Here is a 230,686-nt window from a genome sequence, read left to right on the forward strand (position 1 = left end):
AATGGTGCCCGGCTAGGATCTACTCCATTATTCTTTAACTGTTCGATCATTTCAGCTGGGGATAAAGGTTTAAAAGAAATCGTCTGGCAGCGGGATAGAATAGTAGGAAGCATTTGCTGGGACTGTTCAGTAATTAAAATGGCAGTCGTTTGCGCATGAGGTTCCTCCAGAAATTTCAGCAGACTATTGGCAGCATTTACAGTCATCCTGTCTGCATGTACAATCACATAAAGTTTTCTTTTTGATTCTACACCTGTTTTTGAAAACTCTTCCTGAAGGCTCTGAATCTGATTCTTTTTAATAGAAAGTCCGTCCGGCTCTACAATATGAACATCGGGGTGATTACCGCTATTAATCCTTTTACAGTTTGAACATGTTTCACATGGAACATACCCTTCAACGGGAGCCTTGCAGAATTGGCTTTTTGCCAAAAGTGTGCTCGCTTCCCGCTTCCCTGTCCCTTTCATTCCCTCAAACAAGTAGGCGTGGGCCAGCCGATCCTTCACTATGCTATTTTTAAACATTTTCAATACTACTGGCTGTATGGCCTCCAGCTGTTCCCACGTTTTTCCCACAACAATCACTCACTTACGTATATAAATTTATTAAAAGACCTTTAATTTCTCCGACTTTTCCAAGTATATCAATCGAAGATTCTTCCTTTTTCATTAGTTCATCTGTCAGCTCAGAAAGCTTTTCATCAACGGTTTCGACAACCTTTAGCGACCTGCCTTGTCCAAATTGATTCCAGCTATGTGATTGCTTTAGCTCCATGCCAAAGTCAACGGCTTCCTTCACAAACTTTTTAACCAATGTTTTAAACTTGGCCAAGTCCTTAAAAGTCCGGGACCGAGCAAGGCGTTCACCGGCGGCATCAATCTCTTTTAATAATCCCTGGAGCTGTGAAGCCTGCATCTTCTGGTCCTGCTTCTGAACCAGTTCATAAAACTTGGTGCCATTCCCCGCTGCCTGCTTTTGGTCCTGGCGGATATTTTCCATTTTGAGCCGAAGATCCTGGTTGATTTTCATACATTAATCCTCCGAAAAAGGTAGCATTGGACCCTGTAAAAACAATAATGGTTTATTAAAAGTGGTGGAATTGCTCAACTGGCAATACAAAAACTGTTGCACCGCCCACTTCTACCTCTACTGGATAGGGCACATAGGAATCAGCGTTTCCGCCCATTGGTGAAACAGGTGCAACAAGCTGGTCTCTTGCCCGGCAGTTTTCTTTAATAATCTGCAGAGCCCGTTCTACCCGAATATCCTCTGTGCCGATCATGAAAGTTGTATTTCCGGATTTCAAAAACCCGCCTGTACTGGCCAATTTTGTTGCTCGAAAATTATTATCCACCAAGGCATTCATAAGTTTATTGCTGTCCTGATCCTGTATTACTGCCAGGATTAATTTCATAGACCCATCCCCTTTACAGTTTTTTATCCGTTGTTTCTTACCTTTATTATATCAATTATTTTATGCTCAAGCAGAAATTAAGGGAAGACTGTGGAATTTATTTTTTTAAAAATTGCCTGCTATTTATTTCTGCCTGAAGCTGCTGCATTGCATATAGCAGATAGCCACAAGCTCCTGCACTTCCTTCTTTTACAAAAAAACCTTAAAGATTTAAAATCTTTAAGGCCCTTCTTATATTTTCCCTTCTAGCACTTCTTTTAGCTTTTCATCTGCCTGCTTATATACATCCTCCACCGGCCTGGAAGCATTAATCTTATAAATTCTGTCAGGATAAAGGTCCATTAATTTGAGATATCCCTCGCGTACTTTATGGTGAAAATCTAATTTTTCCAGGTCAAGACGATTTACTTCCCTCCCCTTATGCTGGTTGATTCTCTCCAACCCTGCCTCTGGTTCAATATCAAAGTACAATGTTAGCTTAGGCATCATTCCCTCAATTGCAAAGCTATTAATGGAGAAAACCTCCTCTATGCCTAATCCCCTTGCATACCCTTGATAAGCAAGTGAGCTGTCAATAAACCTGTCACATAATATTACATATCCTTTTTCTAATGCGGGCTTTACCTTTTCAATCAGGTGCTGCCTTCTAGCCGCTGCATATAAAAGAGCTTCGGTTCTCGGGTCCATCTTTGTATTATTTTTATCCAGGATTACACCTCTGATTTGTTCAGCAATTTCAATTCCGCCTGGCTCCCTCGTTTGAAGGACTTTATAGCCTTCCGCTCCAAGCCTCTTTGCCAGTAAACTAATGATGGTTGTTTTTCCGGCACCTTCAGGACCTTCAACGGTAATAAACATTCCCTTATTCATATTACTTCCTCCACCTGTTCAATAGTCATTCATATATTTTAATGGTGCCTTGTTGAATATTTTCCTCATTTTGAAAGCGCGCACCGGCTTCCTTAAGAATTCTTATATTTTGGATATCTTCCTTGTGTATTGGTTCTCCCGGAAATAAAAGTGGAATGCCGGGCGGATAAGGGGTCACCTGCTGTGCGCATATCCTGCTGACAGAGTCCTCAAGCAGAACTGTTTTTATGGCATAGCCTTCTCGTTTCTTTTGATTGAAAGCAAGCTCTGAAACAGGCTCTTTTGAAAATATCATTTTCTTTTTTTGATCTTCTGTGTTTATATAAGTTTTTAACTCTTTCTCTAAACAATTGATAACCCTTTCAACCGAGTAGTCCATGTTTGATTTTAGCAGCGGAAAAACGAGCAGGACGTTATATGGATCAGCCATTTCCGCATAGATACCATGCTGCTCCAGAATCTGCTGAAGTTCATATCCGCTTAGAGAAGTAGTGGATTGAATTGTAACTTTTAAAGGGTCACCGATATTATTTTTATAAGGGAGGACTTTAATTCCCTTTATTTTGCTTAGTGCATTCCTGAAGTTTTCAATCTTTTCGTAAAGGTTATCTGCATCTTTATCTGAAAAAGAAGCTAAGTATGCCCTGGCCATATCAAGCGAGGCCATAATTGGATATGACGGGCTGCTTGATTGGAGTAACCCCAGATAGCTGCTTAATTTTTCTTCATTTATAAGTTTGCTATTAAAATGCAGGTAGGCCCCCATCGTCATAGCAGGCAGTGTCTTATGGGCTGATTGTATAACAATATCCGCTTTGAGTTGGACAGCAGAAGCCGGGAAACACTTTGCTCCAATAAAATGCGCCCCATGCGCCTCATCCACCAGAACTGGTATCCCATAGTGATGAGCATGAGTAATAATCTGCTCCAAGTCGGAAACCATTCCATAATAATTAGGGTACGTTAAAATCAGCGCTTTGGCATGCGGGTATCGTCCGATTGCTTCTTTTACCGTCTCGAACGGCACACCTCCAGCCACGCCCCAATCCTGGTTGTATTCAGGCGCTAAAAAAACCGGATCTGCCTTAACCAAAGAGATGCCGTTAAGGATCGACTTATGGCAATTTCGCTGTACTAATACGGTATCATTCTCTTCAGCCGCCGCCATAATCATAGCGAGGTTCCCTGCAGTTGACCCATTTACCAAGAAATAACTTGTGGAGACACCGTACAAATTTGCAAGCAGCCTATGGGCCTCCAATATCACTCCCTCGGGAGAATGCAAATCATCCAGGCCACTGAGTTCCGTGGCATCCAGCTTTAAAATATCTTTAAAAAATTCTGATTCTCCATAGCTTAAAAGTTCTCCATACTTATGTCCCGGGACATGAAAAGATATAGGGTGCTGTGAGGAATGCTTTTTCAACTGATCATATAATGGAGTCCGTTCCTGATTCATTTCATCACCAAATTATTGCACTTTCCTTAGATTCTTATCCTATTTTAACAAATAGGGTATGTCCTATAAAGAGCCACACTTGCAATATAGCCAGTCCCCTCATTAAATAAGCAATTTTATAAAGAAATCCATGATAGACATACACCCAAATGGGATTTCCATCATACAATATTAATCAAGTAACCTCAAAAAACTCGCCAATGAATATTCGAAAAATTGTATACAATAAATATTACTGGGCAGAATAAGTGTATGGAGGTGGAGTGATTGGGTTCGCTATTAGCAAAAAAACATGCAGGAGAAGAATGTGTCATTTGCGAGCAGGCTAAAACTAGGGGAATACATCTATACACTTCTTTTATCTGCACAGATTGTGAAAAAGATTTAATAACTACAGATACAAGCAATCCAAAATATAATTATTACTTAAAGAAACTAAAAAAAATAACAATGCCAGAAATATTTTCTTAAAAGGGAGCTCCTCGGGACAGGGGCTTTTTATTTTTGCTGAGCTTATGCTGCCAGTCGATGCAAGAAGGAATAATTACCTTGAATGAGACCAATTAACTGTGATACTTCAATCAACATTTAGTAATATTCGGTATTTAATAAAACAAAGATGAGTGGCCAAAAAAATGTCTCCTTCAGAGAAATAAGCGATATTTATAAGCTGAAAATAAATAAAAACACAAAAAGAGCACGCATCAGGTGCTCTTTCATTTGCCCGGCAGCGTCCTACTCTCACAGGGGGACAGCCCCCAACTACCATCGGCGCTGAGAAGCTTAACTTCCGTGTTCGGTATGGGAACGGGTGTGACCTTCTCGCTATCGCCACCAGACTATTTGGTTTGAAGAAAGTTCATTCCTTCAAAACTAGATAATGCATGAAGAAGTGTTGCCGAGTATCACCAATAACTTGGTTAAGTCCTCGATCGATTAGTATCAGTCAGCTCCACATGTCGCCACGCTTCCACCTCTGACCTATCAACCTGATCATCTTTCAGGGATCTTACTAGCTTGACGCTATGGGAAATCTCATCTCGAGGGGGGCTTCATGCTTAGATGCTTTCAGCACTTATCCCTTCCGCACATAGCTACCCAGCGATGCCTTTGGCAAGACAACTGGTACACCAGCGGTGCGTCCATCCCGGTCCTCTCGTACTAAGGACAGCTCCTCTCAAATTTCCTGCGCCCACGACGGATAGGGACCGAACTGTCTCACGACGTTCTGAACCCAGCTCGCGTACCGCTTTAATGGGCGAACAGCCCAACCCTTGGGACCGACTACAGCCCCAGGATGCGATGAGCCGACATCGAGGTGCCAAACCTCCCCGTCGATGTGGACTCTTGGGGGAGATAAGCCTGTTATCCCCGGGGTAGCTTTTATCCGTTGAGCGATGGCCCTTCCATGCGGAACCACCGGATCACTAAGCCCGACTTTCGTCCCTGCTCGACTTGTAGGTCTCGCAGTCAAGCTCCCTTGTGCCTTTACACTCTGCGAATGATTTCCAACCATTCTGAGGGAACCTTTGGGCGCCTCCGTTACTTTTTAGGAGGCGACCGCCCCAGTCAAACTGCCCACCTGACACTGTCTCCCGCCCCGATAAGGGGCGCGGGTTAGAATTTCAATACAGCCAGGGTAGTATCCCACCGACGCCTCCACCGAAGCTGGCGCTCCGGTTTCTACGGCTCCTACCTATCCTGTACAAGCTGTACCAAAATTCAATATCAGGCTACAGTAAAGCTCCACGGGGTCTTTCCGTCCTGTCGCGGGTAACCTGCATCTTCACAGGTACTATAATTTCACCGAGTCTCTCGTTGAGACAGTGCCCAGATCGTTACGCCTTTCGTGCGGGTCGGAACTTACCCGACAAGGAATTTCGCTACCTTAGGACCGTTATAGTTACGGCCGCCGTTTACTGGGGCTTCGATTCAAAGCTTCGCTTGCGCTAACCTCTCCTCTTAACCTTCCAGCACCGGGCAGGCGTCAGCCCCTATACTTCGCCTTGCGGCTTCGCAGAGACCTGTGTTTTTGCTAAACAGTCGCCTGGGCCTATTCACTGCGGCTCATCAGGGCTATTCACCCTAATGAGCACCCCTTCTCCCGAAGTTACGGGGTCATTTTGCCGAGTTCCTTAACGAGAGTTCTCTCGCTCACCTTAGGATTCTCTCCTCGCCTACCTGTGTCGGTTTGCGGTACGGGCACCTTTTCCCTCGCTAGAGGCTTTTCTTGGCAGTGTGGAATCAGGAACTTCGGTACTAAATTTCCCTCGCCGTCACAGCTCAGCCTGTATGGTAACGGGATTTGCCTCGTTACCGGCCTAACTGCTTGGACGCGCATATCCAACAGCGCGCTTACCCTATCCTCCTGCGTCCCCCCATTGCTCAAACGGTAAAGAGGTGGTACAGGAATATCAACCTGTTGTCCATCGCCTACGCTTTTCAGCCTCGGCTTAGGTCCCGACTAACCCTGAGCGGACGAGCCTTCCTCAGGAAACCTTAGGCATTCGGTGGATGGGATTCTCACCCATCTTTCGCTACTCATACCGGCATTCTCACTTCTAAGCGCTCCACCAGTCCTTGCGGTCTAGCTTCAACGCCCTTAGAACGCTCTCCTACCACGGACACCTAATGGTGTCCATCCACAGCTTCGGTGATACGTTTAGCCCCGGTACATTTTCGGCGCGGAGTCACTCGACCAGTGAGCTATTACGCACTCTTTAAATGGTGGCTGCTTCTAAGCCAACATCCTGGTTGTCTAAGCAACTCCACATCCTTTTCCACTTAACGTATACTTTGGGACCTTAGCTGGTGGTCTGGGCTGTTTCCCTCTTGACTACGGATCTATCACTCGCAGTCTGACTCCCATGGATAAGTCTTTGGCATTCGGAGTTTGTCTGAATTCGGTAACCCGATGAGGGCCCCTAGTCCAAACAGTGCTCTACCTCCAAGACTCTTACTACATGAGGCTAGCCCTAAAGCTATTTCGGAGAGAACCAGCTATCTCCAAGTTCGATTGGAATTTCTCCGCTACCCACACCTCATCCCCGCACTTTTCAACGTGCGTGGGTTCGGGCCTCCATCCAGTGTTACCTGGACTTCACCCTGGACATGGGTAGATCACCTGGTTTCGGGTCTACGACCACATACTCATTCGCCCTATTCAGACTCGCTTTCGCTGCGGCTCCGTCTTATCAACTTAACCTCGCATGTAATCGTAACTCGCCGGTTCATTCTACAAAAGGCACGCTATCACCCATTAACGGGCTCTAACTACTTGTAGGCACACGGTTTCAGGTTCTCTTTCACTCCCCTTCCGGGGTGCTTTTCACCTTTCCCTCACGGTACTGGTTCACTATCGGTCACTAGGGAGTATTTAGCCTTGGGAGATGGTCCTCCCTGCTTCCGACGGGATTTCTCGTGTCCCGCCGTACTCAGGATCCACTCTGGAGGGAACGAAGTTTCAACTACAGGGCTTTTACCTTCTCTGGCCGGCCTTTCCAGACCTGTTCATTTACCTCGTTCCTTTGTAACTCCGTGTAGAGTGTCCTACAACCCCAAGAGGCAAGCCTCTTGGTTTGGGCTAATCCCGTTTCGCTCGCCGCTACTCAGGGAATCGCGTTTGCTTTCTCTTCCTCCGGGTACTTAGATGTTTCAGTTCCCCGGGTCTGCCTTCCATACCCTATGTATTCAGGTAAAGATCCTATCCCATTACGGATAGGGGGTTTCCCCATTCGGAAATCTCCGGATCAAAGCTTACTTACAGCTCCCCGAAGCATATCGGAGTTAGTCCCGTCCTTCATCGGCTCCTAGTGCCAAGGCATTCACCGTGCGCCCTTTCTAACTTAACCTACTTCGGCCGCTGATCGACTGCGAATCTCTGCGTCAGCTCCGTCACTGTGCTCCTCACGTACTCTCGTACGCTCCGGTGCTCGTTCGGTCGCTTCCTTGATCTTCTTGCCGCTCATCGTCTTCATGGTTTGTGCTCTTACTTGGTTTTAAAAAACTTACATAAGAGAAAAAAACTAAGATGGCGATTACTCGGTTATTGCTTCTTCATTAACATTATCTAGTTTTCAAGGAACAAGGCTGCTACTTGAACAGCTTCATTGCTGCCTTGCGACAAGCTGAGGGATTACTTCCTCGAGCTACTGCGGCGCAGGAGCAAAAAAAATAATAACGAACGGATTCGTTATAGTTGGTGGAGCCTAGCGGGATCGAACCGCTGACCTCCTGCGTGCAAAGCAGGCGCTCTCCCAGCTGAGCTAAGGCCCCATTATGAGATGGTGGGCCTAAATGGACTCGAACCATCGACCTCACGCTTATCAGGCGTGCGCTCTAACCAGCTGAGCTATAGGCCCACATAATAGGTAAAAGTATTTAACTGTTGAGAGATTGGTCTCTCAAAACTAAACGAACAAAACACGTCACGTCTCAAGTAAATATCCTTAGAAAGGAGGTGATCCAGCCGCACCTTCCGATACGGCTACCTTGTTACGACTTCACCCCAATCATCTGTCCCACCTTAGGCGGCTGGCTCCAAAAGGTTACCCCACCGACTTCGGGTGTTACAAACTCTCGTGGTGTGACGGGCGGTGTGTACAAGGCCCGGGAACGTATTCACCGCGGCATGCTGATCCGCGATTACTAGCGATTCCGGCTTCATGCAGGCGAGTTGCAGCCTGCAATCCGAACTGAGAATGGTTTTATGGGATTCGCTTAACCTCGCGGTCTCGCAGCCCTTTGTACCATCCATTGTAGCACGTGTGTAGCCCAGGTCATAAGGGGCATGATGATTTGACGTCATCCCCACCTTCCTCCGGTTTGTCACCGGCAGTCACCTTAGAGTGCCCAACTGAATGCTGGCAACTAAGATCAAGGGTTGCGCTCGTTGCGGGACTTAACCCAACATCTCACGACACGAGCTGACGACAACCATGCACCACCTGTCATCCTGTCCCCCGAAGGGGAACGCCCTATCTCTAGGGTTGTCAGGAGATGTCAAGACCTGGTAAGGTTCTTCGCGTTGCTTCGAATTAAACCACATGCTCCACCGCTTGTGCGGGCCCCCGTCAATTCCTTTGAGTTTCAGCCTTGCGGCCGTACTCCCCAGGCGGAGTGCTTAATGCGTTTGCTGCAGCACTAAAGGGCGGAAACCCTCTAACACTTAGCACTCATCGTTTACGGCGTGGACTACCAGGGTATCTAATCCTGTTTGCTCCCCACGCTTTCGCGCCTCAGCGTCAGTTACAGACCAAAGAGTCGCCTTCGCCACTGGTGTTCCTCCACATCTCTACGCATTTCACCGCTACACGTGGAATTCCACTCTTCTCTTCTGCACTCAAGTTCCCCAGTTTCCAATGACCCTCCCCGGTTGAGCCGGGGGCTTTCACATCAGACTTAAGGAACCGCCTGCGCGCGCTTTACGCCCAATAATTCCGGACAACGCTTGCCACCTACGTATTACCGCGGCTGCTGGCACGTAGTTAGCCGTGGCTTTCTGGTTAGGTACCGTCAAGGTACCGGCAGTTACTCCGGTACTTGTTCTTCCCTAACAACAGAGTTTTACGATCCGAAAACCTTCATCACTCACGCGGCGTTGCTCCGTCAGACTTTCGTCCATTGCGGAAGATTCCCTACTGCTGCCTCCCGTAGGAGTCTGGGCCGTGTCTCAGTCCCAGTGTGGCCGATCACCCTCTCAGGTCGGCTACGCATCGTTGCCTTGGTGAGCCGTTACCTCACCAACTAGCTAATGCGTCGCGGGCCCATCTGTAAGTGATAGCCGAAACCATCTTTCAGCTTTCCCTCATGTGAGGGAAAGAGTTATCCGGTATTAGCTCCGGTTTCCCGAAGTTATCCCAGTCTTACAGGCAGGTTGCCCACGTGTTACTCACCCGTCCGCCGCTGACTTCAGGGAGCAAGCTCCCATCCGTCCGCTCGACTTGCATGTATTAGGCACGCCGCCAGCGTTCGTCCTGAGCCAGGATCAAACTCTCCATATAAGAGTTGATTAAGCTCATAAGTTGTCTTTTTAAAAAAGACTAAAGAATTAACGTTGACGTTTTTGTTCGTTCAGTTTTCAAAGATCAATCCACCGCTCAGAAGCGACTTTATTAATATATCATTCTCACAACCAGATGTCAACAACTTTTTAAAAGATGTTTTTCATCACTTCATTGTGACGACCTTTAATATAATATCACCACATTAAACAGCTGTCAACGACTCCACCAAAAAAATATCAAAAATAAAAACAGCCGCTTTTATTACGGCTGTCATCCTTAAATTACCCACGTTTGAATGGCTACAAGAGCAAACAATCCCGGTATTCCTAAGAAACCGGATATGGCTGAGGTGGCAAGGTTTATGGGTACATGTATGCCGAACTGGTTGCCAAACGCATTTAAGAAAAATAGAAAGAGTGCTCCTATTATCAGCTTAATGGCTCCCTGCCCGATTAATCTTACCGGTTTTACAGGCGCTCCAATAAATAGAAGCAATAATATTAATCCTCCCAATATGGAGATCACAACAATAGGATCCAAAAGAAAAATCCTCCTCTCAGAAAACTTGTACTATTAATTTATGAATAACATGTACAAAAAAGACCTTGAGAGAAGGACAAGTGTATTGATTTTATTTATATTTTTAAATCCTTTGGTATTTGAAGCTCTAAAAACTTAAATACGGACCTTTACATTCCTCTTTTTTGCTTCTTTAAATAGAAAGAAATATTTCGCTTCAGCCAATTTTGCCTGGGTGATTGCTTCAGGGGATGGATCAAAGCTTTTTTCTACCAATGACTTCTGATTGTTCCATTCTGTTTTTAACCCGTTCAGCTGATGTAATAGCTTCTCGTCGAATTCTTTGCGAAGCCATCCTTTTTTTCGAAAAAACATGGATCCCGCCTCCGTGTTAAACTTCTCGTCGTCCTTCTAACGCTTTCGATAATGTTACTTCGTCAGCATACTCCAGATCTCCCCCTACCGGAAGGCCATGGGCGATGCGTGTAGCCTTTATGCCAGACGGCTTAATCAAACGGGAAATATACATGGCGGTAGCTTCCCCTTCAATATTCGGATTGGTGGCGAGAATAATTTCTTGTACCGTTTCATCCTGGAGCCGCTTTAATAAGTCAGGGATATTGATATCCTCAGGCCCAATCCCATCCATTGGAGAAATCGCACCATGGAGGACATGATACAAGCCGTTATATTCTTTCATCTTTTCCATTGCAATAACATCTTTAGGATCCTGCACAACACAGATTACCGTTCTGTCTCGCCTTTGGTCCTCGCATATATAACATGGATCCTGATCAGTAATATGGCCGCAGACAGAGCAGTAAGTTAAGTTTCTTTTAGCATTTACAAGTGCCTTTGCAAAATCGAGTACGGTATCTTCTTTCATACTCAAAACAAAAAACGCCAGACGTGCAGCCGTTTTCGGGCCGATTCCGGGCAATTTCATGAAGCTGTCTATCAGCTTTGATATTGGTTCAGGATAATGCATGTCTTTTTCCTCCTATAAGAAAAGGAAAAGCGCCGCGAGCATGACAGTCTGCTGATTAAAATTCATCAGACTCTGTTCGCTGGCGCCTGGCCTGTCTCTTCCCTGAGTTCTGCTTTTTGCCAGTGCAGCACGCAAGAAAGATTTTTCAGGAACTTTTCTTAAAACATTCCTGGCAGGTTCATTCCTTTTGTAAATTGGCCCATTGTATCGTTTGTTAAGTCTTCTGCTTTTTTCAATGCATCGTTAGTAGCAGCAAGCACTAAGTCCTGAAGCATTTCAATATCTTCTGGATCTACTACCTCTTCTTTAATATTCACTTCTAAAACTTGTTTGTGGCCCGACACAATTACTGTAACCATTCCGCCGCCAGCTGTTCCTTCAATTCTCTTTTCGCCTAGCTCTTCCTGTGCTTGAGCCATCTTTTTTTGCATTTTTTGCATTTGTTTCATCATATTTTGCATATTTCCCATTCCACCGCGCATTTGTACATACCTCCAAATATTTTTATTCTTTAATCTCAATCAACTCAGGACCGAAAAGCTTTACTGCTTCAGATACATGAGGCTCTTCCTCACTTTTGCTGAAACCTTCATCTGCATTGTCACCGTCACGCTGGTTGCGCACGAATTCCTCCCTGACCTGCTGCCATTGGTCATCAGGTATGCCTACCAGCTGAACTCTTTTTCCTAAAAGTTCAAATAACACGTTAGCCAATGTTTCTAAAAATCTGCTATTATCCATTGCCATTTGGCAGTGAATTTCATACTTAAATTTGACAATAAGGGCTGTTTCCGATGCTGCAACCGGCTCAGCCTCATTTAAAAGGGCAGCCTGAGAACGCATCTGATTATGGACAAGTCTATCCAGCATTTCTCCCCAGCGGCTTTTTATAGCAATCAAATCATTTTTTGTGGCTTGTTTAAGAACCTCATTTACTTTGCCAACAGGTGCCTGAAATCCTTTGCGGGAGCTCCTTTGGGGCTTTTTCTGCACAGCCGCCGATGCAGCACCATCTTCTTTTGCCATAATGCCGTTTTTCTTTAATTCTGTCAGTTCATGTTCCAGCCGTTCTATTTTTTGCATTAGTGGCTTGATGTCTGCAGATTCCCCAGACTTCTCTGTTTTTTCAAGCTGGCAGAGCTTCACAATAGCTACCTCAAGAAAAATTCTTGGGTGATTTGTCCACCGCATTTCCTGCTGTGCTTTATTTAAAACCCCAATCAGCTCGTAGAGTTCTTCTGGTTCCATTTCTTGTGAAAGCTGCTGGAAATCATCATCAAGCATGACTCTCTCTAAAGATTCTTCGAGCCTTGGAGCGGCTTTGTATAAGAGCATATCCCGGTAATAGAGGATAAAGTCTTCAATAAAACGGGACGAATTTTCCCCTGGAAAAGAAGTTCTTCAAGAAACTCAAGACCTGACGCCGCATCCCTTTCCCTTACAGCTCTTGCAAGTTTATTTAAAAACCCCTGTGATACAGCACCTGTTACAGATAAAGCATCATCTACAGTCACTTTTTCCTGGCTGAAGGAAATCGCCTGGTCAAGCAAGCTCAAGGCATCACGCATTCCGCCTTCTGCCGCTCTGGCAATGATCTGCAAAGCCTGTTCCTCACAGGCTGCACCTGTTTCATCCACAATCAGCTTCATTCTCCCTACGATTGCCTGTGCAGTGATTCTTTTAAAATCAAAACGCTGGCACCGGGAAATGATGGTAAGGGGAATCTTGTGAGGCTCAGTAGTCGCCAGTATAAAAATAACATGCTTAGGCGGCTCTTCAAGAGTTTTTAGAAGGGCATTAAAAGCTCCAATGGAAAGCATATGCACTTCATCCACAATGTAAACCTTAAACTTTACAGCATTGGGTGCATATTTAACTTTATCCCTTATGTCCCTGATTTCTTCTACACCATTATTGGACGCAGCATCAATTTCAATGACATCAGGTATGGAACCATCAGTAATTCCTCTGCAGGCTGCACATTCATTACATGGTTCGGTTACCGGTGCCTTCTCACAGTTAACGGCTTTAGCCAGAATTTTAGCTGCACTCGTTTTACCGGTTCCTCGAGGACCTGAAAACAAATAGGCATGTGATATCTTCTGCTGAAGCAGGGCGTTTTGCAAAGTCTTTGTCACATGTTCCTGCCCAACAACATCTATAAACTGCTGTGGACGCCAAACACGATATAAAGCTTGATAACTCATTGATACGCCCCCTTCCTATGTATAGTCCTTCATCTATTATAACGTATCTAAATTCCTTTTTACAAAAGGTAGAGCAAATAAAATTTACTAATCTTTAAAGCACTTTTGCACACACAAAAAACTCACCCTTTGCAGGATGAGTTTAATATACAATATAAACTGCCGTGCACCTTCCGTCGACTGACGCCCATAGGCGTTACTTAAGCAGTTAGCTCGGCCCAGGCAACCCTGCGGCACATGGGAGCGTCCACTTAATGCTGCTTCCTTCCGGACCTGACATGGTTCATGGATTCCCATTGCGCAGGACCCAGGCGTCAACACCACTTACTTAAGGCAGGCCCTACAGGACATCAGCCTCGGGAAGGGATTCAGCCTCGCTAGAGCGGATTGCGAGTACAGGGCACCGCTACCTCCCCGCCTAGCACGGCAAAGTTGATACCATATTTAGTTGCGTCTTATCCGACGCATTTATAAGTATACTAAGATTCAGCTGAAAAAGCAATGCTTATCCATTGTCAATTCCTGTATCAAGTTCCAGCTCCCGCAATTGCCTTTTCTTTTTCTCTTCCTTTTTCCGCTTTCTCAGTTCCCTGAAAAAGTTTGAGAGCAGTTCACCACATTCTTCCTCAAGCACACCGGCCACTACCTCGCTCTGGTGATTGAAACGTTCGTCCTGCAACAGATTCATAAGAGTGCCGGCACATCCGCCCTTAGGATCCTTCGCACCATAAACAACCCTTTTAATGCGTGATAAAATGATAGACCCTGAACACATGGGGCATGGCTCCAGTGTCACATAAAGGACTGCATCCTCAAGTCTCCAAGTCCCCAGCTTTTTGCAAGCTTGATCAATAGCGAGCAATTCAGCATGGGCAATGGCGTTTTGGTTGGACTCCCTTAAATTATGGGCACGTGCAATAATTTCACCATCCAAAACAATTACAGCACCGATTGGAACTTCTTCCAGCCCTTCAGCAATTTTTGCTTCCATAATTGCTTCACGCATATACAATTCTTCTGCAGTGCTAGCTGCTTGCTTCAAATGACTTCATTCCTTCTTTCTTTTATATGTATCTAAATCCCTGTGTAAAAGCTGAAATTTAACCAAAAATAACAGGGAAGGAGCGATTATATGAGAAAATCACAGCAGATCTCGCCTGCATTAATTATTATAGACATGATTAATGACTTTAATTTTAACCATGGAAGGATACTTGCTAAAAAAGCATTGGAGATATCAGGGCCAATTATAAAATTAAGATCGGCATTCCATGAACAAAATCTGCCGGTCATTTATGTAAATGATCATTATAACCTGTGGCAGGCTGATCTGCACACGATTATAAACTATTGTAAAAATCCGCTAAGCGAAGCTGTCCTTCGCCAGGTTCATCCAGCGCAGCATGATTATTTTTTAATAAAGCCAAAGCATTCTGCTTTCTATGGAACTGCGTTAAATACGCTGCTCCATCAGCTGGGAGTTAACACACTTGTCATGACCGGAATTGCCGGCAATATTTGTGTCCTCTTCTCGGCAAATGATGCCTATATGAGAGAATATCATTTACATATTCCACATGATTGCACCGCTTCTAATGATGACCATGATAATGAGAATGCCTTAAAGATGATGGAAAAGGTATTAAAAGCCAATATATCTTCCTTCACTGAGAATAATTATAACATTTCTTCTATGTTTCCTTCATAAAATGGTAGCAGTGTTCTCATCTATAATAAATGATATCTGCCAAAATCGCTTTTAAGGGTGTTTTTTCAGGGAGGGATATAGGAGGCCGCTCCTTATTTGACGTATCTGACACCATTCAGTTTCCAGGCCCTTCGCGATGGTTCTCTGAAGGAGCCGCTTCTGAATAATTTCCCTGCCATTGCCAGAGCCAATAATAATGTCCTCATGATGGTCATCACCAATCAGGAAAACGATCAGTTCAGTGATGAACTCGGCAGAATACTGTTAAATGAAATGGCTATTCAGAATAGATTCCTTGATAACATTACAGCTACGGCAAAAAAATATGGTTTTAGGGATATTCATTTTGATTTTGAGTTTCTGCGCCCAGCGGACCGGGAAGCCTATAACAACTTCCTCCGTAAAGCGAAGGCTAGATTCAGGCAGGAAGGCTGGCTGATTTCTACTGCATTGGCTCCGAAAACCAGTGCCGGGCAAGAAGGACTCTGGTATGAAGCTCATGACTATAAGGCCCATGGAGAAATTGTTGATTTTGTAGTCATCATGACCTATGAATGGGGCTACAGTGGAGGCCCGGCAATGGCTGTTTCCCCTATCGGTCCAGTGCGACAGGTTTTGGAATACGCGATAAGCGAGATGCCTTCGTCTAAAATTATGATGGGCCAGAACCTATATGGCTATGATTGGACACTTCCTTTTGTACAGGGTACAACTGCAAAAGCCGTCAGTCCGCAGCAGGCCATACAAATAGCAGCGGAAAACAATGTGGCCATTCAATATGATTACAAAGCACAGGCGCCTTTTTTCAACTACACAGCACCTGATGGCAAAAGACACGAGGTCTGGTTTGAGGACGCCCGCTCCATCCAGGCAAAATTCGATTTAATCAAAGAACTAAAGCTTCGGGGAATGAGCTACTGGAAACTTGGCCTGTCTTTCCCGCAAAATTGGCTTCTAATTACGGAAAACTTCGATGTTACAAAAAGGGCATGATTGACAACAGCTGCCGCGTCCGGCAGCTGTTTTTTTATTATTCAGATTTTATAACTTATTTTCTTTTTTCCAGCTTAAATTCCATATCCCTTCCACTCCATAGTGTGTTAAAATAAGCTTTGTGTCATTTTTGAACGTAATTATTACAGAATGGTTTCCATAGAGAAAAAAGCAAAGCAGGAGGACGATCCATATGGGGGGAATACCTTTTATTACTGTAGAGGGGCCGATTGGCGTTGGGAAAACATCTCTCGCTAAAGCGATTTCTGAAAAATTTCAGTATGCACTTTTAAAAGAAATTGTTGATGAAAATCCTTTTTTGGGTAAATTTTATGAAAACATTGAAGAATGGAGCTTCCAGACTGAAATGTTTTTCCTCTGCAACCGCTACAAACAGCTGGTTGATATCAATAATCACTACTTAACTCAAAATAAGCCTGTTGTGGCTGATTATCATATTTTTAAGAATCTGATCTTTGCCCAGCGTACATTGAATCAGAATGAATATCAGAAGTATTTGAAGATTTATGACATTCTGACGGGTGATATGCCAAAGCCAAATGTCATTATCTATCTCAATGCCAGCCTTGAAACACTGCTCGACCGAATTGAGCTGAGAGGCCGTGAAATTGAAAAAAATATCAGCCCTTTATATCTGGAGCAATTATCCCTTGATTATGAAACGGCTATGAATGAGTTCGAAAGGCAGCACCCTGATATTCCGGTTATCCGTTTTAATGGAGATCAACTGGATTTTGTTAAAAACGAAGAAGACTTAATGCATATATTCGATACATTGTCCACATCATTAAAAAAGAGGAGCATACAATTATGAATCTAAGGCAAAAATACGAGATTCCTTCGAACTCCGTGATCACGATTGCCGGAACAGTCGGAGTCGGAAAATCAACGATGACCAATGCACTTGCGAACGCACTAGGGTTCCGAACCTCTTTCGAAAAAGTAGATACGAACCCTTACCTGGATAAATTCTATGCAGATTTCAACCGCTGGAGCTTTCACTTGCAGGTTTACTTCCTGGCTGAACGGTTCAAGGACCAGAAGCGCATCTTCGAATATGGTGGCGGCTTCGTTCAAGATCGCTCCATTTATGAAGACACAGGGATTTTTGCGAAAATGCATTTCGAAAAAGGCACTATGTCCAAGGTAGATTACGAAACCTACACCAGCTTATTTGATGCAATGGTGATGACACCTTACTTCCCGCATCCTGATTTGCTTATTTACCTGGAAGGATCAATTGACGACATTCTTTCCCGCATTCAGGAGCGCGGCCGTCCGATGGAACAGCAGACTCCGATTTCTTACTGGGAAGAAATGCACCAGCGTTATGAAGATTGGATCAACAACTTTAATGCATGCCCTGTCCTTCGTCTGAATATCAATGATTATGATATTATTCAAAACGAGCAATCCATTGAGCCAATTGTTGAACGCATTTCCTACTTTTTAAGACAAACTCAATTATTGAAAAAATAACCGCCATTTCGGCGGTTTTTTGTTACGCTTTTGATTAATGGCTCAAGAAACTCAGCTGAAAGTGGTTGATCGCAGGATATCCGACGGACACGTTTCTACCGAAGTGCCTCCAAAATATTTTAACGGTCACTTTCACACGCATAGCATATTTATCGGTTGCTTGCAGTATGATATCGGCCGAAACATCATTTTATCGGTTACTTTTTCAAACTATAGGTCACTCCTCGGGGGATTAACTTGACACTACCCACATACTGAAAAGTAAAATAACATCGATCTGGGAGCCTTTAAAAAATATAACAAAAAAACCGCTGTGTTTATCAGCGGTTTTATGTATCTCCAATATTTATGCGCGTGTTAGATGTCAATTAAAATGGAGGAGGAAAGGGGATTCGAACCCCTGCGCGGTTTGACCCGCCTGTCGGTTTTCAAGACCGATCCCTTCAGCCAGACTTGGGTATTCCTCCGCATCGACAAGAAATAATATACCACCTCTAAAAAAAGATGTCAACATATTTTATAAAAAAACCGAGCGGGTTTTCAGGCCCGCCCAAAAATGAAGAGATTATGGCTTAATGACTTCACGGTTGCCCATGTAAGGACGCAATACTTCCGGAATAATGACACTTCCGTCTGCCTGCTGGTAGTTTTCCAAAATGGCTGCCACCGTGCGGCCGATCGCAAGGCCAGAACCATTTAAGGTATGAACATGTTCCGGTTTGCCTTTAGCCTCGCGGCGGAAACGGATATTTGCACGTCTTGCCTGGAATCCTTCAAAATTACTGCAAGAAGAGATCTCCCTGTATGTGTTATAGCTTGGAATCCAAACTTCTAAATCATACTTTTTCGCAGCCGTGAATCCGAGGTCGCCAGTACACATGCTCATGACTCTGTATGGAAGCCCCAGCATCTGAAGTACCTTTTCTGCATGGCCTGTCAGCTTCTCCAGTTCATCATAAGACTCTTCCGGCTTCACAAACTTTACAAGTTCCACCTTGTTAAATTGATGCTGCCTGATTAATCCGCGTGTATCGCGTCCTGCAGATCCAGCCTCAGAACGGAAGCATGCACTGAATGCCGCATAATTAACCGGAAGCTCCTCGCCAGTCAGAATCTCTTCCCTATGCATATTTGTGACAGGTACTTCCGCCGTAGGAATTAAGAAATAATCTTCGCTTTCAATCAAGAATGCATCTTCTTCGAACTTCGGAAGCTGTCCCGTTCCTGTCATGCTTGCGCGGTTAACCATGTATGGAGGAAGCACCTCTTTATAGCCGTGCTCTTCCGTATGCAAATCAAGCATGAAATTGAATAAGGCACGTTCCAGGCGAGCGCCCAGACCTTTATAAAATACAAAGCGGCTGCCTGTTACTTTGCTTGCACGTTCAAAATCAAGCAGATCCAAATCTGTTGCAACATCCCAATGCGCTTTAGGTTCAAAATCAAATTCACGGACTTTTCCCCACTTGCGGATTTCCACATTGTCATCCTCTGTTTCGCCAACAGGCACGCTCTCATGTGGAATGTTCGGGATGCTTAGCAGCAATTGGTCCAATTCTTCCTCAACCGTTCGGAGCTCCTCATCCAGTGCTTTGATTTTATCGCCAACTTCCCTCATTTCAGCGATTAAGTGGTCTGCATCCTGCTTTTCGCGCTTTAATGCAGCTACCTGCTGGGATACTTCATTTCTTTTGCTCTTCAGCTGTTCAGCCTCAACGATTAACTCACGTCTTTTTACATCGGAATCTTCAAACTTTCCGAGGTCTGTTAAATCTTCTCCCCGGTGCTGAAGCTTGTTTTTCACTTCTTCGAAATTGGCTCTTAAATACTTAATGTCCAGCATTCTTTAAAACCTCCTAGTATAAAAAATGATTAAAACACAAAAAACTCCCGTCCCCAAAAAGGGACGAGAGTTACCCGCGTTGCCACCCTAGTTGAAAGCATAAGCTTTCCACCTTAAATTCATAACGGTTTTAACCGAAAGCATTTACTAATCTTAGCGGTAAAACTACTGCCAAGTGTTCCATGCCTTGCTCGAGGATGGATTCGCAGGGTTTATTCACCAGTTCTCACCAGCCACCGGCTCTCTTCAGAACAAATTCCTGTTACTAGTTCCTCTCATTGCTTTAGCTATAAGAATTTTTGTAATTCATAATGTACTACAATTATGTTCCTTTTGCAACCAAAATATTCAAAATTAAGATTGCTTATATTCTTTGATCATCTCAATGAAATATGCTGTAAGGCGGTGATCGTCTGTAAGCTCTGGATGGAATGAGCATCCAAGGAATCGGCCTTCACGGGCAGCCACAATGCGGTCATTATGTTTAGCGAGGATTTCTACATTTCCCCCTGCTTCAACAATATGCGGAGCACGAATAAAGACTGCTGCAAAATCCTCGGCTACTCCAGCGATATCAAGATCCGCTTCAAAGCTTTCTCTTTGGCGCCCAAAAGAATTTCTCTCAACCTGAACATCCATTACACCAATATGCGGTTCTTCATAACCAATTACGTTACTTGATAGAAGGATCAAGCCTGCACAGGTTCCGAACATCGGCTTGCCTGAACGTGCAAATTCCTTAAGACTATCCATAAAATCATATTTATCAATCAGGCGGCGCATTGTTGTACTTTCACCGCCAGGCAATATAAGCCCGTCCACCTCTTCAAGCTGCTCTTTGCGCTTAATGACTACGGCTTCTGCACCGCATTCCTCGATAGAGCGCACATGCTCTCTTACAGCACCCTGCAGCCCTAAAACTCCAACCTTTATCATACCTATTCTCCTTACCAGCCGCGCTCCTGCATACGAGCCTCAGGAGCCAATGAAGCAATTTCGATTCCCTTCATTGGTGTGCCAAGCTCTTTTGAAAGTTCAGCAATTAATTTATAGTCTTGATAATGTGTTGTTGCTTCCACAATAGCACGTGCAAACTTAGCCGGGTTCTCTGACTTGAAGATACCAGATCCGACAAATACACCGTCAGCTCCAAGTTCCATCATCAAAGCCGCATCTGCAGGTGTTGCCACACCGCCTGCTGCAAAGTTTACCACTGGAAGGCGTCCAAGGCTTCTGATTTCCAAAAGAAGCTCATATGGCGCTCCTAGAAGCTTAGCTTCAGTCATAAGTTCATCTTCATTCATGCCAACAACCTTGCGCACCTGTGCATTCACCTTGCGGATATGGCGAACAGCTTCGACAATATTTCCAGTTCCAGGTTCACCCTTTGTGCGAAGCATGGATGCACCTTCGCCAATACGGCGGGCAGCTTCGCCTAAATCACGGCAGCCGCAAACGAAAGGAACTGTATAATCTCTTTTGTTAAGATGGTATTCTTCATCAGCAGGAGTTAAAACTTCACTCTCATCTATGTAATCTACACCCATCGCTTCGAGCAAACGAGCTTCAACAATATGTCCGATACGTGCTTTAGCCATTACCGGGATTGAAACTGCGCCCATTACTTCTTCAACAATACGCGGGTCTGCCATGCGCGCCACGCCGCCTGCCGCACGGATATCAGAAGGAACACGTTCTAGTGCCATTACCGCTACTGCACCAGCTTCTTCTGCAATTTTTGCCTGCTCCGCGTTAACAACGTCCATAATGACGCCGCCCTTTTGCATTTCTGCCATTCCACGTTTAACTCGATCTGTACCTGTCTTCATGTTTATCCCCCTTCATAAATACCATCTGCTATTGATGGGTTAAATATTAAGATAAAAGTAATTTTTCAAAAAAAGGAAAATACATTCTTTTACTCGGAATTTTCCCTATTGAAAATATGCAATGAAAAAGGGCTCCTGTCAAGACAGGAAAGCCCTTTTCTTAAAACCAACCTTTTACAGTTGAGGAAACACTGCCCCAAACATCTCCAAAGAAACCGCCGATGCTCCGCATCGTAAGGACAAACCAGTTTGCTTTTTCAACATTTTCAGCAGCTACCACATCTACTTGAATATTGCCTTTTCCTTTATCAGACAAGAATTCCAGTTTTCCATCCTTGGCAGACTCAAGAGTTAAATAGCCAATTTTTTCTCCTTTTTTAATAGGAGCCGTTAATTCTCCATCTTCGTTCAATTTCTTTTTATCAAGGACAAGGACTGGTTTATAATTTTCTTTTTCACCATTTTTTACAACCATTTCAATCGGATCCTTGGATACGATCTTTACCTTATCTTCTTTTCCTTTTACTACAGGAACAGTTTTCTGTCCTTTTACCTGGTAGTTCTCAGGCACAATTTCTTGCTTCGCAAAGTTGCTGAATCCATAATCAAACATTTTCTTTGTTTCATCAAATCTTGATTTATATGTTGCCTGTCCATTCTCACCTTTGGCATTCATAACGACACTTATAAAACGGCTGCCATCTCTTAAAGCAGTACCAGTAAAGCAGTATCCGGCAAAATCAGTTGTACCCGTTTTAAGGCCATCTACGCCTTCATAGCCGAATACAAGCTCTGGTAGCATCCAATTCCAGTTGTCCATCTTAATTTCATCATCAGTACCCTCTCTGAACTTCTTTGTAGGCGTACTGGCTGTTTCCAATACTTCAGGGAATCTGTTAATTAATTCTTTAGCCAGCATAGCTGTAGCTCTTGCTGACATCACATTTTCTTCTTCAGGTCCGCCTGCAGGAGGAGTTCCTTTTAAATCACGGTTATTCAAACCTGTTGAGTTTACAAATTTATAATCTTTTAACCCAAGTTCTTCAGCTTTTTCATTCATCATTTTGACGAAATTTGTTTCTGAACCTGCAATCGTTTCTGCAATAGCTATCGTAGCGCCATTAGCAGAGTAGATTGTCATTGCTTCATATAACTCTCGGATATTGTATTTCCCGTCCCTGCGTAAAGGCACATTGGATAGTGCTCGATCTTGAGAAACCTTCCATACATATTCACTAACGGAATATTCCTGTTCCCATTTCACGCGGCCTTCTTCAACAGCCTCAAGGAGCAAGTATTCTGTCATGATCTTTGTCATACTGGCAATACCCAGTACTTTATCTGCATTTTTTTGATATAAAATCTTTCCGGTCTCTGCATCTACTAAAATAGCAGCATCAGCATTAATATTTAAAATATCTTCTGCATTCGCTTTATTTATACCAGGCAAAAGACTTAATAACATGACCAAGGCAAGGAATCCCGCAACAGACTTACGATAAAATGTTTTTTTCAATTTACTGCCCTCCAACGTTTTAATACACTTTTGTTATTTTATCATAACTCTTATTTAAAAAATAGATAGAGTAATTACCTATTCCTGCCTTATGGAAATGGCATGTTAGACCCACATTCTTTTATTAATATTTTCCTAGTTCCTTACCCCTAACCTTTCATCAAAAAAAAAACAGAAAAGGTTTCCCTTCTCTGCTTTCATACAGATTATAATGAGTAATTTGGCGCTTCCTTTGTAATCTGCACATCATGAGGATGGCTTTCCCTTAAGCCTGCACCTGTCATTTTAATAAATTGTGCATTTTCACGGAGATCCTTCAAATCCTTTGTCCCGCAATAGCCCATACCTGAACGAATTCCTCCGATAAGCTGGTAAATCGTCTCAGCAAGAGGCCCCTTATAAGCAATGCGTCCTTCAATTCCTTCTGGCACAAACTTTTTATTGTCTTCCTGGAAGTAACGGTCTTTTGAACCTTTTTCCATAGCTGCGACAGAGCCCATGCCTCTATATACCTTGAAGCGTCGCCCTTGGAATATTTCTGTTTCACCAGGGCTTTCAGATACTCCGGCAAGCAAGCTTCCGAGCATCACCGCATGGCCGCCTGCTGCCAAGGCCTTCACGATATCTCCTGAGTATTTAATGCCTCCATCAGCAATGATTGCTTTGCCATGCTTGCGCGCCTCAGTTGCACAGTCATAAACAGCTGTAATCTGTGGAACACCTACACCTGCAACAACACGTGTTGTACAAATAGAACCTGGTCCAATTCCTACCTTCACAATATCTGCACCTGCTTCAATCAAATCCCTTGTAGCTTCAGCGGTTGCAACATTTCCTGCAATGATGGCCAAATCAGGATATGTATTGCGAATTTCACGTACAGTATCCAGGACACCTTTTGAATGGCCGTGGGCTGTATCCACCACTATGACATCCACATGGGACTTAACAAGCATTTCAACCCGCTTCATTGTGTCGCCAGTAACTCCAACTGCTGCACCTGCCAGCAGGCGTCCGCGTTCATCCTTTGCAGAATGCGGGAACTCAATAACTTTTTCAATATCCTTAATTGTAATTAATCCTTTAAGAACTCCATCATTATCGACAAGCGGCAATTTTTCAATTTTATGCTTTTGAAGTATTTTTTCTGCTTCGTCTAATGTTGTTCCAACAGAAGCAGTCACAAGGTTTTCTTTCGTCATCACATCTGAAATTTTAATCGAATAGTCCTGAATAAAGCGGAGGTCACGATTTGTCAAAATGCCAACAAGTTTTTGTTCCTCAGTGTTGTTTACAATTGGAACACCGGAAATCCGGTATTTCCCCATCAAATGCTCTGCGTCAAATACTTGTTGTTCTGGAGTGAGGAAAAATGGGTCTGTAATAACGCCGCTTTCGGATCGCTTTACTTTATCTACTTGATCCGCCTGCTGTTCAATGGACATATTCTTATGGATAATTCCCAGGCCGCCCTGGCGTGCCATTGAAATGGCCATTTCTGCTTCTGTAACAGTATCCATCCCGGCACTGATTATCGGGATATTGAGTGAAATCTTTTCAGTCAAGTTCACCTTCAGGCTAACATCGCGCGGCAATACCTCTGATTTCGATGGAACAAGCAATACATCATCAAAAGTTAAACCTTCTTTTACAAACTTAGTTTCCCACATCTTTTTTGACCTCCTGGACTCAAAAATATTATTAGTAGGTTATCAATTGGACAAAATACTGTCAAGAACAGATTAATATGTTGGATTTTTCTAAAGATTCGGAGGTTTTACTATGATACATCCTTATGACCATAAAAACTCCTTTTTATATTTTTTTTCAGCCAGCACTTCACAGGAATTTTTAAAAAACTGTTATCAAAAGCTTAACCTGGAACAGGCTGAACAGAAAAGTTACGAAAACAGCTATCCTTTTATATACTACCTTGAACATGGACAAGTATACTATGAGCAGGCAGAGAAGGCACCTTTAATCATCAAGCCGATTCTCTTTTTTTATGGCCTTGTCCATTTGGTAAAGGCCTGCATTTTGACGGTCGATCCTAATTACCCTGAAACAACTTCTGTTCTGGCTCATGGTGTTTCAACACGAAAAAGAAAAAAGCAGCAATATAACTTTTTTCAGGATGAAGTGAAATTTCAAAAAAGCGGACTCTTTCCGTATATGGGAGAAAAAATGTTTCACATGAAACATTTGGAAGGCGAAAAAGCAACGATGGGGGAACTATTCAGCCAAATACCCGAACTAAATTATTTATACAGCCAGACTGAAGGAAGAAATACTTTTCTTGAAGTGGAGCAGATGAAGGATTTATTTAGAATGCCCAAAAAGATTTTGGATTGTTTCCATATGACCGAATCCCGATTTGTAGAATACCTGCAATCAAAATCGGACTCTAAAATTGGCTTACAGGAATCTGAGGATTCAGCATTGAACTTTTTTATGAAAGATATTAATACATATAATTATACGCCATTAAGATATAGCCCAGAGAATAATAAGTTCTACTTCCCCCTGACCAAGGAAGGACTTATTGATTATCCAGAACTGCTGATCCATTACTTACTGCTTTACAACTTAAGCATGATCGCCCGCTATGAGACTGAATGGTGGAGCGAGCTAATTAAAATGATGCCAAATAAAGACTACCCATTTATCCAATCTTTTCTTCAAATTACAGCTAAAAAGGGACCGTTTTTGATTTATCAGTATTTGGTTGGAAAAAAATAAGAAGGAATTATATATTTTTTATTATTTCCAAATAACTAAATACCTCTTTTATTTGGCTTTGTAAAAGTGCCTGTTGATTTTCGCTACAGGAGCAGCGAACCGCTGGCGTACCGACACTCCTCAAGCATTAAGCCTGAGGGAGGGGGCTTCCTTTGACTAGCTGCTCCCGCCAGACGTTGCATCTGCATTCTCGAATGAATACCACACGAAGAATTGCTAATGCATTTGGGAGGATTTCGCTCCTTCCACTCCAATCAACAGGGTGCAAATATCAATAATGAGCTTAAACAGAGCCTTTTATTTAAGGTGCCATCATTTTGAGGGATCTGTTTGGTCTGGAATAATTGATAAAAAAAAGTTATTCATTGTATAGATAATTCAAACAGACTATAACATTATACATTTTTAATTGATAGGGTTGGATGCAGCCTCAAAAGGCGCCATAGAGCCAACTGGCCGATATATTAAAAAAGTGACCGATAAAAATGAAATCTGACCGATATATCAGAAAAGTGACTGATAAAATATGACTCTGACCGAAAAAACTAAGAAAGTGACCGCTATTTGCTATAAAACAAAGATGAGTGGCCAAAAAAATGTCTCCTTCAGAGAAATAACCGATATTTATAAGCTGAAAATAAATAAAAACACAAAAAAGAGCACCCATCAGGTGCTCTTTCATTTGCCCGGCAGCGTCCTACTCTCACAGGGGGACAGCCCCCAACTACCATCGGCGCTGAGAAGCTTAACTTCCGTGTTCGGTATGGGAACGGGTGTGACCTTCTCGCTATCGCCACCAGACTATTTGGTTTGAAGAAAGTTCATTCCTTCAAAACTAGATAATGCATGAAGAAGTGTTGCCGAGTATCACCAATAACTTGGTTAAGTCCTCGATCGATTAGTATCAGTCAGCTCCACATGTCGCCACGCTTCCACCTCTGACCTATCAACCTGATCATCTTTCAGGGATCTTACTAGCTTGACGCTATGGGAAATCTCATCTCGAGGGGGGCTTCATGCTTAGATGCTTTCAGCACTTATCCCTTCCGCACATAGCTACCCAGCGATGCCTTTGGCAAGACAACTGGTACACCAGCGGTGCGTCCATCCCGGTCCTCTCGTACTAAGGACAGCTCCTCTCAAATTTCCTGCGCCCACGACGGATAGGGACCGAACTGTCTCACGACGTTCTGAACCCAGCTCGCGTACCGCTTTAATGGGCGAACAGCCCAACCCTTGGGACCGACTACAGCCCCAGGATGCGATGAGCCGACATCGAGGTGCCAAACCTCCCCGTCGATGTGGACTCTTGGGGGAGATAAGCCTGTTATCCCCGGGGTAGCTTTTATCCGTTGAGCGATGGCCCTTCCATGCGGAACCACCGGATCACTAAGCCCGACTTTCGTCCCTGCTCGACTTGTAGGTCTCGCAGTCAAGCTCCCTTGTGCCTTTACACTCTGCGAATGATTTCCAACCATTCTGAGGGAACCTTTGGGCGCCTCCGTTACTTTTTAGGAGGCGACCGCCCCAGTCAAACTGCCCACCTGACACTGTCTCCCGCCCCGATAAGGGGCGCGGGTTAGAATTTCAATACAGCCAGGGTAGTATCCCACCGACGCCTCCACCGAAGCTGGCGCTCCGGTTTCTACGGCTCCTACCTATCCTGTACAAGCTGTACCAAAATTCAATATCAGGCTACAGTAAAGCTCCACGGGGTCTTTCCGTCCTGTCGCGGGTAACCTGCATCTTCACAGGTACTATAATTTCACCGAGTCTCTCGTTGAGACAGTGCCCAGATCGTTACGCCTTTCGTGCGGGTCGGAACTTACCCGACAAGGAATTTCGCTACCTTAGGACCGTTATAGTTACGGCCGCCGTTTACTGGGGCTTCGATTCAAAGCTTCGCTTGCGCTAACCTCTCCTCTTAACCTTCCAGCACCGGGCAGGCGTCAGCCCCTATACTTCGCCTTGCGGCTTCGCAGAGACCTGTGTTTTTGCTAAACAGTCGCCTGGGCCTATTCACTGCGGCTCATCAGGGCTATTCACCCTAATGAGCACCCCTTCTCCCGAAGTTACGGGGTCATTTTGCCGAGTTCCTTAACGAGAGTTCTCTCGCTCACCTTAGGATTCTCTCCTCGCCTACCTGTGTCGGTTTGCGGTACGGGCACCTTTTCCCTCGCTAGAGGCTTTTCTTGGCAGTGTGGAATCAGGAACTTCGGTACTAAATTTCCCTCGCCGTCACAGCTCAGCCTGTATGGTAACGGGATTTGCCTCGTTACCGGCCTAACTGCTTGGACGCGCATATCCAACAGCGCGCTTACCCTATCCTCCTGCGTCCCCCCATTGCTCAAACGGTAAAGAGGTGGTACAGGAATATCAACCTGTTGTCCATCGCCTACGCTTTTCAGCCTCGGCTTAGGTCCCGACTAACCCTGAGCGGACGAGCCTTCCTCAGGAAACCTTAGGCATTCGGTGGATGGGATTCTCACCCATCTTTCGCTACTCATACCGGCATTCTCACTTCTAAGCGCTCCACCAGTCCTTGCGGTCTAGCTTCAACGCCCTTAGAACGCTCTCCTACCACGGACACCTAATGGTGTCCATCCACAGCTTCGGTGATACGTTTAGCCCCGGTACATTTTCGGCGCGGAGTCACTCGACCAGTGAGCTATTACGCACTCTTTAAATGGTGGCTGCTTCTAAGCCAACATCCTGGTTGTCTAAGCAACTCCACATCCTTTTCCACTTAACGTATACTTTGGGACCTTAGCTGGTGGTCTGGGCTGTTTCCCTCTTGACTACGGATCTATCACTCGCAGTCTGACTCCCATGGATAAGTCTTTGGCATTCGGAGTTTGTCTGAATTCGGTAACCCGATGAGGGCCCCTAGTCCAAACAGTGCTCTACCTCCAAGACTCTTACTACATGAGGCTAGCCCTAAAGCTATTTCGGAGAGAACCAGCTATCTCCAAGTTCGATTGGAATTTCTCCGCTACCCACACCTCATCCCCGCACTTTTCAACGTGCGTGGGTTCGGGCCTCCATCCAGTGTTACCTGGACTTCACCCTGGACATGGGTACATCACCTGGTTTCGGGTCTACGACCACATACTCATTCGCCCTATTCAGACTCGCTTTCGCTGCGGCTCCGTCTTATCAACTTAACCTCGCATGTAATCGTAACTCGCCGGTTCATTCTACAAAAGGCACGCTATCACCCATTAACGGGCTCTAACTACTTGTAGGCACACGGTTTCAGGTTCTCTTTCACTCCCCTTCCGGGGTGCTTTTCACCTTTCCCTCACGGTACTGGTTCACTATCGGTCACTAGGGAGTATTTAGCCTTGGGAGATGGTCCTCCCTGCTTCCGACGGGATTTCTCGTGTCCCGCCGTACTCAGGATCCACTCTGGAGGGAACGAAGTTTCAACTACAGGGCTTTTACCTTCTCTGGCCGGCCTTTCCAGACCTGTTCATTTACCTCGTTCCTTTGTAACTCCGTGTAGAGTGTCCTACAACCCCAAGAGGCAAGCCTCTTGGTTTGGGCTAATCCCGTTTCGCTCGCCGCTACTCAGGGAATCGCGTTTGCTTTCTCTTCCTCCGGGTACTTAGATGTTTCAGTTCCCCGGGTCTGCCTTCCATACCCTATGTATTCAGGTAAAGATCCTATCCCATTACGGATAGGGGGTTTCCCCATTCGGAAATCTCCGGATCAAAGCTTACTTACAGCTCCCCGAAGCATATCGGAGTTAGTCCCGTCCTTCATCGGCTCCTAGTGCCAAGGCATTCACCGTGCGCCCTTTCTAACTTAACCTACTTCGGCCGCTGATCGACTGCGAATCTCTGCGTCAGCTCCGTCACTGTGCTCCTCACGTACTCTCGTACGCTCCGGTGCTCGTTCGGTCGCTTCCTTGATCTTCTTGCCGCTCATCGTCTTCATGGTTTGTGCTCTTACTTGGTTTTAAAAAACTTACATAAGAGAAAAAAACTAAGATGGCGATTACTCGGTTATTGCTTCTTCATTAACATTATCTAGTTTTCAAGGAACAAGGCTGCTACTTGAACAGCTTCATTGCTGCCTTGCGACAAGCTGAGGGATTACTTCCTCGAGCTACTGCGGCGCAGGAGCAAAAAAAATAATAACGAACGGATTCGTTATAGTTGGTGGAGCCTAGCGGGATCGAACCGCTGACCTCCTGCGTGCAAAGCAGGCGCTCTCCCAGCTGAGCTAAGGCCCCATTATGAGATGGTGGGCCTAAATGGACTCGAACCATCGACCTCACGCTTATCAGGCGTGCGCTCTAACCAGCTGAGCTATAGGCCCACATAATAGGTAAAAGTATTTAACTGTTGAGAGATTGGTCTCTCAAAACTAAACGAACAAAACACGTCACGTCTCAAGTAAATATCCTTAGAAAGGAGGTGATCCAGCCGCACCTTCCGATACGGCTACCTTGTTACGACTTCACCCCAATCATCTGTCCCACCTTAGGCGGCTGGCTCCAAAAGGTTACCCCACCGACTTCGGGTGTTACAAACTCTCGTGGTGTGACGGGCGGTGTGTACAAGGCCCGGGAACGTATTCACCGCGGCATGCTGATCCGCGATTACTAGCGATTCCGGCTTCATGCAGGCGAGTTGCAGCCTGCAATCCGAACTGAGAATGGTTTTATGGGATTCGCTTAACCTCGCGGTCTCGCAGCCCTTTGTACCATCCATTGTAGCACGTGTGTAGCCCAGGTCATAAGGGGCATGATGATTTGACGTCATCCCCACCTTCCTCCGGTTTGTCACCGGCAGTCACCTTAGAGTGCCCAACTGAATGCTGGCAACTAAGATCAAGGGTTGCGCTCGTTGCGGGACTTAACCCAACATCTCACGACACGAGCTGACGACAACCATGCACCACCTGTCATCCTGTCCCCCGAAGGGGAACGCCCTATCTCTAGGGTTGTCAGGAGATGTCAAGACCTGGTAAGGTTCTTCGCGTTGCTTCGAATTAAACCACATGCTCCACCGCTTGTGCGGGCCCCCGTCAATTCCTTTGAGTTTCAGCCTTGCGGCCGTACTCCCCAGGCGGAGTGCTTAATGCGTTTGCTGCAGCACTAAAGGGCGGAAACCCTCTAACACTTAGCACTCATCGTTTACGGCGTGGACTACCAGGGTATCTAATCCTGTTTGCTCCCCACGCTTTCGCGCCTCAGCGTCAGTTACAGACCAAAGAGTCGCCTTCGCCACTGGTGTTCCTCCACATCTCTACGCATTTCACCGCTACACGTGGAATTCCACTCTTCTCTTCTGCACTCAAGTTCCCCAGTTTCCAATGACCCTCCCCGGTTGAGCCGGGGGCTTTCACATCAGACTTAAGGAACCGCCTGCGCGCGCTTTACGCCCAATAATTCCGGACAACGCTTGCCACCTACGTATTACCGCGGCTGCTGGCACGTAGTTAGCCGTGGCTTTCTGGTTAGGTACCGTCAAGGTACCGGCAGTTACTCCGGTACTTGTTCTTCCCTAACAACAGAGTTTTACGATCCGAAAACCTTCATCACTCACGCGGCGTTGCTCCGTCAGACTTTCGTCCATTGCGGAAGATTCCCTACTGCTGCCTCCCGTAGGAGTCTGGGCCGTGTCTCAGTCCCAGTGTGGCCGATCACCCTCTCAGGTCGGCTACGCATCGTTGCCTTGGTGAGCCGTTACCTCACCAACTAGCTAATGCGCCGCGGGCCCATCTGTAAGTGATAGCCGAAACCATCTTTCAGCTTTCCCTCATGTGAGGGAAAGAGTTATCCGGTATTAGCTCCGGTTTCCCGAAGTTATCCCAGTCTTACAGGCAGGTTGCCCACGTGTTACTCACCCGTCCGCCGCTGACTTCAGGGAGCAAGCTCCCATCCGTCCGCTCGACTTGCATGTATTAGGCACGCCGCCAGCGTTCGTCCTGAGCCAGGATCAAACTCTCCATATAAGAGTTGATTAAGCTCATAAGTTGTCTTTTTAAAAAAGACTAAAGAATTAACGTTGACGTTTTTGTTCGTTCAGTTTTCAAAGATCAATCCGCCGCTCAGAAGCGACTTTATTAATATATCATTTCTGATATTCAATGTCAACAAGTTTTTATAAAAAGCTTATTGATGAAGTTGTTCATCTCTTGCTGACTTGAATTAGTATATCAGTCAGACATTCTATTTGCAAGTGTTTTTTAAAAGAAAGTTATTTAATCAGTAACCAATGATGAAATAAGTTCTTAATAAATAGGCTCTGTTAAAGCTTATTGTTGTTTTTAAGCACCCTGTTGAAATTTAACAGAGCCAATAAAAAAGATCTAATAAAAAATAGACCGCAAATAAACAGTCTATTTCAATACTTCGTCTATAAATAGCTGGCGGTTTTTTTCTAAATGAATAATCTCCCCAGTATCTTCTATTTTAACTAAAGGCCTTGTCGGTGATTTTTCTTCTATAAAGAGGATTTCAGCATTCTGTCCATCTGAAAGCTTAACCCGGCTGCCAATAGAAAATGTCATTATTCCGGATCCCAAGGCCTGAATGGATTGGATATCATATTTTCCAAAGCTATCCTGAAGAAGCATCTCAAGCACTTTGAAAGGGGATTGCTTTCGCCGGTAGAGCCTCTGAGAGGTCATAGCATGGAAGGCATCTGCTACGGCAATTATCTTTCCAGTTTGATTGATTTTACTGCCTTCTTCACCAAAAGGATAACCGCTGCCATCTAGCCGTTCATGATGCTGAAAAATGCCAATCTTCGTACTCTCCCTTAAGAGAGAAATATTTTGGACCATTTTAAAACTATGGGTGGAATGCCTTTTTATATCCTCAAATTCTTCAGAGCTTAACGAAGTATTCTTTTGCAGGATAACAGGATTTATTTTTGCCATGCCTGCATCAGCAAGACAGCCCCCAAGAGCCAATTGCAAAACTTCCCCTTTGTTAAAATTTAATTTCTTTCCTATAAATGCACTTATGATTCCAACTGCCACTGAATGCTGATACAAATAGCCTTCATTAGTGGATAAATGATGCAGGGAGAAAATTCCGGAAGGGTTCCTCTCCATTTTGTCAATGAGGGGGATCATTATATTTCTAATTTTTGCGATATCGATTGGCAATCCTGACTGCCAGGCGAGAAATTCCTTTTTATAATTTTGAACTCCTATTAAAAAAGTATCTAAAAAGTTTGAGTCATTTCCTTTTGTTTCCTGGGTACTCTGGACATCTTCAATTACTTCAGCAGGAATGAAAGGCATCCCATTCACTAATGTTTTTTCCACTACAGCCTCTCCAATTAAAAATATCTTCAAAATTTGAAGCAATTCTTTTGTAAGGACGGTCTTTTGGCTAATGATCGGACGATTGGTCATGCTAAAAACATCTTCTGATAAGATACAGCCCTCTTGCAATTCCTGAATATACACACGCACCGTTTCCACACTCCAAATATAATGAGTCTTTTATACTATTTTACAATATCTGGACAAAAAAAGGAACACAAATAATGTGTTCCTAAAAAAATTACTCCTCGTCATCCCCATTAACTTCTTCCTCTGAAAGGGTCTCAGCATTTTCAAGAGGCTTTGTTAGTTCTTCGTCATCTTTTTCTTCCTCTTTTTCAACCTTTGCTACCGTTGATACTGCTTCACCAGCGTCTTCATTTATGCGAATTAATCTTACACCTTGCGTGTTTCTGCCCATTGTTGAAATATCGCTGACAGCCATACGGATTAATACGCCGCCTGTTGTGATAAGCATAACGTCTTCTTCCCCTGTAACAGCTTTCATGGAAACAAGGCTTCCGTTCTTATCGGTAATATTGCAAGTTTTGATGCCTTTACCGCCTCTTCCCTGGACGCGGTATTCCTCAGCAGGAGTACGTTTTCCGTATCCATTTTTCGTTACAATCAGGATTTGAGTGTCGTCTTCAAGCACTTCCATGCCAACTACTTCGTCATCCCTGCTTAAGCTAATTCCTTTTACCCCGGTAGCTGTTCTGCCCATAGAACGGACATCATCTTCAGGGAATCGGATCAGCATACCATGGCTTGTGCCAATAATGATTTCCTTGCTGCCATCAGTTAAACGAACTGATATCAGTTCATCATCTTCACGCAGATTCAAGGCAATTAAGCCGTTGTTTCGTATATTCGCAAAGGATGATAACGGTGAACGCTTGGATATTCCTTTTTTTGTCGTAAAGAATAGGAACCAATCATCGGCAAATTCTTCCACCGGAATGATGGCATTTACCCATTCGTCCTTATCAACACCAAGAAGGTTAATGATCGGAATCCCTTTAGCCGTACGGCTAAATTCAGGGATTTCATATCCTTTAGCGCGATACACCTTTCCTTTATTCGTAAAGAAAAGAATTGTATCATGCGTAGAAGTCGTAATGAGATGCTCAACGAAGTCATCCTCATTCGTACCCATTCCCTGTATTCCCCGGCCGCCTCGTTTTTGTGCACGGTAGGTGGATACAGGGAGACGCTTGATATAACCTTTGTGAGTTAAAGTAAGAACAATATTTTCACGCGGAATTAAATCTTCGTCTTCGATTTGCTCGATGCCGCCAGCCACGATTTCAGTACGGCGTTTATCGTTAAAGCGCTCTTTGATTTCATTTAGTTCTTCACGGATAATTTCCAGTACTTTTTCTTCATCAGCCAAAATAGCCTTTAATTCGGAAATAAGCGTTACAAGGGCTGAATATTCGTCTTCAATCTTTTCGCGCTCTAAACCTGTCAGACGCTGTAAGCGCATATCAAGAATAGCCTGAGCCTGTTTCTCAGAAAGATTGAATTTTGTCATTAAGCCTTCACGTGCAATATCAGTGGTCTGGGAACTGCGGATTAGACTAATAACCTCATCAAGATGGTCGAGCGCAATCCTCAATCCTTCCAAAATATGTGCACGGGCTTCAGCCTTTTTAAGTTCAAATTCAGTTCTGCGGCGAATAACTACCTTTTGGTGATCCAGATAATATTGAAGGCACTGTTTTAAATTAAGTACCTTAGGCTGGCCATCTACAAGAGCAAGCAAGTTAATTCCAAAACTAGTCTGGAGGGCTGTTTGCTTATAAAGGTTGTTCAGCAAAACATTGGCATTTGCATCTTTACGGACTTCCATGACAATGCGCATTCCGTTTCGATCAGATTCATCACGCAAATCAGTAATGCCGTCAATACGCTTATCACGCACAAGTTCTGCTATTTTTTCAATCAGTTTAGCCTTATTCACCTGGTAAGGAAGTTCATTAACAATAATAACTTCTTTCCCATTTGACTTTTCCTCAATTTCGACCTTAGCTCTTAATGTAATAGAGCCACGTCCGGTTTCGTAAGCTTTGCGGATTCCGCTCCGTCCTAAAATTAATCCCGCAGTTGGAAAATCAGGGCCTGGAATAATTTCCATTAGCTCTTGAACACTTAGATCGGGCTCCTGGCTTATTGCCAGAACCCCCTCAATCACTTCACCAAGCTGGTGTGGAGGAATATTGGTAGCCATGCCTACGGCAATCCCGGATGTTCCGTTTACAAGCAAATTAGGGAAGCGTGAAGGAAGTACGACAGGTTCTCTTTCGGCACCGTCGTAGTTATCCTGATAATCGATCGTGTCTTTATTGATATCACGCAAAAGCTCCATCGAGATCTTGGACATTCGTGCCTCTGTGTAACGCATGGCAGCTGCCGCATCTCCATCAACAGAACCAAAGTTTCCGTGACCATCAACAAGCATATAGCGATAGTTGAAATCCTGAGCCATACGCACCATTGTGTCATAAACAGCAGAGTCACCATGTGGATGGTACTTACCGATAACTTCCCCAACGATACGGGCGGATTTTTTAAATGGTTTATCGGAATGCATTCCTAAGTCATGCATAGCATACAGTATTCTTCGGTGTACCGGCTTTAAGCCATCTCTTACATCTGGAAGGGCACGGGAGACAATTACGCTCATGGCATAATCCAGGAAAGATGAACGCATTTCCTGGCTAATATTAATTTCTTTTACTTGAGAATTAGGTGTATCGGCCATCTAAAGGAACCTCCTTTAAAGAAACTAGGGATGATCTGCACATCCACTTGTTACTTATCATTTAGGTGTAGCTGAATTTACTCTGCAGAAGCAAACGATGGCTGCAGCTCCTGCACTTCTTGCTTTATTTTAAATAAATCGGAAGGGATATAAACTTAAAAACAACCAGAATAAACCTACTATGTAAAAGCAGGATAGAGAAACCCTATCCTGAAAGAAAGCGGAGGCATCACATATGGCACCCCAACTATGAAATTCCCTGGTGCAGAAAGTTCCCTTTTACAATTTGACTGTGTTAAATTGGCCTGTTGATTCCCGCTCAAGAAACTCGCTTTCCGCGGGCGGTCCTACCATCCTCTACGCATTCGCGCCTGTGGGGTTTCCCGCTGACACGCTTCGCCCGCAGGACATTGAATAAGCTTCCACGAATAAAATGCGTTAGCATTTTCGATGATCTCGTGCCTTCCGCTCCAATCAACATTGAGCGTTAACACAGCCTACAATTTAAATATCCAAATTCTTTACATATACCGCATTTTCTTCAATGAAATTACGGCGCGGTTCTACTTTATCGCCCATTAGTATTTCAAACGTTTCGTCTGCTTCAATGGCATCTTCAAGGTTTACCTGGAGAAGCGTTCTCGTTTCCGGATTCATTGTCGTTTCCCACAGCTGACCAGGATTCATTTCTCCGAGACCCTTATAGCGCTGAATTCCAGGCTTTGGCTGGCTTGGAAGTTCGCCAAGGATTCTTTCCAGTTCACGCTCATTATAAGCATACTCAATGCGTTTGCCCTGCTGTATCTTGTAAAGCGGAGGCTGGGCAATGTAAATGTAGCCCGCTTCAATAATTTGTCTCATATATCGGTAAAAGAATGTTAATAATAATGTGCGGATATGTGCTCCATCAACATCCGCATCAGTCATGATTACAATCTTATGATAACGGGCTTTAGAGATATCAAAATCTTCGCCAATGCTGGTTCCAATTGCAGTAATTATGGCACGGACTTCATTATTGGATAGTATTCTATCCAAACGAGCCTTTTCTACGTTCAGAATTTTACCTCTTAGAGGAAGGATCGCCTGGAAATGGCGGTCACGCCCTTGCTTGGCAGAACCTCCTGCAGAGTCACCCTCAACCACATAGATTTCGCTGATAGATGGATCCTTAGAGGAACAGTCTGCAAGTTTACCCGGAAGGCTTGAAACTTCAAGGGCACTCTTTCTTCTCGTAAGCTCTCTCGCTTTTTTGGCAGCCAGCCTTGCTCTCGCAGCCATTAGGCCCTTTTCTACAATCCTTCTTGCTACCGTTGGGTTTTCCAACATGAATTTTTCAAGAGCTTCTGAGAAAATAGTGTCCGTTGCAGCACGTACTTCAGAGTTCCCAAGCTTGGTTTTTGTCTGACCTTCGAACTGGGGATCCGGATGTTTAATTGATACGATTGCCGTTAATCCTTCTCGGACGTCTTCGCCCGAAAGGTTCGCATCGCTTTCTTTAAAGACACCGTTTTTTCTGGCGTAATCATTAATGACTCTTGTTAATGCCGTTTTAAAGCCTGATTCATGTGTACCGCCTTCATACGTATGAATATTATTGGCAAAAGAGTAAATATTGCTTGTGAAGCCATCGTTATACTGAATAGATACTTCAACCGTAATGCCTTCACGTTCTCCCTCAATGTAGATAGGCTCATCATGGAGAACTTCTTTCGTTCTATTCAAGTGTTCAACGTACGATTTAATCCCGCCCTCGTACATATATTCATTTTTCTTATTTTCCTGACGCTTATCTTCAATCGTGATCGTTAATCCTCTATTTAAGAAAGCTAATTCACGAATACGGTTTGCCAGAGTTTCATAATCATATTCAAGTGTTTCAGTGAAAATTTCACTGTCAGGCTTAAAGTGAATGGTTGTTCCAGTATGGTCTGCTTCTCCAATTACTTCAAGATCAGCACTTGGAACTCCCCGCTCAAATTTTTGATAATATTTTTTTCCATCACGATGGACAAACACTTCCAATTCAGTTGAGAGAGCATTTACAACAGAAGCACCAACACCATGCAAACCTCCGGAAACCTTATATCCTCCGCCGCCAAATTTCCCACCGGCATGAAGAACTGTCATAATAACCTCAACTGCCGGGCGCCCCATTTTTTCATGGATTCCAACCGGTATACCACGGCCATTATCGACTACAGTAATACTATTATCCTTTTCAATGATTACATTGATCTCTGAACAATATCCGGCCAGCGCTTCATCAATACTATTATCGACTATTTCCCAAACGAGATGGTGAAGGCCTTTGGCACTTGTTGAACCGATATACATTCCCGGACGCTTTCGAACTGCTTCCAGACCCTCCAGAACCTGTATCTGATTCTCATCATAGGATTGTTCCTGTACTGCCTTTTGCTCCATTGCCACATCGGTCACCTACACTTTCCATTTGCATTCCAAATTCGCTAATCTATAAAAAAGCTTGGCTGTACTTAGAGATGCACCAAACTATAATTTTTTTAAAATTCATGAACACTTAATTTATGCGATCTTTTTTTCAACGTACCTGAAGCCAGCGGGGAGAAATAGATTTTTCCTGTCGTTACCACAACAGATTTGTAAGAACCTTTTGCGAGGTTAATAACTGAATCATCCTGGCGTTCTAAACACTCTTCAGCATATTTGGAAGATATGGCGCTTTCTTTATCAATTATGGCCACAATATCTCTTGCTCGGACTAACACATCTTCACCTACATGGATGTACATGCGATCACCTCACTGAATCTTATTGATTCTTCCTGCTTCAACACTGAAGGCTGCTGCCTCTTTCAGTGTCTGGTGGTCTATTCCATCAACGCTTGTCGTTGTGACAAAGGTTTGTACCTTCCCTTGAATGGTATTCAATAAGTGGGATTGACGGTAATCATCCAGTTCTGAGAGGACATCATCAAGCAGGAGAATGGGATACTCTCCTATTTCAGAATGGATCAGTTCAATTTCAGCGAGCTTAACGGATAGAGCTGTCGTCCTTTGCTGGCCCTGGGAACCGAATGTTTGCACATCGCGCCCATTCACATGAAAAATAAGGTCATCCCGGTGCGGACCAAACATGGTGACACCCCGCTCGATTTCCCTGCTTTTCACTTTTGAAAATTTTTCTTCGTATACTTTAACCATTTTCGACAAATCCTGTTCTTCTGATACCTCTGCAGAGGGCTTGTACTGAATTTTCAAGGTCTCCAGCCCTCTTGAAATGCCTTCATGGATTGGTTTTGCCCAATTTTCAAGCAATCTAAGAAATTCAAACCGCTTGGAAACAATCTTGGCAGCCATTTCTATAAATTGTTCTGTCAAAATTTCAAGCATGGTATGGTCAGTCTGCTTTTTTATCTGAAGCATCTTTAAATAATGATTTCGCTGCTGGAGGATTTTTTGATATTGGCTAATATCATGCAAATAGACAGGTGAAACCTGCCCAATCTCCATATCAATAAAACGACGCCTTACTTGAGGGCTCCCTTTTACAAGATGGAGGTCTTCAGGCGCGAACATAACAACATTCATATTGCCGACATACTGGCTTAATTTCTGCTGCTCTATATGATTGCATTTGGCTTTTTTGCCTTTTTTGCTTATCACTAATTGCATCGGCAGGGACCCATGGCTTCTTTGGACCCTTCCTTCTATTTTAGCATAATCTTGATCCCAGCGAATAAGATCTTTGTCATTTGATGTCCTATGGGACTTTGCCATCGCAAGTACATAGATAGATTCCATGACATTAGTCTTCCCCTGGGCATTTTCTCCCAAAATAACGTTCACTTTATTCTCAAAATTGACTTCCAGATCTTCGTAATTCCGGTAGTTTTTTAAAAGCAATTGCTCTATATACATAGACGCTACATCCTTTTAGGGTATGGAGCTTAAAAACAGCCAGTTAAACGATAGTAAATTCACCAACAGTGGGAATTTCCACTTTATCTCCTGTTCTTAGCTTTCTTCCCCGTCTTTGATCCTGTTCTCCATTTACAAAAACTTCGTACTCACTTAAAAACCATTTAGCCATTCCGCCAGTTTGAATCACATCGGCAGCTTTCAGGAATTGGCCCAATGTAATATATTCCGTATCGATTTGTACTTCCGTCATATTATTCACTCTTTCCCATTGTCAGACTTTATGTGCTATGCGGAGAAATCCTGTTTTATCATGCACCAAGCACAACAATTTCTAGAATGTTATCTAATATTCTATTTTACTAAATAAATCTCAGATACACAAAGAAAACCCGCTATAGCCTTTAATATTTATTATTCCCCTGCAGTTTGCCGATATTCGGACTCCTTTGGCCATCGTTTTGCTTATCCGACCATACAGTTCATGGCGCTTAATCCGTCCAATTACAGGCAGATGCTTTCTTGCATAAAAAAAGTAAGCCGCCGGCAACGGCCGGCAGCTCCATTATTAGTCTTAATATGTTCTAACTGGAAGAATCAATTGCAGGATTGAGTCGTCATTTAACGGTTTTATAATAAATGGCCGCATAGCGCCAGTAAAGCTTACAGTAATTTCTGAGCCTTCAAGGGCTTTTAGGGCATCCATCATGAATTTCGCACTAAAGGAGATCTTTAATTCTTCTCCTTCAACAGATTGGCTTTGGACCTCTTCGACAACCTTTCCGATTTCCGGCGTATTGGATGAAATTTCAATTACTCCGCCTTCAATGGTGGAAAGCTTGACCACATTATTTCGTCCTTCTTTTGCCAATAATGAGGCACGGTCAATTGCCTGAAGGAATTCCTTCGTGTTAACAACTACATCTGTCTTGCTGTCTGTTGGAATTAACCTGGAAGTATCCGGATAATTTCCTTCAAGCAGCCTTGAGAAGAACAGCAAATGTTCGGCTTTAAACAATACCTGGTTTTCGGTAATGACAATATCAATCAGATCATTATTGTCATCAAGGATCTTGCTCAATTCACTTAAGCTTTTGCCTGGAATGACAACATTGTAATTTTCGTTGGCATTTGTTTCGACTTGGGCTTTCCTTAATGCTAGCCTGTGGCTATCTGTTGCAATACAGGTTAAAGTGCCGTTTTCCACCTTCCAGTTTACACCTGTCAAGATAGGGCGTGTTTCTGAGGTGGACACTGCAAAAACAGTCTGGCGGACCATCGCCTTTAATAGGTCCGTCGGGATTTTAAAAACATTCTCTTCCTCAATTTGAGGTAAGTGAGGATACTCCTCTGCATCCAATCCATTTAAGTTAAACTCGGACTTACCTGAACGGATAACAGTCTGAAGGTGGTTTTCGACATGGATTTCAACACTGTCAGTAGGAAGTTTTTTAACAATCTCACTAAAGAATCTTGCCTGCAGCACGATTGCACCAGGCTGTTTGATTTCAACAATTTCATCTCCGTCTTCCTCTTTTGGAATAAAAGATTCGATTGAAATATCGGAATCACTTCCTGTTAATGTGACTCCTTCTTCTGAAGCAACGATTTTAATACCTGTTAAGATAGGAATGGTTGTTCTGCTAGTTACAGCTTTCATTACATCCTGGACGCTCTGAACCAAACGATCCCGCTGGATTATAAATCTCATTTTTTTAATCCTCCAAGCATATTTTAATGGCCTAATGAATATATATATATTTTATAAAAAAATAATAGAAGTACTAGTAGGGCCTGTTAACATGTGGATAACTGCGTTTTTCGAAAGGAAACACAGCCTATCCACATGTGGACAGACTGTGTGTAAGTTAGGTCAAGTTATGCACAGTTATACCTTGAGCAATTCATTTATTTCTTTGATCTGTTTCTCGAATTGAGAATCTGACTGAAGCATTTTTGAAATTTTTTCATGGGCGTGAATGACAGTTGTGTGGTCCCTTCCGCCAAATTCTTCCCCAATTTTAGGAAGAGAAAAATCTGTTAATTCCCTGGATAAATACATGGCAATTTGCCGCGGAAATGCAACTGATTTCGTTCTTTTCTTCGCTTTAAAGTCCTCAAGCTTCACATTAAAATGTTCACCCACTACCCTTTGAATTTCATGGATTGTGATAACCTTTGGCTTGGAGCTTGGAATGATATCCTTTAATGCTTCTGCTGCAAGATCAGCATTTATATCTTTATTTATTAAAGAGGAATAGGCAACTACACGAATAAGCGCACCCTCTAGTTCACGTATGTTTGAATCAATTTGATTGGCAATATACAGCATGACTTCGTTTGGTATGTCGAGTCCCTCTGCTTTTGCTTTTTTTCGTAAGATCGCAATACGCGTTTCCAGATCAGGCGGAGTTATATCGGTAATAAGCCCCCATTCGAATCTGGAGCGAAGACGATCTTCAAGTGTCGGAATTTCTTTTGGCGGCCGGTCACTTGAGATAATGATTTGCTTACTTTCTTCATGCAATGTATTAAATGTATGGAAAAATTCCTCTTGGGTTTGTTCTTTTCCAGCTAAAAACTGAATATCATCGATAAGAAGAACATCCACGTTTCGATATTTATTGCGGAAATCTCCCGCTTTGTTGTCTCTGATTGAGTTAATGAATTCGTTCGTAAACTTCTCGGAAGATAAGTAAACTACTTTAGCAGATGGATTATGATCTAATACATAATGGCCGATTGCATGCATGAGATGGGTTTTACCCAGCCCAACTCCCCCATAAATAAATAGTGGATTATACGCCTTTGCGGGTGCTTCGGCAACTGCAAGTGAAGCTGCATGTGCGAAGCGGTTACCCGATCCAATAACAAAAGTATCAAATGTATACTTAGGATTAAGCATGGTTAATGGCAATTCAGGCAGATCTTCCTCTGTTTTTTTCTTTTTTGGCGGAACCGGTAGATCCACCTCTTCTTCACTCTGATTTTGCGGAATGATAAATTTTACCCCTAACTCTTCACCAGTAATGTCATAAAGAATTCCGGAGATCAGTTGGGAATAGCGCTCTTCCAGCCAATCACGGGCAAACTCATTCGGGGCCTTGACCACTAAAGTATCGCCTTGAAGTGAATGAGCTTTTGTCGATTTTAACCATGTATCAAAGCTTGGTTTGCTGATTTTCTTTTCGATATTGGCAAGAGCGTTATTCCAAAGATCCGCAATGTTTTCCAATAGATATCCCTCCTTTGCCGTTAGTTTCGTGCAACAAAAACTATAGGTTATACAAGCTGTACAACCCTTTATTTTATAAATATACGAAACTGTTTATGTGGAAAATTATATAATAAGGAAGTAAAGTGGAATTTCGACAGTATCCACTGTCTGTGGACAAACTTTTACAAACCCCTTGGATAACCTGTCCACATGTTATCCACAATCTGTGGATAATGAAGATATGCGCTATGATTTATTAAGTGTGAAAACACAATAATGATAACAGATAATCCTAATGGTTGCAATGCTTTTTAAACCTTTATCCACAAGTCCTCTATCGTGTGCATAAAAATTGTCCACAGCCCCTGTTTGTGTGAAAAACTTGTCGATATGTGATGTGGATAATGAAAGTTCTGTCGAAAAATTATCCACAGAGGGGTTTTGAATAAAATTCAAAGCAAAGTGTTGACTTTAGCACTTGTTAATTGAAACGGATGGCAAAAGGACTCCAGCGGAAGTGAATAAAAAGAGGATCCCACAGACGCATTGCATTTGAGAGCGGCGGAATGCCTGCGAAAAGCGAGTGCGTGGAGAGCCCATTAACAGACAAATTTAGCAGAGCTAAAGAGAAAAACGTGGAAAAAACGAATTTTAGGATGACATTCGTGCGAAAAGAAGGTAAACTTTCTGAGTGGGTTCATTCAGATCTGCTAAAAGAGAAAAAGTGCAGGGAGAATGTAAGCCTGGCTTAGAAAAGATTTTTTTGCCAATGAAGGCAGAGAGCTTAACGATGAATAGTTGACAATTTTCAAGTTTCATCTATATAATTAGAAAGACTGTCTTTAACAGCAATTCCTCAGGGAGGTGTCATATAATGAAAAGAACTTATCAACCAAACAAGCGTAAGAGAAGCAAAGTTCACGGTTTCCGCAGCCGCATGAGCACTCCGAACGGACGTAACGTCCTTGCTCGCCGCCGCCGCAAAGGAAGAAAAGTATTATCTGCTTAGGCCACTGAAACGTCAGTGGTCTTTTTTTCCATGTATAGATTAATGTTATAATGGCTGCCGGGGCAAAAGAGGAAATTTCCTGCTGAAGCCCCAAGTCGCCATACGCTTTTCTAAGTAGGTGATGACGTTGAAAAAAGAATTTCGGGTAAAAAAGAATAAAGAATTTCAAGAGGCCTTTAAAAAGGGAAAGTCATTCGCCAATCGTCAATTTGTTGTTTATATTTTGAAAAAAGAGGAACAGGGCCATTTCCGTATAGGTCTGTCTGTTAGCAAGAAAATCGGCAATGCTGTTATGAGGAATCAGATTAAAAGATATATTCGCCAGTCTTTTTTAGAGCTGGAGGAAGAAATAAAGCCACAGTTTGATCTGATCATCATCGCCAGGAAGCCTGTTGCGGATATGGATTTCCATGAGGTGAAAAAAAGCCTTACCCATGTTTTAAAGATTTCACGGGTTTTGAATAAACCTAGACTTGGAAATACTAAAAATCAATAGTCTTTATCTATCTTTATTATGAAGCACTTCATTATAAAAGATGATAAAATGAGATACATATGAGCAAGTCCCGCTCTAGGGGGACAAGCAAATACAATATATTTAATTATCAGGAGCAATAAGGAGGAAAAAACGGTTGAAGAAACGAATATTCCTATTAATCGGTTTGGCTTTTGTTATGGCGCTTTTGTCAGGCTGTACTGAAATCAATCAGCCGATTACGTCTGAAAGCGAAGGCTTTTGGAATGAGTATATTGTCTACCCGCTTTCGCTGTTTATCATTAAAGTAGCAGAAATTGCAGGCGGCAGCTACGGACTATCGATTATCATTGTTACGATCATTATTCGCCTGGTTATCCTGCCATTAATGATCAAGCAAACGAAAAGTTCGAAGGCGATGCAGGCGATTCAGCCAGAAATGCAGAAGCTGCGTGAAAAATACAGTTCAAAAGACCAGAAAACCCAGCAGAAGCTGCAGCAGGAAACGATGGCTCTATTTCAAAAGCACGGGGTTAACCCTCTTGCAGGCTGTTTCCCATTAGTCGTTCAAATGCCGATTCTAATTGGTTTCTATCATGCTATTACACGTACTCGTGAAATCGCAAACCATAATTTCCTATGGTTTGATCTTGGTTCTCCGGATCCAATTTATTTATTGCCGCTAATTGCAGGTGTTACAACATTCATTCAGCAAAAAATGATGATGGCCGGCACTGAGCATACAGGGCAAATGGCAGCACAGATGAAGATGATGCTTTATCTTATGCCGATCATGATTGTTATTTTTGCTATTAATTTCCCAGCTGCTCTCTCACTTTACTGGGTAGTGGGTAATATCTTTATGATCATACAAACTTATTTTATTAAAGGTCCGGACCTGAAAGCTGCGGCGGCCGGAAATGCAGGAGGAGCCAAAAAGTGAAACAAGTAACTGCTACAGGACAGACCGTCAAGGAAGCAGTAGAGTCAGCTTTAGCTCAATTAAATACAACTGAAGACCGCGCAGAGATAACAATAGTTGATGAAGGTAAAAAAGGCGTTTTCGGGATTTTCGGTTCCCGTCCGGCAGTCGTAAAGGCTGTTAGGAAGCTCGATCCGATTGAAGAAGCTGAGAAGTTCCTCAAGGAAGTCAGTGAGAAAATGGGAGTGTCCATTGAAATTGAAACATTAAAGGACGGAAAAAATGTTCAATTTATCCTTTCCGGTGAAAAAATTGCTCTTTTAATCGGTAAAAGAGGACAAACACTCAATTCACTGCAGTATTTGACACAGCTTGTCATAAATCGTTTTTCTGACCAGTTCTTGAATGTGGTTGTGGATGCGGAAGATTACCGGAAGAGACGCCAGGATACACTGATTCAATTAGCTGAAAGGCTTGCTCAAAAAGCTCTGAAGACGGGAAAGGAAATTGCGTTGGAACCTATGCCTTCCTATGAAAGGAAAGTTATCCATACCGCTCTCGTTCATAATAAGAGAATAAAAACGTATTCTGACGGCAATGATCCACATCGCCATATTGTCATAGCCCCGGCAAGAACAAGATAGCCGGAAGAACGATTTAAAAACCCAATCCACTCACGGATTGGGTTTTTTTATGTCTGGATTTAGTTCCAAGGGTTTTTTTATAAGGCTCTTTTCGTATAGAGTGTTGTTCTTTTTGCTTACAAACGTTTTAATTACTGAGTTGATTGGAGTGGAAGGTACTTGATCCTCGAAAATGCATTCGCATTTTCTTCGTGCGGTGCTTATTCGAGGAAGCTTATTCAATGTCCTGCGGGAAGAGAGGGAGCGGGAGACCCCGCAGGCGTGAAACGCCGAGGAGGCTCCCGTTCCTCCCCGCGGGTTCGCTGCGTGACTGGAGCGGAAATCAACGGGCAAGCTTTATAGTCCAAACTTTGCGAAAACAGCCTTTTATAAATAATCAATTCCTCCGTAAAATATTAATTCTCCATTGGTTTTATTGTTATTCACATGTGGATAAGTTAAAATAGAGCATATTAAATATAGGTCGTGTGGATAATTGTTTTTTTCTCAAAAAGAAATTGTCTGTGGACAAGCATAAAATGAACGGTTTGAGATGCTTTTCTAACAAATTGGCATGTGATATTCTATTAATTTGGGAATCGATATAATAATCATTTTTATATAGATCGATGAAAGCTAAAGAAAAGAGAGGTGAAGAGAGTGGAATTTGATACAATAGCGGCCATTTCTACGCCGATGGGTGAGGGTGCCATAGCCATTGTCCGGCTCAGCGGCGACCAGGCCTTTGAAATTGCGGATCGTTTATTCAGAGGGGTAGGAGGCAAACGTCTGAAGGATGTAGCCTCCCATACCATTCATTACGGCCATATCATTGATCCGAAAACAGGTGAGGTAGCAGAAGAAGTAATGGTATCAGCAATGAAAGGCCCGAAAACATTTACGAAAGAAGATGTTATAGAAATAAATTGCCATGGCGGTCTGGTTTCGGTCAATCGTGTATTGCAGCTATTATTAAATAATGGAGCACGGCTGGCAGAGCCTGGTGAATTTACAAAGCGAGCGTTTTTGAACGGCCGAATTGATTTGTCGCAGGCGGAAGCTGTAATGGATTTAATCCGGGCTAAAACGGACAGGGCCATGAATATGGCGCTCGGGCAGATGGAAGGACGGCTTTCAAAGCTCATTCAAAAGCTCCGCCAGGAAATTCTGGAGATCCTTGCCCATGTGGAAGTGAATATTGACTATCCTGAATACGATGATGTAGAGGAAATGACTCATCATATGCTGCTGGAAAAGTCCTCTTATGTAAAGAAGGAAATTGAAAAGCTTCTGCGTACATCCCAGCAGGGGAAAATTTTGCGTGAAGGACTGTCAACTGTTATTGTGGGCCGTCCAAACGTCGGTAAATCCTCTCTATTGAATAGCCTTGTCCACGAGAATAAGGCTATTGTAACGGATATACCGGGAACAACGCGCGATGTAATTGAGGAATATGTCAATGTAAGGGGTGTTCCGCTGAGATTACTGGACACGGCAGGGATTCGGGAGACTGAAGATATTGTTGAACGGATTGGGGTCGAAAAGTCCAGACAGGTATTAAAGGAAGCCGATCTTATTTTGCTGGTACTTAATAATTCGGATGAATTAACGACAGAGGATGAAAATATATTTAAAGCGGTCGAAGGCATGGACGTCATTGTCATTGTCAATAAAATGGACCTTGAACAAAAAGTTAATATGGATCACGTTCATGAACTTTCTAAAGAACATAAATTGGTCACGACCTCTTTATTGGAGGATAAAGGGGTAGATGATCTGGAAGAGGCAATTGCTTCGCTTTTCTTTGAAGGATCCATTGAAGCCGGGGACATCACATATGTATCAAACACCCGCCATATCGCCCTTTTAAATCAGGCTTTAAATGCCATTGATGAGGCCATGCAGGGTGTTGAAATGGGAACGCCGATAGATATCGTGCAAATTGATTTAACGAGAACATGGGAGCTTCTTGGCGAAATTATTGGCGACAGTGTCCATGAAAGCTTAATTGACCAATTATTCTCGCAGTTCTGTTTAGGGAAATAGATAATTTTTCAGACAAGAAAAATGCCGCAATAAGCGGATTTTGATTGCAGTAAAGGAGGCCGCATCATGACATATGAAGCTGGAAGTTATGATGTCATAGTAGTCGGTGCCGGACATGCAGGTGTTGAAGCAGGCCTTGCTTCGGCCCGTCTTGGCGCTAAGACATTAATGATTACGATAAATCTGGATATGGTAGCCTTTATGCCGTGCAATCCCTCTGTAGGAGGACCTGCGAAAGGGATTGTTGTTAGGGAGATAGATGCGCTTGGCGGAGAAATGGGCAAGAATATTGATAAAACCCATATTCAGATGCGAATGCTTAATACTGGAAAAGGGCCTGCAGTTCGTGCATTGCGTGCCCAGGCTGATAAATTCACGTATCAGCACGAGATGAAAAAGACATTGGAAAATGAACCGAACCTGAGAATGATTCAGGGGATGGTTGAGCGGCTGATTGTGGAAGATGGAGAATGCAAAGGCGTTATCACCCAGACAGGTGCCGTTTATTCTTCAAAAACGGTTGTCATTACGACGGGTACATTCCTAAGAGGAGAAATTATTCTAGGGGAACTTAAATACTCCAGCGGTCCTAATAACCAGCAGCCCTCCATTAAGCTTTCAGAGCATCTGCAGGAGCTCGGGTTTGATTTAGTGCGTTTTAAAACAGGAACCCCTCCGCGTGTTAACAGCCATTCCATTGATTACAGCAAGACAGAAATACAGCCTGGCGATGATGTGCCAAGAGCTTTTTCTTATGAAACAACAAAGTATATAACTGACCAGCTGCCATGCTGGCTGACTTATACAAACGAAGAAACACACACACTGATTGACAATAATCTTCATCGTTCCCCAATATACTCCGGTATGATTAAAGGAACAGGGCCTCGTTATTGCCCATCCATTGAAGATAAGGTTGTCCGCTTTAATGACAAACCACGGCATCAGATCTTTTTGGAGCCAGAGGGACGGAATACTCAGGAAGTTTATGTACAAGGTCTTTCAACAAGCTTGCCTGAAGATGTTCAGCAGAAGATTCTTAGAACCATTCCAGGATTGGAAAATGTCCAGATGATGCGTGCAGGCTACGCAATAGAATATGATGCCATTGTGCCGACTCAGTTATGGCCGACCCTTGAAACAAAGAAAGTGAAAAATCTTTTTACGGCTGGCCAAATTAACGGGACGTCAGGCTATGAGGAGGCAGCGGGACAGGGGCTGATGGCTGGCATGAATGCCGGATTAAAGTCGCTGGAAAAAGAAGAAGTCATCCTAAGCCGTTCAGATGCTTATATTGGCGTACTGATTGATGATTTGGTCACTAAAGGAACGAATGAACCATACCGTCTGCTAACATCAAGAGCTGAATATCGTTTGCTTCTTCGCCATGATAATGCTGATTTGCGCTTAACTGAGCTGGGGCACAAGGTTGGGCTGATCCGCGACGAACGCTATGAGAAATTCCTGTTGAAAAAACAAGCCATTGAAGAAGAGAAGAATCGACTTCAAGGTATTTTTATTAAACCAACCAGTGAAGTACAGGAACTGATCAAAAGCCAGGGCGGCAGTGAGCTGAAGGATGGAATTCGTGCATCTGATTTATTGAAGAGGCCGGAAATGACTTATGAGCATATCCAAAGGCTTGTGCCGGCTGAGGGAACCCTTGATCCGGATGTAACGGAACAGGTCGAAATACAAATCAAGTATGAAGGATATATTGAAAAATCTCTCCAGCAGGTGGAGCGCCTGAAGAAGATGGAAAACAAGAAGATCCCTGAAAACATTGATTATGAGGCCATTAACGGACTAGCATCCGAAGCGAAACAAAAACTGAAAGAAGTTAGGCCTCTATCGATCGCACAGGCATCAAGAATTTCTGGAGTTAACCCTGCGGACATCTCCATTTTGCTTGTTTATCTTGAACAAGGCAGAATTGCCAGGGTATCAGCAGAATAAAAGCAAAAGCAGGGTGCAGCTAATTCGTACGGGATAAATCCGATCATGTCTTATAGCGGAAAGGATTTGCTAATGAATATAGAACAATTTACAGAAATGCTGGCGGCGAAAGGGATTGCCCTTTCGCCTCGGCAATTAAATCAATATGAAACCTACTATTCCACATTAGTGGAATGGAATGAAAAAATGAATTTAACAGCAATTACAGATAAAGAAGATGTTTATCTAAAGCATTTTTATGATTCAATTACCGCAGCATTTTACTTTGACTTTAACCAGCCGCTGAAAGTTTGCGATGTCGGAGCGGGTGCGGGTTTTCCAAGCATTCCGTTAAAAATTGCATTTCCGGAATTACATATTACGATCGTTGATTCACTTAATAAACGCATCGGTTTTCTAGAGCATTTGGCAAAGGCATTAGAATTGGAAAACGTCCGTTTTATTCATGACCGCGCGGAAACCTTTGGCCAAAATAAGGAATACCGCGAATCCTTTGATGTTGTGACAGCAAGGGCAGTTGCCAGACTGTCGGTATTGAGCGAGCTTTGTTTGCCGCTGGCTAAAACTGGAGGCATGTTTGTTGCCATGAAGGGTGCAAGTGCAAAAGAAGAGCTGGATGCCGGCAAGAAAGCGATAGCGGTCTTAGGCGGAAAACTCGTTGACTCTCATACCTTCACATTGCCAGAGGAAGAAAGCGAGCGCAACATTTTGATCATTAAAAAGGAAAAAAGCACACCTAAAAAGTATCCAAGGAAGCCGGGTACACCCAATAAAACACCAATTGAGTAGGGTGCACATTTCAGCAATGTATGACATAATGGTATAGATTAATTTGTCTTTTACCAAATATTATATTGTTACAGTTCGGCAGGAATTGTCATTATTATAGAGAATATGTAATAGGGAGTTTCGTAAAGGTGGTGCAGGGTGATGAAGCATTCTTTCTCACGCTTTTTTGGCCTAGGCGAAAAGGGAGAACAAGTTACAGCGGAAAAACCAGCAGAAGAACAATTGGATATTGAAGTTGAAGACTTAAGCGAAAAAGAAGAAGTTAAGAAAATACCTATTGACCAAATCGTTCCTAACCGTTTTCAGCCAAGAACGGTGTTTGATGATGAAAAAATAGAAGAGCTTTCTCGAACCATCCATACACATGGCATTATCCAGCCGATTGTTGTACGGGAATTTGAAGGCGGCCAGTTTGAGATTATTGCTGGTGAACGAAGATATCGGGCCATGAAAAAGCTTGGCTGGGAAGAAGCACCGGCAATCGTAAAGAATCTCAGCGATACAGAAACCGCTTCAGTTGCATTAATTGAGAATCTTCAAAGGGAAGAATTATCCCCAATTGAAGAGGCTGTTGCATATGGGAAGCTTTTGGAGCTGCATAATCTGACACAGGAAGCATTGGCGCAGCGCCTTGGGAAGGGCCAATCAACCGTTGCGAACAAGCTTAGGCTGTTAAAACTGCCTCAGCCTGTCCAGGATGCATTATTAAGCAAGTCGATTACTGAACGGCACGCCCGTTCACTTATACCTTTAAAAGACCCTGAAAAGCAAGTTGCTTTGCTGCAGGAAATTGTGGAAAAAAATCTAAACGTCAAGCAGACAGAAGATCGTGTGGTAAGGATTCTTGAACAGAAAAATCCGAAGCCAAAGCCAAAGCGGAAAGCTTTCAGCAAAGATATGAGAATTGCCGTCAACACAATCCGCCAATCTCTTTCCATGGTTTCTGACAGCGGCATCAATCTAGATTCCGAAGAAGAAGAATTTGATGAATTTTATCAAATTACAATTAAAATTCCTAAAAAGAAATAAAATGAACGCGGGAAACCAAACAGGCCAACTGTTGGATTCTCGCGTTTTTTGCTGTTCCCCTAAAGTCTCCTATTGTCCTATGCATATGAAATAACTCTAATTCCAAAAGACTGTTAGAATCTTCTTATTTTTAACAAAAAAATAATTCTCTCTCCTTTTTCGTGATAAAATAGACTACGTGATTAAGGGGTATTCAAAAAATATAACCCTATTAGAATCTTGATTTAGCACCGTGTTGATTGGAGCGGAAGGAATAAGATCCACGAAAGTGCATTTGCATTTCCTCCAGAGGTAAAATCGTGTGTGCTTATTCAAAGTCCTGCGGGAGTAGGGAGTAAAGGGAAGACCCTGAAGGCGCGAATACGCTGAGGAGCTCGGAACACCCGCGGCTCGCTGGGTGCCTGCAGCGGAAATCAACACGCTAGTTTAACAGAGTATAAAATAATTGATATAGAGGTTGTTATTTTTAATGATGAAAGCAGGTGACACCGTGGGCAAGATTATAGCTGTAGCGAACCAAAAAGGCGGAGTGGGCAAGACCACTACTTCCGTTAATCTGGGCGCATGCCTGGCATACATAGGAAAGAAGGTCTTATTGGTTGATATTGATCCCCAGGGGAACGCAACGAGCGGGATTGGCATTGAAAAAGCTGATGTGGACCAATGCATATATGATGTACTTGTTGACGATGTGGAAGCAGCGAAGGTAATAAAGGCAACATCGGTTGAGAATTTATATGCGATTCCCGCTACTATCCAGCTGGCAGGTGCGGAAATTGAATTGGTTCCTACCATTTCAAGAGAAGTAAGGTTGAAAAGAGCTTTGGAAGAGGTAAAAGCAAACTTTGATTATATTATTATTGACTGCCCTCCTTCCCTCGGACTTTTAACAATTAACTCATTGACAGCATCCGATGCGGTCATTATACCGGTACAATGTGAGTATTATGCGCTTGAAGGTTTGAGTCAGCTTTTGAATACAGTCCGCCTTGTGCAAAAGCATTTGAATCATGATTTAAAAATTGAAGGCGTTTTGCTGACCATGCTCGATGCCCGTACCAACCTTGGCATTCAGGTAATTGAAGAGGTTAAAAAATATTTTCAGGATAAAGTATATAAAACCATTATTCCCCGCAATGTGCGTTTGAGTGAGGCTCCGAGCCATGGTGAACCTATTATTACTTATGATCCGAAGTCACGCGGAGCTGAAGTATATTTAGAATTGGCAAAGGAAGTGGTTTCGAATGGCTAAAGGCTTAGGAAAAGGTCTGAATGCTTTTTTTAACAATATTGAAGCCGAAAAAGAAGAAACTGTAAAAGAGGTTAAAATTAAAGAACTCCGCCCAAATCCTTATCAGCCGCGAAAAGTGTTTGAAAAGGAAGCGATTGAAGAATTAAAACAGTCCATTATTGAACATGGAATTCTCCAGCCGATCATTGTCCGGAAAAGCATAAAGGGCTATGAAATTGTTGTTGGCGAGCGGCGCTATCGGGCAGCAAAAGAAGCCAATCTGGAAACCGTTCCTGTTGTTGTTAAAGAATTAAATGAACAGCAAATGATGGAGTTGGCTGTCCTTGAAAATTTGCAGCGTGAAGATTTAACTCCTATAGAAGAAGCTGCAGCCTATCAGCTTTTAATGGATAAGCTGAAGGTAACCCAAGAGGAATTAGCTAAGCGCCTAGGGAAAAGCAGGCCGCACATTGCAAATCACATCCGGCTGCTATCTCTTCCGCCTAAAATACAGGAACTGATATCAGATGGGAAAATATCGATGGGACATGGACGAGCGCTGCTGGGATTAAGAAAGAAAGAAAAATTGCCGGCACTGGTCGAAAAAACGATCAAAGATGGCTTGAATGTCCGCCAGCTGGAGCAGCTGATACAACAGTTGAATGATGTTTCACGTGAAACGAAGAAGCCTAAGGTTCAAAAGGATATATTTATAAAGGAACGTGAATCCTCTCTTAGAGAAAGATTCGGAACCACTGTTCATATCAAGCAATCCAAAAACAAAGGAAAGATCGAAATCGAATTTTTCTCTAAAGAAGACTTGGAGCGTATTATCGAACTTTTGGATACCCATTCTTAAGCCATCTTCAGGATGGTTTATTTTTTTGAAGGATTCTTAAAAAATGATTGTCTACATGAACCTTCCGTGGTATTGTAGATGAAATAATTATTCGAAATACGAAATAATAATAGATAAGGTGAAAAGTATGTTTCTGCTTGGTACGCTTGTTAATGGTTTGTTAATTATTATCGGAACCTTTTTAGGGAAATTGCTTCATCGAATTCCCGAGAATATGAAAGGAACAGTTATGCATGCCATTGGCCTTGCTGTCATCGTGCTTGGCCTCCAGATGGGCTTCAAGAGCGAGAATTTTCTCGTAGTTATTTTGAGCCTCGTTTTCGGAACCGTAATTGGTGAATATTTTGGATTGGAAGATAAATTGAATAGGTTTGGCGGGTGGCTTGAAAACAAGATTGGTTCAAAGGGTGAAGGCAGCATTTCGCAAGGCTTTGTGACAGCGACACTGATTTTTGTTATTGGCGCAATGGCCATTATCGGTGCACTGGATAGCGGGATAAGAGGCGACCATTCTGTTCTTTATACAAAATCCATTATTGATGGTTTTACGGCATTGATTCTCACAACTACCTTGGGAATTGGCGTTTTGTTTTCAGCTTTTCCAGTCATGATTTATGAAGGATTAATTGCCCTTTTTGCTACACAAATTGACCGAGTTGTCCCCCAAATACTGATGGATAGCTTTATTAAAGAAATGACCGCTACAGGCGGAATAATGATTTTTGCCATTGGCCTGAATTTAACTGGGCTGACAAAAATCCGGGTAGCCAACCTGCTGCCAGGGATATTGGTAACCGGGGTCATAGTCTCGGTAATCTATTTTTATGGTCTCTATTTCTAGGCCCTGTTAAATTTGTCTGTTGCTATCCGCTTCGCACTCAGGAACTCTGAGTGTTCCGGGAGCCTTATCAAGCAATAAGCCTGCGGGGCCTCCATTTGATCTGCACTCTTGCAGACTTTGAAAAAACATCCTTGAAAAACACTCCGCATAAAGGAAATGCGAATACATTTTGAGGTTCTCGTGCCTTCCTCTCCTATCAACATGGAGCTTATATTTATCATTCCGAATATATTCGGAATGGTTTTCGAAGATATGATCCGAGAAGAAGCTCTTCTTAAAAGCAAAACAGAATACACTCTTCAAAAAAGCCATGAGAGCTGTTGCTCCCATGGCTTTCATTCAATCTTTATGGTGTTTGTTCACGGTTCAATTCCCATTTAAATGCCGGCCAGGCTGGTGCTGTCTGATGTGTTAGACTAGCTTCATAAATGCCATTGGCAATCGTTTTGGCCATTTTCAGTACCAGGTTTAGCCTTGTGTTCTGAAGAACAAAGAATTCCATAAAGCCGCTTACGTTCACAATGCCGGTTATATGCATATGCCCTACTTCCGGAAGATCTTTGTTCACGCCGGCTCCAGGCTTAACAGGCCCTTCCCCGATTTGGATGACTCCCACACTTTTTAATCGGCCTAAGCATGCATCAATCCCAATAATATAGGGATTAAAATGTTTCTTCTTGATTTCGTTCAGCTTTTCTTCCAGGTTTACAGCATGAATGGGATCTTCCAGTGTCCCATATACGTGAAAAGAAGAAATGGATTTTTCCTCAAGGAGTGTGCCGACAAGCGGACCTAATGAATCGCCTGTAGAACGGTCTGTGCCTATACAGACAAAAACGATGGGACGGCTGCCGATGCCTGAAGGTAATATATTTTTCAGCTCAGCAGCCAATTTAGCAGCCGAGTTTGTTTCTTCGTGCGCTATCCTGGCAGAAGCCCCGCCTTTTTTATCAAACAAATTTGGTTTGAAATTCATATAGGTCCCACTCCCTCTTTATTCCTTGCCATGCCGGTTCAAAGTGATGAGATTATGTTAATGGCGGCCCTTAGTATAAAACGTTTTTATCAGTATACGGAAAATTTTTGTAATCTATACATACCAATAATATTTATTCCTTAAACAATGGCTCTATAGGAAGGCACGGCTTTCATGAAAACTAAAAACTGTAAAGTATAGCGGAAAATTGATAAAATAATTTTGGTTTAAATAAGGTATTCGCACTGTAAGGGAAGATAAAGTATAATTTCATACAAGCTAATGAAAAGCAAAGTTATGAGGATTCAATTTGAAGTTATATAAAATAACAAGCTTTCTTATTTACTTTCACTAAAAAGAAGCAGGTGAAACCATGAGTTATATTGAAAAACTGTTTAACAGTATGATAGATAAGCTTTCCGATGAAAAAACGTGGGTAACAATTGGGGAAGGTTTTCTCAAGATTATTGCAATCTTTATCATAACAAGTATTCTGATTAGAGTCGGCAAACTGGCCATCCGGAATATTTTTAAAGTAAGAACACCTTCGAGGCTCAGGATCTCCGAACGCCGTGAAGCTACCCTGCTCAAGCTTCTGGAGAATATGCTAACATATGTTGTTTTCTTTGTGGCAGCCATCATGATCCTGTCCGTACTGACCATTGATGTAAAAGCGCTTTTGGCCGGTGCCGGTATCGTGGGGTTGGCTGTGGGGTTTGGCGCACAAAGCCTTGTTAAAGATATCATTACCGGATTCTTTATTATTTTTGAAGATCAGTTTTCGGTAGGGGATTATATTCGGGTCGATCAGTTTGAGGGAACCGTTGAAGAAATCGGCCTTCGAACGACGAAAATTAAAAACTGGACCGGCGAGATTCATATTCTTCCTAATGGAAGCATCATGCAGGTGACCAATTTTTCTCTGAATAACAGTATTGCATTTGTGGATGTCAGCATTGCTTATGAAGGAGATATTAATAAAGCGGAAAGCGTACTGCAGGATTTATTTGAGGAACTGCCTGATAAATATGAAGACATGGTCAAACCGCCGGAAATTCTAGGAATTCAAAACCTTGCTGCTTCTGATGTTGTTCTTAGAGTTGTATCAGAAACTTTGCCGATGAGGCATTTTTATATCGCACGCCAATTGCGAAAAGAAATCAAGCTTTGCTTAGATGAGCATGGCATTGAAATTCCGTTCCCGCGTCTTGTTATGTATACACGGAATGAAGAAGCGCCTGCCCAGAATAAACCAAAATTGAATTCGGAGGGGTAAGAATGGAACAAAAGGAATTTGAACTGCATGATGTTGTGGAGATGAAGAAACCACATCCGTGCGGAGTAAACCGCTGGAAAATCATTAGAATGGGAGCAGATATCAGAATTAAGTGCGAAGGCTGCGGGCACAGCGTCATGATCCCAAGAAGAGAATTTTCCCGCAAAATGAAAAAAGTTCTTGTGAGGCATGAGGAATAGGCCAGGTTTATCTAGATAAATAAAAAACGGGGAGATGAGGTTCTTGGCGCATAAAGTAAAGTCAGCCTGCCCCCTTAACTGCTGGGACAGCTGCGGCTTTCATGTAACACTTGAAGACGGTAGGGTGACAAAGGTAGATGGCGATCAGGACCATCCTATTACAAAGGGGAAAATTTGCGGCCGCGGGAGAATGCTTGAAAGCAGAACCAATTCTCCGGAACGCCTGCTTTACCCCTTAAAAAAGATTGATGGCGAGTTTAAGCAAGTTTCATGGGAACAGGCTTTACATGATATTTCCCTGAAAATGAAAGAGTTGAAAGATACGGTTGGAACAGCTTCCGTTCTGCATAGCCATGATTACGCAAATGGCGGATTGCTGACGAACCTGGATCAGCGCTTTTTTAACTGTTACGGCGGAGTAACCGAATTAACGGGATCCATTTGCTGGGGAGCCGGGATCGAAGCACAGAGCTGGGATTTTGGAGATGCTTATAGCCATGGGCCTGATGATATTTTAAACAGCAAACATATCGTCATATGGGGCAGAAATGTGGCCCGCACCAATATGCATTTATTTCAAATGCTCCAGGAAGCAAAAAGAAATGGGACCAAGCTATATGTGATTGATCCAATCTATAATGCTACTGCCAAAATAGCGAATAAATATTTCTCTGTGAAGCCGGGGATGGATGGGCTGCTTGCGGCAGGCATTATGAAGGAAATGCTGCGGCTCGGCCTAGAGGATCGGAATTTCATAGAAAATCATTCTGTTGGCTTTGAAGACTTGGATGAGCTTCTGAACAATGTAACGCTGGAGGAAATTGCTGAAAAAACGGAAGTGCCAAGTGAAGTGATGACCGAGCTTGCGATTGTGTATGGAGACGGCCCTGTATCCACGTTTTTCGGTTTGGGCATGCAGCGCTACGAAAACGGCGGCAATACCATCAGGCTGATGGATGCTTTAATTGCTGTGAGCGGCAATATCGGCATTCCGGGCGGCGGCGCAAACTATGCAAATAGACAGGTCGGCCAAAGTTTTGATACTGCCTCCCTTGCCCTTCCTCACCGCAAGACTTCTTCAAGGCAGTTCACGATGATGAGACAGGCGGAGGGGATTTTAACAGCCAAAGATCCTGAAGTAAAAATGATCTTCGTAACCTGCGGCAATCCATTAACTCAGGTCCCAGATTCTTCAAGGGTTCGAGAGGCTTTTGCATCTGTGGATACAGTTGTTGTAATGGAGCAGTTTATGACAGATACAGCCAAGATGGCTGATTATGTGCTGCCGGTTGCCACTGTTTTTGAACAGGAAGATCTTTATTATTCTTCTATGTATCATCACTATGTAAACTATGGACCTAAGCTTGTTGATCCGCCAGGAGAGGCCAAGCCCGATTTATGGGTTTGGACAGAACTGGCCAAGCGCCTCGGTTTCGGAGCCGATTTCGATTTTACAAGAGAAGAGTTTATCAGCTTGGGCCTCGGTTCGCTTAAAGGCCATGGAATCACACTTGATAGCTTAAGGAATTCCCACCATGAGGAGCTTCCGGTTGATACGGTGCCTTGGGAAGACCGCCAGTTTAAAACGCCGAGCGGAAAGTATGAATTCACCTCAGCTGCTGCGTTCCGAAAGGGTTCCGAAGGCAGGCTGACACTTGCCCTTCCAAGGGAAACTAAGTGGACGGACAAAGAGCGTGCCAAGCAGTTTCCTTTTACATTGCTGACGATTCATCCGCTTCGCTCCAATCATTCGCAGCATTATCACCTGCTGAAGCCTGAACCAAAGGCAAAGGTTGAAATTGCCGATAATATTGCAGCGAAGCTAGGACTTCAGGAAAATGATTATGTCAAGGTATGGAATGACTGCGGTGAAATGAAGGGCTTTGTCCATATTATGAAAAAAGCCCATCCGGATACCATCAATATTGATGAAGGCATCTGGGCAAAATTCGGCGGCCCCGTCAATAATCTCACCTCTAGCCGCGAATCGGACAATGGCCTTGGCAGCACTTTGTACGACTGCCTTGTTAATATTAAGAAAATATAGCGGGGTGCCAGGTGACTGTACCAATTTAACTGAATGGTATAGGTGCCTGGCACCTTATTGTTTGTCCAGCTGCTGCTCTCAACAGCTGTCTCCGCTATTCTTGTTGTCTTTACTTTTCCGGGCCAAATATCTATAATTGTTAGAGGCTTGTTTAAATTGATATGAATCGGATTTTTTATAGATGATAAAATTGAGGAGTGACTTTGATGGCTTTAACAGCTGGTATTGTAGGTTTGCCGAATGTAGGGAAGTCTACTTTGTTTAATGCAATAACCCAGGCGGGAGCGGAGTCTGCGAACTATCCGTTCTGTACAATTGATCCGAATGTGGGAATTGTTGAAGTGCCTGACCACCGTTTGAATAAATTAACTGAATTGGTTCAGCCGAAAAAGACTGTGCCAACGGCTTTTGAATTTACGGATATCGCCGGCATCGTAAAGGGTGCGAGCAAAGGGGAAGGTCTTGGGAATAAATTCCTTTCACATATTCGTGAAGTGGATGCCATCTGCCAGGTTGTCCGATGTTTTGCGGATGACAATATTACACACGTTTCAGGTAAAGTGGACCCAATCGATGACATCGAAGTCATCAACCTGGAATTGATTCTGGCTGACCTTGAATCTGTCGATAAGCGAATTGGACGCGTGAGCAAATTGGCTAAGCAAAAAGACAAAGATTCCGTGTTTGAGCTTGAAATTCTTGAAAAGTTAAAAGAAGCATTCGAATCAGATAAACCTGCACGTACAGTCGAGTTCACAGAAGAACAAATGAAGATTGTAAAAGGCCTTCATCTGCTGACCATCAAGCCTGTGCTTTACGTAGCAAACGTAAGCGAAGATGATGTAGCAGATCCTTCTTCTAATGAATATGTGCAGAAGGTAAGAGAATTTGCCGCAAAGGATAATGCAGAAGTAATCGTGATCTGTGCAAAAATCGAATCTGAAATTGCTGAGCTTGAAGGAGAAGAAAAAGAAATGTTCCTTCAGGAGCTTGGCATTGAAGAATCAGGCCTTGACCAGCTGATCAGAGCTGCATATAACCTTCTTGGACTGGCAACTTATTTCACTGCCGGAGTTCAGGAAGTCCGTGCCTGGACATTCCGTAAAGGCATGAAGGCTCCTCAGTGTGCGGGAGTGATTCACTCCGACTTTGAAAAAGGCTTCATCCGTGCAGAAACGGTTTCCTATGACGATCTTGTCGCTGCTGGAAGCATGACAGCTGCCAAAGAAGCTGGGAAAGTACGTCTTGAAGGTAAAGAATATATTGTAAAAGATGGAGATGTTATGCACTTCCGTTTTAATGTTTAAGAAAGATAGAGCTCCTTTTTAGGGGTTCTTTTTTGTTATTATTATGCGATATATTGGAAAAGTTAGAGATTGTTGTTTATTAATCGATTTTGTAAAAAAAAACAATGATAAATAAAGTTGGTTGATGGAGCGTAAGGTGCGAGACTCCAGCGGGAGGAGTGGGACAGGTGAGACCCCACAGGCGCTGCGCGCCGAGGAGGCTCACCGCCCGCCCCGCGTTCGCTGAGCATCCTGGAGCGGAAATCAACCTCACCTCACTACTTTTTAAAAAGCACCAAAGTTTGCAAAAACAAAAGAGCCAAAAAAATTAATACACCTTGAAGTAATTTCTATTCAAAGAAACTTTCAATTCGCAATTAACTCTAGCAGTTATTGCTTTTACATAATTAATGTGCTATAATTTCAACTTGTGAGTAATGAATATATTGCTCCTTGCCCTTTTGAAGGGCCGTTTAGACCAAAAGGAGGTGAAAGTGATGAGAAAGTACGAAGTTATGTACATCATCCGCCCAAACATTGAAGATGAGGCTAAGAAGGCTCTTGTTGAGCGTTTTAACACAATCTTAACTGATAATGGTGCGGAAGTATCTGAATCTAAGGATTGGGGTAAGCGTCGACTTGCATACGAAATCAATGATTTCCGTGATGGCTACTACCAATTAATGAACGTTAATGCTGAATCAAAAGCAGTTGACGAATTCACTCGTCTAGCTAAAATCAGCGAAGACATCATCCGTTATATCGTAGTTAAAAACGAAAAATAATAGATAAAGCAATTTTTACCGAGAGGAGTTGATTCTGATGATGAACCGTGTTGTTCTTGTCGGACGTTTGACAAAGGATCCTGATTTACGGTATACCCCGAATGGAGTACCTGTAGCTTCTTTCACTCTTGCAGTGAATCGCGCTTTTACGAATCAGCAAGGTGAACGGGAGGCAGATTTCATCAACTGTGTGGTATGGAGAAAGCCTGCTGAAAACGTAGCGAATTTCCTGAAAAAAGGAAGCCTAGCTGGTGTAGATGGCCGAATCCAGACCCGCAGCTATGAGGGCCAGGACGGAAAGCGCGTTTATGTGACGGAAGTCCAAGCTGAAAGTGTGCAATTCCTTGAGCCTAAGAATAGTTCTGGCGGCGGCAGAGGCGACAATACGAATTACGGCGGTCCGAGAGATCAGGATTTCCCATTTGGAAATAACAACAATCAGAATCAACGCCAGGATAATCGTAATCAGGGCGGCTATACTCGTGTGGACCAGGATCCATTCGCAAATGACGGCCAAATCGACATTTCCGATGACGATCTTCCATTCTAATAGTGCCCGATTATCGAACGGATATAAATAAAAAGTAAAAAGCTAAAGGAGGTAAATGACCATGGCTGGAGGACGCAGAGGCGGACGTGCAAAACGTCGTAAGGTTTGCTATTTCACTGCAAACGGAATCACTCACATCGACTACAAAGATGTGGATCTTCTTAAAAAATTCATCTCTGAGCGCGGCAAGATTTTACCACGTCGTGTAACAGGTACTAACGCTAAATACCAACGTAAATTAACGATTGCTATTAAGCGTGCGCGCCAAATGGCATTACTGCCATACGTATCAGGTGAATAATAATTATTGAAAAGACGCCGGTTTACCGGTGTCTTTTTTATTAGTTTTAAAAGGATATGTCCTTTAACATATTCAGCATCAGATTGATTCTTATTCTAATGGTAATCCCCCTTTTTTTTGATTAAAATAATACAGTGAAAGCTCTTAATCCGGCTTCTTAAACAGCAAGGTTGAACCTGTCTTTAATACTAGCTACAATAGACTTTATGAGTTGTTATTTATGGTGCTGCTTCAAAAAGCCGGGAAAAACCAACTGACCCTTTTCCTCCTTTTTGGACACGCAGTTTAAGGAGTGTAAGAATGAATAATGTACATAAATTAACGGAAGGCGCTGTGCTTTTAGCTGCATTTGCTGTGCTTCTTCTCATTTCCTTGTATGTGCCGATTCTCGGTACCGTTTCTATTTTCTTTTTGGCGCTTCCATTTATTATGTTTGCAGCTAAAAACAATCGGATGAGTGCGGTTGTTTTTTTAACTGGCGGTGTGCTGCTTTCCTTGATTATCGGTTCCATTATGGCTATTCCGCTTGCATTGACATTTGGTCTGACAGGAACAGTGATTGGTGTTTTTATCCGGGAAAATAAAGGAAGGGCCTCTTCTTTTATTGCGGGAACGCTTGTATTCCTTGCTAGTTTATTGCTTCAGTATGCAGCTGCTGTAGCCTTATTTAACATCAATTTTATTGAAGAAGGCATTGGGTTAATGGAGGAGTCCATCTCAATGTCTAAAGGAATGCTGGAAGGCATGGGCCAGAATGTTGATGATACGGTCATGGATCAGTTCACTGCTGGTTTGCAAATGATTGAAACCTTAACGCCCAGTTTATTTGTGATGACGGCTGTCATTTCTGTTTTTCTCATTCAGCTGGTTTCTTTCCCAATTGCCAAAAGGTTCGGAATAAATGTTGAAAGCTGGAAGCCCTTTAGAGAGATGAACCTGCCCAAAAGCATCTTGTGGTACTATTTAATCACGATTGTAGCATCGTTTATTTTTAATCCTGCTGAAGGAAGCTACTGGTTCCTGGCACTTGTGAATATTGCGTTTATCCTACAGCTGTTTATGATTATTCAAGGGCTTTCCTTTATTTTCTTCATCAGCCATTTAAAAGGGTTTCCAAGAGCAGTTCCAATCATAGCAACGGTATTTACATTTCTTATTCCATTTCTCCTTTATATTGTGAGGATATTAGGTATAATTGACTTAGGATTCGATTTAAGGCACAAATTAGGAAAAAAGTGATGAATAACACTACTGTTTAGGAGCTGAAAACATGCCTTCGTATTTAGAAAAGCGGTCCATACGCTATCCGATATTTGGATTGATGGGCATAACAGTGGTGCTTCTCGGAATATTGGCGTACTATAATTGGCTTTTTGCACTAATAGGGCTGTTTCTGGCCATCCTTCCTTTCTACTACCTTTTTCAGCTTGACCAAAAACAAAGGAAGGAAACGGAAGAATATATCTCTACCTTATCCTACCGGGTAAAAAAAGTCGGCGAAGAAGCTCTTATGGAAATGCCGATCGGGATCATGCTGATCAATGATGATTATTACATTGAATGGACCAATCCCTTTTTAGCATCATGCTTCGATGAAGATACGCTAGTTGGAAGATCGCTTTATGACGTCGCGGACTCGCTTGTTCCACTCATTAAACAAGAGGTAGAGACAGAGATCATTACCCTTCACGACCGTAAGTTCCGGGTGATCCATAAACCTGAAGAGCGCCTGTTATACTTCTTTGATGTAACGGAACAGACAGAGATTGAAAAAATGTATCAGGAAGAAAGAACAGTTATTGCTTTTATATTCCTGGATAATTATGATGAGTTAACTCAAGGTATGGATGATCAGACAAAAAGCAGCCTTAATAGCCTTGTTACCCAGATTTTAAATAGGTGGGCGCAGGATAATGGTGTTTTCTTAAAAAGGGTTTCATCTGAAAGGTTCATTGCTGTTTTTAATGAACACATCCTTCAGCTTCTTGAAAAAGGAAAATTCACCATCCTTGATGACGTTAGGGAAACAACATCCAAACAAAATGTGCCCCTTACTTTAAGTATTGGTGTTGGAACAGGCGTTTCCTCGCTTCCTGAACTCGGTTCTCTTGCTCAGTCCAGCCTGGATCTGGCTTTGGGCCGAGGAGGCGATCAGGTGGCTATTAAACAGACAAATGGAAAGGTTAAATTCTTTGGCGGAAAAACCAATCCTGTTGAGAAACGGACCAGAGTCCGTGCACGCGTGATCTCGCATGCTTTAAAGGAGCTTATCTCCGAGAGTGACAAAGTAATTATTATGGGCCATAAGAGTCCTGATATGGATGCCATAGGAGCAGCCATCGGAATACAAAAAGTGGCGCGTATGAATCAGCGTGAAGGTTATGTTGTTGTGAATTTCAATGAACTGGATACAGGTGTCAGAAGGATGATGAAGGAAATTGAAAAGAATGAAGAGCTCTTTTCGAAATTCATCACCCCTGAACAGGCTTTGGAAATGGCAACAGATGACACCTTGCTTGTTGTGGTTGATACCCATAAGCCTTCGATGGTGATTGAAGAGAAATTGCTCCATAAAATTGAACATGTTGTTGTAATCGACCATCACCGCAGGGCAGAAGAGTTTATTCATAATCCTCTTCTTGTCTATATGGAGCCATACGCCTCTTCAACAGCAGAGCTTGTGACAGAGCTTCTGGAATACCAGCCGAAAAACGGCAAAATTGAAATGCTCGAAGCAACAGCACTATTGGCTGGCATCATTGTCGATACCAAGAGCTTTTCATTAAGAACAGGCTCAAGAACGTTTGATGCGGCCTCCTATCTGCGCGGGCAGGGTGCGGATACTGTGCTTGTCCAAAAGTTTTTAAAAGAGGATGTAGACACCTATATCAAGCGTGCAAAACTGATTGAAACCGTTCAATTTTACCGGGATGGCATTGCCATTGCCAAAGGGCAGCCAGACCAGATTTTTGATCAGGTGCTGATTGCGCAGACAGCTGATACACTGCTGACAATGGACGGCGTCGTAGCATCCTTTGTTATTTCGAACCGTTCAGAGAACATGATTGGTGTGAGCGCGCGTTCCCTCGGGGATATCAATGTTCAGGTTATCATGGAGAACCTGGAAGGCGGAGGACACTTAACAAACGCTGCCACCCAGCTTCATGATGCGACGCTTGATGATGTCGAAATCCGATTAAAAATGGCTATAGATGAATATTTTGAAGGGAGAAAAAAGGAATGAAGGTTATCTTTTTAAAAGACGTTAAAGGCAAAGGCAAAAAAGGCGAAGTTAAAAATGTAGCAGACGGCTATGCCCATAACTTTTTGATTAAACAAGGGCTCGCTGTTGAAGCCAACCAGGCGAATGTAAGCAGCCTGAATGCCCAAAAGAAAAAAGAAGAAAAGCTTGCTGCAGAAGAGCTTACTGATGCGAAAAAATTAAAAGAAATATTGGAGAAGCTTACAGTTGAATTTTCTACTAAAGCTGGTGAAGGCGGACGCCTTTTTGGCTCCATCACAAGCAAGCAAATTGCGGAAGAACTTCAAAAAAAGCATAAAATTAAAATTGACAAGCGGAAAATTGAAATGGATGATGCGATCCGTTCTTTAGGCTATACAAAGGTTCCAGTTAAGCTTCATACTGAAGTAATGGCTACATTGAATGTCCATGTAAAAGAGGCAAACTAAAAATAGCAGACAGCCTCTTTGGGGGAACACACTAATATTGGAAGTAGATTTTGCGAATAAACATGTTAAAATAAAAGGGTTGAATAAAAATGTGATCAGTTTCTGCTGGTCACATTTTTTAAAGGGATTATAATTTTACTTAGAGGCAAAGCCTTTATATTTTATATAAAATAACCTAAATTCCAGATACATCAGCGCTTTTATTTAGGCGCTTCTATTTTTTAGAAGGTACTATCCAGCTTCAGCACCCAGGGGTTCGAGGTGTCACCCCTGAGCAAGGTGCTTATGCTTTTAATTTAAGGAGGTTTGAATAGATGAGTGATTTATTTGCAGATCGGCTCCCGCCTCAGAATATTGAAGCGGAACAGGCAGTGCTTGGGGCAATCTTTCTTGAACCCTCCTCTCTTACGTTAGCATCAGAGATATTAATACCTGAGGACTTCTATCGGGCGGCTCACCAGAAGATTTACAATGTAATGCTCAAGCTGAGCGACCAGGGAAAAGCGGTCGATTTAGTAACTGTAACAGAAGAACTTAGTGCTGCAAAGCTACTGGAGGATACCGGGGGAGTCAGCTATTTAAGTGAACTGGCTGGATCTGTTCCAACGGCAGCGAATATTGAGTATTATGCCAAGATCGTCGAAGAAAAAGCATTGCTTCGCCGTTTGATCAGGACAGCAACCGGGATTGCCCAGGATGGGTATACCCGTGAAGACGAAGTCGAAGTTCTCTTGGGAGAAGCCGAGAAAAATATCATGGAGGTAGCACAGCGGAAAAATGCAGGTGCCTTTCATAATATTAAAGATGTTCTTGTCCGTACCTACGATAATATTGAGGAAATGCATAACCGCAAAGGCGATATTACAGGGATTGCGACAGGATTTGCCGAGCTGGATCGAATGACAGCAGGCTTTCAGAGAAACGATCTTATCATCGTGGGTGCCCGTCCGTCCGTGGGTAAAACAGCCTTTGCTCTGAATATTGCCCAAAACGTCGCAACAAAAACTGGTGAAAATGTAGCTATTTTCAGTTTGGAGATGGGGGCAGAGCAGCTTGTTATGCGTATCCTTTGTGCGGAAGGAAATATTGATGCCCAAAGACTGCGTACAGGTTCCCTGACAGATGAAGATTGGGGAAAACTTACGATGGCAATGGGAAGTTTATCTAATGCAGGGATTTTCATTGATGATACCCCTGGGGTGCGAATTACAGATATCCGTTCCAAATGCCGCCGTCTAAAGCAGGAGCATGGGCTTGGTATGATTCTTATTGATTACTTGCAATTAATCCTGGGAAGCGGGCGCTCCGGAGAAAACCGCCAGCAGGAAGTATCTGAGATCTCCCGTTCCTTAAAGCAATTGGCACGTGAGCTGCAAGTGCCGGTTATCGCTCTTTCCCAGCTTTCGCGTGGAGTGGAACAGCGACAGGATAAACGGCCAATGATGTCCGATATCCGTGAATCGGGAAGTATTGAGCAGGATGCGGATATTGTGGCATTCCTATATCGTGATGACTACTATGATAAAGAATCAGAGGACAAAAATATTATCGAAATTATTATCGCTAAACAGCGTAACGGTCCTGTCGGCACGGTCCAGCTAGCATTTGTGAAAGAGTATAATAAATTCGTAAACTTGGAGAAGCGATTTGATGATTCATTTGCTCCGCCTGGTGCATAAATAAGGAAAAGGGCTTGCATGAACTGCTTGCCCTTTTTTATTTTCATAGTTTCATGGTTTTACGAACATATTTTTATATTTTTATTAAAAATGTTCGTGTTTTATTGACTATAACACTTTGCCTTGTTAAACTAAAGTGGTTGAAATGAGTTACTTAATTAAGGCCGATTTAACAGAGCCTATTTTAAATGATTGAATAGAAATTTTAAAACCATGGGATTCCCGGAGGTGCTTTTTTATGTCATCAGTAGTTGTAGTTGGAACACAGTGGGGAGATGAAGGAAAAGGAAAAATCACTGACTTCCTTTCTGAAAATGCAGAAGTAATCGCCCGCTATCAAGGCGGAAACAATGCGGGGCATACAATCAAGTTCAATGGCGAAACATATAAGCTGCATTTAATTCCATCTGGAATATTCTATAGCGATAAAATTTGCACGATTGGAAACGGAATGGTTGTTGATCCAAAAGCGCTCGTAAAAGAGTTGGCTTATCTTCATGATAAAGGTGTGACAACAGATAACCTGCGCATCAGCAATCGCGCACATGTCATCCTTCCTTATCACCTGAAGCTCGATGAGGTAGAAGAAGAGCGCAAAGGCGCCAATAAGATTGGTACAACGAAAAAAGGAATTGGCCCTGCTTATATGGATAAAGCAGCCCGTAATGGAATTCGAATCGCAGACCTTCTTGACCGTGAAGTATTTGAAGAAAAGCTTGCGCGCAATCTTGAAGAGAAAAACCGCCTTCTTGAGCGTTTCTATGAAACAGAAGGATTCAAATTGGAAGATATTCTCGATGAATACTACGAATATGGCCAGCAAATTAAGCATTATGTTTGCGATACATCCGTAGTTCTAAACGATGCATTGGATGAAGGCCGCCGTGTGCTGTTTGAAGGGGCACAAGGGGTTATGCTTGATATCGACCAGGGTACCTACCCTTTTGTTACTTCATCTAACCCAGTAGCTGGAGGCGTAACAATCGGTTCTGGAGTGGGTCCTACAAAAATCAAGCATGTAGTTGGTGTTTCAAAGGCTTATACCACCCGTGTTGGGGACGGTCCTTTCCCGACTGAGCTTGATAACGAGATCGGCAACCAGATTCGTGAAGTAGGCCGTGAATACGGTACAACCACTGGCCGTGCCCGCCGTGTTGGCTGGTTTGACAGCGTTGTTGTCCGTCATGCCCGCCGTGTGAGCGGAATTACAGATCTATCTCTTAACTCCATCGATGTTTTAACAGGCATCGAAACCTTGAAAATCTGTGTAGCATACCGCCATAACGGTAAAGTGATTGAAGAGTTCCCTGCAAGCTTAAAAGTATTGGCTGAATGCGAGCCTGTTTACGAAGAGCTTCCAGGCTGGACAGAAGACATTACTGGCTGCAAATCACTGGATGAGCTTCCGGTAAATGCCCGCCATTACCTGGAGCGTGTGGCCCAGCTGACTGGAATCCCATTATCCATCTTCTCTGTAGGTCCGGATCGCACGCAAACAAACGTTGTCCGCAGCCCTTGGAGACAGAATTAAGATTAGATTGAAAAGCCCTAATGTGAGTTAGGGCTTTTTTGTTTGTCCTTTTCAAAAGAATGAACCAAGGATAAAGAAAAACAAATAAATAGTGAAATTTATGGTGTAGAAGTCTGATTTTGGGGAATAAAACGTAATAATTGAGGAAAAATTGCTTTTTAATAGAAGCAGAAACAGGCAAGTTTAACAGAATCTAATTTTTAAAAGAAATTTTTATGAAAAAGTTATTGCGCTTTTATAAATCTCTATGATATTATAAAAAGCGTCGTCACAGAGACGTAGTACGAGCCATTAGCTCAGTCGGTAGAGCATCTGACTTTTAATCAGAGGGTCGAAGGTTCGAGTCCTTCATGGCTCACCATTTTATCTTTTATATGGCCCCTTGGTCAAGCGGTTAAGACACCGCCCTTTCACGGCGGTAACACGGGTTCGAATCCCGTAGGGGTCATGGCAAATAACCGTCAGCAAAAGGCTGGCAAGCCCAGCTAACTTGTTGGCGGTTATTATATTGGTCCGGTAGTTCAGTTGGTTAGAATGCCTGCCTGTCACGCAGGAGGTCGCGGGTTCGAGTCCCGTCCGGACCGCCATTTATTTTACATAATTTTAGTTAGGCTCAGTAGCTCAGTCGGTAGAGCACGTTTGAATAAGCTTCATGAAATACTTCAGCGTACCGATTGAACCACAGCTTGAATAACCCCCTGAAATCGGGACGAAGGACGAAATTAAACTTGTTTTAGGGTCAATAACTTAATACGGCTCAGTAGCTCAGTCGGTAGAGCAAAGGACTGAAAATCCTTGTGTCGGCGGTTCGATTCCGTCCTGAGCCATCCCAAAAAAGAGTATGAAATCATTCATACTCTTTTTTGTTACACTTTTGTAATATAACTAGTTTTCTACTATTTATCCAGTGTAAAAGTAAAGCGTCTCTTCTTTTTTTCTCCTCTTCTCTTTTGTATCCTCTAAAAACCTTTATATATAGGGATTTCCTCCTATTTTTCTTAAGAGTTTTTCGACAAAAAATTCTTGGTTCCTTCCAATTAATACCCTTTAAAAGTAACAAAATGTCAGTAATTATACATTTTTGTTACATTACAGAGTCTATTAATCTAATTGATACTCTATATGGTAAAGTAAATATTGTGAAAAAATTTAGGTAAATAAATTAGTAGTTACATAGCACTAAATGAAAGTGTGTTTGTTACCGTAGTCTAGGGGGATGTAACAATGTTTAAATGGGTGAAGAGTTTAAATTCAGCTACAGAATATACAGCTAAGAGCTTTAGAAATATAATGAATAAGACAGTTGCAACTGGGTTTGCAGCAGCAGCTTTAACGTTTGCAGGCGGAGCCTCCGCCCTGGCAAATGATGATAAACTAATGACCGTTTACTATGTTTATAAGGACGATCAGTATATCGGAACGGTCTCAGACAAAGAAATAATAGAGAACATGGTCGATACAAAAATTAAAGAGATTGAAGGCTCTTATAAAGGTTTAAAGTTATCGCTTGGTTCTGAACTGTCTTTTATTCCTGAACAAGTATTTGAGTCCAGCTCTGAGGTTAATAACTCAGAGGCAGTGAATGAAATAAAAGATGATCTTGAAGTTCAGGCTGAATCATCTGCGCTGATCATTGGGGGCAAGGCTGTCGCTTATGTTAAAAATGCAGAGCAGGCAAAAGCTGTTCTTGATAAAATTAAAGCTTCCTATGTACCTGAGAAAGAACTAAAGGCTCTGGAAGAAAGAAAAGCTTCCGTTAATACTCCTTTACCACAGCTTAAAGAAAATGAAACCCGTATTTTAGATGTTCGATTTAGTGAAGATGTTACATTTTCAGAAGCAAAAGTTAAACCAGACATGATTATTAGTGTAGAAGAAGCCGTAAAACTTCTTCAAAAAGGAACTTTAGAAGAAAAGAAATACCTTGTACAAGCTGGGGATGCTCTAAGCAGCATAGCAAGTGCCCATAACCTTGACATGAAGCAGTTAATAGAGTTAAACAAGGAACTAAAGGGAGATTCAGTCCTAAAAGTTGGACAAGAATTGAATGTTACCGTCCTTAAGCCATATGTAAAGGTTATTGTTGAAAAAGAAGTTTTCAAAAAAGAAGAGATTTCGTATGAGAAAGAAGTAATTGAAGACAGCAGCCTCCTTAAAGGCGTTACAAAGGTGAAGCAAGAAGGGAAAAATGGTGTACGTGCTGCAACATATTTGATTTCGGAAGAAAATGGACAAACCATTAAAAAAGAGGTATCAGAAGAAAAAGTCCTTGAAGAACCTGTTAAACATATTGTCATTAAGGGAACAAAGGTAATTCCATCCAGAGGTGAAGGAAGCTTTGCCTACCCTGCAGTCGGCGGATATATTTCCAGTAAGATGGGGTACCGCTGGGGTAAAATGCATAAAGGAATTGATATTGCACGTCCAAGCAACCGGACGATCAAAGCAGCAGATAATGGTACAGTCGTTTCTGCAGGCTGGGATGGTGGTTATGGAAACAAAATTGTGATTGATCATAATAATGGATTCCGTACCGTTTACGCTCATTTGGATTCGATTAGTATAAGCGCTGGCCAGACAGTTTCAAAAGGGTCAAAAATTGGTGTAATGGGCACGACTGGAGATTCTACAGGGGTTCATCTTCATTTTGAGATTTATAAAAATGGAAAGATGCAGATCCCCTAAAATATATAAGTAAATAAATGATGTTAAAAGTCTCTAGTTTTATACTAGAGGCTTTTATAGTTAAGAATAGTCTGTACAGCCCTCATTTTGCAGGCCTAATGAATTTGTCCAGTTCAGGAGAAAAGCCATCTTTTTGAAATAGGTGAATTCCCACTTGTAAAATGGTAAAGTAAAGTAGAGAACATATGATTTAAAATGAATTCTACTGCTCCAAAAATAAATAATTGATGCAAGAAAAAGGAGATAGGTATGGATAAAAAAATTCTAGTTGTAGACGACGAGAAACCAATTGCAGATATTCTGCAATTCAATTTAAAAAAGGAAGGCTATGAGGTGGTTTGCGCATATGACGGCAATGACGCCTTGGACAAGGTAGAGGAAATCAAACCGGATTTAATTCTGCTTGATATCATGCTTCCGCAAAGAGATGGCATTGAAGTGTGCCGCGAAGTGCGCAAAAAGTATGATATGCCAATTATTATGCTAACAGCAAAGGATTCTGAAATCGATAAGGTTCTGGGTCTTGAACTCGGAGCAGATGATTACGTAACAAAGCCTTTCAGCACAAGGGAGTTAATTGCCCGCGTGAAAGCCAATTTAAGGCGCCATCAGCAAATCGCTTCCAAGTCTGAAGAAGAGGAAGAAACAAATGAAATTGAAGTAGGATCACTGGTTATCCATCCGGATGCTTATGTCGTTTCCAAACGCGGCGAGACGATTGAATTAACCCATCGTGAATTTGAACTTCTACATTATTTGGCCAAGCATATTGGCCAAGTTATGACAAGGGAGCATTTGCTGCAGACTGTTTGGGGCTATGATTATTATGGCGATGTCCGAACAGTTGACGTAACTGTAAGGAGATTGCGCGAAAAAATTGAGGATAATCCAAGCCACCCGACGTGGATTGTAACAAGACGAGGAGTCGGTTATTACTTGCGGAATCCTGAACAGGAGTAAGGGGATTAATGGAAAAGGTTGGTTTTTTTCGATCCATTCACCTAAAGTTTGTGATTATATATGTCCTTCTCATTCTGGTTGCCATGCAAATTATCGGCGTTTATTTTGTAAGGCAGCTGGAATCCACTTTAAAGGATAATTTTAAAGATACCATTCAGGAACGGGTTAATTTGCTTGCTTATTACCTGGAAGAACAGATGACCAAGGAAAGGCTGCCGGATGAAGATGGCCCTACATTGGAGGAAGACGTCCACAGGTTATTAAGGGATTATTATTCTACTGATATTACCGAGGTCCGTGTCATTGAAGGAGACACGCTTAAAATATTGGGAACTTCCGACCCGGACAACCAGGGCGTTGTGGGACAAAGATCTACCGATAATTTAATCAAAATGGCCATAGCAACCTCTCAGCAGGTACCTGAGGATTATGTTGACCCCTTTGGAAATCGGGTATGGGTGCTGGTAACGCCTATTAAAAACAATGGGGATGTTATCGGAGCCATTTATCTTGTTGCTAAAATAGAAAACATCTATGACCAGATGAGGCAGATCAATAATATCTTCTCCACTGGTACAGCAATCGCGCTGGCTATTACAGCGGTATTGGGCATTCTTTTAGCACAGACCATCACCCGCCCTATTTCAGATATGAGAAAACAAGCCCTTGCCATGGCAAAGGGAAACTTCTCCCGCAAGGTTAAGGTTTATGGTTATGATGAAATTGGCCAATTGGCCATTACCTTTAATAGCTTAACAAAGAAGCTGCAGGAAGCCCAGGCGACTACAGAGGGAGAACGTCGCAAGCTTTCCTCGGTCCTCTCCTATATGACAGACGGGGTGATTGCAACAGACCGCAAAGGGCGCGTAATCTTAATCAATGAGCCTGCTGCAAAAATGCTGAATGTTTCACGTGAAACGGTGCTGTCTTCTTCTATTGATTCTTTACTGGGACTGGAAGAGGAATATACCTTTGAGGAGCTTCTTAATGAACGTGATTCTGTGATTCTGGATTATAGCAGTAAAACGAATACATTGATCTTGCGTGCCAATTTTTCAGTCATTCAAAAAGAAACTGGATTTGTAAATGGATTAATTACCGTTCTGCATGACATTACTGAGCAGGAGAAAATTGATTTGGAACGCCGTGAGTTTGTGGCCAATGTATCACATGAACTTCGAACCCCGCTCACTACGATGAGAAGTTATTTGGAGGCACTTGCAGAAGGAGCTTGGAAAGACGAAGAGCTTGCTCCAAATTTCCTGGATGTCACTCAAAATGAAACTGAGCGTATGATTCGCCTTGTGAATGACCTTCTTCAGCTTTCAAAAATGGATAGCAAGGATTATCGACTCACAAAGGAATGGATTGATTTTATCTTCTTCTATAACAGGATTATTGACCGGTTTGAAATGACCAAGCAGCAGAATGTGACTTTTGAAAGAAGGCTTCCTGACCATTCGGCTTTTGTAGAAATAGATGAAGACAAACTGACCCAGGTGCTATATAATATCATTTCAAATGCGCTCAAATACTCTCCTGAAGGCGGAAAAGTGACCTTCAGTATCGAAGAAAAAGATGAATTTATTATTGTCAGTGTTTCAGATCAGGGTGTGGGCATTCCGAAAGAAAACATTGATAAGATTTTTGAGCGTTTTTATCGAGTGGATAAAGCGAGAACCAGAAAACTCGGTGGAACGGGTCTTGGACTGGCCATTGCGAAAGAAATGGTCGAAGCACATGGCGGAGAGATTTGGGCGACCAGTACGGAAGGAAAAGGAACAACGATTTCATTTAGCCTTCCTTATGTTCGAACGGAAGAGGATGATTGGGAATGACATATGAAAATATTAAAACAATCATACTAACCATCCTGGTTGCGACAAGTGCGCTGTTAACCTGGAATCTTTGGACTTACCAGCCAAACTACGAAACAATGGAACAGACCAATACGGTACAGGAAGTAGCGATAGCAGCTAAAAAAGATGTTAGTAAAATTGTCAGACCGGATACTCTTTTGTTTCACCATGGCAGCAACCAGCATTATGGGACAGTTAGCCCAAGCGAAATAGAAAAAACGATTAAAGAAATCAGCAGATGGAATTTTACTGATTTTGAAAATATCACTACTCAAGTAGATGAGATCCCCTCTTTTGTTCATAATGAGGGGAAAGCAGTCATTGTTTACCCTGATTCTATTCCGATAGAATTGTATAAAACGGTCATTAAAGTGGACGATAAGGATCTCCCTAATTTTCAATTTGATCGAATAGTAATAGATGTTGAAGAACCTCAAAAGGAAGATGGGATTGTCTATTTCGTTTCCTTAGACAGTCAGCAGGTCTATAGAAGCCATGTGCCTGCATCTTTTATTCAGAATTTCGAAAACAAATTTTTTAAGTACCGTCCGGAGTACAAAGAGTATTTTTCATATCCAGTTTCAAGTTCAAGGACCCTGTTCTTGCCAGCACATGACACAAAAATGGAAAGGTATCAGTATTTTTCCAAAGAGCTGGACTCTGAAAAATATAAAAATGCTTTATTCAGTGACCCAAGTGTGGTCCAGAAAAACTATCAGCCGTCAGAAGAAGAATATAATGATAATGTAAGCTTGCTTCGAGTGAATTTTGATAAAAATACACTTCGATATGTGAAACTAGCGGCCGGCAATAATCCAACCATCCAGTCTACAGATCTTTTAAAAAAGAGCATTGATTTTATAAACGAACATGCTGGATGGACGGATAATTACCAATTTGCCGAAATGAATGAACTTAGCCATCGGGTAACATTCCGTCTTTATGATTCTTCGGGCTATCCGGTTTTCAGCGATGACCCGAAGATTTCTGAGATTCGCCAAGTTTGGGGACAAAATGAGGAATATTTGCGAAGCAACTTTCAGCTTGGATTTCGTACAGACTCCACTGATGTATCTTTAAGTTCAGGGGAATCAGTCATCAAGTACTTGGAAAAGCTTGAAGGATTTGATTCCGAAAACCTGGAGGATATTGCTTTGGGATACAAAATGATTAAAGATCCCCAAACCATGTTTGTTCGATTAGAGCCTTCCTGGTTTTACCGCTATGAAGGCGAATGGAAAAGTATATCACTTGATGAATCAGGAGGTATGAATAATGGATTGGAGTAAGATAAAAACAATCTTTATTTTAACCTTCCTGGTTTTGGATATCTATTTAATGTATGAGTTTTTCAAACTGAAGGATGCAAGCCAGTATGAGCCTATGGCCCAGGCTTCTTTTGAAAAGCGGCTTAAGACGGATGAAATTGAATTTGATGTGGATATCCCAAAAAACAATCCAAAAGACAGGTACTTAAGCGCCAAGCCGATGGTTTTTGATATCGAAGAAATGGAAGAAGCGAAAAAAACGAAGCTGAAAGGACAGAACATAACAATTACTGAAGGAACAGTCCTGAACTCAGTCCTTGATGAACCTTATAAAATCAGCGAGAAATTTAATCCTTCTGAATTGAATTCATTTATTAAAAACAAGGTTTTATATGGGGACCAATATCGTTTTTGGGAAAAGAGCAAAAATAGCAATACACTAACGTATTATCAGCAATTTGAAGATAAAATGTTTTATATGAATTTAAATGGTGAGCTAACTTTCTACTTAAATGAGGAAAATGAAATTGTATCTTATAAGCAGACAATGCTGGAAGATATTGAAGAAATGCAGGAAAGCGAAAAAGTGATTCAGCCAATAAAGGCGATTGAGACGCTTTCTGAAAATGGCTCGCTGCAGCCAAAATCCAAGATTACCAATGTGGAACTCGGATATTTTACTCTTGTGCATTCAAGCTCATCTCTAGTATTAACTCCTGCTTGGCGATTCGTCATTAATGGAGAGGAAAACTTATTTGTCCATGCCTTCGAGGGGCAGATTATTCAGCTAACCAACGAAGAGAAAAAAATAGTGGAGTGAGAGAATATGTCTTTGCAATTCAGCGTTCTCGCGAGCGGCAGTACTGGGAATGCGATCTTTGTCGAGACGGAGGAACATTCCTTTCTGGTTGATGCCGGCTTAAGCGGAAAGCAAATGGAAGCCTTATTTCAACAGATTGACCGGGATATGGGGAAGCTGTCAGGGATTTTAGTGACACACGAGCACAGTGACCATATAAAAGGTGTAGGTATTCTTGCAAGAAAGTATAACCTGCCGATATACGCAAATGAAAAAACCTGGCAGGCGATGGACAGTTTAATTGGACAAGTTCCAGTTGACCAAAAGTTCCATTTCGATATGGAAACTGTTAAGACTTTCGGTTCCCTGGATATTGAATCCTTTGGCGTTTCCCACGATGCGGCTGATCCCATGTTTTATGTGTTCCATCAGGATGGGAAAAAACTTGTGTTAATTACCGATACAGGGTATGTCAGTGATCGTATGAAGGGCCTCATTTCGAATGCTGAGGCTTATGTGTTTGAAAGCAACCATGATGTCCAGATGCTTCGCATGTGCCGATATCCTTGGAATATTAAAAGAAGAATCCTCAGCGATGTGGGACATGTATCCAATGAAGATGCTGCCCTTGCTATGAGTGAAGTGGCTGGAGACCGTACAAAAAGCATTTATCTCGCCCATTTGAGTCTTGATAATAATATTAAGGACCTGGCCAGAATGGCGGTAACACAGACGCTTGAGAGCCGAGGCATCATTGTGGGTGAGCAGTTTGATCTCTACGATACTGATCCCAAGATACCAACTATTTTAACGGCAGTTTAATAAAAAAAGGAGTGCGCTAAGATCTTTAAATCTGCTGCGCATTCCTTTTTTTATTTGGGTGTTTTCTAAAAGCGAGCATCCTCGAGGAAATCAACCTCTCCTCACTACTTGTTAAAAAAGCAACAAAGTTTGCGAAAACAGCCTTTTATTTGATGTGTTTAAAATTTTAAACAAAAGTATGAACAAAGTCGTAAGATTGCTTGAGTTTGTGCCTTTTGATTAGATTTTTAAAATCGAGAGAGTATAATATTGGGTATAAAGGAAGAATAAATTTTAGCATTCATATCTTAAACGGCTTTTTCCAGCACTGCGGAAAGCTGGCGTTTCGGTAATTTATAAAGAAAGGATTGGTACGGCTTGGGTTATTATGATCAAGATCATCAGAACCGTTATAAAGGGCAAAAAGGCAACAAAGGCGGGTATTTTTTGGCCAGCCTTGTCGGCATTATATTAGGAGCAATTCTTGTCATTGTTGCGGTACCTAAATTATCTGATTATAATGTACTCCCTTATACGGTTGAACCCGATGAGGAGTTACAGGAAAATGCGGATGGCAACAATGGCGCCAATGTTCAAAATGTCTCACTTGATGTGGTGACCGATGTAACCAAGGCTGTCGATAAGGCAGGTGATGCGGTTGTGAGCATTACCAACATTCAAACAGCCGGATTTTGGTCAAACGAAAATAATGGCGGCGGACAACCTGCCGGAACAGGTTCAGGGGTCATTTATAAAAAAGAAGGAAATACAGCATTCATTGTCACGAATCACCATGTGGTTGAAGGAGCCCAGGAACTTGAAGTAAGCTTACCGGATGGCACAAAGATTCCTGCAAGGCTGGTCGGCAGCGATATATGGACTGACCTGGCTGTACTTGAAGTAGAGGCAAAGGAAATTAAAACTGTAGCTGAATTTGGGGATTCGGATACTTTAAAGCCAGGAGAACCTGTTATAGCTATAGGAAATCCTCTGGGACAATTCTCTGGCTCAGTAACTCAGGGAATTATCTCTGGGGTGGAACGCGCGGTGCCAGTTGATATTGACCAAAACGGAACAGTCGATTGGCAGGCAGAGGTTCTCCAGACGGATGCTGCCATCAATCCAGGAAACAGCGGCGGAGCATTAGTTAATATCAGCGGCCAGTTAATTGGCATTAATTCCATGAAGATAGCACAGAATGCAGTTGAAGGAATTGGCTTAGCAATCCCAATTAACTATGCTCGGCCAGTAATAGATGACCTTGAAAAATTTGGCGAGGTAAGGCGGCCATATATGGGGATTCAATTAACCTCTGTAAGTGATATTCCTGGCTACTATCAGCAGGAAGCATTGAAACTGCCTAAGGATGTTAAAACAGGGGTTGCCATTACGCAAGTAGAACCTAACTCTCCAGCTGCACAGGCCGGATTGAAAGAGATGGATGTCATTGTTGAGATGGATGGAGAAGAAATAAAAGATATCATCGAACTGCGCCAGCATCTATACACGAAAAAAGCAGTTGGAGAACAAATGAAGATTAAGTTTTACCGTGAAGGCAAACAGCAGGAAACAACCATTAAACTGAGCGGCGAGACATTTTAATCGATACTGGGAAGAATAAACGGGAAAGCAAATACGCTTTCCTGTTTTTTATTGTTTTGTTAAGATGAGATGTGGATAAGTTGTATACATAGGCAAAATAATAATTATCCACAGGACCGCTAAAAAAAGGAAGGCTCCGGCCTGAAAGGAGAGCTGGGTAAAATGATTTACTGTTGTGAAGAACATGTTGATCTAGCTATAGATGTAGTCGTTGATGAGTACGAAACATTCCCGCAATTAACAAAAATTGAAGAGGAAAAAAAGTTATCAACAACCTGTGAATATTGTCAAAATAACGCAATATATGTTGTAGCGAACGAATGATCTCATACAAGATGTGGATGAAAAATGTGGACATGTGGATAACTTATGTGGATATCTTGTTTGTAAAGTGAGGACGAGCTGTGAATATCTCAATTATTACAGTAGGAAAGCTTAAAGAAAAATACTTAAAGCAAGGAATTGACGAATACTTAAAAAGGCTGTCGGCATATGCCAAAATGGAAATTATCGAAGTTCCTGATGAAAAAGCCCCTGAAGAACTAAGTGAAACGGAGATGATCCAAGTTAAGCAAAAAGAGGCTGAGCGGATTCTTTCTAAGGTCCACCCTGATGCTCATGTCATTGCGTTAGCTATTGAGGGCAAAATGAAATCATCAGAGGAGCTCGCCGACTCACTAGATAAGCTTGCTACATACGGGAAAAGCAAAGTTGCTTTTGTCATCGGCGGCTCCCTCGGCCTCAGCCAGGAAGTTCTCCAGCGTGCTGATGAAAAACTTTCTTTTTCAAAAATGACCTTTCCCCATCAGCTTATGAAACTAATCCTGCTGGAGCAGGTTTATCGGGCGTTTCGGATTAATCGGGGAGAACCGTATCATAAATAATATCAATCCTTCATAGCGCTCTGATACAATCTATAACTCAAGAAACCAGATGACACCGGTGCCGCCAACATGCCATCTGGTTTTATTGTTATTTACCCTTCTATATACTCAACAATTCTCTCGCATACTCCATGAGTAATGAGAGAATCCTCTATAGATGGATCAGGAATCTGATTGTTTTGAACACAATTGATGAAATGATCTGTTATTTGATAGAATCCCCTCTTAAAAAGTGTGGGTTCCCAGTCACCGAATTTCACTATTTCCGTTTCTTTATTATGATAATGTGTGGTTTCTACAAGGCTATCAACGACATATTTGTGGTGTCCAGTCATATATTCAATTTTCTCTTCTGTGACTCCACCGTTTCTGTTCATAATTCCTAAAGCGATGCAGCCATTGCCCAAAAGCTGTATAACCAGTTGGTCAAGCATTTCCCCATTTTTTATGTACTCTACCTTAACATCCTTAACCGGGGTATCCATCAAGAACCTAAGGGTATCTACTACATGGATAAAATCTTCTACAACAAATCTTCTTACATAATCGGGAGAAGCGAATCTATTTTTTTGCATGATAATCATGCTGGCTTTACCGTGGTCCTTAAGCTCTTTTACTCTAGGTATAAATCTTCTGTTGAAGCCAACCATTGCGATTCGTTCATTGTCTTTCGCCAGCTGGACAATTCTTTCAGCCTCATGGAAATTCATCGAGATGGGTTTGTCTATATAGGTGTTAATGCCTTTTTTAAGAAGTTTTTCTGCTATTTCAATATGGGCTTCTGTAGCCGTACTTACAAAAGCGGCATCGATTCCCATTGTAATCAGTTCCTCTACGGTTTGAGCCTTTTCTTTAATCCTATATTTTTTGGCTAATGTATTCAGAGTTTCGCTATTCCTTGTGCATAGAACCAGTTCAATTCCTTCTTTTTCAGAAAGGACAGGTAAGTAGGCTTTTTTTGCAATGTCACCCAATCCAATTATCCCAACCTTAATCGTAATCACTCCTCATGTGTTTCTAATTTTTTATGTTAAACCGTATTTTACGCTGCTGCAAACCTTTGGCAATAATTATGAGAAGCAGAAAAAAGAGCAGGCCGCCGAAGCCTCCACTTTATCTCATCTATTCTGGTGCCTATTTTCTTTTAAGGACCTACAACTTCCTATCGACCGCCTGTGGAGGCTGTTCGAGCCAACTTTCCTTTATCGATAAAATCAAACCTTTTCCATAATACTTTTTCATATCGTTTGTAATTTTGGTAAGTTTAAGAATTATATCTGATCTTAAGCTTGAAGTCATAGCCTGATTGACCATTGTAAAACAGAAAATTCCCAGGCAGGTATTCACAAAGAACATCATCAGCTTATCGGAGAATGGTGACATCTCCACATCAAATATTTTAAAATCTCCTGAAGCTGAAAGCGGTATATTTTCTTCTTTAAAAATTTCCTGCAGAGAATCTATTACTTTTTCAATCGTGTCTCTTCCTTTGCTAAAATGACTTTTTAAATCTGAATTCGAAGAAAGTTTACTAAAAGTGACAAAAACCATTTTTGAAAACTGGGCCCTATGTATGATTCTGGATAGATTTGCAATTTCCGCAACATTCAAAGGTCTTGATCCTCCAAAAAAACCATTGAGATATTTTATGCTTTTGGCGAAATCAATCCGATCATCAATATCAATTTGCGGAGGCTTCAAATGAATTCCTTTAGATAACATGAGAACTACTATTTCATTTTGTATTTTAAAGGTAAACTCTATGCTGATTTGGAAATAATCCCGAATATCCTGTCTGATGCATTCTGATAATGCACTTGGATAAGTACTAAAAGTGAGCTGGGTAATATCATGGCAAAAATATAATATAAAGGTGTCGGAAAATAATTTGGGTGCCTCGACTTTTATGTCTTCATTCGTAAAGCCAATTGGAATCGTAAGCTTCTCCTTCTTAAAAAAAGCCTCAAGTTGATTCAGATTTTTTTTTGATTGATGCAGCATCCTTTCAACTATTTTTTTAATTTTTTTATCCTCTGCTGAGACGAAAAAGTATTCAAAAAACCTTAATTCCATACTGTTTTTTAAATAGGATGCCCAAATATTAGACACTTCTGTGGCAGTTATATCTATAGGCTTATTATTTTTTGCAGAAAGCACTGTAACCACTCCTTTCTAATATTGTTACGTAAAGATGCGAATTTATAACAAATGCGGCATCATTGATGAAAATCAATTATATAAAAATACCTTAAGGGTTCCTTTGCTATCCATGGTTGCGAGCAGCACATTTTTAATTTCCGTTTGATATACCCTTTCTAAATTGGAGATCAGCCAGCTTTCGTCCTTTTGAATATTTTCCAACTCTCTTTGATCTACTTGACCTTCTTTAATAATGGTTCTGGGCATATCGAATGGTTCTGCATTCATTTGTAAGGACTGTGGTGTAATGGGTTCGTATTTGGGATCTAAAAAATAGGAAATACTTCCGTTGGCTTCCCATAAAGCCAATGCCACCTTTTTAACATCTTCTACGTTCTTTTCGCGTAATTCTTCCAGCAGTACATCAATTGAGATTCTTGCTTTTTTCAAACCCTTATAAATAATTTCCCCATTTTGTACCACTTTGATGGGCTTATTATTAACCAGCCCTCTAATTGCCGGCCATTTTAGGATACTGAATAAACTAGCCAGATATAGTACAACTAACACCATAGTTGTAACAACAGAACCTTTAAGGCCAAGCTCTTCATCGGACAATGGATGGGCAATAATATTTCCAATTACTAATGCCATAACAAAATCAAGGAGCCTTAATTGGGAAATGGCACGCTGGCCCAAGACTTTTGCAACAATCACTAAAAAGAAATAAGCAATGACAGCCCTAAGCCCCCACTCCATGGTGGTGAGTGTTTGCTGTCCTTCGAAAAAATCCATTTATGACACATCCTTAATTCACAGTTAAAACCTTAGGCAATCATCTAGAAGGACCTATTTATATAAAATATTTGCGTTGCAGCCTTTTAAGAGTTTTTTCTCAGTCAAATACAATTATTCAAAAGAATAGATCATAACCATTACATATAACATGTGACGTTTGAAAAAACTAAGAAAAAGGAGGCGTGTAAAAATGAAAAAGTTTTTATTGATGTTTATCTTATCTCTTTCCTTCTTAACGCTAACAGGCTGCGGAAATGATGAAAAGCCAGAGGAAGGCGAACAAGTTGAAGATGTTGAAGAAGAGGATGAAATTGGTGGCGGCGAGATTGATGATGAGTAAAAAAATCTAAATGCAAAAAAATTTTACAAAAGGCTGTTTTCCTAAAAGATGTAGTTTTTAGATAGGAGGCTCACGACCCGCCACGGGGTTCGCTGAGCATCCTGGAGCGGAAATCAGCTTAACAAAAAGGGAGGGCCAATTGCTGGTCCTCCTTTTTGCGTACATATAAAGCCTAAAACTAAATTATAAACACAAAACAATTATTTTATAGGGAGTAGTTTGGGCAGGAATGCTCTTGGTGGAAGGGCCATAGATAACAATTAAATTCCGGTTGGCCATCGTTTTTGTGAAAGCTTGCCCATTTGTAAGTACAGTCTGAGTTAATGGAGAAATATTTAGCTTTAGTTGGCCATCGCTGCTTATTAATTGTGAGTCAAAATAGTCTGCTTTTACGTTTTGATAGGGATTATGTTTTACCATGACAAGTGCACGATATTGCGGCGGGTAAATAAAAGGAACAGGTGCATTTCCGTCATAATATCCTGTTACTCTGTCACCTATTGTTACCATTGCCTGGTCGACAAAATAAGTGGATGGAGACACTATAAAGTTTACTAATGCCCCGGCGCCATTATCTGCTGAGATTTGTTTATAACAACCCTCTTCCTCCCCGTTTTGCCCCAATGAAATATCACTTATCATTGTGACGGTGCCAGAAAAATACTTTAAATTTACCACATTCATTCCTCCAGTGCTGCTAATAAATGTATTCCGGTTCAAATACTACATTTTATTTAACCAATCTAATGAAGGTTCGAAAAATTTTTGCTCTGTAGAGATCCTGTTATGAGGCTTGAGCTTTGATTCATGGTTTTCCTTTATTGGGGAAACCTAACATTATCATATTTAATTATATAAGGGAGTTGGCAGCATTGAAAAAGGTAACAAGTGTTTTTTGGATCTCTTTAGTAATAGCAAGTATCTTTGTTATTTGGGGGATGGTTGCACCTGTGCAGTTAGGTGAAGTGATGGATCAAACCAAAGCCTTCTTTCTGGATACATTTGGCTGGTTTTATCAGTTATCGGCTACTTTTTTCCTCATCTTTGCTTTGTATTTGATTTTTAGCAAGTATGGAAAAATTAAATTAGGTTCGAATGATGATAAGCCAGATTTCAAACGAAGTACATGGTTTGCTATGCTGTTCAGTGCTGGTATGGGTATTGGGTTATTATTTTTTGGAGTTTCCGAACCGATTTCCCACTTTACAAGTCCCCCGATTGGTGAGGGAGGTACACCCGAGGCTGCGAGGGTCGCTTTACGATATACTTATTTGCATTGGGGTTTTCATGCATGGGCGATTTATTCTGTTATAGCGCTTGTCCTTGCTTATTATAAGTTCCGAAAGAAGCAGCCGGGGTTAATGAGTATTACGTTAACGCCTCTTTTAGGGAACAAAGCAAAAGGAATCATTGGCATCATAGTCGATAGTGTTGCGGTGTTTGCCACGATTTTTGGAGTAGCTGCTTCCCTTGGACTGGGAGCAGCCCAAATAAATGGGGGACTAAATTATGTGGCAGGAGTCCCCAATAACTTTACAGTGCAGCTATTGATTATAGCAATCGTAACGGTCCTGTTTATCCTATCAGCAAGTACTGGCCTTCAAAGAGGGATAAAGTATTTGAGCAATGCAAATTTGGTGCTGGCTGTTATTTTGTTATTTACCTTCTTATTTTTAGGGCCAACAGGGTTCGTGCTGGATCTTTTTACAACTACTTTGGGAAGCTACGTGCAAAACTTGCCCAGCATGGGATTAAGGCTAGCTCCTTTTAATGAAGAGCAAGCAACCTGGATACAGGATTGGACCATTTTTTATTGGGCATGGTGGATAGCGTGGGCACCATTTGTCGGGACTTTTATAGCCCGTGTATCAAAGGGGAGAACTGTGAGAGAATTCATGATTGCCGTACTTGTTATTCCAACACTTGTTTGCGCTTTTTGGTTCAGCATTTTTGGAGGAACAGCGATTTATTTTGAGTATTTTGAAGGTGTGAATATTGCAGGACAAAGCCTTGAGACAGCATTATTTTTTGTATACGATCGCTTGGCATTTTCAGGTGCTCTCGTCGTCGTTACACTATTGCTCATAACCACTTTCTTTGTAACCTCTGCTGATTCTGCAACCTTTGTATTAGGGATGCAAACAACCAATGGGGATCTGAATCCGCCTAACTTTGTAAAAATCGTCTGGGGGCTGTTTTTATCAGCCTCAGCCATCGTATTGATGCTTTCTGGCGGACTGAATGCTATGCAGACAGCCATTATAGTGAGTGCATTTCCGCTGACTTTTGTTTTAATTGCTATGTCATTTGCGGTTTTAAAGGATTTTAGAAAAGAAGTTCCTGCAAAAAGCGGGGTAAAGAAAAAAGCCAAAAAGGTAAAGCCGGGGGATGAGCCTGATCCAGGGCTGGTGTAATGGCGTTTTTATATAAAGAATAAGTTTTTTGTGAATCATGAGCAAAGATTAAGTCTTTGTTCATGGTTTTTTTATTTGCAAAAATCCTATTTTTAGTTCAAAAATCTCATTTTTCAGAATAGTTAAAAATATTAAAGGAACCTCAGCCTCCTTAACGAATTATTCACATGGTTATTTATTTAGCAATAAGGAGGGGTTTTTATTGAAGTTTCTTCAGGGCTTTAAAAAGTTTACGTGGATCTCGCTAGCTTTAATCCTGATATTTAGTGCTGCGATGCCTATCCAAGCGAGAGTGGTCAATGACGACCGGGCAACAGAAGCAACTCAAGAGGACAGCAATTATGCATTTGTACAATTTAGTGATGCACCGATTGCTTCGTATGATGGATCAATAAGCGGCTATGAATCGACAAAGCCATCGAAAGGAAAAAAAGTAAATCTTAACTCCCCAGCCGCAAATAAGTATGGCAAAAGACTTCAAGCACAACGTGAGAATTATATAAAATGGCTGGCAAAGCAGTTTCCGCAAGTTGAAGTGGTAACAGATTATGCCGTGACGTTTAATGGTCTTGGTTTAAAACTTAATGGAGTTTCCCTTAAGGAAGTTAGCCGGGGACCTGGTGTTTTAAAAACAGGTTATAGTGGAACCTATCAAAAGGCAATGAGTGATAGTACATCTTTAATTAATGCTGAACCAGTTTGGAATGCGCTTGGCGGCCAGGCAGGTGCCGGCGAGGGCATGAAAGTGGGTGTAATCGATTCTGGAATTGACCAAAATCATGAATTCCTTGCCCCAAATGAAGGAATGGAAATGCAAGCTGGTTATCCAAAAGGATCTACAGAATTTACAAGCAATAAAGTAATTGTTGCAAAGGTATTCCACCAGGAGCCTTGGCAGACTCCACAAGCGGTTGATAGCCATGGGACACATGTTGCAGGTACCATTGCCGGAAAAGCCGGAACGGAGCCTAAGCTTGGCGACAAAACTCTTAGCGGAGTAGCACCTGGTGCCTACTTAGGAAATTATAATGTTTTCCCAGGCAATGTGGAAAATGCAAAAAGTTTGTTTATCGCGAAAGCAGTCGAAGAAGCAGTTAAAGATGGCATGGATGTTTTGAACCTTAGTCTGGGTGGAACGCCTCATAAAGGTGCCGACCTGCTGGACATGACTGTAAACGCAGCAGTTGATGCAGGGGTCGCAGTGGCCATTTCTGCAGGTAACGAAGGGCCAGGAAACTATACAGTAGGATCTCCGGGTACTGCGGATAAGGTAATCACTGTTGCAGCAACAACAAATAGCCGTTCATTTGCGATGTTCCTTGAATCGGTGGCATTAACAGGAGGCAAAACGGTTGCGACATCAGGAACTGATGGAGGTAAAGTAGAAGAAGCATTATCTGGTGAGTACGCAGTTTGGGCAGATCATGCCGCAGGAGATAAACTAGCATGCTCTCCAATCAACGGAACACCGCTTGAAGGAAAGCTTGCACTTATTCAAAGAGGCAGCTGTACATTTGCAGAAAAGATTAACAATGCTGCAGCAGCAGGAGCTAGTGGGGCCATTATTTATCAGCTTGATGGTGTGGAAGAACCCATTCCAATGTCATCTGATGGAGCTTCAGTTCCAGCGGTTATGATTGGAAATGAAGCAGGCCAGGCACTGGTAAAACATACTGGAGACCGCAGTGTAACAATCACATATCCATTAACAGAAGTAGGTACAACGCCAAACCTCTTGGCAAATTTTAGTTCATGGGGCCCAACACCAAATTATCAGTTAAAGCCTGATGTAGCTGCACCAGGTGTAAATATCTACTCTTCAGTTGTCGGAGGAGGCTATGAGCTTTATCAGGGTACCTCAATGGCAAGCCCTCATGTAGCGGGTTCGGCTGCTGTTCTTCTGGCTAATAGCAAGAAGAACGGACTTGGATGGGGACCGGCAGAAGTGAAAGCTGCCTTGATGGGAACAGCAAATGACGTAGAAGGCAGCGTAATTCCCAATACAGATGTATCAGATCCCCTAAAGGTTGGTTCTGGCCTTATCGATCTTGGACAAGCGATAGACCCAATTGCAATGGCATTCCCATCATCATTAAGCTTTGGGCTGGTACGTCCTGTAGGCGACCAAATCTATCAAATGAACTTTAATTTAGTAAATCCCTCTGATCAAGAGCAAACATATACAATAAATAGTGATGAAAACCTTAGCATTAATTCTAGTGAAGTCACCCTTAATCCGAAGGAAAGCAAAGAAGTTACAGTAACGGTACAAAACCGAGGAAGTCAATCACAAGGACAGCAACCTGAATTTATGAGCGGGTATATCAGCGTAACCTCTTCACAAGGGGATATTCGTATACCATATCTATATGTAATAGACTATAACCGCTAGAATAAAGGGATTGCCAATTTGGCAATCCCTTTTCCTATTCACCAAAAATCCCTTCATATATCCTCTGTAAATCCTCACGAAGCTTCTCTACCGGAACAAAGCGGGCTTCTCTTAAAGCCTCTTTTCCATCCAGGTATAAAACAATTACAGGCACTGTAAAAGCCATCAGAAAACCGGCTATTTCCGTTACCTTGCCCGCATTAACGAGACCAGCTTCAATGTGGGGATATTCTTTTAATACTTCCTCAACCTGAGGAAGCAAACCATGGCAGACACTTCAGCTGTCCGTTAACACATAAATAAAGCTCAGTTCGTGATTCTGAATGAATCCCTGAACTTCTTCCATGGTTGTCAGCTCTTTCATCGTACTCCTCCCTTTTTCAGTAAAGACTTTTTTCCATTATACAATAGGATTTCCAGAAGTCTTTCTAGAATACCTTATTGGGTTATTGTATTTAATTGTAAGGCTATAATAGGTTTGGATAAAGAATAGGAGTGATTAGATGGCAAACCAATGGGAAGAGAAGTTTGGAGCTGAGGAATATGTTTATGGTGAAGAGCCAAATGAGTTTATAAGAGAACAAGCTTACCGGCTTGGGGGCAAAAAGAGAATTGTTGCTTTTGCAGAGGGCGAAGGACGCAATGCTGTTTTTCTTGCCACGCAGGGACATGATGTAACAGCCTGGGATTATACGCAAAGCGGGTTAAAGAAAACGGAAAAATTGGCTGAGCGCCATAACGTCAGAGTAGAAACAGGACAGAAGGATTTAATCCATGATCCTGTGCCTCCGGAAGAGTATGATGCATCCATAATGGTTTTTGGCCACTTTTTTAAAAAGGATCAAAAGAAGGTATTTGAAAAGCTGATTTCAGTAGTAAAGCCTGGAGGAACTGTCATGCTGGAGGTTTACTCAGAGGACCAGCTTCGCTATCAAACAGGCGGCCCTAAAAGAGTTGATATGGTATATGATCCTGCCGATCTGCTTGAATGGATTCGGGACTATAAGGTTCTCCATTTCTTTTATGGCGAACAGGAGAGAGTGGAAGGGACAGGACATACTGGTACTGGCCATGTTATCCAGGTAATATTGGAAAAAGAAAAAATCTAAAAAAAGGGAGGCTATGCGGCCTCCCTTCTGTATATTTATTAAGATGTGATCGTGTGGCTGCTGCTTGCTCTAGCGGAAAAGACGCGGTATAAGACAAATGCAATCGCTGATAGCACGATGCCTGATATATATGGAAAGCCAATGCTGATGGTGAAGAGCCAGCCTCCTAAAGGCGGGCCGATAATTCTGCCCAGGGAGTCAAACGATGATAACAGCCCTGTCGTACTGCCATGCCCGGTCTGGGAAGTCTTTGTCAGCAGGGAGGAAACACTTGGGCGGATAAAACCGTTCCCCACACCAAATACAGTCAAATAAATGGCTGCTGTAGCGAAGCTGTCTATCAGCAATATTAGAGCAAAACCAATGGCAGATATCGTAATACCGATTTGGATTACAGCTCCTTCTCCGTACTTTTTCGTCATCCTCCCTACTAAACCGCCTTGTACAAGGGCTCCTGCAAATCCCATAATCATAAAGATATAGCCGAGCTCAACAGTACCCAGACCTGCTTTTTCAGCAGCAAAATAGGCAAATGTTGCTTCAAGGCCTGCCAGGGATAAAGAGACAAACAGCTGCAGGATAAACAGAATACTAACAGGTCCGTTCAACGCTTGTAATAACCCAGTCCGTTTAGCAGAATGATTGCTCCGCTGTTCCGGTGAAAGGGATTCTTTTAGAACGGCCATGACGAGAAAAAATGTAATGAAGGAGGAAGCTCCCGCCAGATAAAAAGGTATATTCAGACTTTCCCGGGAAAAGACGCCGCCGATTGCGGGTCCAAAGATAAATCCTAAACCGACAGCGGCACCGATAATCCCCATCCCTTTTCCACGGTCTTCTTCAGAAGTGATATCTGCTACATAGGCCATGACAGTCGGCATGTTGGCAGAAGATAAAAAGCCTCCGATGATTCTTGCGGCAAACAGCATCCAGAGCTCAGAAGATAAAGCCATCATGAAAAAAGATAATCCAAGTCCGAGATCCCTATCATGATGACTGGCTTTCGGCCTATTCTGTCGGAAATTCGTCCCCACATGGGGGCAAAGAGAAGCTGCATTAAGGAATATACAGCCATCAGCAAGCCTAATTCTGTAGGCGAGGCCCCTAATTCTTCAGCATAAAAGGGAATAACAGGAATAATGATTCCAAACCCCACCATAACGAGAAACATAACAGCGAATAAAAGAGGCAGTGCTTTTTTTGAATTCAAAGTATTCACTCCATAATTGTCAAATTCCACTAAGTAATATGATTATATCAAAAACAATCCCATACTTTCACCTTAGGAAGCATGCAGTAAATAAGATCTATTTAGTCATAAAATATTCCAAATATATTGAAACACCAAAATAATATAAATTATGATGAGCTTGTATGTTATACACCAAAATGAGAGGGGGATTTTTTAGTGGAAAAGAAATTAGAAAAGAAAGTGCTGATTGCAAGCTTGATTGGAAGTTCCATTGAATGGTTTGATTACTTTTTATATGGAACGGTTGCTGCACTTGTATTTAATCAAATGTTTTTTCATAGTGATGATCCGGCTGTCGGTTTAATGCTGGCGTATGCTTCCTTCGCACTTGCTTTTTTCATCCGTCCGCTTGGCGGCGTAATTTTCAGCCATATCGGCGACCGAATCGGCAGAAAGAAAACGCTTGTCCTGACATTGTCACTTATGGGAGGAGCTACCGTCCTGATGGGCTTTCTGCCAACCTATGACAATATTGGAGTAGCTGCTCCTATTCTTCTTATTGTTTTGCGATTAATACAGGGAATTGGGCTAGGCGGTGAATGGGGAGGCGCGCTTCTGCTGGCTGTTGAATATGCACCAAAAGAAAGAAGAGGATTTTTCGGAAGCATACCGCAAATGGGTGTAACCATTGGCATGCTGCTAGGAACACTGGCTTTGTCCATTATGACTTTGCTGCCGGAAGAGGCCTTTCTGTCCTGGGGCTGGCGTGTGCCATTTATCTTAAGTGCACTGCTTGTCATCTTTGGCCTATGGATCCGCAAAGGTATTGATGAAACACCATCCTTCAAAAAAGCCCAGGAAAAGGGTGAGATTGCCAAGATTCCTTTCGTCGAAACGATGCGCAGCCATTGGAAGGAAGTACTGATTGCAGTAGGCGCAAAGGTAGTCGAAACAGCGCCGTTCTATATCTTTGGAACCTTTATTGTTTCCTATGCCACCACACAGCTTGGATTCTCCCGTACCGTCACGCTAAGTGCCGTGACAATTGCAACAATTGTTACAACCATCTTAATCCCGCTTATGGGAAAACTATCGGATAAAATTGGCCGCAAAAAGCTGTATGTGGGCGGAACAGTGCTTATGATGCTCTATGCATTCCCTTACTTCTGGCTTCTGCATCAAAATTCAGCTCTATTGCTTATTATAGCGACAGTGCTGGGTCTTGGTATCATATGGGCTCCGATTACTGCGGTGCTGGGAACGATGTTTTCGGAGATTTTTAAGTCGAACGTCCGTTATACCGGCATCACGCTTGGCTATCAAATTGGCGCTGCTCTAGCAGGAGGAACGGCTCCCCTTGTGGCAACAGCCTTGCTGAATGCCTATGATAATTCCTATGTGCCTGTAGCCTTGTATATCATGCTGGCAGCAGCCATCTCCTTAATTGCGATTGCATCCGTCCGTGATCGAAGCAATCAGGACCTGGATGCTGAAACACCCGAAAATGCCTCCATACGTACAGGTTTCGGGAAATCACTCTGATCAAAAAGCTTAAAAGGGAAAGAAGAAAGGTAGATTTTATGCTTGTATTATCTGAAAAACAAATCCAGTCAATATATTCGATGGAATCAGCTATTAAGGACATGGAGCAGGCTTTATCTCACTTTACAGAAGGAGAAATCCAGAACCCGCACAGGACTGTATTGGATTTCCCGGATAAAAAGGCATCTGCCCTCTATATGCCAAGTGCCATGGAACCTATCGGAAAAACAGCTGTAAAGGTGGTCACCATTTTCCCGGGCAATCAATCAATTGGCAAGAGAACCACCCAGGGAGTCATTTTATTAAGCGATACGGATAATGGAGAGCATCTGGCATTCATGAACGCATCCTATTTAACAAGGCTGCGGACAGGAGCAGCAAGCGGAATTGCCACTAAGCATCTGGCGAAAAAGTCGGCAAGATCAGCAGCGGTGATTGGCTGCGGGGCAATGGCTGAAGAGCAGCTTCAAGCTGTATTGGAAGTCCGTGAAATAGAGGAAATAAGGCTTTATAACCGGACTGTTTCCAAGGCACATGACTTTGCTGAAAAACTTAAGGAGTTTAATGGTAAGGTAGATATTTTTGAAAATGCAGATGAAGCTGTTTCCCAAGCAGATATTGTTATTTGCAGCACTCGTTCTGAAAAACCTGTTTTCTCAGGACAGGCTCTCCAGCCAGGAACACATATAAATGGGGTAGGCTCTTATCTTCCCCATATGCAGGAAGTAGATACAGAAACGCTCTTGAGATGCTCTAAAATAGTGGCGGATACGATCGATGGCGTGAAAGATGAAGCGGGTGATTTTATCATTCCTGCCAACGAAGGAAAATGGAGCTTTTCAAAGCTTCACGGTGAATTGGGAGACCTGGCAGCCGGGAAGATTGGAGGCAGAGAAAATAACGAAGAAATAACCTTTTTCAAATCAGTCGGAGTCGCCTACTTTGACCTCGCGGTGGCTGCGGCAGTTTATGAAAAAGCAATCCAAGAAGGTATTGGAACCAAGGTAGAAATCTAAAAGGATGAATAGTGATTAGCGAGCTTGGGAAAATCTATATCTATACTTCCGAAAAAAAGGAGAGATATGGATGCCAAAGAAGCCGGATAAAGTAACTGAAGAACAGCAAGTGGTTTCTGCTCAAAATCAGGCAGATCAATTTAAAAAAGGAATGGATACCGAATTTTCCATGGAAGAAAATGTTCAGGATGCGGCAGCTAAAAGCCAGCAGTACCAGGCAAATAATCAGCAGCCGACATATGAGCCAAATAAGCCGTTTTAAGAGAAACTGCATGATGGGTTTTTAAGCCCATTATGCAGTTTTTTTATTTTAGCTTCAACTCAAAAATAAAGTTCGGAATTCTCAGAGTTAGGTATATATTACTATTCCAAAATTAGGAAAAATAGTTCTAAGGGCTGTTAATTAGTTAAATTTCACTATGTTATGATAATTCTAACAATTCAATTGAGAGGAGATAGTTTTGTGAAAAAGAAGAAACTATTATCTGTTCTATCAACGGGAGCTCTTGCGCTTTCTTTATTAACGCCACTGGCAACAAATCCTCCTGCAGCAGACGCGGCAACCATTCCTAATTGGGATGTTGAAAGATATGGGGATCGCGTTGATATTGATGGCAAGCTAAACAGTCTTTCTGAGGATTCGTCATTTTTGAAGCAGGCTGAGAAAAGTATAAAGGAACAAGCATCACAAATAAACTTTGATGAAACTGATAGTAATCCAACTGAGTCAGAAGACAGTACTTTCACATTTGATGGAGGGACTAAGTTTTTCTTAGATCGGGACCTAGCTTTCAAAGAATTTACTCTCCGCAGCGTTGGTGAAAATGTTGAAATCTGGGTAGCAAATGATTTAGCATTTCCAGAGGGTGACTCGCGCCCCGCACATGTTGTGACACAGGAGCAGGTGGACAAGCTAAGAGATGAATTTGACAGCAATATTTATCCTAAGGCGACAAATTTCTTTGGAACACCTGATTCTCTTGATGGGTCCCATTCTCCTTTACCTGGCATGGTAGGACTTCCTGAAGGTTATTATGAAGGAAGCGACAAGATTATTATGCTTGTAGATAATATCAAAGATGATGGTTATTACAATCCAGAGTACCCATTCTTTGTTGCCGGCTTCTTCTGGCAGACACTAGAAAACTATATTGATAGAAATATCATTACTATTGATACAAACAGCTGGGAAACTCGCTTGGAATCCACTTTCTTTGGAACAACTATTCATGAGCTGCAGCATTTAATCCATGCTGACAATGATGGTGCTGAAGAAACTTGGATTAACGAAGGTATGTCCACATTCTCTGAGTATCTTGGAGGATACGGCCATGATGCAGGCTCTATTAACTTCTATTTAGATCATCCGGAAAATTCATTAGTAAACTGGGATGACCACAGAGCAGCAGAGACTGGCCCTGAAACAATTGCCGATTATGGACAAGTTTATCTATTTACTTTGTATATGAACGACAAATTTGGCCAGGACTTTATCCGTGATTTAGCGTTGAATGGAAATCAAGGCATCGAAGGCGTTAATGAGGTCTTAAAGGCACATGGCTCTACCATGGACTTCACTCAGTTATATCAGAACTTTATTACAGCTTTAACTTTAGATTCAAATAAAGTAGGCGAAGGAATTTACGATTTTGATAGCATTAACCTTCGCGACCTTGCTGTTGATAAAGAAGGTAAAAAACGTGGTATGACAGTTAACTTTGAAAAGGCTTTAGAATTTGAAAAAGAAGGAGTTCCTGCTTGGGGTGGAGATTTCAAGGAATTGGATTTCCAGGATAAAATTAATGGAATCTCATTTGATGGAGTAGACTTCCTGCCTATTCCGTGGGAATCTGTAACTGATCCATTAGGAGCTGATAATCAGGTTCTATGGGGCAATGAAGGAGACGAAGCGGATAATGCTTTGATTTTTGAAGCAGATCTTTCTAGTGTTGAAACCGCCACATTGAAATTTGATAACTTTATAGATATCGAAGAGCAATGGGATTTCGGAGTAGTCCAAGTTTCAACTGATGGAGGAAACACATGGAAAAGCCTTGCCAATGAAAATACACGAAATGATGTAGTGGAAGAAGGCTATCCAAAAATTAAAGAAAACGTACCAGGCTTTACTGGACATTATGAGGATTGGCAGCAGGAAACTTTTGATTTAAGCGAGTATGCAGGCCAGAAGGTACTAGTATCTTTCCGCTATTTAACAGACTGGGGATACAATGACAGCGGCTGGTTTATTGACAATATTGAAATTCCGGAAATCGGCTATACCCATGACGGAAGTTCTGCTGAAGGCTTCAAGTCAATGAATGAAATTTTGGGCAAGTATGTAAACTACACAGTTACTTTTATTAATGAAAGAGAAGTTGGAAATAAAAAAGGTGCGAAAACCAACTATAAAGTTCTAACTGTTGATCCTTTCAATGTAACGGAAGAGGATGCACTGCAGTTGAGGCAGCTGTTCCAAAACGGAAAGAACTACATGATTACATCCTATGCAGCTCCATCCGATGATAAAAATCCAGTTGATTTCTCTTATGAAGTGAAATTAAAAAACCAATCTAAAAAGAAATAAAAATTTATGGAGCCTATCACATTGTGTTGGGCTCCTTTATTTGTATAAGCGTATTTTGAACCTTGCCTTTAACTCCTGTAAAATGAGTGCATAATCATAGCTTTAAAAAGGAGTACATATGAAAAAGTACATTGTCATAGGAGCGGGAATTCTTGGAGCTTCAACTGCTTATCATTTGGCGAGGGCAGGCGAAGCAGTTACCGTTTTTGACCGTAAAGACCCTGGGCAGGCAACTGATGCAGCCGCAGGGATCATTTGCCCCTGGCTCTCCCAGCGGCGGAATAAGGCCTGGTATGCACTAGCCAAAGGTGGGGCGGCATATTATCACACGCTTATTAAAGAGCTCGAGGAGGACGGCGAGACGGATACAGGGTATCAGCAAGTAGGTGCTATCAGTCTGCATACAGACCCTGATAAGCTTGGGAAAATGGAAGAAAGGGCAGTTAAAAGGCTTGAGGATGCACCCGAAATTGGAGCGGTTGTACAGATTTCTCCGGAGCAGACTTCTGAACTGTTTCCTCCTTTGGCTAAAGAATATGCGTCGGTCCATGTTAGCGGTGCGGCGCGCGTCAATGGGCGTGAACTAAGGGAGGCGCTCCTAAGAGCTGCTGAAAAACATGGCGCTGAGTTAGTTTATGGCTCTGCTGAGCTGGTTTGCGATGGAAATACAGTCAATGGGGTTAAAGCTAATGAAAAGGATTATGAAGCAGACCACGTGATTGTAGCGGCTGGAGCATGGGCTGGTGAGCTTTTTAAACCATTGGGCATACATTTGGATATAAAGCCGCAAAAAGCCCAAATCGTCCATCTACAGCTTGAAGGTGAGGATACGGGAAAATGGCCAGTTGTCATGCCGCCAAACAATCAGTATATTTTAGCTTTTGACGGCGGCCGGGTGGTCGTGGGTGCTACACATGAAGATGAAAAGGGGTACGACTTAAGGGTAACCGCTGGTGGTTTAAATGAAATTTTCGATAAAGCTTTGACGATTGCACCCGGTCTGGCTGATGGAACATTTGTAGAAGCACGTGTAGGGTTCCGCCCTTATACGCCTGGGTTCCTGCCTGTTATAGGCGAAGTTCCTGGCTTTAAAGGCCTTTACCTGGCAAATGGACTTGGGGCTTCAGGACTGACCGCAGGGCCGTTTCTCGGCGCACAGCTGGCAAAACTGGCTCTTGGGGAGAACGTAGATATTGATTTGGAGCTCTATGACCCTGCAGGAGCTATTGAGAAAATGTAAATGATAGGTGTCTGTCTAGCGAACAGGCACCTTATTTTTATTTCTAAAGTGAAATGGAGCTTTGTCCTTAGAATATTACTGACAGGTTAATAAATCACTTAATTTCGGGTATACACTAATGAAATCAATAATAATAGATACTTTCATTAGGAGGATAAATCATGCGATGGAAAGGAAGAAGAGCGAGTTCTAATGTAGAAGACCGAAGAGGCATGGGCGGCGGGGGAAAAACGCTCGTTGGAGGCGGCCTTGGAGGAATCATTATACTATTAATATTTACCTTTCTAGGAGGCAATCCAGGAGAGCTTTTAGGCAATATGACAGGTGTGGACTCAGGTACATCGGTTCCATATGAAGAGACAGAGCGGGAAAAAGAGCTCGCACAGTTCGTCTCTGTTGTACTTGCTGATACAGAAGAAGTTTGGTCAGGAATTTTTGAAGAACAAGGATTAGTATATGAAGAGCCAACACTTGTATTGTATTCAGGGAGTGTCCAGTCTGCCTGCGGGGCAGCATCCTCGGCTGTAGGCCCCTTTTATTGCCCGGGTGATCAAAAGCTTTATATTGATTTAAGTTTTTATGAGGAGCTGCAAAGAAAATTCCAAGCTCCAGGGGATTTTGCAATGGCTTACGTAATTGCCCATGAGGTGGGTCACCATGTACAAACCCTTTTAGGAACAACCGAAGAAATTATGCCTCTGCGTCAGCGAATGAGCGAAGAAAAATTCAATCAGTATCTAGTCCGTTTTGAATTGCAGGCTGATTATTATTCCGGTGTATGGGCTCACCATGCCCAGGGAATGGGTTATCTGGAAGAGGGCGACCTGGAAGAAGCATTGAATGCTGCGACCGCTGTCGGAGATGACACCCTCCAAAAAAGAGCACAAGGTCATGTAGTTCCTGAAAGCTTCACCCATGGAACTTCAGAACAAAGGAAATCATGGTTTCATAAAGGCTTCCAAAATGGAACGATTAAAGGCGGAAACACTTTTGAAAGCAGTAATCTAAACAGAAGCTGGTGATATAGTTTGGAAAGGAGCGTAATACCCTGTGAACCAACAAGTACAAACATTTATGCTAAAAGATGATGGACTACTGCCAAATAACCCGACGTTGCCTGTCATCGTTTATAAAGGTGTGTTTAAAAATCATCCCGATGATATTGAAGCCACATTTAACCGCCATAATTGGACTGGGAGCTGGACTGGCGGAGTGTATGATTATCATCATTATCACACCAATACGCATGAGGTTTTAGGCGTAAAAGCGGGAAATGTAACGGTTCTGATTGGAGGCGATGAGGGAGAGTGTTTTGAACTGCATAAGGGCGATGTGATTGTGCTTCCGGCAGGGACAGGCCATAAAAAGCTAGAAAGCAGTGCTGATTTCGAAGTTGTCGGTGCTTATCCGGATGGAAGAAGCCCGAATATGAAGGGGTCAGATCCTGCAGAGCGCGTACAAGCTTTAGCAGAGATTAAGAATGTTTCGGTTCCCGATATGGATCCTGTTTATGGCGAAGAGGGTCCTTTGCTGGAGAGATGGAAATAAAAAATATGCAATAAAATTAATAACCTGCCTTAAGCAATATCTAAAGGCAAGTTATTAATTTTATTTAAAGATCAATACTTTACCAACAGAAAAAAACATTGATAAATAAGGTTGGTTGATTGGAGCGAGCATCCTGGAGCGGAAGTCAACTTCTCCTCACTACTTGTTTAAATCAAAGTTTGCGAAAACAGCCTGCAACAAAAAAGCCAGAAGAGCATCCACTCTTCTGGCTTCTGTGTTTTTGCTTATTAACGTACACCCTTCATATATACCTGAATCTTTGGACTCAATAGGAATAAGATGATAGACAGTACAATTGCAGCTGCACCAATTACACCGAAATAAGTCATTTCAGTTTCTGGTGTGTAGAATTTAACGATTTGTGCATTGATTGCCTGTGCCGCAGCGTTTGATAGGAACCAGAGGCTCATTGTCTGTGCTGAGAAGGCTGCAGGCGCTAATTTTGTTGTTGCTGAGAGTCCTACAGGTGACAGCAATAGTTCACCAAGTACAACAATGAAGTAACTTAATACTAGCCATAATGGATTTACCAGCGAATCGGTTCCGCCCATGTAAGCAGGCACCAGGATCACGATGAATGATAGACCGGCAAATAATAGTCCCAATGAGAACTTTTGCGGAACTGAAGGCTGGCGTTCGCCCATCTTCACCCACATCCATGCAAATACAGGAGCTAAGAAAATGATAAATAATGGGTTAAGCGACTGGAACCATGCTGGCGAAATATTAATTCCCATGAAGTCCAGCTGGGTACGCTTATCCGCGTAGTTAGCTAAAATCGTTGAACCTTGTTCCTGAATTGCCCAGAACATCACGGATGCAATAAATAGTGGAATGTACGCAATAATACGTGAACGTTCTACATCCGTTGTTTTAGGGCTGCGATACATAACGGTAAAGTAAGCAATCGGAATTGTAATACCTAAAATACCAACGAGTGCGATAAATGTATCTACTGTTAAAAGTCCTGTAGGGATTCCAATTGCAACCAAGATCGCAATAATTAGAGCACCTAAGCCAATTCGGGTATAGACTTTTTTCTTTTCATCACCGGATAGAGGGTTAGAAACAAATGTACCCGCCAATCCAAGGTTTTTTTTCTTTGTAAAAATAAATACTAATAGTCCAAAGAACATACCTACTGCAGCAATACCGAAACCTAGATGGAAATTATATTTCATTCCAACTGTTCCGACAATTAATGGTGCAAGGAATCCACCAAGGTTAATACCCATGTAGAAAATACTGAAACCTGCATCACGGCGTGTGTCTTCCGGACTGTAAATTTCACCGACAACGCTGGATACATTCGGTTTTAGAAGTCCTGTACCCAATACGATGAGCACCATGGAAACAAAGAACATGGCCAGGCTTCCTGGAATGGCGAGTGCAATATGACCAAGCATGATAAGCACACCGCCGTAGAAAACAGCTTTTGATGTTCCGAAAATTCTATCCGCGAGCCAGCCGCCAATAATACCGGACATATAAACTAATGAACCGTAGATCGACATGATGGCAAGAGCAGTTGTTTCATCCAGGCCTAATCCGCCTTTTGAAACTTCATAATACATATAAAATACAAGGATTGCTCTCATTCCATAGTAAGAGAAACGTTCCCAAAACTCAGTGAAGAAAAGTGTGAACAAGCCCTTTGGATGGCCAAAGAAACCTTTTTGAGGCACACTTTCAACAATTTTCTGCCTATTATTATCTGTCATGTATAATCCTCCTTTAGCTATTCTATAATATCTTTCGTTGTTTCCAATTGTCAAAAAAAATTTTATGTAACCATGGTTATTATTGACTTTTCACTAAAAATAATTGAATTATCCTGTAAATTTATCTAGAAATTTATTTTTTCAGAATAATTAATGTGTTTTTACTTTTTTAAAAACAAGCCTATTATTCCCATAAAAAAAGCCGCCCAAACCGGCGGCTATTAGAGAATCTATTATAACTCTGCTAGTACTGCATCTTTATGACCATAGAGTTCAGATTGAGCGTTATTGCTTGATATCCTGTTTTTGCCCAATTCCTTTGCTCTCAGAAGCATCTGATCTGCATAAACATATGCTTTTTCGATAGAAAGCTCCTCATTCACCTTATAGAAAAACAGTCCAAATGAAGCAGTATAGGAAAGTGATATGTTTTCCTCTTTAAACTCAGCTTCAAAAGCGCTATTTTCAATTCCCTGGCGAAGTTGCTCTACCAATAAAACGCTCTGCTCATAGGTGCGATTTCTGAGAAAAATCGTGAATTCTTCTCCTCCGCTTCGAAATAAAAAATCTTCCTTGGAAAGATAGCTTTTTAATGTATTGGCAAAATGCCTGATCGCATGGTCGCCAACAGCATGATTGTAACTATCATTAATTCTTTTAAATTTATCTATATCCGCCACCACAATGCCGACATACTCATCTGTCTTATTCAGCTCGGACATTTTTTTATCCATAAAGGCGCGATTGTAAACTCCTGTTAGAAAGTCAGTGTAGGCCATTTGTTCAAATTTATCCCGCTCTATCTTGTTTTGCAGCATTTGCGATTTTGAAAGGAATGAGCGGCTTACCAGATAATTTAGGAAAAATAGGCTTATGAGCATTTCCCATTTTCCTTCTTGGAGGAAAAGCAGCAATAAACCATTTGTGAATGCTATTTTTCCCATATCGAGTACACTTCTTGTTTTTATAAAATCAATTGCTTCCCGTTTAGTTTTGATATCTCCCAATAAAGTGAAAATGGTGATTAAGAAGGTGTCCGAAAGCATCGATGTGACGGTTATCAGAATAAGCATAACAATCCAAAACCCAAATGGTACTGGCTCCAGAAGGGGATATAGAAAGTTGAACAGGTAAAAAGCAATCGAGTTGCTTAGCACAAAGGAACCGATATTGTAAAACGTATGAATAAATTCATCTGGATCAGCCGTCTTCGTGCGCTTTTTATTAAGATAAACGGTAAATCGGTAGATGCTTTCAAATATAAACAAACCTAACGGACCTGTAAATATCCCGATCGATAGACTGTAATTGATTCCATAATCCATACTGGTACTGCCGTTTTTACTGATAATGCGCAAATGATGGTACAAGCTAGAAAAGAACCAATAAATGAACAGCGCTTTTAAAAATACAGGGCTTTCGACAATGATTCCTGTTGAGGCAAAAGCAAGGGCCATAGAAATAAAAAAAAGCGACAAAATGAAGATTCTTAAGCCGTGCATAGAGCTGTTCTCCCTTCCCTTGTATATATCTCTATTTTAAAGGAATTTTTTACTATTAAATAGTTTAATTTATAATATTTTCATAATTTTACGATATTTAATTTCTATAACTAAATATAAAAAGCTAAGCAAGAAAAAACATATTTAAAAAAGGAGATATAGCAGTAGATTTTTTTACTGTAAACAAAACTGTATACATGTAAACAATAATGTATGCAAATGTATTCAATAATGTAAACAAGTGTGCAAATGCGTATGCTTGTTGATATAAAGCTAAGTGTGCGTTTTTGTATACAAGTATGCAAAAATGTATATTAGTAGCCAGATATATTCTTTTTGTAGATAATTTTTTAATGGGTGAAGGTCCCATGCACTCCCTCCTTTTTCTCTACAGTATCCTTTGCAAAGACTAGTATCAGGAAGCCTTTTATGTTCAAGCTATTTCTTTGGCATTAAGACTAGATAATAGTTTACGAAAAACGGTTAACCAAGGCGTCCTCACATTTTTATCTCCTTTGATGGAGAATGAGGGTTAGTAGGAAATAAGAAGCAAGAAAAAATAGTAAGTGACCAAACAAGAATAGCAGCGAAAACCATGAGCTGGAGTGACAGATTCGCCCTAGTTTAACTGGTCATTTGCTGAAGTGTTTATTAGACCGTCTCCCCTTCTTTTTATATTTCAACTGATACTGCTACTTCAGGTGAAGTTGTTTATTTCTTCTTCACCGAGAAATTGTTCGACATATAACTATGTCCAGTTTCAACCCGTACTCTTCCTGAACCTTCTAATTAACCCACCACTTTATTGAAATCTAATTAGCTTGTTAGGGGACTTATGTCAGGTTTGCCTTCTGGAATGACCAAGTATTATAGAAAAAACAAATCACAAATTAGTCCAGAAGGTTCGGAGTAATCTTCCTCTGATACAAGTGCCAATAAAATTGGTATTTCCTCATATTTTCAAGGTATGGAAATGGTGTTGGAATAGGCGGACCGTTTTATGCAATAGGCTTATCAATAAAGATGATAGCTTTGACTTTGTATTCGTATAAGCAGGAAGAAGGGGGATTCGTCATAAGAATTCATTCTAGGAATTTATTTATACGAGTTTACAAGAAGTTAATAAGGTTAATCTAACCTAATTACGAATCTCTTTTAATAAAATTAGCACCCCTTTTCGGTCTTCTCCCTATTTAATAATTCAGTGGAACCCAGGGAATATTTACTAACTTCAAAAAACAACATTTATTCCAGGATAAAAGATTGCAAATTGCGATTGTAAACAAAATTGTAAACAAGAATACAACAATGAATGCAATTGTGTACAAAAAGTAAACATGTATTCAAAAGTGTGTACACCCTTGTATATATAGATGTGTGCAATAATGTATACAAGTAATCGAAGTTTGTAAACAAGTTTGATGAAGTTTACACTTTGTTTACGTCTTTACGCTTTCATTACTTTTTATCTCCTTTCATTGTAAAATCTAGCAATCTGGATTACTCTTAAATAAACACCTCTATTAAAGAGAATGAAAGGATTGAGTGAATTGAGTAATTCAAGAATTGCAGCAGTTGATGTAGGGAACGATTCTATAAAAGCGATATTTGGAAAAATGGATGCGGAATTAAACATACCAAATGTAATTGCAAGAGATGTTGAAGATAGACCGGTTATCGGAATTGAAGAGCTGGACAGCAAGGATCCACTAGAGGGTATACATATTAGAGTCCACTCCCCTGCCCTTAAAGAGAATAATGCAATTTATCGTGTCGGCCATTTGGCTACAAAAAGTGACAACGCTACTGAGCTTGACCCGGGAAGCAGCAAGTCTGAGGAAGATCAGACACTGGTAATGCTTTTTGCCGCATTGGCACTGGATGCTGTAAGGAAAGATGGTTCAACAGGCTTTAAAAAATCAGGAAATGTCATTGATTCAAACTATACCCTTGGGACAGGCCTTCCATTGCGTGAAGTTAAGGAAGGAAAAGATGCAGGCTATCGTTCAAAATTACTTGGATCTGTCCATCAGGTTGAATTCCTTGTTACACCTAAATATCAAGGGTTAAAGGTAAACATCAAATTTGATGAAGTCAAAGTTTACCCTGAAGGTTTTGCGGCTTACATTAACCTAGTAATGGACAATAACCTGAACATTATTAATAAGGATTTAATTGATAAGCGCATTTTGATCCAGGATATTGGCGGTTTATCAACCGATATCGCTGTAATTAAAAACCGCAATGTGGATGATGACAAAGCGCAGGGATTTAACCTTGGTGTTTCAGAGGCACTTGAGTCCATCCGTGAAGAAATCAGATCAAAGCATGGCGTTGAGCTCGACAGCCGCAGAGATGTAGTTGAGATCATTACGAAAAAGAATGACCGCAACCACATCATGGTAAAAGGAAGCCGGACAAGCGTCCATGATATTACAGACCGCATCCTTCTTGACCTGGCTAAGAAGCAGTATCGCCTGCTCCGCAATGTATGGCAGAAGAACTCACAAACAGAAATCTGCTATTTTGTAGGCGGCGGTTCAATCGTTTTAAAAGATTACCTGAAAACATTAAATAACAATCTGGACGGCTATAATATTGACTTCTTCGAGGATGAAAAAGAAAGCATCTGGATGATGGCAAATGCTTATTATAAGCTGATCTCTGATTTTACAAGAAGAACGAATAAAGAAAAGGCAGACCAGGACAAAAAACCTGTTAAAGCCAACTAGGGTGATACTTCATGAAAAAAGCTTCCTCTTCTGAAATAAAGAGAGGACAATCGATATCCTTTCGTGTCCCTTCTGATACACCTGATCATATTTTGAAGCATTTGCAAAAGCTGAAGGAAACGGAAAGACGGAATTTCTCAAGCAAAATTGCGGAGTATGTAATGCAGGGGGTCAGCGGTTCCCAGAACAAGGATCGGGAAACCATTACCATCCCCCTTCCTAAGGGGTTAAGCAAGGTTCAAAGGGATTGGCTAAAGCATGAGCATTCAGAGGCATTGCTGGGCAGCATTCTTTATCAGTTAATTACTGATCCAGTCCGAGCTACGTCTTTGCTTGCCTCCCTGAACAGCAGGTCTTCTAATCTGGATGAGGCGTTGTATCTGCAGGAGGAGCCCATGCGTGAGCTTGAACCATATGATTCAGCGGCTGCTTCATTAGAAGAAACCCATTCTGAATCGCTTGGGGATAATGATGATGATTTGCTTGACTTTGATTGGGAAAAAGCAAGAAGAGAACAGCAGGAACAGACAGAAGATAACCCTGAAGAGGAAAGCGAGGAAGATTTGGATACACTTCTTGGCGGCTTTCTTGCACATATGAATAAATAAAAAAAGGGAAGTTTCGGATATTGACTGAAACTTCCCTTTTTTGTATTTAGATGAAATTTTTCCGGGTAAATTACAGGTACAGCCTATTGGCAAAAAAGGAGGAATAGAGTTGGCTTATGAGTGTCTGATTGTTGGCGGAGGAATTGCTGGCCTGCAGGCTGCTATTCAGCTGGGCAGGTATAAGCATAGAGTTTTGGTTCTTGATTCAAATGATGGACGCTCCACCATATGCAGGAGCTATCATAATATTTTGGGGTATCCTGATGGTGTAAGCGGCCAGGAATTGCGGGAAATCGGGAAAAAACACGCGGAAAGCCTTGGGGTGGAGTTTGCTTTCGAAAAGGTTGAGCAGGCTCAAAAGACTAGAGAAGGTTTTGAAGTTAAGTCCGAGAATGGAAACAAGTATACCGGCAAGCGGATATTGCTCGCAACAGGGGTAATGGACCGCATCCCCCCCTTCCCTGAATTAATGCCGTGCCTGGGTATCTCCGTGTATGTTTGCCCTGATTGTGACGGATATGAGGTAAAGGACAAACGAACCATTGTACTCGGATCAGGAAACGCAGGGGCTAATATGGCATTAACTTTATCCTATTGGACGAATGATCTTATTTTTATTAATCATGAAAAAGCTAAGGTAGATCAGAAATTAATGGAGAAAATGAAGAGCAAAAATATTAAATATTTTGATGAATCTATTCAAAAGGTGCTTGCAGTTGGAGACGAATTTAACGGTGTTATGCTGGAAAATGGAAAAGAAGTAACAGGTGATAGGGGATTTATTGCCTTTGGAGGAAACGAAGTAAAATCAGGCCTAGCCAAACAGCTGGGAGTCGAACGCCTGGAAAATAAGCATATTGTAACAGATGCCCGATCAAAGATGACGAATGTAAAAAACGTCTGGGCAGCAGGCGATGTCGCAGCCCACTCGGAACAAGTGACAATTGCAATGGGAGAGGGATCGCAGGCAGCCATTTGGATTCATAAATCTCTTATGCAGGAAAAACATTAATTTTTTTACTGATAAAGGTTTCATATTCTTAAAGAAAGGGTAAATAACTTGGTTTATTTTTTGACCTTTTTCTCATATAATAGCCTATAAGCTATTGGGGGTTGTTCAAAAAGTCGGGTAAATCTAGTTGCAGACTATTTGAACACTCATAGAGAAAGGTGTATGAATTGAAAAAAGAGGGATTGGATCTAGTTGTTCGGGAGTTACTGGAGAGATCAGGGAGCCTTGTGGATGTTAAGCTGGAAGATCATTTTCCGGGAAATCGTTTCGCTGGGGGCAAGTACAGCATGGGATCGCACACAATTACATTATACATTGAAGAGATTAAAAACCAGTGTTATCAGTTATTTTCTTCGGGTGAACACTTTTGGGATTATTTTGCTTTTGTGTTTGCACATGAACTTGGCCATGCTGAGGATAAAGAACTCGAAGAATTGGCTGAACGGCTCGACGAATGCTTGACAGAGCAGGAACGTTGCCAAATAGCACTGAAGATAGAAGAGAACGCCTGGGAGTTTGCTGAAAAGCTCCTTCCGGAAATGGATAAGGCTTTTATGCAAAAGATTATTTACCACTCATTAAAGCCTTATTGGGACAAGCTGCAATTGGAGCCAGCTTAATTCAGTTTAGCAAGCCGCAGTATAGAAAAGCTGCGGCTTTATTGTGTTTTAATAGCGCCATTTCTCCAAAAATTCACCCAATTTTGTCTCGAAAAGGGTATTGATAAAATCAATTGTAAGCGTTACACTTACTGTAGTAGTATGCAAATGCTGATAGCAAGCAGCTTTTTTTATACCGCTTAATGCAAACGTTTGCGCACTCCAAAGAAATTATTTATAAATTGAGGGTGTTAATATGAAGAAGATTTGGTGGAAGGAAGCCGTCGGGTATCAAATATATCCGCGCAGTTTCCAAGATTCAAATGGAGATGGAATTGGCGATCTTCAGGGAATCATTCAAAGACTTGATTATATTAAAGGTTTAGGTATAGATGTTATTTGGATTTGCCCGATGTACAAATCTCCAAATGATGATAATGGGTACGATATTTCAGATTACCAGGATATCATGGAAGACTTCGGTACGATGGAGGATTTCAACCAGCTGCTTGACGAAGTCCACAAGCGCGACATGAAGCTGATTCTCGACCTTGTCTTAAACCATACAAGCGACGAACATCCTTGGTTCATAGAGTCCCGTTCATCCAAAGACAATCCAAAGAGGGATTGGTACATTTGGAGAGACGGCAAAAAGGGCCAGGAGCCAAACAACTGGGAAAGTATTTTTGGCGGATCCGCATGGGAATTTGATAAGAGTACGGACCAATATTTCCTGCATGTTTTCTCTACGAGACAGCCTGATTTGAACTGGGAGAAAAAAGAAGTCCGCGATGCGCTCTATGATACAGTTAATTGGTGGCTTGATAAGGGCATCGATGGTTTTAGAATCGATGCGATCAGCCATATTAAAAAGCGCCCAGGCTTCCCTGACATGCCAAATCCTAAGAAGAAAAAGTATGTTTCTTCCTTCGATATGCATATGAACCAGGAAGGCATTCATGAATTCTTAAAGGAATTTAAAGACCGCACCTATGCTAACTATGATGTTATGACAGTAGGCGAAGCAAACGGTGTTACGGTTGATGAAGCAGACCTTTGGGTTGGTGAAGAAAAGGGAAAAATGGATATGATATTCCAATTTGAGCACCTTGGTCTTTGGGATGCAGAAACCAACCCGGAGCTTGATATCGTGGAGCTTAAAAAAGTTCTTACCCGCTGGCAAAAAGGGCTTGAAGGCGATGGGTGGAACGCTTTATTCATCGAGAACCATGATAAGCCGCGTGTTGTCTCAACATGGGGAAATGATGATGAATATTGGCACCAAAGTGCAACTTCAATGGGTGCGATGTATTTCCTTATGCAGGGAACACCGTTTATTTACCAGGGGCAGGAAATTGGCATGACAAATGTTCATTTTCCATCTATTGAAGATTATGATGATGTGGCAGTCAAAAATCTGTACCGCATTAAAAAAGAAGAAGGCATGGCCCACCAGGCAATCATGGAGATCATTTGGGCATCATCCCGTGACAACAGCCGTACGCCAATGCAGTGGTCCACAAAGGAGAATGCGGGCTTTACAACTGCCCAGCCGTGGATGAAAGTAAATCCAAACTACACGGATATCAATGTGGAGGTCCAATCCCAGGACGAAGATTCCATCCTTTCTTTTTATAAAAAAATGATTCGCCTGAAAAAAGAAAATGAAGTCTTCACTTACGGGCAATATGATTTATTGCTTGAAGAAGATAAGCAGATTTATGCCTATACCCGCACTTCCGAAGTTGATCAGGTTGTGGTTATTACGAACCTTTCAGCCAAGGAAGCAGACTTTGAATCAGAGTTTAAGCTTTCATTTGACCAGCTTTTATTGAATAACTATGCTGTTGAAAAGCATGAGGATTTTGACTCTTTCAATCTTAAGCCTTATGAAGCGCGCGTATATCGTATAAAATAGTAATATAAAAACAGGATCCTCATATGAGAATCCTGTTTTTTATTGAGTGGATAAAGGAGTCCTTTTATGAACATCACCATTGCCGGGGCAGGATATGTAGGTCTGGTCACAAGCGCTTGTTTGGCCGAGGTTGGACATACAGTGATCTGTTTCGATAAGGATATAGAAAAAATAGAGGATTTAAATCAAGGCAGGTGCCCCATTTTCGAGCCGGGGCTTCAAGAAATGATCAGCAGGAACAGGGATAAAGAACGCATATTTTTCACGGATCAAGCCCATTTGGCTTATGGAGAGGCTGATTGCATCTTTATTACAGTAGGCACACCGCAGAAGGCAGATGGTTCAGCGGATACAGCTTATATTGAGCAGGCTGCTTTGGACATCGCAGAGCACATTCAAAAGAACGTAACAGTAGCGATAAAAAGCACCGTTCCAATTGGCACAAATGAACGAATAGAAGCATTGATTATGGGTAAAATGATGCCCTGTTTGACTGTATACGTGGTTTCAAACCCTGAATTTCTTCGTGAAGGCTCTGGTATATACGATACCTTTCATGGCGATCGCATAGTGATCGGATCAAGACATGAGAGGGCTGGAAATATTGTAGAGAAAATATACCAGCCGTTTAACATTCCTGTATTGCATACAGATCTTCGAAGTGCGGAAATGATTAAATATGCTTCCAATACGTTCTTAGCTGCTAAAATCAGTTTTATCAACGAGATTGCGAATTTATGTGATGTATCCGGAGCGAATATCGAGGATGTCAGTGCTGGAATGGGAATGGACAAGAGGATAGGAACCCAGTTTCTGAATGCTGGAATTGGATATGGCGGCTCCTGTTTTCCAAAGGACACTCAGGCATTGGAACAAATGGCCCGCCAATTTGATTATGATTTTAAAATGCTCAGAGCGGTTATGGAAGTGAACGACAGACAAAAGCAAACGTTATACAGGAAGGCAAAAAATCTGGTTGGCAATTTATCCGGAAAAAAAGCTGCTGTGCTTGGCTTATCCTTTAAGCCCAATACAGATGATATCCGGGAGGCTCCGTCTTTGGATCTGATCCGTGATTTACTGGATGAAGGTGCGGATATAGCGGTATATGATCCTGCCGCCATGGAAAAGGGAAAGCGCCTTTTTGGTGACAAGCTCACTTATGCGTCCTCAATTGATGAGGCCATTCAAGAAGCAGATATGGCGTTTATCGTAACCGAATGGAAGGAAATCAAAGAATTCCCCCTTTTTAAATACCGTGAGAACATGAAAGATCCCCTCCTCTTTGATGGCAGAAACTGCTATTCTGTCAAGGAAACGGAAAAGCACGAGATTCAATATGTGTCGATTGGGCGCCCAGGGCTGCCAGATACCAATCCCACCTGATGCTTTTTGAAAAGCGCCGGAAGTGCTAAAATGAGGAAAATAAGCAATGGAGGCGCAGGTATGGCTAAGGGTAAAACAAATGCAATGCGTATTCTGGACGCGCAGAAGGTAGATTATGAATTAATCACCTACGACAGTCAGGATGGAAAGATAGATGGGGTTTCGGTTGCAGAGAAGATTGGAAAAGACCCTAAGGCAGTCTATAAAACACTTGTCGCTCAGGGGCAAAGCAAGCAGGTATATGTGTTTATCATTCCGGTTGAAGATGAACTGGATCTGAAAAAGGCTGCAAAGGCTGCAGGTGAAAAAAAGATGGAGATGATTCCGGTTAAAGATATCCAGAAGCTTACCGGCTATATCCGTGGAGGATGTTCTCCAGTCGGGATGAAAAAGCAATATCCTTCCTATGTTGATACTAAAGCTTCTGAAGTTGAGAGCATCATTGTAAGCGGCGGTAAGATTGGCATGCAAATGGAGCTGAAAATAGGAGATTTACAGCAGGTTATAGGAGCAAAACTTGAGGATCTGTGAAAAATGAATAAAAAATGCAGTAAAGGGTGCTAAATCGCTGTGATTTAGCGCTCTTTTTTAAGGCTCTTTTTTCAAAAGTTGTTGTTTTTGTTTAGGAATTTTGCCCGTTGCTTTCCGCTGCGGGCACTTGCTTTCCGCGGGGAGGGTTGCGAGCCTCCTCGGCTTCGCCTGTGGGGTCTCGCACTTCCCTCACTTCCCGCAGGAGTCAAGTGCCCTCCGCTACAATCAACTCAGGTGGTTAAAACACATTTACCTTCTAAAAGCATAAATCTTTACGAAGACAGCTTTTTAAAAACTTGATGTTCCCTTACCTTCGTGTATATCGCCATCTCCTCCTAATAAATCATCAACCAACAAAATAGAGCAGCTCTCTGCTTTTTTTCCATAGGCATTCACCCATCCCTCTCCCTTTGCATACTGTAAGATGAAAATGCATTTCGAAAGGAAGTGTAAGAGTGGCTGGGAAGACATTAAATTACTTTGCCGGCGGGAATACTGCGCGCGGATTCCACAGTTTATTTGATTCCAACCTCCAAGGGCTTGACCGCCTATTTATTTTAAAAGGCGGACCTGGGACAGGGAAATCTTCTCTGATGAAAGCGATCGGAGCGGAATTATCTGAAAAAGGCTATGATCTTGAATACATTCATTGCTCATCTGACAATCATTCAATCGACGGAGTCATCATTCCTGCTTTAAAAGCTGGTATCGTTGATGGGACAGCTCCGCATGTCATTGAACCTAAAGCACCTGGCGCAGTTGATGAATATATCAATCTGGGAGAAGCCTGGAACTCCAAGACATTGGCCGGGAAGAAAGAAGAAATCACATCATTGGCAAGTCAAATTAGCTGCTCATTTGCAACAGCTTACGAAACATTTGCAGAAGCGCTGAAAATTCATGATGAATGGGAAAAAATCTACATCGAAAATATGAACTTTCAAAAGGCGGATCAACTAACTAAGAAACTGATTCAGACCTTCTATGGCAATATGAAATTAAATAAAACACCATCTGTTAAGCATCGTTATTTAGGGGCAGCAACACCAACAGGTGCGGTGGATTTTGTGCCAAACCTTACTGAAGATATTCAGAAAAGGTATTTTATTAAAGGGCGTCCGGGTTCCGGAAAGTCAACCATGCTGAAAAAGCTGGCTGCAGAAGCTGAAAACCGCGGATTTGATATTGAAGTCTACCATTGCGGCTTTGACCCGCACAGCCTGGATATGATTATTGTGAGAGAGCTTGGTTTGGCTATTTTCGATAGCACGGCACCTCATGAATATTTTCCTGATAGAGACGGTGACGAAATTATTGATATGTATGAGATCACCATCAACTCAGGAACAGATGAAATATATGCCGAACAGATTAAAGACATCAGCACCCGTTATAAAAATAAAATGAGTGAAGCGATATCTTATCTTGCACAAGCAAAAACCCAACGTGACACATTGGAAAAAATTTATATTGAGGCCATGAATTTTGAAGTTGTCGACAAGATTAAAGATAAGATCCGCTCTGAACTTCTGCTGCTGATTTCCGAAAAGGTCTAGCACGTAAACACGATTTTGGGCATGAGGCATACATTACTTCGAAGAGAAATGGAGAGGAGTTTAGAATAGATGGATTATACAAATTATCCGTTTTATCCTTACATGACAGACTATTATTATGATGATCGGATATTTCCAGGTGGAGGTTCAGGCGGCGGATTCGGAATTCCTGGATTTCCGGGAGGAGGTCCAGGCGGCGGATTTGGACCACCGGGACCGCCATCAGGAGGACCAGGAGGAGGTTTCGGACCACCAGGACCGCCGCCGGGGCCGCCAGGGGGCGGGGGACAGCAGCAAGGGGGAGCGCCAACAGCACCGCCTCCAAGTTTTACTCCGCAAATGCAGCAGGCAACTACCTTTGCGGTTGATCCGGGCGCAATAAGAGGCTGTTTATATCGCAATACCTATGTATGGCTCCAAAATGGAAACAGCTTCTGGTTCTTCCCAACATATGTCGGACGGACATCAGTAGCAGGCTGGCGCTGGAGAAGATGGCGCTGGACTTATTATGGAACGGACTTAAGGAGAATTAGATCGTTCCAATGTTTTTAAAATAAATAGCTAATAAAAGAGGTATCCCGCTTCAGGATACCTCTTTTATACGTGGACAGCGCTATTTTTATTAACATTACAACGATTTAGGAGCCGCTGCAGTATTGTAATATACCAGATTTTTAATATATCGGTCACTTTGCGTCATATCAACTTTTCAGCATTGACATGATGAAAACTGATCTCCATTAAAAGATAATATGTGCCGCCAGGACAATAACTGGCAGTGTAATGATGGTTCTTTCCAGGAAAATGATGATTAAGTCCTTTAAAGAAACCGGAATTTTTGAACCAAGAAGCAGTCCGCCCACTTCGGACATGTAAATCAGCTGTGTAACGGAAACGGAGGCAACAATAAAGCGAGTCATTTCGCTCTCAATCCCTGCACCAATAACAGATGGCAGGAACATATCGGCAAATCCGACAATCATGGTTTCTGAAGCTGCTGCTGCCTCGGGAACCTGCATAAGCTGTAGGATCGGAATAAATGGCATGCCCAAATATTTAAATACTGGCGTATATTCAGCAATGATAAGTGCGAGAGTACCAAGTGCCATGACAATCGGTGCTACGCCCATCCACATATCCAGAATGTTTTTGACACCTTGTTCGAAAAAGTGCTTTATACTCTGATTGCCTTTTGCTTTTTCGACAGCCTGGGAGATTCCCCAGCTAACTGGAGTGTGGCCTTTAGGGATTGTTTCATCCAATCCGCCTTCCTGGCCGTTATAATACGTATCAGGCTTTCTGGATAATGGCGGGATCCTTGGACTAATAATTGCTGCAACGAATCCGGCGGCCGTAATAGTCAAATAAAAAGGCACGAATAAATGACCTAAATTAACCTGTGAGATGACCACAAGGCTGAAGGTAATAGATACGACTGAGAAGGTTGTGCCGATGATGGCGGCTTCTCTTTTCGTGTAATAGCCTTCTTCATATTGTTTGCTTGTTAATAGAACACCAATCGTTCCATCTCCAAGCCAGGAAGCGACACAGTCAATGGAGGATCTCCTGGCAGCCTGAAGACAGGGCGCATAATCTTTGTTAATAGTGACCCAAAAAATTCAAGCAGGCCAAAGTTTAACAGCAATGGCAGAAAAAGTCCTGCAAATAAAAAGACTGAGAATAAAATCGGCAGCAAATCATTTAACAGTAAACCGCCTGTATATTCAGACCAAACTTGTTCAGGCCCTAATTGGAATAAAGTCATAATCGCAAAAATGCTTCCCAGTATTCTTGCAGCAAACCAAATTGCCGGAACATCGAATAAGTTCTTTAAGAAAGGGCTTCTTTCGATGAAAGCAGGTTTGAAAAACTTAGCGAAGATGGTACCAAGAAGGGTCAAAACAATAATAAAAGTCATGATTTCAGGAAGATAAGCAGAGAGCCATTCCTGGACCCAGCCTGAAAAAATGGCGATCGGAATGGTAATTTCACCGTTATATTTTAGCGGAACCATAAAAAAACTGATTCCAATAAGGGATGGAATAACAAATTTTAATATTTCAGAAGATGTGTACTTCTTTCTCGATGCATCAATCAATACAATTCACCTTTTCAACTTAATATTTATAAACCAAAAGTTATTTTAATTCATAACCTCTAAAAAGCCAACTCCTTTCTCTTAAATTCCACCGTTTCCCTCTTTTTTAAACACAAAATAGATTATTTCAACAAGCATATTTTCATCTCCCATATTATGTTAAAATATAAAATAATCAAAATAATCAAAAAGCAGGTGGGTGAATGTTTAGGTTCCGTTTATATTGGACATTCACGAAGAAGGCTTTTCTTCGTTCGGCCGTTTATCGGTTCGATGTCTGGTCAAGGCTTGGCTCAAATCTTATATTCCTGCTTATGTGGGGTTCCATTTGGACTGCTTTATATGCAGGAAGAGAAGAAGCGGGCGGTGTCAGCTTTGAGGCGATGCTGACCTATATTATAGTCAGCCAATTTTTAACAGGGGTAAATGGAGCGGGTACCCCGCTTTGGGATATTCAGGAGAAGGTTCGTACAGGGGATATTTCCCTGGAATTAATGAGGCCATTTGATGTACCTTTGCGCTATCTGTTTGCGGACTTTGGAAGTGTCGCGTTTTATATTCTTACAGCGCTGCTTCCCTTATATACAGTCCTGTTTATATTTATGGATTTGACTCTGCCGGACAGCTGGCAGACTTGGGTATTGTTTATTACTTCAGCATTTATTGGGTTTTTGATTCGTTATTGTATAGAGATGTCGTTCGGATTGCTTTCCTTTTTCCTGGTCGAAACAGGCGGCATCGTCGATATCTTTTATTTTGCGATGTCCCTTCTGTCCGGGTCGATTATCCCGCTTTGGTTTTTTCCGGGCTGGCTTGAGAAAATGGCGCTTTATTTGCCGTTTCAAGGAATCTATTACATACCAAACGCCATTTTTATAGGTGAAATTTCCGGAAGCGCCATTCTGCTGTCCCTGGGAGTTCAATTATTTTGGGTAGCCGTTTGTTATTTGCTGTTAAGGCTGGTCTGGAACAGGGCATCACACAAAGTGGTTGTACAGGGGGGATAGAGAGTGGGTGTTCTAAAATATTTCGAGTTATACTTTAAACTCATCTCCGCCGGTGTACGGGCGCAGCTGCAGTATCGTTTTGCCTTTGTCATGAGAATTGTAGGATTGCTTACTTCTTATGCGGGCACCGCCGTGACAATGTGGATTATGCTTTATCAGTTTCAGGAATTGGGTTCATGGAATTTTTACGAAATGCTGTTTTTATTTGCAGTCGCTATTTTATCATGGGGATTCTGCATTATTTTATTTTTTCACTTTAGAGGACTGGATACATACATCCTGAATGGTACATTTGACCGCTTTCTTGTCAGGCCAATCAATCCGTTTTTTCATTTCATGGCGATGAAATTTGATGTTGCTTCCTTTGCCCAATTTTTGTTCAGTATCGTGATCTTTATTTGGGTCAGTTTTGAGCTTCAATTGGATTGGACATTGGGAAAAAGTTTATTTTTACTGCTTTCAGTTGTTGGGGGCATCCTCATCCAGGGAGGGCTGCTGGTGATGATTTCTGCCCTTGCGTTTTGGACTACCAAATCAGAGCAGTTTTACTGGGTGGCTATGTATCCGGCTAGAAATTTAACCAACTATCCCTTGGTTATTTATCCAAAGGCTGTGCAATGGTTTACAGCCTTTGTGGTTCCCTTTGGCTTTGTGAACTATTTCCCTGCTGCCGTTCTTCTGGAAAAAGAAACGCCATTTTTCCCTAATCATATAGGTTACTTATCGCCGCTTGTCGGAATCGTCTTTTTTGCCGTTGCCTATTATATTTGGATGCTGGGATTGAAGCGATATAAGAGTACAGGTTCATAACATAGATTAGGAGGGCTAAAATGCCAATTATAGAGGTTGAACATCTAATGAAGGATTTTATGGTTGCCAAGAGGGAAACAGGCCTTCTCGGAGCTATGAAGAGCCTTGTGAAGCGGGAGCATTTTAAAAAGGAAGCAGTGAAGGATATCAGCTTTTCCATCGAAGAAGGCGAAATGGTCGGCTATATTGGACCGAATGGAGCGGGGAAGTCCACCACGATTAAAATGCTGACGGGTATTCTGGTTCCAAGCTCAGGGGGAGTTAAGGTAAATGGCATTATCCCTTATGAAAACAGGCAGGAAAATGCCAAAAATATCGGAGTTGTTTTTGGCCAGAGAACACAGCTTTGGTGGGATCTGCCTACAATTGAATCATTTGAGCTGCTCAAGGAAATCTATCAGGTTTCCAATAAACGATACAAAGAAAACATGGACATTTTTACTGAAATATTAGGGCTGGATAAATTTTTGAATACACCTGTCCGGCAGCTTTCGCTCGGGCAAAGAATGAGGGCTGATATCGCTGCTTCTCTTTTGCATGATCCGCCGATTCTGTTCCTTGATGAGCCGACCATCGGGCTGGATGTGGTAGCCAAAGAGAAAATGAGGACGTTTATTAAAGAGATTAATAATGAGCGTAAAATCACGGTTATTTTAACAACCCATGACATGGAGGATATTGAGAAGCTGTGTGAACGCATGATTCTTATCGACCATGGGCAAAAGGTTTATGATGGTGAAATTGCAGTCGTGAAGGAAAGGTTCGGAAAAATCCGGACACTGATTGTTGACTTAGAAGAGTCATCCGAGCGCTTAAAACTAACAGAAGGTGAGGTTTTTAAGGAAGAAGCGAGCCGATTCTGGATCCGGTTTAACCGGGATATGGTTTCTGCATCCGAATTAATTGCCCAGATTACAAAGACTCATAATATCAAGGACCTGACAGTGGAGGAGCCGGAAATCGAATCCATTATTAGCCGCATCTATCAGGAAGGCTATCAGGAACTGCCCGAAACCGTGAAAGTGTAAAAGAAAGCCTCTATGGAAAATGGGCAAATTAAAGATGTCATCATTTTCTGAAAAATAATATAATATATAGAGGTGATCAAATTGATTCTTTATCTTCTAGGCTTTTGTGCTGTACTGTTGGGAGCAGGCATGTTTGTTGACTGGTGGCATAAAAAGCATGGAATTGACGATTTTGACCCTGAGGAAAATGCGAAGCAAGTTTCGGAGTCGGATAGGGCTTATATGGAGTCACATATGCATAATATGAAGAATGATCATCATAATGGGATGCTTTAATAATGAATATATTGGCATGATGGCCGCCTGGCCTTCGTGCTTTTTGTTTTTGGCTGTTTTCGCAAAGTTTGTTGCTACAAACTAGTTTTAATTACTGAGTTGATTGGAGTGGAGGGCACTTGACTCCTGCGGGAAGAGAGGGAGCGGGAGACCCCGCAGGCGTGAAACGCCGAGGAGGCTCCCGTTCCTCCCCGCGGAAAGCAAGTGACTGGAGCGGAAATCAACGGGCAAGCTTTATAGTCCAAAAACAACAATCTATAGGAAAACAGCCTTGTTTTTTGAGCAACTTTGAGAGACGTTAAAAAAGTATATCAACGAAATTTAAGATCTTTCAACGAAATAGCACATTATAACAACGAACAGCCTCAAAAGAGGATGGCAGCGCGCCATCCTCTTTTATTTGACTCCAGTATCCCTGCGAAACAGCGGGCGGTCTGTCGATCTCCCGCTGGACGTCAATCAAGCTTTAACACAGCCTATATTTTAAAAAAACAGCAATCCCAGTGAAATGACTGCGCCGCTCACAAGCAGAGTTAGTACGCAGTATCCCATGATATCTTTAGCTTTTAAGCCGGCAATCGCCAGTGCTGGCAGAGCCCAAAAAGGCTGGATTAAGTTCGTCCAGGCGTCGCCCCATGCAACAGCCATAGCGGTTTTTGGAATAGATACATCCAATGCCTTCGCTGCTTCCAGCATAACAGGCGCCTGAACTGCCCACTGTCCTCCACCGGAAGGAACGAAGAAGTTTACTAATCCGGCACTTAGGAATGTAAAGAAATGAAACGTAAATTCGTTGGAAATGGAAACAAATCCTTCTGACATAACCGCAGCTAGCCCTGAAGCAGTCATCATGCCCATAATCCCAGCGTAAAATGGGAACTGGACAATGATGCCGCTTGCTCCTTTAACGGCATTCATCACCGCTTCAAGGAAATGTTTAGGTGTACCGTGGAAGAGGATGCCCAGGAACAGGAATAAGAAATTAACAATATCTAAATTAAGCTTGAATCCGTTCGTTGCAAAATAGTAAAACAGGAAGACGAGCCCGAAGATTCCGATTAACAGTGAAACAATCCGGCTGTTTTCCAATCTTTCTGCCGGTGTCATGGCCCCTTTTTCGAGGGTGGCAGCCTGAACATCATCCTGAAGAAGCGCAGGATCTACAACGATTGTCTCTTCTTTGGATGGCATCATGAAGCGATTAACAAAAGGCAAAATTAAAAAGATGGCTAAAACAATTAATAGGTTAAATCCGGCAAAGATCGTTTGGTCAGTTGAAATCACACCGATCATATCTTCCGAAAAATGCCCCGGAGTGGCAATCGTCAATGGAATGGATCCGGAGATTCCCCCATGCCAAACGATAAACCCTGCGTAAGCGCTTGCAATTAATAGCCGGTAATCGACATTTTTAACTTTTTTAGCAAGCTCCTTGGCGAATAAAGCACCAATGACAAGCCCGAATCCCCAGTTGATTAGACTGGCAATCATGGAAACAACCGTAACAATGATTATAGCCTGGCCCGGTGATTTTGCGGTTGAGGCAAGAGCGCCTAATCCCTTTTTAAAAATTTGGCTGCTGGCCAAAACATGCCCTGTTACCAGGACAAGCACCATTTGCATGGAGAAGACTAATAGGCCCCAAAAACCATTGCCCCAATGCTGAATCATCTGATAAGGCCCGCTGTCAGTGAAAATCAAACCTAATCCGAACACAGCAAAAGTTAAGATAATAACAAATAAAAATGGATCAGGCAGATACCGCTGCATAATGCGGTTAAAAAATGATACTAGTACTTTCATGATGTAACCCCCTTGATAAATTAATACTTAAACTTATTATATTTTCTTTACAATTCTCTATATTCCTTCTTTTCTGAAATAATATGCTGGATTGGAAGATGGAGAAGAGTGCATAGGGCAATCCTTCAATGTGGAATAAAAAACAGACCTCCTTGTTGGGAGGTCTGCTAGCTTATTTCTTATGTTTAACCGGTATGTTTTCTTTGCGAAGCATTTTAAATAACGATGCACACATAAGTATCAGAATAATGGTAAATGGAAGAGCCGAGACAAGTGAAGCAGTTTGCAGGCCTTCTAGTCCGCTGCTTAAAAGCAGGACTGCTGCGATAGCACCCATCAAAATTCCCCATGTAATCCGTGTAGCGAGCGGCGGTGTTAAAGTGCCATTAGCGGTCATGATCCCCAAAATATAGGTTGCCGAGTCTGCAGATGTGATCAGGAATGTCAGAATCAGCAGGATGGACAAAACGGAAAGCAAGAAGCTGAATGGCAGCTCATTATAAGTCTGGAATAAGGCTGAAGTTACATCGTTATTAACAGCTTCTGCAATCGCTGTGCCGCTGAAAAGGTCGAAGTGCAAAGCCGTTCCGCCGAATACTGCAATCCAAATTAGTGCAATGAGCGGAGGAACGATCAGTACGCCAACCACGAATTCGCGGATCGTTCTTCCCCTGGAAACCCTCGCGATAAAGGCTCCAACAAATGGCGACCAGGCAATGGCCCAGGCCCAATAAAAAATGGTCCAGTCCCTTATCCAGGTGCCGCCTTTATAGGGGGTCATGCGAAGGCTCAAATTAATAAAATTCGAGATATAATCGCCTATTCCAAGTGTAAAGGTATTCAAAATAAACACGGTAGGACCGGTAACCAAAACGAACAGCATAAGGACTAAAGCAAGACCGAGGTTCAGATTACTCAAATATTTAATCCCTTTATTAAGGCCTGTAGACGATGATAACAGGAATAGTACGGTCATTACCACAATAATCAGAATTTGTGTTAAAGCGCTTTTCTCAATTCCAAATACAGCATCCAGGCCTCCGTTAATCTGGAGTATACCCAGCCCAAGAGACGTCGCTACACCCATGACTGTTGCGATAACAGCCAAAATATCAATGAATTTTTTTAGGGTAACAGGCTCCCGTTTTTTGCTGAATAAAGGATTTAAAGTAGTGGAAATAAGCCCATTTTCTTTCTTCCTGAATTGAAAATAGCCAATAGCCAAGCCAACAATGGTGAACACAGACCATTGGCTGACCCCCCAGTGGAAAAAGGAATAACCCATTGCCTCCCGGGCAGCTTCTGTTGTTAGTGGATCCATCCCCTGCCTGGGCGGTGTAAAATAGTGGCTCATCGGTTCCGCAATTCCCCAGAATACTAATCCAATTCCAAATCCTGCGCTGAAAAGCATCCCAATCCAGGTGAAAAAAGGATACTCCGCTTTATCTTCATCATTGCCAAGCTTGATGCGGCCATATTTGCTTATGGCAAGAAAGATACAGAATAAGACAAAAAACAAGACCGAAATTAAGTAAAACCAGCCAAATGCATATGTAGTAAAATCAAAGGCTTTTGTTGCTGCACTGGCAAATAAGTCGGGAGTAAAAGCTCCCAATAGAACTAAAAGCAAAATAACCACGGCTGAAATCCAAAATACACTGTTTATACTGCCGGATTTATCATTCAATAAAATCCCCCCTAAACAAATCAATCCTAAAAAATAACGCATATTGTATTTTGGCCTTCTTTTCTGTCTAATCATTCATGGGAAATGGATTATTCGGGCTTGACTCTTTAAAATGGAATTTAATCGGAAGAGGAAAAAGCTGTCCAAAAACGGAGAAAGCGACAAATCCCTAAAATACTTACCCTTAACATGATGACATAAACCTGTTTCGATGTAAAAAGGAGTGCTTATATGGATATTACTTTGTTAATAAAGCTTTTTGAGGAAAGCCGATGTGAAGAGAAAGCTGTTCCTATGCAAAACTATATGAAAAACAGGTTTCCGTTCCTGGGAATTAAAACGCCTGAAAGAAGAATGTTATTAAAAGAATTCTTTAATGAAACCGGGATGTTAAAACAGGAGTTCAAGCCGGGTTTCGTTGAAGCATTGTGGGAGATGGAAGAAAGAGAATATCAAAATGCCGCTCTTGATTATATTGGGAAATTCACAAAGAAATTGGACAAGCGCCATTTTGATTTAATTGAAAAACTGATTGTATCAAAGTCCTGGTGGGATACAGTCGACATGCTTGCTTCGCATGCTATTGGGGCAATTGCTGTCAAGCATCCTGAAGTGATAAAGGAAAGAATCGACGGATGGGCTTCCAGCAATAATATGTGGCTTCGCCGGACAGCGATTTTATTTCAGTTAAAGTATAAAGACCGTACAGATAAAGAGTTATTATACCGCTATATTCTTCTAAATAATAAAAGCAGGGAATTTTTCATCCAAAAGGCGATTGGCTGGGCACTCAGGGAGTATTCCAAAACAAACCCTGCTTCTGTAAAAGAGTTTATTGATTCCAATCCCCTTGCCAAGTTAAGCATCAGGGAAGGGAGCAAATATTTAAAATAAAACGGAGAACATGTTAAAATGGCAAAATAAGTTTTTCTGCAAAAATACTACTACAGCCAGAAGGTGAGATAACCATGATCAAATGCATTGCCAGTGATATGGATGGAACTCTTTTAACAGCAACACAGAAAATACCGGATAAGAATATTGAAGCAATAAAAGCAGCTCAGGAAAAAGGAGTCGAGGTTGTAATCGCAACCGGACGCTCTTACTTTGAAGCAAGCTTTGTTCTGGAGGATGCCGGTATCTCCTGTCCCATTATTTGTGCGAATGGTGCGGAGGTAAGGACTGCGGATGGAAAAGTGGTTTCTTCCAATCCGCTCGATAAGGCCTTGGCTAAAAAAGCAGCTTATATCCTTTTACAGAACAATGTTTATTTCGAGGTGTATACAAACCAAGGTACATATACAGTTGATGAAGATCGAGGTGTTTCAATCATTGTTGATATCTTTTTAAGCGGTAACCCTGAAGCGGATATTGACGAGGTCACTAAAGCTGCCGAGGAACGGTTTAAAAAGGGGCTGGTGCATAAAGTGAACAGCTATGATGAACTTTTCAACCATGAGGAGCACCAAATTTATAAGCTGCTTGCTTTCTCGTTTGAACCGGATTTTCTTGCTGCCGCAAAAGAGGACTTGCTTCAGCTTGAAGATATGGCAGTGAGTTCATCAGGGGACGAAAACCTGGAGCTGACAAGTATAAATGCCCAAAAGGGGATAGCCCTTGAGGCTTTTGTAAAAGAAAAAGGGATATCGCTTCTAGAAACAATGGCGATTGGCGATAATTATAATGATTTGTCTATGTTCAAGCGGGCTGGAAGATCAGTCGCCATGGGAAATGCTGATGAAATCATCAAAGCGCAATGTGATGCTGTTACATCAACTAACGAAGACAGCGGAGTAGCCAAAGCGATTTGGGAAGTACTGGAGTAAATTTTCAAGGAGGTCGAGAGCTTGATGAAAAGGGTGTTTGGTACAGGGCTTCTGGCTTTTGCATTTATTGCCGGATGCTCAAATGCCGGGGAGAATGAGGTTAAGGAAAAGGTTGAAGAGCAGGAAGTCAGCCTTCCTGCAAATGAAGAACCGGAAATTCTTGCTGATGAGCTGGATATTCCCTGGTCCATTGCTAAAACGGAAGAAACCTTTTATATGTCGGAAAGACAGGGAAGCATTGTAAAGGTTGAAGGGAGCAAGAAAGAACGCCAAAAGGTACAATTGGAAAAAAAGCTGTCTAAAGCAGCGGAAGCCGGTTTGCTTGGCTTTGTGCTGGCACCTGACTTTTCCAAATCGAATGAAGCCTTTGCCTATTACACCTACGAAAACAGCACCGGCCAGTTTAACCGCATTGTCATCCTCAAGCTTCAAGATGGAATATGGAAAGAGGAAAAGATCTTGCTGGATAAAATTCCAAGCGGTCAGTTCCACCATGGCGGCCGCCTTGAAATCGGCCCTGACGGCAAGCTTTACGCAACAGCAGGAGATGCGGCTGCTAATCCGAAAATTGCGCAGGATGTGAATTCTTTAGGAGGGAAAATCTTAAGAATGAATCTGGACGGCACCATACCGGCAGATAATCCTTTTCCCGATTCATATGTCTATAGCTATGGCCACCGCAATCCTCAGGGGCTTGCTTGGGCAGGGGACGGGACTTTGTATGAAAGTGAACACGGCCCCTCAGCCAATGATGAAATCAATAAAATAATAGCCGGAAAGAATTACGGCTGGCCTGTCATAAAAGGGACTGAAAAGAAAGAAGGCATGGAATCTCCCTTGTTTACTTCAGGGGATGATGAAACCTGGGCTCCTTCCGGGATGGCCTACCATGATGGCAAGCTCTACACCGCTGCCTTAAGAGGCAGTGCAGTTCTGGAGTTTGACCTGGAGGCCAATAAAATTAGAAAGCTTGTTTCGAATTTAGGCCGGATCAGAGATGTCTTTATTGAAGGAAACAACCTTTATTTTATAAGCAACAACACAGATGGCCGCGGAAATCCGCTTGAAAAGGATGACAAGCTTTATAGAATTTCTTTAACCGATATATAAAAGCCTGGCAGCTGCCAGGCTTTTGTTATGATTTTGCAGAAAGTCCATGCATAATGAATTGAATGGTTAATTCAATCTCTTCCTCATCATTCCACTCCGCTTCAGGCAAAATTAAATACCTGGTGATCAAAAAGCCGAATATGGATGTAAAGGTCATTCGAACGGCACTATATGCGGGGATATCGATAATTTGGCCCTTTTTCTGGTAGAACTCCACCAGATTAACAAAGCGTTCAAACACCTTGCAGGCAATATGCTCTTTAAATTGTTCCTTAAGCTCCGGATGGAACGGAATTTCCTGGATTAGGATCTTTAAAAGGGGCATATTGTTTTTTAAGAAGGCAATCCGATTTTCCATCATAGCTCTTAGAAAGTCTTCATAACGTTCATATTTATGATCGATTACTTTATATAAATCCTTTATGACAAATGGGGCGATTAATTTTGCCATCATGGGTGAAACAATGCCCATCAGCAAATCCTTTTTTGTTTTATAGTGACGAAATATCGTTCCCTCTGCTACTCCTGCTTTCTTAGCAATTTCACTAGTTGAGGTAGCTGCATAGCCTTTCTCGGAAAACGATTCAACCGCTGCTATAATAATTTTCTTCTGCTTATCCGTGAGTCCATCTTCTTCCTGGAATAAATCTTCAATAACCGAATCGTGCTCTGACATAGTAAACTCCTTTATCCGTACTAATCTATACATTTATTATAAAGGATTAAAAATATAAAAAGAAATTTACAGGCTTTATATTTTTCGGTACCTTCTTAGGGCAGCAATATTTAGAATCATAAATAGCAGAGAGAAGCCCAGCAATACCAGCAGGTCTTTATAAATCATATCCCAGCCAAAGCCCCTCACCATCACATTCCGCAATGCTTCGGCAGCATAATATAAAGGGGTTAAAGGTCCAACCCAACTGAGCCATTCTGAAATTGTTTCGAGGTTAAATAAACCTGAAAAGAAAATTTGTGGTACAACAACAAGGGGGATAAATTGAATCATTTGTAGCTCATTATTAGCAAAGGAGGATAGTAAAATCCCCAGGGTTAGCGCTGATAAAGAAAGAAGTAAAGTAATAAGCAGGACATAGCCAAAAGCTCCCTCCATCAGCATTCCAAGCACGTATATGGCGTACCAGGCAATAATCGTAGCCTGGATCATGGTGAAAACGCCAAACCCGATGGTATATCCTGCAACGATTTCCCATTTTCTTAACGGGCTTGTTAAAAGCCTTTCAAGTGTCCCAGTGGTTCTCTCGCGCAAAAAGGAAACACCGGCAATAAGGAAAACGAAGAAAAAGACGAAAAATCCAAGAAGGACTGGGCCGAAATAATCAAACTGCCCCATGTCGCTTGAGCCGAATAGATAATTGATTTCCATTTCCTTATTGGTTAGATTTTGCTGCAAGGGTTTTAACGCGTTTTGAACCCATCTTAAGACGGAGCCGTTTACACTCGGGTCGCTCCCTTCCAGGACTATGGATGGAGCCATATTTTCAAACAACAGATACCCATCCAGCTCCTTACTCGTTAAATCACTTTCTGCCAGATTAGCAGATTCGTAATGTTTAATAATAGCATCTTCCAAGTTTAATTGAGTTTCAATTGCTTCAGGTATATCAACGAGCCCGATATTAGGCCTATATTCATCTCCATTAAATACAAGGTGAAGCATGGTCAGGACAAGCATAGGCGCGAAAATCAAAAGGGCCATGGTCCGTTTATCTCTTACAATCTGGCGGAGTATTCTAATAACCAGCGCAGTAATTCTCATTTTAAGCACCTCCATATGCCAGGAAGGCATCTTCAATATTGGCCGCACTTGTTTGCTGCTTTAATTCCTCGGGAGATCCAACTGCAATGAGCTGTCCATCCCTGATCATTCCCAGCCTATCGCATTTTTCTGCTTCATCCATTACATGAGTGGTAACGATAATAGTTGTTCCATTATCCTTTAGGGCTTTGAATGCAGCCCAAATACCTTTTCTCAGGACAGGGTCAATGCCAACAGTAGGTTCGTCAAGAATGAGCAATCCCGGCTTATGCAGAAGCGAGATAGCAAGGGAAAGGCGTCGCTTCATTCCCCCAGAATAGTTGAAAACCAGCTTATCGAAGTGTTCGGTTAAAGATACAATTTCCATAACATCCTTCATCCGCTGCTGTTTTTCCTTTCCTTTTAGTCCATAAAGAGAAGCAAAAAAATCAAGATTTTCTTTTGCTGTTAATTCTCCGTAAAGGGCATCGGATTGGGCCATATAGCCAATCCTATTCATCAAATCTAAACGGGGCATCTTTTCACTGAAAACATAGTTTTCTCCTTGTGTGGGAGTTTCCAATCCGGCCAGCTGCTTCACTATGGTCGTCTTTCCTGCTCCAGAGGGACCGAGGAGGCCGAATACTTCTCCCGGAATGATTTCTAAGTTTACATTTTTAAGTACCTGCTGTTTTCCATAGCTTTTTGATACATTTTGAATGGAAACTACTGGTTTTTCAACGATCATATAATCACCTCTTTTTATAAGTGAGTAATCACTCACTAAAATAATAATATAAATACCTAGCATTGTGAAGTGAGTGATCACTTATTTTATTCGACATTTTCTGAGAACATTTTGTGAAGGAATTGTGACAGTAAATTTGAGTGCTTTCATTGAATTGTGAGATATATCACTTTCTGTATAAGAGGCCTTCGATACAATGATCCTAAGGAATAACATTGCGGGAGCGGGGGATGAGGATGGGAAACGAAATGAGAGATAATACTGGAGCGTTGTACCAACAGCCGCTGATCGAAGAGTTTTTAGGCAAAATTGAAATCTTTAAGGATCTTCCAAGCGAGTCCATACAGCTAATAGATAAACGGATTATTAAAAGGGCGTATAATAAAGGCGAAAAAATAATGTCTGAATACGAGGTAGCCAAAGGAGTGTATTTTGTCCATTCAGGCATTGTAAAGCTAACCAAGCAGGATGAACAGGGCAACGAAATCATTGTCTGCATTAAAAAAAAGGGCGAAATTTTTGCGGAAGCTAATCTTTTTAACCAGACAGGCCAAACCTATCCGGCAACGGGTACGATGGTACAGGATGGAGAAGTCTACTTTTTGAACACGGATGACCTTGAGCAGGAGTTAATGTATTCTCCCGAGATGGCCGTTCAGATCATCCGTTATATGAGTGAGTCGCTAAGGGATATGACATCCATTTTGAGGGATATTGCCCTGCTGGATGTTTATACAAAAACCATTAAGACATTGGAGAGGCTTGCAGAAAAATTTGGAGCCAACCATTGCAACCGGATGCATATTGAGCTCCCAATCACAGTCCAGGAGTTTTCTACTTTAGTAGGAACATCCCGTGAAAGTGTAAGCCGTGTTTTTTCAAGGCTAAAGAAAGAAGGAATCATTGAAATCACCAATAGAAAAATTGTGATAGTAGATTGGTGCAGATTTTGTTCTCATTTCCATCAGAAGTTATAAGCTGTTTAGGATCTTTTTTAATAGCCGATGTCCAATCGGGCGTTAGTCAGTCCAAAGTTTTTGTTATATAATGAATTCATAGACTTTATCGCAGTCTAACGGGCAGTAAGACTCCCACTTCAAAGATTCAGAGGAATCGAAGGAGGATAAGAGGGATTCAAACTGTCCGTAAAGGCCCGATGGGTTCAACTAACAATCAGCGGGGGATAAAAACATCCCCCCGCTGATTGAAGTTTCACTCTATGATTCTGAGGTGCAAAGCATGGCTGATTTTCGTTCCAGTGAGATCATCAATAAACCTGTACATGAAGTATTTAATTATATGGTTAGGATGGAGAATGCCCCTGAACTTATGCCTTATGTCGTGAAAGTGGAAAAACAGACAGAGGGCGAGATTGGAAAAGGGACAAAATTTATTGAAACCCGCATGGTTAGAGGGAAAAATATCAAAGCTAATGTAGAAATCATTGACTTTGAAAAGGATAAAACCTATACGACTCGCAGCAATGCAAATGGATTGATAACAGAATATAAATATGATTTTCATGAAATAGAAGAAGGTACGCAGGTAGAGATGGAAGCAAACGTCAAAACAAGCGGCCTTGTAGCAAAATTAACAAAACGTTTTATCGTGAACATTGTCAAACAGGAAGATGGAAGCCAGCTACAGTATTTGAAGGAAATGTTGGAGAAATAAGTAAAAAACAGGGAACCTTTAGTGAAATGGCTCCCTGTTTTTTTACTTATTCTTTTTTCTCATCCAGTACAAGAATGACGGTCCCGCCTTCGTCTCTGCCTGGTAATTTGACTTTAATTTGGTTGTTTTTGTCCACATTGTATTTCTTGCCGCTGTATTGGTCAATGACCTTGCTGCCGGCTGTGAATGGGACATGGATGGTTACTTTTTTCTGGTCTGGATCAGTGTTTATCCCAACCACAGCATGTGTGCCCTTGTAAGAACGGTTAAAGAACAGATATCCATCAGCATCGCTGCCTGCCAGTTTTTTACGTGTTCCTTTTGAAAAGACTTCAGAGTAATTTTTCCGGATGTTAAGCAGTTTCCGGTAATGCTCGTGCATGTCGTTTCCGATTAAGCTCCAGTCAAAGTCATAGCGGTTTTCGTTGAATTCCCCTTTGTCCATATCGCCAGCATGCTTGCCGGATAATCCAATTTCTTCACCGTAATAAATAACCGGCTGGCCCTTTGCCGTAATTTGCAGGGCAGAGGCAATCTTCATTTTGCCCCAATCTTCGCCTGCGCTTGTAATCAGGAAGCCATCTTCATCATGGCTGCTTAAAAATTGTCCCAGCGTAGCTGTATTTGTCAGCTTAGCATTTCTTGCCTGCAATTTTTCCTCCGCTGCATTGATATGGCCATTAATGAAATCAGCCGCAGTATGCTTAAAGTCAAAATCCAGGATGGAATCCATTTCGCCACTGTCCAGAAAGCCACCATGTTCGTCTGCATGTCCGCCATAGTATTCCCCGATCATTTTAAAGTCAGGCTTGATTTCAGTCAGTGCATTTTTAAATGCCTTCCAGGTTGTGTGTTCCACATGCTTAACTGTGTCAACGCGGAAGTAATCGATTGTATCTCCGCGGTCTGTTTTTGCCTTTTCAAGCCAGGCTGTCTGCCATTCAATGATTTGTCTGCGGACAGCTTCTTCCTCAGTCTTCAGGTCAGGCAAGCCAGCAAGCTCGCCTCGGATCGTATCGGTTCCTCCATCCCTGATCATGCCGGCATAACGCTCACGGTCAGCGTCAGTAGGGAAGTTAGGAATCCCCAATCCAATGGATGGATCGTTTTCCTTCAATCCGTATCCTGTATGGTTAAGAACCACGTCCACCATCACTTTTATGCCGCGGTCATGGGATTTCTCCAGCAGCTCCTGGAATGTTTGGATATCTCCGAGATGTTCATCTAATGTTGAGAAATCCTTTGCCCAGTAGCCGTGGTAGCCGTACTGATTTCCATCCTTGTCATAGCGAAGATCCCAGTCAATGTTATCGACGATTGGCGTAATCCAGATGGTATTGATGCCTAAATCTTCAAGGTAATCGAGTTTTTCGATAACGCCACGGAAATCTCCTCCATGGTAGGTTTCAGGGTGGGAAGCATCGTAATTTGCACGATTTGGATCATCATTTGATGTATCTCCATTGTTGAAGCGGTCTGTCAGCATAAAATAAATACGGGCTTCATCCCAGTCAAAGTCATCTTGTTTGCCGCTGAAGGTACGGGTTGCGATTTCAATGGATGCTTCTCCTTCGTGCACATTTCCATATTCATCTACGACAGTGATCGGCAATTTCTTTTGGCCAGCCGTAACTGATTGATCAATGGAAATGGTTTGTGCATTTAAAGCCGGGTCAATGCTGACCTTGCTGCTTCCGCCGATTGCAGACAAGTCTGCGTAAACCTCTTTTATGGCTACTTCCGAATCAGAGAGAATCGTTTCAATTGATAGAACGGCATTTTCATTATAAGATGCTTTCTTCGGGTTGACTTCTGCTATGATTTCAGCTGAAGGGTTTTTATAGGTGATGGTTGATTTTCCATCAACTGTATTATAAGGATCTGCAGCCTCGGAGGTATCTCCATTTTTCGTAACAAGGAAGGAGTACTCGTGTGTTCCTTCTTCTAATTGATCAATCGTTGTGAAAAAGCGTTCCTCCTTAGGGGAGTACTTCATTTCAAAAATTTGTCCATCTAATTTTGCCTGCACCTTTTCAATCGATTCCATATCTCCCTGTTTGAATAGCTCTGGATCTCTATAATAGAGAGTGAGGCTTCCATTATTCAAAACAGGTCCTGTAATAGCAGGGACTTGATAGATTTCACCCTGGCCACTTGTAACAACGACCTTGGTATAGTTATCTTTTCCCGTTTTAATATAGCGGTCGGCACCGTAAGGATCTTTTTGATCCCACCCTGTGCCTTTGCGAAGAACAAAGCCCATTTGTTCAGTTTGCTGGCCAATTTCAATCAAAGCAACAGCCCCTTTGTCAGTGACTTCAGTAAAGTCTGCTTGTCCGTCATTTACACCAGTCTGCCAGGTCCAAATGTTCCAGCCATCATAGTTGTGATCGTCTCTTACATACGTAAACTCAATAAAACGGCGGTTAGCATCTGTGTTGCTATTGTCAAATTCCTCTTTTGAATAATAAACCGTTTCATCACCCTGTGCCAGCCATACTTCGACTTCGTTCTGGCCTTCAGGCATGTTAATCGTTCTGGTAACATCCTGTGTATCCCAATTGCCGGGGCGGGGGATGACATGGATTTTATCTGATGGAAACGATATTTCTGTTTGGGCAAGTCCTTCTGATTGGCTTGTAAACGGGTAGACTTTTCCGTTGTTCTTGCCATCTTCCCAAGCCCATAAATCCCAATTAAATTGCTCTCCATCATTACGTAAGTAGTTGATTGTATAGGTATTCATCTGACCGGCAATTTGGAAAGTATGTTCAATCGTATATTGATTGTATTCGCCAATTATTGTGATGCTTCCTTCTTCGGCTGTTTCAGTGATTGACAACTGGTTGTCTGTCAGTGTAATGCCTTCTGTTTCTGCTTTTAATGTCCAAGACGGCTGCACAGCCTCTGTGGTGCCATCGCTATTTAATAGGTTTGCAGAAAGATTAACTGTGCTGCCCTTTTTGATATCACCAGGCATTGCAGTTGTTAGTCCACTTACAACCAATAGGCTATTGCCATTGGCAGTCTGGCTGTTTGCTGGATCGGTAACCCAATTGCCATCATCCAGAATAAATTTATACTCATAGACGCCAGGTGATAGATTGATTGTTTTTGACCAAATATTGTTTTCGCCTTTGGCCATCTCTAATGCTTCATTTTGCCAGTCGGTAAAGCTTCCGGCCACGCGCACCCGCTGAGCTTCACCCTGGTAGGAAAAAATAACATTATTTCCGTCCACAACCGGGCTTTTTACTGTATTGGCAGAGGATAGCTGCGGATTCATACCGGTGAATAAACTGAGAATTAAACTAAGCAGCATAATCCAGATGCCGGCTTTTCTTGCTTGTTTCATGAATTTCCCTCCTTAATAGACTGATTGCGAATAGGGGATATCAATAAGGAAATAGTGCAATCGTTTGCATAAATGGTTAAATGAAAACGCTTGCATTACTCTTAGGAAGATTCTATCACCATTTTGTAAAAAGCTCATGGGCAAAAAGTAGTGTTGAATTAGAAATAAAAGCAGAAAAAAGCCGCCCTGAAAGCAGGGGCGGCCTTGTTTGCACGAACGAATTATATTTCAATCTCGTAGGTCCATTCATTCATGCCATTTTCCATATTATATATCTTCTTAAAACCATTTTCGGCCAAAATTTGGCTTGCCTGTGCTGAGCGGTTTCCGCTTCGGCACACAACCAGATATGGCTTTCCCTTATCCAGCTGATCGAGGTTTTCCTCCAGGACAGAAAGTGGGATAAGGGCAGCTCCTGGAATATGTCCTTCAGCGTATTTCTCTTCAGAACGAACATCTATAACTTCTGCCTGCCCTGTTTCCCATAGCTCTTTTGCTTTTTCGGCATTTACATTTTCGATGTCGGGACCGGAATCAGAACTGCATCCTGCAGCAAGCCCTGCAATCAATACAAGAACCCATCATTAAAAACATTGGCTTTTTCATGCTGTATCCCCTTAAAGGTTAGAATTTATAGGTCCAGAAACGTTCTTTATAGACTCTTGCCATTACTTCAGGTTCTTGATTCTTAAGGCTTTCTTCCATATTTGCCGCCATAAGCTGTGTCTGGGAAGTATGTGCCTTGATGGCAGCAATTTTCCGGTCTGCCACCGCACTGACATCATTTACCACGTCAGCCTGGCCGATTTCTTCTTCACAGTTATTTGAGAACGCGACACAGTGAACTTTTGGGCGTTCGTCTGCAGGCAGCTTTTTGACAGCTCTGATAACAGCTGCACCTGTTGCATCATGGTCGGGATGCACAGCATATCCCGTATAAAACGTAATAATGAGGGAAGGGCGGACTTCGCCGATTATGGCTCCAAGCCTGTTAGCCAGCAGCTCCTCATCTTCAAATTCTACGGTTTTATCTCGATACCCAAGCATTCTTAAATCCTGGATGCCCAGCACATTCGCTGCAGCCTCCAGCTCTTTTTTACGGATTTTTGGCAAGGTCTCCCTGTTGGCGAAAGGGGGATTTCCCATATTGCGACCCATTTCGCCTAATGTCAGGCAGGCATAGGTAACAGGTGTCCCGTTTTCAATATGTAAGGAGATCGTTCCTGAAACCCCGAAAGCTTCATCATCGGGATGAGGGAAGATAACGAGTACATGTCTTTCCTTTTCCATTTCGGTTTGCTCCTTTCAATTTGTTTAAGCGTTATCTATGTTTAGCTCTAGCGCCTGGGGCCGTTGCAGTCCCCGAGTATGGCGCTTCCGCTTTTCTACTCAAATGGCGTTTCACTGATTTGCAGCGCAACTGCAAGTTTGCCGCTGAAATCGTGGCCTGCTAAAAGGAGCCTTTCTTTTTCATCCACTTCAAAATGGGTGATGCCTTCAGCATAAACCCAGCCGAAATTCATTTTTAAACCAACTCTGAAAGGGCCGTTTCCAGTGACTTTGCCATGTTCATAGATTAAGTTGGCGTTGCGGATATACGCTCCTGAAGAAAAAAAGCTTTCATCAAAATGGGAAGCGTACGCCCCGTTCGTTGTCTCCAAATGAATATATACCTCTTTATTGGCTAAACGGTCGATTTCTTTTTGCACCGTCTCTTTAACTGCCGATTCCATTATCCATAATCCCCCTTCCAATTTACCTATTCATGTATAAGTTATGTGGTTTACTATCTGTTCAGCCTGAAAATGGCAGATTGTATTTTTATCTTACTAAAAAAAAGACCGAAAAGCGAAAAAGTGAGCTTAAAGAGAGTGGGGATATTGTGAAAAGGAAGGTAGCGGGGGTAAATGCAATGGAGGAGTTTTTATTTTGGGAAGATACTATTACCGCGAAAAGTTGGTTTTATCCGCGAAATTCCCGATATATCCGCCAAGTCAGGATAACCGCGATTTTACACAAAAAAACAGAGCCTGAGGGACTCTGTTTCATTTTATTATTCTTGTTCTGATTCCAGACGGCCAGCTCCATATTTGTGGTATGCACCAGGCATAGTTGGGCCGACATATTCGTTTAATTGGAAACCATGATTGATGGCTGCTGTGATGAAATCCTTGGCTGTTTGGACAGCTTCTTTTACAGGTTTTCCTTTGGCAAGTTCTGCAGTGATGGCTGAAGAATAGGTGCAGCCTGCGCCATGTGTATAAGTAGTTTCAACGCGCTCGCTTTCGTACAGAGTGAACTCTTGTCCATCATATAGAAGGTCAACGGCTTTTTCATGGTTTAGTTTGCTGCCGCCTTTGATAAGTACATATTTGGCGCCAAGTTCATGGATTTTAATTGCTGCTTCCTTCATGTCCTCAACCGTTCGGATTGGACCTGTTTTGGCAAGCTGCCATGCTTCAAATAGGTTAGGGGTTACTACAGTTGCAAGCGGGACAAGCAAATCTCTTAACGCTTCATTTAACTCAGGGTGGATAGGCTCATCTTCGCCTTTGCAAACCATTACCGGGTCAATTACTACGCGGTCAAGATTATTCTCTTTGATTGTTTTAGCTGCAATCTTAATCACTTCTTCTGAACCGAGCATGCCCGTTTTCATGGCATCAATTCCGACTGATAAAATCGTTTCAAGCTGGGTTTCCAGTGTTTCATTGGCTATTGGGAACACATTATGGCTCCAGTTGTTCTTGGGATCCATAGTCACAATCGTTGTTAATGCGGTCATTCCATAAACGCCAAGCTCCTGGAATGTTTTAAGGTCAGCCTGGATGCCAGCACCGCCGCTTGTATCCGAGCCTGCAATTGTTAAAACTTTTTTCATAGACATGCGCAAAATTCCTCCTTGAAGTTCTGCTGGATATGTTTTTCTAATTATAACAATAATTCCAAAAGGTAAAAACTAAAACGGCTGTAGAGTTTATCACAGCATTAACTTGTCCGGTGCTGTTTCCAAAAATACAGATTACACGGATTTGTAGATATGTTATCAGTCAAAAATATCTTTTTATAAGCTTTTAGCATAAAAAAGGAGTTATTCCTAAAAAGAATAACTCCTAACATTGCTCTTAATTTACAACATCCACATTGCTTTTCTTCACAAAACCTAAGCGGTGATTATAGAAGACTTGATAGTATTCATCATTGCCCTTCACCACTTTATTGGTTGCAGGGTCATTAAAAAACTTCGCGTGATAATAATCTGATTGAATCGGTGCTGTTGCTGCATAGATTTGGCCAGCTGGCATCTGGTAGAGCACCTGGGCTTTACCTCTTGCCCATTCTGCAATTCCTGCCTCATCATAAGCTGCGTCATCCGGGTAGGCGGCGCCATAAACAGGTATGGAATCAAGCCCTTCTTTTGGCGTAATTAGAGTCCCGCTTCCTGGGACGCTATTAGCATTGTTCGGATTATAGAACCAAGCTTTTTGTCCGCCGTAGTAAATAGCTGTCCAATCGCCTGCCTGCCCAGCTTTATAGAAGCTTTGCCCTATAGCTGCTTTGTTGCCCCAGTCGTTAATATTTTTAGTACTACTGCTTTCACCGTGAAGGAGAGGATCACGAACCAGTGGAGCATCAAAGCGCGGTTCACTATATAGGTGGATTAGACTTGAAGATTCCGGCTCCTTTTCAATCCCTCTGTACGTGAAATCAGGCTGATTCGTATTGTAATTTGGGCGGATTGTGACGATATTGCTGTCCTTGTCTCCATCACTTGGGTTAATAGAGGCTCCAAGCAGGTCGAAAAAGTGTCCCCAATTCCAATAAGCACCCGGATCCCAGTGCATTGACCGATGTTTGGCTACTGTTAAACCTGGGATTTCATCATGGCCGATAATATGCTGCCTGTCCACGGGAATGTTAAATCGGTCAGATAGATATTTTACAAGTTTTGCAGTGGAGCGGTACATTTGCTCACTATACCAGTCTGCACCTTCAGCCGCGAAGCCCTCATGCTCCAAACCGATGGAATGCATGTTGAAATACCAGTTTCCTGCATGCCACGGCACATCCTCCGGGCGAACCATTTGTGTGATTTTTCCGGTTTCTGAATCAATGACATAGTGTGCACTTACATAGGATTTGTTCTGGAAATGGCTGATCGCAGATTCTGCGCTTCCTTCAATATCATGGATAATAATATAGCGAATATCTAAGTCATCTTCCGGACGGTTGGCAATATCGTAATTGCCGTAGTTACCGGCGCTGCTTGAAAATTGCTTATAGGCTGCAGGAATGAAGGTGCAATCCAGGCCATTAGGGCAGTCGGTATTTGTGTATTTTGTATTGCGGAGGGGGATGGAGCTGGCTGTATTCTTATTTGGTGTAATTTCTTTGGCGTTTAAGGCCACTCTTTGTCCGTCATGATTTTTTCTTTCAGCACCTTGCCCAATCGTTGCATAAACATGGTCTGCAAAATCCTTTGCGATTGCTTCTTGATCTGTACCGCTGAATTTAACGACAGCACCATACCAGTCGGCTGCATCAGAAGGCAGTTTTCCTGTAGTTTGGCGTGCGTATTCAGCAAGCAGGGCAGCGCCGCCCCGGATATTTTGCTCCGGATCCTTTTTTAAGGTTTCAGGGTCGGCATCAAGAAGTTTTGCGGCAGTTTTAAGGCTGCTGGAAGCTTCAGATGCTTCAATGATTCCATCATCATGCTTGCCTCTGGCACTAAGGTCAGCCGGTAAATCAACAAGATTCATTATTCCATAGCCGCCAACCTCGCTTTGGCCTTCATGCTGCTCCCAGCGCGTCTGGCTGTAAGCTACTGCCAAAAGGATGCTCTCAGGAACTCCAAATTCCTTTGCGGCACTTTCAAAGGTCTTTTGCAGTGATGAAGATTCATTGCTGCTTTCAGTGGCTTGGGTTGTTACGCTTGCTGTACTAAATCCTGCAGGGACTGCTAAAAGGCTGGCTGTTAAGGAGAACGTTAAAATCGCCGAGGATAACTTTTTAAATCTCAATCATATTCCCTCCTGTATAAAAATGGTATATCGTGGTGTTTTCTGATAGAGGGAAGGATATACCTGCACGTTTTAATTGAAATGAGTCAATAGATTCACCGGTTTTTCAAAAAAAAGGTAATTGGTAGCGGGAGAAGAGATAGTTGAGTTGTGAAGAAAGTATGGAGGAGGGGCAACTTTTAGGGTATATAAGGAAATAGGTATTTCGCATATTAATCTAGTCAATCCACATAAAAAATTTTATCCGCACATAAATCCGGCCTATAAATGTTCTTCCGCCTGCAAAATGCCTTTATCTACTGTTTTAAAAACAGAAAAACCGGCCCAAATTTATCAAGAGCCGGTTTCCCCGCAGGACAATCTGCAAAGGCATATGCTAAGTTTTTTCAGGAAACGGTAAATTTATACCCGATTCCTCTGACTGTTTGGATAAAGGGGTAATCCGAATGCTCGGCGTCTCTATAATTCCTTTATTTATCAACGTTTTGGTATGGTTTTAGTATAGGAGCGAATTATTAAGATTTGGTTAATTATCCATCTCTGGCAGTTTGAACAATTTGTGACGACACAATTCTGCCATACTCATGTAACCGGGCAGACCTTGATCGAAGAAACAAGCTGGAATAGATGGTAAAATAAAACGATAAGGATAGAATGGGTTAATAAGGAGCTATAGGGCTTCATAACGCAAAAGTCAGGTGAGAATAATGAGTATAACGGGTATTATTTTAGCAGGAGGGCAATCAAGCCGAATGGGCGAGAATAAAGCCCTTTTAAAAATAGGCGGCAAAACGGTGATTGAACGCATAGCAAATCAATTGGCTTCTATATCATCAGACATGATTGTCGTGGCCAACAATCATGAAGAGTACCAGTTTCTTGGGCTTCCGGTGGTTAGTGACCAATGGAAAGAAAAGGGCCCGCTTGCAGGTATCCATGCAGGCTTGACCGCATCCAGTACGCAAAAGAACCTGATTGTTGCATGTGATATGCCATTCATATCTGCAGACCTTGGAAAAATTCTTCTCAAAGAACTGGAAGACCACCAGGCAGCGGTGCCTGAAATTGATTGCCGGCTGCATCCGCTTTTTGCAGCTTATCGAAAGGAAACGAAGGAAGCGGCAGAACAAGCTTTGAGGGACAACAGACTGAGGATTCGTGAGTTTTTGCATAAGATAAATGCTTCGATTATGAAGGATAAAGAATTTAAGAGGGTGGGATTTTTAAGTAAAGAAGCCCATTTCTTTAATATGAACCGCCCGGATGAGTACCAAATGGCATTGAAAATGGCAGCTGGAGAGGGCAAGGATTCTAATTAGTATAAATGGAAGGCAGTCATTTCACTTCCGGCAGCATATATGTCAAAATGGAGCAAATGCAGATTGTAGATTAAAAGAGAATAATGAGGTGATTCAATGAATTTTGAGATTTCAAAAGAGCCAATTGATATCCAAAGTGTGATAGATAAAGTGGTGCAGCGGGAAGCAGGGGCAATTACAACCTTTATTGGAACCGTCCGCGAGCTGACACATGGCAAAAAAACGCTTTACTTAATTTATGAGGCGTATGAAGCGATGGCAGTTAAAAAGCTTGAACAAATCGGAAAAGAAATCAAAGAACGCTGGGATGGCGCAGAAGTGGCTATCACACACCGTACAGGCAAGCTGGACATCACAGATGTCGCGGTTGTAATAGCGGTATCCACTCCCCATCGTGCGGATGCATATGAAGCAAACCGATATGCCATTGAAAGAATCAAAGAGATTGTTCCGATTTGGAAAAAGGAACATTGGGAAGACGGAGAAGAATGGATCGGAAATCAGCTAGAAACAGTTGCATATCCAGAAGGGAAACCGGAGGCGAAGGATTTAAATGAATAAAATTATGTTTTTTGCCCATTTACGGGATCGTGTTGGTGAAGAGTCAGTGGCCATGGATGCAAGCGGCAAAACGATTGCGGAACTGAAGCAATTGCTCTCGGAAGAATACAGAGTGAAATTGGACACTGTCATGGCAGCAGTGAATGAAGAATTTGCTTCAGATGATGAAGTGATCCAGGATGGAGATACGGTCGCATTTATACCTCCTGTAAGCGGAGGATGAGTTAAGCTTGATAGGGAGGGGATGCAGCCATGTCTGAAAGGTATTCACGGCAGACTTTGTTTCCGCCGATCGGAAAAGAGGGGCAGGAAAGAATCTGCTCCAAACATGTGCTGATTGTCGGAGCTGGTGCTCTGGGGTCGGGCAATGCGGAAATGATGACACGGGCAGGAATCGGCAAACTGACGATCATTGACCGGGATTATGTGGAAGCGAGCAATTTGCAGCGTCAGCAGCTTTATACAGAAAGGGATGTAGCTGAAAAGCTTCCAAAAGCAGCTGCGGCGGAGAAGCGCTTAAGGCTGATTAACTCGGATGTGGAGATACGCTCGGTGATCGGGGATGCCACTTCTGAAAAGCTGGAAGAGCTTGTTGAGGGAGTAGATCTTATCCTGGATTCTACTGATAACTTTGAAACCAGAATGGCAATTAATGATATCTCGCAAAAATATGAGATTCCCTGGATATATGGAGCCTGTGTCGGCAGCTTTGGCATGAGTCTGATCATTATACCTGGCAGGACTCCATGCCTGAATTGTCTTTTAAAGAAGATACCGATCCAGGGAATGACCTGTGACACGGGCGGAATCATTGCGCCAGCTGTGCAAATGGTCATTGCCCATCAAGTTGCAGAGGCGCTAAAGATTTTGGCAGAGGATTGGGATGCGATCAGAACCGCGATGGTGAGTTTTGATTTGTGGCGGAACCAGTATACGAGCATGAAGGTGTCAAAGGCGAAGGATGAAGGCTGTCTGTCATGCGGAAAAGAGAGAACCTATCCCTATTTGCAGACAGAAAACATGATGAAGTCTACCGTTCTTTGCGGAAGGGATACAGTACAAATCCGCCCGCCTAAAGAGCAGGAAATCCAGTTGAGTGAACTGGCTCAGCAATTGAAATCACTTGGCTATCAGGTAAAAGGCAATCCATATTTACTGTCAGCTGATATGGAAGAACAGCGCCTCGTTATTTTTAAGGACGGACGGGCCCTTATTCATGGAACAAAGGATTTAACACAGGCAAAATCGATTTATCAGCGACTTATGGGATAAACGACAAAAAACGAGCCCGGCCTATTAGAGAATAGGCGGGGGCTCGTTTTTATATTTACTGTGGGTTTAAGGTCTGTTTTTTTATTTGACTTCGTCTGTACCTACAATTACCAGTTTGCCTTCATCCAGTACCTTTTCGTACTGTTCAGCTTCTGTTTTTGTTAAGCCGACAGATTCGAACTTGGAACGAAGCTCATTTCCGCGCTTTTTAAATACGTTGCCGACAGAATCGAATAATCCTTGCTCCTTCATGCCAACATCACCTGTATCAGTAGCATCTGAAAGGTGCTCGGAACGATCCTTGTCATGGGCAAAAATATAGATGTTATCTTTATTAAATCCTTGGCTCTCCAGCATTCCGATTGTGTCTGTTGCTTGTACACCATTTTCTACGACTTCGATTTTATACATATATAACATCCTCCTCATAAGATTTAGACTGTATATTTGAAGGGCATTGGTTCCTGCCCGTTATATTTTATATTTATCCGCTCTGCTATATTTTAAACATGGGTAAAAGAATGATAGATTAAGTAATGTGACGGATTACTATTTATGTGGGTGCTATCGGGGTATATAAAAATAGCGAGGCACGAGCCTTTCAGATGAAACGGGGAGGGGATCCTTATAACGAAATATATTTTGAAAAATGACTGGCAGAAAGTTCTTGGTGAAGAGTTCCAGAAGCCTTATTATTTGCAGCTGCGGGCGTTTTTAAAGAAAGAATATGAGGAGCATATCGTTTACCCGAAGCAGGAGGATATATTTAATGCTCTCCATTATACATCCTACGAGGATGTGAAGGCTGTTATCCTTGGACAGGATCCCTATCATGGGCCTGGCCAGGCGCACGGATTAAGCTTTTCGGTGAAACCTGATGTGAAGATTCCGCCGTCCTTAAAAAACATTTTTAAAGAGATGCAGGCTGATTTGGGATGCGATATACCCAACAATGGCTATCTATTAAAATGGGCTAAAGAAGGTGTGCTTCTATTAAATACGGTTCTGACCGTCCGAAAAGGACAGGCTCATTCTCATAAGGGAAAAGGATGGGAGCTGTTTACCGATCGGGTCATCCAAAAGCTGAATGAGAGGGAAAAGCCTGTTATCTTTCTATTATGGGGAAAACCAGCACAGGAAAAGGGAAAGCTCATTGATGACTCCAAGCATTTTATCTTGGCTTCTCCACATCCAAGTCCGTTTTCGGCCCGTAAAGGCTTCTTTGGCAGCAGGCCATTCTCACAAGTGAATGAACTTTTAAGGGAGCAGGGAGAGGAACCAATCGATTGGAAGATTCCTGATCGATGATTTGATTCGTCATGTTTCACGTGAAACATACATTTATTTTGAGAGAATAAAAGAAAGTGCTCGAAATATCTCCTGCCTTCCGCTGGATTTGGAAAAAGGCTTAAAAGGGGAAAAGGGATTGAAAAAACAGATGAGTTCACAGCGAGTAGACTGTTTTAAATGCAAATATTTTTATGTCACTTGGGATCGGAACCATCCAAAGGGATGCAAGGCTTTCCAATTCAAAACGAGACTGATGCCCTCCATGGAAGTTTTTAGGGCATCTGGTCATCCCTGTTTGCGTTTCGAAAAGAAAAACTGATAAACTTTAAATTGGCCTTAGGATTTAGAAGATGGCCTATATAGCTATAATGGCAATAGGAAAGCAGAATAATCGCTTTTCGCAGAAAGAGGTGAAGTGTTTGAATATCTCTGTTCAAAAACTTTTGGGTAAAATGGAAAAAGAATTGCTTGAAGCAAAAAATAGCTCGTCCGAAGCACGTATCAGGGAAAAGGTACAGGCGATCAAGTCTTTATGCGAGCTCGTTTTGGAAGAATCGGATACAGGAAGCACTTCTGTTGCTGCTTCTGTCAGCCATACATACAGTGCGCCGTCTGCACAGCCTGCGAATTTGCAGCCAAAGAAAATGAAAATGGATGATGAAGCAAACGGCGATTCACTGTTTGACTTTTAAAATGGGATAAGAGGTGTAGGGGAACATGAAGGTATTTATTATTATCGGAGCCATTAATGCTTTTTTATCAGTTGCTTTGGGAGCATTTGGAGCTCATGGGCTTGAGGGCAGAGTTGAGCCAAAGTATTTGGAAACATGGAAGACAGGTGTAACCTATCAAATGTTCCATGCAACCGGCTTGCTGATTATCGGTGTCCTGCTTGGCAAACTGCCGGCCACTGCCTTGCTATCATGGTCAGGGTGGCTGATGCTTATTGGCATTATACTATTTTCCGGAAGTTTATATGTATTAACACTGACAAAAATCAGCGTGCTGGGAGCAATTACCCCGTTAGGCGGAGTAGCCTTTTTAGCGGCGTGGGTACTGCTGATCATTGCTGCAGTTAAGTATTTATAATACGCTGTTTTCGCAAAGTTTTTTGCTATTTAAACTAGTTGTGGTGAGTGGTTGATTTCCGCTCCAGGATGCTCAGCGAACGCGGGGCGGGCGGTAAGCCTCCTCGGTGCAAGCACCTGTGGGGTCTCACCTGTCCCACTCCTCCCGCTGGACTTTGAATAAGCATCCTCGAATCAGCACCGCACGAAGGAAATGCGAATGCATTTTCGAGGATCTCGCACCTTGCGCTCCAATCAACCAACCTTATTTATCAAAGTATTTACAAAATCTATTTAATAACAACAATCTTTTAGAAAAGAGCCTAATAAGAAAAGGAGCTTTGACATAGGGTCAAAGCTCCTTTTCTTTTATCTTGGAGAGTATTGGGTCATTCCAGCCCCTCCGCCGAAAGGATATTCGTACTCGATTTCCTCTTCAAATGTTACATAATCCAGATAGATCATTAGAATTAGGTAACGCATGCCTGTTTGCGGATCACTGAGGATTAAATGGTCCCTCCCTGCAGCTTCGATGATGCCTTTAAATACCTTAGCATTCCACTCCGTATTGTTTTCAAAGGTTGCATATACAGTAGCAAGCTTTCCTTTGTTCAAACGCAGAATGTTTTCAACGTAGGACTGTTCAAGCGGAAGCATGCCTGGAACCTGCGTGCCTGGTGCAGCGCCATTCATTCCGCCTGCGCTCACGCCTGCAACGGTTCCGCTAGGTGGCATTCCTGCCATTCCCGGCATACCCGCCATTCCTGGCATACCCGCCATTCCCGGCTGCGCCTGATAGTTCTGTGCTTTTGGGGCAGCCCCTGTGTAGGGCTGCTGGTTACCATAATAAGGGTATTGACCGTAATTAGATTGATTCAATTTTTTCCCTCCTAAAAATTAAAATCAGCCATCTTGAGCTAAGTACTGAAGCAAAAGAATGTTCATTTTACTAATAAACAGTCGGACAGTCCTGCGGGGTTGGTTTATAAAAGCAATGGGCCTTAAACCGTCCGGAGTTCGCCTGGTTAAACCATTGAGCCGGACAGTTGGCCTGAGGACGGAAGAACCATAATGCGTTGCTTGCAGGGTGGTGACGCTGTCCGTTTATGACTTTGCGGGCCAAATCAAGCTCACTTTGCCGCGCACCTTGATAGAAGTATCCTTTTTGTGTGGCTTCAAACCCGCCTGGACTCTGGAAGACCATCCTTCTGATTGACCGGATATCCTTGAAGTCTATCAATCACCCCGGACACGGTTAACCCCCACATTCCCGACCATCAGCATGCTAAGTTTTCCATCTTCTTCAGCTTCAGCACGCATGAGCCGGGCGCTTAACATCTTCCTCGGTGTAAGGGATAACTCCCATCACTTCACCTCTCTTTATGCTGAGCCTTGATGCTGCGGGAAAGATAATTGCATATGAAGTTATATTAGAAACTCACTATTTCATTAGTATGTAGGGGCATGTTTTTTTATGACTTAAGAAAAGAAAAAACTCCCAGCCAAAGCTGAGAGTTCTGAGGTCTTATATTAGTTTACATGCAGAAACTTTCCTACTTTATCTTCTTCAAGGATATTTCCTACGAAGAAAGCGCCGAATTCGCCGTAGCGGGCACTTACTTCATCAAAGCGCATTTCATATACGAGCTTTTTGAATTGAAGAACATCATCAGAGAATAGGGTTACGCCCCATTCGTAATCATCAAAGCCGACAGAACCGGTGATGATCTGTTTAACCTTTCCTGCATATTGGCGGCCAATCATACCATGGCTGCGCATCATATTGCGGCGTTCCTCCATCGGAAGCATATACCAGTTATCATTGCCTTGCCGGCGCTTGTCCATTGGATAGAAGCAAACATGTTTAGCTTTTGGCAGTTCAGGATAAAGGCGTGCCAAAATTTGCGGATTTTGATAAGGGTCTTCACCCGCAGGCAGGTAATTGCTCAATTCAACAACAGAAACATAAGAATGAGCTGGAATTGTAAATTCAGCTAATTTTGTTTTGTTGAATTCGTTTTCAATTTCATTCAGTTCTTCCATTGTAGGCCTTAAGATCATCATCATAAAATCAGCTTTTTGGCCGACAATTGTATAAAGGGCATGGCTGCCGTTTTTCTCGCTTTGGGTAGTATTCCATTTGTCCACTAGGGCCATAAATTCATGGATGGCTGCCTGGCGCTCATCGCTTGAAAGCATTTTCCAAGTAGTCCAGTCAACTGTACGGAAGTCATGTAAACAATACCAGCCGTCGAGCGTTACTGCTGCTTCACTCATTACGATCACTCCTAATATGTACTAAAAATTCTCATCACTACTATAACATAGTTTCTCCATTTAACATGTGTATAAAACTTGAAATGTTGGAATTAATCGAGTACCAGGTACCTATACCACTTCGATCAACTGGTATAGGTACCTGGTACTCAAAAATGCCGTTTACAAAAAGGCCAATATGGTTATCTTAAAACAAGGTATGAATATAAAACAGGCTGCATCTGAAGGTTACTTATTATTGGAAATTTACCGAAAACAAAAACATTTCGCCTGAAAACGCTAACAGTGACTGAACTCCTTGAAATTCTGGGCATGAAGAGTATTCTAAGGGAGTATATAGGGTAAGTTCTATTAAATGAACGGAAATCAGATGCCTTAGGAGGAATTTACATGAGTGATTTATTCTCGGTTTTAAAAGAAAAGGTTTCAGGACAAAATTTAAGAATCGTTTTTCCGGAGGGGCAGGATGAGCGTATTTTAGCGGCAGCAGGAAGATTGGCTGCTGAAAAAATTATCACACCTATCCTGGTGGGGAATATTGCAGAGATCGAAGCAAAAGCAAAGGATATGGACATTTCCCTTGAATCCGCAGAAATTTACGATCCAAACAGTTTTTTGATGATGGATGAGCTTGTAGCGGCATTTGTTGAGAGACGCAAAGGCAAAGCGACAGAAGAAGATGCACGCAGAATTCTTCTTGATGAAAATTACTTCGGCACAATGCTTGTGTATGCCAATAAAGCAGATGGACTTGTAAGCGGTGCGGCACATTCTACGGCAGACACGGTACGGCCGGCCCTACAAATTATTAAAACAAAAGAAGGCGTCCGCAAAACTTCTGGTGTATTTATCATGGTACGCGAGGAGGAAAAATATGTTTTCGCAGATTGTGCGATCAACATTTCGCCTGACAGCCAGGACTTGGCTGAAATTGCGATTGAAAGTGCAAAGACTGCTAGAATGTTCGATATTGAACCACGTGTAGCCATGCTGAGCTTTTCAACTAAAGGATCAGCCAAGTCTTCGGAAACAGAAAAGGTTTCAGGTGCACTTGAAGCAGCGAAAGTTCGCGACCCATTATTGATCATTGACGGAGAATTCCAGTTCGATGCGGCATTCGTTCCATCTGTTGCAGAGAAAAAGGCTCCGGATTCACCGATTCAGGGGGATGCGAATGTATTTATCTTCCCAAGCCTTGAAGCGGGCAATATCGGTTATAAAATTGCCCAGCGCCTTGGAAACTTTGAAGCTGTTGGACCCATTCTGCAAGGCTTAAACCGTCCTGTCAATGACTTATCCCGAGGATGCAACGAGGAAGATGTTTATAAGCTCGCACTAATCACTGCAGCCCAGGCTCTAAATCAATAAAGCCATACTTGAAGCCGGTCCCTTGCGACTGGCTTTTTTGCTATAATAAGTCTGTTATAGGACATTGGCCGATAAAGTTATAGATTTAGCCGATAAATTGGCTGAATTGGCCTTTAAAGGTGGAATTCTGGCTGTCAAGCTTGTAAAGACGCCCTTAAATTAGATAATTCAGAGCCGATAAGCGTATTTTTGACTAGGAATATCGGCAAAAGGGGATCAAAGTAGATGAATTTGGCACAAGATTTACTGATGCAGGAGGAGTGGAGAGTCATTGACCAGTCTGCATTGGCTGTCCATTTAAATGCTCTGCACTCATTCGGGATGGATGATACGCTTTGTGCTTCTGTCGGGTCTGGTGCGGCGCCCGCGACTGCGAGGACATGGGTCCACCATAATACCATTGTGCTCGGCATTCAGGATACCAGGCTTCCTTATTTACCTGAGGGAATTAACTTTTTAAAAAGCCAGGGCTATCAGGTTATCGTCCGGAATTCTGGCGGGCTGGCTGTAGTCCTGGACGAAGGTGTCCTGAATATATCGCTGATTTTTCCGGAAAGCGAAAAAGGCATAGATATTAACCGGGGATATGATGCGATGTGGATGCTTATAAAAGAGATGTTTTCTGATTTTAATAAAGAAATAGAAGCCAAAGAGATTGTTGGATCCTACTGTCCAGGAAGCTATGATTTAAGTATCGGCGGACAAAAGTTTGCTGGTATATCACAAAGGCGTCTCCGCAATGGGGTAGCTGTGCAAATTTACCTTGGTGTGAATGGCAGCGGCAGTGAGCGGGCGGATTTGATTGGGAAATTTTATGCTGTTTCCAGAAGGGGCGAACAAACAAAATTTCAGTATCCTGAAATCCAGCCGGCTGTTATGGCTTCTCTATCAGAATTGCTTGATACAGAGCTAACCGTCCAGGATGTGATGCTGCGCTTTTTGCAGGCTTTAAAAAATAAAGCAGGCCGCCTTTATGCAGGTCAGCTGACAGAGGATGAAGCGAGTTTATTTGAAGCTTATTATCATCGGGTCACAGAACGGAACGAGAAGGTATTGGGTGAATAAAGAAAAGCCGTAAACCACAGTGGTTAACGGCTTTTCTTAATGGGGCATTGTTGCCAAGCTCTCCTTCTCCCGCTGCCGGAAGTGTTATATCTATTACGAGCAGCTATTACTCAGCTACTCTCTCCAAATTGCCATTTCGGTCCATTTTAAACTTGGAGGCCGGTCTGTCTTCTTCGTCAAATAGAACAAAATTGCGCGCTCTGTTCATGATTTTCATTAGTGTCTCGTAATCTTCCTGAATAGTTACCGTATTTTCCTCCAGCTCGCTGATCTTGCTTTCCAGCTCCTGGTTACGGCTTCTAAGATCTGCGTTTTCGCGCTTCAATCTTTCATTCTCATTTTTTAGTATATCAAGCTTAATGCCAGAGTGATTTAATGTTTGTAAATAAGAAATGACACTATCCAAATCCAATTGTGCAGGAGCTGTGTAAGCTGGTTCCGAGTAAGCGGATGTATAGGATGATACGGCTTCTGTTCTTTCGGCTGTTTCATTCTCTGTCCGCTCTTCATAGAAGTCTGCAGGGGATGGCGGCACTATTGTATTAGACACAACGGGTGCTGCTTCAACTTCCTGCATGGTAGGCACTGGCGGAGAGTATAAGAGTTTCTTCTTGCCTCCCTGTTCTTTGCCTAGCATTCTTTGTCTTTGCTTGCGCTGTTTCTTTGCAAGCTGAAGCGCTTTTTCATATTGATGCCTTACAACAGCGTTCCAGCGGAATCCGCAAGCTGCAGAAGTGCGGTTCAGCTTATCTCCAACCTCTTCAAAAGCATTTAATTGTGTACTGCCTTCCCTGACATGCCTTAATACTGTTTCAGCTAGCAATAAATCATTTTCGTCTGTCCATGCGTCCTGACGTACTTTCATTCATCCTCAACTCCCTATTTCTTTAACATTTGTTCTTGCCTTAGTTAAAGGATGGACAAACTTGGCAGAATTTATACAAAGGTGATTAAAAGGATAGTAGATTTTTTGAAAATTTATTTTTCGCTAGATACGTATGGCGGTTTTATGAAGATTAGTAAGATACACCACCCAAGTTAATGATTACAGCTTGCAAAGCTGCGGGATAAGATTTAAAATAGCCTGTAGCAGTTAGGCAGGGCGTTTGCTATTCAGTCCTTACTTGAATAGGAATGCCGTGCATCGGACATGCTTTAATAAGGAATTTTCCTGCTATAGAGGCTGTGTTTAAGCTAAATATTGATTAGCATCAAGCTGATTGGGCGGAAGGCACGAGATTCTCGTAAATGCATTAGCATTTCCTTCGTGCTTGTTAATTCGGGGGTGCTTTAGCAACGTCCAGCGGGAAAAGCTAGCCCGCAGGCATGGAACGCCGAGGAGGCTCTCTGAAGCCTGAGGAGCTAGTGCCTGCAGCGGTAATCAACAATTAAGTTTGACAGAGCATTATTTAAAATAAAAGTTAGACCGCAGAAAGGGTTGTAATAGAATGGCAAACGAATTTCGTGTTTGCGACGATTGTCAGGCAGTTAACCTAAAAACACTTATACCGCGTTTGAAAGAAATAGATCCCGACGCTAAAATTGATATCGGCTGCCAGTCCTATTGCGGACCAGGCCGAAAAAAGACATTTGCATTCGTCAATAACCGTCCCCTTGCCGCATTAACGGAAGAGGAATTGATGGAGAAAATTAATAAGAAGCTGAAAAAATAAATCGCCTTTTGACTTTTGTCCTTAGGTGATTTTTATTTTTGCCCAAGTTTATTTTGGGTTCTCATTTGGTAAAGAGATAGAATGGACAGCTTATCGTTATTTTTGGAAAAGTCGAAAAATATTTTCAGGTATAGATGATTGCTGTCATGCGGTTCCTGTCGAATGGCTATGAAAAACGGGGAATTTTGTGATGATTTGGTATAGCAATCGGGATATAATAGTAACAGGTTATAAAAGCGGAGAGCGCTCATAAAGGAATGCAGACTAACGACGCCACGTCCTGTGGCAGCGTCTGCTTAACCCGCATCCCAGCGGGCTTTAAGATCTCGGGCCGATAGCGCTCGGAGCGGAACACAGACATAAGCGGAGGGAAAAGATGGCATATTCGGCGGAAAAGTTAAGCGAGGAAAAGGTATTTAAAGATCCCGTCCACCGTTACATACACGTCAGGGACAGAGTAATTTGGGATTTGATAGGAACAAAGGAGTTTCAGCGCCTTAGAAGAATTAAACAGCTTGGAACAACCTACTTAACCTTCCATGGTGCTGAACATAGCCGTTTTAACCACTCGCTCGGAGTTTACGAGATTGTACGGCGAATAGCTGATGATGTGTTTATCGGCAGGCCGGAATGGAATGAAGAAGAACGCCTCCTCTCATTATGCGCGGCACTTCTCCACGATTTGGGGCATGGCCCGTTTTCACATTCCTTCGAAAAAGTATTTGACCTCGACCATGAGCATTATACAAGAGCGATTATTCTTGGTGATACTGAGGTTAATCAGGTGCTTACAAAGGTGAGTTCCGATTTTCCTGAAAAGGTAGCAGAGGTGATTGCCAAAACCTCCAAAAATAAGCTGGTCGTCAGCCTGATTTCAAGCCAGATTGACGCAGACCGAATGGATTATCTGCAAAGAGATGCTTATTTTACCGGTGTCAGCTACGGCCATTTTGATATGGAGCGGATCTTGCGTGTCATGAGGCCGCGGGAGGACCAGGTAGTGATAAAGCAGAGCGGAATGCATGCAGTGGAAGATTATATTATGAGCCGGTATCAGATGTATTGGCAGGTGTATTTCCACCCGGTTACTCGCAGTGCAGAGGTTATACTGACCAAAATTCTGCATCGTGCCAAAGATTTGCACGGACAAAATTATACGTTTAAATACGATCCCATCCATTTTTATTCGTTATTCAACGGTGAGATCACACTTGAAGATTATATAAAGCTTGATGAAGCTATTATTCTTTATTATTTCCAGATGTGGCAGGAGGAAGAGGATCCCATCCTGAGAGATCTCTGCTGCCGCTTTATGGACCGGAACCTATATAAATATGTGGAATTTGACCCTGCAAAAGAGTATAAGAAGCTGGCTGAGCTTTCCGCTTTATTTAAAAAAGCAGGCATTGACCCGGAATATTATCTGGTTGTCGATTCGTCATCAGACTTGCCTTATGATTTTTACCGGCCAGGTGAGGAAGAAGAAAGACTGCCCATTCATTTGCTGCTTAAAAATGGGGATATTCGCGAGCTTTCCCGTGAATCGGAGATCGTTGATGCCATTTCAGGTAAACGCAGAACAGACCATAAGCTGTATTTTCCGGCTGACTTTATTTCAGACGACAGCAAAAAGCCGAATATAAAAAAACAAATCAGAATGCTGCTGGAAATCGATTAAGACTGCATAAAGTCCATTTGATTTCCTATAGATACGGGAAAAAACGGAGTAGGAGATGAAGAGCTTTGTTAAAGGATCACGCCAAATTAATGCATGCCATTGCAGTCTCTGAAGAAATCGTGGGACGGAAAAAGCTTCAGAAAATGATTTATATCGCCAAGAACATCGCATTTCCTTTTCAGGAAAGATTCCAATTTCACTTCTATGGCCCTTATTCCGAAGAGCTCACTTTAAGAGTCGAAGAGCTTTGCAATATGGGGTTTTTAAACGAAGTGAAGGAGAAAAAAGGAGGCTACTACCAGTATCGGTATACACTTACAGAAACAGGCAAGGAATTCTTGACTGTTAATGAAGTGGAAATGCCTAGCCTGCAGAATTGCCTAATGGATATGAACGGCCAAAATGCAAGATTCCTTGAGCTTGTCTCAACTGTTCTTTATTTTAATGACCTTCCAAAAGAAGAAGTTAAAGAAAAGGTTTTTACACTAAAAAGCAAACAGCGCTACACAGACGAAGAAGTGGAGCAGGCCTATCAATATATTGAAAGCTTAAGAGAAAAAGCCGGGCAGCATTAAATGCCTGGCTTTTTTGTGGTTAAGAGACCTATACGCAGAGAAATCTATTTAAACTTAATATTTTTCATAAAAAAGGGCAGTTCCCAATGAAAAAGGATACGTTTCATTGGAAAACTGCCTTTTTAATAAAATAATCCAGATTCTATTCGTCGCTGAAACGCTTGCCGCCAATTGCATAGTGGTTCTTGGACATTTCTTCGATAAATACGACAATTTTATCCTTGGAAGCACCAGTTGTTTCGTTCACTGCATCTGTTACTTTTTCTACAAGCGCCTTTTTTTGTTCCTCGGAACGGCCTTCAAGCATTTTGACTGTTACGTATGGCATTTTATGTTTCCTCCTCTTACTTTACTGATTGTAGTTTTCCATATTTTCTCGCAATGTGCAAGCCTGACTGCACGTGCTTTCCCTTTGGTGGGGTGTTCATGTATACTTTTAGGTAATTAGAGATAGCAGGGGCTTTTCGTACATAGTATGTAGTAGATCCTGGCAAAAAATGAAAAAATATATAAAAGCTGCTTGGCAGATGAGTGCCCATCATTTGCCTGCAGGAGAGGGAGTTTTGGCTTTTGGAACAATTTCTGGCGTTTTCTCTCAGGGAGATTCCCTATGTTGCTGTAACGTTGATGATTGCTTTTACGGTCCATGAGTTTGCCCATGCTTATGTTGCCTACAAATTTGGAGATCCGACCGCACAGAAACAGGGCAGATTAACATTGAATCCCATGCAGCATTTGGATCCAATCGGGACTATCCTGATTTTTATTGCTGGTTTTGGCTGGGCCAGGCCCGTTCCGGTCAATCGATTCTTTTTTAAGAAACCAAAGCTGGCCGGCATATCCGTCTCGATTGCAGGACCGCTGTCCAATCTGGTGATGGCTGTTCTCGGCTTTTTTATCTGGTATATGCTGGCTGGAACAGGGTTAGCGGCATCGTTTCCATCATTTATTGCGGACTTTTTGAATATTTTTATCCAGTTAAATTTAGTGCTGTTTGTATTTAATCTTTTGCCGTTCCCGCCTCTTGATGGCTATAGGATAATTGAGGATCTGGCTCCGGCCCATATTCGCCCGAAGATGACCCAATTTGAAGCGTACGGCTCTGTCATTTTCCTCATTCTAGTGATTACGCCGCTGGACCAATACACGATACAGCCAATTTTCAACACCGTTTTGCCGGTGTTGGCGAGCGGGTTAAATGATTTTTTCTACGAACTATTTATGACATAATTAGTAAAAACTTTGAGATTAAACTTACTTAGGAGGATTTGAACATGGAAGAAAAAAAGAAAAAGAAAGTTGATTTTAATATTATAAAAAACGACCCTACTGATGGGCATGGAGGCTTTGGTGTCGGTACCCTCAGCCTTGATAATGTGACGCCGGTGATCATTGATGTAGATGAAGGCGAGGCTTCAATTGAAGTTGGCGCGATGCATGCCAGAAGCCCGTTTGAAAAGGGAATCAAGTTCCTTCCAAATAAGGAGGAGGTTCCAAACGGAAAGCCTTACTGGCTGATTTGGGTAACCATTGACCGCAAAGAGGGCGGCCCCTATTATGCAGGCGTGACAGCATGTGAAATGACGGTTGACAGAGAAATCCGCAGAGGATACAAATCGCTGCCAGAGCATGTTAACCGCATGGATAAATCTATTAAAAGACAGATTATCGTTAACCACATGGATGAAAAATCCAAGGGAGTGCTCGTAGAATTTTTAAAGAACCATGACGCTGGGATGTGGGAAAGATCTGCGGAGCAACTAAAATCAGATTTACAAGCGAATTAGAGAAAAAGCTTAAATTTGTGACGAATTTGTGACAGTTTGTTGACGTGGTTTTCTAACTACTTGTACAATTCCCATAAAAAAAGTAAACTATTTAACAGTGTGAAGGCACAATATAGCACTAGGACACGAAAAACCCCGGGATTCGGACCCCGGGGTTTTTCAATTTTGCAGAGGTTAATGACTAATTTTAGGGAAAAGTCGGGCTGATTGGAACTTATGTGGTGATTAGTTCCGGAACCCGGAGAAAAAGTTGCTGAAGGGAACTAAATTAGGAGATAAGCCTGAACTCAGCGGAAACGCCAGAGAAAGGGAACGAAAAAGGGTCAATCGTGCCCGAACTCGGCGGGAAACGGCAGAGAAAGGGAACGAAAAAGGGTCAATTGTGCCCGAGCTCGGCGGGAAGCGGCAGAGAAAGGGAACGAAAAGGAGTCAATCGTACCCGTGCTCTGCGGAATAGCCTGAGAAGAGGAATGATAATGAATAAGGGATCTTACAACAAAGTGGCGCAAGAATAAAAATGCCCGATCTCATTCTAAGATCGGGCATTAAAGCAGTAACCATAATCACGAAGCCCATTGGAACAATTTCTTATACCAAGGTGTCTTAGGCTTCTTATCAGACTGTTCATGTTTTTCTTCTTGTTTGTGGCTTAAATGGTCTGTACAGTATTCCGTCGGTTCCGTGCCTTCGGCGAAATAGGTCAGGCGCTTGACCGGGCAGTTATCTGCAGCAATTTTTCCGTTGGCAGGGTCGACATAGACGCCAACTGTGCCCTTTGGCGCTTTAAAGGCTTTTGAGGGCTTTCCTTTATGCGCTTCCTCCATAAACCGGATCCATATGTTCTTGGCATATGTTTTTTCAACTGTGTTAGTAATCATTTGGCCTTTGTCGTAGCCAGTCCATACAGCCGTCACTAGCTGAGGTGTGAAGCCGGCCATCCAGCTGTCTGTTTCGGTTGATCCCGACTTTCCGGCGTAAGGGCGTGTCATGTCGTTAATCACCGTGCTTCCTGTTACGCGGGAATATCCATTTAGCTTCGGATCAAATATTCCGGTCATCATATGGGTCATCACAAAAGCAAGATCCGGCCGCAGAACCTTCATTTGGAAGGGCTCCTGCTGGTAGATGACTTCGCCTTTATGGTTTTCTACGCGCTTAATCATGACTGGGGATACCTTTTTTCCGCCATTGGCAAACATGCTGTATGCGTTTGCCAGTTCGATAACCCTTACCCCGGAAGTCCCAAGTGCAAGGGAAGGGACCTTTGCCATTTTCGACGTAATGCCAAATTTCTTGGCTGTATTGACAAGAGTCTCCTCTCCTAAAAACAAGTGAGTCTTTACAGCATAGACGTTGTCTGATAAGGCAAGTGCCTGCGCCATTGTTATATTATCATCCGCATATTTGCTGTTAAAATTATGCGGTGTATAATCGGGTGTGCCATCTTCAAAGCGGAAGGTCGTCTGTTCGCTTCGAATTGGAGTTGAAGGGGTAAAACCCTGCTCCAGGGCCGCATAATACAACAGCGGCTTTATCGTTGATCCTGGCTGCCGGACAGCCTGGACTGCCCTGTTAAATGGGCTTTCCTCATAATTCCGTCCTCCGACCATTGCTTTAACATAGCCGTTTTTAGGATTCATGGCCACAAATCCAACTTGAATCTCCGAGTCTTTTGACATAAGCTTACCAACTGTTTCCTCCGCGATTTCTTGTTCCTTCAGATCCAGAGTGGTGTATACCTTTAATCCTCCCAATTCAATCGTCCGTTCATCCAGCTTTAGCTGTGTTTTTAACGCGTTGCGGACAGCGTCCTGGAAATAGGGTGCCGTTTTTGATTTAGGATGAAGGTGTTCACCAACAAGTTTAAGTTCTTCCGCAACAGCCTGATCAGCTTCTTTCTGGCTGATCATCCCGTTTTTAACCATCGTTTGCAGAATAACCTTTTGCCGCAAGTTTGCTTTTTCAGCTGATGCAAATGGCGAGTAAATGCCAGGACCTTTGGGAATTCCGGATAAAATAGCAGCCTCAGCCAGGGTAAGATCAATTGCGTCTTTTCCAAAATAAAAGTGGCTGGCTGCCTGAGCCCCATAAGCGCCATTTCCGTAATAAATCGTATTTAAATAGCCTTCAAGGATTTCCTTCTTGGTGTAGTTCATCTCAAGCCTGATGGTATAGAATGCCTCAAGTATTTTCCGCTTCCAGGTTTTTTCGTGCTCAAGAAAAAGATTGCGGGCATATTGCTGGCTGATGGTGCTCGCACCCTGTACCTTTGCCATCGCTTTGATATCAGCCAGAGCTGCGCCGGCGATTCTTTTATAATCGAATCCATTGTGGTCGAAAAAATTCTTATCCTCAATCGAAACAGTCGCATCGATTAGATGGGGGCTTATATCTTCAAGAGGTGCCCAATAGCGCTTTTGACCGTTATGGCTTTCCCCAATTACCGTTCCATCCTCTGCGAAAAATAAAGTGGATTGCGGAACGGCGAGCGGCGGCGGGCCCAATATTTTTGCATAGACCAGGATACCCCCAATCATAACGACTGTTAGAGCCATGCCTATTAAGCTAATAATGAGTATAGCGCGCAAATATTTCATCGTTTTTCGAAAACGCTGATCCGTTATAATCTCCAATGAAGTCACCCCCTAAGTTCTTTCTTATTTTTAAATAAAACAAAGCAATTATAAGTACATATCCTCAGTATTGAAAAAACAGGGAAGTTTTAAACATCTTTCTCTACTAATTAGCGAAATTTTTCTTGCAATTTTGCTAGATTCAACTATACTTTTTCTGTGTTTGTAATTTGCATGTTAGGGAAGTATAAAAGATGATAATGCTTTTTGCTGCTCATATAACTGATAATTCATTTTTTTATGGAAGGAATGATTAAAAAATGGGACTTTGGTTCACAGAGAAACAAACTGAGAATTTTGGGATTACGATGAAGGTGAAGCGTACTTTACATACAGAGCAGACAGATTTTCAAAAGCTTGATATGGTTGAAACAGAAGAGTGGGGCAATATGCTTCTTCTAGATGATATGGTTATGACTTCAATCAAGGATGAGTTTGTTTACCATGAGATGGTTGCACATATTCCTCTGTTCACGCATCCAAACCCTGAAAACGTACTTGTTGTTGGCGGCGGTGATGGCGGTGTTATCCGTGAAGTGCTTAAGCATCCAAGTGTAAGGAAAGCGACTCTTGTTGATATTGACGGAAAGGTAATCGAGTACTCTAAAAAGTACCTTCCTGAGATTGCAGGCAAGCTGGATGATCCTCGCGTTGATGTACAGGTAGGCGACGGTTTTATGCACATAGCTGAAAGTGAAAATGAATACGACGTAATCATGGTTGATTCTACTGAGCCGGTTGGCCCGGCAGTAAACCTATTCACAAAAGGGTTTTATGCTGGAATCTCCAAAGCTCTTAAAGAAGACGGTATCTTTGTAGCGCAGTCTGACAACCCTTGGTTCAAAGCAGACTTAATCCGCAACGTACAGCGAGATGTAAAAGAAATTTTCCCAATTACTCGTTTGTACACTGCTAATATCCCAACTTACCCAAGCGGCATGTGGGCCTTTACAATCGGTTCTAAAAAATATGATCCGCTGGAAGTTAGCGAAGAGCGTTTCCATGACATTGAAACAAAATACTATACAAAAGAATTGCACAAAGCTGCGTTTGTATTGCCTAAGTTCGTACAGGATTTAGTGAAGTAAGCTGAAACGGGGGGCTAGTCCCCTAATATTTTAAAAGCGAGGGATGACCTTGGTTCGTTTCGATGAAGCCTATTCAGGCAATGTATTCATTAAAAGCCATCCGAGTTATGAGGAGAGTGAAGCGGTCATTTATGGAATGCCAATGGACTGGACAGTCAGCTACCGTCCGGGTTCACGTTTCGGCCCTGCCCGCATTCGTGAAGTGTCTATTGGACTGGAAGAGTACAGCCCTTATCTTGACCGCGAGCTGGAAGAGGTAAAATACTATGATGCTGGAGATATTCCGCTGCCTTTCGGAAATCCGCAAAAAAGCATCGATATGATTGAAGAGTTTATCGATCAGCTGCTGGCTGAAGATAAATTTCCTCTTGGCATGGGCGGAGAGCATTTGGTTTCCTGGCCTGTCATTAAGGCGATGTACAAAAAGTACCCGAATTTAGCGATTATCCATATGGATGCCCATACGGATCTGCGGGAGCATTATGAAGGGGAGCCATTATCCCATTCTACGCCAATCCGTAAAGCAGCTGATCTGATCGGACCGGGCAATGTCTATTCTTTTGGAATCCGTTCGGGAATGAAAGAGGAATTCCAATGGGCAAAGGAAGTCGGCATGCACATTTCCAAATTTGAAGTGCATAAGCCGCTGAAGGATATCCTTCCTAAGCTAGCAGGCCGTCCTGTTTACGTGACAATTGATATTGATGTTTTAGATCCTGCACACGCGCCTGGAACAGGTACAGTGGACGCAGGCGGCATCACATCAAGAGAATTGCTTGCTTCAATCCATGAAATTGCGCACTCAGATGTAAAAGTTGTCGGTGCTGATCTTGTAGAGGTTGCGCCAATCTATGATCCATCTGAACAAACAGCCAATACAGCGAGCAAGATGATGCGTGAAATGATTCTTGGATGGGTAAAAAAATAATTTGAAAACGGGGACTCTGTCCCCGTTTTTTTGTGTTTTTGAAACTTTTTCCTTTTTGTTGCCGTATGTAAGGAAAAGGGGGGTATAACGATGTATGAACATAAATTTTTTAAAGTAGAATTATCCAGTTTTAAGCTGGCGCCAACAAGGGATTATCACGAGATCGTGCGGGAGCATGAAAAAGAGGGCTGGGAGCTCGTTCAGATATTTGCCCCAGGGCATAAGAGGTTATGGCACTCCTGCTTTTTATGAGCTTATTTTTAAACGGAAAATGGACGAAGAAGGAGGTCGAATATAAATGATGGATGCAGGAACACTTTTTCCGCTCTTTGCTATTATCCCTTTTTTATTTTATATCGCTGTCCTGGTCTTCGGCATTTGGTTTGCGGTGAGCCTGATTAAAACACAGAAGGAAAAAAATCAAATACTAAGGGAAATTTCCCGCCAGCTTGAGCAAAGTAAAAAGGACGAAACCTAACGTTTTATCCTTTTTTTATTCGACAAAATTCGGGTGGTACCTGGTACCTTTCCTGTACCCTTGCACTTTCATGATGGAGTATTTATACTTATATAGTTATAGACAAGATGAAAAGGATGTGTTGCCGTTGTCCAGTCGCTCAGCGGAACAAATGCCTGTGAAGATTAAAGTGAAGACGGATATTCGCAGCGGAGGCAGTAAAGATACTTTTGAATTGACTGCTTTTGGCCGATACTATATAAAAGATGCTTCCCGTTTTCTTCAGTATGATGAAGAGATGGAAGAGGGAACGGTAAAAACGATTATAAAAATGTCCGGCACAGATGGGCTGATTTTACGAAGCGGTGCCGTTAAGATGAGGCTGCCGTTCAAGATGAATAAAAAGCTCCGGGGCAGCTACCAGACGCCTTATGGAGTGTTTGAGATGGGCACAATGACCAAAAGGATGGTTCATCAATATGATGACGAATCAGGTGAAGGCTCAATCGATATTTTATACGATTTAAAAATGCAAGGATCCCAGGCAGGTACATACCATTTGGCGATAACGTTTGAGGAGGAGAACAATGAACATAGTTGAGCAGGTGCAAAGCAAATTAAAGCAGGAAATTAAGGATGCGGTCGTGAAGGCCGGTTTGGCGGCGGAAGAGCAAATTCCAGATGTTATTCTTGAAATCCCGAAGGAAAAGGCTCATGGCGATTATTCTACCAATATGGCGATGCAATTGGCTCGTGTGGCCAAAAAGGCGCCGAGAATGATTGCGGAGGATCTTATCGCTAATTTTGACAGCTCAAAGGCTTCCATTGAAAAAATTGAAATTGCAGGCCCTGGCTTTATCAATTTTTACATGAATAATTCTTATTTGACTGACCTGATCCCGGCTGTACTTGAAGCAGGGGCTAAGTACGGCGAAACGACAATCGGCAACAGCCAAAAAATCCAGGTGGAGTTTGTTTCAGCGAACCCGACTGGCGATTTGCATTTGGGACATGCCCGCGGTGCGGCAGTCGGGGACTCCCTATGCAATATTTTAGATAAAGCTGGCTATGATGTTTCCCGTGAATACTATATTAACGATGCAGGAAATCAGATAAACAATCTGGCTCTGTCTGTTGAAGCACGTTACTTCCAGGCTCTTGGCATGGAAAAAGAAATGCCGGCTGACGGCTACCATGGTGAAGATATTATTGGCATCGGCAAAAAGCTTGCTGAGGAATTTGGCGATAAATATGTGAATATGGATGAAAAAGAACGCTTTGACTTTTTCCGTGAGTATGGTTTGAAATATGAAATGGCGAAGCTTAAGCAGGACTTGGAGGATTTCCGAGTGCCATTTGATGTCTGGTATTCCGAAACATCTCTTTATAATAACGGGAAAATCGACACTGCTTTAAAGGCGTTAAAGGATAACGGCCATATTTACGAAGAGGACGGCGCTACATGGTTCCGCTCGACTACTTTCGACGATGATAAAGACCGCGTGCTCATTAAAAATGACGGTTCTTATACGTATCTGACTCCGGATATTGCTTACCATAAGGACAAGCTTGAAAGAGGCTTTGAAAAGCTGATCAACATTTGGGGTGCTGACCATCACGGCTATATTCCGCGTATGAAAGCAGCGATCCAGGCACTGGGCTATGACCGTGAAGCGCTAGAAGTAGAAATCATCCAGCTTGTTCATTTGTATAAAAACGGCGAAAAGATGAAGATGAGCAAACGTACAGGTAAAGCCGTCACGATGCGCGATCTAGTGGAAGAGGTAGGACTGGACGCGACACGCTACTTCTTCGCGATGAGAAGTGCAGATACGCATCTGGATTTCGACCTTGATTTGGCTGTATCCCAGTCAAATGAAAATCCTGTCTATTATGCGCAGTACGCACACGCCCGTATCTCCAGCATCCTGCGCCAGGGTGAAGAGCAGGGCCTGACTGCAGACAATAACGCAGATTTCTCTCTTATTCAAGCGGAAAAGGAAATGGACGTTCTTAAGAAGATCGGCGAATTCCCGCAGGCTGTGGCAGAAGCAGCGCAAAAGCGTATGCCGCATAGAATTACGAACTATATTTTTGAACTGGCTTCCACTTTCCATAGTTTCTATAATGCTGAAAAAGTATTGGATGCTGAAAATCCGGAAAGAACAAAAGCCCGTTTGGCATTAATTAAAGCGGTACAAACAACATTGAAAAATGCATTGGCATTGATCGGAGTATCTGCGCCGGAGAAAATGTAATAGCCAATATAAGGCTGGCACCTTCAAGTGCCGGCTTTTTTCATGTTTTTGCCGAAAAAGGGGAAGATAAGTCATATGTTTAGGTTTTTAGTAGAGTGAAACTTCACTCAGTGATATTCTGAGTGTTAGTTGAACCATACAGGGAACCTTTAATTAAAAGAGACTTACTGCCCGTTAGTCAGCGGTTAGACGGGTAAAACAGTAAGCAAGTTTAAGGAGGATATCATGAAAATCGTTCTATTATCAATACTTACAGGATTTCTGGTTGGATTTATATTTGCTTTTATGAAGCTGCCGATTCCTGCGCCGCCAGCTCTTCCTGGAATCATGGGCATTGTTGGCATTTATCTTGGCTTTAAAGCGTACGAAGTGGTTTTGCCGTGGCTGCAGAATTTAGTGAGATAAGAGAAGGGATGTCCGCAAATTTTGCGGGTCATCCCTTATTTTGCGCCATTGTGAACTCAGCGAATAAAACATGAATTTTAACGAAGAAATGATGAAAATTAGCGAACAAACCGTAAAATTATGCGAATAAAATGGGCAAACTTGCGAACAAATCCTGGATTTCGCGAATGAACCTTTATGAGAGATTCGAAGAGGATCTATCTCTGATGAAAACATAGCTTTGAATTTAGGAGAATCCCTATTTTAAAGCAAAATGAACAAACCCTTGAGGATTTGTCCATTTTATCTGCATTAACCTTTCAAATTAATTCCAATGAATTTCATTTCTGTCATTTCACTGATTGCATATTTTACGCCTTCGCGGCCGATGCCGCTTTCTTTTACACCGCCGTAAGGGTAGTTGTCCTGCCTGTAGCTTGAAGCTTCATTGATCCAGACGCCGCCCATTTCCAGGCTGTCCGCTACACGGATAGCACGGTCAATATCCTTCGTGAACACACCGGCTTGTAATCCGTATACGGAATCATTGGTACGCTGGATTGCTTCCTCTTCGGTCTCAAAAGGCATAACCGAAACCAGCGGAGCAAATGCCTCATCTGAAACAACCTTCATATCACTATTCACATTTGTTAGGATCGTCGGTGATACAACGGTTCCATCTTGTTCCCCGCCTGTTTCAATTTTTGCACCCTGATCCCTGGCTTCGTCGATCCAGGCTTTTGTCTTTGAAGCTGCACCTTCATCAATCATCGGTCCAATATCGGTGCTTTCCTCACGCGGGTCGCCAATCTTAAGCCTGTTTGTAGCTTCAATGAATTTTTCAAGAAAGGGCTCGTAAAGGCTTTGATGGACATAGATTCTCTGTGCAGAAACACATACCTGGCCTGAAAAGCCAAATGCCGCCATCACAAGCTTATCAACAGCGTTATCAAGATCGGCATCTTCGAAAATAATATTGGGTGAATTTGAACCTAGCTCCATCGTTACCTTTTTTAGGCCGGCCGTATCCCGAATCATTTTTCCAACTGCAAGGCTGCCTGTAAAGGTAATCTTGGGGACCAGTTTATGGGTGGTAAGGTGGGCACCCACTGTTTCTCCTGTGCCAAGGACAAGATTCAACACGCCATCTGGCAGCCCGGCTTCTTCAAAGAGTTTTACAAGCATATAAGCGGAGACCGGTGTTTTTTCAGCCGGTTTGAAAATAACTGTATTGCCGGCTGCTATAGCAGGTGCTATTTTATGAAGAGATAAATTTAAAGGAAAGTTAAAGGGGGTGATCGCACCTACTGGGCCGATTGGCGTGTGCTTAACCATTCCCATTCTGTTTTCTCCGCGCAGGGCAGCATCCATAGGAAGAACTTCACCGGTTATATTTTTAGAAAGCTCTGATGCAAAACGGAGAATCTGAATAGACCGTTTAACTTCTGCACGGCTATGCTTGATCGGTTTTCCTGCCTCCTGGACAATGATTGCCGCAAATTCCTCCGTTTTCTCTTCCAAAATATCAGCGGCTTTCCGCAATAGATCAGCCCTTTCAAAAGCGGGCATTTTCTTCATAGTGGTTTCAAAGGTTTTCACACTATTATTTATGGCTTCTTCCATGTCATTTTTAACTGCCAGAGCTATTTCGGCTACAAGCTCCTGATTGTAGGGGTTACGGACTTCAAGTGTTTCACGGTGGGTTTCAATTCTCTCTTTTCCATTGATAATTGAGCCTATGATCATCATCTAATCCTCCTCCTTTGCTAGCAGAGAATTTTACCTAGTTTTTTTGTGAGTTTCATATTTTCGCTATAGTCTACCGGACAATCAATCAGGACTGGCTTATTCATGCCAACTGCTTTTTCCAGAGAGGACTTCAATTCGCTTGTGTCTTGAATCTCGATTGCCTCAAATCCATATGATTTTGCAAGCTGGATAAAATCCGGATTTCCGAACTTAACATGGGATGACCGGTTAAACTCATTTAACTGTTTCCATTCAATTAAACCGTAGCCTTCATCTCTCCATAAAAGAATCACAATGGGAAGATCGAGTCTTTTGGCCGTTTCAAGCTCTGCGCTTGACATTTGGAAGGCCCCGTCGCCGCAAACGGCCACGACGTTTTTAGCAGGATGGGCCATTTTGGCGGCAATGGCTCCAGGAACAGCTACGCCCATGGAAGCTAGGCCGTTTGAAATGAGGCATGTATTGGGTTCATAGGTATGATACATTCTGGCCATCCACATTTTGTGTGCCCCAACATCCGAAATGACGATGTCGTCATCATTTAGGACTGCTCTCAGGTCAGATATGATTTTCTGCGGCTTAACAGGGAAGCCTGCGTCATTTTCAAATGACTCTAATTCGCTTAGTACTTTGCTTCTTACATTGGCAACCCATTTGTTATCACGTTCGGCAGGGGAGAGGGCATTGTTCAACTCTTGTAAGTTTTCTTTGATATCGCCGATCACATGGTGTTTCACCGGATAGCTTGCATCCGTTTCAGCTTCAATGGTATCAATATGCAAAATCGGTGTTTGCCCGCCGGGATTCCAATTTTTTGGAGGGTATTCAGCCATATCAAAGCCAATGGTAATAATGAGGTCTGCTTCCCGGAATCCGCAGGTAATATAATCATTGCTGCTTAAACCGGCGGTCAGCAGGCTTAATTCATTTCTCCATGATAGGGCACCCTTTCCCATGAAGGTATGGACAACAGGAATCTGGGTTTTTTCCACCAATGCACGCAGGCTATCCGAGGCTTGTCCTCTTTCAACGCCCATGCCAGCCAGGATGAGAGGGTGTTTAGCGTCCTCCATTAGCTTTGCGGCTTCCTGGATCACCCGTTCACTCGCTTCTGATAAAGAGTGATTCATCATTTTAAGCGGGGATGCCTCCACCTCCATAGCTGCAATATCTTCTGGCAAATCAATATGTGTGGCGCCATGCTTTTCCGTTGTGGCTACCCGAATTGCTTTTCTGACAACCTCCGGGATGATATCTGTTGTTTTCACCTGGGTATTCCATTTTGTTACCGGTTCAAAAACAGAAACCAAATCATAATATTGGTGGGAAATTTTGTGCTGCCTATCCAATCCTGCCTGGCCTGTAATCGCAATAAGTGGGCAGTGGTCCATATTGGCATTGGCAACACCTGTCAGCAGGTTTGTTGCACCCGGTCCGAGAGTGGCCAGGCAGACTCCTGGTTTACCTGTAAGCCTGCCGTATGTCCCCGCCATAAATGCGGCATTTGTCTCATGTCTTGTCACAATAAACTCGATGCTTGAATCGAGAAGGGCATCCATAATGTCCAGGTTCTCTTCACCGGGAACCCCGAAGATATATTCAACCCCTTCGTTTTCAAGGCATTTAATCAGCAGTTGTGCTGCATTCATTCCTGACACCTCCTGAGCTTTTAATAAAAATAGCTTATTTGACTATTCCACATAAATGTCTGCCTAAACAGAGGGAACCCTATTGTATTAAGAAGAACAAAACTGAATAACTGATGGGACTGTGGGTCTATGAAAAAAAACATTATTCAAAGAGAGTATTGAAAGAAGTTTTAGGAATACAATTTTTGAGGGAACTTTCCGTATGAATGATTTGCTGAGTTTAAAGAGGCAGGTTGTTTTTTACGCAAAAGGGTGTTCATAAAATCAAGAGTTATACTATATGGGGATGAGATATATAATGCGGATGAATTCTCCGATTTTGCCAGGTGTCTGCGCAGGATAGCTGCTAGAGGAATTGAGGCAAAAGGTAAAAGAAATCACGTTAAAATGAAAGGGCGATCCTCTATAAAAGGAGGAACGCCTTTGTTATTTCCATACAATCTCCGCACCGCCAATCCTTTTTACGCCGCGAATGCTGCTGATATCCTCTGTCAGTTTAAGGGCTGCTTTGTCCTTTGCCTTTGCTTCAATCATAAAGTCGATGTCCCGGTCAAAGGTTCTCAGCAAATCGAGAAGCGGCCTGATAAAGTCAAGATCTACGTAGTCAGCGTGCGACCGGAAAGCTTTTTCGGATTTAGGTGAAGAAATATGAATCTTCGGCTTCAAGCTGGTTTTTTCCCATGTCTGAAAAATTTCCGGGAGGAGTTCTTCCAAAGGCCTGTTCCCGAGATTGGCCATATGGTGATGATAATCAAACATAAGGGGAATATTTTCCTGCTGGCAGGCCAACAGCGTTTCATCCGTGTTATAGGTTTTATCATCGTTCTCCAGCGTCATTGCTTCTTTAATGTGGGAAGGCAGCATCTTTAGATTTTCATGAAAACGATCAATGGTCGCCAGCTTATCTCCATATGCACCGCCGATATGGATATTGATGATGCTTTCTTTTTCCACCCCCATGGCTTCAAACATCGTGTAATGATACTCCATATCTTTGACGGCGTTCTTTGTTACTTCCTCCCGGGGTGATGTAAACAGGGTGAACTGGTTGGGGTGGAAGCTGACCCGCAGTTTATGTTTTTTGATAATCTCGCCAAGCTCCAGCCACTTTCCCTTAAAGGGTGTAACAAAATCCCATAATACTTCAGGATGGGTGGCAAGGGGGACGATGGAACTGGAGAGCCTATACAATTGAATTTCGTGTGCAATATTGTAATGCAGCATCCTTAATGTATTTTGCAGATTTTGAGCTGTGACTGCTTTCAGTTTTTCCAGCCTTTCTTCAGAAGGCATTTGCTGATAGCGGGTAAAGGTTAAAGTTCTGGCAGGGGAAGCTTCCCACAAGCTAATGGCATGGGAAACATATCCTAAGCGAATCTTCATTTTGATGCACCTTCTTTTCCCTGGATTCCCCTAAAGAAAACTGGCCACCGTGCGGGCAAGCATCTCTTTAAATGTCCGAAAAGGATCCAGGCGGTTTAATTCTTTTAATGTTAATCTTTTCGCATTTTGAATGTCCTTATCTAAAACTGCTTGGACCTTTTGTATGAGTTCCTTGTCATAAATAAAGCAGTTGATTTCATAGTTTAAAAACAGGCTCCGTTTATCAAAATTGGCTGTTCCGACATCTGTGATTTCATTATCGATGATGATTGCCTTGGCATGATAAAAACCGTTTAAGTATTCATAAACATATGCACCTTGCTTTAGCAGCTTTCTTAAATAAAGATAAGAGGCTTCTTTTACAAGGACATGATCTGTAATGCAGGGAACAAGAATTTTAACAGTGACGCCTCGTTCCAATGCATGGCTTAAATCCTGGAAGAGTCTTTTACTGGGAATAAAATAAGGCGTGCCAATTGTAATCGATTGCTTTGCATTACGGATTATAGAGGAAAAGCTTTCTTCCAAAAAGGCCCCTTTATAGGCAGCCAGCTGATGTTTATATTTGCCCGTATGGAGTTCAGGAAAATAGATGCTGTTTGCCAGCAAATCAGTCTTTGTTGCTTTGTACCAATCTGCAAGAAATTCTCTTTGCAGATCGTGAACACCTTCGCCTTGAAATTTTAAATGGTAATCGCGCCAGGGTGTCAGCTTTGGATCTTTATTAATGTATTCTTTCCCGATATTAAAACCGCCGCTATAACCGATCTTTCCGTCAATAACGGTAATCTTCCTGTGGTTTCTGGCTTGAAACGAATAGAAAAGAAAAGGCGGCTTGGGAACATGTGCGAAGGAAAATTTAATTCCGCTGCTTTTGAGATCTTTAACGGTTTTTCTCTTAACAGGAAAGCTGCCGGCCCAATCGAGAAGGAGGCGGACTTCAATCCCTTCCTTTGCTTTACCCTTTAGAAGAGTTAAAAACTCATGGCTGATTTTATCATCCTTCACAATATAAAATAAAATATGGATATGCTTTTGGGCGTTCCTTATTTCAGAAAATAAGTCTTTAAATAAAGCAGGCCCGTCTGCAAACATCTCCATATCGCTCTGGCGGATTGGACAATTTGTTCGCTCAAGTTTTTTTAAATGATTTTTACGGCCCCATGTAAAATCGATATACATCCATAAAAAGAGTACGAGTAAAATGACCATGATGATATTCCAGACTGTCAAAACGCCATCTTCCTCTCAACAAGATTTCCTGTTAGTATTTCCTCCGGCTGCATTTCTATCATGGAATCTTCCGTTTATTGCAGGACTTTTTCAAAAAGGAAGAGAAGTTATCTACATGTGGATAATGAAATTATTAAATTTTTCGAACAAGTTTAATGAAAAAGTGGTTGACTGAATGCTCATTCATAATATAATGGGAGTAAGAGATAAATTCAGAAAATTTTACTGTATTTTAAATTTTCTAAGGAGAATGAATTGGCACAAAAGTCGCTGGAATCATTTACGAAAGGAGCACTATGCCCTATGAACGGTTTATTATGGATTAACTTAATTGCATTCCTTCTTGTAACCGCTTACGCTGTCAGCCTGTTTGTCTATGTTGTCAAGACACGGATTGAATATATCAAGCTGGGCAAAAAGGTCGAATTTGACGGCAAAGTAAAAGAGCGCCTTGAAAAAATCTGGGTCAATGTGTTTGGACAGAAGAAGCTCTTAAAGGATAAGAAAAGCGGAATTATGCACGTCATGTTTTTCTACGGATTTCTTCTTGTCCAATTTGGTGCCATTGATTTTATTATCAAGGGAATTAAGCCTGGTGCACATTTGCCGCTGGGACCTTTATATCCTGGTTTCACGTTCTTCCAGGAAATTGTGACCTTGATGATCCTTGTTGCGGTGATCTGGGCTTTTTACCGCCGCTATGTTGAAAAGCTTGTTCGCTTAAAAAGAGGATTTAAAGCAGGTCTCGTACTTATTTTTATCGGAGGGTTAATGCTCTCTGTTCTCCTTGGAAATGGGATGAGCATGATCTGGCATGGCCATGAAGGAACATGGTCCGAGCCTGTCGCGTCTCTCATTGCCGGAGCATTCTCATGGATGGGTGAAACCGGGGCGATTGCTGTATTCTATATCGCATGGTGGATCCATTTGCTGTTCCTATTAGCTTTCCTTGTGTACGTGCCGCAATCCAAGCACGCTCACTTAATCGCCGGACCGGCCAACGTTTATTTCAACCGTATGGATAACCCGGGAAAATTAAAAGCAATCGATTTTGAAGATGAATCACAAGAAAGCTTTGGTGTCGGAAAGATTGAAGACTTTACACAGCACCAAATGATTGATTTCTACGCATGTGTGGAATGTGGGCGCTGTACAAATATGTGTCCGGCTACAGGTACGGGTAAAATGCTTTCGCCTATGGATTTGATTATTAAATTGCGTGACCATTTAACCAACCACGGTGCTGCTGTTACATCCAAGCAGCCTTGGGTGCCAACTTTTGCTTTTTCAAACACGAAAGGCAATCAGATTGCGCTTGCAGCTGCAGGCCAAGGTGCTGAAGAAGCAGCGGCCGGCCTTGCATACAGCCCAAGCCTGATCGGCGAAGTCATCACAGAAGAAGAAATTTGGGCATGTACAACCTGCCGCAACTGTGAAGATCAATGTCCGGTTATGAATGAGCATGTTGATAAAATTATTGACCTGCGCCGTTACCTTGTTTTGACAGAGGGGAAAATGGACGCTGATGCACAGCGCGCCATGACGAATATCGAGCGCCAGGGCAATCCTTGGGGACTTAACCGCAAGGAGCGCGAAGACTGGAGAGAGGCACGCGAGGATGTTCATGTGCCGACAGTGAAGGAAATGAAGAAGGCAGGAGAAGAGTTCGAATACTTATTCTGGGTTGGCTCAATGGGATCTTACGATAACCGCAGCCAAAAGATTGCTCTATCCTTTGCCAAGTTATTAAATGAGGCAGGCGTTAAGTTCGCTATTCTTGGAAACAAGGAAAAGAACTCGGGTGATACGCCAAGACGTCTTGGTAACGAGTTCTTATTCCAGGAGCTTGCGACTAAGAATATTGAAGAATTTGAGAAAAATGAAGTGAAGAAAATCGTTACAATCGACCCGCATGCCTACAACATTTTCAAAAACGAGTATCCGGATTTTGGATTGGAGGCAGAGGTATATCACCATACTGAGGTTCTTGCCAAGCTTGTAGAAGAAGGCAAACTTAAGCCGCAATATGCAGTGAATGAAACGATCACATTCCATGACTCTTGCTATCTTGGACGATACAACGAGGTTTACGATCCTCCGCGTGAAATCCTTAAGTCTATTCCAGGGGTTAAGCTTGTGGAAATGGAAAGAAACCGCGAAACCGGCATGTGCTGCGGAGCGGGCGGCGGCTTGATGTGGATGGAAGAAGAAACTGGCCACCGCATCAACGTATCACGTACAGAGCAGGCGCTGGCGGTTAACCCGTCCGTAATCAGCTCGGGCTGTCCTTACTGCTTAACCATGCTATCTGATGGAACAAAGGCAAAAGAAGTGGAAGAACAAGTTCACACGTACGATGTTGCTGAAATTCTTGAAAAGTCCATTGTGGGTGAAAAGCAGAATTTAGCTTCATAAGATAAATAATTTTAGTAGAAATTGAAGCACTAAAACAAAATCGCTTAAAGCATTTTAAGTCACTGCTAAGCATATATGTATGTGACAGGAGAATGATTTTTGCCCCGGTAAGTTTAACTAACCATGAGCGGGGAATTCAAATACACCGCTCATGGAAGTTAAACTTTATGAATTTTGTGTAAAGTGTTTCAATTTTTTCTATTTTTCTAGTAAAATAGAAAATAGTTAAGCGCTTACAATTTAAAGCTGGCTGGAGATCGATTATCTCCTTTTTGCACGCTGTCTTTTCGAGCGAGCGTTCAGTCAACCCTAGTACCTCCACATACATTTAACTTCAACAAGACCAACTGCAATGACTCAAAATTTTTTCTGAAAAATTGTTCGAACATTTTAAATTAACAGTACAAAGGAGCGATTCTTTATGGGGAAAACCGTAATTCTTAGCGGAGCAAGAACACCTTTTGGAAAATTTGCCGGAGCGCTTAGCAGCTTTTCTGCTTCTGATCTTGGCGGTTTTGCAGTGAAAGAAGCATTGAACCGTGCCGGTGTAAATCCTGATGAAGTAGACGAAGTGATTCTCGGAACCGTTCTTCAAGGCGGACAGGGGCAAATCCCTTCACGCCAGGCTGCGAGGAAAGCAGGCTTGCCATGGGAGGTAAAAACCGAAACAATCAATAAAGTTTGTGCTTCCGGAATGCGCAGCGTGACGTTGGGCGACCAGATTATCCGTGCAGGGGACGAGGAAGTGATTGTGGCTGGCGGCATGGAGTCGATGAGCAATGCTCCTTACATATTGCCGAAAGCGCGCTGGGGCTTGCGCATGGGTGATTCAACCGTTAAGGATTTAATGGTTCATGATGGATTGAGCTGCAGCTTTACAGGAGTCCATATGGGAACGTACGGAAATTCCACAGCAAAAGAATTTGAAATCAGCCGTGAAGAGCAGGACAAATGGGCATTGAGGAGCCATGAACGTGCGATTGCAGCCATTGAATCCGGCAAACTGGCAGAGGAAATTGTACCTGTAGAGGTTCCGCAGCGAAAAGGTGAACCTGTCGTTGTCGCTAAGGATGAATCGCCACGTAAAGAGACCTCTTTAGAAAAGCTTGGTAAGCTTGGTTCTGTGTTCAATTCGGACGGAACGATTACGGCTGGCAATGCACCAGGAGTTAACGATGGCGCAGCAGCATTGGTGCTCATGAGCGAACAGCGCGCAGAACGCGAAGGCAAAAAGCCGGAAGCCTATATCCTCGGCCATACAGCTATAGCGGTTGAAGCAAAGGATTTCCCGCAGACTCCGGGACTTGTTATAAATGAGCTTTTGAAAAAGACAGGAAAAACGCTTGAAGAAGTGGACCTTTTTGAAATTAATGAAGCGTTCGCAGCAGTTGCCTTAACGAGCGGAAAAATTGCGAACCTGGATGAAGAAAAAGTGAATGTGAACGGAGGAGCAGTCGCACTGGGACATCCAATCGGCGCAAGCGGAGCAAGAATTATTTTAACCTTAATGCATGAATTAAAGCGCCGGGGCGGCGGAATTGGCATTGCAGCCATCTGCAGCGGAGGCGGACAGGGCGATGCAGTTATGATCGAAGTGCCGAAGCAGTAATTTTTCAGCAGGATGGGTGTTTAACGGCTGATAGTGCAGATTCGAGGAATTATCGGCCAAAAAAACAGTTTAAATGGCTAATTCGGGGAATTATCGGCCAAAAAAAGCAGTTTAACGGCCGAATCAGCAGAAATACCGGCCAAAGTTCAAGAACGGAGGATATGAACATGAACGTTAGAAACATTATGGTAATCGGTGCAGGACAAATGGGATCGGGAATTGCACAGGTTTGTGCACAGGCAGGGTACAGCGTGCTGCTGAACGATCTGAAGACAGAGTTTGTAGACCGCGGACTAGGCGTTATTAAAAAGAACCTTTCCCGTCAGGTGGAGAAAGAGCGCATGACAGCGGAGGAAATGGAAACTGTGCTTGAAAATGTAACCGCTTCAACTGACCTGCAGGATGTTAAAAATGTTGACCTTGTTATCGAAGCAGCCGTTGAAAATATGGATATTAAGACAAAGATCTTCAGCCAGCTGGATGAACTTGCACCGGAGCATGCGATTTTGGCGAGCAATACATCATCTCTTCCTATTACCGAAATTGCTGCTGCCACAAACCGTCCAGAAAAAGTAATTGGCATGCACTTTATGAATCCGGTGCCTGTGATGAAGCTGGTTGAAATCATTCGCGGCCTTGCTACAGCAGATGAAGTGTATCAAACAATAGAGGAAATCACCAAAACGCTTAAAAAAGTACCTGTTGAAGTGAATGATTTTCCTGGATTTGTGTCCAATCGGATATTAATGCCGATGATTAATGAAGCGGTTTATACCCTGTATGAAGGCGTTGCATCGAAAGAAGCGATCGATGAAGTGATGAAGCTAGGCATGAACCATCCCATGGGGCCGCTGACTTTAGCAGATTTCATCGGCTTGGATACGTGCCTGTATATTATGGAAACGCTTCACGAAGGCTTTGGCGATGATAAATACCGCCCATGCCCATTACTAAGAAAATATGTTAAAGCTGGCTGGCTCGGAAAGAAAACAGGCAGAGGCTTCTACGTTTACGAATAAAGCAAGGGCTTAAGGCGCCCTTGGACTATTTTTACCAATCATTGGGGCCTGGCTAACAGAAGCCAGGCGGCATCGGGGGGAAGACAAGTGAACCTGAGATTTACAGAAGAGCAGGAAATGATGAGAAAAATGGTGCGGGATTTTGCCCAGACGGAAATTGCTCCTTTTGTTGAAAAAATGGAGCAAGGCGAGTTTCCGAGGGAGATCCTTCGCAAAATGGGCGAGCTAGGCTTAATGGGGATTCCAATTCCGGAAAAATACGGCGGATCTGAAATGGATTTTACTTCATATATCATTGCCATTCATGAATTGTCCCGGGTTAGTGCGACGGTAGGGGTTATTTTATCAGTCCATACATCTGTGGGTACTAATCCGATTTTATATTTCGGTACAGAAGAGCAAAAGCAAAAATATGTACCGAAGCTTGCTTCAGGTGAGTATCTCGGGGCTTTTTGCCTCACAGAACCGAGCGCAGGCTCAGATGCGGGAAGTTTAAAATCGCGTGCAGTGAAAGACGGAGACCATTACGTCATTAACGGATCGAAAGTATTTATCACCAATGGAAGAGAAGCAGATGTGTATATCGTATTCGCTTCAACCAATCCGGAGCTGGGCAGTAAAGGGGTTTCGGCGTTTATCGTAGAGAAGGATACTCCAGGCCTTATATTCGGAAAAGATGAACATAAGATGGGCTTGCACGGTTCCAGGACACTGCAGTTGACATTTGAGGATATGCGCGTTCCGGCTGAGAACCTTCTTGGCAATGAAGGTGAGGGCTTCAAAATTGCTATGGCAAACCTTGATTCAGGACGGATCGGGATTGCTGCACAGGCACTTGGAATTGCAGAGGCTGCCTTTGAAGCAGCAGCCGATTATGCGAAAGAGCGGGTGCAATTCGGAAAGCCGATAGCAGCCCAGCAGGGAGTAGGATTTAAGCTTGCGGACATGGCAACAAACATCGAAGCTGCCAAGTTATTAATCTATCGGGCAGCAGAGCTTCGCCAGCGCGGCATAAAGTGCGGTCTTGAAGCATCCATGGCAAAGCTTTTTGCATCAAGAACAGCAGTGGAAGTGACAACAGAAGCGATCCAGGTTTACGGCGGCTACGGCTATACAGAAGAATACCCGGTTGAACGCTACTTCCGTGATGCGAAAATTACCGAAATCTACGAAGGAACCAGTGAAATACAGAGGATAGTCATCAGCAAGCAGCTGTAAAGACTTCATCTTGGAGGATGTTCTCTAAAGTTTGTTGCTTTCAGGCGATTAACTAAGTTTTTCCACTGAGTTGATTGGAGCGAAAGGCACTTGATCCTCGAAAATGCTGCCGCATTTTCTTCGTGCGGTGTTTATTCAAGGATGTTTATTCAATGTCCTACGGGAGCAGCGTTCCAAGGGGAGACCCCGCAGACGCAGAGCGTCGAGGAGGCTCCCGGTAGCCCCGTGGGTTCGCTGTGTGCCTGCAGCGGAAATCAACGGGTAGGATTATAAGGTCTTTTTGAAATATCAAAGAAATCATTCAAAGCGAGGGACTGACAATGAATTTTCAATTGAGTGAAGAGCATGAAATGATAAGAAAGATGGTTCGCGATTTTGCCAGAAATGAAGTTGCTCCAACAGCAGCAGAGCGTGATGAGGAAGAGCGCTTTGATCGCGAAATCTTCAACAAGATGGCAGAGCTTGGCTTAACGGGTATTCCCTGGCCTGAAGAATACGGCGGAATCGGCAGCGATTACCTGGCATACTGCATCGCGGTTGAAGAGCTTTCAAGAGTGTGTGCTTCAACAGGTGTTACCCTTTCTGCACATACATCCCTTGCAGGCTGGCCAATTTTCAAATTCGGCAGTGAGGAGCAAAAGCAAAAGTATTTAAAGCCAATGGCACAAGGTGAAAAAATCGGTGCATACGGGCTGACTGAGCCTGGCAGCGGTTCAGATGCAGGCGGAATGAGAACGACTGCGCGTCTGGAAGGCGATCACTATGTATTGAATGGCAGCAAAATTTTCATTACAAACGGCGGAGTAGCAGATATTTATGTCGTATTTGCTTTAACGGATCCAGCCGAAAAACATAGAGGAACAACGGCATTTATTGTGGAGGCCGGCTTTGAAGGCTTCTCTGTAGGCAAAAAAGAAAAGAAATTGGGTATCCGTTCATCGCCGACTACAGAAATTATTTTTGAAGATTGCAAGGTTCCTATTGAGAACGTACTGGGGGAAGTTGGAGAGGGCTTCAAAATCGCAATGATGACACTTGACGGCGGCCGCAATGGTATCGCAGCACAGGCTGTCGGAATTGCCCAGGGTGCATTGGATGCTTCCGTCGAGTATGCAAAAGAGCGAGTACAGTTTGGCAAGCCGATTGCTGCCCAGCAGGGGATCGGATTTAAGCTGGCGGACATGGCGACAAGCATTGAAGCTTCAAGACTATTAACTTATCAGGCAGCATGGCTGGAATCCGAAGGCCTCCCATACGGAAAGGAATCTGCGATGTCTAAGCTTCTAGCGGGCGACACGGCTATGAAGGTAACAACGGATGCCGTTCAAATCTTCGGCGGATACGGCTATACAAAGGATTATCCGGTTGAACGCTTTATGCGTGATGCAAAAATTACGCAGATTTACGAAGGTACGCAGGAAATTCAGCGTCTTGTAATCTCACGGATGGTAACGAAATAAGAAAAGTAGTTTAACTTGGGTCAGGGCGTTGTCCGGCTTCCAATAAAATTGTTGCAGGTGCTTTGGTCTTATTCAAGCTGGAACGGGGATTCAGCAAAAACGGAGGATTTGCAAAGGCGGTAGATAAAAATGAAAAAACGGGAAGTGCAGGCTTCTGTTAAAGATGAGCGTCTGGTCAAAAAGAGGCGCGATCAGATGATTAAAGGTGCCGTCACCCTTTTTATCCAAAAAGGGTTCCATCGTACAACAACTAGAGAGATCGCAAAGGCATCTGGTTTTAGTATCGGGACGCTTTATGAGTATATCCGGACGAAGGAAGACGTATTATATCTGGTTTGTGACAGCATCTATGATCAGGTTGCGGAGCGGCTGCAAAAGGGTCTTGATACAAATCAAGGCACGCTTGAAAGCCTGGAACAGGGAATTGCCGATTATTTCAAGGTAGTCGATGAAATGCAGGATGAAGTGCTCGTCATGTATCAGGAAGTAAAATCCTTAACAAAGGACGCGCTTCCGTATGTCCTAAAAAAAGAAATTGAAATGGTTGGCATGTTTGAGCATGTCATCACGCTTTGTGTGGAAAATGGAGAGCTGGACCTTCCGGAAGGAAAAATCAAAATGATTGCCCATAACATTTTTGTCCAAGGGCAAATGTGGGCGTTCCGGCGCTGGTCATTGCAAAAGATGTACACGATTGATGAATATATCCAGCTGCAGACGGATCTGCTTTTTCAAGGGATAAAAAACCCAGACAAGGTTTCGGAAAAAGCTTAACAAGTTAAATTTTTATGCGCACAGCATCAGCTGCCCTGGTGCCTGCGCTTTCGGACAAGGGGGAGAAGTATGAGTAATCCAGAAGTGTATAAGCCGAAAAATCATATTCGCTTTGTAACAGCTTCGAGTCTTTTTGATGGCCATGATGCTTCCATTAACATTATGCGCAGAATCATTCAGGCGAGCGGTGCGGAGGTAATCCACCTAGGTCATAACCGTTCGGTAGAAGAAGTCGTGAACGCTGCGATTCAGGAAGATGTACAGGGAATCGCCATTTCCTCTTATCAGGGAGGGCATGTTGAGTATTTCAAGTATATGTATGACTTGCTGAAGGAAAGAGGCGCTTCCCATATCCGCATTTATGGCGGTGGCGGCGGGGTTATCATCCCGAAGGAAATCAAGGAATTGCATGAGTACGGAATCGCGAGAATTTTTTCGCCTGAAGATGGCCGAAAGCATGGCCTGCAGGGCATGATCAACCAGATGATTAAAGAATGTGATTTCCCTACATTCACAGCAGAATCATCCGAGCAAATTGAAAAGCTTCAGGAAGGGGAAACCAATGCGATTGCCAAGCTGATTACCCTTGCTGAGCATCAGGTTACGGAGACCAAAGAAGCAGCCCCAACTCTTGAAACCGTGATGGAAAAAGTAAAGTCGCTTGAAAAACAGGTACCGGTTGTTGGGATTACGGGTACAGGCGGTGCCGGTAAAAGCTCTTTAACCGATGAGCTGATCCGCCGTTTTATCAACGAAATCCCGGAAAAGAAGGTAGCCATTCTGTCCGTTGACCCGACAAAGCAAAAAACGGGCGGTGCGCTTCTGGGGGACCGGATTCGCATGAATGCGATCTTTAATCCGCGTGTTTATATGAGAAGCCTCGCAACTAGAAATTCCCGCAGTGAGCTTTCACTTGCGATTCAGGATGCGATTTCGGTTGTGAAGGCTGCCGGCTTTGACTTGATTATTGTTGAAACAAGCGGAATCGGGCAAGGGGATGCGGGCATTACCGAAATTTGCGATGTCTCTATGTATGTGATGACAAGTGAATTCGGCGCGCCTTCCCAGCTTGAGAAAATAGATATGATTGATTATGCAGACTTAATCGTTATTAATAAATTTGAGCGCAAAGGGTCTGAAGATGCCATGCGCCAGGTGCAAAAGCAATATCAGCGCAGCCGGATGTTTTTTGAAAAGGAACTGGAAGAAATGCCTGTATACGGTACGATTGCAAGCCAGTTCAATGATCCGGGAACAAATGCGGTGTTTGCTGCACTGGTTGAAACGATCAACAAAAATGCAGGCACAGATTGGGAGACGAATTTTTCAAAAAATGCGAAAGTGGAAAAGCAGAATGTCATTATCCCGAATGAGCAGCGGTATTATTTGCGTGAGGTTTCAGATACAGTACGCGGCTATCATAAGAAAGCAGAGGACCAAGCCGATCTTGCCCGCAAATTGTTCCAGCTGGAAGGAGCTCTTCTTGCTGTAAAAGAACAGGAAGGAAACGAAGAGGCAATCTCTTCATTGGAGGCCATCAAAGCGTCTGTCGAAGACAAATTGACAGCTGAAACGAAGAAGATTCTTGAGGGCTGGGATCGTCTGAAGGAAAAATATGCAGGCGAGCAATTTGTGACGAAAATCCGCGATAAGGAAATCATAACGGTTTTAAAAACCAAGAGCTTATCAGGCCTGTCCATTCCAAAGGTGGCCCTTCCTAAGTACAAGGATTATGGAGAAATCATCCGCTGGGTGTATAGAGAAAATGTCCCTGGCTCATTCCCGTACACAGCAGGCGTTTTCCCATTCAAACGCGAGGGAGAAGATCCAAAAAGGCAGTTTGCCGGCGAAGGTACGCCTGAAAGGACGAATCGCCGTTTCCACTATCTTTCAAAAGATGATTCAGCCAAGCGTTTAAGCACAGCGTTTGACTCGGTTACTCTTTACGGAGAAGATCCGGATTACCGCCCGGACATTTACGGAAAAGTAGGGGAGAGCGGTGTCAGCGTTTGTACGCTTGATGATATGAAAAAACTGTATGCCGGATTTGATTTATGCCATCCATCTACATCTGTATCGATGACTATTAATGGGCCGGCTCCGATCATATTGGCTATGTTCATGAATACAGCCATTGAGCAGCAGATTGAAGCAAAAGAGCAGGAGCTTGGCCGAGTGCTCACTCCGGAAGAGTTTACCGAAGTAAGGGCGAAAACGCTGCAAACGGTAAGGGGAACGGTTCAGGCTGATATTTTAAAAGAAGACCAGGGCCAAAATACTTGTATCTTCTCTACAGAGTTTGCATTAAGGATGATGGGGGATATCCAGCAGTATTTTATCGACCATAAGGTCCGCAATTATTACTCTGTCTCGATTTCAGGCTACCATATCGCAGAAGCGGGTGCGAACCCAATTTCGCAGCTGGCATTTACATTGGCAAATGGCTTCACATATGTAGAGTATTATTTGAGCAGAGGCATGAACATCAACGACTTTGCACCAAACCTTTCATTCTTCTTCTCAAACGGACTGGATCCTGAGTATACGGTGCTTGGCCGTGTGGCACGCCGCATCTGGGCGACTGTTATGAGAGATAAGTATGGAGCGAATGAAAGAAGCCAAAAGCTGAAGTACCATATCCAGACTTCCGGGAGGTCGCTGCATGCGCAGGAAATCGATTTTAACGATATTCGTACAACACTGCAGGCATTGATGGCACTTCAGGATAACTGTAACTCACTGCATACAAATGCTTATGATGAAGCGATTACCACTCCGACAGAAGAGTCTGTCCGCCGAGCGATGGCCATTCAGATGATCATTACAAAAGAACATGGTTTATCCAAGAATGAAAATCCGCTTCAGGGCGCTTTCATCGTGGATGAGCTGACAGATCTTGTAGAGGAGCAGGTATTGAAGGAATTCGAACGCATTAGTGACCGCGGCGGCGTACTTGGTGCCATGGAAACTCAATACCAGCGCGGAAAGATTCAGGATGAGTCCATGTATTATGAAATGAAGAAGCATACAGGTGAGCTTCCAATTATCGGAGTAAACACATACTTGAATCCGAATCCTCCTTCAGAGGAAGAAATGGACAATATGGAACTGGCAAGAGCAACTAAAGAAGAAAAAGAAACTCAGATCCGCAATCTGCGCAGCTTCCAGGAGCGCAATAAAGATAAAGCAGAAGGGGCCTTGAACCAATTGAAGGAAACGGCAGTCAGCGGAGGCAACATTTTCGCTGCATTAATGGAAACGGTCAAAGTGGCAAGCCTTGGACAAATCACACGTGCACTATATGAAGTGGGCGGGCAATATCGCAGGAATATGTAGATTAAATAAGGCATCCAAAGGCCAATGGAGTCAACAATTGAAATTAAGGCTTGCAGTCTCGAGCTGCAGGCCTTTACTTTTCCTGAGTGATAACCTAATTTTTACACGGAATTAATACAAAATACATCCGTATCCTATATAATGGAATCATTATACATAGCGGTGCACTTCGGGGAAGCTGAGGATGTGAAAATGTGAAGAAATTATTTCTGTATGCAGCTCTAGTGGGAGCTAGTGCGGGCGTTTACTTCCTATACGAAAGACAGCTTGGAGCCATTGCCTTCTTTTTATTATCATTTTATTTTACTTGGCTGGCGTATAAACAGATGGATCAGCCTTTGAAAGGCCGGAAAAGAAACAGGGTGGATTAAACTCTTCTATTTATAGGCATGAAATACACTGCTTTGATTTTGGCACCCTGCTGAGTGGAGCGGGTCGCAGGGAGACTTCGCAGGTGCGTATGCGCCAGGATGCTCCCTGACCCCTGCGGAAAGCTGGTTTCAAGAGCGGAAATCAACAGGCCTTTTCATTAACGTTTATGTTTAGCAGGGCTGGCAAGTACAAAACTGCAGAAAAAATGCCAGAACAGCAGATATAACTGGCATAAACCGTAAAAATTTGTTTATAATGAAGAATATGTCTTCTTGGGGGCAGTTCAAGTGTTTTTTTGTGCTCTCAAAATATAGAGCCAATAGGGCTTCATTTAAGTTTGTGCGTGTTTTTGTTATTTACGCTGCCTAATAGCGTTACATAGGGAAAGGAAGTGCTGATATTGAGTTTGGAACAATTCTCAAAAGAAGAATTACAAGAAATGTCATTAATTGAAGTGGCTTATGAACTTTTAAAAAGCAAAAAAGAACCGATGGCTTTTAATGACATTATGGATGAAGTGACTAAGATTCTGAACCTTTCAAAGGAACAAGTTAAATCGAAAATTGCACAGTTCTACACTGATTTAAATATAGATGGACATTTTATTGGATTGGGGGACAACCGCTGGGGTCTTCGTTCATGGTATCCGGTAGACCAATATGAAGAAGAAGTCGTTTCCGTTATCAAGCCTAAGAAGAAAAAGGCGAAGAAGAAGGTCGCCGATGATGATCTTGACCTTGAAGATTATGATGAACTGGATGAAGAGGATATCGATTATGATGACGACGGTTTTGATGATGACGATCTGACAGATGACGATGATGATGATCTTCTTGATGATGACGACGATCTTGACGAAGACTTCGAGGATGACGCTGAAATTATTGATAAAGATGAAGAAGAATTCGATCTTGATGAAGATGATGATGACGATGATGACCTTGAAGAAGATGAACTTGAACTGGATGAGGACGAAGAAGATTTATAATCTTGACTTTTCGTTTCAGGGCTTGTAGAATACTTTTTGGGCTCCTTAAAAAAGGAACGATTCGTTAGACGCTAATAGCGCTCCCTTACTTTATAAGTAAGCGGAGCGCTTTTTATTTTTTATATGGGAGAGGCGAATGGTCGTCTCTTCTAAGGGTGAATGGATAAAATTGCGTTTCCTCCCCTTTGCCGAATGGTGCAGCTTCGGATTGAAAAAATCCTGCAGCTGGAAGATAGAATTTTTTTAATGAAGTCTTTAAACCAAGACGAATATGCACAAACTGATATTGAGGGGGAATTTTACATGACAAAGTATATTTTTGTAACAGGCGGGGTTGTTTCATCTTTAGGAAAAGGGATTACAGCAGCATCACTTGGCCGCCTTTTGAAAAACAGAGGTTTAACGGTTACGATTCAAAAATTTGATCCTTACATAAATGTGGATCCGGGAACAATGAGCCCGTACCAGCATGGTGAGGTATTCGTAACGGGTGACGGTGCAGAGACTGACTTGGACCTTGGCCACTATGAGCGCTTTGTGGATATTAATCTGACAAAGTACAGCAGTGTAACAACGGGTAAAATCTACTCAACGGTGCTTAGAAAAGAACGCCGTGGAGATTATAACGGAGGAACTGTACAGGTTATTCCGCATATTACCAATGAAATTAAGGATAAAGTTTTCCGGGCAGGTCATGAAACTAATGCGGATGTGGTCATTACAGAAATCGGCGGAACGGTTGGGGATATCGAATCACTGCCATTCCTTGAAGCAATTCGCCAGATCAAGAGCGATATCGGCCGTGACAATGTGATGTACATTCACTGTACGCTGGTTCCTTATATCAAGGCTGCAGGAGAAATGAAAACAAAACCGACTCAGCACAGCGTAAAAGAACTAAGAAGCCTTGGCATCCAGCCAAACGTAATTGTTCTTCGTACAGAAATGCCGATTTCCCAGGACATGAAGGATAAAATTGCGTTGTTCTGCGATATTGATAAAGAAGCGGTAATTGAAGCAACCGATGCAGAAACATTATATTCCATTCCTTTATCACTTCAGGAGCAGAAGCTTGATCAAATCGTATGTGACCATTTGAAGCTGCGCTGCGGAGAAGCAGACATGGCAGAGTGGAATCAGCTTGTTGACAAGGTTCTAAACCTTTCCAAGAAAACAAAGATTGCCCTTGTCGGTAAATATGTTGAATTGCAGGATGCCTATATTTCGGTAGTTGAAGCATTAAAGCATGCAGGCTATGCTTTTGATTCTGATATTGAAATTAAATGGATTAACTCTGAAGAAGTGAACAAGGATAATGTAACAGAATTACTAAACGATGCAGATGGAATCCTTGTTCCGGGCGGATTCGGAGACCGCGGGATTGAAGGTAAAATTCTTGCGATCCAATTTGCCCGCGAAAATAAAAAGCCATTCCTTGGCATTTGCCTTGGCATGCAGCTTGCTTCCATTGAATTTGCAAGAAACGTACTGGGCCTAAAAGATGCACACTCTGCAGAAATTAACCCTGATACGGAACACCCAATCATCGACCTGCTGCCTGAGCAAAAGGATATCGAAGATTTAGGCGGAACATTGAGACTTGGGGTACAAGCTTGTAAATTGGAAGAAGACACAAAAGCATTTGAAGCTTACCAGGATGAAGTGGTTTATGAGCGCCATCGCCATCGCTATGAGTTTAACAATCACTACCGCCAGGATATGGAGAAGGCCGGATTTGTCTTTTCTGGTACAAGCCCAGACGGCCGCTTAGTGGAAATCATCGAGGTGAAGGACCATCCTTGGTTCTTGGCATCCCAGTTCCACCCGGAATTTATTTCAAGGCCAACACGCCCGCAGCCTTTATTCCGTGAATTTATTGGGGCATCATTGAAATTTAGCGAGAAATTATAAGATGTAAAAAAATCCCTCCAGGTGCGGAGGGATTTTTTTATGGGCACAAACGAGCGTGAGGAGATTTTCGCGATATCGGAATAAAACCTCTTGAAAATATTATTCGTATTCCGCCAAAATCTCTTCAATTGTAAATTTGATTCCGTAATACACAAATAAAGCAGCCATGGAGGCAGGGTAGCCAAAGCGATTTCCTTCTTCGTCAGGAAGGAGCCCTTTTGTTAGCTTTAAATCGATATGAACATCGGCCAAGTTGGCGAGGTTTTCGCTGCGATCAGCTTTTTCGGTACTAACTGCCACAAAAGGGATGCCTTTGCCAGCCAGTTTTTTTGCTAATGAGATAGCCTCTTCATCATCAGAATTTCTTGAAAAAATTATAAATCTGTCTGTTTCCGAAATTTCGTTATCTTTCCCCCAAATAGCCGCATCCCGGAGCGGTTCCTGGCTTTGGGTAGCTTCATGGCCGATGCCGCTCATTTCCTGAGTACCATATATATATATTTTTCCATCGCCTGCAGCGGCTTGGGCCAGCAGGCGCGCGCTGTCTTCAATGGCAAATTCCTCTTTCTCCTGCAGTCGCTTAAACAAGCCTGTAAGCTGGGTAGAAAACATTTTTAACAAAGTATTTCACTCCTTCGGTCACTGCTCCCTGAGGTTCTATTATAGTGAATCAAGAGAAAAAGGTAAAATATTCACAGTGAAATTGTAAAAAATAGCAGGAAATATGCTGTGTTATAGAGAAATTACCTGTAGGAGAATGTACAGTTAAGTGACCTGCAGTCATAATTGAGTAAGTATTTAAACAAAGTGCTTTTAAAACGACAGGAAGAGGTGGCTTGATGAAAGGGAAAATTTTAATCGTAGACGATCAGTTCGGAATCCGCATTTTACTTAATGAGGTATTACAGAAAGAAGGGTACGACACATACCAGGCTGCCAATGGAGTCCAGGCTCTCGACATTGTTTCCAAGCATTCGCCTGACCTCGTCCTTCTGGATATGAAAATTCCAGGAATGGACGGGATTGAAATTTTAAAAAGGATGAGAGTGGTTGATAGGGATATCCGGGTCATTATCATGACTGCGTATGGTGAGCTGGATATGATTCAGGAAGCCAAGATCTAGGCGCTCTTACCCATTTTGCAAAACCATTTGATATTGATGATATTCGGGCAGCCGTGAAGAAGTATTTACCGGTTCCCAATTCCAATTAAGGTGTAAAATAAACCGTTTTTACCCTGAAATTCCATCGGCTTGAAAATGATAGCGTTTGCTTTATGACAATTAAGAAAAACGCTCTAGATTAATGGCTTTTCTAAATCCTTTTTGGTATGATAACAAATGAATTCCAAAGGATCGCTTTCGTTTAACAGGGGATTTTAAGGGTACATATTCGTTAGTGTTAAGGGGAAAACTTTAACAGTCCATGCCCTGTGAAAAACTTAATCGATCATCAATAAGGAGGAAGAAAAATGCCTTTAGTTTCTATGACTGAAATGCTGAACAAAGCAAAATCAGAAGGCTATGCAGTAGGTCAATTTAACTTAAACAACCTTGAGTTCACTCAAGCCATCCTGCAGGCTGCAGAAGAGGAAAAATCACCTGTAATCCTTGGTGTTTCCGAAGGTGCGGCTCGTTACATGGGCGGTTTCAAAACGGTTGTAAAAATGGTTGAAGGACTGCTGGAAGATTACAAAATTACAGTTCCAGTGGCTATTCACTTAGACCACGGTTCAAGTTTTGATAAATGTAAAGAAGCAATCGATGCAGGATTCACTTCTGTTATGATCGACGCTTCTCATGACCCGTTTGAAGAAAACGTAGCAACTACCAGCAAAGTAGTTGAATATGCGCATGCAAAAGGCGTTTCAGTAGAAGCAGAGTTAGGAACTGTCGGAGGACAGGAAGACGATGTTGTTGCTGACGGCGTTATTTATGCAGATGCAAAAGAATGTGATGAGCTAGTGAAGCGTACAGGCATCGACTGCCTTGCACCAGCACTAGGTTCTGTTCATGGACCTTACAAAGGTGAGCCTAACTTAGGTTTCGTTGAAATGGAAGAAATCGGAAACCTTACTGGTGTTCCTTTAGTTCTTCATGGCGGAACAGGTATCCCAACAAAAGATATTCAAAAAGCAGTTTCATTAGGAACAGCTAAAATCAATGTAAATACAGAGAACCAAATTGCTTCTGCAAAGCGTGTTCGTGAAGTATTGGCAGCAGATACAGAAATGTATGATCCACGCAAATACTTAGGTCCTGCACGTGAAGCGATTAAAGAAACAGTAATCGGCAAAATGCGTGAGTTTGGTTCTTCTAACAAAGCATAATTAAGAACTGAACAAGTGATAAGAGAAACCGCCTTCTAGTTTTAGGGGCGGTTTCCCTGTATTTTTTAATAGTTAATGGTACATATGGGCTGTTTTCGTAAGGTTTTTTGCTTTTCCATCACTTAGTTTTATACGCTGAGTTGATTGGAGCGGAGGGTACTTGATCCTCGAAAATGCTTCACATTTTTTCGTGCAGTGTTTATTCAAGGAAGCAAATTCAATGTCCTGCAGGAGCAGAGGGAGCGGGAGACCCCACAGGCGAAGCCGAGGAGGCTCCCGTTACTCCCCGCGGGTTCGCTGAGTGCCCGCAGCGGAAATCAACGATCAAAATTCTTAAGCACAACATTATATACGAAAAGAGCCTACATAAAAAACGAACAAGGCTTTACAGAATAGATACTTTATTTAATAATACATAGATAATTATCAAAATATTAAACAAGGTGGGATTATTATGAAGTTTTTTATCGATACGGCAAACATGGAAGAAATTAAAGAAGCATTTTCGCTTGGGGTAGTAGCAGGTGTAACAACCAATCCATCATTGGTTGCGAAAGAAAAAAATGTATCCTTTACTGACCGCCTTCGCGAAATTACGGAATTGGTTCCGGGATCCGTTAGCGCGGAAGTAATCGCTCTCGATGCAGAAGGGATGATTAGGGAAGGGAAAGAGCTAGCTGCAATTGCGCCGAACATTACAATAAAGGTTCCCATGACTCCGGATGGATTAAAGGCCGTTAGCGCTTTTTCAAAAGAAGGCATTAAAACAAACGTTACTTTAATCTTCAGTGCAAACCAGGCGCTGCTGGCGGCAAGAGCTGGTGCAACTTATGTTTCGCCATTCCTTGGACGCTTGGACGATATTGGCCATAATGGTCTTGATTTAATTTCAACGATTGCAGAAATCTTCGCTATTCATGACATTGAAACGGAAATCATTGCAGCTTCCATCAGACATCCTCAGCATGTTACTGATGCCGCTTTAAGAGGTGCTGATATTGCTACGGTTCCTTATAAAGTAATCCAGCAATTATTCAACCATCCATTGACAGATAAAGGAATTGAAGCATTCTTGGCGGACTGGAATTCAAGAGGATAATTGATTCTTCGGTAAAATAACTCTAGGTACCCGGCTTTGTATCCGCTGCATAAGGCTTGCGGAGCAAAGCCGGCCCCATAACCTGAACCTCTGCTTTTAGTACTTCTTTCTTAATTTTAACTTTTTTCGTTATCGATACATGAGATTTGATTTTTCGTGTAAACTATAAGATAAAGATAATGTCGGAATATGTAAAAAACAGTTGGAAAATTGTTCCTTATCCATCTTGCAATGTTGTAAACTACAGATACGTGATAATATGAAAGTGCATATTTTCCCAAAGGATTTTTCTGACATTAATATTAGGACAAGCCTATTTCGGTTTCTTATAGAAGCTAGGGCTATTTTCTGACGTAATTGGTTAGAAAAGTAGTGTATAGCTTTTGCTGTAAGGGCTCTCAATTTTTGAAATATTTGAGCCAATTTACTGCAGTGCACGATTAACAACGGCTTAGAAGGGAGTTACAAATGGAAAAGCTTATGATTGCAGGCGGTTATCCTTTAAAAGGAACAGTCCGGATTAGCGGAGCCAAGAACAGTGCGGTGGCATTGATCCCGGCTACCATTTTAGCGGAGTCGCCTGTGACAATTGAAGGTTTGCCGGATATTTCGGACGTTCAAATTTTAAAAGATCTGCTTGAAGAAATAGGGGGAACAGTTGAATTTTCAGACAATGATATGACTGTTGATCCCTCTTCCATGATTTCCATGCCTTTGCCGAACGGAAAAGTAAAAAAGTTGCGTGCTTCCTATTACTTGATGGGAGCCATGCTTGGCCGTTTTAAAAAAGCGGTAATTGGCTTGCCTGGAGGCTGTCACCTTGGTCCAAGGCCGATCGACCAGCATATTAAGGGGTTTGAAGCGCTTGGCGCACGTGTGACCAACGAGCAGGGAGCCATTTATTTGCGTGCCGATGAATTGCGCGGGGCGCGAATTTATCTGGATGTTGTCAGCGTTGGGGCAACCATTAATATCATGCTAGCCGCCGTTCGGGCGAAGGGCAGAACGATCATCGAAAATGCCGCCAAAGAACCCGAAATTATCGATGTCGCTACATTGCTGACCAATATGGGTGCGAAAATTAAGGGAGCCGGAACAGATGTCATCCGTATTGACGGAGTCGACCACCTGCATGGCTGCCAGCATACAATCATTCCTGACCGGATTGAAGCTGGAACCTATATGATCGTTGGCGCAGCAGCGGGAGAGGGTGTACTGATTGATAATGTCATTCCTCATCACCTCGAATCGCTGATTGCAAAGCTTCGTGAAATGGGCGTTCAGATCGAAACGAAGGACGATCAGGTTTATGTTGGTCCAGCTGATAAAATGAAAGCTGTCGATATTAAAACACTGGTATACCCAGGTTTTCCTACGGACCTCCAGCAGCCGCTGACTTCGCTGCTTACAGGGGCAGAAGGAACAAGCATGGTCACAGATACCATTTATAGTGCCCGTTTTAAACATATTGATGAGCTTCGCAGAATGAATGCGAATATTAAGGTGGAAGGCCGTTCCGCAATTATTAACGGTCCAGTCCAGCTTCAGGGCGCCAAAGTAAAGGCAAGCGATCTGAGAGCAGGGGCTGCACTTGTGATTGCTGGCTTAATGGCTGAGGGCGTCACAGAAGTAACAGGCCTTGAGCATATTGACAGGGGCTACAGCCATCTGGTTGAAAAACTGAATGGGCTGGGTGCCACAATCTGGCGCGAAGAAATGAGTAAAGAAGAACTGGAACAAATGAAAAACGCTTAGTTTCATTTAAAATAAAGAGAACTTTACACCAATAAAATAAGGCGGGTGATGCAGCGCTGGCCATAAACCGGCCCGCCATTCACCCATGCAATTCTGCCTTAGAATCTGGGGAGGAAAGATCGATGGAAAGAAGTTTGTCAATGGAGCTTGTCCGTGTAACTGAAGGTGCTGCTTTAGCATCAGCACGCTGGATGGGGCGCGGTTTAAAGGATGAAGCGGATGATGCAGCTACTTCTGCGATGAGAGATGTGTTTGATACTGTGCCGATGAAGGGAACAGTGGTTATCGGAGAAGGCGAAATGGATGAGGCGCCAATGCTTTACATTGGGGAAAAGCTTGGAACAGGCTACGGGCCTCGCGTCGATGTAGCTGTTGATCCATTGGAAGGTACGAATATTGTAGCATCTGGCGGCTGGAATGCATTGGCTGTACTAGCTGTTGCTGACCATGGAAACCTGCTTCATGCTCCGGATATGTACATGGATAAAATTGCTGTCGGTCCTGAAGCCGTAGGACAAATTGATATTAATGCTTCTGTTTTGGATAATTTGAAAGCGGTCGCAAGAGCAAAAAATAAAGATATCAATGATGTCGTGGCAACCGTTCTTAACCGTGAGCGCCACGAGCATATTATCAGCCAGCTGCGAGATGCAGGGGCAAGAATCAAACTAATCAATGACGGTGACGTGGCTGGAGCGATTAATACAGCTTTCGATGAAACCGGAGTAGACATCCTGTTCGGTTCAGGCGGTGCTCCGGAAGGCGTTCTTGCAGCGGTTGCCCTTAAATGCCTTGGCGGAGAAATCCAGGGTAAACTTCTCCCTCAAAACGATGCAGAAGTAGAGCGATGCCTGAAGATGGGCCTTGATATTAACAAGGTTCTATTAATGGAAGACCTGGTAAGAGGCGATGATGCCATATTTGCCGCAACAGGTGTAACAGACGGAGAGCTTCTTAAAGGCGTACAGTTTAAAGGTTCCTACGGTTCAACTCATTCAGTTGTTATGCGTGCCAAATCAGGGACTGTCCGCTTTATTGAAGGTCGCCATAGCTTAAATAAAAAGCCTAATCTTGTTATTAAATAGAGAGCAAAATAGATTGAAAATGAGGGCTGGCCTCTAGTGCCAGCCTGCTCATTTTCATTTCCTTCCTGCTATATTTTCCATTTAAAAAATTGTTATTGATTAATTTTTAGATTTAGGGGTAAAATAGAGTTGTTTTTTACTGAAGAGGAAACCTCCTTATTTCAACTGAAAACGGGCTCCTAACCGGTCTATTCCTCGAAACTTTTTATCACTCAGCAGAAAGAAAAATATAACTAAATTCTTCAACCGCTTCAAGAACCTCAAAAGCGTCTTTCCCATTCCTTTCATATAAAGTCCTATATTTGTACAGCTGCATATGAAGGAAATAATTGAAAATTTCAAAAGTGTGGTGTAAAAATGGGTTTAAATATCTCAAGTTTAGAAAATATGAAGCTAAAAGAGCTTTATGAACTTGCCCGTGAATATAAAGTTTCTTATTACAGCAAGTTATCGAAAAAAGAATTAATTTTTGCCATCCTGAAAGCAAGGGCAGAGCAGGAAGGCTACTTTTTCATGGAAGGTGTCCTGGAAATCATCCAATCGGAGGGCTTTGGCTTCCTTCGTCCGATCAACTATTCGCCAAGCTCTGAGGATATTTATATTTCCGCTTCGCAGATTCGCCGCTTTGATTTAAGAAACGGAGATAAAGTATCCGGGAAGGTTCGTCCTCCAAAGGAAAATGAACGCTATTTTGGCCTGCTTCAAGTAGAAGCGGTTAATGGCGATGATCCGGAATCAGCGAAAGAGCGTGTTCATTTCCCAGGATTGACGCCTTTATATCCAAACCGCCATATGAAGCTGGAAACAGGTACAAGACAGGTTTCCACACGAATTATGGACTTGCTTGCCCCAGTCGGTTTTGGGCAGCGCGGTTTGATCGTTGCGCCTCCAAAAGCAGGTAAAACGATGCTTTTAAAAGAAATTGCCAATAGCATTACAACTAATCATCCGGAAGCAGAGTTAATCGTCCTATTGATTGACGAGCGTCCGGAAGAGGTAACTGACATAGAGCGCTCTGTTGCTGGCGATGTTGTCAGCTCAACGTTTGACGAAGTGCCGGAGAACCATATTAAAGTGGCCGAGCTTGTGCTTGAGCGCGCCATGCGTTTAGTTGAACATAAGCGCGATGTTGTCATTTTGATGGATAGCATTACAAGACTGGCAAGAGCTTATAACCTTGTCATTCCTCCTAGCGGAAGAACATTGTCAGGCGGTATCGACCCTGCTGCGTTCCACCGTCCGAAGCGTTTCTTTGGTGCGGCCCGCAATATCGAAGAAGGCGGAAGCTTAACGATTCTTGCGACTGCGCTTGTTGATACAGGTTCACGTATGGATGATGTTATTTACGAAGAGTTTAAGGGTACTGGAAATATGGAACTTCATCTTGACCGCTCACTGGCTGAAAGAAGAATATTCCCGGCCATCGACATTCGCCGTTCCGGAACGCGCAAAGAAGAATTGCTTATCCAAAAAGACCACCTGGACAAACTATGGGCCATCCGCAAATCCATGTCCGACTCACCTGACTTTGCAGAAAAGCTCCTTCGCAGGCTGAAACAGACAAAATCAAACGAGGAATTCTTTGCTAACTTGGCTGAGGAAATGAAGGCTAAGCGGTCTCATTAACAGTTGAAAGCTTGTAGCAGCTTTTTTTTGGATGCTGTTTATGTTAAGTTTATTTTCTGCAGCAAACTAAATTTTCTATACTGAGTTGATTGGAGCGGAGGGCACTTGACTCCTGCGGGAGGAGAGGGAGCGGGAGACCCCACAGGCGAAGCCGAGGAGGCTCCCGTTCCTCCCCGCGGAAAGCAAGTGCCCGCAGCGGAAATCAACGGGCTGTATTTATAAGAATATACAAATCAATTGGGAAATAAAGGGTGCATAATTCCCGTATTGCAAAAAACAATTGGACTTGTTATAATGATGACAGTGTGTTTTTGAAGTTTACGGCAATTCATGTTGCCCGTAATATATAACTCTGTTTCGAATGATTCAGGGCGGAAGGAGATGAAAAGAATGAAATCAGGAATTCATCCTAACTATAAAAAAGCAATGGTGAAATGTGCTTGCGGTAATGAGTTCGAAACCGGTTCTGTTCAAGAAGAGATCCGCGTTGAGACTTGCTCTGAGTGCCACCCATTCTATACTGGACGTCAAAAATTCGCTGAAGCTGGCGGACGTGTTGACCGTTTCAACAAGAAATACGGCATTAAGTCAGAACAAAAATAATAAACAACAAAAACAGGCAAGTTAACTTTCTTGCCTGTTTTTTATTGCTAATGAAGGCCGGACGCCGGTCTTTATGCGGATATGAAGAACTGTTTTGCCGGGGCCATTTTACCCAAGGCTCTGAAAAAGCGCCCGAGTATAAGGTAATATTAACAGCTCGACCCTTTCTTCATAAAATAATAATTACAAGCCATTATATTAGATAGAACGAGGAAGGAGAGGCCGTTCATGTACGTTATGAATCATCACGGATGGGTGGAAGTCATTTGCGGAAGCATGTTTTCAGGCAAATCAGAAGAGCTGATTCGCCGTGTACGAAGAGCTCAGTTTGCCAAACAGCAGATTGCTGTTTTTAAGCCGCAAATTGATAACCGGTACAGTGATGAGGCTGTTGTTTCACACAATGGAACTTCTATCATAGCTAGACCCGTAAACCAGTCTACCGATATTTTTAAATACATTAATCCTGAAATTGATTTGATTGCCATTGATGAGGTGCAGTTTTTCGATAACGAAATCGTGAAGGTCATCCAGCACCTGGCTGACAGCGGACACCGTGTGATCGCTGCCGGACTTGATCAGGATTTCCGCGGAGAGCCTTTTGGCCAAATGCCTGCCATCATGGCGGTTGCTGAATTGGTTACAAAGCTGCAGGCTGTATGTGCCGTTTGCGGATCGCCTGCAAGCCGTACACAGCGCCTGATCAATGGAAAACCAGCTTCATACGATGATCCCGTTATCCTGGTTGGCGCATCAGAAGCATATGAACCGCGCTGCCGCCATCATCATGAAGTTCCCAAATCGCCCAATGTTATAGAAAATCCTGAGACAACTGAGTCTTTATCATAATTTTTATACTTAACGATCTCTCTGCCCTGGCGTTGTTCCGGGCAGTTTTTTTATGGAGTAAAAGGACGGGGCTGTAATCGCATCAGACCGGGAAGTGGTGCATAAATTCAGAAAGTGACGCAAAAATACTGGAAAGTTGTTCATAAAAAGTTAAAGTGAAGCATACAACAGCCCAACTGGTTCATAAAAAAATAAAGTGGAGCATAAACAAAAAAGTGCAGCCCAATTTCCCTTAATTTGGCCCGCACATTCCTCCTTATAGCGGACATGCTATAAAAAGGAGGTGTTAGTTATGAAAAAGCTTGGTGTTTTCATTCTGATGCTCGCATTTATGGCTGGCTGTGCCCAGGATCAGGGGACAGAGAATGCTTATAACCAAGAGAGCAGGGATGGCACTTCATTTATTAACAACGATCTGGATCGCACAGAGGACAATGATACGTTGGACAGGACTTTGAGCGGAGACCAGAATCCGAATTTTATAAACTTCGATGGCAAACGCCTGGACAACCAGGATGATATAAACCATGCCCGCAAGGTGATTGCCGCTAATGAAGGCTACCGCCCTGGTGCTGTTTGGGTAAATGGAGAAGATATGTGGGTAACAGCTTACCGTAAAGGCATGATGACCAATCAGGAAAAAATTGATGCCGAAGCACAATTGCATAAAATGCTTATAAAAGCTCTTCCTCGTTATCATATTGAAGTAAAAGTCCAGGAAGACCGCACGTAAAATGCCCTGCTTTACAGGGCATTTTTTTACGCAGCTTTTCTTTTTAAAATAACTTTGCTGGAGGTTACATAGCTATGAAGAACCATACCGGCAATGACAAGAGCCATGCCTGTCAAGGAAACGGCAGAAGGAAGCGGGCTGGATAGCAGGACCACCTCGCCGGCGACAGCAAAAAGAACCTCCAGAGATTGGGTCGCTTCAACTCCACCTAATTTTTGCATATTGCCTCGAACAAGGTCGGTGGCTGCGAAAAACAATACAGTCGCAAAGACACCGGAAAAAAGGGCGACCAAGCCGGATTGGATTACCTGGCCTGAGCTTGGCAGTCCCGCTGAAGCAAGGCCAGCTAAGGAAAGAATCAGCCAAAAGGGCAGACTGGCAATGGTCATGCCAAGCACCCGCTGGTATGCATCGAGCCGGTTTTCGCAGACATCCATCATTTTGCGGTTGCCTAATGGATAGGCGAAAGATGCTAAAATTAATGGAATTACAACTAACAGGGTTTCGCGCCAGGAGATGGAGGAGGCGTGCTCCCATTGCATGACCGCAACCCCGAGCAGGATAATCATGCTCATCATTAAGCCGCGATAAGGAATCTTGCCTCGTACCCGAACTGTGCCATTTCCTGATTGATACCCAACATAAAAAAGCGGAGCCAGGAGTGAACCGGAAATAATGGTAATCTGCCAGGTGCCGGCAATCAGCCATCCGGGTCCGTAGGCTGCGGCGAAGCATAATGGGGCATAAAATAAGCCAAAGCCTACAAAGCTCCATAATAGCCACTTTCCCGGTGCCTTTTTCATTTCGGTGAAAAGCGGGCGCAAATTTCCTCTAAAAGCTACAATTGCGACAAGCAGGGGAACCATGAAGAAATAGCGGAGCGAGGCGCTCCACAGCCAGCTGCCGCCATCCATCTCCATTGCACGGTTCAATACGAACGTAAACGCAAAAAAGAATGCGGAGCAAACCCCTAATATAATTGCCTTCAAGCCAGGTCACCTCATTTTCCTTTGTTTGTTAAAAGCTTTCCGAGACTCAGCCAGTTTTCCTCTACAAGCCTGGATGCCAAATCCTTATTTCTATGCCTGCTAACTTCAATAATCTTTTTATGCTGTGCAACGGAACTCAGGCCATTTAAAGAGCCAAACTGAGCGATTTCCAAACGTTGAATTTTCGGCATGATCCGTTTTAAAGCCGAGATGATCTCTGGATTATTTGCTGCCTGAAGATATATTTGGTGGAAAGCTTCATCAGCCTGGATCGCGCCAATAATGTCCTGCTGCTTCAAAGCAAATTCCAGCTCTTCATTGGCCGTTTCCAACTGCTCATAATCTCTTTCGGTTAATTGGGGAACTGCGAGCCTGGCGCCTAATGCGTGTAAAACAGCTGCAACTGTAAAAGCGTGGCTGGCTTCGTCTTCATTTAATGGTGTAACCCGGGTGGAGGAGCCCGGTGCTGACTCAACAAGCCCTTCATCCTCAAGCCGCTTTAAAGCTTCCCTGACTGGAGTCCGGCTGATCCCAAAATCTTCAGCAAGTTCCTTGTCATGAAGCCGTGCTCCCGGCTCGAAATCAAGCTGGACAATATTTTTCTTTAGTGTTTCGTAAACTTCATCTCTTAGGGACAAACGTTTAATGGGAGTAATCTTTTTATTTTTCATAAAACCAATATATCGGATATCACAAAAATTGGCAATGACTTTTCAGAAAACTCCATTCTTCAACCGGGCTGTCTCCTTATTCGCGATTGGTTTTGACTGCAACTATCACCTATACTATAATTAGAATGTTATGGAGTTACGGATGTAAATTTATTTTTAAAATATATCCCGCTGGCCAGAGTCCGGCGGTTAATGGATAAAATGAGGTGAATGGCTGTGTTTGATCGTCTTCAATCTGTAGAGGACCGTTATGAAAGATTAAATGAGCTTTTGAGCGATCCGGAAATTGTCAATAATCCAAAAAAGCTGCGTGAATATTCAAAGGAACAGTCTGACATTCAGCAAACTGTTGAAACATATCGCGAATATAAAGAAGTGAAAGAGCAATATCAGGATGCGCGTGCCATGCTGGAAGAAAAGCTTGATGCAGAAATGCGCGAAATGGTAAAAGAAGAATTGGATGAGCTTGAGGAAAGAAAAGAGGACCTGGAAGCACGTCTGAAAATCCTCTTGATTCCTAAAGACCCTAATGATGATAAAAACGTTATTATGGAAATTCGCGGGGCAGCCGGCGGTGACGAAGCTGCTCTATTTGCGGGCGACTTATACCGTATGTACAGCCGCTATGCCGAGGCGCAGGGCTGGAAGATCGACGTTATTGAAGCCAGCTCCACAGGTGTCGGCGGATATAAGGAAATTATTTTTATGATCAACGGAAACGGCGCCTATTCAAAACTTAAGTTTGAAAATGGCGCACACCGTGTCCAGCGTGTTCCGGAAACAGAATCTGGCGGCCGTATCCATACTTCTACTTCAACGGTTGCCGTTCTTCCTGAAGCAGAAGAAGTTGAAATTGATATTCATGAAAAAGATATCCGTGTTGATACATTTGCGTCAAGCGGACCGGGCGGACAGAGTGTTAACACGACCATGTCAGCCGTGCGTTTAACTCACTTGCCGACAGGAACGGTTGTATCCTGTCAGGACGAAAAGTCACAGATCAAGAATAAGGAAAAAGCGATGAAGGTACTTCGTGCACGTGTGTACGATAAATTCCAGCAGGAAGCACAGGCGGAATACGATCAGCAGCGTAAATCTGCTGTAGGAACAGGTGACCGTTCAGAACGGATCCGTACGTACAACTTCCCGCAAAACCGCGTGACTGACCACCGCATTGGCTTAACGATCCAAAAGCTTGATCAAATTCTTCAAGGCAAGCTTGATGAAGTGATTGACGCGCTGATCGTTGAAGAGCAATCTGCAAAGCTGGACAGTGCATCCAATGAGTAATCAAACCATGAAAGTATACGAAGCCCTCAATTGGGCTTCTTCTTTTTAAAAAAGGCGAACCGCGATGAAAATGCCGGCGAATTATTATTGCAGCACTTTATGCAGATGGGCAGAGCAAGCTTTTTGGCTAATCTGCGGGAAGATTTGCAGCCCGAGACACTGGACGCTTTCCAGGAGGCTGTGCATGCGCACGCCGCAGGCCAGCCGGTGCAATATATAATCGGCTCTGAAGAATTTTACGGGCGGACCTTTCTGGTCAACGAGGATGTGCTGATTCCAAGGCCGGAAACAGAAGAGCTTGTTTATCATGCCCTGCAAAGGATTCCGAAGCTGTTTAGCGATGATGATACACTTGAGTTGGCTGATATCGGGACAGGCAGCGGAGCGATTGCAGTCACGATAAAGCTTGAAAAGCCAGCACTGAACGTAACGGCAACGGATATTTACGGCCCGACACTGCAGCTGGCACAGGAAAATGCCGAGCGAAATGGCGCTGAAATTGAATTTATGCAGGGTGACCTTCTGCAGCCGCTTATTTCGGAGGGAAAGCGGTTTGATATCATCCTATCAAATCCCCCCTATATTCCAGAGAGGGACGCAGAGTGGATGTCAGACGTGGTAACCAAGCATGAGCCTCACCGCGCACTATTTGCCGGAGAAGATGGCCTCGACCTGTACAGGCGTTTCATGGAGGAACTGCCAGCCGTTCTAAAGAAGCGTGCCCTAATCGGCTTCGAAGTAGGAGCCGGCCAAAGTAAAGCCGTCTGTGCACTTCTGCAGCAAACCTTTCCACAAGCAAAAGTAGAAACAGTCTATGACATCAACGGCAAAGACCGCATGGTATTTGCAGAAATAGGATAAAAAGCCGCCGGTTGGCGGCTTTTTTTAGGTACCAGGTACCACCCGAATTTTGTCGATTTTTATAGGTTGTTAGAGAAGGGAAATGGCAGCAGGAATTTTTTTAATTTTAATAGTTTAAGAATCTGACATCCTGTCCACAATGAGGATAGTGAAGGGATGGTGTCGGAAAGATGAAAACAAAAACGATTGTGAAATTATATATATTGATTTTATCCTTGGGAACGATTCTAAGTTTATATATACCGAAAACAGAAGTGACAGCAGATGAACCGATGGTGATTCCAAGCGAGGCAATCAGGCTTCGGATTCTGGCTAACAGTGATTATGAAGAAGATCAGGATATTAAGAGAAAAGTTAGAGATGCTGTAAACTCAGAGATTACAGAGTGGGTTGCAGAGTTAACATCGATTGAAGACGCCCGTGATTTGATTCAATCCAGATTGCCTGAGATTCAAGAGATTGCAGAAGAAGTTGTGGCAGAAGAAGGATCTGACCAGAAGGTAAACGCGGATTTTGGAAAAGTAAGTTTTCCTACAAAGCTGTACGGCCAGTTTTTATATCCCGCCGGCGAGTATGAAGCGATTTTAATTACATTAGGTGAAGGCAAAGGCGCTAACTGGTGGTGCGTGTTATTTCCTCCTCTATGCTTCCTTGATTTTTCAAACGGTGTGGCTGTAAGTGAAGGTTTTGAAGAAGGCGATAAAAAGGGAGAAGTAAAAGCAGAGAAAGAGGTAGCCGCTGCAGCCTCAGATTCGAAGAAAGAGGAAAAGGAAGAGACACCCCCTGTTTATACAGAAGAGGATGAACAGCCTGTAGAAGTAAAATTCTTTTTAGTAGAAATATGGGAGAAGATCTTCGGATAAAGACTTTGCTTTAGCAGCGAGTCTTTTCTTTTTGGCCATGATAAAGAGCTCGCTGTTGTTTTTGCCACACTGTTAATTGGAGTGAAAATCAACAGTGAAGCGTAATAGAGACCTTTTTTAGAATCATTTTAGAAACTGGAAGAAATATTACAATTAAGACAAGCGGTTAACATCTTCTTTTCATGCGTTTGAATCTATCAAAAACGGATATTTAAAGTAGTGTAACAACAAAACATAAACAAAAGGAGATGAAAGATAATGGCTAAAAACAACAATAAAAACAACGATAAAATGTCTCGTGAAGAAAGAGGACGTATGGGCGGAGAAGCAACAAGCCGCAACCATGATAAAGAATTCTATCAGGAAATTGGCTCAAAAGGCGGAGAGGCTACAAGCCAAAACCATGATAAGGACTTCTATCAGGAAATAGGCCAAAAAGGCGGAGAAGCGACAGCTGAAAGCCATGATAGCGAATTCTATCAGGAAATTGGCCAAAAAGGCGGAGAAGCAACAGCTGAAAGCCATGACAAAGAATTCTATCAAGAAATAGGAAGAAAAGGCGGAGAAGCAACAAGTGAAAATCATGACCGGGATTTCTATGAAGAAATCGGCCGTAAAGGCGGCAACTCTAACGACTAATGTTTCACCTGAAAAATTCAATACGATTTTAAAATAAACACGGCAGCAGATTAATAACAGCTGCCGTGTTTTTTATTTTATGGTCCAATCTAGTATTTTTTTTGTTCTACTTTTTCTATTTTTTCATATTCATAGAATGACAATAACAAAAATGGGGTGAAGAAATGGAAACAGGCGTAGTACGATGTGCACAATTAGAAGATGCGGATAGACTGGCGGTATTTTTGGAAGCGGCAAATTTAAGCACGGATGGGATTAAGGATGCGATTGAGTATTTTTTGATTATGGAGAATGATTCGGGGGATATTAAAGCTACCCTGGGAATTGAGCCCCATGGAGAGGTAGGCTTGTTGAGGTCGCTCGTTATGTCAGCTTCAGCATCCGAAAAGGATTTATTCGTTCTTTTCGAGCAAATCTTAATGCTGGCCAGGGATCGCAAGCTGCATTCATTATATCTCGCTTCGAATAAAAGAAACTCACTTGAGTTTTTCCATTTGCTTGGATTTAAACAGGAGGAAACAGAGCAACTGCCAGCAGTTTTGTTTGAATCAGATCACGTAAAACATATTCTGACTGTGGATAACTCTTTCTTTTTAAAATTATCCATGTGAATTGTGGGTATGTTGCCAAAGTTATACACAAAATAGCATTATTTATACACAATTTGTGGATAAAACTTGAGTTATCCTCCATCTTCTACTATACTTTCCAAAGTAATGTTCAAAAAAATGTCGAAAACAAAGGAATTTTGACAGCTAAAAAACATTTTTTATGAAGGTGGATAACAATGATTACAAAAAGATGGTCGGTGGATAAAAATGTGGATAAAGGAGAAAGTTACCCACAACTTTCACAGGCTGCCGATCTTTTAAAAAATAATGAAGTAGTAGCTTTCCCGACTGAAACAGTGTATGGATTGGGCGGGAATGCAAAAGACGATGATGCGGTAAGGAAAATCTTTGGAGCAAAAGGGCGCCCAAGCGATAATCCACTTATTATCCACATTGCTGAAAAAAGCCAGCTGAACGCATTTGTAGAGGAAATTCCGGAAAAGGCACTGGAGCTAATGGAGTATTTTTGGCCTGGGCCCTTAACACTGATTTTTAATATGAAGGAAGGCGTTCTTTCGGATTTCGCCACAGCCGGGTTATCCACAGTCGCAGTCAGGATGCCAGATCACCCTGTAGCCCTTGCGTTATTGGAAAAAACGAGGCTTCCTATTGCAGCTCCAAGTGCGAACCGATCTGGAAGACCAAGTCCGACGACAGCAGACCATGTTTGGGAAGACCTGAATGGGCGGATTGCAGGTATAGTGGATGGAGGTCCGACAGGTGTAGGTGTCGAATCGACTGTATTGGATTGTACTGGTGAAGTACCAGTCATCTTGAGGCCGGGCGGTATCACAAAGGAACAGCTTGAAGCGGTTGTTGGTGTAGTTACTGTTGATCCTGCATTAGCAGATGAGGGCCAGGCACCGAAATCCCCTGGAATGAAGTACCGTCATTACGCACCGGATGCTCCTCTTTATTTAGTAGAAGGAACTCGAGAAGACATCCAGCGGCTTGTTGATGAAAAAAAGCAGGAAGGACTTTCTGTAGGAGTTTTGACAACAGCGGAAAACGAAGGATTTTACCAGGCCGATTATATATTTGCGTGCGGACAGCGGGAAAGTCTGGAGACTGTCGCAAGCTCACTATATGAAGCTTTAAGACATTTTAATAATACAGATGCTGAAATTATTTTCAGTGAAATGTTTCCGAACGAAGGCGTTGGCCACGCCATCATGAACCGGCTGATGAAAGCAGCAGGGCATCGGGTCATTAGCTGATTATCTAGAGGAAGAGCCGCTTCGGATGGAGACGGCTTTTTTTGCTTTGGGCAGTTATAAAAAACCTGCCAGACTCCATAAATTCAGATAAGGCCGTAGAAAAAGCCTATAATGAAATCAACAGGCAAGTTTAACAAGAGCCTAGACGAAAGAAGAAAATCAGCCAGGCAAGAAAGAGATTTTCCCCAAAAATAGAATGGCATTCTAAAACCGTTTGGACGTGCATATGCTGAATTAGCAAGTCCAAGGGGGCGGAAAAATGTCAGCTATGATAGGAGAAATACTAACACTGGCTTTAATGGCATTCGCATTGGGGATGGATGCCTTTTCGGTCGGCCTGGGTATGGGGATGTACAGACTCAGCCTTAGGCAGATAATGAAAATCGGGATTACAATCGGACTTTTCCATGTATGGATGCCCTTGCTGGGAATGATTGCAGGCAGATTCCTTTCAAATACATTCGGAGCTATCGCCGGCTATGTTGGCGGCGGATTGCTCCTTTTATTAGGCGTGCAAATGATTTGGTCAAGCTTCAGGGAAGATGAGGATAGCCTGATTACACCGGTAGGTCTGGGCCTGCTGCTGTTTGCGCTGAGCGTCAGCCTGGATAGCTTCTCTGTCGGGCTCAGTCTCGGAATCTATGGAGCGAAGACCATGCTGGTCCTAACCTTCTTCGGAATCGGTGCAACCGTCCTAACCTGGGCTGGCCTCCTCACCGGCAGAAAAGTCCAGGGATGGATGGGCTCCTACAGCGAAGCCCTCGGCGGTGCCATCCTGCTCGCGTTCGGGGTAAAGCTTTTATTCTTATAGGTACCAGGTACCACCCGAATTTTGTCGAATACTGAAGCAGCCGGCCTTGTCCGGGTTTAAATGTTAATATTTTGTGAAAAATGAAAAGGGTGCCTGTCACCCTTTTTCTTTTTTGCCTGTTAATATATGTGCTATGGGGAATTTATCTTATAATGGAAGAAAAGTACAGATGTATCATTTTTCCGCTTAAATAATAAATGATTGTGGATCTAAACCGATATAAATAAGGAGGAACCGATCTGTGACGAATGTATTGTTTGTTTGTACAGGAAATACTTGTAGAAGCCCGATGGCAGAAGCTATTTTGAAAAGCAAGGCATTGCCTGGGGTTGAGGTTAAATCGGCCGGAGTGTTTGCTGCTGATGGAAGCGATGCTTCTGCACACACGAAAAAGGTGCTGGAAGAGCAGGGAATCCCGCTTGCACACAAATCTTCCGGCATGACCGATGCTTTAGTAGATTGGGCCACCTATATTTTAACGATGACGTCAGGCCATAAAGGTACGGTTCTTGCTATGTTTCCTGGTGCAGCCGGAAAAACGTATACGCTAAAAGAATTTGCGGGCCAGGATGGAGCAGGCGATATTATTGACCCTTATGGTGGGCCTGTTGAGATATACAGAAGTACCTTCGAAGATATGACAGAAAGTATTGCTCGGATTTTAAACCGCTTAAAAAAAGAGAAAGAATAATCAGGAGGCACAATAATGGGGGAGAAAAAGGGTTATAAATTTGGCCTGAGGAAGAAGCTCGTTTTATTTATCACTTCATTGGCCATTATTACATACACAACAAGTGCTATTTTTCTTTATGTATTATTTCCGAGCATTGAAGATTCGCTTCCATTCGGAGAAGTCGTTTTTAGTATTTTAACATTAAGTATGGGGGTTATCTGGTCAGGAATATTAGCCTTCTTTGCCGCAGGGTTTATCATCAAGCCTTTGCAGAAGCTTGAAAAAACAGCTTTAATGGCTGCCGAGGGGGATATTCGTGCAGATGCCGAGCTTTCCAAATCGGATGATGAGATCCGTTCACTTGGCATTGCATTTAACCATATGCTTTTCAGTTTAAGAGATATGGTCCAGAAAATTGATGAAAACTTTAAAGAAACAAATGATAAAGTGATTGCGATTTCAACGGAATCATCCGTTGCTGCTGAACAAGCAGATTCGATCGCCAGAACCATCAGCGAGATTTCCCTGGGTGCGGATAATTCGGCCGTTTCGATCCAGTCAACCGCAGAATCAATGGAGGATGTCATCCGCATTGCTGAAGAGGTGCAGGATAAAGCGAGAGCGTCCGAGACTGTTTCCGGGGAAATGGTTCAGGATTTGATGGAGTCGAAGAAAGTCATTCATTCTCTCATCTCAGGAATTGAAAAATTGGCGCAGGATAATGAAGAGTCATTGCAAACGGTTAAGCGTCTTGAAGAAAATGCGGTTAAGGTGGAGCAGATTATCCAGCTTGTTGGCGATATTGCCGCGCAGACAAATCTCCTCGCTTTAAATGCATCCATTGAAGCAGCCCGTGCCGGTGATCACGGAAGAGGCTTTGCAGTCGTGGCTGAAGAAGTTCGGAAGCTGGCTGATGAAAGTGCACAGGCAGTTCAGGGAATTTCGGAATTGATTAAAAACATACAGGAAGAAGTCCGCAATGTGGTGAAGCAAATTTCACTGCAAGTAGAAACGGCGAATAATGAAGTGAAAAAAGGAACCCAGACAAATGAAGTGATTGAGGAAATGGCCAAAACAGTGAATGAGATGGCCGCTTCCGTTTCTGCAATTTCCGGCCTGGTAGATAATCAAATGGAAGGCATCCAGCATACCTCTACCCAATCCCAGGAGGTTGCGGCAATAGCCGAAGAAACTTCTGCCGGGGCCCAGGAGGTTGCTGCGGCCACCCAACAGCAAACCGCTGTGATGGCAAATGTGGAAAAATTGGCGTTTGAACTAAAAGAGCAAGCCGAAAAATTAAACTGTACGATCACAAAATTTAAGCTTTAATTTGCTAAGAGGGAGCTTCCTTATTGAGGCTCTCTTTTATCTTAAACATGTGCTCACTTTCTTTATAATTTTTTGCTTTTATGTCAAAATAAGAGAAGGATTTTAATATAAATGCGCGCTTTTTCAAACAGGAGGGTTTCAGATGAAAATTGCAATTGCATCAGACCATGGCGGAATTAATCTCCGCGAAGAAATCAAAAGCTTAATGGATGAAATGGGTATTGAATATGAGGATTTTGGCTGTGACTGCGAAACGTCTGTAGATTATCCGGATTATGCACTTCCGGTAGCTGAAAAGGTAGCCAATGGCGAATTTGAAAAAGCCATTTTAATATGCGGCACTGGTATTGGCATGAGTATTTCTGCGAATAAAGTAAAAGGAATCCGCTGTGCACTTGTGCATGATGTTTTCAGTGCAAAAGCAACCCGTGAGCATAATGACAGCAATATTCTTGCGATGGGTGAACGCGTCATTGGACCTGGACTGGCACGTGAAATTGCAAAAGTATGGCTTTCAACAGATTTTGAAGGCGGACGCCATGAAAACCGTGTAGGGAAAATTACAGCATACGAAACAAAATAAAAGCGTAAATTCACCAAAAGTATTATAAATAAAGCTTCCGAAAGGGTGAGCTTTTTTGACAGATATGATTGAACAATGGAAAAAAGAGCTTGATGCAATTATTAATGAATTTAGCGAACAGGTTCCTTTAAATAACCGTCATATCCTTGTATTGGGATGCAGCACAAGTGAGGTGGCCGGCAAGCGGATTGGTACGGCCGGCACTGAGCAAGTAGCAGACTTGATTTTCGCACGGATGGACAAGCTGCGTAAAGATACTGGAGTGTCGCTGGCATTTCAATGCTGTGAACATTTGAACCGGGCTCTGGTCGTCGAACGGGAAACAGCCGAGGCGAAAAACCTGGATGAAGTGACCGTTATCCCCCACCGCACGGCCGGCGGTGCGATGGCAACATATGCCTATGGACACTTCCGTGACCCGGTAATGGTGGAGTTTATCAAGGCGGATGCAGGCATCGATATCGGTGACACGCTGATCGGCATGCACTTGAAGCATGTAGCCGTCCCGATCCGGACTTCACAAAAGTCGATCGGAAATGCCCACGTTACCATGGCCAAAACCAGACCAAAACTAATCGGCGGAGCCAGGGCGATCTACGAACCAAAACCCGAAAACGAATCATGCTAATTGAAGTCCCTTTTGATGAGGGGCTTTTTTTATTAAGGTCTGCTGGTACCAGGTACCTATACCAGTTGGCGGAAGTGGTACAGGTACCTGGTACCATTTTGAAAAAAAGATGTAACATTTATCAGAGCTGCACGTTTTACTGATGTAGGTTCTGAAGAGAGGGGGAGGGAAACGTTGAAGGAGAACCGGCAGGAACGGCTGGATGATTTGTATCGGCATTATGCCAGGCCGCTTTATTATTATTTATACAAAATGTCCGGTTCCAGGGAAACAGCTGAGGATTTAACGCAGGAAACTTTCGTGAGAGCAACCGTTTCTCTCTCTTTCTATCAGCAGGAGGATGTGCGGGCCTGGCTTTTTAAAGTAGCGAGGAATGCCTATTTGGATGAATGGAGGAAGAGGCAGAGAAGAAAAAAGATTCCTTTTGCCGATTATCTATTTTCCAAAGATGAAATGACGAGTCCATATGGATTGCCGGAGGATTCAGCATTACAGAAAGAAACAAAGGAAAAGGTTGAGGACCTGCTGGGATGCTTGCCGGAGCAGTACCGCTCTATCTTATATTTAAGAGAGTATGAATCATTTAGCTATAGCGAAATAGAAGAGGCACTGGATTTGTCCGAAAATCAGGTAAAGGTGAAACTGCATAGGGCACGGAAAAAGCTGGCGCAGATTGCCGACAATCAATGGAGGGAGAAAGATGAGTGATTGGAACAAAGACCGCGAAAAGAAAATCATGACAAAGTACCGCTTTACATTAACCATGAGAGTCTTAAGGGTTTTGGCTGCCTGCCTGCTGCTTTTCTGGGTCTATATGATGGCTGTGAATATCATATCGGATGCCTTTCATACCGAAAGGAAACATGCCTTCTACAGCAAGCTGGCACTTGATTGGAAACACCCGAACCTTCATGAGAATTTTGGCGGTTTTACAAACAAGGAGGTAACCGCTTTTCTGACTCATAAAATTTCATATCCTATCACCCGAAAGGTTGGGCGGGAATATCAGGCGGTTGGAGAGGTCCAAATCGAGAAAAGGCTGTTTAATGCTTATTCAACCTTCAATATTCAAAGGTTTGAGCCTGACCATGAAAGCAATTATCGTTTTTCCCTGCCTGAAAATCCGAATAGCGGGGCAAATCTAACAGCCAATGAGGATCCAAAGGTGTGGTCCTCTCTATCCAAAATTCATGAAGGAACCGTGGGGGAATTGGCGTTTTCTACAAAATCGTATATGAAACCGGAAGAGCTGATGGAAATGCTGAAGCCCTATGACCTCGAAGTTCTTTGGATGCCATTATATACAGGTGAACTGAAGGAATTCCAGACCGGCTATGGCAGTGGAGGAGACTCCATTGAATTAGCCTCTATTTATGGACTAACAGGCGCCAGGGAAGCTGGGGATGATTATATGTCAGAATCAAAGTTGTCTCTGACAGAGGAATTTATGGATGAAAATAAAGCGACCATGCTTAAACAGATGGAAAATCTTTTAGAAAAGGAATCACAAAGCTATTATGAAAATTTCCTGGGACTCGATCACCTCGAAGAACGCCATAAATATCTCAAAGAAAATGGCTTCGAAGTATACGGCGCTGTCGTAACCGGTCCAGTAAAGGAATTATTAAAGCTTAAAGAAGAAGAACAGATCCGCTCTCCTAACCTTGGCGAACTGGATTACTGGAACTGGGAATAACAGGATGGTGCCAGGTACCTATACCACTTTTACGAACTGGTACAGGTACCTGTCACTTTTTCAAAAAACATGCTAAAATAAAAAAGAATTTTCACAAAAGAACGATACATAGAAATGTGTAAGCGTCTTGGCAGGCGCTGGAGCTGGAGTTCCAGTCCAGGTCTGGAAGGTAAATAGACTTCTTACCAACAAAAAGTGTGTTGAGGAAAAGGGAGGATTCTTATGAAGCATTTAGCACAGCAGGATGAGCAAGTTTTCAAGTCGATTCAAGATGAGTTGGGACGCCAGAGATCAAAGATTGAATTAATCGCTTCTGAAAACTTTGTCAGTGAAGCGGTAATGGAAGCGCAGGGTTCCGTTTTAACAAATAAATATGCTGAGGGCTATCCTGGCCGACGTTATTATGGCGGATGTGAGCATGTGGATGTGGTAGAAGATTTGGCCCGCGACCGCGCGAAGCAAATTTTCGGAGCAGAGCATGTAAATGTACAGCCGCATTCAGGCGCACAGGCCAATATGGCTGTTTATTTCACTGTATTAGAGCAGGGTGACACTGTTCTGGGTATGAATCTTTCCCATGGGGGACATTTAACACACGGAAGCCCTGTTAACTTCAGCGGTGTTCAGTATAATTTCGTGGAGTATGGTGTGGATGAAGAAAACCATCGCATCAACTATGATGATGTGCTTGAAAAAGCACGCCAGCATAAGCCGAAATTAATTGTAGCAGGTGCAAGTGCCTATCCGCGTGAAATTGATTTCAAACGTTTCCGTGAAATAGCGGATGAAGTAGGCGCGATGCTGATGGTTGATATGGCTCATATCGCAGGTCTTGTAGCAGCTGGGCTTCATCAGAATCCGGTTCCGTTTGCGGACTTTGTTACAACCACTACTCATAAAACATTGCGCGGACCGCGAGGCGGTATGATTCTTTGTAAAGAAGAATATGCAAAGAAGATTGATAAATCCATTTTCCCTGGCATCCAGGGCGGTCCTTTAATGCATGTCATTGCTGCCAAAGCGGTTGCTTTCGGCGAAGCGCTTCAAGATGATTTCAAAACATATGCAGAAAATATCATTTCCAATGCAAAGAAGCTTGCTGAAGCATTGCAAAGTGAAGGAATTGACCTTGTTTCTGCAGGCACAGACAACCACTTATTATTAGTTGACCTTCGTTCCCTTGGCTTAACTGGTAAGATTGCAGAAAAGGTGCTTGATGAGGTCGGCATTACGGTCAACAAAAATACCATTCCTTTCGATCCTGAAAGCCCATTCGTAACAAGCGGTGTCCGCATTGGGACAGCGGCCGTTACTTCCCGCGGCTTCGGTGAAAAGGAGATGGAAGAAATCGCATCCATCATTGCCTTCACATTAAAAAATCATGAAGATGAAGGGAAGCTTCAAGAAGCAGCTCAGCGCGTAGAGTCTTTAACAGGCAGCTTCACTTTATATCCTGAAAAATAGCAGCAAAGCTTACGAAAGTTATAAAAAAGCAGCCGGTCTCATTGCTGGGACCGGCTTTTGCATGCGAAAAATAGAAATAGGGAATCTTAGAAAAATGACTTTTCTTTTACAAAAGCGAAACATAGTTGCCGATGGAATTGTTTTTCTGTAAAATTAGACGAAGTGTGGTTCGACTCATTCTGCATATTGAAAAGGAGAGATACTCATGGCAAAGGTTTACGTTTTTGACCATCCATTAATTCAGCATAAGCTTACATACATTCGTGAAAAAAGTACGGGAACAAAGGAATTCCGCGAGCTTGTCGACGAAGTGGCAACACTTATGGCATTTGAAATTACTCGTGATATGCCTTTGGAGGAAATCGAAATTGAAACACCTGTTAGCCTTACAAAATCCAACGTATTATCAGGCAAGAAGATTGGAATTATCCCAATTTTACGTGCGGGTATCGGCATGGTCGACGGCATCCTGAAGCTGATCCCAGCTGCAAAGGTAGGTCACATTGGCTTATACCGCGATCCGGAAACATTGCAGCCGGTTGAATACTATGTAAAGCTTCCGAGTGATGTGGAAGAAAGAGACTTCATCGTAGTCGATCCTATGCTTGCAACTGGCGGTTCTGCTGTTGAAGCCATTCACTCTCTTAAAAAGCGCGGCGGCAAAAACATCAAATTCATGTGCCTGATTGCAGCTCCTGAAGGGGTAGAGGCAGTAAAGGAAGCACACCCTGACGTTGACATCTATATTGCGGCGTTAGACGAAAAATTGAACGAAAAAGGCTATATTGTCCCTGGACTTGGAGATGCAGGCGACCGTTTATTCGGTACGAAATAAGTTTAAACATCATGCAGCAGACAAAAGATCTTATATCTTTTAAAAAAGGAAGGTGCTTCAAATGAATCGCCCGATTAAAGTAATGACGATTTTTGGGACAAGGCCTGAAGCCATTAAAATGGCTCCGCTTGTTCTGGAACTGCAAAAACATCCTGATCATTTTGAATCCATTGTAACCGTAACAGCACAGCATCGTGAAATGCTCGATCAGGTTTTAAATATTTTCAAGGTTACACCAGATTATGACCTGAATATCATGAAAGACCGCCAGACACTCGTGGATGTGACAACGCGCGGACTGGAAGGCCTTGATAAAATCATGAAGGAAGTAAAGCCCGATATTGTTCTTGTTCATGGCGATACGACCACTACCTTCATTGCGAGCCTTGCTGCATTCTATAATCAGATAGAAGTCGGCCATGTTGAAGCTGGATTGCGCACATGGAATAAGTACTCTCCATTCCCTGAGGAAATGAACCGCCAGTTAACAGGTGTTATGGCTGATCTTCATTTCTCGCCGACAGCGAAGTCAGCTGAAAACCTTTTAAATGAAAACAAACCGACCGAGAACATTTTCATTACAGGAAATACAGCGATCGATGCACTTAAAACAACCGTTAAGGACGAGTATCATCATGAAGTGCTTGAAAAAGTCGGCGATGACCGCCTTGTGCTGCTGACCGCACACCGCCGTGAAAACTTGGGCGAACCGATGAGAAACATGTTCAAGGCCATTAAGAGGCTTGTGGAAGAACAGAATGACATTCAAGTGGTTTACCCTGTACACCTTAACCCGGCTGTAAGGGAAATCGCTTCTGAAATTCTGGGTGACGACAACCGAATTCATTTAATTGAACCGCTTGATGTCATTGACTTTCACAACTTTGCTTCCAGAGCCCATTTGATTTTAACAGACTCAGGCGGAGTTCAGGAAGAAGCGCCATCGCTTGGCGTGCCTGTACTTGTACTGCGTGATACAACGGAAAGGCCTGAAGGGATTGAAGCGGGTACCCTAAAGCTTGCCGGTATCGAAGAACAGCCAATCTATGAACTGGCCACAGAGCTTTTAACTGACCAGGCTGCTTACGAAAAAATGGCCAAAGCCGTAAATCCATATGGTGACGGCAATGCTTCCAAACGAATTTGTGAAGCTATCCGCTATCATTTTAAGCAGACAAGTGATCGTCCGGAAGAATATAAACCGCAAAACTAATAAAAATGCACCTATTCAAATGACTGCCTCCAGCAGCGTTTGATAGGTGCATTTTTTACGGAAAAAATACCGATGCATGTTAAAAGGGGAGGGGAGAGGAGGCAGAGAACCTGTAAAAATGAAATGGTTGAAATGTTGGTGGTTAGGTGGTGGATGGCGGTTAGATTGTTTAAAGCGCAGATTCTTGGTAATTAATAGTTTTTTAAGTTAAAAGTCTCTTTTATGCAGGAGCTGAAAAAGCTATGATAGAATATATAGAGATAGGAAGCGGTTTTACTAGTATAAATAGACGTGGTTAGTATGTTGGTGGTTGGATGGTTGGTAAAGGTTTTTGAACAAAAACGTTGATATATCTGTGATTTGGGACGAGTAAAGTAATAAGGTCTGTTGGAATTATAGGGGAGTATTTTTAATTGTGCCTGATCCGATGGGTAATGGAAAGGCTGCAAAATGAAGCGTGGTGGTTTTGTTGGCGGTTAGGTGGTTGATTATGAACAGTACCCATCAATTGCCGGTTGATCCGCAATAAACCAAGAAAGGTGCTGAGGACGTTGGCAAATCAATATTTGACAATGAAGGAGCTCAAAGAAGCACTTCCGGAGATACCAGAAAATAGTTTGAAGCGTTATTTGCAGGAGCATGCAGAATACATACATTTTAAAAAAGAACATAATCGTTATAAAATACAGGCTTCGGAAATTGAGAAGCTGAAATTAATCAGAAAATTATATTCAGATGGATTAAAGAAAGAAGAAGTAACAACAAAGCTTGAAGAAGCTGGATTCCCGGTCACCATTACAGTGGAGGATGAGGAAGAAAGCAGCAGCACATCGCTCATGAATGTGAATCATGAGCTTACTGATATGAAAAAGCTTGTCAGTTTTCTGGTTCAGCAAAATGAACAGTCCCGCCTTCAGCAAAATAAAATCAGAGAGCAAAACAAACAGCTCATCCATGAAGTTCAAGAGCTCAAAATGACGATCGACGATTTAAGACTGGCCCAGGAACAAGGGAATGAGCAAGAAAGCGAAAAAGTCACTACCCTTTATGAAAAGCTCATGGCAACGCAAAAGTCTGTGGAAGAAGTAGCGAGTGCAGTGGAGGCTGAAAAAAGCAAAACCCTCTGGCAAAAGCTATTTGGAAAGTGAAAGAAGGCAGGTTTTTAGAATTTTACGTTTAAACGGATAGCAACAGGGTATTGGCATAATGATTTAAATACCCGGGAGGTTGAAAAAATGAGAGCTTTGGCAGTAATAGAGGCAGTTTTGATTCTCTGGATCATCTTGTTGCTTGGATCATTAATGGGAACTTTAATGTCGGAAGGTCTTATTGCCTTGGTATTTAAACTGGCAGAAGGCAAAGGCGTTGTCCTTACATTATTATTAATTTCTGCAACGCTAATAGACATGTGGAGAGATAAAAAGCGCGATCGTTTGATACAAAAAGGAAGGCTCGAACCGAACCAGTTATTTTAATATATATAAATAGCCGCAGCGTTGTATGATGGCCGGCGATTTTTATAAATGGCTCTTGTAAAAGATTGTTGTTTTTTTACAGACTTTGTGATAAGAAACATTGATAAAAAAGGCTGGTTGATTGGAGCGTAAGGTGCGAGACTCCTGCGGGAGGAGTGGGACAGGTGAGACCCCACAGGCGCTACGTGCCGAGGAGGCTCACCGCCCGCCCCGCGGAAAGCGAGCATCCTGGAGCGGAAATCAACCTCTCCTTGCTACTTGTTAAAAAACAACAAAGTTTGCGAAAACAGCCTTAGTAAAACAAACACGCATACTCACCCTATAATCAGCCCACCCTAAAACAAAAAGAGGGTGGACTTTTTTATGAAAAAATTCTTGGTGATTTTTACAATCGTGCTAACAATAGTAGGCCAAAATCCTGTTTCAGGCCGCACTCTTTCACACCCTCCTCTTCCGAAAGAATCACCTGATATCGAAAAGGTGGCCATTGTTGTCCTTAAAGAGGAAAAGGATGACCTGGAAATTAAAAAGCTGATCGAGCGTCATCCGGATCTGCAAATAAGGCATGTATACAAACAGGCGCTAAATGGTTTTTCTGTTAAAGGGAAGCAGTCTGCTTTGACTAGCCTGCTTAATCAAGAAGGTGTTTCAGCTGTATCCCCGGTTAATACTTATTTTGTTCATTCCGGAGATAATATCAAGCTGATTGGAGGCACAGCCGTCAGAGGGTTTTTTGATCAAAACAACCGGCGCCTGACAGGCAAGGGTGTAAAAATTGGCGTCATTGATACGGGCATTGATTATAACCACCCTGATTTAAGAAGAAGCTACGGGGGCGGCCATGACCTGGTTGATCAGGATAAGGATCCGATGGAAACGAAAGCAGCAGGGGGACAGGGCACACTGCACGGCACCCATGTTGCAGGCATCATTGCTGCTAATGGAAAAGTTCAAGGAGTGGCGCCAGAAGCAACGATTATCGCTTACCGTGCACTAGGGCCAGGCGGCAGCGGAACAACGGAACAGGTCATTGCGGCTATTGACCAGGCCATAAAGGACAAGGTGGATGTAGTAAATCTTTCCTTAGGAAATAACGTAAACGGTCCGGACCTTCCAATTAGCCTCGCACTTAATAAGGCGGTTGAAAAGGGGATTACGGCAGTCACCTCCTCAGGCAACTCCGGTCCGAATATATGGACAGTTGGTTCACCGGGTACCGCTTCAAAAGCAATTTCTGTTGGTGCTTCAACTCCGACGATGAAGGTGCCGATTCTAAACGCTGGCGGGCGAAGGATCAGGCTGGATCTTCTTCAAGGTTCAAAGGATTGGGAGTTCGACCGTTCCTATGAGATTGTATATGGGGGAATTGGGCGCAAGGAAGAATTAAAAAATGCGGATGGAAAGATTGTTTTAGTGGAAAGAGGCGAACTGACTTTTACTGATAAGGCGGTCAATGCATTGGAGGCTGGTGCTGAAGGGATTATCATTTTTAATAACACTAAGGGAAGATTCTTTGGCAATCTGGATAGTGGAGTTCCAATCCCTGTTGCGGCATTATCCAAGGAAGAAGGGGAAGAACTCAGAAAGCTTACTGAAAAGAGAAAGCTCCTCGGCCGTACTTATATAATAGAAGAAAAGGATATTTTGGCTGACTTTAGCTCACGCGGACCGGTTACATCCACTTGGGAAATCAAACCGGATGTAGTAGCTCCTGGTGTAGCAATCAATAGTACCATTCCGGGAGGGTATCTCCCTTTACAAGGAACCAGCATGGCTGCTCCCCATGTCGCGGGGGCGTGCGCTATCCTGAAACAGGCTCATCCTGATTGGGGGCCTGAGAAAATTAAAGCTGCGCTGATGAATACGGCAAAGCCGCTTGTTAATAATGAGGGAAAACTTTATCGAACATACGAGCAGGGAGCCGGCAGGATTCAGCTGGAGAAAGCATTGCGAACGGAAACGGTTATCCTTCCAGCCTCCCTGCAGTTCGGGAAATTCCAAATAGCAGACAGGCTGCATGAGCACAAGAGCTATGTAACGGTTGAAAACATAAGTAATAAAAACAAATCTTATTCATTCTCCATCCCGTATAAAGAACAGGGCATCAACTGGGAAATGCCAAAGTCTTTTCAATTGAAGCCAGGCGAGAAAAAGAAGCTTGAAATTAAGATGTCGGTAGATCCTACTTTATTGAAGAAAAAAATTTATGATGGAAGCTTAGTGATGTCAGCTGGAAGTGAAGAAATGAGGATTCCCTATCTCTATGTTCTGGAGGAGCCAAATTATCCAAGGGTAATGGGATTTGGTCTTGGAAAAGGGGATAAAGAGAAGACATATAGATATGAAGTATATTTGCCGGGCGGGGCAGAGGAATTCGGAATAGCCATGTTTGATTCGGAAAGCCTTCGCTTCATGGGATTTCTGGACTGGAAAAGGAATGTAGGCAAGGGACAGCTTCTGCAGGAGATCTCTGCTGACAAACTTCCTGGACCAGGTTTGTACCTTGCCAAGGTGTTCGCTAAAAAAGCAGGCAAAGAAGATTGGATTGAGACTTATCTCTTTATCAGACCGGATGGACAAATCGGAGAACCGGAGCCTTCAGGAACTAGCAAGGATTTAGTGAATGAATAGGCTGTGTATATGCATATTGGCACACAGACCAACCGTGATTCGCTAAATCAACAGGTAAATTTAACATAGTCAATCATTTAAAAACCGCAAAAATAGAGCGTTTTCAGGGGCGAAGCAGAAACTCGCTCCTTTTTCAATAGAATGGGAAAAATTAATTGTGATAAATATGTGAACATACCATATTTTTACCTTTTTGTTTGTGAACTTTTTCACTCCAAACGCATTGACATTGACAATGCCCTATTGTATGCTTACAAAGGGTAAAAGATGATAGGGTTTTCAAAATATTTGTGCAGACATATTTCCCACTTCTGCATGATGTAAATGTGATTAATTATGGCCTCAAAACCCACTCACCATTCTCTTAAGGGAGGATGCGTTTTTATGCGTCAAAAAGACCGCAACCCATTTAAGGCGATGGCCTTAATGTCCGCCATTCTTTCTCAATTAGTTGGTTCCACGCTCATTGGCATTTTCGCCGGAAGGTGGCTTGACAGCAAGGCAGGAACCGAGCCGTTATTTCTTTTAATCGGCTTGTTCATTGGACTGGGCGCTGGGATTTACGCCATGCTTCGCTTAATCCAACATTTCTTCACAGGAGAATAAACATCATGCCGGAAATCAAAGCAATTTTTCAAAGACAGCGAAAATACATATTCCTGTTGTTGTCTGTATACGTTCTCGGCTGGGGTTTTACGCCTTATCAATCTGTTTTTCTCGGCTTGATCCTTGGTACAAGCCTAAGTCTGTTCAATTTGTGGCTGATGGCAAGAAAGACGCTGCAATTTGGAGAGGCAGTCGAGAGAGGCGAGAAGGTGCGCTCCCTTGGGACGGTATCCAGAATGGCTACGGCAGTTCTTGCTGTCATGATCGCTCTGGAATATCCTGAAAAGCTGCATCTGCTCAGTGTTGTATTTGGATTAATGACATCCTATATTGTCATTATGATAGATTATTTTCTTCAATCTTTTCATTTACGTAAATAGCGGGAAGAGAGGTGAACACTATTGCATCATGAAGCTCCTATAGTAGAATTTTTAGGATTGAATTTTAACTTATCTAATGTACTGATGATTACAGTGGCAAGTGCTGTTGTATTCATTATTGCTTTGCTTTCCACCCGTCAGCTTGCCATGAAACCAGCGGGAATGCAAAACTTTTTCGAATGGATTATGGACTTTGTTAAGAATATCATTAACAGCACGATGGACTGGAAAACAGGCGGAAGATTCCATATTCTTGGATTAACCCTGATCATGTATATCTTTGTATCAAACATGCTCGGACTTCCGTTTGCGATCACTTATGATCACACTTTATGGTGGAAATCGCCAACAGCCGATCCGGTTATCACCTTAACTTTAGCGGCTATGGTTGTGGGGCTATCGCATTACTATGGCGTCAAGCTAAAAGGAGTAGGAGAATACGGCCGGGAATTCTTCAGGCCAATGCCTTTCTTGTTCCCATTGAAAATCATTGAAGAGTTTGCAAACACTCTAACACTGGGACTTCGTCTTTACGGTAATATCTACGCAGGTGAAATCCTGCTGACATTGCTTGTCGGAGGACTTGCACATGCAGGGGTAGGCGGTATGCTTGCAGCAATCCTGCCAACAATTGTATGGCAAGGATTCTCAATCTTTGTCGGATCTATCCAGGCATTCATTTTCTGTATGTTAACAATGGTTTATATGGCACACAAAGTGAGCCATGACCATTAATATATACCTGTTCATTTTATGGACAAAACATTTTAAACAAATAATTTTTTATACAATTTAAGGAGGAACTCAATAATGGGTCTTTTAGCAGCAGCAATTGCAATCGGTTTAGCAGCACTAGGTGCCGGTATCGGTAACGGTCTTATCGTATCTAAAACAGTAGAAGGTATGGCTCGCCAGCCAGAAGCTCGCGGTATGCTTCAAACAACAATGTTCATCGGGGTTGCGTTAGTAGAGGCTGTTCCGATCATCGGCGTTGTTATCGCGTTCATGGTTATCGGCGGTTAATTAATACTGTAAAAATCGTACAAAATGGCGAAGATCATTCTGTGAACCTTCGCCATTCCTTTATGTTTTTTTACCTGGAATCATAATTCGGATTCATGCATATGACTCCGTTTCATAAGTGAACGACTCTTGAAGGGAGTGAATCGAGGGTGTTAACAAACAGTCTAGTATTAGGTGCTGCAGGCGGCGGTTTCAACGGCGGGGACATTTTGTACCAGCTGGTTATGTTCATCATTTTGTTGGCATTGCTGAAAAAATTCGCGTGGGGTCCATTAATGGGCATTATGCAGCAGCGTGAAGAGCACATTGCAAGCGAAATTGAAGCGGCTGAACAAAGCCGTACAGAAGCAAAAAAGCTTTTGGAAGAGCAAAGAAATCTATTAAAAGAAGCACGTACAGAAGCACAAGGCCTTATCGAAAATGCAAAGAAACAAGGCGATGTGCAGCGTGAGGAGATCATTGCGGCTGCCCGCACTGAATCTGATCGCATTAAGGAATCTGCTAAGCTTGAAATTGAGCAGCAGAAAGAACAAGCGGTTGCGGCTATTCGCGAGCAGGTCGCTTCATTGTCTGTCCTAATTGCTTCTAAAGTAATTGAGAAGGAATTAAGCGCAGCTGATCAAGAAAAGCTGATCAATGAATACATTCAAGAGGCGGGAGAAAAGCGATGAGCAACTCCACGGTAGCAAAGCGCTACGCGTTGGCTCTTTTCCAGCTTGCGAATGAACACCAGCTTCTTGACCAAATGGAAGAAGAGCTTCGTGCAGTGAAAGAAGTAGTAAACCATAACTCAGATTTAAAAGCAGTATTAAAGTCTCCAAAGCTTCCTATTGAGAAGAAGAAAGAGATTTTAAAAGGTGCATTTGCATCTGTGAACACTTATGTACTAAATACGTTAATGATATTAATTGAACGCCACCGTGAAGATCATATCTCTGATGTGGCAGATCATTTTATAAGCCTTGCAAATGACAAGAAAGGGATTGCCGATGCGAAAGTCTACTCGGTTCGCCCTTTATCTGAAGCGGAAAAGGAAGCATTATCCGTTTCATTTGCGGCTAAGGTTGGGAAAAAATCACTTCGTATTGACAATATAGTTGATACTAACTTGCTCGGCGGCATCAAGCTTCGAATCGGAAACCGGATTTTCGACGGCAGCTTGCGAGGAAAGCTAGAGCGTCTTGAACGTCAATTGTTAGGCTAAGATTCGTAGATAGGGGTGAAACTCATGAGCATCAATGCTGAAGAAATCAGTGCGCTGATAAAAAAGCAAATCGAAAACTATCAGTCGGAAATTCAAGTGAGTGATGTAGGTACGGTTATCTCTGTTGGTGACGGTATCGCTCGTGCTCATGGCCTCGACAATGTCATGGCTGGAGAACTTGTTGAATTTTCAAACGGCGTTATGGGTATGGCACAAAACCTTGAAGAAAATAACGTCGGTATTATCATTTTAGGACCATTTACAGAGATCCGCGAAGGCGATGAAGTTCGCCGCACGGGCCGCATCATGGAGGTACCGGTTGGTGAGGAACTAATCGGCCGCGTGGTAAACCCTCTTGGACAGCCAGTAGATGGCATGGGACCAATTAACACAACAAAAACTCGTCCAATTGAAAGCCCGGCACCAGGTGTAATGGATCGTAAATCCGTACACGAGCCGCTTCAAACAGGTATCAAGGCGATCGACGCTCTTGTGCCAATCGGACGCGGACAGCGTGAGTTAATTATCGGTGACCGTCAAACAGGTAAAACATCTGTAGCAATCGATACAATCCTGAACCAGAAAGACCAGAACATGGTATGTATCTATGTGGCAATTGGACAGAAAGAATCTACAGTTCGTAACGCAGTAGAAACTTTACGTAAGCAAGGTGCGCTTGATTACACAATCGTTGTAACTGCATCTGCATCACAGCCTGCTCCATTATTATATCTTGCACCATATGCGGGTGTAACAATGGGTGAAGAGTTCATGTACAACGGCAAGCACGTTCTTGTTGTGTATGATGACTTAACAAAGCAAGCTTCTGCTTACCGTGAGCTTTCATTGCTATTGCGCCGTCCTCCAGGCCGTGAAGCATATCCAGGGGACGTATTCTACTTGCACAGCCGTCTTCTTGAGCGTGCTGCGAAGTTAAGCGATGCGAAAGGTGCAGGTTCAATCACTGCGCTTCCATTTATTGAAACACAAGCAGGCGACGTTTCTGCTTATATTCCAACAAACGTTATCTCAATCACTGACGGACAAATTTTCTTGCAGTCAGATCTATTCTTCTCCGGTGTTCGTCCGGCGATCAATGCAGGTCTTTCTGTATCACGTGTAGGTGGATCCGCACAAATCAAAGCGATGAAAAAGGTTGCAGGTACTTTGCGTCTTGACCTTGCTTCTTACCGTGAATTAGAATCATTTGCCCAGTTCGGTTCTGACCTTGATAAAGCAACACAGGCAAAACTTAACCGTGGTGCCCGTACAGTAGAGGTTCTAAAGCAGGATCTTAACAAGCCGTTAAAAGTTGAGAAGCAGGTTGCAATTCTTTATGCTCTTACCCGCGGCTTCTTAGATGACATTCCTGTACAGGATATTCGTCGTTTCGAATCTGAATTCCTTTCATGGTTAGACCATAACCGCAAAGATTTGTTAGACCATATCGTGAAAACAAAAGAACTTCCTTCTGATGACGATATGGCATCTGCGATTAACGACTTTAAGAAAACTTTCGCAGTATCCGAATAATAGAGCAGTTAAGGGCGGGGAGTGAATCCCCGCTGCAGCTCGCATTCGGTTCTGACAAACTTGTATAAGGGTGGTGAGAACCTGTGGCATCATTACGCGATATAAAAAATCGTATTACTTCTACGAAAAAAACGAGTCAAATAACAAAAGCAATGCAAATGGTATCGGCTGCGAAAATGAATAAGGCAGAAATGAATGCAAAATCTTTCGTGCCTTATATGGAAAAAATCCAGGAAGTTACTGCCTCCATCGCTTTGGGAAGCAAGGATGTATCCCATCCGATGCTGACTAGCCGTCCTGTGAAAAAGACTGGATACCTTGTGATCACGTCTGACCGCGGACTAGCCGGAGCTTACAACAGTAACGTTTTGCGAAACGTTTACCAGACCATTCAAAAGCGCCATAAATCATCAGATGAGTACGGAATCATTGCAATTGGACGTGTTGGCCGCGACTTTTTCAGAAAGCGCAACATGAACGTCATTCTGGATATCGTTGCAGTTGCCGACCAGCCTGCATTCGCTGAAATCAAAGATATTACCAGCAAAACAGTTGGCATGTTCGCTGATGAAACATTTGATGAATTATACATGTATTACAGCCATTATGTCAGCGCGATTCAACAGGATGTAACAGAGAAGAAGCTTCTTCCGCTTACGGATATCTCATCTTCTAATAAGCTTACATCATACGAGTTTGAACCATCTGCTGAAGAAATCCTGAAAGTATTGCTGCCTCAATACGCTGAAAGCTTAATCTACGGAGCGCTTTTAGACAGTAAGGCAAGTGAGCATGCTGCCAGGATGACGGCTATGCAGAACGCAACGGATAATGCAAAAGAGCTTATCAACTCATTAAGCTTGAGCTACAACCGTGCACGTCAGGCAGCCATCACGCAAGAAATTACCGAAATCGTCGGCGGAGCAGCCGCGTTAGAATAAGGAAAAGCGGAAGCGCCTTGGTCCTAAGGAACGCAGACTAAAACCGCCACGTCCTGTGGCAACGTCTGCATGACCCGCATCGTGCGGGCCTCATGCATAAGCCGAGCCCTGCAGGAAGGTGTTCTTTCCTTCCGGAAGGGATTGGCTTATGACCTCGAGGGGCTAGGCGCTGGAGCTGGACAAAAGAAAAGCGGGGAGGGCAGATGAAATTCTGCCTGCTCTCCATTATGTGAAATGAACGGAGGGAAAAAGATGAACAAAGGACGCGTTCTTCAAGTTATGGGTCCGGTTGTTGACGTAAAGTTCGAAAGCGGCCAGCTTCCTGAGATCTATAATGCATTGACAATCACAAATTCAGCGCGTAACGAATCTAATGTTGACATCAACTTAACCCTTGAAGTTGCCCTTCATTTAGGTGATGATACAGTTCGTACCATTGCAATGTCTTCTACTGACGGCTTAATGCGCGGAAGTGAAGTTATTGACACTGGTGCTCCTATTTCTGTACCAGTAGGTGATGTAACACTTGGCCGTGTATTTAACGTGCTTGGTGAATCAATCGACTTGGATCCTGCAATTCCTGCAGATGCCCGTCGTGATTCCATCCACAGAGAAGCTCCTAAGTTTGAGCAGCTTTCAACTGAAGTAGAAATCCTTGAAACTGGAATTAAGGTAGTAGACCTTCTTGCACCATATATTAAGGGTGGTAAAATCGGTCTATTCGGTGGTGCCGGCGTTGGTAAAACCGTACTAATCCAGGAATTGATCAATAACATCGCCCAGGAGCACGGCGGTATTTCCGTATTCGCCGGTGTTGGTGAGCGTACTCGTGAAGGAAACGACCTTTATCATGAAATGACTGATTCAGGCGTTATTAAGAAAACAGCGATGGTATTTGGCCAGATGAACGAGCCGCCAGGAGCACGTATGCGTGTTGCCCTGACTGGTTTGACAATGGCAGAATTCTTCCGTGATGACCAAGGACAGGACGTTCTTTTCTTCATGGATAACATCTTCCGTTTCACTCAGGCAGGTTCCGAGGTTTCCGCGCTATTAGGCCGTATGCCATCTGCCGTTGGTTACCAGCCGACACTTGCAACTGAAATGGGTAAATTACAGGAACGTATCACATCTACTAACGTAGGTTCTGTTACTTCCATCCAGGCGATTTACGTACCAGCCGATGACTACACTGACCCGGCTCCGGCTACAACTTTCGCTCACTTGGATGCAACAACTAACCTTGAGCGTAAGCTTTCTGAAATGGGTATCTACCCAGCGGTGGATCCTCTTGCTTCTACTTCCCGTGCATTGTCACCGGAAATCGTTGGAGAAGAGCACTACGGAGTTGCGCGTCAAGTACAGCAAACATTACAGCGTTACAGGGAATTACAGGATATCATCGCGATCCTTGGTATGGACGAGCTTTCTGATGAAGATAAGCTAATTGTATCACGTGCGCGCCGTATCCAATTCTTCTTATCACAAAACTTCCACGTTGCTGAACAGTTTACTGGCCAGCCAGGTTCATACGTACCGGTTAAAGAAACAGTTAAAGGCTTTAAAGAAATTCTTGAAGGTAAGTATGATCACCTTCCGGAAGATGCATTCCGACTTGTCGGCCGTATCGAAGAAGTTATCGAGAGTGCAAAGAAAATGGGCGTAGAGGTCTAATTCTGGACCAGGAGGGTAAAAAATGAAGACGATTAAAGTCAGTGTTGTTACTCCCGATGGCCCGGTGTATGAATCAGATGTGGAAATGGTAAGTACGAAAGCTCAAAGCGGTGAGCTAGGAATTCTACCTGGCCACATTCCAATGGTTGCACCGTTACAAATTGGAGCCGTTCGTTTAAAAAACGGCGGAAAAACAGATTTCGTTGCAGTAAGCGGCGGATTTTTAGAAGTTCGTCCGGAGCAAGTAACGATCTTGGCGCAATCTGCTGAACAAGCAGATGAAATTGATGTAGAACGTGCTGTACGTGCTAAACAGCGTGCAGAAGAGCGCTTGAACGAGCAAAAGCGTGAAAACATCGACTTCCGTCGTGCAGAGCTAGCTCTTCGCCGTGCGATCAATCGTATCGAAGTTTCGGAAAGAAAGTTCTAATAAACATAAACAGCACCTCCTGGCTATGGCTGGGGGGTGTTTTTTATTTTTAGCAATAATTACCAGGGGTATTTCTGTAAAAAACTGCCCAAAAAGTACACAAAACATTCGAATTCTTTTATATACGCCTTTACAATAGAAGAGAGGAATCCTATTAAGATTTCTTTCTTTTTAACAGATCGATGTATTTTTATTTTAGGCTTTTTTCGTAAGACTTGTTGCTTTCATAGTAATAATAATTTACTAAGTTGATTGTAGCGGAGGGAACTTGACTCCTTCGGGAAGAGAGTGAGTGGGGGACCCCACAGGCGGAAAGCCGAGGAGCTCTAATTCCTCCCCGTGGAAAGCAAGTGCCCGGAGCGGAAATCAACAGGCAGCACGACTAGTTGAAAACAACAATTTATGCGAAAAGAGCCCCATTATATGAAAAGGAGGAGCCGCAATGCTAGAGTTTGATACAAATATAGACCAATACGCTACGATAAAAGTCATCGGAGTCGGCGGCGGGGGAAATAACGCAGTTAACCGGATGATTGAACATGGGGTTGAGGGAGTAGAGTTTATCGCTGTAAATACAGACGGACAAGCTCTTAATCAATCAAAGGCAGAAGTGACCATGCAAATCGGGGCATCCTTAACTAGGGGCCTTGGAGCAGGGGCAAATCCAGAAGTAGGAAGAAAAGCGGCTGAGGAAAGCGAAAGCCAGCTTCGTGAAGTTTTAAAAGGTGCTGATATGGTATTCGTGACAGCTGGAATGGGCGGCGGTACGGGTACCGGGGCAGCCCCGGCAATCGCGCGGATCGCACGCGAAGTTGGTGCGTTAACGATTGGCGTTGTCACCCGTCCGTTCAAGTTTGAAGGACGCAAGCGTGCTCAAAATGCAGATGCTGGGATCGAAGCCATGAAAAAAGCGGTGGACACCTTAATTATTATTCCGAATGACCGTTTATTAGAAATTATCGATAAGAAAACACCTATGCTTGAAGCGTTCATGGAAGCTGATAATGTCCTGCGTCAGGGTGTTCAAGGGATATCCGATTTAATTGCAGTCCCTGGTTTGATTAATCTTGATTTTGCTGATGTTAAAACGGTTATGTCCCATAAAGGAACTGCTTTAATGGGAATTGGAATCGCCACTGGTGAAGACCGTGCAGCTGAAGCGGCCAGGAAGGCAATCTCCAGCCCGCTGCTTGAGACGTCCATTAATGGCGCCCGGGGTGTAATTATGAACATTACGGGAGGAGCCAATATAAGCCTATATGAAGTACAAGAGGCTGCTGATATTGTTGCTTCTGCTTCAGATGAGGAAGTAAACATGATCTTTGGTTCGGTCATTAACGATTACTTAAAAGAAGAAATCATTGTAACAGTAATAGCGACCGGTTTTAATAATCAAGATGATACACCAGCGAAGCCAATCTCAAAACCATCAGCGGAGAAAGAATTGGTGCATACATATCAATATTCAGAGGAACAAACCAACCACCGTCCAGTGAGAGAACGCCAAGAGCCCGTTCGGGATTATGAACAGCAGCCAAATCGTTCTGAAGAGTCACTTGATACTCCTGCATTTTTACGAAATCGCAGAAAACGGTTTTAATCATATTTGAAGAAGCCGCCCGGCAGAGCAGGGCGGCCTTTCTTTAGGTTCTGACGCATATATGGGTGAGTGAAAAGTGCTGGTTGATATGTTGGTGGTTGGGTGGTTGATAACCAGATAGGGGTGAAACCATGAATATATCAAGGTTCATTAAGAAAGGACAGGCTCCCGCCTGTCCTTTTGTTTATGAAGATGGTCATTTACTTCGTTTGATCATATAAAGTTAACTGATCGAGGTTTTTATGAACGCTCATTAGTTTTTTAAGCAGGCTCATAAATTTCTTTTTATCTTCAAATGGAGTCAGGTCGAGCTCCCTCTTTAACTCATTACTTTTCTTAACAAGATCTTCAATTTTTTGAATAACTGGGCAGTTGTTTTTAGTCATATGTATTCTCCTAATATAAGCTCTTGATTTAACTGTATCACGAAAAACAATTTCAAAGGAAACAGGCATGTTTCATTTATATTAAAAACGAACTGGCTTTTTAACTAATTTAACTATTCTATTAAAAATGTCAGATTTTGTTGAAACTCCTTAAATTGCGTCATATATTATCAACATGTGGTTTGCAAAGACAAGGTGATAAGAAACCAGGGGGTGAAATCCTTGTCGACTGTTTTGTTTGGAACTGTGGAATACTATGAAAGAGAATTAACTTACTATTTTTCTAATATGGATATGAGCAATTCAATGAAGGAAGATGCAACAAAGAAGATATTTATCATGCTGGAAAAAGAAATCCTGAATGTTTTTATGTTCGACGAAACAATTCGGATTAAATGTATTCATAACCTTTTAAAAGCATTTAGCAAGGTGTCAGAAAAGAGTTTTGTAACGTCTTAGTGGAAATTTTAACAGGAAATAGATCTGGTATGAACTTAACGAAGAGGCCCTCGCTTGAGAGAGGCCTCTTTGTTTTACTGCTATTTAGTTTAGGATCGTGATCTTAACATCTTTTCTTCCCCACTGCATAGCTGCTTCTGTCGTTGGGATGAACACGTCAATTTCATTTCCTTTAATTCCTCCGCCAATATCTTCGGCAGTCGCATATCCGTAGCCTTCTACATACACTTTTGATCCTAGTGGAATAACCTTTGGATCAACTGCAATGACTTTTGCATCCGGGTTCTCTAGTAAATTTACACCTGTCTTCGTTATGCCGATACATCCTTCACAGCTTGCCGTATAGGCTGTTGCTGTAACAGTAAGTGTTTTTGATTTTTCAGCGGCAGGCTTAGTAGTAGCAGCTGCTTTTACGACTGTTTTTGAAGGTGCTGCAGGCTTAGCCTGCTTTGTTCCATTTCGATATATAATAAGCTCCAAGCCTGGTTTAATAAGATCTGATTTTAATTGATTCCATGCTTTAAGGCTATTAACATTAACACCGTATGTGTGGGCGATATTCCAAAGAGTATCACCAGATTTCACTATGTAAAATTCTTCAGGCGAAACTTCAAGTTTATCATTTGGGTGTATCAAATCTGTTGATAAGCCATTCCAACTTTTAATATCTTGAACTGAAACTTCATGTTTTTGCGCTATAGACCAAAGAGTATCTCCCTTATTCACAATTACTTCTTCTGCATGTGCACTGGCACCTGTTGCACTCCAGATGGTTATTGCCGCTAGCATATAATACAAATACTTTTTCATCGAATAACCTCCTAATAGCTTGTTTTACGGTTTCTATGCTAACACAGAAGATTCTGAGAAAAAGAACAGGGAAGTTATAAATAAATTACGTACATTTCATTAAGATAACGAGAAAATGTCTAATTAAATGAATATTCAGAATAAATAATCGCAATGGATTAGGTTATTTACAATAATAGTCATAACGTTACCTTTTAATGGGTTAATTGGGTAAAATTTAAAGTTACATGTTATGTTGAGGAATTAATTGGAAGGTTTTGGTTGAGCGGACTTTCTTGGTTCTTTGAACCTTGTTGGAACGGGAGGTTGTTCATAAATTTTAAAAGTGGTGCCTAAATTTGGAAACTTGATCCATAAAAATGAAAAGTGATGCAGAAAATCATGAAATTGGTTCATAAATTTCAAAAGTTGCACATAAAGGTGCGATTGGAGGAGATTTAAGAGGTAATGGAGCTTAGATTACGTGAATTTACTTTAATTAGTAGTTTTTTGGTGGGATTTTAAGAACATTTATAACATATTTAAAAATATTCACCCCTTCGGGATTTGCGGTTTATATTTTTGGGAGAAATGAGGAAGTATAAAGAGGTTGGCAGTGATATCAATGGTTATGAAGGGATGAAGTTTTGTGAAGAATTTTCGTTTTTTACTAAGTGATCAGTTTCAGGCTAATGAGATAGCGGAGGATTTACAGGTTCAGCTGGAGATTAATCGTTTTAATAATGTGAAGGTCACAGCGGTTGAGCAGAGAAATGAGGTTCTTGTTCAGGTGCCTGAAGCGAATGGTTCGCTGGAAGAAGCGGTGGAGAGTTTTATGAGGAATTATCAGGATGGGGAGGTTTTGGAGTAGAGGAGGAAGGGCGATCCTTCGATAGTTGGGTGTAGGGACAGTGACAATAAGTTCGGTTTTAAGTTAAAAAGAATAACTTCGTTATTATTAGATAGATGCAAAAAAGGAGAGTGGCTAAGTAAATCACTCTCCTTTTTTGTATTGCTGCATCAAATTACTTTGGTTTTTTTCTACTATATAAGATCCCTGATAGTTTTCAAGTGCTTTAGATAAATTACTACATCTTGTATATGTGCCTTGGCTCGGTATAACGGATAATTGTGGAAAGTGCTTTGCCTGATGAACCGACAAGCGTACCAGCAGAGTCTCTTACTTCCATATCAAAGTCATTGCAGCAAATGCCCAGGTAATTCGAACGGTAAGGCTGACTGTTCTTTTATCTACTGTTACGTCTTTGTGAGGCTATGCCTGCGTGAGCAGCGCCAAAGCCGATTGTCTCTTACCTTCGGTCTTTTATCCGATAGACATTTGATCATTTAGGATGGGTTATAAAAAGTGGGGCGGGTGTTACATTTCTCACTGACAGAGGTTGTTTTTTGTTTTTTAATGGTAGGTGGAAAGGCTCTTTTGTGAAAGTTAAATAGAATTTGATGGATATTGTGGTGGTGCATACTCATATATTTTATTGATGAATGCAGGCAAGCTATGTTTGTTAGGCACGTCATCTTCCGCTCCGCTCCAGATCACGTGCACTTTAGTTGGTTTTTGTTTCTCAGTTTGGAGAGGGTTCGCTTTTGCGTCATCTCCTGATGTGTTTCGATGGTGTTTTTTCAGGGAGATCACGCAATCGCTCAGGGGAGGGGGGACGTGTCGACAACGGAGTTTCTGCTTTTGGAAATTCTCTCTCTGCGAGCCGCTGGCGCGTCTCTGGATTCAGCAGGCTGAATCCCCGCAGAACAAAGCTTTTTCCGCTTTTTGAGAGCGAGCTCTCAAACGCTGCAAAATCTTTGTTCGGCGGCCGAGAGAATTTCCAATAATAGTATGAGGTTGTGTCGACACGTGGGTTTTAGGGTGCTATAATGGTTACGGTTACATGTTTAAATGTTGTGAAAATTTTTCGGCATTGGAGGGGATGGGCATGGAGCTTTGGAATTTATATCAAAATAACTATTTGATAGTTTTTGTGTTTCTGTGTCTTGGGGTTTTGCTGCCTGTTGTGGCGTTGTTTATAGGGAAGCTTTTGCGGCCTTATAATCCTTATGATGCAAAGTACACCATTTATGAGAGCGGAAATGAGCCATTTCATGATTCTAGGGTGCGGTTCAATGTCCGCTATTATATTTTTGCCCTTTTGTTTGTTATTTTTGATGTGGAAACTGTGTTTTTATATCCATGGGCAGTGGCGTATGAGAAGCTTGGTATTTTTGCACTAATTGAGATGTTGATTTTTGTGTTTATGCTTGTAATTGGGCTTGTATATGCTTGGAAGAAGAAGGTGCTAAAATGGATTTAAAAATGGAAAACATCCCAGAAGCGGAAATGGAAGAGATTAAACGGACAGTGTTTTTTTCTACATTTGAACAAATAAAGGCTTGGGCGCGGAGTAACTCATTATGGCCAATGACCTTCGGGCTTGCTTGTTGTGCCATCGAAATGATGCAGGCGAGTAATGCTCATTATGATTTGGAGCGTTTCGGTACATTCTATCGTAACTCGCCCCGCCAATCAGATGTCATGATTGTTTCGGGAACTGTTACGAAGAAGATGGCGCCGATTCTTCGCCGTCTTTATGATCAAATGCCGGAGCCAAAATGGGTTATCGCTATGGGTTCCTGTGCGACAGCCGGCGGACCATATGTAAAGTCCTATTCAGTTGTAAAGGGCGTCGATCAGATTGTTCCTGTTGATGTATACATACCAGGCTGCCCTCCGAATCCGGCAGCTTTGATCTATGGAATTAATAAATTGAGGGAGAAAATCCGTTACGAGGCTAAGACTGGGAAGAAGGTGATCTAACCTATGAGCGGCGAGAAGGATCTTGAACAGCAGAAAAAAGAGGCAGCCGCGAAAGCAAAGGCCGCCGCACTGGCAAAAATGAAGGCAAAACAGCAGGGAGAAGCGAAGGAAGAGACTCCTGCAGAGGATATGGATCTGGCAAAGCAAAAGGCAGCAGCTGCAGCAAAAGCAAAGGCCGCCGCACTGGCAAAGCAGAAAGCCAAGGAGCAGGAAGAGGCGAAAGAAGAGTCTCCTGCGGAGGATATGGATCTGGCAAAGCAAAAAGCAGCAGCCGCAGCGAAAGCGAAGGCCGCCGCACTGGCAAAGCAGAAAGCCAAGGAGCAGGGAGAGGCGAAAGAAGAGACTCCTGCAGAGGATATGGATTTAGCAAAACAAAAGGCAGCAGCTGCAGCAAAAGCGAAAGCCGCGGCGAAGGCCAAGGCCGCTGCGCAGGCGAAGCAAGCGGGCGAAGCCGGTAATGGTGATGATGAAAAGGCGAAAGCAATCGCAGCAGCAAAAGCCAAGGCGGCCGCCGCAGCGAAGGCGAAAGCAGGCGGAGCTGGTGGAGATGACGAAAAAGCGAAAGCGATCGCAGCCGCGAAAGCCAAAGCGGCCGCTGCAGCTAAGGCGAAATTAGCAGCAGGCGGAGCTGGCGGTGATGATGAAAAGGCGAAGGCAATTGCAGCAGCAAAGGCAAAGGCTGCCGCAGCAGCTGCTGCGAAAGCAAAAGCTGCTGGAGGAAAAGCTCCTGCTGAGCCTGCCGAGGAGAAGAAGCCATCCATCAATCAGCCATATCTTGATAAGTATGTAAAAGTAATTAATGAAAATCTCGGTTCAGATGTATTGGAAGATTACTATATTAACAATCTTTCCAAGGACGTCCCGACATTAATTGTCAAAGCAGAATCGTATTACAAATTGGCTGAATTCCTTAAATATAATGAACAGCTTGGGTTTGATTACTTATCAGAGCTGCATGGCACTGACTATGAAACATATATGGAAGTATATGTTCACTTGTTCTCATTCAAAAATACCCAATCTGTTGCTTTAAAAGTAAAGATTGATCGTGATGAACCAACAATCGATTCATTGCAGCCGCTTTGGGAAGGGGCAAATTGGCCTGAATGCGAAGCGTATGACTTGTTAGGGATTAAATTTAAAAATCATCCTAACCTGCACCGCATCATGCTTGGCGAAGAATGGGTTGGTTATCCGCTAAGGAAAGACTATGAACCGTATGATGTGGAGGTGTAACCATTGTTGCGAACAGAAGAAATGCTTTTGAACGTAGGGCCTCAGCATCCTAGTACGCACGGTGTTTTTCGTCTCGTCTTAAAAATTGATGGGGAAATCATTAAAGAAGCAAAGCCGGTCATTGGCTACCTTCATCGCGGAACAGAAAAGCTGGCAGAAGACCTTCAATATACTCAAATCATTCCTTACACAGACCGCATGGACTATGTATCGGCCATGACGAATAACTATGTGCTATGCCACGCAGTGGAAACAATGATGGATATTAAAGTTCCGGAAAGAGCGGATTACTTACGAGTCATTGCCATGGAGCTCGGCCGTGTAGCGAGCCATCTGGTTTGGTGGGGTACATACTTGCTTGACCTTGGGGCAACCAGTCCGCTCCTTTACGCTTTCCGTGAAAGGGAAATGATTATTAACATGCTTAATGAACTTTCAGGTGCACGTTTGACCTTCAACTATATGCGTGTTGGTGGAGTCAAATGGGATGCTCCGGAAGGATGGATTGAGAAGGTAGCAGAGTTTATTCCATATATGCGCGAGCAATTGAAAGGCTACCATACTCTTGTTACAGGAAATGAAATCTTCTTGAATCGTGTAAAAGGCATTGGGAAATACACGAAGGAAGATGCCATTAATTATTCTCTTAGCGGAGCAAACCTGCGCTGTACCGGCGTAAAGTGGGATCTTCGCAAAAATGAGCCTTACTCCATTTATGATCGCTTCGATTTTGATGTTCCTGTCCAGGATGGCGGTGACGCATGGGCGCGCTACCAGGTTCGCCTGGCTGAAATCGAGGAGTCATTGAAAATTTTAGAGCAGGCTTGCGAACAGTTCCCGGCTGAAGGCGATATCCTTGCAAAAGTGCCGAAAATCATTAAGGCGCCTAAAGGGGAAGCTTTTGTAAGAATTGAGTCTCCTCGGGGAGAAATAGGCTGTTATATTGCAAGTGATGGGAAGAAAGAGCCGTATCGACTGAAATTTAGAAGGCCATCATTTTATAATCTTCAAATTCTCCCAAAATTATTGGAGGGAGAAAGCATAGCAAACTTAATTTCCATACTAGGAGCGGTTGATATTATCCTAGGGGAGGTGGATGGCTAATGGTAGAGGAATTATTGCATTCCCAGGCAGGAATATTTAACTTTGGGGTCTTCTTTTTACTGGCGGTTGTTCTGCTTTTAGTCGTTTTAGGTTTCGTTACGTATGCCATATTGGCAGAACGTAAAGTAATGGGTTTTATGCAGCTTCGCCAGGGTCCTAACCAGGTTGGCGGACGCTGGGGTCTATTGCAGACTGTCGCAGACGTTTTGAAGCTTTTAGTAAAAGAGGATACAATTCCAAAGCTTGCTGATAAGCCATTATTTATTATTGCACCTGTAATCGGCTTTGCTCCGGCCTTTATGGTTATGGCAACCATCCCGTTTACAGATAAGCTGCAATTTGCAGATCTTAGTGTTGGGCTGCTTTATTACATTGCCATCTCAGGGTTGACTACGATTGGAATGGTGACTGGCGGATGGGCATCCAATAACAAATACGCCCTTCTCGGTGGAATGCGTGCAGCAGCACAAATGATTTCCTATGAAATCCCGCTAGTCATGTCCGTGCTTGGAATCATTCTTTTAACCGGAAGCTTAAACCTGAATGAGATCGTCGCAGCTCAGGAAAATATATGGTTTATCCTGCTTCAGCCCGTTGCCTTCATTGTGTTCCTAATTGCGTCAGTTGCTGAGCTAAACCGTATCCCATTTGATCTTCCCGAGTCTGAAAATGAGCTGGTAGCCGGTTTCACGACAGAATATTCCGGGTTTCGCTGGGCAATGTTTATGCTTGCTGAATATGTATATATGTTTGCAATGGCATCTTTAACAACGGTTCTATTCCTTGGCGGATGGCTTCCGTTATTCTCATTCCTGGACTTCATACCAGGAGCAATATGGTTTGCGCTAAAGTTTACTGCAGTAATCTTTTTGTTAATCTGGTTCCGCAGTACGTTCCCGCGTATTCGCGCAGACCAGTTAATGGAGTTTGGATGGAAAGTGCTGCTGCCGGTAGCGCTGGCCAATATTTTCTTAACGGCTATTATCAAGGAGATTATTAATCTGTTCTAAAAAACACAATTTTAGCAGGAAGACATTTTAGTTCAGATCCACACTGAAAGAAGTTCACTTTAATTGTAAGGGGTGAAAACATGCTTGGATTAGCGAAAGGTTTAAAGTATACCCTTAAAAACTTAACAAGAGAAAAGCCGACTTATGAATATCCGCATGAACCGCTTCCTCTGCCGGACAGGTTTCGGGGCATACAAAAATTTTATCCGGAAAAATGCATCGTTTGTAATCAGTGTGCAAACATTTGCCCGACAGATTGTATTCAATTAACCGGAAAAAAACACCCGGATCCAGCCAAAAAAGGCAAAATTATTGATACGTATGATATCAACTTTGAAATCTGTATCCTTTGCGATTTGTGCACAGAGGTTTGTCCAACAGAAGCGATTATTATGACAAATAACTTCGAATTATCGGAGTATAGCCGCGATGAGCTGTTTAAAAACCTCGAATGGCTGGATGAAAATGACGAGAACATACGGAAGGTGAATAAAGCATGACGTTTTCAGGTGAGTTTTTAGCGTTTATGTCCCTTGCTCTAGTAGCGGTCATCGGCGGCGTGCTTTTATTGAACCTTACCAAAGTCGTGCATATGGTTATTGCGCTTGTTTTTACCTTCGTGAGTATTGCTGGAATTTATGTGCTGCTGTCTGCTGAATTCGTTGCTGCAGTCCAGATTCTGATTTATTCCGGTGCGATTACCATTATCATGCTATTTGGAATCATGCTGACACGCCATAATGACACTAGCGAGCCTCAAACTGGCCGCTGGCGGAAATTATTATTGTTTCTGGGTGTACTGGGCTTTGCCTTTGCAGTTTACATCGGCATTTATAATCTTGATATTGCCCAAACCCCAACTGACCTTCATGTAAATAATACAGAACAAATTGGGATAGAGCTTTACTCAAAATTCATCATTCCTTTTGAAGTAACATCTGTTTTATTATTGGTAGCTTTGATTGGATCGATTGTTCTGGCAAAAAGAGATGATGAGAAGGAGGCGGAGGAGGAATGAGTGCAGTTCCCATTCAAGCCTACCTGGCATTGGCTTTAATTCTTTTCTGTATCGGTCTTTATGGAGCGCTGACAAAACGCAATACAGTCATTGTCCTGATTTCTATCGAATTAATGCTGAATGCGGTAAATATTAATCTTGTAGCTTTTAGCAAGTATGGCATTGCGCCTTCTATTACTGGGCAGATTTTCGCGCTGTTTGTCATAACGGTTGCGGCAGCAGAAGTCGCAGTTGGTTTAGCGATTCTGATTTCGCTATACCGCAACAGGCAAACCGTCAACATTGATGATATCGATACGATGAAGCATTAATCAGTGGACTTTGTGAGAAATGTCGTCTATAGCGGCTAAAAATATAGAAGAATCGGCTCGATGCCTTCTTAAAGGCTGAGCCTGAAAGGACCTGTTCACTTCGGGTCCCAATCTGACACGCCGGCAACTCGGACTGCCAAGCTTTAGAGCGTGTTCAAAAAAGGGGATTGTGATAATGATGGAGAATGCATGGATCATACCGCTTTTCCCGCTTTTATCGTTTTTGTTCCTTATTCTATTCGGCAAACGGCTTAAGGAAGCGAGCGCTTATATTGGAATTTTGTCAACCTTGGCGTCGCTTGTATACTCGTTATTGGTGCTTTTTGAACGATTTACAGCACCTACTTACAAGGCGGAGGGCGTTTGGCTGACCATAGGGGATGTTCAGTTAACAGCGGGTTTTGAAGTTAATCAGTTGAATGCACTGATGCTTGTGATCGTGTCACTCGTCAGTTTCTTGGTACATACGTATTCGAAGGGCTATATGAACGGCGATGACCGTTTCCCTGTTTTCTATGCTTATTTAGGCTTATTTACATTTGCGATGCTAGGCTTGGTCATCTCGCCTAACCTTCTGCAAACGTATTTCTTCTGGGAGCTTGTCGGGCTTGGTTCATTCTTGCTGATCGGTTTCTATTTTTACAAAGAAGAAGCAAAGGCAGCCGCCAAAAAGGCCTTTATTATGACACGTATTGGCGATGTCGGCCTTCTGATTGGAATGATTCTATTATTCTGGCAGGTAGGCAGCTTCGAATATGATGAAATTTTTGCGGCTGTTGAAGCTGGTTCCATTTCAGCCACAATGATTACGTTAACAGCCATTCTAATTTTTATAGGAGCTGTCGGAAAATCCGGCCAGTTCCCGCTTCACACCTGGCTTCCGGACGCGATGGAAGGTCCTACGCCAGTTTCAGCTTTAATCCATGCTGCGACAATGGTAGCGGCAGGTGTTTACTTGGTTGCAGCTTTATTCCCGC

Annotated in this window: 202 protein-coding genes, 9 tRNA genes, 6 rRNA genes, 1 other RNA gene, 7 pseudogenes and 1 other annotated feature (2 of these 226 cut by a window edge); of the genes and pseudogenes, 152 read left to right on the plus strand and 73 right to left on the minus strand. The window is 42.8% G+C overall.

The window, feature by feature from the left end; translation table 11 throughout:
* The 5 genes from holB to AC3ZVC_RS04465 form a co-directional block, all read right to left on the minus strand.
* Positions 1-575: the 5' portion of a DNA polymerase III subunit delta' gene (holB, locus tag AC3ZVC_RS04445; RefSeq protein WP_490066467.1), read on the minus strand. The gene continues 433 nt to the left of window position 1, outside the view; the window shows 575 of its 1,008 coding nt (coding positions 1-575); the start codon lies at positions 573-575; its stop codon lies beyond the left edge, outside the window.
* Between the two features lie 13 nt (positions 576-588).
* The gene (locus tag AC3ZVC_RS04450; protein WP_490066473.1) at positions 589-1,029 is read right to left on the minus strand and encodes a YaaR family protein; all 441 of its coding nucleotides are present in this window, start codon (positions 1,027-1,029) and stop codon (positions 589-591) included.
* 55 nt (positions 1,030-1,084) lie between these two features.
* Positions 1,085-1,414, minus strand: a complete 330-nt coding sequence (gene darA / locus AC3ZVC_RS04455) for a cyclic di-AMP receptor DarA (protein ID WP_009336682.1) — start codon at positions 1,412-1,414, stop codon at positions 1,085-1,087.
* A gap of 231 nt (positions 1,415-1,645) precedes the next feature.
* Positions 1,646-2,284 carry a dTMP kinase gene (gene tmk, locus AC3ZVC_RS04460; RefSeq protein WP_490066478.1) on the minus strand — a complete coding sequence of 213 codons (639 nt, stop codon included), beginning with the start codon at positions 2,282-2,284 and terminating at the stop codon, positions 1,646-1,648.
* Positions 2,285-2,309: 25 nt separating this feature from the next.
* Positions 2,310-3,743, minus strand: a complete 1,434-nt coding sequence (locus AC3ZVC_RS04465; protein ID WP_490066482.1) for an aminotransferase class I/II-fold pyridoxal phosphate-dependent enzyme — start codon at positions 3,741-3,743, stop codon at positions 2,310-2,312.
* A gap of 267 nt (positions 3,744-4,010) precedes the next feature.
* Here AC3ZVC_RS04465 and AC3ZVC_RS04470 point away from each other — a divergent pair, with 267 nt between their 5' ends.
* The gene (locus AC3ZVC_RS04470) at positions 4,011-4,214 is read left to right on the plus strand and encodes a sigma factor G inhibitor Gin (RefSeq protein WP_110067691.1); all 204 of its coding nucleotides are present in this window, start codon (positions 4,011-4,013) and stop codon (positions 4,212-4,214) included.
* Between the two features lie 251 nt (positions 4,215-4,465).
* Here the strand turns inward: AC3ZVC_RS04470 and rrf (AC3ZVC_RS04475) are convergent.
* From rrf (AC3ZVC_RS04475) to tadA, 12 genes and pseudogenes are all read right to left on the minus strand, one after another.
* A 5S ribosomal RNA gene (rrf, locus tag AC3ZVC_RS04475) occupies positions 4,466-4,582 on the minus strand.
* Positions 4,583-4,659: 77 nt separating this feature from the next.
* Positions 4,660-7,594 (minus strand): 23S ribosomal RNA (locus AC3ZVC_RS04480).
* Positions 7,595-7,942: 348 nt separating this feature from the next.
* A tRNA-Ala gene (locus AC3ZVC_RS04485) sits at positions 7,943-8,018 on the minus strand.
* Between the two features lie 9 nt (positions 8,019-8,027).
* Positions 8,028-8,104, minus strand: a tRNA-Ile gene (locus AC3ZVC_RS04490).
* A 91-nt stretch (positions 8,105-8,195) separates the two neighbouring features.
* Positions 8,196-9,745, minus strand: a 16S ribosomal RNA gene (locus tag AC3ZVC_RS04495).
* Together the 16S, 23S and 5S rRNA genes with 2 tRNA genes alongside form the textbook arrangement of a ribosomal RNA operon.
* Before the next feature lie 279 nt (positions 9,746-10,024).
* Positions 10,025-10,288, minus strand: coding sequence for a pro-sigmaK processing inhibitor BofA family protein (locus AC3ZVC_RS04500; protein ID WP_214729545.1), 264 nt, complete (start codon positions 10,286-10,288; stop codon positions 10,025-10,027).
* A 135-nt stretch (positions 10,289-10,423) separates the two neighbouring features.
* Positions 10,424-10,642: a YaaL family protein gene (locus AC3ZVC_RS04505; RefSeq protein ID WP_490066485.1), complete on the minus strand. Its 219-nt coding sequence runs from the start codon at positions 10,640-10,642 to the stop codon at positions 10,424-10,426.
* Between the two features lie 16 nt (positions 10,643-10,658).
* Positions 10,659-11,255 (minus strand): recombination mediator RecR, encoded by a 597-nt coding sequence (gene recR, locus AC3ZVC_RS04510; protein WP_214729549.1) that lies wholly within the window; start codon positions 11,253-11,255, stop codon positions 10,659-10,661.
* A gap of 158 nt (positions 11,256-11,413) precedes the next feature.
* Positions 11,414-11,737, minus strand: coding sequence for a YbaB/EbfC family nucleoid-associated protein (locus AC3ZVC_RS04515; protein ID WP_035333488.1), 324 nt, complete (start codon positions 11,735-11,737; stop codon positions 11,414-11,416).
* A gap of 22 nt (positions 11,738-11,759) precedes the next feature.
* Positions 11,760-13,462: pseudogene (gene dnaX / locus AC3ZVC_RS04520) on the minus strand (DNA polymerase III subunit gamma/tau).
* A 162-nt stretch (positions 13,463-13,624) separates the two neighbouring features.
* Positions 13,625-13,889: signal recognition particle sRNA large type (gene ffs, locus AC3ZVC_RS04525), an RNA gene on the minus strand.
* A gap of 78 nt (positions 13,890-13,967) precedes the next feature.
* Complete coding sequence (gene tadA / locus AC3ZVC_RS04530) at positions 13,968-14,504, minus strand: tRNA adenosine(34) deaminase TadA (RefSeq protein ID WP_490066493.1); 537 nt, start codon at positions 14,502-14,504, stop codon at positions 13,968-13,970.
* A gap of 90 nt (positions 14,505-14,594) precedes the next feature.
* Between tadA and AC3ZVC_RS04535 the strand changes: the two genes are divergently transcribed.
* From AC3ZVC_RS04535 to AC3ZVC_RS04550, 4 genes and pseudogenes are all read left to right on the plus strand, one after another.
* Positions 14,595-15,170, plus strand: a complete 576-nt coding sequence (locus tag AC3ZVC_RS04535; protein WP_490066494.1) for a cysteine hydrolase family protein — start codon at positions 14,595-14,597, stop codon at positions 15,168-15,170.
* A gap of 81 nt (positions 15,171-15,251) precedes the next feature.
* Positions 15,252-16,163, plus strand: a pseudogene (locus tag AC3ZVC_RS04540) (glycosyl hydrolase family 18 protein); the annotation flags it as partial.
* 193 nt (positions 16,164-16,356) lie between these two features.
* Complete coding sequence (locus AC3ZVC_RS04545) at positions 16,357-16,998, plus strand: deoxynucleoside kinase (RefSeq protein WP_490066495.1); 642 nt, start codon at positions 16,357-16,359, stop codon at positions 16,996-16,998.
* The gene (locus tag AC3ZVC_RS04550; RefSeq protein ID WP_490066497.1) at positions 16,995-17,663 is read left to right on the plus strand and encodes a deoxynucleoside kinase; all 669 of its coding nucleotides are present in this window, start codon (positions 16,995-16,997) and stop codon (positions 17,661-17,663) included. Before AC3ZVC_RS04545 ends, AC3ZVC_RS04550 begins: the two co-directional genes overlap by 4 nt.
* Before the next feature lie 374 nt (positions 17,664-18,037).
* On the opposite strand, the gene AC3ZVC_RS04555 is transcribed toward AC3ZVC_RS04550, so the two are convergent.
* From AC3ZVC_RS04555 to guaB, 6 genes are all read right to left on the minus strand, one after another.
* Positions 18,038-18,130: transfer RNA gene (locus AC3ZVC_RS04555), tRNA-Ser, on the minus strand.
* A gap of 98 nt (positions 18,131-18,228) precedes the next feature.
* The gene (gene serS, locus AC3ZVC_RS04560; protein WP_490066501.1) at positions 18,229-19,506 is read right to left on the minus strand and encodes a serine--tRNA ligase; all 1,278 of its coding nucleotides are present in this window, start codon (positions 19,504-19,506) and stop codon (positions 18,229-18,231) included.
* 56 nt (positions 19,507-19,562) lie between these two features.
* Positions 19,563-19,794 (minus strand) — a binding site (T-box leader).
* A gap of 66 nt (positions 19,795-19,860) precedes the next feature.
* Positions 19,861-20,442 (minus strand): pyridoxal 5'-phosphate synthase glutaminase subunit PdxT, encoded by a 582-nt coding sequence (gene pdxT, locus AC3ZVC_RS04565; RefSeq protein WP_490066505.1) that lies wholly within the window; start codon positions 20,440-20,442, stop codon positions 19,861-19,863.
* Between the two features lie 11 nt (positions 20,443-20,453).
* Positions 20,454-21,335, minus strand: coding sequence for a pyridoxal 5'-phosphate synthase lyase subunit PdxS (pdxS, locus tag AC3ZVC_RS04570; RefSeq protein WP_110067933.1), 882 nt, complete (start codon positions 21,333-21,335; stop codon positions 20,454-20,456).
* Positions 21,336-21,495: 160 nt separating this feature from the next.
* Positions 21,496-22,800, minus strand: a complete 1,305-nt coding sequence (locus AC3ZVC_RS04575) for a D-alanyl-D-alanine carboxypeptidase family protein (protein ID WP_214729569.1) — start codon at positions 22,798-22,800, stop codon at positions 21,496-21,498.
* Positions 22,801-23,057: 257 nt separating this feature from the next.
* Positions 23,058-24,521 carry an IMP dehydrogenase gene (guaB, locus tag AC3ZVC_RS04580; RefSeq protein ID WP_490066506.1) on the minus strand — a complete coding sequence of 488 codons (1,464 nt, stop codon included), beginning with the start codon at positions 24,519-24,521 and terminating at the stop codon, positions 23,058-23,060.
* A gap of 112 nt (positions 24,522-24,633) precedes the next feature.
* On the opposite strand from guaB, the gene AC3ZVC_RS04585 reads away from it, so the two are divergent.
* Positions 24,634-25,590, plus strand: a complete 957-nt coding sequence (locus tag AC3ZVC_RS04585; protein ID WP_490066509.1) for a YaaC family protein — start codon at positions 24,634-24,636, stop codon at positions 25,588-25,590.
* A 684-nt stretch (positions 25,591-26,274) separates the two neighbouring features.
* Here AC3ZVC_RS04585 and rrf (AC3ZVC_RS04590) read toward each other — a convergent pair.
* The 13 genes from rrf (AC3ZVC_RS04590) to dnaA form a co-directional block, all read right to left on the minus strand.
* Positions 26,275-26,391: ribosomal RNA gene (gene rrf, locus AC3ZVC_RS04590) — 5S ribosomal RNA — on the minus strand.
* Between the two features lie 77 nt (positions 26,392-26,468).
* Positions 26,469-29,403, minus strand: a 23S ribosomal RNA gene (locus AC3ZVC_RS04595).
* A gap of 348 nt (positions 29,404-29,751) precedes the next feature.
* Positions 29,752-29,827 (minus strand) — tRNA-Ala (locus AC3ZVC_RS04600).
* A 9-nt stretch (positions 29,828-29,836) separates the two neighbouring features.
* Positions 29,837-29,913 (minus strand) — tRNA-Ile (locus tag AC3ZVC_RS04605).
* A gap of 91 nt (positions 29,914-30,004) precedes the next feature.
* Positions 30,005-31,554 (minus strand): 16S ribosomal RNA (locus tag AC3ZVC_RS04610).
* A 387-nt stretch (positions 31,555-31,941) separates the two neighbouring features.
* Positions 31,942-33,027, minus strand: a complete 1,086-nt coding sequence (locus tag AC3ZVC_RS04615) for an HD-GYP domain-containing protein (RefSeq protein ID WP_490066512.1) — start codon at positions 33,025-33,027, stop codon at positions 31,942-31,944.
* A 91-nt stretch (positions 33,028-33,118) separates the two neighbouring features.
* Positions 33,119-35,641, minus strand: a complete 2,523-nt coding sequence (gene gyrA / locus AC3ZVC_RS04620) for a DNA gyrase subunit A (protein WP_490066515.1) — start codon at positions 35,639-35,641, stop codon at positions 33,119-33,121.
* A gap of 504 nt (positions 35,642-36,145) precedes the next feature.
* Positions 36,146-38,068: a DNA topoisomerase (ATP-hydrolyzing) subunit B gene (gene gyrB, locus AC3ZVC_RS04625; RefSeq protein ID WP_490068829.1), complete on the minus strand. Its 1,923-nt coding sequence runs from the start codon at positions 38,066-38,068 to the stop codon at positions 36,146-36,148.
* Positions 38,069-38,166: 98 nt separating this feature from the next.
* Positions 38,167-38,415 (minus strand): extracellular matrix regulator RemB, encoded by a 249-nt coding sequence (gene remB / locus AC3ZVC_RS04630; RefSeq protein WP_490066517.1) that lies wholly within the window; start codon positions 38,413-38,415, stop codon positions 38,167-38,169.
* Positions 38,416-38,424: 9 nt separating this feature from the next.
* Positions 38,425-39,543, minus strand: coding sequence for a DNA replication/repair protein RecF (gene recF, locus AC3ZVC_RS04635; RefSeq protein ID WP_490066523.1), 1,119 nt, complete (start codon positions 39,541-39,543; stop codon positions 38,425-38,427).
* A 43-nt stretch (positions 39,544-39,586) separates the two neighbouring features.
* Positions 39,587-39,796: a S4 domain-containing protein YaaA gene (yaaA, locus tag AC3ZVC_RS04640; RefSeq protein WP_490066527.1), complete on the minus strand. Its 210-nt coding sequence runs from the start codon at positions 39,794-39,796 to the stop codon at positions 39,587-39,589.
* Between the two features lie 321 nt (positions 39,797-40,117).
* Positions 40,118-41,254: a DNA polymerase III subunit beta gene (gene dnaN / locus AC3ZVC_RS04645; RefSeq protein WP_490066530.1), complete on the minus strand. Its 1,137-nt coding sequence runs from the start codon at positions 41,252-41,254 to the stop codon at positions 40,118-40,120.
* A 177-nt stretch (positions 41,255-41,431) separates the two neighbouring features.
* On the minus strand, positions 41,432-42,778 hold the full coding sequence (gene dnaA / locus AC3ZVC_RS04650; protein WP_490066533.1) for a chromosomal replication initiator protein DnaA: 1,347 nt from the start codon (positions 42,776-42,778) through the stop codon (positions 41,432-41,434).
* An 856-nt stretch (positions 42,779-43,634) separates the two neighbouring features.
* Here dnaA and rpmH point away from each other — a divergent pair.
* The 11 genes from rpmH (at position 43,635) to AC3ZVC_RS04705 (ending at position 54,540) form a co-directional block, all read left to right on the plus strand.
* On the plus strand, positions 43,635-43,769 hold the full coding sequence (gene rpmH / locus AC3ZVC_RS04655; RefSeq protein WP_026584874.1) for a 50S ribosomal protein L34: 135 nt from the start codon (positions 43,635-43,637) through the stop codon (positions 43,767-43,769).
* A gap of 127 nt (positions 43,770-43,896) precedes the next feature.
* Entirely contained in the window at positions 43,897-44,265 is a 369-nt protein-coding gene (gene rnpA, locus AC3ZVC_RS04660; RefSeq protein WP_490066540.1) for a ribonuclease P protein component, read from the plus strand.
* Between the two features lie 136 nt (positions 44,266-44,401).
* Positions 44,402-45,187: a YidC family membrane integrase SpoIIIJ gene (gene spoIIIJ, locus AC3ZVC_RS04665; RefSeq protein WP_490066543.1), complete on the plus strand. Its 786-nt coding sequence runs from the start codon at positions 44,402-44,404 to the stop codon at positions 45,185-45,187.
* Complete coding sequence (gene jag, locus AC3ZVC_RS04670; protein WP_490066547.1) at positions 45,184-45,810, plus strand: RNA-binding cell elongation regulator Jag/EloR; 627 nt, start codon at positions 45,184-45,186, stop codon at positions 45,808-45,810. The genes spoIIIJ and jag overlap by 4 nt, the downstream gene beginning before the upstream one ends.
* Positions 45,811-46,449: 639 nt before the next feature.
* Positions 46,450-47,835 (plus strand): tRNA uridine-5-carboxymethylaminomethyl(34) synthesis GTPase MnmE, encoded by a 1,386-nt coding sequence (gene mnmE / locus AC3ZVC_RS04675; RefSeq protein WP_490066550.1) that lies wholly within the window; start codon positions 46,450-46,452, stop codon positions 47,833-47,835.
* Positions 47,836-47,901: 66 nt separating this feature from the next.
* Positions 47,902-49,791 (plus strand): tRNA uridine-5-carboxymethylaminomethyl(34) synthesis enzyme MnmG, encoded by a 1,890-nt coding sequence (gene mnmG, locus AC3ZVC_RS04680; protein WP_490066553.1) that lies wholly within the window; start codon positions 47,902-47,904, stop codon positions 49,789-49,791.
* 72 nt (positions 49,792-49,863) lie between these two features.
* Positions 49,864-50,580 (plus strand): 16S rRNA (guanine(527)-N(7))-methyltransferase RsmG, encoded by a 717-nt coding sequence (rsmG, locus tag AC3ZVC_RS04685; protein ID WP_490066557.1) that lies wholly within the window; start codon positions 49,864-49,866, stop codon positions 50,578-50,580.
* Positions 50,581-50,721: 141 nt separating this feature from the next.
* The gene (gene noc, locus AC3ZVC_RS04690) at positions 50,722-51,609 is read left to right on the plus strand and encodes a nucleoid occlusion protein (RefSeq protein ID WP_214723356.1); all 888 of its coding nucleotides are present in this window, start codon (positions 50,722-50,724) and stop codon (positions 51,607-51,609) included.
* 490 nt (positions 51,610-52,099) lie between these two features.
* The gene (locus AC3ZVC_RS04695) at positions 52,100-52,861 is read left to right on the plus strand and encodes a ParA family protein (RefSeq protein ID WP_490066563.1); all 762 of its coding nucleotides are present in this window, start codon (positions 52,100-52,102) and stop codon (positions 52,859-52,861) included.
* Positions 52,854-53,699, plus strand: a complete 846-nt coding sequence (locus AC3ZVC_RS04700; protein ID WP_490066566.1) for a ParB/RepB/Spo0J family partition protein — start codon at positions 52,854-52,856, stop codon at positions 53,697-53,699. The genes AC3ZVC_RS04695 and AC3ZVC_RS04700 overlap by 8 nt, the downstream gene beginning before the upstream one ends.
* A 127-nt stretch (positions 53,700-53,826) precedes the next feature.
* Positions 53,827-54,540, plus strand: a complete 714-nt coding sequence (locus AC3ZVC_RS04705) for a DUF554 domain-containing protein (RefSeq protein WP_490066569.1) — start codon at positions 53,827-53,829, stop codon at positions 54,538-54,540.
* 346 nt (positions 54,541-54,886) lie between these two features.
* Here the strand turns inward: AC3ZVC_RS04705 and yyaC are convergent, their stop codons facing one another.
* Positions 54,887-55,516: a spore protease YyaC gene (gene yyaC, locus AC3ZVC_RS04710; RefSeq protein ID WP_490066571.1), complete on the minus strand. Its 630-nt coding sequence runs from the start codon at positions 55,514-55,516 to the stop codon at positions 54,887-54,889.
* 373 nt (positions 55,517-55,889) lie between these two features.
* Between yyaC and AC3ZVC_RS04715 the strand changes: the two genes are divergently transcribed.
* The 25 genes from AC3ZVC_RS04715 to rlmH all read left to right on the plus strand — a co-directional run bounded on the left by AC3ZVC_RS04715 (position 55,890) and on the right by rlmH (position 79,719).
* Entirely contained in the window at positions 55,890-56,792 is a 903-nt protein-coding gene (locus AC3ZVC_RS04715) for a mechanosensitive ion channel family protein (RefSeq protein ID WP_490066573.1), read from the plus strand.
* Positions 56,793-56,794: 2 nt separating this feature from the next.
* A complete protein-coding gene (locus tag AC3ZVC_RS04720) occupies positions 56,795-56,992 on the plus strand; it encodes a DUF951 domain-containing protein (protein WP_490066575.1) in 198 nt (65 codons plus the stop codon).
* Between the two features lie 34 nt (positions 56,993-57,026).
* Positions 57,027-59,039 carry a molybdopterin-dependent oxidoreductase gene (locus AC3ZVC_RS04725; protein WP_490066579.1) on the plus strand — a complete coding sequence of 671 codons (2,013 nt, stop codon included), beginning with the start codon at positions 57,027-57,029 and terminating at the stop codon, positions 59,037-59,039.
* Positions 59,040-59,245: 206 nt separating this feature from the next.
* Positions 59,246-60,346 carry a redox-regulated ATPase YchF gene (gene ychF / locus AC3ZVC_RS04730; protein WP_490066582.1) on the plus strand — a complete coding sequence of 367 codons (1,101 nt, stop codon included), beginning with the start codon at positions 59,246-59,248 and terminating at the stop codon, positions 60,344-60,346.
* Positions 60,347-60,822: 476 nt separating this feature from the next.
* Positions 60,823-61,110: a 30S ribosomal protein S6 gene (rpsF, locus tag AC3ZVC_RS04735; RefSeq protein ID WP_214723591.1), complete on the plus strand. Its 288-nt coding sequence runs from the start codon at positions 60,823-60,825 to the stop codon at positions 61,108-61,110.
* Between the two features lie 37 nt (positions 61,111-61,147).
* Positions 61,148-61,660 (plus strand): single-stranded DNA-binding protein, encoded by a 513-nt coding sequence (gene ssb, locus AC3ZVC_RS04740; protein WP_214723374.1) that lies wholly within the window; start codon positions 61,148-61,150, stop codon positions 61,658-61,660.
* A 61-nt stretch (positions 61,661-61,721) separates the two neighbouring features.
* Positions 61,722-61,961: a 30S ribosomal protein S18 gene (gene rpsR / locus AC3ZVC_RS04745; RefSeq protein ID WP_144544623.1), complete on the plus strand. Its 240-nt coding sequence runs from the start codon at positions 61,722-61,724 to the stop codon at positions 61,959-61,961.
* Positions 61,962-62,261: 300 nt separating this feature from the next.
* The gene (locus AC3ZVC_RS04750) at positions 62,262-63,200 is read left to right on the plus strand and encodes a YybS family protein (protein ID WP_490066591.1); all 939 of its coding nucleotides are present in this window, start codon (positions 62,262-62,264) and stop codon (positions 63,198-63,200) included.
* A gap of 31 nt (positions 63,201-63,231) precedes the next feature.
* Positions 63,232-65,205 carry a DHH family phosphoesterase gene (locus tag AC3ZVC_RS04755; RefSeq protein ID WP_490066595.1) on the plus strand — a complete coding sequence of 658 codons (1,974 nt, stop codon included), beginning with the start codon at positions 63,232-63,234 and terminating at the stop codon, positions 65,203-65,205.
* The gene (rplI, locus tag AC3ZVC_RS04760; RefSeq protein ID WP_490066599.1) at positions 65,202-65,651 is read left to right on the plus strand and encodes a 50S ribosomal protein L9; all 450 of its coding nucleotides are present in this window, start codon (positions 65,202-65,204) and stop codon (positions 65,649-65,651) included. Before AC3ZVC_RS04755 ends, rplI begins: the two co-directional genes overlap by 4 nt.
* A gap of 314 nt (positions 65,652-65,965) precedes the next feature.
* The gene (dnaB, locus tag AC3ZVC_RS04765) at positions 65,966-67,330 is read left to right on the plus strand and encodes a replicative DNA helicase (protein ID WP_490066602.1); all 1,365 of its coding nucleotides are present in this window, start codon (positions 65,966-65,968) and stop codon (positions 67,328-67,330) included.
* A gap of 238 nt (positions 67,331-67,568) precedes the next feature.
* Entirely contained in the window at positions 67,569-68,861 is a 1,293-nt protein-coding gene (locus AC3ZVC_RS04770) for an adenylosuccinate synthase (protein WP_490066605.1), read from the plus strand.
* A gap of 285 nt (positions 68,862-69,146) precedes the next feature.
* Positions 69,147-69,222 (plus strand) — tRNA-Lys (locus AC3ZVC_RS04775).
* Between the two features lie 15 nt (positions 69,223-69,237).
* Positions 69,238-69,309 (plus strand) — tRNA-Glu (locus AC3ZVC_RS04780).
* 62 nt (positions 69,310-69,371) lie between these two features.
* Positions 69,372-69,448, plus strand: a tRNA-Asp gene (locus tag AC3ZVC_RS04785).
* Between the two features lie 167 nt (positions 69,449-69,615).
* Positions 69,616-69,688 (plus strand) — tRNA-Phe (locus AC3ZVC_RS04790).
* A 397-nt stretch (positions 69,689-70,085) separates the two neighbouring features.
* Positions 70,086-71,546 (plus strand): peptidoglycan DD-metalloendopeptidase family protein, encoded by a 1,461-nt coding sequence (locus tag AC3ZVC_RS04795; protein ID WP_490066609.1) that lies wholly within the window; start codon positions 70,086-70,088, stop codon positions 71,544-71,546.
* Positions 71,547-71,795: 249 nt separating this feature from the next.
* Complete coding sequence (gene yycF, locus AC3ZVC_RS04800) at positions 71,796-72,506, plus strand: response regulator YycF (RefSeq protein WP_490066613.1); 711 nt, start codon at positions 71,796-71,798, stop codon at positions 72,504-72,506.
* 8 nt (positions 72,507-72,514) lie between these two features.
* Positions 72,515-74,344, plus strand: coding sequence for a cell wall metabolism sensor histidine kinase WalK (walK, locus tag AC3ZVC_RS04805; RefSeq protein WP_490066616.1), 1,830 nt, complete (start codon positions 72,515-72,517; stop codon positions 74,342-74,344).
* The gene (locus AC3ZVC_RS04810; protein ID WP_490066618.1) at positions 74,341-75,654 is read left to right on the plus strand and encodes a YycH family regulatory protein; all 1,314 of its coding nucleotides are present in this window, start codon (positions 74,341-74,343) and stop codon (positions 75,652-75,654) included. Before walK ends, AC3ZVC_RS04810 begins: the two co-directional genes overlap by 4 nt.
* On the plus strand, positions 75,641-76,453 hold the full coding sequence (locus AC3ZVC_RS04815; protein ID WP_490066620.1) for a two-component system regulatory protein YycI: 813 nt from the start codon (positions 75,641-75,643) through the stop codon (positions 76,451-76,453). Before AC3ZVC_RS04810 ends, AC3ZVC_RS04815 begins: the two co-directional genes overlap by 14 nt.
* 6 nt (positions 76,454-76,459) lie before the next feature.
* Positions 76,460-77,254, plus strand: coding sequence for an MBL fold metallo-hydrolase (locus AC3ZVC_RS04820; protein WP_490066623.1), 795 nt, complete (start codon positions 76,460-76,462; stop codon positions 77,252-77,254).
* Positions 77,255-77,611: 357 nt separating this feature from the next.
* Positions 77,612-78,835: a S1C family serine protease gene (locus tag AC3ZVC_RS04825; protein WP_490066626.1), complete on the plus strand. Its 1,224-nt coding sequence runs from the start codon at positions 77,612-77,614 to the stop codon at positions 78,833-78,835.
* A 162-nt stretch (positions 78,836-78,997) separates the two neighbouring features.
* Complete coding sequence (locus tag AC3ZVC_RS04830) at positions 78,998-79,159, plus strand: CxxH/CxxC protein (protein ID WP_214723398.1); 162 nt, start codon at positions 78,998-79,000, stop codon at positions 79,157-79,159.
* A gap of 80 nt (positions 79,160-79,239) precedes the next feature.
* The gene (rlmH, locus tag AC3ZVC_RS04835; RefSeq protein ID WP_490066630.1) at positions 79,240-79,719 is read left to right on the plus strand and encodes a 23S rRNA (pseudouridine(1915)-N(3))-methyltransferase RlmH; all 480 of its coding nucleotides are present in this window, start codon (positions 79,240-79,242) and stop codon (positions 79,717-79,719) included.
* Positions 79,720-79,811: 92 nt separating this feature from the next.
* On the opposite strand, the gene AC3ZVC_RS04840 is transcribed toward rlmH, so the two are convergent.
* From AC3ZVC_RS04840 to AC3ZVC_RS04850, 3 genes are all read right to left on the minus strand, one after another.
* Positions 79,812-80,723 (minus strand): Gfo/Idh/MocA family protein, encoded by a 912-nt coding sequence (locus AC3ZVC_RS04840; protein ID WP_490066632.1) that lies wholly within the window; start codon positions 80,721-80,723, stop codon positions 79,812-79,814.
* A 148-nt stretch (positions 80,724-80,871) separates the two neighbouring features.
* Positions 80,872-81,876 (minus strand): DUF3231 family protein, encoded by a 1,005-nt coding sequence (locus AC3ZVC_RS04845; RefSeq protein WP_490066634.1) that lies wholly within the window; start codon positions 81,874-81,876, stop codon positions 80,872-80,874.
* Between the two features lie 72 nt (positions 81,877-81,948).
* Positions 81,949-82,653 carry a DUF421 domain-containing protein gene (locus AC3ZVC_RS04850; RefSeq protein WP_490066636.1) on the minus strand — a complete coding sequence of 235 codons (705 nt, stop codon included), beginning with the start codon at positions 82,651-82,653 and terminating at the stop codon, positions 81,949-81,951.
* A gap of 193 nt (positions 82,654-82,846) precedes the next feature.
* Here AC3ZVC_RS04850 and AC3ZVC_RS04855 point away from each other — a divergent pair, with 193 nt between their 5' ends.
* Complete coding sequence (locus AC3ZVC_RS04855; RefSeq protein ID WP_490066640.1) at positions 82,847-82,996, plus strand: hypothetical protein; 150 nt, start codon at positions 82,847-82,849, stop codon at positions 82,994-82,996.
* Between the two features lie 183 nt (positions 82,997-83,179).
* On the opposite strand, the gene AC3ZVC_RS04860 is transcribed toward AC3ZVC_RS04855, so the two are convergent.
* Positions 83,180-83,674 carry a hypothetical protein gene (locus AC3ZVC_RS04860; protein WP_490066645.1) on the minus strand — a complete coding sequence of 165 codons (495 nt, stop codon included), beginning with the start codon at positions 83,672-83,674 and terminating at the stop codon, positions 83,180-83,182.
* Positions 83,675-83,868: 194 nt separating this feature from the next.
* Between AC3ZVC_RS04860 and AC3ZVC_RS04865 the strand changes: the two genes are divergently transcribed.
* Together AC3ZVC_RS04865 and AC3ZVC_RS04870 are read left to right on the plus strand one after the other, a co-directional pair.
* Complete coding sequence (locus AC3ZVC_RS04865) at positions 83,869-85,410, plus strand: glycine betaine uptake BCCT transporter (protein WP_490066647.1); 1,542 nt, start codon at positions 83,869-83,871, stop codon at positions 85,408-85,410.
* 202 nt (positions 85,411-85,612) lie between these two features.
* Positions 85,613-87,802: a S8 family serine peptidase gene (locus tag AC3ZVC_RS04870; RefSeq protein WP_490066648.1), complete on the plus strand. Its 2,190-nt coding sequence runs from the start codon at positions 85,613-85,615 to the stop codon at positions 87,800-87,802.
* Between the two features lie 34 nt (positions 87,803-87,836).
* On the opposite strand, the gene AC3ZVC_RS04875 is transcribed toward AC3ZVC_RS04870, so the two are convergent.
* Positions 87,837-88,064, minus strand: coding sequence for a thioredoxin family protein (locus tag AC3ZVC_RS04875; RefSeq protein WP_490066649.1), 228 nt, complete (start codon positions 88,062-88,064; stop codon positions 87,837-87,839).
* A 241-nt stretch (positions 88,065-88,305) separates the two neighbouring features.
* On the opposite strand from AC3ZVC_RS04875, the gene AC3ZVC_RS04880 reads away from it, so the two are divergent.
* Positions 88,306-88,911, plus strand: a complete 606-nt coding sequence (locus AC3ZVC_RS04880) for a class I SAM-dependent methyltransferase (protein ID WP_490066652.1) — start codon at positions 88,306-88,308, stop codon at positions 88,909-88,911.
* Positions 88,912-88,949: 38 nt separating this feature from the next.
* Here the strand turns inward: AC3ZVC_RS04880 and AC3ZVC_RS04885 are convergent.
* A pseudogene (locus tag AC3ZVC_RS04885) lies at positions 88,950-90,121 on the minus strand (MFS transporter).
* Between the two features lie 198 nt (positions 90,122-90,319).
* Here AC3ZVC_RS04885 and AC3ZVC_RS04890 point away from each other — a divergent pair.
* The 7 genes from AC3ZVC_RS04890 (at position 90,320) to AC3ZVC_RS04920 (ending at position 98,036) form a co-directional block, all read left to right on the plus strand.
* A complete protein-coding gene (locus AC3ZVC_RS04890; RefSeq protein ID WP_490066654.1) occupies positions 90,320-91,645 on the plus strand; it encodes an MFS transporter in 1,326 nt (441 codons plus the stop codon).
* A 38-nt stretch (positions 91,646-91,683) separates the two neighbouring features.
* The gene (locus tag AC3ZVC_RS04895) at positions 91,684-92,661 is read left to right on the plus strand and encodes an ornithine cyclodeaminase family protein (protein ID WP_490066656.1); all 978 of its coding nucleotides are present in this window, start codon (positions 91,684-91,686) and stop codon (positions 92,659-92,661) included.
* A 70-nt stretch (positions 92,662-92,731) separates the two neighbouring features.
* On the plus strand, positions 92,732-92,923 hold the full coding sequence (locus tag AC3ZVC_RS04900) for a hypothetical protein (protein WP_214723459.1): 192 nt from the start codon (positions 92,732-92,734) through the stop codon (positions 92,921-92,923).
* A gap of 201 nt (positions 92,924-93,124) precedes the next feature.
* Positions 93,125-95,248, plus strand: coding sequence for a peptidase M6 (locus AC3ZVC_RS04905; protein ID WP_490066660.1), 2,124 nt, complete (start codon positions 93,125-93,127; stop codon positions 95,246-95,248).
* A gap of 118 nt (positions 95,249-95,366) precedes the next feature.
* Entirely contained in the window at positions 95,367-96,488 is a 1,122-nt protein-coding gene (locus AC3ZVC_RS04910) for an NAD(P)/FAD-dependent oxidoreductase (RefSeq protein ID WP_490066662.1), read from the plus strand.
* 161 nt (positions 96,489-96,649) lie between these two features.
* Positions 96,650-97,510, plus strand: coding sequence for a KPN_02809 family neutral zinc metallopeptidase (ypfJ, locus tag AC3ZVC_RS04915; RefSeq protein WP_490066666.1), 861 nt, complete (start codon positions 96,650-96,652; stop codon positions 97,508-97,510).
* 28 nt (positions 97,511-97,538) lie between these two features.
* Positions 97,539-98,036 carry a cupin domain-containing protein gene (locus tag AC3ZVC_RS04920; protein WP_490066667.1) on the plus strand — a complete coding sequence of 166 codons (498 nt, stop codon included), beginning with the start codon at positions 97,539-97,541 and terminating at the stop codon, positions 98,034-98,036.
* 248 nt (positions 98,037-98,284) lie between these two features.
* Here AC3ZVC_RS04920 and AC3ZVC_RS04925 read toward each other — a convergent pair whose 3' ends face one another.
* A complete protein-coding gene (locus tag AC3ZVC_RS04925; RefSeq protein WP_490066669.1) occupies positions 98,285-99,778 on the minus strand; it encodes a peptide MFS transporter in 1,494 nt (497 codons plus the stop codon).
* Between the two features lie 233 nt (positions 99,779-100,011).
* Complete coding sequence (locus AC3ZVC_RS04930; protein WP_490066672.1) at positions 100,012-101,280, minus strand: GGDEF domain-containing protein; 1,269 nt, start codon at positions 101,278-101,280, stop codon at positions 100,012-100,014.
* 1,550 nt (positions 101,281-102,830) lie between these two features.
* Here AC3ZVC_RS04930 and AC3ZVC_RS04935 point away from each other — a divergent pair.
* From AC3ZVC_RS04935 to AC3ZVC_RS04975, 9 genes are all read left to right on the plus strand, one after another.
* Positions 102,831-104,012: an Alp7A family actin-like protein gene (locus AC3ZVC_RS04935; protein ID WP_490066674.1), complete on the plus strand. Its 1,182-nt coding sequence runs from the start codon at positions 102,831-102,833 to the stop codon at positions 104,010-104,012.
* A gap of 11 nt (positions 104,013-104,023) precedes the next feature.
* Positions 104,024-104,620, plus strand: coding sequence for a hypothetical protein (locus AC3ZVC_RS04940; RefSeq protein ID WP_490066675.1), 597 nt, complete (start codon positions 104,024-104,026; stop codon positions 104,618-104,620).
* Between the two features lie 109 nt (positions 104,621-104,729).
* On the plus strand, positions 104,730-105,632 hold the full coding sequence (locus AC3ZVC_RS04945; RefSeq protein WP_490066678.1) for an NAD(P)/FAD-dependent oxidoreductase: 903 nt from the start codon (positions 104,730-104,732) through the stop codon (positions 105,630-105,632).
* 158 nt (positions 105,633-105,790) lie between these two features.
* Positions 105,791-106,252, plus strand: coding sequence for a hypothetical protein (locus AC3ZVC_RS04950; protein ID WP_490066682.1), 462 nt, complete (start codon positions 105,791-105,793; stop codon positions 106,250-106,252).
* A 235-nt stretch (positions 106,253-106,487) separates the two neighbouring features.
* The gene (locus tag AC3ZVC_RS04955; RefSeq protein WP_490066684.1) at positions 106,488-108,149 is read left to right on the plus strand and encodes a glycoside hydrolase family 13 protein; all 1,662 of its coding nucleotides are present in this window, start codon (positions 106,488-106,490) and stop codon (positions 108,147-108,149) included.
* Between the two features lie 66 nt (positions 108,150-108,215).
* Positions 108,216-109,535 carry a UDP-glucose dehydrogenase family protein gene (locus tag AC3ZVC_RS04960; RefSeq protein ID WP_490066685.1) on the plus strand — a complete coding sequence of 440 codons (1,320 nt, stop codon included), beginning with the start codon at positions 108,216-108,218 and terminating at the stop codon, positions 109,533-109,535.
* Positions 109,536-109,595: 60 nt separating this feature from the next.
* Positions 109,596-110,066, plus strand: coding sequence for a Cys-tRNA(Pro) deacylase (gene ybaK / locus AC3ZVC_RS04965; protein ID WP_490066687.1), 471 nt, complete (start codon positions 109,596-109,598; stop codon positions 110,064-110,066).
* A 455-nt stretch (positions 110,067-110,521) separates the two neighbouring features.
* Entirely contained in the window at positions 110,522-111,622 is a 1,101-nt protein-coding gene (locus AC3ZVC_RS04970) for a PRK06851 family protein (protein ID WP_490066689.1), read from the plus strand.
* Positions 111,623-111,691: 69 nt separating this feature from the next.
* Positions 111,692-112,174, plus strand: coding sequence for a hypothetical protein (locus AC3ZVC_RS04975; protein ID WP_490066691.1), 483 nt, complete (start codon positions 111,692-111,694; stop codon positions 112,172-112,174).
* Between the two features lie 188 nt (positions 112,175-112,362).
* On the opposite strand, the pseudogene AC3ZVC_RS04980 reads toward AC3ZVC_RS04975, so the two are convergent.
* A pseudogene (locus tag AC3ZVC_RS04980) lies at positions 112,363-113,636 on the minus strand (YjiH family protein).
* Between the two features lie 287 nt (positions 113,637-113,923).
* Between AC3ZVC_RS04980 and AC3ZVC_RS04985 the strand changes: the two are divergent.
* The 4 genes from AC3ZVC_RS04985 to AC3ZVC_RS05000 all read left to right on the plus strand — a co-directional run bounded on the left by AC3ZVC_RS04985 (position 113,924) and on the right by AC3ZVC_RS05000 (position 116,841).
* A complete protein-coding gene (locus AC3ZVC_RS04985) occupies positions 113,924-114,727 on the plus strand; it encodes an ABC transporter permease (protein WP_490066693.1) in 804 nt (267 codons plus the stop codon).
* A gap of 3 nt (positions 114,728-114,730) precedes the next feature.
* Complete coding sequence (locus AC3ZVC_RS04990; protein WP_490066695.1) at positions 114,731-115,537, plus strand: ABC transporter permease; 807 nt, start codon at positions 114,731-114,733, stop codon at positions 115,535-115,537.
* A gap of 20 nt (positions 115,538-115,557) precedes the next feature.
* Positions 115,558-116,565: an ABC transporter ATP-binding protein gene (locus AC3ZVC_RS04995; protein ID WP_490066696.1), complete on the plus strand. Its 1,008-nt coding sequence runs from the start codon at positions 115,558-115,560 to the stop codon at positions 116,563-116,565.
* Between the two features lie 81 nt (positions 116,566-116,646).
* A complete protein-coding gene (locus AC3ZVC_RS05000) occupies positions 116,647-116,841 on the plus strand; it encodes a hypothetical protein (RefSeq protein WP_490066697.1) in 195 nt (64 codons plus the stop codon).
* A gap of 483 nt (positions 116,842-117,324) precedes the next feature.
* On the opposite strand, the gene AC3ZVC_RS05005 is transcribed toward AC3ZVC_RS05000, so the two are convergent.
* Both AC3ZVC_RS05005 and AC3ZVC_RS05010 read right to left on the minus strand, forming a co-directional pair.
* Complete coding sequence (locus AC3ZVC_RS05005) at positions 117,325-118,644, minus strand: short-chain fatty acid transporter (protein ID WP_490066698.1); 1,320 nt, start codon at positions 118,642-118,644, stop codon at positions 117,325-117,327.
* Between the two features lie 172 nt (positions 118,645-118,816).
* Positions 118,817-120,373 (minus strand): glycine betaine uptake BCCT transporter, encoded by a 1,557-nt coding sequence (locus tag AC3ZVC_RS05010; protein ID WP_490066699.1) that lies wholly within the window; start codon positions 120,371-120,373, stop codon positions 118,817-118,819.
* A gap of 189 nt (positions 120,374-120,562) precedes the next feature.
* Between AC3ZVC_RS05010 and AC3ZVC_RS05015 the strand changes: the two genes are divergently transcribed.
* From AC3ZVC_RS05015 to AC3ZVC_RS05025, 3 genes are all read left to right on the plus strand, one after another.
* The gene (locus tag AC3ZVC_RS05015) at positions 120,563-121,225 is read left to right on the plus strand and encodes a DNA alkylation repair protein (protein WP_490066700.1); all 663 of its coding nucleotides are present in this window, start codon (positions 120,563-120,565) and stop codon (positions 121,223-121,225) included.
* Positions 121,226-121,299: 74 nt separating this feature from the next.
* Positions 121,300-122,157 carry an HAD family hydrolase gene (locus AC3ZVC_RS05020; RefSeq protein WP_490066703.1) on the plus strand — a complete coding sequence of 286 codons (858 nt, stop codon included), beginning with the start codon at positions 121,300-121,302 and terminating at the stop codon, positions 122,155-122,157.
* A gap of 24 nt (positions 122,158-122,181) precedes the next feature.
* Positions 122,182-123,267, plus strand: a complete 1,086-nt coding sequence (locus tag AC3ZVC_RS05025) for a PQQ-dependent sugar dehydrogenase (RefSeq protein ID WP_490068832.1) — start codon at positions 122,182-122,184, stop codon at positions 123,265-123,267.
* A gap of 25 nt (positions 123,268-123,292) precedes the next feature.
* Here the strand turns inward: AC3ZVC_RS05025 and AC3ZVC_RS05030 are convergent, their stop codons facing one another.
* The 3 genes from AC3ZVC_RS05030 to AC3ZVC_RS05040 all read right to left on the minus strand — a co-directional run bounded on the left by AC3ZVC_RS05030 (position 123,293) and on the right by AC3ZVC_RS05040 (position 125,774).
* A complete protein-coding gene (locus AC3ZVC_RS05030) occupies positions 123,293-123,943 on the minus strand; it encodes a TetR/AcrR family transcriptional regulator (protein ID WP_490066705.1) in 651 nt (216 codons plus the stop codon).
* A 75-nt stretch (positions 123,944-124,018) separates the two neighbouring features.
* Positions 124,019-125,047, minus strand: a complete 1,029-nt coding sequence (locus AC3ZVC_RS05035) for an ABC transporter permease (RefSeq protein WP_490066706.1) — start codon at positions 125,045-125,047, stop codon at positions 124,019-124,021.
* A 1-nt stretch (position 125,048) separates the two neighbouring features.
* Positions 125,049-125,774, minus strand: a complete 726-nt coding sequence (locus AC3ZVC_RS05040; protein ID WP_490066708.1) for an ABC transporter ATP-binding protein — start codon at positions 125,772-125,774, stop codon at positions 125,049-125,051.
* A gap of 236 nt (positions 125,775-126,010) precedes the next feature.
* Here AC3ZVC_RS05040 and AC3ZVC_RS05045 point away from each other — a divergent pair, with 236 nt between their 5' ends.
* Together AC3ZVC_RS05045 and AC3ZVC_RS05050 are read left to right on the plus strand one after the other, a co-directional pair.
* The gene (locus AC3ZVC_RS05045) at positions 126,011-126,751 is read left to right on the plus strand and encodes a Crp/Fnr family transcriptional regulator (protein ID WP_490066710.1); all 741 of its coding nucleotides are present in this window, start codon (positions 126,011-126,013) and stop codon (positions 126,749-126,751) included.
* A 262-nt stretch (positions 126,752-127,013) separates the two neighbouring features.
* Positions 127,014-127,448, plus strand: a complete 435-nt coding sequence (locus tag AC3ZVC_RS05050) for an SRPBCC family protein (RefSeq protein WP_490066715.1) — start codon at positions 127,014-127,016, stop codon at positions 127,446-127,448.
* 46 nt (positions 127,449-127,494) lie between these two features.
* On the opposite strand, the gene AC3ZVC_RS05055 is transcribed toward AC3ZVC_RS05050, so the two are convergent.
* The 6 genes from AC3ZVC_RS05055 to AC3ZVC_RS05080 form a co-directional block, all read right to left on the minus strand.
* The gene (locus tag AC3ZVC_RS05055) at positions 127,495-130,803 is read right to left on the minus strand and encodes an alpha-amylase family glycosyl hydrolase (protein WP_490066718.1); all 3,309 of its coding nucleotides are present in this window, start codon (positions 130,801-130,803) and stop codon (positions 127,495-127,497) included.
* A 221-nt stretch (positions 130,804-131,024) separates the two neighbouring features.
* A complete protein-coding gene (locus AC3ZVC_RS05060) occupies positions 131,025-131,372 on the minus strand; it encodes a rhodanese-like domain-containing protein (protein WP_490066720.1) in 348 nt (115 codons plus the stop codon).
* Between the two features lie 55 nt (positions 131,373-131,427).
* Entirely contained in the window at positions 131,428-132,093 is a 666-nt protein-coding gene (gene bshB2 / locus AC3ZVC_RS05065) for a bacillithiol biosynthesis deacetylase BshB2 (RefSeq protein ID WP_490066722.1), read from the minus strand.
* A gap of 95 nt (positions 132,094-132,188) precedes the next feature.
* Positions 132,189-132,536 (minus strand): YojF family protein, encoded by a 348-nt coding sequence (locus AC3ZVC_RS05070; RefSeq protein ID WP_490066723.1) that lies wholly within the window; start codon positions 132,534-132,536, stop codon positions 132,189-132,191.
* Positions 132,537-132,856: 320 nt separating this feature from the next.
* Positions 132,857-133,690, minus strand: a complete 834-nt coding sequence (gene pdxK / locus AC3ZVC_RS05075; RefSeq protein WP_490066725.1) for a pyridoxine/pyridoxal/pyridoxamine kinase — start codon at positions 133,688-133,690, stop codon at positions 132,857-132,859.
* A 238-nt stretch (positions 133,691-133,928) separates the two neighbouring features.
* Positions 133,929-135,824 (minus strand): N-acetylmuramoyl-L-alanine amidase, encoded by a 1,896-nt coding sequence (locus AC3ZVC_RS05080; protein ID WP_490066727.1) that lies wholly within the window; start codon positions 135,822-135,824, stop codon positions 133,929-133,931.
* 707 nt (positions 135,825-136,531) lie between these two features.
* Here AC3ZVC_RS05080 and mobA point away from each other — a divergent pair.
* The 4 genes from mobA (at position 136,532) to AC3ZVC_RS05100 (ending at position 138,976) form a co-directional block, all read left to right on the plus strand.
* Positions 136,532-137,143, plus strand: a complete 612-nt coding sequence (gene mobA / locus AC3ZVC_RS05085) for a molybdenum cofactor guanylyltransferase (RefSeq protein WP_490066728.1) — start codon at positions 136,532-136,534, stop codon at positions 137,141-137,143.
* A gap of 96 nt (positions 137,144-137,239) precedes the next feature.
* Complete coding sequence (locus AC3ZVC_RS05090) at positions 137,240-137,704, plus strand: molybdenum cofactor biosynthesis protein MoaE (RefSeq protein WP_110063660.1); 465 nt, start codon at positions 137,240-137,242, stop codon at positions 137,702-137,704.
* Entirely contained in the window at positions 137,697-137,927 is a 231-nt protein-coding gene (moaD, locus tag AC3ZVC_RS05095; protein ID WP_490066730.1) for a molybdopterin converting factor subunit 1, read from the plus strand. Before AC3ZVC_RS05090 ends, moaD begins: the two co-directional genes overlap by 8 nt.
* Before the next feature lie 29 nt (positions 137,928-137,956).
* A complete protein-coding gene (locus AC3ZVC_RS05100) occupies positions 137,957-138,976 on the plus strand; it encodes a thiazole biosynthesis adenylyltransferase ThiF (protein WP_490066732.1) in 1,020 nt (339 codons plus the stop codon).
* Between the two features lie 81 nt (positions 138,977-139,057).
* On the opposite strand, the gene AC3ZVC_RS05105 is transcribed toward AC3ZVC_RS05100, so the two are convergent.
* Entirely contained in the window at positions 139,058-139,387 is a 330-nt protein-coding gene (locus AC3ZVC_RS05105; protein ID WP_490066734.1) for a YflT domain-containing protein, read from the minus strand.
* Between the two features lie 216 nt (positions 139,388-139,603).
* On the opposite strand from AC3ZVC_RS05105, the gene AC3ZVC_RS05110 reads away from it, so the two are divergent.
* The 3 genes from AC3ZVC_RS05110 to AC3ZVC_RS05120 all read left to right on the plus strand — a co-directional run bounded on the left by AC3ZVC_RS05110 (position 139,604) and on the right by AC3ZVC_RS05120 (position 141,355).
* On the plus strand, positions 139,604-140,284 hold the full coding sequence (locus AC3ZVC_RS05110; RefSeq protein ID WP_490068835.1) for a uracil-DNA glycosylase: 681 nt from the start codon (positions 139,604-139,606) through the stop codon (positions 140,282-140,284).
* A gap of 392 nt (positions 140,285-140,676) precedes the next feature.
* Positions 140,677-140,958, plus strand: a complete 282-nt coding sequence (locus AC3ZVC_RS05115) for a YwdI family protein (protein ID WP_490068837.1) — start codon at positions 140,677-140,679, stop codon at positions 140,956-140,958.
* A 25-nt stretch (positions 140,959-140,983) separates the two neighbouring features.
* On the plus strand, positions 140,984-141,355 hold the full coding sequence (locus tag AC3ZVC_RS05120) for a DUF423 domain-containing protein (protein ID WP_490066736.1): 372 nt from the start codon (positions 140,984-140,986) through the stop codon (positions 141,353-141,355).
* 347 nt (positions 141,356-141,702) lie between these two features.
* Here the strand turns inward: AC3ZVC_RS05120 and gerQ are convergent, their stop codons facing one another.
* The 3 genes and pseudogenes from gerQ to hemQ form a co-directional block, all read right to left on the minus strand.
* On the minus strand, positions 141,703-142,212 hold the full coding sequence (gene gerQ / locus AC3ZVC_RS05125; protein WP_490066737.1) for a spore coat protein GerQ: 510 nt from the start codon (positions 142,210-142,212) through the stop codon (positions 141,703-141,705).
* Positions 142,213-142,282: 70 nt separating this feature from the next.
* Positions 142,283-142,699 (minus strand): annotated as a pseudogene (locus AC3ZVC_RS05130) (cell wall hydrolase).
* Positions 142,700-142,863: 164 nt separating this feature from the next.
* Complete coding sequence (hemQ, locus tag AC3ZVC_RS05135) at positions 142,864-143,610, minus strand: hydrogen peroxide-dependent heme synthase (protein ID WP_490066739.1); 747 nt, start codon at positions 143,608-143,610, stop codon at positions 142,864-142,866.
* 390 nt (positions 143,611-144,000) lie between these two features.
* Between hemQ and pta the strand changes: the two genes are divergently transcribed.
* Positions 144,001-144,978 carry a phosphate acetyltransferase gene (gene pta, locus AC3ZVC_RS05140; RefSeq protein WP_490066743.1) on the plus strand — a complete coding sequence of 326 codons (978 nt, stop codon included), beginning with the start codon at positions 144,001-144,003 and terminating at the stop codon, positions 144,976-144,978.
* A gap of 225 nt (positions 144,979-145,203) precedes the next feature.
* Positions 145,204-146,043 carry an octanoyl-[GcvH]:protein N-octanoyltransferase gene (gene lipL / locus AC3ZVC_RS05145; RefSeq protein ID WP_490066746.1) on the plus strand — a complete coding sequence of 280 codons (840 nt, stop codon included), beginning with the start codon at positions 145,204-145,206 and terminating at the stop codon, positions 146,041-146,043.
* A gap of 106 nt (positions 146,044-146,149) precedes the next feature.
* Here lipL and AC3ZVC_RS05150 read toward each other — a convergent pair whose 3' ends face one another.
* Entirely contained in the window at positions 146,150-146,908 is a 759-nt protein-coding gene (locus tag AC3ZVC_RS05150; RefSeq protein ID WP_490066748.1) for an RsfA family transcriptional regulator, read from the minus strand.
* Positions 146,909-147,491: 583 nt separating this feature from the next.
* On the opposite strand from AC3ZVC_RS05150, the gene AC3ZVC_RS05155 reads away from it, so the two are divergent.
* The 3 genes from AC3ZVC_RS05155 (at position 147,492) to AC3ZVC_RS05165 (ending at position 149,969) form a co-directional block, all read left to right on the plus strand.
* Positions 147,492-147,716: a YuzB family protein gene (locus AC3ZVC_RS05155; protein WP_026581947.1), complete on the plus strand. Its 225-nt coding sequence runs from the start codon at positions 147,492-147,494 to the stop codon at positions 147,714-147,716.
* A 376-nt stretch (positions 147,717-148,092) separates the two neighbouring features.
* Positions 148,093-149,394 (plus strand): HD domain-containing protein, encoded by a 1,302-nt coding sequence (locus tag AC3ZVC_RS05160; RefSeq protein WP_490066751.1) that lies wholly within the window; start codon positions 148,093-148,095, stop codon positions 149,392-149,394.
* A gap of 65 nt (positions 149,395-149,459) precedes the next feature.
* Complete coding sequence (locus tag AC3ZVC_RS05165; protein WP_214723561.1) at positions 149,460-149,969, plus strand: YwgA family protein; 510 nt, start codon at positions 149,460-149,462, stop codon at positions 149,967-149,969.
* Between the two features lie 142 nt (positions 149,970-150,111).
* Here AC3ZVC_RS05165 and thmT read toward each other — a convergent pair whose 3' ends face one another.
* A complete protein-coding gene (gene thmT / locus AC3ZVC_RS05170) occupies positions 150,112-150,297 on the minus strand; it encodes a 2-hydroxymuconate tautomerase (protein WP_214723563.1) in 186 nt (61 codons plus the stop codon).
* A 242-nt stretch (positions 150,298-150,539) separates the two neighbouring features.
* Between thmT and AC3ZVC_RS05175 the strand changes: the two genes are divergently transcribed.
* Positions 150,540-151,199, plus strand: a complete 660-nt coding sequence (locus tag AC3ZVC_RS05175) for a site-2 protease family protein (RefSeq protein WP_490066756.1) — start codon at positions 150,540-150,542, stop codon at positions 151,197-151,199.
* Between the two features lie 44 nt (positions 151,200-151,243).
* Entirely contained in the window at positions 151,244-151,756 is a 513-nt protein-coding gene (locus AC3ZVC_RS05180; protein WP_490066758.1) for a YwhD family protein, read from the plus strand.
* A 563-nt stretch (positions 151,757-152,319) separates the two neighbouring features.
* On the opposite strand, the gene AC3ZVC_RS05185 is transcribed toward AC3ZVC_RS05180, so the two are convergent.
* Positions 152,320-154,389, minus strand: a complete 2,070-nt coding sequence (locus tag AC3ZVC_RS05185; RefSeq protein WP_490066760.1) for a transglycosylase domain-containing protein — start codon at positions 154,387-154,389, stop codon at positions 152,320-152,322.
* A gap of 260 nt (positions 154,390-154,649) precedes the next feature.
* Here AC3ZVC_RS05185 and speE point away from each other — a divergent pair, with 260 nt between their 5' ends.
* The 7 genes from speE to AC3ZVC_RS05220 all read left to right on the plus strand — a co-directional run bounded on the left by speE (position 154,650) and on the right by AC3ZVC_RS05220 (position 159,525).
* A complete protein-coding gene (gene speE / locus AC3ZVC_RS05190; protein ID WP_490066763.1) occupies positions 154,650-155,477 on the plus strand; it encodes a spermidine synthase in 828 nt (275 codons plus the stop codon).
* A gap of 49 nt (positions 155,478-155,526) precedes the next feature.
* Positions 155,527-156,405, plus strand: coding sequence for an agmatinase (gene speB / locus AC3ZVC_RS05195; RefSeq protein ID WP_490066766.1), 879 nt, complete (start codon positions 155,527-155,529; stop codon positions 156,403-156,405).
* A 90-nt stretch (positions 156,406-156,495) separates the two neighbouring features.
* Complete coding sequence (locus tag AC3ZVC_RS05200; protein ID WP_490066768.1) at positions 156,496-156,657, plus strand: DUF4177 domain-containing protein; 162 nt, start codon at positions 156,496-156,498, stop codon at positions 156,655-156,657.
* 46 nt (positions 156,658-156,703) lie between these two features.
* Complete coding sequence (locus AC3ZVC_RS05205) at positions 156,704-156,883, plus strand: hypothetical protein (protein WP_490066771.1); 180 nt, start codon at positions 156,704-156,706, stop codon at positions 156,881-156,883.
* 127 nt (positions 156,884-157,010) lie between these two features.
* Positions 157,011-157,463: a YwiB family protein gene (locus AC3ZVC_RS05210; RefSeq protein WP_490066773.1), complete on the plus strand. Its 453-nt coding sequence runs from the start codon at positions 157,011-157,013 to the stop codon at positions 157,461-157,463.
* The gene (gene argS, locus AC3ZVC_RS05215; RefSeq protein ID WP_490066775.1) at positions 157,450-159,120 is read left to right on the plus strand and encodes an arginine--tRNA ligase; all 1,671 of its coding nucleotides are present in this window, start codon (positions 157,450-157,452) and stop codon (positions 159,118-159,120) included. The genes AC3ZVC_RS05210 and argS overlap by 14 nt, the downstream gene beginning before the upstream one ends.
* A gap of 225 nt (positions 159,121-159,345) precedes the next feature.
* Entirely contained in the window at positions 159,346-159,525 is a 180-nt protein-coding gene (locus AC3ZVC_RS05220; RefSeq protein WP_490066777.1) for a XapX domain-containing protein, read from the plus strand.
* 291 nt (positions 159,526-159,816) lie between these two features.
* Here the strand turns inward: AC3ZVC_RS05220 and AC3ZVC_RS05225 are convergent, their stop codons facing one another.
* The 4 genes from AC3ZVC_RS05225 to cls form a co-directional block, all read right to left on the minus strand.
* The gene (locus AC3ZVC_RS05225; protein WP_490066779.1) at positions 159,817-161,253 is read right to left on the minus strand and encodes an aldehyde dehydrogenase family protein; all 1,437 of its coding nucleotides are present in this window, start codon (positions 161,251-161,253) and stop codon (positions 159,817-159,819) included.
* Between the two features lie 17 nt (positions 161,254-161,270).
* The gene (locus AC3ZVC_RS05230; protein WP_490066781.1) at positions 161,271-162,902 is read right to left on the minus strand and encodes an acetolactate synthase large subunit; all 1,632 of its coding nucleotides are present in this window, start codon (positions 162,900-162,902) and stop codon (positions 161,271-161,273) included.
* Positions 162,903-163,328: 426 nt separating this feature from the next.
* Complete coding sequence (gene uvsE / locus AC3ZVC_RS05235) at positions 163,329-164,285, minus strand: UV DNA damage repair endonuclease UvsE (RefSeq protein ID WP_490066783.1); 957 nt, start codon at positions 164,283-164,285, stop codon at positions 163,329-163,331.
* Between the two features lie 30 nt (positions 164,286-164,315).
* Positions 164,316-165,497 (minus strand): cardiolipin synthase, encoded by a 1,182-nt coding sequence (gene cls / locus AC3ZVC_RS05240; protein WP_490068839.1) that lies wholly within the window; start codon positions 165,495-165,497, stop codon positions 164,316-164,318.
* Between the two features lie 324 nt (positions 165,498-165,821).
* Here cls and AC3ZVC_RS05245 point away from each other — a divergent pair, with 324 nt between their 5' ends.
* The 10 genes from AC3ZVC_RS05245 (at position 165,822) to pyrG (ending at position 180,620) form a co-directional block, all read left to right on the plus strand.
* A complete protein-coding gene (locus tag AC3ZVC_RS05245) occupies positions 165,822-167,933 on the plus strand; it encodes a (Fe-S)-binding protein (RefSeq protein WP_490066785.1) in 2,112 nt (703 codons plus the stop codon).
* A 421-nt stretch (positions 167,934-168,354) separates the two neighbouring features.
* Positions 168,355-169,542 (plus strand): acetyl-CoA C-acetyltransferase, encoded by a 1,188-nt coding sequence (locus AC3ZVC_RS05250; RefSeq protein ID WP_490066786.1) that lies wholly within the window; start codon positions 168,355-168,357, stop codon positions 169,540-169,542.
* A gap of 167 nt (positions 169,543-169,709) precedes the next feature.
* Positions 169,710-170,561 (plus strand): 3-hydroxybutyryl-CoA dehydrogenase, encoded by an 852-nt coding sequence (locus tag AC3ZVC_RS05255; protein WP_490066788.1) that lies wholly within the window; start codon positions 169,710-169,712, stop codon positions 170,559-170,561.
* Between the two features lie 87 nt (positions 170,562-170,648).
* Positions 170,649-171,779 (plus strand): acyl-CoA dehydrogenase, encoded by a 1,131-nt coding sequence (locus AC3ZVC_RS05260; RefSeq protein WP_490066792.1) that lies wholly within the window; start codon positions 170,649-170,651, stop codon positions 171,777-171,779.
* A 320-nt stretch (positions 171,780-172,099) separates the two neighbouring features.
* On the plus strand, positions 172,100-173,239 hold the full coding sequence (locus AC3ZVC_RS05265) for an acyl-CoA dehydrogenase (RefSeq protein WP_490066795.1): 1,140 nt from the start codon (positions 172,100-172,102) through the stop codon (positions 173,237-173,239).
* 129 nt (positions 173,240-173,368) lie between these two features.
* Complete coding sequence (locus tag AC3ZVC_RS05270; protein WP_490066797.1) at positions 173,369-174,013, plus strand: TetR/AcrR family transcriptional regulator; 645 nt, start codon at positions 173,369-173,371, stop codon at positions 174,011-174,013.
* A 69-nt stretch (positions 174,014-174,082) separates the two neighbouring features.
* Positions 174,083-177,349 (plus strand): fused isobutyryl-CoA mutase/GTPase IcmF, encoded by a 3,267-nt coding sequence (gene icmF, locus AC3ZVC_RS05275; RefSeq protein WP_490066799.1) that lies wholly within the window; start codon positions 174,083-174,085, stop codon positions 177,347-177,349.
* A 194-nt stretch (positions 177,350-177,543) separates the two neighbouring features.
* Positions 177,544-177,720 (plus strand): hypothetical protein, encoded by a 177-nt coding sequence (locus tag AC3ZVC_RS05280; RefSeq protein WP_214725860.1) that lies wholly within the window; start codon positions 177,544-177,546, stop codon positions 177,718-177,720.
* A 401-nt stretch (positions 177,721-178,121) separates the two neighbouring features.
* Entirely contained in the window at positions 178,122-178,709 is a 588-nt protein-coding gene (gene rpoE, locus AC3ZVC_RS05285; RefSeq protein WP_490066802.1) for a DNA-directed RNA polymerase subunit delta, read from the plus strand.
* Between the two features lie 303 nt (positions 178,710-179,012).
* On the plus strand, positions 179,013-180,620 hold the full coding sequence (pyrG, locus tag AC3ZVC_RS05290) for a CTP synthase (protein WP_490066804.1): 1,608 nt from the start codon (positions 179,013-179,015) through the stop codon (positions 180,618-180,620).
* A gap of 99 nt (positions 180,621-180,719) precedes the next feature.
* On the opposite strand, the gene AC3ZVC_RS05295 is transcribed toward pyrG, so the two are convergent.
* Complete coding sequence (locus tag AC3ZVC_RS05295) at positions 180,720-181,241, minus strand: DUF2529 domain-containing protein (protein ID WP_490066806.1); 522 nt, start codon at positions 181,239-181,241, stop codon at positions 180,720-180,722.
* Between the two features lie 215 nt (positions 181,242-181,456).
* Between AC3ZVC_RS05295 and AC3ZVC_RS05300 the strand changes: the two are divergent.
* From AC3ZVC_RS05300 to AC3ZVC_RS05340, 9 genes and pseudogenes are all read left to right on the plus strand, one after another.
* A pseudogene (locus tag AC3ZVC_RS05300) lies at positions 181,457-181,833 on the plus strand (response regulator).
* A 258-nt stretch (positions 181,834-182,091) separates the two neighbouring features.
* Positions 182,092-182,949 (plus strand): class II fructose-bisphosphate aldolase, encoded by an 858-nt coding sequence (locus AC3ZVC_RS05305; RefSeq protein WP_490066808.1) that lies wholly within the window; start codon positions 182,092-182,094, stop codon positions 182,947-182,949.
* A 454-nt stretch (positions 182,950-183,403) separates the two neighbouring features.
* A complete protein-coding gene (gene fsa, locus AC3ZVC_RS05310) occupies positions 183,404-184,048 on the plus strand; it encodes a fructose-6-phosphate aldolase (protein WP_490066810.1) in 645 nt (214 codons plus the stop codon).
* 468 nt (positions 184,049-184,516) lie between these two features.
* The gene (gene murA / locus AC3ZVC_RS05315) at positions 184,517-185,803 is read left to right on the plus strand and encodes a UDP-N-acetylglucosamine 1-carboxyvinyltransferase (protein WP_490066815.1); all 1,287 of its coding nucleotides are present in this window, start codon (positions 184,517-184,519) and stop codon (positions 185,801-185,803) included.
* 122 nt (positions 185,804-185,925) lie between these two features.
* Positions 185,926-186,888: a class II fructose-bisphosphatase gene (gene glpX / locus AC3ZVC_RS05320; RefSeq protein ID WP_214725853.1), complete on the plus strand. Its 963-nt coding sequence runs from the start codon at positions 185,926-185,928 to the stop codon at positions 186,886-186,888.
* Between the two features lie 357 nt (positions 186,889-187,245).
* A complete protein-coding gene (gene rho, locus AC3ZVC_RS05325) occupies positions 187,246-188,514 on the plus strand; it encodes a transcription termination factor Rho (RefSeq protein WP_110063704.1) in 1,269 nt (422 codons plus the stop codon).
* Between the two features lie 390 nt (positions 188,515-188,904).
* Positions 188,905-189,117, plus strand: coding sequence for a 50S ribosomal protein L31 (gene rpmE / locus AC3ZVC_RS05330; RefSeq protein ID WP_009332279.1), 213 nt, complete (start codon positions 188,905-188,907; stop codon positions 189,115-189,117).
* A 228-nt stretch (positions 189,118-189,345) separates the two neighbouring features.
* Positions 189,346-189,966, plus strand: a complete 621-nt coding sequence (locus AC3ZVC_RS05335; RefSeq protein WP_490066822.1) for a thymidine kinase — start codon at positions 189,346-189,348, stop codon at positions 189,964-189,966.
* A gap of 292 nt (positions 189,967-190,258) precedes the next feature.
* Positions 190,259-190,699 carry a hypothetical protein gene (locus AC3ZVC_RS05340; RefSeq protein WP_490066824.1) on the plus strand — a complete coding sequence of 147 codons (441 nt, stop codon included), beginning with the start codon at positions 190,259-190,261 and terminating at the stop codon, positions 190,697-190,699.
* A gap of 26 nt (positions 190,700-190,725) precedes the next feature.
* On the opposite strand, the gene AC3ZVC_RS05345 is transcribed toward AC3ZVC_RS05340, so the two are convergent.
* Both AC3ZVC_RS05345 and AC3ZVC_RS05350 read right to left on the minus strand, forming a co-directional pair.
* Positions 190,726-191,688, minus strand: coding sequence for a DMT family transporter (locus tag AC3ZVC_RS05345; RefSeq protein WP_490066825.1), 963 nt, complete (start codon positions 191,686-191,688; stop codon positions 190,726-190,728).
* 11 nt (positions 191,689-191,699) lie between these two features.
* Complete coding sequence (locus tag AC3ZVC_RS05350) at positions 191,700-192,359, minus strand: GntR family transcriptional regulator (RefSeq protein WP_490066827.1); 660 nt, start codon at positions 192,357-192,359, stop codon at positions 191,700-191,702.
* A 216-nt stretch (positions 192,360-192,575) separates the two neighbouring features.
* On the opposite strand from AC3ZVC_RS05350, the gene prfA reads away from it, so the two are divergent.
* The 30 genes and pseudogenes from prfA to ftsZ all read left to right on the plus strand — a co-directional run bounded on the left by prfA (position 192,576) and on the right by ftsZ (position 220,569).
* Complete coding sequence (prfA, locus tag AC3ZVC_RS05355) at positions 192,576-193,649, plus strand: peptide chain release factor 1 (RefSeq protein ID WP_490066829.1); 1,074 nt, start codon at positions 192,576-192,578, stop codon at positions 193,647-193,649.
* Positions 193,650-193,656: 7 nt separating this feature from the next.
* Positions 193,657-194,510 (plus strand): annotated as a pseudogene (prmC, locus tag AC3ZVC_RS05360) (peptide chain release factor N(5)-glutamine methyltransferase).
* 170 nt (positions 194,511-194,680) lie between these two features.
* Positions 194,681-195,373 (plus strand): stage II sporulation protein R, encoded by a 693-nt coding sequence (gene spoIIR, locus AC3ZVC_RS05365; protein WP_490066831.1) that lies wholly within the window; start codon positions 194,681-194,683, stop codon positions 195,371-195,373.
* Between the two features lie 258 nt (positions 195,374-195,631).
* Positions 195,632-196,012 (plus strand): KGG domain-containing protein, encoded by a 381-nt coding sequence (locus tag AC3ZVC_RS05370; RefSeq protein ID WP_490066832.1) that lies wholly within the window; start codon positions 195,632-195,634, stop codon positions 196,010-196,012.
* 164 nt (positions 196,013-196,176) lie between these two features.
* Positions 196,177-196,623 carry a GNAT family N-acetyltransferase gene (locus tag AC3ZVC_RS05375; RefSeq protein WP_490066834.1) on the plus strand — a complete coding sequence of 149 codons (447 nt, stop codon included), beginning with the start codon at positions 196,177-196,179 and terminating at the stop codon, positions 196,621-196,623.
* Positions 196,624-196,799: 176 nt separating this feature from the next.
* Positions 196,800-197,840 (plus strand): L-threonylcarbamoyladenylate synthase, encoded by a 1,041-nt coding sequence (locus AC3ZVC_RS05380; RefSeq protein ID WP_490066836.1) that lies wholly within the window; start codon positions 196,800-196,802, stop codon positions 197,838-197,840.
* Positions 197,841-198,099: 259 nt separating this feature from the next.
* Positions 198,100-198,651 carry a manganese efflux pump MntP gene (locus AC3ZVC_RS05385; protein ID WP_490066838.1) on the plus strand — a complete coding sequence of 184 codons (552 nt, stop codon included), beginning with the start codon at positions 198,100-198,102 and terminating at the stop codon, positions 198,649-198,651.
* Positions 198,652-198,892: 241 nt separating this feature from the next.
* Positions 198,893-199,342, plus strand: a complete 450-nt coding sequence (locus tag AC3ZVC_RS05390; RefSeq protein ID WP_490066840.1) for a low molecular weight protein arginine phosphatase — start codon at positions 198,893-198,895, stop codon at positions 199,340-199,342.
* Between the two features lie 15 nt (positions 199,343-199,357).
* Positions 199,358-200,653 carry a methyl-accepting chemotaxis protein gene (locus AC3ZVC_RS05395; protein WP_490066842.1) on the plus strand — a complete coding sequence of 432 codons (1,296 nt, stop codon included), beginning with the start codon at positions 199,358-199,360 and terminating at the stop codon, positions 200,651-200,653.
* Positions 200,654-200,795: 142 nt separating this feature from the next.
* Positions 200,796-201,236, plus strand: a complete 441-nt coding sequence (gene rpiB / locus AC3ZVC_RS05400; RefSeq protein ID WP_214725838.1) for a ribose 5-phosphate isomerase B — start codon at positions 200,796-200,798, stop codon at positions 201,234-201,236.
* 64 nt (positions 201,237-201,300) lie between these two features.
* Complete coding sequence (locus tag AC3ZVC_RS05405; protein ID WP_490068841.1) at positions 201,301-201,864, plus strand: TIGR01440 family protein; 564 nt, start codon at positions 201,301-201,303, stop codon at positions 201,862-201,864.
* A 174-nt stretch (positions 201,865-202,038) separates the two neighbouring features.
* On the plus strand, positions 202,039-202,572 hold the full coding sequence (locus AC3ZVC_RS05410) for an RNA polymerase sigma factor (RefSeq protein ID WP_490066845.1): 534 nt from the start codon (positions 202,039-202,041) through the stop codon (positions 202,570-202,572).
* Complete coding sequence (locus AC3ZVC_RS05415) at positions 202,565-203,560, plus strand: anti-sigma factor (RefSeq protein ID WP_490066849.1); 996 nt, start codon at positions 202,565-202,567, stop codon at positions 203,558-203,560. Before AC3ZVC_RS05410 ends, AC3ZVC_RS05415 begins: the two co-directional genes overlap by 8 nt.
* 222 nt (positions 203,561-203,782) lie before the next feature.
* A complete protein-coding gene (gene glyA, locus AC3ZVC_RS05420) occupies positions 203,783-205,024 on the plus strand; it encodes a serine hydroxymethyltransferase (RefSeq protein WP_490066850.1) in 1,242 nt (413 codons plus the stop codon).
* A 205-nt stretch (positions 205,025-205,229) separates the two neighbouring features.
* Positions 205,230-205,859, plus strand: a complete 630-nt coding sequence (upp, locus tag AC3ZVC_RS05425; RefSeq protein WP_110063723.1) for a uracil phosphoribosyltransferase — start codon at positions 205,230-205,232, stop codon at positions 205,857-205,859.
* Positions 205,860-205,920: 61 nt separating this feature from the next.
* Positions 205,921-207,072, plus strand: coding sequence for a non-hydrolyzing UDP-N-acetylglucosamine 2-epimerase (gene wecB, locus AC3ZVC_RS05430; RefSeq protein WP_490066852.1), 1,152 nt, complete (start codon positions 205,921-205,923; stop codon positions 207,070-207,072).
* Between the two features lie 551 nt (positions 207,073-207,623).
* On the plus strand, positions 207,624-208,220 hold the full coding sequence (locus tag AC3ZVC_RS05435; RefSeq protein WP_490066854.1) for a hypothetical protein: 597 nt from the start codon (positions 207,624-207,626) through the stop codon (positions 208,218-208,220).
* 87 nt (positions 208,221-208,307) lie between these two features.
* Complete coding sequence (locus AC3ZVC_RS05440) at positions 208,308-208,547, plus strand: hypothetical protein (protein ID WP_214725832.1); 240 nt, start codon at positions 208,308-208,310, stop codon at positions 208,545-208,547.
* Between the two features lie 363 nt (positions 208,548-208,910).
* The gene (locus AC3ZVC_RS05445) at positions 208,911-211,178 is read left to right on the plus strand and encodes a S8 family serine peptidase (RefSeq protein WP_490066857.1); all 2,268 of its coding nucleotides are present in this window, start codon (positions 208,911-208,913) and stop codon (positions 211,176-211,178) included.
* A gap of 384 nt (positions 211,179-211,562) precedes the next feature.
* Positions 211,563-211,784 carry an AtpZ/AtpI family protein gene (locus AC3ZVC_RS05450; protein WP_048007940.1) on the plus strand — a complete coding sequence of 74 codons (222 nt, stop codon included), beginning with the start codon at positions 211,563-211,565 and terminating at the stop codon, positions 211,782-211,784.
* Positions 211,785-211,789: 5 nt separating this feature from the next.
* The gene (locus AC3ZVC_RS05455) at positions 211,790-212,164 is read left to right on the plus strand and encodes an ATP synthase subunit I (RefSeq protein WP_214725830.1); all 375 of its coding nucleotides are present in this window, start codon (positions 211,790-211,792) and stop codon (positions 212,162-212,164) included.
* Positions 212,165-212,185: 21 nt separating this feature from the next.
* Positions 212,186-212,899, plus strand: a complete 714-nt coding sequence (gene atpB / locus AC3ZVC_RS05460) for a F0F1 ATP synthase subunit A (protein ID WP_214725829.1) — start codon at positions 212,186-212,188, stop codon at positions 212,897-212,899.
* Between the two features lie 75 nt (positions 212,900-212,974).
* Positions 212,975-213,187 (plus strand): F0F1 ATP synthase subunit C, encoded by a 213-nt coding sequence (gene atpE / locus AC3ZVC_RS05465; RefSeq protein WP_009332220.1) that lies wholly within the window; start codon positions 212,975-212,977, stop codon positions 213,185-213,187.
* Between the two features lie 149 nt (positions 213,188-213,336).
* Positions 213,337-213,858, plus strand: coding sequence for a F0F1 ATP synthase subunit B (locus AC3ZVC_RS05470; RefSeq protein WP_490066860.1), 522 nt, complete (start codon positions 213,337-213,339; stop codon positions 213,856-213,858).
* The gene (locus AC3ZVC_RS05475; RefSeq protein ID WP_394138557.1) at positions 213,855-214,391 is read left to right on the plus strand and encodes a F0F1 ATP synthase subunit delta; all 537 of its coding nucleotides are present in this window, start codon (positions 213,855-213,857) and stop codon (positions 214,389-214,391) included. The genes AC3ZVC_RS05470 and AC3ZVC_RS05475 overlap by 4 nt, the downstream gene beginning before the upstream one ends.
* A gap of 24 nt (positions 214,392-214,415) precedes the next feature.
* Complete coding sequence (gene atpA, locus AC3ZVC_RS05480; protein ID WP_144544402.1) at positions 214,416-215,924, plus strand: F0F1 ATP synthase subunit alpha; 1,509 nt, start codon at positions 214,416-214,418, stop codon at positions 215,922-215,924.
* A gap of 83 nt (positions 215,925-216,007) precedes the next feature.
* The gene (locus AC3ZVC_RS05485) at positions 216,008-216,865 is read left to right on the plus strand and encodes a F0F1 ATP synthase subunit gamma (RefSeq protein WP_490066862.1); all 858 of its coding nucleotides are present in this window, start codon (positions 216,008-216,010) and stop codon (positions 216,863-216,865) included.
* A 252-nt stretch (positions 216,866-217,117) separates the two neighbouring features.
* Entirely contained in the window at positions 217,118-218,539 is a 1,422-nt protein-coding gene (gene atpD, locus AC3ZVC_RS05490; RefSeq protein WP_490066864.1) for a F0F1 ATP synthase subunit beta, read from the plus strand.
* Between the two features lie 22 nt (positions 218,540-218,561).
* Positions 218,562-218,969 (plus strand): F0F1 ATP synthase subunit epsilon, encoded by a 408-nt coding sequence (locus tag AC3ZVC_RS05495; protein ID WP_110063735.1) that lies wholly within the window; start codon positions 218,562-218,564, stop codon positions 218,967-218,969.
* Positions 218,970-219,411: 442 nt separating this feature from the next.
* Positions 219,412-220,569, plus strand: coding sequence for a cell division protein FtsZ (ftsZ, locus tag AC3ZVC_RS05500; RefSeq protein WP_490066866.1), 1,158 nt, complete (start codon positions 219,412-219,414; stop codon positions 220,567-220,569).
* Positions 220,570-220,769: 200 nt separating this feature from the next.
* On the opposite strand, the gene AC3ZVC_RS05505 is transcribed toward ftsZ, so the two are convergent.
* On the minus strand, positions 220,770-220,955 hold the full coding sequence (locus AC3ZVC_RS05505) for a hypothetical protein (protein WP_214725822.1): 186 nt from the start codon (positions 220,953-220,955) through the stop codon (positions 220,770-220,772).
* A gap of 222 nt (positions 220,956-221,177) precedes the next feature.
* Here AC3ZVC_RS05505 and AC3ZVC_RS05510 point away from each other — a divergent pair, with 222 nt between their 5' ends.
* Positions 221,178-221,414: a hypothetical protein gene (locus AC3ZVC_RS05510; protein WP_490066868.1), complete on the plus strand. Its 237-nt coding sequence runs from the start codon at positions 221,178-221,180 to the stop codon at positions 221,412-221,414.
* Positions 221,415-221,498: 84 nt separating this feature from the next.
* On the opposite strand, the gene AC3ZVC_RS05515 is transcribed toward AC3ZVC_RS05510, so the two are convergent.
* The gene (locus tag AC3ZVC_RS05515; protein WP_490066871.1) at positions 221,499-222,224 is read right to left on the minus strand and encodes a 3D domain-containing protein; all 726 of its coding nucleotides are present in this window, start codon (positions 222,222-222,224) and stop codon (positions 221,499-221,501) included.
* Positions 222,225-222,852: 628 nt separating this feature from the next.
* Here AC3ZVC_RS05515 and AC3ZVC_RS05520 point away from each other — a divergent pair.
* From AC3ZVC_RS05520 to nuoL, 10 genes are all read left to right on the plus strand, one after another.
* Positions 222,853-223,074, plus strand: coding sequence for a hypothetical protein (locus AC3ZVC_RS05520; RefSeq protein ID WP_490066873.1), 222 nt, complete (start codon positions 222,853-222,855; stop codon positions 223,072-223,074).
* A gap of 1,078 nt (positions 223,075-224,152) precedes the next feature.
* On the plus strand, positions 224,153-224,527 hold the full coding sequence (locus AC3ZVC_RS05525) for an NADH-quinone oxidoreductase subunit A (protein WP_214728015.1): 375 nt from the start codon (positions 224,153-224,155) through the stop codon (positions 224,525-224,527).
* Entirely contained in the window at positions 224,518-225,030 is a 513-nt protein-coding gene (locus AC3ZVC_RS05530) for a NuoB/complex I 20 kDa subunit family protein (protein ID WP_110063743.1), read from the plus strand. Before AC3ZVC_RS05525 ends, AC3ZVC_RS05530 begins: the two co-directional genes overlap by 10 nt.
* Positions 225,031-225,033: 3 nt before the next feature.
* Positions 225,034-226,266, plus strand: a complete 1,233-nt coding sequence (locus AC3ZVC_RS05535; protein WP_490066876.1) for an NADH-quinone oxidoreductase subunit C — start codon at positions 225,034-225,036, stop codon at positions 226,264-226,266.
* A 3-nt stretch (positions 226,267-226,269) separates the two neighbouring features.
* Positions 226,270-227,370, plus strand: coding sequence for an NADH-quinone oxidoreductase subunit D (locus AC3ZVC_RS05540; RefSeq protein ID WP_490066878.1), 1,101 nt, complete (start codon positions 226,270-226,272; stop codon positions 227,368-227,370).
* Positions 227,370-228,380, plus strand: coding sequence for an NADH-quinone oxidoreductase subunit NuoH (nuoH, locus tag AC3ZVC_RS05545; protein ID WP_490066880.1), 1,011 nt, complete (start codon positions 227,370-227,372; stop codon positions 228,378-228,380). Before AC3ZVC_RS05540 ends, nuoH begins: the two co-directional genes overlap by 1 nt.
* Before the next feature lie 80 nt (positions 228,381-228,460).
* Entirely contained in the window at positions 228,461-228,880 is a 420-nt protein-coding gene (gene nuoI, locus AC3ZVC_RS05550) for an NADH-quinone oxidoreductase subunit NuoI (RefSeq protein ID WP_110063747.1), read from the plus strand.
* Positions 228,877-229,398: an NADH-quinone oxidoreductase subunit J gene (locus tag AC3ZVC_RS05555; protein WP_490066883.1), complete on the plus strand. Its 522-nt coding sequence runs from the start codon at positions 228,877-228,879 to the stop codon at positions 229,396-229,398. Before nuoI ends, AC3ZVC_RS05555 begins: the two co-directional genes overlap by 4 nt.
* Positions 229,395-229,709, plus strand: a complete 315-nt coding sequence (gene nuoK, locus AC3ZVC_RS05560) for an NADH-quinone oxidoreductase subunit NuoK (RefSeq protein WP_490066885.1) — start codon at positions 229,395-229,397, stop codon at positions 229,707-229,709. Before AC3ZVC_RS05555 ends, nuoK begins: the two co-directional genes overlap by 4 nt.
* Positions 229,710-229,884: 175 nt before the next feature.
* A protein-coding gene (nuoL, locus tag AC3ZVC_RS05565) for an NADH-quinone oxidoreductase subunit L (protein ID WP_490066887.1) crosses the window boundary here: on the plus strand, positions 229,885-230,686 show its 5' end (the start). The gene runs 1,067 nt beyond the window's last position; 802 of the gene's 1,869 nt are visible here — the first part of the coding sequence; it begins with the start codon at positions 229,885-229,887; the stop codon falls past the right edge of the window.

The sequence above is a fragment of the Cytobacillus sp. C11.1 genome, assembly GCF_058145115.1.

Coding starts and splice junctions, on each gene's coding strand:
- AC3ZVC_RS04450 (WP_490066473.1), bottom strand. CDS start 1,029: ATGAAAATCAACCAGGATCTTCGGCTCAAAATGGAAAATATCCGCCAG.
- darA (WP_009336682.1), bottom strand. CDS start 1,414: ATGAAATTAATCCTGGCAGTAATACAGGATCAGGACAGCAATAAACTT.
- tmk (WP_490066478.1), bottom strand. CDS start 2,284: ATGAATAAGGGAATGTTTATTACCGTTGAAGGTCCTGAAGGTGCCGGA.
- AC3ZVC_RS04465 (WP_490066482.1), bottom strand. CDS start 3,743: ATGAATCAGGAACGGACTCCATTATATGATCAGTTGAAAAAGCATTCC.
- AC3ZVC_RS04505 (WP_490066485.1), bottom strand. CDS start 10,642: ATGTTTTTTCGAAAAAAAGGATGGCTTCGCAAAGAATTCGACGAGAAG.
- recR (WP_214729549.1), bottom strand. CDS start 11,255: ATGCATTATCCTGAACCAATATCAAAGCTGATAGACAGCTTCATGAAA.
- AC3ZVC_RS04515 (WP_035333488.1), bottom strand. CDS start 11,737: ATGCGCGGTGGAATGGGAAATATGCAAAATATGATGAAACAAATGCAA.
- AC3ZVC_RS04535 (WP_490066494.1), top strand. CDS start 14,595: ATGAGAAAATCACAGCAGATCTCGCCTGCATTAATTATTATAGACATG.
- AC3ZVC_RS04545 (WP_490066495.1), top strand. CDS start 16,357: ATGGGGGGAATACCTTTTATTACTGTAGAGGGGCCGATTGGCGTTGGG.
- AC3ZVC_RS04550 (WP_490066497.1), top strand. CDS start 16,995: ATGAATCTAAGGCAAAAATACGAGATTCCTTCGAACTCCGTGATCACG.
- serS (WP_490066501.1), bottom strand. CDS start 19,506: ATGCTGGACATTAAGTATTTAAGAGCCAATTTCGAAGAAGTGAAAAAC.
- pdxT (WP_490066505.1), bottom strand. CDS start 20,442: ATGATAAAGGTTGGAGTTTTAGGGCTGCAGGGTGCTGTAAGAGAGCAT.
- pdxS (WP_110067933.1), bottom strand. CDS start 21,335: ATGAAGACAGGTACAGATCGAGTTAAACGTGGAATGGCAGAAATGCAA.
- AC3ZVC_RS04575 (WP_214729569.1), bottom strand. CDS start 22,800: ATGTTATTAAGTCTTTTGCCTGGTATAAATAAAGCGAATGCAGAAGAT.
- guaB (WP_490066506.1), bottom strand. CDS start 24,521: ATGTGGGAAACTAAGTTTGTAAAAGAAGGTTTAACTTTTGATGATGTA.
- AC3ZVC_RS04585 (WP_490066509.1), top strand. CDS start 24,634: ATGATACATCCTTATGACCATAAAAACTCCTTTTTATATTTTTTTTCA.
- gyrA (WP_490066515.1), bottom strand. CDS start 35,641: ATGGCCGATACACCTAATTCTCAAGTAAAAGAAATTAATATTAGCCAG.
- gyrB (WP_490068829.1), bottom strand. CDS start 38,068: ATGGAGCAAAAGGCAGTACAGGAACAATCCTATGATGAGAATCAGATA.
- remB (WP_490066517.1), bottom strand. CDS start 38,415: ATGTACATCCATGTAGGTGAAGATGTGTTAGTCCGAGCAAGAGATATT.
- recF (WP_490066523.1), bottom strand. CDS start 39,543: ATGTATATAGAGCAATTGCTTTTAAAAAACTACCGGAATTACGAAGAT.
- yaaA (WP_490066527.1), bottom strand. CDS start 39,796: ATGACGGAAGTACAAATCGATACGGAATATATTACATTGGGCCAATTC.
- dnaN (WP_490066530.1), bottom strand. CDS start 41,254: ATGAGATTTATAATCCAGCGGGATCGTTTGGTTCAGAGCGTCCAGGAT.
- rpmH (WP_026584874.1), top strand. CDS start 43,635: ATGAAAAGAACTTATCAACCAAACAAGCGTAAGAGAAGCAAAGTTCAC.
- mnmG (WP_490066553.1), top strand. CDS start 47,902: ATGACATATGAAGCTGGAAGTTATGATGTCATAGTAGTCGGTGCCGGA.
- rsmG (WP_490066557.1), top strand. CDS start 49,864: ATGAATATAGAACAATTTACAGAAATGCTGGCGGCGAAAGGGATTGCC.
- noc (WP_214723356.1), top strand. CDS start 50,722: ATGAAGCATTCTTTCTCACGCTTTTTTGGCCTAGGCGAAAAGGGAGAA.
- AC3ZVC_RS04700 (WP_490066566.1), top strand. CDS start 52,854: ATGGCTAAAGGCTTAGGAAAAGGTCTGAATGCTTTTTTTAACAATATT.
- AC3ZVC_RS04705 (WP_490066569.1), top strand. CDS start 53,827: ATGTTTCTGCTTGGTACGCTTGTTAATGGTTTGTTAATTATTATCGGA.
- yyaC (WP_490066571.1), bottom strand. CDS start 55,516: ATGAATTTCAAACCAAATTTGTTTGATAAAAAAGGCGGGGCTTCTGCC.
- AC3ZVC_RS04715 (WP_490066573.1), top strand. CDS start 55,890: ATGAGTTATATTGAAAAACTGTTTAACAGTATGATAGATAAGCTTTCC.
- AC3ZVC_RS04720 (WP_490066575.1), top strand. CDS start 56,795: ATGGAACAAAAGGAATTTGAACTGCATGATGTTGTGGAGATGAAGAAA.
- AC3ZVC_RS04725 (WP_490066579.1), top strand. CDS start 57,027: ATGAGGTTCTTGGCGCATAAAGTAAAGTCAGCCTGCCCCCTTAACTGC.
- ychF (WP_490066582.1), top strand. CDS start 59,246: ATGGCTTTAACAGCTGGTATTGTAGGTTTGCCGAATGTAGGGAAGTCT.
- rpsF (WP_214723591.1), top strand. CDS start 60,823: ATGAGAAAGTACGAAGTTATGTACATCATCCGCCCAAACATTGAAGAT.
- ssb (WP_214723374.1), top strand. CDS start 61,148: ATGATGAACCGTGTTGTTCTTGTCGGACGTTTGACAAAGGATCCTGAT.
- rpsR (WP_144544623.1), top strand. CDS start 61,722: ATGGCTGGAGGACGCAGAGGCGGACGTGCAAAACGTCGTAAGGTTTGC.
- AC3ZVC_RS04750 (WP_490066591.1), top strand. CDS start 62,262: ATGAATAATGTACATAAATTAACGGAAGGCGCTGTGCTTTTAGCTGCA.
- AC3ZVC_RS04755 (WP_490066595.1), top strand. CDS start 63,232: ATGCCTTCGTATTTAGAAAAGCGGTCCATACGCTATCCGATATTTGGA.
- rplI (WP_490066599.1), top strand. CDS start 65,202: ATGAAGGTTATCTTTTTAAAAGACGTTAAAGGCAAAGGCAAAAAAGGC.
- dnaB (WP_490066602.1), top strand. CDS start 65,966: ATGAGTGATTTATTTGCAGATCGGCTCCCGCCTCAGAATATTGAAGCG.
- AC3ZVC_RS04770 (WP_490066605.1), top strand. CDS start 67,569: ATGTCATCAGTAGTTGTAGTTGGAACACAGTGGGGAGATGAAGGAAAA.
- AC3ZVC_RS04795 (WP_490066609.1), top strand. CDS start 70,086: ATGTTTAAATGGGTGAAGAGTTTAAATTCAGCTACAGAATATACAGCT.
- yycF (WP_490066613.1), top strand. CDS start 71,796: ATGGATAAAAAAATTCTAGTTGTAGACGACGAGAAACCAATTGCAGAT.
- walK (WP_490066616.1), top strand. CDS start 72,515: ATGGAAAAGGTTGGTTTTTTTCGATCCATTCACCTAAAGTTTGTGATT.
- AC3ZVC_RS04810 (WP_490066618.1), top strand. CDS start 74,341: ATGACATATGAAAATATTAAAACAATCATACTAACCATCCTGGTTGCG.
- AC3ZVC_RS04815 (WP_490066620.1), top strand. CDS start 75,641: ATGGATTGGAGTAAGATAAAAACAATCTTTATTTTAACCTTCCTGGTT.
- AC3ZVC_RS04820 (WP_490066623.1), top strand. CDS start 76,460: ATGTCTTTGCAATTCAGCGTTCTCGCGAGCGGCAGTACTGGGAATGCG.
- AC3ZVC_RS04830 (WP_214723398.1), top strand. CDS start 78,998: ATGATTTACTGTTGTGAAGAACATGTTGATCTAGCTATAGATGTAGTC.
- AC3ZVC_RS04850 (WP_490066636.1), bottom strand. CDS start 82,653: ATGGATTTTTTCGAAGGACAGCAAACACTCACCACCATGGAGTGGGGG.
- AC3ZVC_RS04855 (WP_490066640.1), top strand. CDS start 82,847: ATGAAAAAGTTTTTATTGATGTTTATCTTATCTCTTTCCTTCTTAACG.
- AC3ZVC_RS04880 (WP_490066652.1), top strand. CDS start 88,306: ATGGCAAACCAATGGGAAGAGAAGTTTGGAGCTGAGGAATATGTTTAT.
- AC3ZVC_RS04895 (WP_490066656.1), top strand. CDS start 91,684: ATGCTTGTATTATCTGAAAAACAAATCCAGTCAATATATTCGATGGAA.
- AC3ZVC_RS04900 (WP_214723459.1), top strand. CDS start 92,732: ATGCCAAAGAAGCCGGATAAAGTAACTGAAGAACAGCAAGTGGTTTCT.
- AC3ZVC_RS04910 (WP_490066662.1), top strand. CDS start 95,367: ATGAAAAAGTACATTGTCATAGGAGCGGGAATTCTTGGAGCTTCAACT.
- ypfJ (WP_490066666.1), top strand. CDS start 96,650: ATGCGATGGAAAGGAAGAAGAGCGAGTTCTAATGTAGAAGACCGAAGA.
- AC3ZVC_RS04925 (WP_490066669.1), bottom strand. CDS start 99,778: ATGACAGATAATAATAGGCAGAAAATTGTTGAAAGTGTGCCTCAAAAA.
- AC3ZVC_RS04930 (WP_490066672.1), bottom strand. CDS start 101,280: ATGCACGGCTTAAGAATCTTCATTTTGTCGCTTTTTTTTATTTCTATG.
- AC3ZVC_RS04940 (WP_490066675.1), top strand. CDS start 104,024: ATGAAAAAAGCTTCCTCTTCTGAAATAAAGAGAGGACAATCGATATCC.
- AC3ZVC_RS04955 (WP_490066684.1), top strand. CDS start 106,488: ATGAAGAAGATTTGGTGGAAGGAAGCCGTCGGGTATCAAATATATCCG.
- AC3ZVC_RS04960 (WP_490066685.1), top strand. CDS start 108,216: ATGAACATCACCATTGCCGGGGCAGGATATGTAGGTCTGGTCACAAGC.
- ybaK (WP_490066687.1), top strand. CDS start 109,596: ATGGCTAAGGGTAAAACAAATGCAATGCGTATTCTGGACGCGCAGAAG.
- AC3ZVC_RS04975 (WP_490066691.1), top strand. CDS start 111,692: ATGGATTATACAAATTATCCGTTTTATCCTTACATGACAGACTATTAT.
- AC3ZVC_RS04985 (WP_490066693.1), top strand. CDS start 113,924: ATGTTTAGGTTCCGTTTATATTGGACATTCACGAAGAAGGCTTTTCTT.
- AC3ZVC_RS04995 (WP_490066696.1), top strand. CDS start 115,558: ATGCCAATTATAGAGGTTGAACATCTAATGAAGGATTTTATGGTTGCC.
- AC3ZVC_RS05005 (WP_490066698.1), bottom strand. CDS start 118,644: ATGAAAGTACTAGTATCATTTTTTAACCGCATTATGCAGCGGTATCTG.
- AC3ZVC_RS05010 (WP_490066699.1), bottom strand. CDS start 120,373: ATGCGTTATTTTTTAGGATTGATTTGTTTAGGGGGGATTTTATTGAAT.
- AC3ZVC_RS05015 (WP_490066700.1), top strand. CDS start 120,563: ATGGATATTACTTTGTTAATAAAGCTTTTTGAGGAAAGCCGATGTGAA.
- AC3ZVC_RS05020 (WP_490066703.1), top strand. CDS start 121,300: ATGATCAAATGCATTGCCAGTGATATGGATGGAACTCTTTTAACAGCA.
- AC3ZVC_RS05025 (WP_490068832.1), top strand. CDS start 122,182: ATGAAAAGGGTGTTTGGTACAGGGCTTCTGGCTTTTGCATTTATTGCC.
- AC3ZVC_RS05030 (WP_490066705.1), bottom strand. CDS start 123,943: ATGTCAGAGCACGATTCGGTTATTGAAGATTTATTCCAGGAAGAAGAT.
- AC3ZVC_RS05035 (WP_490066706.1), bottom strand. CDS start 125,047: ATGAGAATTACTGCGCTGGTTATTAGAATACTCCGCCAGATTGTAAGA.
- AC3ZVC_RS05040 (WP_490066708.1), bottom strand. CDS start 125,774: ATGATCGTTGAAAAACCAGTAGTTTCCATTCAAAATGTATCAAAAAGC.
- AC3ZVC_RS05045 (WP_490066710.1), top strand. CDS start 126,011: ATGGGAAACGAAATGAGAGATAATACTGGAGCGTTGTACCAACAGCCG.
- AC3ZVC_RS05050 (WP_490066715.1), top strand. CDS start 127,014: ATGGCTGATTTTCGTTCCAGTGAGATCATCAATAAACCTGTACATGAA.
- AC3ZVC_RS05055 (WP_490066718.1), bottom strand. CDS start 130,803: ATGAAACAAGCAAGAAAAGCCGGCATCTGGATTATGCTGCTTAGTTTA.
- bshB2 (WP_490066722.1), bottom strand. CDS start 132,093: ATGGAAAAGGAAAGACATGTACTCGTTATCTTCCCTCATCCCGATGAT.
- AC3ZVC_RS05070 (WP_490066723.1), bottom strand. CDS start 132,536: ATGGAATCGGCAGTTAAAGAGACGGTGCAAAAAGAAATCGACCGTTTA.
- pdxK (WP_490066725.1), bottom strand. CDS start 133,690: ATGTCTATGAAAAAAGTTTTAACAATTGCAGGCTCGGATACAAGCGGC.
- mobA (WP_490066728.1), top strand. CDS start 136,532: ATGAGTATAACGGGTATTATTTTAGCAGGAGGGCAATCAAGCCGAATG.
- AC3ZVC_RS05090 (WP_110063660.1), top strand. CDS start 137,240: ATGAATTTTGAGATTTCAAAAGAGCCAATTGATATCCAAAGTGTGATA.
- moaD (WP_490066730.1), top strand. CDS start 137,697: ATGAATAAAATTATGTTTTTTGCCCATTTACGGGATCGTGTTGGTGAA.
- AC3ZVC_RS05100 (WP_490066732.1), top strand. CDS start 137,957: ATGTCTGAAAGGTATTCACGGCAGACTTTGTTTCCGCCGATCGGAAAA.
- AC3ZVC_RS05105 (WP_490066734.1), bottom strand. CDS start 139,387: ATGTATAAAATCGAAGTCGTAGAAAATGGTGTACAAGCAACAGACACA.
- AC3ZVC_RS05120 (WP_490066736.1), top strand. CDS start 140,984: ATGAAGGTATTTATTATTATCGGAGCCATTAATGCTTTTTTATCAGTT.
- hemQ (WP_490066739.1), bottom strand. CDS start 143,610: ATGAGTGAAGCAGCAGTAACGCTCGACGGCTGGTATTGTTTACATGAC.
- pta (WP_490066743.1), top strand. CDS start 144,001: ATGAGTGATTTATTCTCGGTTTTAAAAGAAAAGGTTTCAGGACAAAAT.
- lipL (WP_490066746.1), top strand. CDS start 145,204: ATGAATTTGGCACAAGATTTACTGATGCAGGAGGAGTGGAGAGTCATT.
- AC3ZVC_RS05150 (WP_490066748.1), bottom strand. CDS start 146,908: ATGAAAGTACGTCAGGACGCATGGACAGACGAAAATGATTTATTGCTA.
- AC3ZVC_RS05155 (WP_026581947.1), top strand. CDS start 147,492: ATGGCAAACGAATTTCGTGTTTGCGACGATTGTCAGGCAGTTAACCTA.
- AC3ZVC_RS05160 (WP_490066751.1), top strand. CDS start 148,093: ATGGCATATTCGGCGGAAAAGTTAAGCGAGGAAAAGGTATTTAAAGAT.
- thmT (WP_214723563.1), bottom strand. CDS start 150,297: ATGCCATACGTAACAGTCAAAATGCTTGAAGGCCGTTCCGAGGAACAA.
- AC3ZVC_RS05180 (WP_490066758.1), top strand. CDS start 151,244: ATGGAAGAAAAAAAGAAAAAGAAAGTTGATTTTAATATTATAAAAAAC.
- speE (WP_490066763.1), top strand. CDS start 154,650: ATGGGACTTTGGTTCACAGAGAAACAAACTGAGAATTTTGGGATTACG.
- AC3ZVC_RS05200 (WP_490066768.1), top strand. CDS start 156,496: ATGTATGAACATAAATTTTTTAAAGTAGAATTATCCAGTTTTAAGCTG.
- AC3ZVC_RS05205 (WP_490066771.1), top strand. CDS start 156,704: ATGATGGATGCAGGAACACTTTTTCCGCTCTTTGCTATTATCCCTTTT.
- argS (WP_490066775.1), top strand. CDS start 157,450: ATGAACATAGTTGAGCAGGTGCAAAGCAAATTAAAGCAGGAAATTAAG.
- AC3ZVC_RS05220 (WP_490066777.1), top strand. CDS start 159,346: ATGAAAATCGTTCTATTATCAATACTTACAGGATTTCTGGTTGGATTT.
- AC3ZVC_RS05225 (WP_490066779.1), bottom strand. CDS start 161,253: ATGATGATCATAGGCTCAATTATCAATGGAAAAGAGAGAATTGAAACC.
- AC3ZVC_RS05230 (WP_490066781.1), bottom strand. CDS start 162,902: ATGAATGCAGCACAACTGCTGATTAAATGCCTTGAAAACGAAGGGGTT.
- uvsE (WP_490066783.1), bottom strand. CDS start 164,285: ATGAAGATTCGCTTAGGATATGTTTCCCATGCCATTAGCTTGTGGGAA.
- cls (WP_490068839.1), bottom strand. CDS start 165,497: ATGGTCATTTTACTCGTACTCTTTTTATGGATGTATATCGATTTTACA.
- AC3ZVC_RS05245 (WP_490066785.1), top strand. CDS start 165,822: ATGAACGGTTTATTATGGATTAACTTAATTGCATTCCTTCTTGTAACC.
- AC3ZVC_RS05250 (WP_490066786.1), top strand. CDS start 168,355: ATGGGGAAAACCGTAATTCTTAGCGGAGCAAGAACACCTTTTGGAAAA.
- AC3ZVC_RS05255 (WP_490066788.1), top strand. CDS start 169,710: ATGAACGTTAGAAACATTATGGTAATCGGTGCAGGACAAATGGGATCG.
- AC3ZVC_RS05265 (WP_490066795.1), top strand. CDS start 172,100: ATGAATTTTCAATTGAGTGAAGAGCATGAAATGATAAGAAAGATGGTT.
- AC3ZVC_RS05270 (WP_490066797.1), top strand. CDS start 173,369: ATGAAAAAACGGGAAGTGCAGGCTTCTGTTAAAGATGAGCGTCTGGTC.
- icmF (WP_490066799.1), top strand. CDS start 174,083: ATGAGTAATCCAGAAGTGTATAAGCCGAAAAATCATATTCGCTTTGTA.
- pyrG (WP_490066804.1), top strand. CDS start 179,013: ATGACAAAGTATATTTTTGTAACAGGCGGGGTTGTTTCATCTTTAGGA.
- AC3ZVC_RS05305 (WP_490066808.1), top strand. CDS start 182,092: ATGCCTTTAGTTTCTATGACTGAAATGCTGAACAAAGCAAAATCAGAA.
- fsa (WP_490066810.1), top strand. CDS start 183,404: ATGAAGTTTTTTATCGATACGGCAAACATGGAAGAAATTAAAGAAGCA.
- murA (WP_490066815.1), top strand. CDS start 184,517: ATGGAAAAGCTTATGATTGCAGGCGGTTATCCTTTAAAAGGAACAGTC.
- glpX (WP_214725853.1), top strand. CDS start 185,926: ATGGAAAGAAGTTTGTCAATGGAGCTTGTCCGTGTAACTGAAGGTGCT.
- rho (WP_110063704.1), top strand. CDS start 187,246: ATGGGTTTAAATATCTCAAGTTTAGAAAATATGAAGCTAAAAGAGCTT.
- rpmE (WP_009332279.1), top strand. CDS start 188,905: ATGAAATCAGGAATTCATCCTAACTATAAAAAAGCAATGGTGAAATGT.
- AC3ZVC_RS05335 (WP_490066822.1), top strand. CDS start 189,346: ATGTACGTTATGAATCATCACGGATGGGTGGAAGTCATTTGCGGAAGC.
- AC3ZVC_RS05340 (WP_490066824.1), top strand. CDS start 190,259: ATGAAAAAGCTTGGTGTTTTCATTCTGATGCTCGCATTTATGGCTGGC.
- AC3ZVC_RS05350 (WP_490066827.1), bottom strand. CDS start 192,359: ATGAAAAATAAAAAGATTACTCCCATTAAACGTTTGTCCCTAAGAGAT.
- spoIIR (WP_490066831.1), top strand. CDS start 194,681: ATGAAAACAAAAACGATTGTGAAATTATATATATTGATTTTATCCTTG.
- AC3ZVC_RS05370 (WP_490066832.1), top strand. CDS start 195,632: ATGGCTAAAAACAACAATAAAAACAACGATAAAATGTCTCGTGAAGAA.
- AC3ZVC_RS05375 (WP_490066834.1), top strand. CDS start 196,177: ATGGAAACAGGCGTAGTACGATGTGCACAATTAGAAGATGCGGATAGA.
- AC3ZVC_RS05380 (WP_490066836.1), top strand. CDS start 196,800: ATGATTACAAAAAGATGGTCGGTGGATAAAAATGTGGATAAAGGAGAA.
- AC3ZVC_RS05385 (WP_490066838.1), top strand. CDS start 198,100: ATGTCAGCTATGATAGGAGAAATACTAACACTGGCTTTAATGGCATTC.
- AC3ZVC_RS05395 (WP_490066842.1), top strand. CDS start 199,358: ATGGGGGAGAAAAAGGGTTATAAATTTGGCCTGAGGAAGAAGCTCGTT.
- rpiB (WP_214725838.1), top strand. CDS start 200,796: ATGAAAATTGCAATTGCATCAGACCATGGCGGAATTAATCTCCGCGAA.
- AC3ZVC_RS05405 (WP_490068841.1), top strand. CDS start 201,301: ATGATTGAACAATGGAAAAAAGAGCTTGATGCAATTATTAATGAATTT.
- AC3ZVC_RS05415 (WP_490066849.1), top strand. CDS start 202,565: ATGAGTGATTGGAACAAAGACCGCGAAAAGAAAATCATGACAAAGTAC.
- glyA (WP_490066850.1), top strand. CDS start 203,783: ATGAAGCATTTAGCACAGCAGGATGAGCAAGTTTTCAAGTCGATTCAA.
- upp (WP_110063723.1), top strand. CDS start 205,230: ATGGCAAAGGTTTACGTTTTTGACCATCCATTAATTCAGCATAAGCTT.
- wecB (WP_490066852.1), top strand. CDS start 205,921: ATGAATCGCCCGATTAAAGTAATGACGATTTTTGGGACAAGGCCTGAA.
- AC3ZVC_RS05440 (WP_214725832.1), top strand. CDS start 208,308: ATGAGAGCTTTGGCAGTAATAGAGGCAGTTTTGATTCTCTGGATCATC.
- AC3ZVC_RS05445 (WP_490066857.1), top strand. CDS start 208,911: ATGAAAAAATTCTTGGTGATTTTTACAATCGTGCTAACAATAGTAGGC.
- AC3ZVC_RS05450 (WP_048007940.1), top strand. CDS start 211,563: ATGCGTCAAAAAGACCGCAACCCATTTAAGGCGATGGCCTTAATGTCC.
- AC3ZVC_RS05455 (WP_214725830.1), top strand. CDS start 211,790: ATGCCGGAAATCAAAGCAATTTTTCAAAGACAGCGAAAATACATATTC.
- atpE (WP_009332220.1), top strand. CDS start 212,975: ATGGGTCTTTTAGCAGCAGCAATTGCAATCGGTTTAGCAGCACTAGGT.
- AC3ZVC_RS05475 (WP_394138557.1), top strand. CDS start 213,855: ATGAGCAACTCCACGGTAGCAAAGCGCTACGCGTTGGCTCTTTTCCAG.
- atpA (WP_144544402.1), top strand. CDS start 214,416: ATGAGCATCAATGCTGAAGAAATCAGTGCGCTGATAAAAAAGCAAATC.
- atpD (WP_490066864.1), top strand. CDS start 217,118: ATGAACAAAGGACGCGTTCTTCAAGTTATGGGTCCGGTTGTTGACGTA.
- AC3ZVC_RS05495 (WP_110063735.1), top strand. CDS start 218,562: ATGAAGACGATTAAAGTCAGTGTTGTTACTCCCGATGGCCCGGTGTAT.
- ftsZ (WP_490066866.1), top strand. CDS start 219,412: ATGCTAGAGTTTGATACAAATATAGACCAATACGCTACGATAAAAGTC.
- AC3ZVC_RS05505 (WP_214725822.1), bottom strand. CDS start 220,955: ATGACTAAAAACAACTGCCCAGTTATTCAAAAAATTGAAGATCTTGTT.
- AC3ZVC_RS05515 (WP_490066871.1), bottom strand. CDS start 222,224: ATGAAAAAGTATTTGTATTATATGCTAGCGGCAATAACCATCTGGAGT.
- AC3ZVC_RS05525 (WP_214728015.1), top strand. CDS start 224,153: ATGGAGCTTTGGAATTTATATCAAAATAACTATTTGATAGTTTTTGTG.
- AC3ZVC_RS05530 (WP_110063743.1), top strand. CDS start 224,518: ATGGATTTAAAAATGGAAAACATCCCAGAAGCGGAAATGGAAGAGATT.
- AC3ZVC_RS05535 (WP_490066876.1), top strand. CDS start 225,034: ATGAGCGGCGAGAAGGATCTTGAACAGCAGAAAAAAGAGGCAGCCGCG.
- nuoH (WP_490066880.1), top strand. CDS start 227,370: ATGGTAGAGGAATTATTGCATTCCCAGGCAGGAATATTTAACTTTGGG.
- nuoI (WP_110063747.1), top strand. CDS start 228,461: ATGCTTGGATTAGCGAAAGGTTTAAAGTATACCCTTAAAAACTTAACA.
- AC3ZVC_RS05555 (WP_490066883.1), top strand. CDS start 228,877: ATGACGTTTTCAGGTGAGTTTTTAGCGTTTATGTCCCTTGCTCTAGTA.
- nuoK (WP_490066885.1), top strand. CDS start 229,395: ATGAGTGCAGTTCCCATTCAAGCCTACCTGGCATTGGCTTTAATTCTT.